This window comes from Pectinatus cerevisiiphilus (assembly GCF_004341685.1).
Lineage (GTDB): Bacteria > Bacillota > Negativicutes > Selenomonadales > Selenomonadaceae > Pectinatus > Pectinatus cerevisiiphilus.
The window spans coordinates 1-222,123 of sequence record NZ_SMAA01000003.1 but is presented as its reverse complement, the minus strand read 5'-3'; the positions used below and the strand labels follow the sequence as shown (position 1 = coordinate 222,123).

The 222,123-nt window shown below is 38.2% G+C and carries 191 protein-coding genes and 2 riboswitches; of the genes, 76 read left to right on the top strand and 115 right to left on the bottom strand.

What is annotated here, in order from left to right; genetic code table 11:
- The first annotated feature begins 1,078 nt into the window (after window positions 1-1,078).
- From EDC37_RS03110 to EDC37_RS03085, 6 genes are all read left to right on the top strand, one after another.
- Entirely contained in the window at window positions 1,079-3,016 is a 1,938-nt protein-coding gene (locus EDC37_RS03110) for a BglG family transcription antiterminator (protein ID WP_132547810.1), read from the top strand.
- Between the two features lie 25 nt (window positions 3,017-3,041).
- Window positions 3,042-3,491, top strand: a complete 450-nt coding sequence (locus tag EDC37_RS03105) for a PTS sugar transporter subunit IIA (RefSeq protein WP_132547808.1) — start codon at window positions 3,042-3,044, stop codon at window positions 3,489-3,491.
- A 29-nt stretch (window positions 3,492-3,520) separates the two neighbouring features.
- Window positions 3,521-3,841: a PTS fructose transporter subunit IIB gene (locus tag EDC37_RS03100; protein WP_132547806.1), complete on the top strand. Its 321-nt coding sequence runs from the start codon at window positions 3,521-3,523 to the stop codon at window positions 3,839-3,841.
- Between the two features lie 27 nt (window positions 3,842-3,868).
- The gene (locus EDC37_RS03095) at window positions 3,869-4,924 is read left to right on the top strand and encodes a PTS fructose transporter subunit IIC (RefSeq protein WP_132547804.1); all 1,056 of its coding nucleotides are present in this window, start codon (window positions 3,869-3,871) and stop codon (window positions 4,922-4,924) included.
- Window positions 4,925-4,960: 36 nt separating this feature from the next.
- Window positions 4,961-6,223 (top strand): class II D-tagatose-bisphosphate aldolase non-catalytic subunit, encoded by a 1,263-nt coding sequence (locus tag EDC37_RS03090; protein WP_132547802.1) that lies wholly within the window; start codon window positions 4,961-4,963, stop codon window positions 6,221-6,223.
- 63 nt (window positions 6,224-6,286) lie between these two features.
- Complete coding sequence (locus EDC37_RS03085; RefSeq protein ID WP_132547800.1) at window positions 6,287-6,985, top strand: HAD family hydrolase; 699 nt, start codon at window positions 6,287-6,289, stop codon at window positions 6,983-6,985.
- 176 nt (window positions 6,986-7,161) lie between these two features.
- On the opposite strand, the gene rpoC is transcribed toward EDC37_RS03085, so the two are convergent.
- From rpoC to typA, 5 genes are all read right to left on the bottom strand, one after another.
- On the bottom strand, window positions 7,162-11,124 hold the full coding sequence (rpoC, locus tag EDC37_RS03080) for a DNA-directed RNA polymerase subunit beta' (protein WP_132547798.1): 3,963 nt from the start codon (window positions 11,122-11,124) through the stop codon (window positions 7,162-7,164).
- Window positions 11,125-11,141: 17 nt separating this feature from the next.
- Window positions 11,142-14,876 carry a DNA-directed RNA polymerase subunit beta gene (gene rpoB, locus EDC37_RS03075; RefSeq protein ID WP_132547796.1) on the bottom strand — a complete coding sequence of 1,245 codons (3,735 nt, stop codon included), beginning with the start codon at window positions 14,874-14,876 and terminating at the stop codon, window positions 11,142-11,144.
- A gap of 229 nt (window positions 14,877-15,105) precedes the next feature.
- A complete protein-coding gene (locus tag EDC37_RS03070) occupies window positions 15,106-16,767 on the bottom strand; it encodes a diguanylate cyclase (RefSeq protein WP_165874439.1) in 1,662 nt (553 codons plus the stop codon).
- Between the two features lie 83 nt (window positions 16,768-16,850).
- A riboswitch (cyclic di-GMP riboswitch) is annotated at window positions 16,851-16,934 on the bottom strand.
- A 192-nt stretch (window positions 16,935-17,126) separates the two neighbouring features.
- On the bottom strand, window positions 17,127-17,618 hold the full coding sequence (locus tag EDC37_RS03065) for a cell division protein SepF (RefSeq protein WP_132547792.1): 492 nt from the start codon (window positions 17,616-17,618) through the stop codon (window positions 17,127-17,129).
- A gap of 103 nt (window positions 17,619-17,721) precedes the next feature.
- Complete coding sequence (gene typA / locus EDC37_RS03060) at window positions 17,722-19,536, bottom strand: translational GTPase TypA (protein ID WP_132547790.1); 1,815 nt, start codon at window positions 19,534-19,536, stop codon at window positions 17,722-17,724.
- A gap of 311 nt (window positions 19,537-19,847) precedes the next feature.
- Here typA and fba point away from each other — a divergent pair, with 311 nt between their 5' ends.
- From fba to EDC37_RS03040, 4 genes are all read left to right on the top strand, one after another.
- Window positions 19,848-20,813: a class II fructose-1,6-bisphosphate aldolase gene (gene fba, locus EDC37_RS03055; protein ID WP_132547788.1), complete on the top strand. Its 966-nt coding sequence runs from the start codon at window positions 19,848-19,850 to the stop codon at window positions 20,811-20,813.
- A gap of 205 nt (window positions 20,814-21,018) precedes the next feature.
- On the top strand, window positions 21,019-22,560 hold the full coding sequence (gene guaA, locus EDC37_RS03050) for a glutamine-hydrolyzing GMP synthase (protein ID WP_279388536.1): 1,542 nt from the start codon (window positions 21,019-21,021) through the stop codon (window positions 22,558-22,560).
- 284 nt (window positions 22,561-22,844) lie between these two features.
- Window positions 22,845-23,177, top strand: a complete 333-nt coding sequence (locus EDC37_RS03045) for a winged helix-turn-helix transcriptional regulator (RefSeq protein ID WP_341539298.1) — start codon at window positions 22,845-22,847, stop codon at window positions 23,175-23,177.
- 139 nt (window positions 23,178-23,316) lie between these two features.
- Window positions 23,317-25,002 carry a CocE/NonD family hydrolase gene (locus tag EDC37_RS03040; RefSeq protein ID WP_132547782.1) on the top strand — a complete coding sequence of 562 codons (1,686 nt, stop codon included), beginning with the start codon at window positions 23,317-23,319 and terminating at the stop codon, window positions 25,000-25,002.
- Window positions 25,003-25,355: 353 nt separating this feature from the next.
- On the opposite strand, the gene EDC37_RS03035 is transcribed toward EDC37_RS03040, so the two are convergent.
- From EDC37_RS03035 to recJ, 4 genes are all read right to left on the bottom strand, one after another.
- On the bottom strand, window positions 25,356-25,550 hold the full coding sequence (locus EDC37_RS03035; RefSeq protein WP_132547780.1) for a hypothetical protein: 195 nt from the start codon (window positions 25,548-25,550) through the stop codon (window positions 25,356-25,358).
- An 18-nt stretch (window positions 25,551-25,568) separates the two neighbouring features.
- Window positions 25,569-27,461 carry a ferrous iron transport protein B gene (gene feoB / locus EDC37_RS03030; RefSeq protein WP_132547778.1) on the bottom strand — a complete coding sequence of 631 codons (1,893 nt, stop codon included), beginning with the start codon at window positions 27,459-27,461 and terminating at the stop codon, window positions 25,569-25,571.
- 83 nt (window positions 27,462-27,544) lie between these two features.
- The gene (locus EDC37_RS03025; RefSeq protein ID WP_132547840.1) at window positions 27,545-27,775 is read right to left on the bottom strand and encodes a FeoA family protein; all 231 of its coding nucleotides are present in this window, start codon (window positions 27,773-27,775) and stop codon (window positions 27,545-27,547) included.
- 374 nt (window positions 27,776-28,149) lie between these two features.
- Window positions 28,150-30,120, bottom strand: a complete 1,971-nt coding sequence (recJ, locus tag EDC37_RS03020) for a single-stranded-DNA-specific exonuclease RecJ (RefSeq protein ID WP_132547776.1) — start codon at window positions 30,118-30,120, stop codon at window positions 28,150-28,152.
- Between the two features lie 367 nt (window positions 30,121-30,487).
- Here recJ and EDC37_RS03015 point away from each other — a divergent pair, with 367 nt between their 5' ends.
- The 6 genes from EDC37_RS03015 to ftsH all read left to right on the top strand — a co-directional run bounded on the left by EDC37_RS03015 (window position 30,488) and on the right by ftsH (window position 36,865).
- Window positions 30,488-31,606, top strand: coding sequence for an MGDG synthase family glycosyltransferase (locus tag EDC37_RS03015; protein ID WP_132547774.1), 1,119 nt, complete (start codon window positions 30,488-30,490; stop codon window positions 31,604-31,606).
- 133 nt (window positions 31,607-31,739) lie between these two features.
- Window positions 31,740-32,015, top strand: a complete 276-nt coding sequence (locus EDC37_RS03010) for an FtsB family cell division protein (protein ID WP_132547772.1) — start codon at window positions 31,740-31,742, stop codon at window positions 32,013-32,015.
- A gap of 168 nt (window positions 32,016-32,183) precedes the next feature.
- Window positions 32,184-32,639, top strand: a complete 456-nt coding sequence (locus tag EDC37_RS03005) for a S1 RNA-binding domain-containing protein (protein WP_132547770.1) — start codon at window positions 32,184-32,186, stop codon at window positions 32,637-32,639.
- 69 nt (window positions 32,640-32,708) lie between these two features.
- Window positions 32,709-34,112, top strand: a complete 1,404-nt coding sequence (gene tilS, locus EDC37_RS03000; RefSeq protein WP_132547768.1) for a tRNA lysidine(34) synthetase TilS — start codon at window positions 32,709-32,711, stop codon at window positions 34,110-34,112.
- A 121-nt stretch (window positions 34,113-34,233) separates the two neighbouring features.
- Window positions 34,234-34,770 carry a hypoxanthine phosphoribosyltransferase gene (gene hpt, locus EDC37_RS02995; RefSeq protein WP_132547766.1) on the top strand — a complete coding sequence of 179 codons (537 nt, stop codon included), beginning with the start codon at window positions 34,234-34,236 and terminating at the stop codon, window positions 34,768-34,770.
- A gap of 91 nt (window positions 34,771-34,861) precedes the next feature.
- Window positions 34,862-36,865 carry an ATP-dependent zinc metalloprotease FtsH gene (ftsH, locus tag EDC37_RS02990; RefSeq protein ID WP_132547764.1) on the top strand — a complete coding sequence of 668 codons (2,004 nt, stop codon included), beginning with the start codon at window positions 34,862-34,864 and terminating at the stop codon, window positions 36,863-36,865.
- A gap of 262 nt (window positions 36,866-37,127) precedes the next feature.
- Here ftsH and EDC37_RS02985 read toward each other — a convergent pair whose 3' ends face one another.
- Entirely contained in the window at window positions 37,128-38,000 is an 873-nt protein-coding gene (locus EDC37_RS02985) for a LysR family transcriptional regulator (RefSeq protein ID WP_132547762.1), read from the bottom strand.
- Window positions 38,001-38,526: 526 nt separating this feature from the next.
- Between EDC37_RS02985 and EDC37_RS02980 the strand changes: the two genes are divergently transcribed.
- The 7 genes from EDC37_RS02980 (at window position 38,527) to EDC37_RS02950 (ending at window position 49,065) form a co-directional block, all read left to right on the top strand.
- Window positions 38,527-39,150, top strand: a complete 624-nt coding sequence (locus EDC37_RS02980; protein WP_132547760.1) for a phospholipase D family nuclease — start codon at window positions 38,527-38,529, stop codon at window positions 39,148-39,150.
- Between the two features lie 10 nt (window positions 39,151-39,160).
- Window positions 39,161-40,900 (top strand): B12-binding domain-containing radical SAM protein, encoded by a 1,740-nt coding sequence (locus EDC37_RS02975; protein WP_132547758.1) that lies wholly within the window; start codon window positions 39,161-39,163, stop codon window positions 40,898-40,900.
- On the top strand, window positions 40,900-41,853 hold the full coding sequence (gene mnmL / locus EDC37_RS02970) for a tRNA modification radical SAM protein MnmL/YtqA (protein ID WP_132547756.1): 954 nt from the start codon (window positions 40,900-40,902) through the stop codon (window positions 41,851-41,853). The genes EDC37_RS02975 and mnmL overlap by 1 nt, the downstream gene beginning before the upstream one ends.
- An 86-nt stretch (window positions 41,854-41,939) precedes the next feature.
- Window positions 41,940-45,464, top strand: a complete 3,525-nt coding sequence (nifJ, locus tag EDC37_RS02965) for a pyruvate:ferredoxin (flavodoxin) oxidoreductase (RefSeq protein WP_132547754.1) — start codon at window positions 41,940-41,942, stop codon at window positions 45,462-45,464.
- A gap of 297 nt (window positions 45,465-45,761) precedes the next feature.
- Window positions 45,762-46,031 (top strand): ACT domain-containing protein, encoded by a 270-nt coding sequence (locus EDC37_RS02960; protein ID WP_132547753.1) that lies wholly within the window; start codon window positions 45,762-45,764, stop codon window positions 46,029-46,031.
- Between the two features lie 15 nt (window positions 46,032-46,046).
- Window positions 46,047-47,408 (top strand): PFL family protein, encoded by a 1,362-nt coding sequence (locus tag EDC37_RS02955; RefSeq protein WP_132547752.1) that lies wholly within the window; start codon window positions 46,047-46,049, stop codon window positions 47,406-47,408.
- A 253-nt stretch (window positions 47,409-47,661) separates the two neighbouring features.
- Window positions 47,662-49,065, top strand: coding sequence for an aminopeptidase (locus tag EDC37_RS02950; protein ID WP_132547750.1), 1,404 nt, complete (start codon window positions 47,662-47,664; stop codon window positions 49,063-49,065).
- A 106-nt stretch (window positions 49,066-49,171) separates the two neighbouring features.
- Here EDC37_RS02950 and EDC37_RS02945 read toward each other — a convergent pair whose 3' ends face one another.
- Entirely contained in the window at window positions 49,172-49,894 is a 723-nt protein-coding gene (locus EDC37_RS02945; RefSeq protein ID WP_165874438.1) for a thiamine diphosphokinase, read from the bottom strand.
- A gap of 150 nt (window positions 49,895-50,044) precedes the next feature.
- On the opposite strand from EDC37_RS02945, the gene EDC37_RS02940 reads away from it, so the two are divergent.
- The 5 genes from EDC37_RS02940 to EDC37_RS02920 all read left to right on the top strand — a co-directional run bounded on the left by EDC37_RS02940 (window position 50,045) and on the right by EDC37_RS02920 (window position 54,550).
- Window positions 50,045-50,719, top strand: a complete 675-nt coding sequence (locus tag EDC37_RS02940) for a metal-dependent hydrolase (RefSeq protein WP_132547746.1) — start codon at window positions 50,045-50,047, stop codon at window positions 50,717-50,719.
- Window positions 50,719-51,675 (top strand): tRNA (adenosine(37)-N6)-dimethylallyltransferase MiaA, encoded by a 957-nt coding sequence (gene miaA, locus EDC37_RS02935; protein WP_132547744.1) that lies wholly within the window; start codon window positions 50,719-50,721, stop codon window positions 51,673-51,675. The genes EDC37_RS02940 and miaA overlap by 1 nt, the downstream gene beginning before the upstream one ends.
- Before the next feature lie 52 nt (window positions 51,676-51,727).
- Window positions 51,728-51,982, top strand: coding sequence for an RNA chaperone Hfq (gene hfq, locus EDC37_RS02930; RefSeq protein WP_132547742.1), 255 nt, complete (start codon window positions 51,728-51,730; stop codon window positions 51,980-51,982).
- A 158-nt stretch (window positions 51,983-52,140) separates the two neighbouring features.
- Window positions 52,141-53,226, top strand: a complete 1,086-nt coding sequence (locus tag EDC37_RS02925; RefSeq protein WP_132547740.1) for a glycosyltransferase family 9 protein — start codon at window positions 52,141-52,143, stop codon at window positions 53,224-53,226.
- A gap of 139 nt (window positions 53,227-53,365) precedes the next feature.
- On the top strand, window positions 53,366-54,550 hold the full coding sequence (locus EDC37_RS02920; protein WP_132547738.1) for an MFS transporter: 1,185 nt from the start codon (window positions 53,366-53,368) through the stop codon (window positions 54,548-54,550).
- Between the two features lie 85 nt (window positions 54,551-54,635).
- Here the strand turns inward: EDC37_RS02920 and plsY are convergent, their stop codons facing one another.
- The 61 genes from plsY to EDC37_RS02615 all read right to left on the bottom strand — a co-directional run bounded on the left by plsY (window position 54,636) and on the right by EDC37_RS02615 (window position 118,504).
- Window positions 54,636-55,247 (bottom strand): glycerol-3-phosphate 1-O-acyltransferase PlsY, encoded by a 612-nt coding sequence (gene plsY / locus EDC37_RS02915; RefSeq protein ID WP_132547736.1) that lies wholly within the window; start codon window positions 55,245-55,247, stop codon window positions 54,636-54,638.
- On the bottom strand, window positions 55,244-56,569 hold the full coding sequence (gene der, locus EDC37_RS02910; RefSeq protein ID WP_132547734.1) for a ribosome biogenesis GTPase Der: 1,326 nt from the start codon (window positions 56,567-56,569) through the stop codon (window positions 55,244-55,246). The genes plsY and der overlap by 4 nt, the downstream gene beginning before the upstream one ends.
- A 15-nt stretch (window positions 56,570-56,584) precedes the next feature.
- Window positions 56,585-57,967: a DUF512 domain-containing protein gene (locus EDC37_RS02905; protein ID WP_132547732.1), complete on the bottom strand. Its 1,383-nt coding sequence runs from the start codon at window positions 57,965-57,967 to the stop codon at window positions 56,585-56,587.
- A 162-nt stretch (window positions 57,968-58,129) separates the two neighbouring features.
- Window positions 58,130-59,257: a 30S ribosomal protein S1 gene (gene rpsA, locus EDC37_RS02900; RefSeq protein WP_132547839.1), complete on the bottom strand. Its 1,128-nt coding sequence runs from the start codon at window positions 59,255-59,257 to the stop codon at window positions 58,130-58,132.
- Window positions 59,242-60,090 (bottom strand): 4-hydroxy-3-methylbut-2-enyl diphosphate reductase, encoded by an 849-nt coding sequence (locus tag EDC37_RS02895; RefSeq protein WP_132547838.1) that lies wholly within the window; start codon window positions 60,088-60,090, stop codon window positions 59,242-59,244. Before EDC37_RS02895 ends, rpsA begins: the two co-directional genes overlap by 16 nt.
- Window positions 60,091-60,141: 51 nt before the next feature.
- Window positions 60,142-60,747: a lysophospholipid acyltransferase family protein gene (locus tag EDC37_RS02890; protein WP_196589836.1), complete on the bottom strand. Its 606-nt coding sequence runs from the start codon at window positions 60,745-60,747 to the stop codon at window positions 60,142-60,144.
- Window positions 60,748-60,763: 16 nt separating this feature from the next.
- Window positions 60,764-61,429, bottom strand: coding sequence for a (d)CMP kinase (gene cmk / locus EDC37_RS02885; protein ID WP_132547730.1), 666 nt, complete (start codon window positions 61,427-61,429; stop codon window positions 60,764-60,766).
- 8 nt (window positions 61,430-61,437) lie between these two features.
- Window positions 61,438-62,751 (bottom strand): 3-phosphoshikimate 1-carboxyvinyltransferase, encoded by a 1,314-nt coding sequence (gene aroA, locus EDC37_RS02880; protein WP_132547728.1) that lies wholly within the window; start codon window positions 62,749-62,751, stop codon window positions 61,438-61,440.
- A 95-nt stretch (window positions 62,752-62,846) separates the two neighbouring features.
- Window positions 62,847-64,082 (bottom strand): BaiN/RdsA family NAD(P)/FAD-dependent oxidoreductase, encoded by a 1,236-nt coding sequence (locus EDC37_RS02875; RefSeq protein ID WP_132547726.1) that lies wholly within the window; start codon window positions 64,080-64,082, stop codon window positions 62,847-62,849.
- Window positions 64,079-64,816, bottom strand: a complete 738-nt coding sequence (locus EDC37_RS02870) for a pseudouridine synthase (protein WP_132547836.1) — start codon at window positions 64,814-64,816, stop codon at window positions 64,079-64,081. The genes EDC37_RS02875 and EDC37_RS02870 overlap by 4 nt, the downstream gene beginning before the upstream one ends.
- A 53-nt stretch (window positions 64,817-64,869) precedes the next feature.
- Window positions 64,870-65,457: a DUF6115 domain-containing protein gene (locus EDC37_RS02865; RefSeq protein ID WP_132547724.1), complete on the bottom strand. Its 588-nt coding sequence runs from the start codon at window positions 65,455-65,457 to the stop codon at window positions 64,870-64,872.
- Between the two features lie 19 nt (window positions 65,458-65,476).
- Entirely contained in the window at window positions 65,477-65,803 is a 327-nt protein-coding gene (locus tag EDC37_RS02860; RefSeq protein WP_132547722.1) for a hypothetical protein, read from the bottom strand.
- A 26-nt stretch (window positions 65,804-65,829) separates the two neighbouring features.
- The gene (locus EDC37_RS02855) at window positions 65,830-67,440 is read right to left on the bottom strand and encodes a DUF342 domain-containing protein (RefSeq protein ID WP_132547720.1); all 1,611 of its coding nucleotides are present in this window, start codon (window positions 67,438-67,440) and stop codon (window positions 65,830-65,832) included.
- A gap of 115 nt (window positions 67,441-67,555) precedes the next feature.
- Complete coding sequence (locus EDC37_RS02850; protein WP_132547718.1) at window positions 67,556-68,323, bottom strand: sigma-70 family RNA polymerase sigma factor; 768 nt, start codon at window positions 68,321-68,323, stop codon at window positions 67,556-67,558.
- Between the two features lie 88 nt (window positions 68,324-68,411).
- Complete coding sequence (locus EDC37_RS02845; protein WP_132547716.1) at window positions 68,412-68,750, bottom strand: hypothetical protein; 339 nt, start codon at window positions 68,748-68,750, stop codon at window positions 68,412-68,414.
- A gap of 11 nt (window positions 68,751-68,761) precedes the next feature.
- Window positions 68,762-69,247, bottom strand: coding sequence for a chemotaxis protein CheD (locus tag EDC37_RS02840; RefSeq protein ID WP_132547714.1), 486 nt, complete (start codon window positions 69,245-69,247; stop codon window positions 68,762-68,764).
- 1 nt (window position 69,248) lies between these two features.
- Window positions 69,249-69,869, bottom strand: coding sequence for a chemotaxis protein CheC (locus EDC37_RS02835; protein ID WP_132547712.1), 621 nt, complete (start codon window positions 69,867-69,869; stop codon window positions 69,249-69,251).
- Window positions 69,870-69,878: 9 nt separating this feature from the next.
- The gene (locus EDC37_RS02830) at window positions 69,879-70,355 is read right to left on the bottom strand and encodes a chemotaxis protein CheW (RefSeq protein ID WP_132547710.1); all 477 of its coding nucleotides are present in this window, start codon (window positions 70,353-70,355) and stop codon (window positions 69,879-69,881) included.
- 19 nt (window positions 70,356-70,374) lie between these two features.
- Window positions 70,375-72,429 (bottom strand): chemotaxis protein CheA, encoded by a 2,055-nt coding sequence (locus EDC37_RS02825; RefSeq protein WP_132547708.1) that lies wholly within the window; start codon window positions 72,427-72,429, stop codon window positions 70,375-70,377.
- 21 nt (window positions 72,430-72,450) lie between these two features.
- Window positions 72,451-73,389 carry a chemotaxis-specific protein-glutamate methyltransferase CheB gene (gene cheB / locus EDC37_RS02820; protein ID WP_341539297.1) on the bottom strand — a complete coding sequence of 313 codons (939 nt, stop codon included), beginning with the start codon at window positions 73,387-73,389 and terminating at the stop codon, window positions 72,451-72,453.
- A 96-nt stretch (window positions 73,390-73,485) separates the two neighbouring features.
- On the bottom strand, window positions 73,486-74,178 hold the full coding sequence (locus tag EDC37_RS02815; RefSeq protein WP_132547704.1) for a flagellar brake protein: 693 nt from the start codon (window positions 74,176-74,178) through the stop codon (window positions 73,486-73,488).
- A 20-nt stretch (window positions 74,179-74,198) separates the two neighbouring features.
- Window positions 74,199-75,101, bottom strand: coding sequence for a MinD/ParA family protein (locus tag EDC37_RS02810; RefSeq protein WP_132547702.1), 903 nt, complete (start codon window positions 75,099-75,101; stop codon window positions 74,199-74,201).
- Between the two features lie 6 nt (window positions 75,102-75,107).
- Entirely contained in the window at window positions 75,108-76,427 is a 1,320-nt protein-coding gene (flhF, locus tag EDC37_RS02805) for a flagellar biosynthesis GTPase FlhF (RefSeq protein ID WP_132547700.1), read from the bottom strand.
- Window positions 76,428-78,494 carry a flagellar biosynthesis protein FlhA gene (gene flhA, locus EDC37_RS02800; protein WP_132547698.1) on the bottom strand — a complete coding sequence of 689 codons (2,067 nt, stop codon included), beginning with the start codon at window positions 78,492-78,494 and terminating at the stop codon, window positions 76,428-76,430.
- 36 nt (window positions 78,495-78,530) lie between these two features.
- Entirely contained in the window at window positions 78,531-79,664 is a 1,134-nt protein-coding gene (gene flhB / locus EDC37_RS02795) for a flagellar biosynthesis protein FlhB (protein ID WP_424449983.1), read from the bottom strand.
- Window positions 79,618-80,400 carry a flagellar biosynthetic protein FliR gene (gene fliR, locus EDC37_RS02790; protein ID WP_132547696.1) on the bottom strand — a complete coding sequence of 261 codons (783 nt, stop codon included), beginning with the start codon at window positions 80,398-80,400 and terminating at the stop codon, window positions 79,618-79,620. The genes flhB and fliR overlap by 47 nt, the downstream gene beginning before the upstream one ends.
- Before the next feature lie 53 nt (window positions 80,401-80,453).
- On the bottom strand, window positions 80,454-80,723 hold the full coding sequence (fliQ, locus tag EDC37_RS02785) for a flagellar biosynthesis protein FliQ (RefSeq protein ID WP_132547694.1): 270 nt from the start codon (window positions 80,721-80,723) through the stop codon (window positions 80,454-80,456).
- Between the two features lie 11 nt (window positions 80,724-80,734).
- Window positions 80,735-81,487, bottom strand: a complete 753-nt coding sequence (fliP, locus tag EDC37_RS02780) for a flagellar type III secretion system pore protein FliP (RefSeq protein ID WP_132547692.1) — start codon at window positions 81,485-81,487, stop codon at window positions 80,735-80,737.
- Between the two features lie 17 nt (window positions 81,488-81,504).
- Entirely contained in the window at window positions 81,505-82,056 is a 552-nt protein-coding gene (locus EDC37_RS02775; protein WP_132547690.1) for a FliO/MopB family protein, read from the bottom strand.
- Window positions 82,056-82,418 (bottom strand): response regulator, encoded by a 363-nt coding sequence (locus EDC37_RS02770; protein WP_132547688.1) that lies wholly within the window; start codon window positions 82,416-82,418, stop codon window positions 82,056-82,058. The genes EDC37_RS02775 and EDC37_RS02770 overlap by 1 nt, the downstream gene beginning before the upstream one ends.
- Before the next feature lie 59 nt (window positions 82,419-82,477).
- The gene (fliY, locus tag EDC37_RS02765; RefSeq protein WP_132547686.1) at window positions 82,478-83,725 is read right to left on the bottom strand and encodes a flagellar motor switch phosphatase FliY; all 1,248 of its coding nucleotides are present in this window, start codon (window positions 83,723-83,725) and stop codon (window positions 82,478-82,480) included.
- Window positions 83,718-84,731: a flagellar motor switch protein FliM gene (gene fliM / locus EDC37_RS02760; RefSeq protein ID WP_132547684.1), complete on the bottom strand. Its 1,014-nt coding sequence runs from the start codon at window positions 84,729-84,731 to the stop codon at window positions 83,718-83,720. The genes fliY and fliM overlap by 8 nt, the downstream gene beginning before the upstream one ends.
- 80 nt (window positions 84,732-84,811) lie before the next feature.
- Window positions 84,812-85,315, bottom strand: coding sequence for a flagellar basal body-associated FliL family protein (locus tag EDC37_RS02755; protein ID WP_132547682.1), 504 nt, complete (start codon window positions 85,313-85,315; stop codon window positions 84,812-84,814).
- Window positions 85,316-85,404: 89 nt separating this feature from the next.
- A complete protein-coding gene (locus tag EDC37_RS02750; RefSeq protein WP_132547680.1) occupies window positions 85,405-85,605 on the bottom strand; it encodes a flagellar FlbD family protein in 201 nt (66 codons plus the stop codon).
- Window positions 85,606-85,710: 105 nt separating this feature from the next.
- Window positions 85,711-88,152: a flagellar hook-basal body complex protein gene (locus EDC37_RS02745; protein WP_132547678.1), complete on the bottom strand. Its 2,442-nt coding sequence runs from the start codon at window positions 88,150-88,152 to the stop codon at window positions 85,711-85,713.
- Window positions 88,153-88,225: 73 nt separating this feature from the next.
- Window positions 88,226-88,609: a TIGR02530 family flagellar biosynthesis protein gene (locus EDC37_RS02740; RefSeq protein WP_132547676.1), complete on the bottom strand. Its 384-nt coding sequence runs from the start codon at window positions 88,607-88,609 to the stop codon at window positions 88,226-88,228.
- A 31-nt stretch (window positions 88,610-88,640) separates the two neighbouring features.
- Window positions 88,641-89,138: a flagellar hook assembly protein FlgD gene (locus EDC37_RS02735; protein WP_132547674.1), complete on the bottom strand. Its 498-nt coding sequence runs from the start codon at window positions 89,136-89,138 to the stop codon at window positions 88,641-88,643.
- 12 nt (window positions 89,139-89,150) lie between these two features.
- The gene (locus EDC37_RS02730; RefSeq protein ID WP_132547672.1) at window positions 89,151-90,737 is read right to left on the bottom strand and encodes a flagellar hook-length control protein FliK; all 1,587 of its coding nucleotides are present in this window, start codon (window positions 90,735-90,737) and stop codon (window positions 89,151-89,153) included.
- Window positions 90,738-90,758: 21 nt separating this feature from the next.
- Window positions 90,759-91,454 (bottom strand): MotE family protein, encoded by a 696-nt coding sequence (locus EDC37_RS02725; RefSeq protein ID WP_132547670.1) that lies wholly within the window; start codon window positions 91,452-91,454, stop codon window positions 90,759-90,761.
- Window positions 91,455-91,564: 110 nt separating this feature from the next.
- Window positions 91,565-92,218, bottom strand: a complete 654-nt coding sequence (locus EDC37_RS02720; protein WP_132547668.1) for a lytic transglycosylase domain-containing protein — start codon at window positions 92,216-92,218, stop codon at window positions 91,565-91,567.
- A gap of 17 nt (window positions 92,219-92,235) precedes the next feature.
- Window positions 92,236-92,670 (bottom strand): flagellar export protein FliJ, encoded by a 435-nt coding sequence (gene fliJ / locus EDC37_RS02715; RefSeq protein ID WP_279388534.1) that lies wholly within the window; start codon window positions 92,668-92,670, stop codon window positions 92,236-92,238.
- A 58-nt stretch (window positions 92,671-92,728) separates the two neighbouring features.
- Window positions 92,729-94,039 carry a flagellar protein export ATPase FliI gene (gene fliI / locus EDC37_RS02710; protein ID WP_414153131.1) on the bottom strand — a complete coding sequence of 437 codons (1,311 nt, stop codon included), beginning with the start codon at window positions 94,037-94,039 and terminating at the stop codon, window positions 92,729-92,731.
- Window positions 94,029-94,949, bottom strand: coding sequence for a FliH/SctL family protein (locus EDC37_RS02705; protein WP_132547661.1), 921 nt, complete (start codon window positions 94,947-94,949; stop codon window positions 94,029-94,031). Before EDC37_RS02705 ends, fliI begins: the two co-directional genes overlap by 11 nt.
- A complete protein-coding gene (gene fliG / locus EDC37_RS02700; protein ID WP_132547659.1) occupies window positions 94,942-95,958 on the bottom strand; it encodes a flagellar motor switch protein FliG in 1,017 nt (338 codons plus the stop codon). The genes EDC37_RS02705 and fliG overlap by 8 nt, the downstream gene beginning before the upstream one ends.
- Window positions 95,959-95,979: 21 nt before the next feature.
- The gene (gene fliF, locus EDC37_RS02695; RefSeq protein WP_132547832.1) at window positions 95,980-97,569 is read right to left on the bottom strand and encodes a flagellar basal-body MS-ring/collar protein FliF; all 1,590 of its coding nucleotides are present in this window, start codon (window positions 97,567-97,569) and stop codon (window positions 95,980-95,982) included.
- A 181-nt stretch (window positions 97,570-97,750) separates the two neighbouring features.
- Window positions 97,751-98,062 carry a flagellar hook-basal body complex protein FliE gene (gene fliE / locus EDC37_RS02690; RefSeq protein ID WP_132547657.1) on the bottom strand — a complete coding sequence of 104 codons (312 nt, stop codon included), beginning with the start codon at window positions 98,060-98,062 and terminating at the stop codon, window positions 97,751-97,753.
- A gap of 14 nt (window positions 98,063-98,076) precedes the next feature.
- Window positions 98,077-98,523, bottom strand: a complete 447-nt coding sequence (gene flgC / locus EDC37_RS02685; RefSeq protein ID WP_132547655.1) for a flagellar basal body rod protein FlgC — start codon at window positions 98,521-98,523, stop codon at window positions 98,077-98,079.
- Window positions 98,524-98,541: 18 nt separating this feature from the next.
- Window positions 98,542-98,964 (bottom strand): flagellar basal body rod protein FlgB, encoded by a 423-nt coding sequence (gene flgB, locus EDC37_RS02680; RefSeq protein WP_132547653.1) that lies wholly within the window; start codon window positions 98,962-98,964, stop codon window positions 98,542-98,544.
- A gap of 364 nt (window positions 98,965-99,328) precedes the next feature.
- Window positions 99,329-100,105: a GTP-sensing pleiotropic transcriptional regulator CodY gene (codY, locus tag EDC37_RS02675; RefSeq protein WP_132547651.1), complete on the bottom strand. Its 777-nt coding sequence runs from the start codon at window positions 100,103-100,105 to the stop codon at window positions 99,329-99,331.
- A 231-nt stretch (window positions 100,106-100,336) separates the two neighbouring features.
- Window positions 100,337-101,716: an ATP-dependent protease ATPase subunit HslU gene (gene hslU / locus EDC37_RS02670; protein WP_132547649.1), complete on the bottom strand. Its 1,380-nt coding sequence runs from the start codon at window positions 101,714-101,716 to the stop codon at window positions 100,337-100,339.
- A gap of 11 nt (window positions 101,717-101,727) precedes the next feature.
- Window positions 101,728-102,261 (bottom strand): ATP-dependent protease subunit HslV, encoded by a 534-nt coding sequence (hslV, locus tag EDC37_RS02665; protein ID WP_132547647.1) that lies wholly within the window; start codon window positions 102,259-102,261, stop codon window positions 101,728-101,730.
- Between the two features lie 79 nt (window positions 102,262-102,340).
- The gene (gene trmFO / locus EDC37_RS02660; RefSeq protein WP_132547645.1) at window positions 102,341-103,660 is read right to left on the bottom strand and encodes a methylenetetrahydrofolate--tRNA-(uracil(54)-C(5))-methyltransferase (FADH(2)-oxidizing) TrmFO; all 1,320 of its coding nucleotides are present in this window, start codon (window positions 103,658-103,660) and stop codon (window positions 102,341-102,343) included.
- Window positions 103,661-103,687: 27 nt separating this feature from the next.
- A complete protein-coding gene (gene topA / locus EDC37_RS02655) occupies window positions 103,688-105,895 on the bottom strand; it encodes a type I DNA topoisomerase (RefSeq protein WP_132547643.1) in 2,208 nt (735 codons plus the stop codon).
- Entirely contained in the window at window positions 105,892-106,989 is a 1,098-nt protein-coding gene (gene dprA / locus EDC37_RS02650) for a DNA-processing protein DprA (protein ID WP_132547641.1), read from the bottom strand. Before dprA ends, topA begins: the two co-directional genes overlap by 4 nt.
- Before the next feature lie 249 nt (window positions 106,990-107,238).
- On the bottom strand, window positions 107,239-108,681 hold the full coding sequence (gene gatB / locus EDC37_RS02645; RefSeq protein ID WP_132547639.1) for an Asp-tRNA(Asn)/Glu-tRNA(Gln) amidotransferase subunit GatB: 1,443 nt from the start codon (window positions 108,679-108,681) through the stop codon (window positions 107,239-107,241).
- Window positions 108,681-110,144, bottom strand: a complete 1,464-nt coding sequence (gatA, locus tag EDC37_RS02640) for an Asp-tRNA(Asn)/Glu-tRNA(Gln) amidotransferase subunit GatA (RefSeq protein WP_132547637.1) — start codon at window positions 110,142-110,144, stop codon at window positions 108,681-108,683. The genes gatB and gatA overlap by 1 nt, the downstream gene beginning before the upstream one ends.
- Before the next feature lie 98 nt (window positions 110,145-110,242).
- The gene (gene gatC / locus EDC37_RS02635; protein WP_132547635.1) at window positions 110,243-110,530 is read right to left on the bottom strand and encodes an Asp-tRNA(Asn)/Glu-tRNA(Gln) amidotransferase subunit GatC; all 288 of its coding nucleotides are present in this window, start codon (window positions 110,528-110,530) and stop codon (window positions 110,243-110,245) included.
- A gap of 92 nt (window positions 110,531-110,622) precedes the next feature.
- The gene (gene ligA, locus EDC37_RS02630; protein ID WP_132547633.1) at window positions 110,623-112,629 is read right to left on the bottom strand and encodes an NAD-dependent DNA ligase LigA; all 2,007 of its coding nucleotides are present in this window, start codon (window positions 112,627-112,629) and stop codon (window positions 110,623-110,625) included.
- A gap of 31 nt (window positions 112,630-112,660) precedes the next feature.
- On the bottom strand, window positions 112,661-114,886 hold the full coding sequence (pcrA, locus tag EDC37_RS02625; protein ID WP_132547631.1) for a DNA helicase PcrA: 2,226 nt from the start codon (window positions 114,884-114,886) through the stop codon (window positions 112,661-112,663).
- A gap of 122 nt (window positions 114,887-115,008) precedes the next feature.
- Window positions 115,009-116,658 carry a putative manganese-dependent inorganic diphosphatase gene (locus tag EDC37_RS02620; protein WP_132547629.1) on the bottom strand — a complete coding sequence of 550 codons (1,650 nt, stop codon included), beginning with the start codon at window positions 116,656-116,658 and terminating at the stop codon, window positions 115,009-115,011.
- Window positions 116,659-116,758: 100 nt separating this feature from the next.
- Window positions 116,759-118,504 (bottom strand): Rqc2 family fibronectin-binding protein, encoded by a 1,746-nt coding sequence (locus EDC37_RS02615; protein ID WP_132547627.1) that lies wholly within the window; start codon window positions 118,502-118,504, stop codon window positions 116,759-116,761.
- Between the two features lie 420 nt (window positions 118,505-118,924).
- On the opposite strand from EDC37_RS02615, the gene hisD reads away from it, so the two are divergent.
- The 11 genes from hisD (at window position 118,925) to fmt (ending at window position 129,900) form a co-directional block, all read left to right on the top strand.
- Window positions 118,925-120,187: a histidinol dehydrogenase gene (hisD, locus tag EDC37_RS02610; protein ID WP_132547625.1), complete on the top strand. Its 1,263-nt coding sequence runs from the start codon at window positions 118,925-118,927 to the stop codon at window positions 120,185-120,187.
- Window positions 120,188-120,278: 91 nt separating this feature from the next.
- The gene (dapF, locus tag EDC37_RS02605) at window positions 120,279-121,121 is read left to right on the top strand and encodes a diaminopimelate epimerase (RefSeq protein ID WP_132547623.1); all 843 of its coding nucleotides are present in this window, start codon (window positions 120,279-120,281) and stop codon (window positions 121,119-121,121) included.
- A gap of 1 nt (window position 121,122) precedes the next feature.
- A complete protein-coding gene (locus tag EDC37_RS02600) occupies window positions 121,123-122,031 on the top strand; it encodes a YicC/YloC family endoribonuclease (protein ID WP_132547830.1) in 909 nt (302 codons plus the stop codon).
- 52 nt (window positions 122,032-122,083) lie between these two features.
- Window positions 122,084-122,356, top strand: coding sequence for an extracellular matrix/biofilm regulator RemA (remA, locus tag EDC37_RS02595; protein ID WP_132547621.1), 273 nt, complete (start codon window positions 122,084-122,086; stop codon window positions 122,354-122,356).
- Complete coding sequence (gmk, locus tag EDC37_RS02590) at window positions 122,357-122,971, top strand: guanylate kinase (protein ID WP_132547619.1); 615 nt, start codon at window positions 122,357-122,359, stop codon at window positions 122,969-122,971.
- A 2-nt stretch (window positions 122,972-122,973) separates the two neighbouring features.
- Window positions 122,974-123,186 (top strand): DNA-directed RNA polymerase subunit omega, encoded by a 213-nt coding sequence (gene rpoZ, locus EDC37_RS02585; RefSeq protein WP_132547617.1) that lies wholly within the window; start codon window positions 122,974-122,976, stop codon window positions 123,184-123,186.
- A complete protein-coding gene (gene coaBC, locus EDC37_RS02580) occupies window positions 123,186-124,394 on the top strand; it encodes a bifunctional phosphopantothenoylcysteine decarboxylase/phosphopantothenate--cysteine ligase CoaBC (RefSeq protein ID WP_132547615.1) in 1,209 nt (402 codons plus the stop codon). Before rpoZ ends, coaBC begins: the two co-directional genes overlap by 1 nt.
- Before the next feature lie 100 nt (window positions 124,395-124,494).
- Window positions 124,495-124,597, top strand: a riboswitch (SAM riboswitch).
- 145 nt (window positions 124,598-124,742) lie between these two features.
- A complete protein-coding gene (gene metK / locus EDC37_RS02575) occupies window positions 124,743-125,933 on the top strand; it encodes a methionine adenosyltransferase (RefSeq protein ID WP_132547613.1) in 1,191 nt (396 codons plus the stop codon).
- A gap of 103 nt (window positions 125,934-126,036) precedes the next feature.
- Window positions 126,037-128,442: a primosomal protein N' gene (gene priA / locus EDC37_RS02570; protein WP_132547611.1), complete on the top strand. Its 2,406-nt coding sequence runs from the start codon at window positions 126,037-126,039 to the stop codon at window positions 128,440-128,442.
- A 59-nt stretch (window positions 128,443-128,501) separates the two neighbouring features.
- Window positions 128,502-128,972 (top strand): peptide deformylase, encoded by a 471-nt coding sequence (gene def / locus EDC37_RS02565; protein WP_132547609.1) that lies wholly within the window; start codon window positions 128,502-128,504, stop codon window positions 128,970-128,972.
- Window positions 128,965-129,900, top strand: coding sequence for a methionyl-tRNA formyltransferase (gene fmt, locus EDC37_RS02560; protein WP_132547607.1), 936 nt, complete (start codon window positions 128,965-128,967; stop codon window positions 129,898-129,900). The genes def and fmt overlap by 8 nt, the downstream gene beginning before the upstream one ends.
- Before the next feature lie 74 nt (window positions 129,901-129,974).
- Here fmt and EDC37_RS02555 read toward each other — a convergent pair whose 3' ends face one another.
- A complete protein-coding gene (locus EDC37_RS02555) occupies window positions 129,975-130,709 on the bottom strand; it encodes a Bax inhibitor-1/YccA family protein (RefSeq protein ID WP_132547605.1) in 735 nt (244 codons plus the stop codon).
- 406 nt (window positions 130,710-131,115) lie between these two features.
- Between EDC37_RS02555 and EDC37_RS02550 the strand changes: the two genes are divergently transcribed.
- The 5 genes from EDC37_RS02550 to EDC37_RS02530 all read left to right on the top strand — a co-directional run bounded on the left by EDC37_RS02550 (window position 131,116) and on the right by EDC37_RS02530 (window position 135,240).
- A complete protein-coding gene (locus EDC37_RS02550; protein WP_132547603.1) occupies window positions 131,116-131,802 on the top strand; it encodes a TVP38/TMEM64 family protein in 687 nt (228 codons plus the stop codon).
- A gap of 162 nt (window positions 131,803-131,964) precedes the next feature.
- The gene (gene dapB, locus EDC37_RS02545) at window positions 131,965-132,753 is read left to right on the top strand and encodes a 4-hydroxy-tetrahydrodipicolinate reductase (protein WP_132547601.1); all 789 of its coding nucleotides are present in this window, start codon (window positions 131,965-131,967) and stop codon (window positions 132,751-132,753) included.
- Between the two features lie 19 nt (window positions 132,754-132,772).
- Entirely contained in the window at window positions 132,773-133,804 is a 1,032-nt protein-coding gene (locus EDC37_RS02540; protein ID WP_132547599.1) for an aspartate-semialdehyde dehydrogenase, read from the top strand.
- Window positions 133,805-134,001: 197 nt separating this feature from the next.
- Window positions 134,002-134,226, top strand: a complete 225-nt coding sequence (locus tag EDC37_RS02535; RefSeq protein ID WP_132547597.1) for a hypothetical protein — start codon at window positions 134,002-134,004, stop codon at window positions 134,224-134,226.
- Between the two features lie 237 nt (window positions 134,227-134,463).
- Window positions 134,464-135,240, top strand: a complete 777-nt coding sequence (locus EDC37_RS02530; protein WP_132547595.1) for an SDR family NAD(P)-dependent oxidoreductase — start codon at window positions 134,464-134,466, stop codon at window positions 135,238-135,240.
- A gap of 26 nt (window positions 135,241-135,266) precedes the next feature.
- On the opposite strand, the gene EDC37_RS02525 is transcribed toward EDC37_RS02530, so the two are convergent.
- The 4 genes from EDC37_RS02525 to EDC37_RS02510 all read right to left on the bottom strand — a co-directional run bounded on the left by EDC37_RS02525 (window position 135,267) and on the right by EDC37_RS02510 (window position 139,172).
- On the bottom strand, window positions 135,267-136,082 hold the full coding sequence (locus EDC37_RS02525) for a YdcF family protein (protein ID WP_132547593.1): 816 nt from the start codon (window positions 136,080-136,082) through the stop codon (window positions 135,267-135,269).
- Between the two features lie 162 nt (window positions 136,083-136,244).
- On the bottom strand, window positions 136,245-136,859 hold the full coding sequence (locus tag EDC37_RS02520) for a hypothetical protein (RefSeq protein ID WP_132547591.1): 615 nt from the start codon (window positions 136,857-136,859) through the stop codon (window positions 136,245-136,247).
- A 209-nt stretch (window positions 136,860-137,068) separates the two neighbouring features.
- Entirely contained in the window at window positions 137,069-137,638 is a 570-nt protein-coding gene (locus EDC37_RS02515; protein ID WP_231040037.1) for a cytidylate kinase-like family protein, read from the bottom strand.
- A 46-nt stretch (window positions 137,639-137,684) separates the two neighbouring features.
- Window positions 137,685-139,172 carry an L-fucose/L-arabinose isomerase family protein gene (locus EDC37_RS02510; RefSeq protein WP_132547589.1) on the bottom strand — a complete coding sequence of 496 codons (1,488 nt, stop codon included), beginning with the start codon at window positions 139,170-139,172 and terminating at the stop codon, window positions 137,685-137,687.
- Between the two features lie 416 nt (window positions 139,173-139,588).
- Between EDC37_RS02510 and xylB the strand changes: the two genes are divergently transcribed.
- The 4 genes from xylB (at window position 139,589) to EDC37_RS02490 (ending at window position 144,316) form a co-directional block, all read left to right on the top strand.
- Window positions 139,589-141,100, top strand: coding sequence for a xylulokinase (gene xylB, locus EDC37_RS02505; protein WP_132547587.1), 1,512 nt, complete (start codon window positions 139,589-139,591; stop codon window positions 141,098-141,100).
- Between the two features lie 68 nt (window positions 141,101-141,168).
- Window positions 141,169-142,587 (top strand): sugar porter family MFS transporter, encoded by a 1,419-nt coding sequence (locus tag EDC37_RS02500; protein WP_132547826.1) that lies wholly within the window; start codon window positions 141,169-141,171, stop codon window positions 142,585-142,587.
- An 82-nt stretch (window positions 142,588-142,669) separates the two neighbouring features.
- A complete protein-coding gene (locus EDC37_RS02495; protein WP_132547585.1) occupies window positions 142,670-143,686 on the top strand; it encodes a LacI family DNA-binding transcriptional regulator in 1,017 nt (338 codons plus the stop codon).
- A 9-nt stretch (window positions 143,687-143,695) separates the two neighbouring features.
- Window positions 143,696-144,316: a DUF4867 family protein gene (locus EDC37_RS02490; protein WP_132547583.1), complete on the top strand. Its 621-nt coding sequence runs from the start codon at window positions 143,696-143,698 to the stop codon at window positions 144,314-144,316.
- Window positions 144,317-144,474: 158 nt separating this feature from the next.
- On the opposite strand, the gene EDC37_RS02485 is transcribed toward EDC37_RS02490, so the two are convergent.
- The 9 genes from EDC37_RS02485 to EDC37_RS02450 form a co-directional block, all read right to left on the bottom strand.
- A complete protein-coding gene (locus tag EDC37_RS02485; protein WP_132547581.1) occupies window positions 144,475-147,051 on the bottom strand; it encodes a heavy metal translocating P-type ATPase in 2,577 nt (858 codons plus the stop codon).
- Window positions 147,052-147,366 (bottom strand): metal-sensing transcriptional repressor, encoded by a 315-nt coding sequence (locus EDC37_RS02480; protein ID WP_132547579.1) that lies wholly within the window; start codon window positions 147,364-147,366, stop codon window positions 147,052-147,054.
- A gap of 338 nt (window positions 147,367-147,704) precedes the next feature.
- On the bottom strand, window positions 147,705-149,873 hold the full coding sequence (gene ldhH / locus EDC37_RS02475) for an L-lactate dehydrogenase (quinone) large subunit LdhH (RefSeq protein WP_132547577.1): 2,169 nt from the start codon (window positions 149,871-149,873) through the stop codon (window positions 147,705-147,707).
- A 5-nt stretch (window positions 149,874-149,878) separates the two neighbouring features.
- Window positions 149,879-150,478, bottom strand: a complete 600-nt coding sequence (locus EDC37_RS02470; RefSeq protein WP_132547575.1) for a LutC/YkgG family protein — start codon at window positions 150,476-150,478, stop codon at window positions 149,879-149,881.
- Between the two features lie 68 nt (window positions 150,479-150,546).
- Window positions 150,547-151,947, bottom strand: coding sequence for an FAD-binding oxidoreductase (locus tag EDC37_RS02465; RefSeq protein WP_132547573.1), 1,401 nt, complete (start codon window positions 151,945-151,947; stop codon window positions 150,547-150,549).
- Entirely contained in the window at window positions 151,944-153,140 is a 1,197-nt protein-coding gene (locus tag EDC37_RS02460; RefSeq protein WP_132547571.1) for an electron transfer flavoprotein subunit alpha/FixB family protein, read from the bottom strand. The genes EDC37_RS02465 and EDC37_RS02460 overlap by 4 nt, the downstream gene beginning before the upstream one ends.
- A gap of 10 nt (window positions 153,141-153,150) precedes the next feature.
- Window positions 153,151-153,303: a hypothetical protein gene (locus EDC37_RS12735; RefSeq protein ID WP_231039948.1), complete on the bottom strand. Its 153-nt coding sequence runs from the start codon at window positions 153,301-153,303 to the stop codon at window positions 153,151-153,153.
- Window positions 153,300-153,944: an electron transfer flavoprotein subunit beta/FixA family protein gene (locus tag EDC37_RS02455; protein ID WP_243642160.1), complete on the bottom strand. Its 645-nt coding sequence runs from the start codon at window positions 153,942-153,944 to the stop codon at window positions 153,300-153,302. Before EDC37_RS02455 ends, EDC37_RS12735 begins: the two co-directional genes overlap by 4 nt.
- Before the next feature lie 38 nt (window positions 153,945-153,982).
- A complete protein-coding gene (locus EDC37_RS02450) occupies window positions 153,983-155,722 on the bottom strand; it encodes an L-lactate permease (protein WP_132547569.1) in 1,740 nt (579 codons plus the stop codon).
- Window positions 155,723-156,434: 712 nt separating this feature from the next.
- On the opposite strand from EDC37_RS02450, the gene EDC37_RS02445 reads away from it, so the two are divergent.
- Window positions 156,435-157,952 carry a helix-turn-helix domain-containing protein gene (locus EDC37_RS02445; protein ID WP_132547567.1) on the top strand — a complete coding sequence of 506 codons (1,518 nt, stop codon included), beginning with the start codon at window positions 156,435-156,437 and terminating at the stop codon, window positions 157,950-157,952.
- Between the two features lie 26 nt (window positions 157,953-157,978).
- Here EDC37_RS02445 and EDC37_RS02440 read toward each other — a convergent pair whose 3' ends face one another.
- The 11 genes from EDC37_RS02440 to EDC37_RS02390 form a co-directional block, all read right to left on the bottom strand.
- Window positions 157,979-158,563, bottom strand: coding sequence for a GerMN domain-containing protein (locus EDC37_RS02440; protein WP_132547565.1), 585 nt, complete (start codon window positions 158,561-158,563; stop codon window positions 157,979-157,981).
- A 15-nt stretch (window positions 158,564-158,578) separates the two neighbouring features.
- A complete protein-coding gene (locus EDC37_RS02435) occupies window positions 158,579-159,622 on the bottom strand; it encodes an N-acetylmuramoyl-L-alanine amidase family protein (protein WP_231040108.1) in 1,044 nt (347 codons plus the stop codon).
- A 344-nt stretch (window positions 159,623-159,966) separates the two neighbouring features.
- On the bottom strand, window positions 159,967-160,344 hold the full coding sequence (locus tag EDC37_RS02430) for a type II toxin-antitoxin system PemK/MazF family toxin (RefSeq protein WP_132547563.1): 378 nt from the start codon (window positions 160,342-160,344) through the stop codon (window positions 159,967-159,969).
- Window positions 160,322-160,564, bottom strand: coding sequence for a ribbon-helix-helix domain-containing protein (locus tag EDC37_RS02425; RefSeq protein WP_132547561.1), 243 nt, complete (start codon window positions 160,562-160,564; stop codon window positions 160,322-160,324). Before EDC37_RS02425 ends, EDC37_RS02430 begins: the two co-directional genes overlap by 23 nt.
- A 116-nt stretch (window positions 160,565-160,680) precedes the next feature.
- Entirely contained in the window at window positions 160,681-162,234 is a 1,554-nt protein-coding gene (locus EDC37_RS02420; RefSeq protein WP_132547559.1) for an NAD(P)H-hydrate dehydratase, read from the bottom strand.
- A 137-nt stretch (window positions 162,235-162,371) separates the two neighbouring features.
- Window positions 162,372-163,145, bottom strand: a complete 774-nt coding sequence (locus EDC37_RS02415; RefSeq protein ID WP_132547557.1) for a flagellar motor protein MotB — start codon at window positions 163,143-163,145, stop codon at window positions 162,372-162,374.
- Window position 163,146: 1 nt separating this feature from the next.
- Window positions 163,147-163,932: a flagellar motor stator protein MotA gene (motA, locus tag EDC37_RS02410; RefSeq protein WP_132547555.1), complete on the bottom strand. Its 786-nt coding sequence runs from the start codon at window positions 163,930-163,932 to the stop codon at window positions 163,147-163,149.
- A gap of 225 nt (window positions 163,933-164,157) precedes the next feature.
- The gene (locus EDC37_RS02405) at window positions 164,158-165,102 is read right to left on the bottom strand and encodes a nitronate monooxygenase (protein ID WP_132547822.1); all 945 of its coding nucleotides are present in this window, start codon (window positions 165,100-165,102) and stop codon (window positions 164,158-164,160) included.
- Window positions 165,103-165,170: 68 nt separating this feature from the next.
- Entirely contained in the window at window positions 165,171-165,431 is a 261-nt protein-coding gene (locus EDC37_RS02400) for a GIY-YIG nuclease family protein (RefSeq protein WP_132547553.1), read from the bottom strand.
- Window positions 165,432-165,434: 3 nt separating this feature from the next.
- The gene (locus EDC37_RS02395) at window positions 165,435-165,908 is read right to left on the bottom strand and encodes a peptidylprolyl isomerase (RefSeq protein ID WP_132547551.1); all 474 of its coding nucleotides are present in this window, start codon (window positions 165,906-165,908) and stop codon (window positions 165,435-165,437) included.
- 19 nt (window positions 165,909-165,927) lie between these two features.
- Window positions 165,928-166,644, bottom strand: coding sequence for an MBL fold metallo-hydrolase (locus EDC37_RS02390; RefSeq protein ID WP_231040109.1), 717 nt, complete (start codon window positions 166,642-166,644; stop codon window positions 165,928-165,930).
- A 265-nt stretch (window positions 166,645-166,909) separates the two neighbouring features.
- On the opposite strand from EDC37_RS02390, the gene cdaA reads away from it, so the two are divergent.
- Genes cdaA through glmM form a run of 4 tightly spaced genes read left to right on the top strand, consistent with a single transcriptional unit; the run spans window position 166,910 to window position 171,692 of the window.
- Window positions 166,910-167,734, top strand: coding sequence for a diadenylate cyclase CdaA (gene cdaA / locus EDC37_RS02385; protein ID WP_132547547.1), 825 nt, complete (start codon window positions 166,910-166,912; stop codon window positions 167,732-167,734).
- Window positions 167,731-168,681, top strand: coding sequence for a CdaR family protein (locus EDC37_RS02380; protein WP_132547545.1), 951 nt, complete (start codon window positions 167,731-167,733; stop codon window positions 168,679-168,681). The genes cdaA and EDC37_RS02380 overlap by 4 nt, the downstream gene beginning before the upstream one ends.
- Window positions 168,678-170,303: an NAD(P)/FAD-dependent oxidoreductase gene (locus EDC37_RS02375; protein WP_132547543.1), complete on the top strand. Its 1,626-nt coding sequence runs from the start codon at window positions 168,678-168,680 to the stop codon at window positions 170,301-170,303. Before EDC37_RS02380 ends, EDC37_RS02375 begins: the two co-directional genes overlap by 4 nt.
- Before the next feature lie 39 nt (window positions 170,304-170,342).
- Window positions 170,343-171,692 carry a phosphoglucosamine mutase gene (glmM, locus tag EDC37_RS02370; RefSeq protein ID WP_132547541.1) on the top strand — a complete coding sequence of 450 codons (1,350 nt, stop codon included), beginning with the start codon at window positions 170,343-170,345 and terminating at the stop codon, window positions 171,690-171,692.
- A 160-nt stretch (window positions 171,693-171,852) separates the two neighbouring features.
- On the opposite strand, the gene EDC37_RS02365 is transcribed toward glmM, so the two are convergent.
- The 18 genes from EDC37_RS02365 to EDC37_RS02280 all read right to left on the bottom strand — a co-directional run bounded on the left by EDC37_RS02365 (window position 171,853) and on the right by EDC37_RS02280 (window position 191,554).
- Window positions 171,853-173,391: a DEAD/DEAH box helicase gene (locus EDC37_RS02365; RefSeq protein ID WP_132547820.1), complete on the bottom strand. Its 1,539-nt coding sequence runs from the start codon at window positions 173,389-173,391 to the stop codon at window positions 171,853-171,855.
- A 248-nt stretch (window positions 173,392-173,639) separates the two neighbouring features.
- On the bottom strand, window positions 173,640-174,890 hold the full coding sequence (locus tag EDC37_RS02360; RefSeq protein WP_132547539.1) for a competence/damage-inducible protein A: 1,251 nt from the start codon (window positions 174,888-174,890) through the stop codon (window positions 173,640-173,642).
- Window positions 174,891-174,906: 16 nt separating this feature from the next.
- Window positions 174,907-176,235: a 30S ribosomal protein S12 methylthiotransferase RimO gene (gene rimO / locus EDC37_RS02355; protein ID WP_132547537.1), complete on the bottom strand. Its 1,329-nt coding sequence runs from the start codon at window positions 176,233-176,235 to the stop codon at window positions 174,907-174,909.
- 51 nt (window positions 176,236-176,286) lie between these two features.
- Window positions 176,287-177,330: an ABC transporter substrate-binding protein gene (locus tag EDC37_RS02350; protein ID WP_132547535.1), complete on the bottom strand. Its 1,044-nt coding sequence runs from the start codon at window positions 177,328-177,330 to the stop codon at window positions 176,287-176,289.
- A gap of 126 nt (window positions 177,331-177,456) precedes the next feature.
- Window positions 177,457-178,530 carry a cell division protein FtsZ gene (gene ftsZ / locus EDC37_RS02345; RefSeq protein WP_132547533.1) on the bottom strand — a complete coding sequence of 358 codons (1,074 nt, stop codon included), beginning with the start codon at window positions 178,528-178,530 and terminating at the stop codon, window positions 177,457-177,459.
- 122 nt (window positions 178,531-178,652) lie between these two features.
- Window positions 178,653-178,982 (bottom strand): small basic family protein, encoded by a 330-nt coding sequence (locus tag EDC37_RS02340; protein WP_132547531.1) that lies wholly within the window; start codon window positions 178,980-178,982, stop codon window positions 178,653-178,655.
- The gene (locus tag EDC37_RS02335) at window positions 178,979-179,665 is read right to left on the bottom strand and encodes a DUF881 domain-containing protein (protein ID WP_132547529.1); all 687 of its coding nucleotides are present in this window, start codon (window positions 179,663-179,665) and stop codon (window positions 178,979-178,981) included. Before EDC37_RS02335 ends, EDC37_RS02340 begins: the two co-directional genes overlap by 4 nt.
- 14 nt (window positions 179,666-179,679) lie before the next feature.
- Window positions 179,680-180,399, bottom strand: coding sequence for a cell division protein FtsQ/DivIB (locus EDC37_RS02330; RefSeq protein WP_231040112.1), 720 nt, complete (start codon window positions 180,397-180,399; stop codon window positions 179,680-179,682).
- A 54-nt stretch (window positions 180,400-180,453) separates the two neighbouring features.
- Window positions 180,454-181,383 (bottom strand): D-alanine--D-alanine ligase family protein, encoded by a 930-nt coding sequence (locus tag EDC37_RS02325; protein ID WP_132547525.1) that lies wholly within the window; start codon window positions 181,381-181,383, stop codon window positions 180,454-180,456.
- Window positions 181,384-181,465: 82 nt separating this feature from the next.
- On the bottom strand, window positions 181,466-182,827 hold the full coding sequence (gene murC / locus EDC37_RS02320) for a UDP-N-acetylmuramate--L-alanine ligase (protein WP_132547523.1): 1,362 nt from the start codon (window positions 182,825-182,827) through the stop codon (window positions 181,466-181,468).
- Between the two features lie 28 nt (window positions 182,828-182,855).
- Window positions 182,856-183,971, bottom strand: coding sequence for an undecaprenyldiphospho-muramoylpentapeptide beta-N-acetylglucosaminyltransferase (gene murG / locus EDC37_RS02315; protein WP_132547521.1), 1,116 nt, complete (start codon window positions 183,969-183,971; stop codon window positions 182,856-182,858).
- A gap of 21 nt (window positions 183,972-183,992) precedes the next feature.
- Window positions 183,993-185,360, bottom strand: coding sequence for a UDP-N-acetylmuramoyl-L-alanine--D-glutamate ligase (murD, locus tag EDC37_RS02310; RefSeq protein ID WP_132547519.1), 1,368 nt, complete (start codon window positions 185,358-185,360; stop codon window positions 183,993-183,995).
- 15 nt (window positions 185,361-185,375) lie between these two features.
- Window positions 185,376-186,347, bottom strand: coding sequence for a phospho-N-acetylmuramoyl-pentapeptide-transferase (mraY, locus tag EDC37_RS02305; protein ID WP_414153114.1), 972 nt, complete (start codon window positions 186,345-186,347; stop codon window positions 185,376-185,378).
- A 2-nt stretch (window positions 186,348-186,349) separates the two neighbouring features.
- Window positions 186,350-187,723 carry a UDP-N-acetylmuramoyl-tripeptide--D-alanyl-D-alanine ligase gene (locus tag EDC37_RS02300; RefSeq protein WP_231039951.1) on the bottom strand — a complete coding sequence of 458 codons (1,374 nt, stop codon included), beginning with the start codon at window positions 187,721-187,723 and terminating at the stop codon, window positions 186,350-186,352.
- Entirely contained in the window at window positions 187,724-189,223 is a 1,500-nt protein-coding gene (locus EDC37_RS02295; RefSeq protein ID WP_132547517.1) for a UDP-N-acetylmuramoyl-L-alanyl-D-glutamate--2,6-diaminopimelate ligase, read from the bottom strand.
- A 97-nt stretch (window positions 189,224-189,320) separates the two neighbouring features.
- Window positions 189,321-189,710, bottom strand: coding sequence for a cell division protein FtsL (locus EDC37_RS02290; protein WP_165874437.1), 390 nt, complete (start codon window positions 189,708-189,710; stop codon window positions 189,321-189,323).
- Between the two features lie 116 nt (window positions 189,711-189,826).
- On the bottom strand, window positions 189,827-190,765 hold the full coding sequence (gene rsmH, locus EDC37_RS02285) for a 16S rRNA (cytosine(1402)-N(4))-methyltransferase RsmH (protein WP_132547513.1): 939 nt from the start codon (window positions 190,763-190,765) through the stop codon (window positions 189,827-189,829).
- A gap of 132 nt (window positions 190,766-190,897) precedes the next feature.
- Window positions 190,898-191,554 (bottom strand): hypothetical protein, encoded by a 657-nt coding sequence (locus EDC37_RS02280; RefSeq protein ID WP_132547511.1) that lies wholly within the window; start codon window positions 191,552-191,554, stop codon window positions 190,898-190,900.
- A 144-nt stretch (window positions 191,555-191,698) separates the two neighbouring features.
- Between EDC37_RS02280 and EDC37_RS02275 the strand changes: the two genes are divergently transcribed.
- From EDC37_RS02275 to EDC37_RS02165, 23 genes are all read left to right on the top strand, one after another.
- Entirely contained in the window at window positions 191,699-193,447 is a 1,749-nt protein-coding gene (locus tag EDC37_RS02275) for an ABC transporter ATP-binding protein/permease (protein ID WP_132547509.1), read from the top strand.
- An 18-nt stretch (window positions 193,448-193,465) separates the two neighbouring features.
- Entirely contained in the window at window positions 193,466-193,804 is a 339-nt protein-coding gene (locus EDC37_RS02270; RefSeq protein ID WP_132547507.1) for a hypothetical protein, read from the top strand.
- A gap of 36 nt (window positions 193,805-193,840) precedes the next feature.
- Complete coding sequence (locus EDC37_RS02265; RefSeq protein ID WP_132547505.1) at window positions 193,841-194,446, top strand: CYTH domain-containing protein; 606 nt, start codon at window positions 193,841-193,843, stop codon at window positions 194,444-194,446.
- 111 nt (window positions 194,447-194,557) lie between these two features.
- Window positions 194,558-195,601 (top strand): M48 family metallopeptidase, encoded by a 1,044-nt coding sequence (locus EDC37_RS02260; RefSeq protein ID WP_132547503.1) that lies wholly within the window; start codon window positions 194,558-194,560, stop codon window positions 195,599-195,601.
- A gap of 352 nt (window positions 195,602-195,953) precedes the next feature.
- Entirely contained in the window at window positions 195,954-197,111 is a 1,158-nt protein-coding gene (locus EDC37_RS02255; RefSeq protein ID WP_132547501.1) for a glucose-1-phosphate adenylyltransferase, read from the top strand.
- 15 nt (window positions 197,112-197,126) lie between these two features.
- Window positions 197,127-198,233, top strand: a complete 1,107-nt coding sequence (gene glgD / locus EDC37_RS02250; RefSeq protein WP_132547499.1) for a glucose-1-phosphate adenylyltransferase subunit GlgD — start codon at window positions 197,127-197,129, stop codon at window positions 198,231-198,233.
- An 89-nt stretch (window positions 198,234-198,322) separates the two neighbouring features.
- The gene (locus EDC37_RS02245) at window positions 198,323-200,776 is read left to right on the top strand and encodes a glycogen/starch/alpha-glucan phosphorylase (protein WP_132547497.1); all 2,454 of its coding nucleotides are present in this window, start codon (window positions 198,323-198,325) and stop codon (window positions 200,774-200,776) included.
- Window positions 200,777-200,801: 25 nt separating this feature from the next.
- The gene (glgB, locus tag EDC37_RS02240; protein ID WP_132547495.1) at window positions 200,802-202,844 is read left to right on the top strand and encodes a 1,4-alpha-glucan branching protein GlgB; all 2,043 of its coding nucleotides are present in this window, start codon (window positions 200,802-200,804) and stop codon (window positions 202,842-202,844) included.
- 71 nt (window positions 202,845-202,915) lie between these two features.
- Window positions 202,916-204,364 (top strand): glycogen synthase GlgA, encoded by a 1,449-nt coding sequence (glgA, locus tag EDC37_RS02235; protein WP_132547493.1) that lies wholly within the window; start codon window positions 202,916-202,918, stop codon window positions 204,362-204,364.
- Between the two features lie 52 nt (window positions 204,365-204,416).
- Window positions 204,417-207,845: a 4-alpha-glucanotransferase gene (gene malQ / locus EDC37_RS02230; RefSeq protein WP_243642159.1), complete on the top strand. Its 3,429-nt coding sequence runs from the start codon at window positions 204,417-204,419 to the stop codon at window positions 207,843-207,845.
- Between the two features lie 120 nt (window positions 207,846-207,965).
- Window positions 207,966-209,498: an LPS-assembly protein LptD gene (locus tag EDC37_RS02225; protein WP_132547491.1), complete on the top strand. Its 1,533-nt coding sequence runs from the start codon at window positions 207,966-207,968 to the stop codon at window positions 209,496-209,498.
- Between the two features lie 5 nt (window positions 209,499-209,503).
- Entirely contained in the window at window positions 209,504-210,502 is a 999-nt protein-coding gene (locus EDC37_RS02220; RefSeq protein ID WP_132547489.1) for a bifunctional heptose 7-phosphate kinase/heptose 1-phosphate adenyltransferase, read from the top strand.
- 3 nt (window positions 210,503-210,505) lie between these two features.
- Window positions 210,506-210,976 carry a D-glycero-beta-D-manno-heptose 1-phosphate adenylyltransferase gene (rfaE2, locus tag EDC37_RS02215; protein WP_132547487.1) on the top strand — a complete coding sequence of 157 codons (471 nt, stop codon included), beginning with the start codon at window positions 210,506-210,508 and terminating at the stop codon, window positions 210,974-210,976.
- A gap of 2 nt (window positions 210,977-210,978) precedes the next feature.
- On the top strand, window positions 210,979-212,010 hold the full coding sequence (gene waaC / locus EDC37_RS02210) for a lipopolysaccharide heptosyltransferase I (RefSeq protein ID WP_132547485.1): 1,032 nt from the start codon (window positions 210,979-210,981) through the stop codon (window positions 212,008-212,010).
- 63 nt (window positions 212,011-212,073) lie between these two features.
- Window positions 212,074-212,991, top strand: coding sequence for a lysophospholipid acyltransferase family protein (locus tag EDC37_RS02205; RefSeq protein ID WP_243642157.1), 918 nt, complete (start codon window positions 212,074-212,076; stop codon window positions 212,989-212,991).
- Complete coding sequence (locus EDC37_RS02200) at window positions 212,981-213,994, top strand: Stealth CR1 domain-containing protein (RefSeq protein WP_132547483.1); 1,014 nt, start codon at window positions 212,981-212,983, stop codon at window positions 213,992-213,994. The genes EDC37_RS02205 and EDC37_RS02200 overlap by 11 nt, the downstream gene beginning before the upstream one ends.
- 22 nt (window positions 213,995-214,016) lie before the next feature.
- Window positions 214,017-215,102, top strand: a complete 1,086-nt coding sequence (locus EDC37_RS02195) for a glycosyltransferase family 4 protein (RefSeq protein WP_132547481.1) — start codon at window positions 214,017-214,019, stop codon at window positions 215,100-215,102.
- A 61-nt stretch (window positions 215,103-215,163) separates the two neighbouring features.
- Window positions 215,164-216,291, top strand: coding sequence for a glycosyltransferase (locus EDC37_RS02190; protein WP_132547479.1), 1,128 nt, complete (start codon window positions 215,164-215,166; stop codon window positions 216,289-216,291).
- Between the two features lie 14 nt (window positions 216,292-216,305).
- The gene (locus tag EDC37_RS02185; protein ID WP_132547477.1) at window positions 216,306-217,289 is read left to right on the top strand and encodes a glycosyltransferase family 9 protein; all 984 of its coding nucleotides are present in this window, start codon (window positions 216,306-216,308) and stop codon (window positions 217,287-217,289) included.
- A gap of 119 nt (window positions 217,290-217,408) precedes the next feature.
- Window positions 217,409-218,437 (top strand): glycosyltransferase, encoded by a 1,029-nt coding sequence (locus EDC37_RS02180; protein WP_132547475.1) that lies wholly within the window; start codon window positions 217,409-217,411, stop codon window positions 218,435-218,437.
- A 32-nt stretch (window positions 218,438-218,469) separates the two neighbouring features.
- Window positions 218,470-219,393, top strand: coding sequence for a WlaTC/HtrL family glycosyltransferase (locus tag EDC37_RS02175; RefSeq protein WP_132547473.1), 924 nt, complete (start codon window positions 218,470-218,472; stop codon window positions 219,391-219,393).
- The gene (locus EDC37_RS02170; RefSeq protein WP_132547471.1) at window positions 219,393-220,715 is read left to right on the top strand and encodes an O-antigen ligase family protein; all 1,323 of its coding nucleotides are present in this window, start codon (window positions 219,393-219,395) and stop codon (window positions 220,713-220,715) included. Before EDC37_RS02175 ends, EDC37_RS02170 begins: the two co-directional genes overlap by 1 nt.
- A 107-nt stretch (window positions 220,716-220,822) precedes the next feature.
- The gene (locus tag EDC37_RS02165; protein ID WP_132547469.1) at window positions 220,823-221,842 is read left to right on the top strand and encodes a glycosyltransferase family 8 protein; all 1,020 of its coding nucleotides are present in this window, start codon (window positions 220,823-220,825) and stop codon (window positions 221,840-221,842) included.
- Window positions 221,843-222,123: the final 281 nt, after the last annotated feature.

Below are 222,123 nucleotides of genomic sequence, written 5' to 3'. Positions count from 1 at the left end.
TATACTGCATGGGTGTCGAGCTCCTTTCTGTGATACTTCTCTATAGTAACACAAAAGCTTTCATCTATCACTGACAACTATGCTAACACACAGGGTTAAGAAGCTAATAATACTTGATTAATTTACTTATTAGACAAAATTTAAAATAATATATTAAACGAAAAATGATTGGGCGGGTTAAAAATATGCGTTTTGAGTATATTGACGGGAAAAATGGGCATTTATCTGGTTATACCACGCTTTAGATCATTTTTTTAATAATTTAGTTAAAGGCGAAAAAAACAGAGAGCAATATATTCCATATAACTCCCTTGATGATATTCATTACGTAATCGTTGTATATGATAATGGATGCACAGAAGTAAAAAGAGTATTTATCCGAGAAAAATACAATGGAAAAGGAATCTCCCAAAAATTTATGGAAATGTTGGAAGTTTTGGCAAGAAATTAAGGCATTACAAAAGCAGTAGGAATATTATCCTGCTGTTTTTTTAATTAACAATAAACATCCATCTATTAAGAATCTCTTAAAGTTCTTGACACTAAAACAAATTCTTTCAGAAAGTTAATTGTAAAATGAATTTGAACGGATAAAAAATTCATAGTGATCTCGTGTTGTGATTTAAATGTTGAATAAGAAATTATTTGGGGTAATCATTGTAGATAGATTACAATAGTCATAACACGACATTACGTATTTAGTCAACACTGGACAAATTATCTATAAAAGGAAGCACCGAAGACCTTTTAATATGTTGTGGACAAGTCTTATTCAACCTTTTTATTTTGGGGTGAAGAAAAAGTAAAACAGTATAAATGGTCAATTGATACTGCTTTGGATTTTGCTAGATGTAAGAATATATTTGTACATAATGAAATGGTTTGCACTAAGATTCTATATAACTATATTCATCAGTAAATTATAAAACTCTTCAAAAGTATTTTTAAAAGAAATTAGACAGTTAGTGAATTTACAGACTGTTCAAATTATCATTATAATAAAATGATAATTTGAAAAACACATTTTTTTTTGAATTTATGGAATTATATTGAGTTTTACTTAAAGGAGAGATTTGCTATGATTTATTCAGACGGAGGCAAAAACATGAAACTGGTAAGACGACAAGTTAACCTTATAAAATGTATAATTGAAAATCCTAAAGTTGGTATAAAGGAACTTGGGAAAACTATGAATGTTTCAATGCAGACCGTTAAATCTGATTTGCAAAACATAAAAGGTTTTATGAAAGACCATGATGTAACCATAGAAATTTTACCAGGAAACCAGCTATGTATATACGGTATAGAAAATATGCCCTATGTATTAAAAATTTCAGAGTTAATGCTAGAATTTTCGCTGGAAAAACAAATTATTTTAATGATGCTTTTTAATGATAGTTTTGTTGTTCTGCAGGATATGGCTGATACTTTGTATGTCAGTAAATCGCTTATCGAAAAAATTATGGCATCCTTATTGAAAAAATATCCTGAAGAATTACAGTCAACTCGGCATCACGGCATTCGTAGCATAGCATCGCAAATAGAAAAACGAAGTCGCTTTGTGGAAGTGATGGAGCCATATGTCCAAGGCATTAATTTCACTAAAGAACTTAAACAGTTTCATGTAAGACATTTTCCTATTTTGCAATATATTATTCCTGAATACATTATAAAAGGAATGAAAGCTCTTCATTACCTTCAAAGCATCTCAGCTTTTATCTTCACAGATGAGGCAATATGCCAATTTTTTCTGCAAATCATCTACATTCAATTTTGTCAGCGCAGTAAAAAAACAGTATATATAGAAACTGCTTTTTTCGACATAATACATGGCATGCAGGGAGAAAAGGAATATCTAGCTGTGGCCAAAACAATTTGCTCTATACTGCAAATTTATGACACCAATGAACAAAATTATTTGTGTTATCTATTTATGACATTGCGTAAACAAAAAATATCAGACAGCACAAAATTTGTACGCGAAATGAGAGATGTAGTCGGTGAAATATTTCGAAAAATCTTTGAGCGTATGTCAATAGATTTCAACGCAGATCAGGAATTGATGAAAGGTCTTTCCGTGCATATTTATACTACAGTTTTGCGCAGAGATCTGCTGAAAAAATTCTCTCTAGATTACAGTTGGCATGACATAAAGCATCAATATCCCTTAGGATTTGAGATGGCTGCTGTTACTGCTGAAGTCATTTCGTCTAGGTTCATGTACAAACCATCCAATGATGAAATGACCTATCTGACACTACATTTTCAAGCAGCAATCGAACGAATGAAAAATGGTGAAAAGAAACTCCGAATTCTTGTTGTCTGCCACTATGGTATGGCAGCAGCAAGCTTAATTGCCGCAAAAATAGAAAGAATTTTTCACATGGTGGAGATTGCGGATACCATATCCATGCAGCATTTTTTTCAAATGAAAAGCTTCGATGCAGATCTTGTTTTAAGCACAGAAAACATTGAAGCAAAAACAATCCCTGTAATTTATATAACACCTTTACTCACGCAAAATGAGCTTAAGCAAATCAGATATTTTATAGAAATGCACTGTATCAATAATCTATTAGCACTTTCTATTATGCATGCGGCAGTCATAGATGTAAAAGACATCAGATCTAGGAATGAGGCAATAAAAATAGCGGCTACTTCACTGTATAAAGACAAATTAGTTACCGAAAATTATTTGGAAAGTGTTATTGAACGAGAGAATATTTCCTCAACCGATATAGAACTGATTGCAATACCGCATGGAAACCCGGATTTTGTCAGAGAATCAAAACTGGTAATTCTTCGTCTACAGGAGCCAGTTCATTGGGAAATATCTGATGTGAGTTATGTTTTTATGTTTGCCGTTTCCAAAGAACAATTCATGGCAAATTTTGCTTTATTTTCGACATTTTACAAAAAAATGGTCCGTTCGAATATAAGAACTGAAATTAAGAAATTCGGCAGAGAAGACACCAAAAAATTCAAAAAAAGTTTAGCTCATTTGCTGAGTCTATGAGTCTATAACATAGGAGATGTGGAAAATGATCAGCCGAAAACTGATTTTTATTAGACAATCATTTCAAAACCGTCTTGCCGTCATCGATTTTATTGCGGCAATGGCTGACAAAGCCGGCATGCTGCACGATCAGCAAAAATTCATCGCAACAGTATTAGATCGTGAAGCGGACATTTCGACTTCTATCGGATACGGTATCGCCATTCCGCACGGAAAAACAGATGCGGTAAAAGAAGCATTTATTGCTTATGTGAACGTAAAGGAAGCTTTTGAATGGGATAATATAACAAAAGACCGTGTAAAAGCTATATTTCTTATCGGTGTACCAGAAAAACACACAAATAAGTTGCACCTGAAGGCCATTTCTGAGATCAGCAAAAAATTAATCAATAACAGTTTTCGAGAAGAGCTGTTCAGATGCCAAACAGAAAAGGAAGCATTTAAACTTTTGAATTCAATCAATAAAAAACTTTAATATTAATAAAAAGGAAGGAAATGATTCATATGAAAATTGTAGGAGTTACGGCTTGTATTACTGGTGTAGCCCACACATATATGGCACAGGAGGCAATTGAGCAGGAGTGTAAAAGAAGAGGCTATGAGGTAAAGGTGGAAACACAGGGTGGCATGGGAATAGACAATGAATTGAGTGAAGAAGAAATTACAGAAGCTGACGTTGTAATCATGGCTGTAGCCATCGGTATTGAAGGAGAAGAACGTTTTGAAGAAAAGGATGATGCAGGCAAAATCCTGACTTTAAATCCCGCAGAAGTTATCCGCAATCCTGCGGCGGTCATCGATAAGGCTGTCAGCCTAGTAAAATAAACTGCTGTATATAAGGAGGATAAGACGATGTCAGATACAATGAAAGGCTTTATTAGTGATTTAACCAAGGCTTTCAGCACAGGCGTTTCTTATATGATGCCGACAGTCGTCGTCGGAGGCATATGTCTGGCTTTATCATTGGCCGGCGGTGATGCCACTGCTGGTAAGGGGATGGTTGTTACCAATCCTTTTCTTCAAAATCTCGGGATAATAGGCAGCGCAGGTTTTTCAATGATGATTCCGGTTCTGTCAGGCTACATTGCCTATTCCCTTGCAGGAAAACCAGGTATTACCCCCGGAATGATTACTGGCTTCATAGCTAATACGCCGATCGGTGAAAATCATGTTCAGACAGGTTTTCTTGGTGCAATGCTGATGGGGATACTGTGCGGATTTTTAGCAAGATGGGTAAAAAAATGGAAAGTCGGCGATACCGTAAAAACCATTATGCCTATATTAATAATTCCCATTGTTACTACAGTTATTATTTCCATGGTATATATATACATTCTGGTAGGTCCGATAGGAATAGCAATGAGTTGGTTGATAACCATACTGTCTGGTATGCAGGGCGGTAGCGCTTTAGTACTCGGCCTAATTCTTGGAGCAATGGCAGCATTTGACATGGGCGGCCCTGTCAATAAAACTGCAACAGCTTTTACACTGGCACTCATGGCAGAGGGAATATATGGTCCCAATGGGGCTTATCGTATAGCGGTTGCAGTTCCACCGCTTGGTATTGCACTGTCAACCTTTATTTCACGGCGTAAGTGGGGTGCAGATGATCGTCGTATGGGATCGTCTGCAGCTTTTATGGGACTTATCGGTATTACTGAAGGAGCTATTCCGTTCGCCGTAAAAAGTCTGAAAACTGTGGTACCATCTATTATGATTGGTAGCGCGGTCGGTGCAGGGCTAGGAATGATTCACGGCGTGGAATGCATGGTGCCTCACGGTGGGCTTATCGTTATTGCTGCAGTTAATAAAGCACCGCTGTGGTATGCAGTAGATATGGCTGTCGGTGTGATAGTAACAGCCATTTGTCTGCACTTATTGCGTCCAAATATTGAAAAGGAACAATAAAATAATTCAAATAATACTTTGAAGGAGTTCTTGGTAATGGATAAAATTACATTAAATGAAGTTGTACAGAAAATGCTGGCTTTTAATGGAAACAATAAGGCAAGTATGCTAGGGATCGGACCAATGTCCATAAACTTGATAAAAGCATCCATGATACTTGCAAAAGAAAAAGATTTTCCGTTGATGTTTATTGCGAGTCGCAATCAGGTCGATGCAGATGAATTGGGTGGTGGGTACGTATGTAATTGGAATCAGGAACGTTTTGCTGACGCGATCAAAAAGGTCGCTAAAGAAATAAATTACGACGGTCTTTACTTCCTTTGCCGTGACCACGGTGGTCCTTGGCAGCGTGATAATGAGCGCAATGCCCATCTGCCAGAAAAAGAAGCAATGGCCCTTGGTAAAAAATCCTATCTTATTGATTTAATTAGCAAATTTAATTTGCTGCATATAGATCCTACTAAGGATCCCTATACTATTGGTAAGGTCATTAACATGGATGTCAACATTAACCGCACAGTAGAACTTATAGAATATGCCGAAAAAGAACGTATCGTACGCGGTTTGCCCGCTATCAGCTATGAAGTAGGCACAGAAGAAACAAACGGTGGTTTAACTTCCAGTGAAAATTATGAAAAATTTATAAAAAAGCTTATTGCCCGCCTTGATGAAAAGAAACTACCACATCCTGCATTCATCGTTGGCAATACGGGTACGCTTACACGTCTTACAAAAAATGTAGGTCACGTAGACTCTGCTTCATGTAAAGAACTATCGGCAATTGCTAAAAAATATGGTGTAGGTCTTAAGGAGCATAACGGGGATTATCTTGACGATGCTGTTCTGCTGGAACATCCTGCACTTGGTGTAACGGCAATGAATGTCGCTCCCGAATTTGGTACAGTGGAAACACAGGCTTATCTTAAACTCACTGAGGTTGAAAAACGTCTAGCAGCGCAGAGAATCTTAAAAAAACCATCAAAACTAGGTCAGGTACTGCGGCAGGAAGCTGTAAAAAGCGGCCGTTGGAAAAAATGGATGGTCAACGGCAAGGACACACTGTCTCCGGAAGAAATCTTCAGAGATAAAAAACTCACATTGCTTATCACTGAAATAAGTGGTCATTACACCTTCAATAATGACCGTGTCAAACAGGAGACAACCATCCTATATGAAAATTTGGCAACAAGCGGTATTGACGGTGAAAAATATGTAATTTATAAAATTAAAAATTCTATTGACCGATATGTTGAATGTTTCAATCTTAAAGGTCTTACCACAAAATTGAAAAAAAGATAATAAGAGAGCAAATATTATCCATTTAATATTCGTTTATTTCTATCAGAAAAGGAGAAATCTATCGTGAATGTCATTTTTGATATGGACGATACTCTCTATGATCTAATGCAACCATTTCAAAATGTGCATAAAGAGCTGTATATCGACAAAACAAATATCGACTGCAATGAACTATTTATAAAATCGAGAATATATTCGGATAAAATACTTGAACTGGAGAAAAAAGGATTTATTTCCTCAAAAGATTGCTTCTACCTGCGCATCAAAAAAACATACCATGACGCTGGAATAACAATATCAAAAAAAGATGCTGAACTTTTTGAAGTAAAATACCGTTATCATCAAGCCCGTATATCACTTCCTGATATTATAGTGAAGATACTGAATCTTTGTAGAAAGAACCATATCCTTATAGCGATACTCTCAAATGGTAGGCGACAGGTTCAGTACAGAAAAATCTTGGCTTTGGGACTGAATCGGTGGTTTAGTGATGACAAGATTTTTATCTCTGAGGATACAGGATATCTAAAACCTGACATTAATGCTTTCAAATACATCGAAAAACAATTAAATATAATTTCTGCAGAAACATGGTATATAGGAGACACCTATGAAACAGACATCATAGGTGCCTATAATGCCGGATGGAAGACAGTATGGTTCAATCACAGACAACGTCTGTGTCCCGAGCCGACCAGCCTTGCTGATAAGGAAGTTAAAAGCAGTGCTGACTTGCTGTCAGCAGTAGAAAAACTGATATAAATAATTTTTCTTTCAGATAGAGTAAAAAATAATGTTGGAGTAAGCTTGAATTTTTGCTTACCCCAACATTTAGTATAGAACCAATTTTTGCTTACCCCAACATTTAGTATAGAACCACAAAAGGACTGCACATAAGTGATAATTCACTTACGCGCAGTCCTTTTTCAAATTGCTAATTAAGCTTTAGTATTATCAGCATCAGCTTTTTCATCAAGTGGTTTTACTTGAATATTACGGTAGCGGCTCATTCCTGTACCAGCAGGTATAAGTTTACCGATAATAACATTTTCCTTGAGGCCAATCAAAGGATCAACTTTTCCCTTGATTGCAGCATCTGTAAGCACACGAGTTGTTTCCTGGAATGATGCTGCCGAAAGGAATGAATCTGTAGCCAGAGAAGCTTTTGTAATCCCCAGCAATATTGGACGTGCTACTGCCGGTATGCCATTATGCGCAATCGTCTTAGCATTGGCAGCTTCAAAGGTATTTATATCGACATATTCACCAGGTAAGAAACCAGTATCGCCAGAATCCTCGATCTTCACTTTATGGAGCATTTGGCGTACCATGACTTCAATATGTTTATCGTTTATTTCAACACCCTGGGATTTATAAACTTTTTGAACTTCATACACAAGATATCTTTGCGTTTCTTTTAAGCCGCACACGCGTAAAATATCATGTGGATTAATAGAGCCTTCTGTAAGTTTGTCACCTGGGTTGACAGTCATTTTATCATGTACAACTAGTCTAGCACCATAAGGAATCTGATATTCACGCGGATCTCCTTCTTTAGGTGTTATGACGACTATGCGCATCCCTTTGTCTTCAGTGATAGAAACATCACCTTCAATTTCAGCGATAATGGCATGATGTTTCGGTTTACGTGCTTCAAACAATTCTTCAACACGCGGCAACCCTTGTGTGATATCTTCCCCTGCGACACCGCCGGTATGGAACGTACGCATTGTAAGCTGTGTGCCTGGTTCGCCGATAGACTGGGCAGCAATGATACCAACTGCTTCGCCAATATCAACCTGTGTAGCGTTGGCCAAATCGCGCCCATAGCATTTTATACATACACCAAACTGTGATTTACAGGTCAGAACACTTCTTATTGTAACTTTTTCACGAACAGCACATATCTTATCAGCTAATGCACTTGTTATACTATCATTTAAGGATGCAACTTTTTCACCGGTCGCTGGATCAACTATGTCTTCCGCCAATACACGTCCAACAATACGTTCTTTAAGTGATTCAATAACGCCATTGCCTTCTTTGATTGCTTCAACTTCAATACCGCGAACAGCATTGTTGCGTACCTTTACTTCTTTTGCATCACTGTGCAGAATTGCTTCTATGTTCTTTTCCGTTAATGGTGTGTCTGCATGGACAAGTACAGTACCATCACTTGTACGAACATCTTCTGTAATATTTTTACCGAGCATTTCATGCATCATAGCCTTTTTGATAGCAGCGCGTACATTTTCTTCTGGTGCCCCAAGTGAAATTGTTTCAGTTGCGACAGCACTACCCGCACATATATCGGCATTGGAAGATCCCTTTAATATTATCTGGGAAACACCATGTTCGCCAATATGTTTAAGTAATTCATCATCAAGTACTGTGTCTGCGCCTACAACTAGTTCAGCAGTCTTAGGATCTGTTACATCCTGTGCCAAGATACGATCTACTAATGTCGGTGCCAACATAGAAATTGCATTGGAAGAAGAAGTAGCAAGCTTAGCGCGTTCACGCACCAGATTAATGCCTACAACATCGCAATCTTCTTCACGGACAATAACATCCTGGGCAACATCAACCAGACGACGTGTAAGGTAACCAGAATCGGCTGTACGAAGAGCTGTATCAGCTAATCCTTTACGGGCACCATGTGACGAAATAAAGTAGTCGGATACGGTAAGCCCTTCACGGAAGTTAGCCTTGATAGGCAATTCGATGATATTACCAGACGGATCAGCCATGAGTCCACGCATACCTGCTAATTGACGCATCTGCTGTTTATTACCACGTGCACCAGAGTCAGCCATCATGAAGATTGGATTAAACGGATCCATGTTATTCATCATAGCGTCCGTTACATCTTCGGTAGCTTTCGTCCAGAGATCACATATCTTTTTATGGCGTTCTTCTTCGGTTATAAGACCACGATGGAACTGACGTTCAACCTTAGTTACTACAGTTTCAGTCGCTGTAATTATTTGCTTTTTTTCTGGTGGAACAATAATATCGGAAATAGCAACCGTCATACCTGCGATACAAGCGTAATGATAGCCTAAATTTTTTACACCATCTATTACAACTGAGGTCTGACTGCCACCTAATTTATCATAGCATTTAGCAACTAATTTACCGAGTTCCTTTTTATCCATGCGGATACCAAGGCACCATTCATCAGTCTTTTTATCTTTGTAAAAATAGCGAATTTTTTCTGGCAGTATTTCGTTGAAGATCATGCGTCCCAATGAAGTCCGCACCATGCCGTAATTCTTAATACGTACTTTGATTTCAGCTTGAAGGGCAAGTGCTTTATGTTGATAAGCTAAAATAGCTTCATTAATACCAGTAAATATTTTACCTTCACCTAATGCACCAGGACGAAGGATAGTAAGGTAATAAGACCCAAGTACCATATCCTGTGTAGGCACAATTATAGGCCGTCCATCTTTTGGTGCTAAAATATGGTTTGCAGCCAGCATCAAAATACGAGCTTCGGCTTGTGCTTCAGCAGAAAGTGGTAAATGGATAGCCATCTGGTCACCATCAAAATCTGCATTATAAGCAGTACAAGCCAACGGATGTAATTTTAATGCACGTCCTTCTGTCAGTACAGGTTCAAATGCCTGAATGCCAAGACGATGCAGCGTAGGTGCACGGTTCAATAATACTGGATGTTCCTTTATTACTTCTTCCAGTACGTCCCACACTTCTGGACGAACACGTTCAACCATTCGTTTAGCTGATTTTATATTATGCGCGATACCTGCATTAACAAGTTTCTTCATAACAAACGGCTTAAATAATTCCAATGCCATTTCTTTTGGTAAACCGCATTGGTGGAGCTTCAATTCAGGGCCAACGACAATAACCGAACGTCCTGAATAATCGACACGTTTGCCTAACAAATTCTGGCGGAAACGTCCCTGCTTACCTTTGAGCATATCACTCAAGGATTTCAGCGGACGATTACCAGGTCCTGTTACAGGACGACCACGACGCCCATTATCAATCAAAGCATCGACAGCTTCCTGTAGCATTCTTTTTTCATTGCGTACAATAATGTCTGGTGCTCCTAAATCAAGCAGCCTTTTTAAGCGGTTATTACGGTTTATAACACGGCGGTAAAGGTCGTTAAGATCAGAAGTGGCAAAACGGCCACCATCTAATTGTACCATTGGACGCAGTTCAGGTGGAATTACCGGAACTACATCCATAATCATCCAGGATGGTTTGTTGCCAGATTTACGAAAAGCTTCAACAACTTCTAAACGACGTATAGCACGAATTTTTCTTTGGCCGCTGGAAGAGTTTAATTCAGCACGTAAATCCACGCTCATCTTGTCTAAGTCTAGTTCTTCCAATAGTTGTTTTACTGCTTCTGCACCCATGCCAACTTTAAAATTACTACCGTATTTAGAACTGTATTCACGATACTCGTTTTCTGTTAGGAGCTGCTTTTTCATAAGCGGAGTGTCACCGGCATCAAGAACTATATATGAAGCAAAATATAATACTTTTTCCAATGACCGGGGTGATACATCAAGAATAAGCCCCATACGGCTTGGGATTCCTTTAAAATACCATATATGTGATACCGGAGCGGCAAGTTCGATATGGCCCATCCGTTCGCGGCGAACTTTTGCCCGTGTAACTTCAACACCACAACGATCACATATAACGCCCTTATAACGGATACGCTTATATTTACCACAATGACATTCCCAGTCACGTGTAGGTCCAAATATTCTTTCACAGAATAGACCATCCCGTTCCGGCTTTAACGTACGGTAATTTATAGTTTCCGGTTTCTTTACTTCACCATAAGACCATTCTCTGATTTTATCCGGTGATGCAATCCCTATGCGCATGGAATCAAAATTATTGACATCCAACAAAGGGTAGTCACTCCCCTCTATTCATTATAATCATCATTAGTATCCATATCATCATTTGACGAGCTGTTTTGATTATTAGCTTCTGGATCTTCTTCGTTTGTCATATTACCCAGTTCTGCAATAATATCGTCATCGTCTACTGCGTCGTCATCAGTTTTTGGACTGTCAGCAGCAACGGCAGGCTTATTATCATGTTCCTTTGCCGGCGGCGGGTTCGGTATACCTGCATTTTCATTAGGTGCATCAACAATATCATCATCCGTATCATGAATCATGATTTCCTGAGCATCTTCAGAAAGGATTTTTATATCAAGACCGATACTCTGCAATTCCTTTATAAGAACCTTAAATGATTCCGGTACCCCAGGTTCAGGAATATTTTCGCCTTTGACAATAGATTCATATGTTTTAACACGACCGACAACATCATCTGATTTTACAGTCAGTATTTCCTGCAATGTATATGCTGCTCCATATGCTTCGAGAGCCCACACTTCCATTTCACCAAAGCGCTGTCCACCAAACTGTGCTTTACCACCGAGTGGCTGCTGTGTAACAAGGGAATACGGTCCTGTAGAACGCGCATGAATCTTATCATCAACAAGATGATGCAGTTTAAGCATATATACACAACCGACAGTTACTGGATTTTCAAACGGTTCACCGGTACGACCATCATAAAGAATCGTTTTACCATCATCGGAAAAACCAGACGCGTGCAGTGTTTCAAATACTTCATTTTCTTTTGCCCCATCAAAAACAGGCGTAGCTATATGCAAGCCTGCAGCATCAGGTTTAGGCATACCATAAGCATCAAAATCATAACCGATATCTCTCAAACGTTTTTCAACAGTGATATCACCGGCTTTAATCTGCATACCGAGTTCACGTACAGCCATTCCCAGATGAGTTTCCAAAACCTGCCCGATATTCATACGGGAAGGAACACCAAGAGGATTTAAAACGATATTGACTGGTGTACCATCTGGCAAGAAAGGCATATCTTCTTCACGCATAACACGTGATACAACCCCTTTATTACCATGACGGCCTGCCATCTTATCGCCGACTGCGATCTTGCGTTTCTGTGCTATATATACTCGTACAAGTTGATTTACCCCTGGAGGTAATTCATCATTGTTTTCTCTGCTGAAAATTTTTACATCGACGATTTTACCAGCTTCGCCATGCGGTACACGCAGAGAAGTATCTCTTACTTCACGTGCCTTTTCACCAAAGATGGCCCGTAACAATCTTTCTTCTGCTGTAAGCTCCGTTTCTCCCTTAGGAGTAACTTTGCCGACGAGAATATCGCCTGGACGAACTTCCGCACCAATCCGGATAATACCTTTTTCGTCAAGGTCTTTCAATGCTTCTTCCGCAACATTTGGCATATCACGGGTTATTTCTTCTGCCCCAAGCTTTGTATCACGGGCATCACATTCATATTCTTCTATATGGATAGATGTGTAAATATCTTCTTTTACAAGCTTTTCACTGAGTAAGACAGCATCTTCATAGTTATAACCTTCCCATGGCATAAATGCCACTATTATGTTATAACCGAGTGCAAGCTCACCATGGTCAGTTGCAGGACCGTCTGCAATAGGCTGTCCTTTATAAACGCTATCGCCCTTATAAACAATAGGTACCTGGTTAATACAAGTCCCTTGGTTAGAGCGTAAATATTTTTGTAATTTATATCTGTCGCATTCCCCGTTTTCCTTGCGGACAACGATTTGGTCTGCCGTAACCTTAGCAATGGTACCAGCATTTCTAGCCAGAATCATTACTCCGGAGTCACAAGCTGCCTTATATTCCATTCCTGTGCCGACCAAAGGTGCCTGCGTACGTAGTAAAGGCACAGCCTGGCGCTGCATATTCGCACCCATCAGGGCACGGTTAGCATCATCATTTTCTAGGAAAGGAATCATTGCCGTTGCTATGGAAACTACCTGTTTAGGGGAAACGTCCATATAATCTACAGAATCAGCTGGCATAAGATTTGTTTCTTCATGAAAACGCGCCGTAACACGACTCGCTACGAACCAGTCATTTTCATCCAGCTTTTCATTAGCCTGCGCAATTACAATATCTTCTTCTTCATCAGCTGTAAGATAATATACTTCGTTTGTGACTTTTTTATGAGCCTTATCGACTTTGCGGTAAGGTGTTTCCATAAAGCCAAAACGGTTTACACGCGCATACGTAGACAATGAACCGATAAGTCCGATGTTAGGACCTTCAGGCGTTTCGATAGGACACATGCGTCCGTAATGGGAATTGTGAACATCACGCACTTCAAACCCAGCACGTTCACGGGACAAACCGCCAGGGCCAAGTGCACTCAAACGGCGTTTATGCGTCAATTCACTAAGTGGATTATGCTGATCCATAAACTGGGATAACTGACTTGAACCAAAGAATTCTTTTATCGCAGCTACTACAGGACGTATATTAATAAGTGCCTGCGGTGTAATAACTTCGTTATCCTGGATAGTCATTCTTTCTCTTACAACACGTTCCATTCTTGATAAGCCGATGCGGAATTGATTCTGCAAAAGTTCACCAACAGAACGAACACGACGATTTCCCAGATGATCGATATCATCTGTATTGCCCACGCCATCCATAAGATTCAGCAGATAATTGATAGAAGCCATTATATCTTCAATCGTAATAGTCCTATGATGGTATTCAAGCGTCGGTGAACAAATCATTTTCATTGGCTTGTCTGTTTTACCTTTGACATAAAAGGTAATCATTTCACCATCGCCGAAAATGTTTTTTTCCTGTTCTACTGTTATAGGGTCAAGCATGACCATATCAACAATAGTATTTGCTGGCACAACTATTTCACCAGTAGTATGGTCAACAAGTGGTTCTATTAATTCATGGCCGACGAGCCGTCTCTTCCAGCCAAGTTTTTTGGTTATTTTATAACGACCGACCGTAGCTAAATCATATCTTTTGGGATCAAAGAAAAGTCCATCTAAAAGAGCCTGAGAATTTTCAATTGTAGGCGGTTCTCCTGGACGAAGCCTTTTATATATTTCAACAAGCGCTTCTTCTTTGGAAACTGCACTATCGCGTTCCATGGTATTGACAATACGGGGATCATTATCGAAAAGTTCTGCAATAGCTTGATTAGAGCTAATACCGAGTGCTCTTATGAGAATAGTTACCGGCAATTTACGGGTACGGTCTATTCTAACAGAAACAACATCATTAGCATCGTTTTCTAATTCGATCCATGCGCCACGGTTTGGGATAAGCGTAGAACTATACAATTGTTTGCCGGTAGGGTCAGTAGTAACTCCATAATACGCACCTGGAGAACGTACCAGCTGACTTACTATGACACGCTCAGCCCCATTTATAATAAATGTACCAGTTTCCGTCATCAACGGAAAATCGCCCATGAATACTTCCTGTTCTTTTATTTCACCAGTTTCATTATTAATTAGACGCACATTAACACGCAGCGGTGCAGCATAGGTCGTATCACGTTCTTTGCATTCATCAATAGAATATTTAGGATCACCTAAAGAAAAGTTTTCAAACGATAATACAAGATTTCCTGTAAAATCTTGTATTGGAGATATGTCATGAAAAATTTCTTTAAGCCCATCTTTCATAAACCATTCATATGAATTTCTCTGGATATCCAGCAAATGTGGCATATCCATAACTTCTTTTATTTTGGCGTAGCTATACCTTGTTCTTTTTCCCACCGGAACAGGTTTAAACAAAATTTTCACCCCTCAGCACATTTAAACAAATAATAAGCAATGAACGAACATTAAAAAGGCAAGGCCGTTATTATTTTTCACACCTTGCTCTCTTAATTTCATAATATTTCATTGTACACCCCGCCTGATATATTTTATCTGTAAGAAGGATCTTCCTTTTACAGATAATTAGCCATTCTGTAATAAACAATTATAGCACAGTACTTATTTGCAGTCAAGCAAATATAAATTATTGACGTAACAATGGGAAAAAATCAAAATCAGCCTTTATAATATGGCCTATAATCGCATTGCCCACGATATATTCTATCGCCGCCTGCATTGATTTCTCGGTAGATTTGGTAGAATCGACAGCATCTTTTTCCTTTATTGCCATCACAATAATTTCTCTATGCAGCGCTCTATATTCTTCGTATTTTTCGTAACCGACTGCCTTCATAATATTTTCTTCCCGTTTAAAATGCGCATTTATTGCCAAAATAACGTGTTTAAGAAAAACCTTATTCAGGCTATGTCCAGACGAAAAATACCGCTTTATAAGTTCATTGGCAAAATCAATTAATACCTTATGGTCATTATCAATAATAGCATTGCCACTTTTGAAAAAAGGGCTCCACTCTATTTGGGTGATTGGTTCTTTGCCAAATAACTGTAAATTTCCATTGCAGATAATCTTATTTCTGCCAACTGATTTTGCAAGATATAACGAATTATCCAAAAGTGTAAAATTCTTTTCTGCATCTACTGCTAAAGAATACTCTATAACGCCAAAGCTGGCTGTTATAGAACGTACGCCCTGTAGTTTATTCTGCTCTACCAGAGTTCTCATATTTTGGGCAACAATGGCAGCTTTATTTATATCAGCGGAATTTAAAAGCACAAGGAATTCTTCACCACCCCAGCGGCACAGAACATCAGATTTGCGCAAATTTTGGCTCAACAGTGCTGCTGTTTCTTTAAGTACATAATCCCCTTTAAGGTGTCCATATTCATCATTTATATTCTTAAAATGGTCAATATCCAGCAAAAGCAAGGAAAAACTTTCTTTTGTGCGAAGCGCTTCAGCCATTTTCCTTTTATACGCATCCATGAAATATGTACGATTATATATATTAGTTAATGTATCCCGTGTCGCTAATTCAAAAAGACGTTCATTATTTTTTTTCAGTTCCTGGTCCAAGCGATGACGATTTATGCACGAATTTATTCTCGACATAAATACTATAAAGTCCAACGGCTTTAACATAAAATCATCCGCACCAACATTTAGGCAATGTGTAATACTTTTTTCATTGTTATAACCGGTAATAATGATAATAATGGTATCATTATTTGTTTCTCTGACATGTCGAACCAAGACTTCACCGTCATAAACAGGCATCACTAAATCTATGAAACAGAGATCAAAATCATTTTTTGCCCGTAGAAATGCTCGTGACTCTTCATAATATTCAACATTTTTTATTTCACGCAAAGAAAAGAATTTTTCTACCACATCAAGGAAAAACGGATTATCATCAACTACCGCTATTTTCATATTCTTTAATGCTTCGATAACCGTCACTTCATCATTTAACGTCTTTAGATAATTATTAAACCGATCGGCATCAAACTCTTTTTTATAAAAATATGCCATTATCCCAAGCCTGAAATAATATTTTTTCGTTTCAAAGTCATCATCTTGAGAAACTACTATAATTTGATTATACGCAATAGAATTATTCTCCCTTATCATTCTAATTATATAAGGAGTATGCATATCTTTATCAATAATTACTAAATAAAATCTTTTATTACTTATTTCATGGCAAACAATTTCCAAAGAATTTGTATGCTTGTACATAAAGCCGTTTGCAGTAACCAGGTTTTGCAGCTTTTTTGAAAAAAGCATATCCCTCCCAATGTATAAGACGTACATTCTATACCTCCAGATTATTCACTCAAATAAAAACCAGCCTGCACTATCTAAACTAATAATGCAGCCTGGCAATCGTGGATTATCTCTGTAGACCCAAGGCTTTGCGTCCTTATTTTTCAATAAGTTTGCCAGTAACAATTTATATTAAATAGTACTAAAGATGACATTTACATAAATATTTCAGATGATAATGACAGACACAACGCAACCGTCTTTATATATCAAGCCGTTGGTAAAGATTTTCAATTATATATCATAGACAAAAAAACAAACAAAACGGGCCTTCCTTGAAAGTAAAAGAAAGCCCATCTTGACTATATAAGACTTGAAAGTCAGCTGGCCATATCATTTCTGAATATGCCATCTGCTCCTCTGATAGCACCATCACCAATAATGACATTTTCTGGTGCATATAATACCATTGTAGTAGATATACGTTTTACTTCACCGTTTAATACATAACAAACACCATTAATAAAATCGCATATGCGCTTCTGCGTTTCTGTATCAACTTTTTCGTAATTTACAATTGCTGCGCGTTTTTGTTTTAACGCATCGGCTACAGATTTAACTTCGTCAAATGCATTAATTTTGAAAACGAAAATTTTTATACCAGCAGCTTTATTTGCATGTACGGATAAATGAGAGCGAACAGATGATATGGAAGACGTCTCAATTCCTGTTTGTGCACTTTCCTGTCTGGCAGACCGACGCTTCTCTCCGCTAACAGGTTCTGCTTTCTCATCTGCTGACATCGAGTCGAAAGGTTCTTCAACTTCTTCTATCGGCATTAAGATATTGGCTATTTTGTTTATTAATTTCAACTAAGTTCACCCCCACTAATCTAAAAACGCACCAAATTTATTTATAGTAAGTTTTATTCTACACATAAGAATAAAATCCTTCTTTATTAAAGAATTTTTTTATTTATTTGGAGCTTTTTCTCATACGACCACGTTGTTGTTTATTAAGTATAACTTTTCTAAGTCGTACACTTTTAGGTGTAACTTCAACTAATTCGTCTTTATTAATGTATTCCAATGCTTGTTCAAGGCTTAATATACGAGGTGGAGTAAGTCTTATAGCTTCATCAGAAGAACTTGAACGCATATTAGATACATTCTTTTTCTTACATGGATTAATATCTATATCAACTTCACGGCTGTTTTCACCAACGATCATACCTTCATAAACCTGCTCATTTGGTGAAACGAACATTGTACCACGATCCTGTAAGGTATAAATCCCATAAGCAGTAGTTTCTCCTCTTTCGAAGGCAACTAATGAGCCGCGGGCACGTCCCGGAATTTCACCTTTAAAAGGTACATAACCATGGAATACATGATTCATAATGCCATTACCCTTGGTATTTGTTAAAAATTCAGACCTAAAACCGATAAGACCACGAGCCGGTATTGTAAATTCCATTCTCAGATAACCAGAAAGCTCTACCATATTGGATAATTCCGCTTTGCGTGTACCTAATGATTCCATTACAGTTCCCATGAATTCCTGCGGAACTTCAATAGAAAGATTTTCCATAGGTTCACATAACTGACCATTTATAGTCTTATAAATTACTTCTGGCTTACCGATCTGAAGTTCAAATCCTTCGCGGCGCATTGTTTCAATCAATATTGACAAATGAAGTTCACCACGGCCGGATACTTTGAATGTATCAGCTGTATCAGTTTCTTCTACCTTCAGACTGACATTCGTTTCTGTTTCTTTAAACAAACGGTCACGTAAATGACGGGATGTGATAAATTCACCTTCCTGTCCGGCAAAAGGACTGGTGTTTACACCAAAAGTCATTGAAAGTGTTGGTTCATCTATATTTATAGCTGGAAGTGCTTCCGGTTGTTCAGCATCAGCGATAGTATGGCCTATGCTTACGTCTCCCAGACCTGTTATAGCAACTATTTCACCAAGGGGGGCTTCCTTTACCAAGACTCTCTTCAAGCCTTGATATACAAAAAGCTGGCCGATTTTTGATTTTCTTTGGCTGTCACCGTCTATTATTACAACATTTTGGCCTTCTCTGGCATGTCCACGGATAATACGGCCAATAGCTACACGGCCCACATATTCATCTGAATCCAATGTAGTTACCATTATTTGTAAAGGTCCATCCGCATCACCTTTTGGTGCAGGAATTTCTTTTACTAGAAGATTCATCAAAGGTTCCAGATTATCGCTTTTATCATCCATAGAAAGCTTAGCGATACCGTCACGCGCAGCTGCATATACTACAGGGAAATCTAATTGGTCATCGTCAGCGCCAAGTTCCATAAACAATTCTAAAACTTCATCATAAACATCATCCACCCGCTGGTCAGGGCGGTCAATTTTATTTATTACAACGATAGGCTTTAATTTCTGTTCCAAAGCTTTTCTTAAAACGTATTTGGTTTGAGGCATAGGGCCTTCAAATGCGTCTACTAAAAGAAGGACACCATCAACCATGTTTAGAACACGTTCTACTTCTCCACCGAAATCAGCATGGCCAGGGGTGTCCACTATGTTTATTTTTATATCATGATACATAATAGAAGTATTCTTTGATAAAATAGTGATACCACGTTCTCTTTCCAAATCATTGGAATCCATAACACGTTCTGCCACTTGTTCATTGGCACGAAACACATGGCTCTGTTTCAACATGGCATCAACCAAGGTCGTCTTGCCATGATCGACATGGGCAATTATAGCAATATTTCTAAGTTTTTCATTCGTACTCATAATTTAAATACATTCCTCCAGGAAATCATTTCAAAGTTAGCTGTATATCTTTATCATGATATTATAAATATCTAATGATGTCAATAATCCAATGGACAGTTCTTTCACCAGACTGTACTTTCTAGCAAAATTTATCTGTAAACTGTTAATTATTTTACTTTACATATTCTACATAAATATATCTCAAATAAATAGTATACAGTGAATATGGAAAAATTTTGACAATTTCCCTCGTTATCATTATACAAAAGCCCTGTACTTGTGGTATAATTTAAAAGGTTGCTCAGATTATAAATTTGGAGGTATCATTAATGGCAAAAGTAACAACTACGGAAATGTTTAAAAAAGCCTACGAAGGCGGCTATGCTATCGGCGCTTTCAATGTAAACAACATGGAAATCATTCAGGGCATTACTGAAGCAGCAAAGGAAGAAAATGCTCCCCTTATTCTTCAGGTATCAGCTGGTGCCCGTAAATATGCTAAACATGTTTATCTTACAAAACTCGTAGAAGCGGCTATCGAAGATACTGATCTGCCTATCGCTTTGCACCTTGACCATGGTGCTGATTTCGATATCTGCAAAGCCTGTATTGATGGGGGTTTTACTTCTGTCATGATCGACGGTTCAAAACACAGCTACAAGGATAATGTTGAACTCACCAAACGCGTTGTTGACTATGCCCATAAAAAAGGTGTCGTAGTTGAAGGTGAATTAGGAAGACTTGCTGGCATAGAAGATGATGTTCATGTAACAGCTGAAGATTCATCATACACCCAACCAGAAGAAGTCGAAGATTTTGTAAAATCAACTGGTGTTGATTCACTTGCCATTGCTATAGGAACAAGTCATGGTGCATTTAAATTTACTCCAGAACAATGCACAAAAAATGCAGATGGTGTTTTAGTTCCACCTCCACTTCGTTTTGACATATTAGAAAAAGTTGAAAAACTTTTGCCTAATTTCCCTATCGTATTGCATGGTGCATCATCCGTTATTCCTAAATATGTAAGCATCATCAATAAAAATGGTGGTAAACTTGCTGATGCTGTCGGCATTCCTGAAGGACAACTCAGAAAAGCTGCAAAATCAGCTGTCTGCAAAATTAATATTGACTCTGACTTGCGTCTGGCTCTTACTGCAGGCATTCGTGAACATATGGCAGCGCATCCAGACCATTTTGATCCGCGTCAGTACCTCTCCCCTGCTAGAGATTATATTAAAGAACTCGTAAAACATAAAATAACCGACGTACTCGGTTGCGAAAATAAAGCTTAATAAAAAGAATCGTACTTATTCTTTTTTTCAACTGCTCTCTTTGCAGCAGACAGTATTACATAGTAAACTGTCACTGTGGGGAGAGCATTATTTTTATTGCCTTTCTGTTGCTATTTTTAAGATAATATAGTAGACTTTCGAATAAAGCCAATTGCAATAATACTTATTTTTTTTAATTGCATTTAATTAATAAATAGGAGGATTTATTTTGACGGACAACAATGAACTTGTGCTTGTTATCGATTTTGGCGGTCAGTATAATCAGCTTATCGCTAGAAGAGTCAGAGAATGCGGCGTATACTGCCAAATAGTACCCTATGATTACACACTTGATAAAATCAAGGCCAAAAACCCAAAAGGAATAATTTTAACCGGCGGCCCCGCCAGTGTCTACGCCCAAGACACTCCCCAAGCCGTAAAAGGGTTATTTGACATAAATGTCCCTATATTAGGTATTTGCTACGGACACCAAATTATTGCCAACGAACTCGGCGGTGTTGTAGAACATGCTGATTCAGGCGAATATGGTAAAACATCAATAAAGCTCGAAAAAAAAGCTATCCTCTTTAACGGTATCAATAACGGCGATACCTGCTGGATGAGCCATCGGGATTATGTAGCAAAGGCTCCGGAAAATTTCAAAATTATTGCCACTACGAAAGCTGCACCGGTAGCAGCGATGGCTGACGACAAACGCAAAATTTATGGTGTGCAATTTCATCCTGAGGTAGAACATACACCTTTTGGTAAAAAAGTTTTGCAAAACTTTTTATTTGACATATGTAAAGTAACGGGAAACTGGAGCATGGCTTCATTTGTAGAAAGTAAAGTCAAACAGATAAAAGAAACAGTCGGCTCTAAAAAAGTTCTCTGTGCCCTTTCTGGTGGTGTAGATTCCTCTGTAGCCGCTGTAATAACACACAAAGCCGTTGGTAAGCAATTGACCTGTATCTTTGTTGATCATGGCCTATTACGCAAAAATGAAGGCGATCAAGTTGAAAAGATCTTTAAAAAACAATTTGATATGAACTTCATCCGTGTTAATGCCCAAAATAGATTTCTTACTAAATTAGAAGGCGTTTCAGATCCGGAAAAAAAGAGAAAAATCATTGGCGAAGAATTTATTCGTGTGTTTGAAGAAGAAGCAAATAAACTCGGTAAAATGGACTTTCTCATACAGGGAACCATTTACCCGGATGTAGTTGAAAGCGGTACAAAAACCTCTGCTACGATAAAAAGTCATCACAATGTGGGCGGCCTGCCTAAAGACATACAGTTTAAACTCATTGAACCACTACGTGAACTATTTAAAGATGAAGTTCGTGCAGTAGGTGAAAAACTCGGCATTCCCCATGATCTTGTATGGAGACAACCTTTCCCAGGGCCAGGACTTGCTATTCGTGTCTTAGGCGAAGTAACCGAAAAGAAACTTGCTGTTACGCGCGAAGCTGATGCTATCTTCCGTGAAGAAATAGCAAATGCTGGTCTTTCTGAAAAAATTTGGCAGTATTTCGCCTGCCTGCCAAACATAAAATCAGTAGGCGTCATGGGTGACAGCCGCACTTATTGCCATACTATTGCCTTACGCGCAGTCACCAGCTCTGATGCAATGACTTCGGAATGGGCTAAAATTCCTTATGAAGTACTTGATAAAGTAGCCAATCGCATAGTAAATGAAGTTCCCGGCGTGAATAGAGTTGTTTATGATATAACTTCTAAGCCACCAGCTACTATTGAGTGGGAATAATCATTGGAGAGTTGAAAATCCTTATTTATTAAGGGTTTTCAACTCTTTTTCTTTTCTGAACGAAATATCAAAATTTTGTCTGCTTGTTTCTTTTCAAGTATAGTATCTTCTTGGATTTTCAATCGTGTTTTATTTTGTGCAACTAAAGTTGCTTAAATTTGTAATCGAAATAATTTTATGTTCATCTGCCTACGTGATAGATGTTTTTATTTTATGATTTGCTTAAAAGAAGGGATAAATATGATAACTAAAAAGAATGATAAGATTCCAGAAAATCCTTATGAATTTTTTTACATACTATAGGTGGTAAATGGAAAATGCTTATATTGCGCGGTATTGAGCAGAAAGGATTTGTCCGATTCAATGAAACTAAGCGCGTTTTGAGTGCATCTGGCCGTATTTTGCAAACACATTTGCGTGAACTTGAAGGGGATGGTCTTATCCAGCGCATTGATTATCCCGGTTATCCACGTCGTACAGATTATGTATTTACTGAGGTTGGTAAAACACTGATTCCTATCATCAACAGCATTTATAAATGGAATATTAAACGGATGAAGGAACAGCAGATTCCTATTACAACTGAAACATCTATATACCATCAGGATATTGACTAGGTGCTAAAAAAAGCACTAATTTACCATGGTCACCAATAAACATATAATACTACTAAAGCAGCACTGATTGTTGTTACAGCCTATATAAGTGTTAGCTTTGTATTCGAAATAACACATATAAGACGTTTATGAGGTGATTATGGTGTCAAAAATTAAAAACAGCATTATTTTTAGCCAGATACCGTCAGTTACGGAATCTGATTATCCAGGTTTTCAGCCAGATACTTATATTTTAAAAAAAGGTAGTGTTCATCGTCACGGCGGAAAGGAACTGCCCTGCGATGTGCTTTGTGAGCGTGATGCTGCTATGCAGCTCAGAGATGGTACAACCATTTACATGGATATCTTCCGTCCAGTCAAAGAGGGTAAATATCCAGTACTTATTGCATGGGCACCATATGGCAAGCGAGGTCATTATCTCTGCTATGACCTCTTCGAAGGCCGCATGGGTGTCAAAGAAGAATGGGAAGATGGTTTAAATGAGTTTGAGGGACCAAATCCAAGTTATTGGGTCAATCATGGTTATGTTATTTTACATCCAGATCCGCGCGGCATATTCAGTTCTGAAGGCGATGCGTATGCCTGGGGAACGCAAGAAGCTGAAGATGAATACGATTTTATTGAGTGGGCCGGTCAGCAGAATTGGAGTAATGGTAAAGTCGGTATGACTGGCAATTCCTGGTTGTCCATGGCACAATGGAATGTAGCATCACATCAGCCACCGCATTTAACAGCTATTGCTCCGTGGGAAGGTGCACTTGACAATTATCGCGATACTTCTTGTAAGGGTGGTATTCCCGACATACTATTTGTCAGTAGTATCTTTGAACATCTTTATGGCAACAATAAATACGAAAACCTTGTAGCCATGATTAAATCCCATCCGTTAATGGATGCTTATTGGGAAGATAAAATTGTCCATGCAGAAAAGATCACTATTCCAGCCTACGTTACCGCCAGCTATACAAACATGCTGCACACGAATGGAACCTTTGCTGGTTGGGAGAAAATATCTTCTAAGGAGAAATGGTTACGCGTACATGACACACATGAATGGCACGATTATTACACACCAGAGCATGTTGAGGATCTCCGCAAGTTTTTTGATCACTATTTAAAAGGTGTTAATAATGGCTGGGAAAAAACACCACGTGTCCGCTTAACGGTGCTTGACCCAGGCCATAAAAATATCCCGAATCGTCCCGAAGAAAGTTTTCCGTTACACCGCCAAAAACTGCAAACTTTCTATCTTGATACCAGCAACATGGGACTCAGTCAAGCCACCCCCCATGAAGAAAACAGCTTTATATATAATCCTCAGGAAGGAGCCTCTTTTCAGCTTACGTTTACCGAAGATGTAGAAATCATTGGCTACATGAACTTATGCCTGTATGTAGCAGCTGAATCAGCTGATGATATGGATCTCTTTGCCTATGTTCGCAAACGTGATAAGGATGGTAAACTTATGTCTATTCCTATCATCAATAGGCAAAATTGCACTGGTGCCAGCGGTCGTCTGCGTGTCTCCATGCGCAAACTGAATAAGGAAAAATCTACAGTAAATCGCCCGTATTATACCTTTGATGAAGTACAAAAATTGCATTCTGGTGAAATTGTTCCAGTAGAAATTGGTTTCTGGCCTTTTGGTATGAAATGGCACGCTGGCGAAAAACTTGATGTCTTTATCACCGGCAATGAGCTTTGGACACATCCAGAATTTCCTAATCTACCAGCAATCGACAATCTAAACAAAGGCCGCCACATTATCTACACAGGATCGCAATTTTCCTCTCGTCTGATTGCACCCATTATTAAAAATTGCTAATATTAAGATCTAAATGTAGTCCATAAATCTTAAAATTTATAGATGAACAAACTATTTGCTAAAAAGAGCAATTATCATGGAGCGGTAAGTAAATTACCGGCAAAGCTGGGAAGAATAAAGAAAAATGGATTCTATATAAAATGTGGAAGTAAGCAAAAACTCAAGCTTACTTCCACATTATTTTTTACCAAAAGATCGTAAAATAAAAAACTTACCTTTCAAAACCCTTTTTATTATACCAGTAAATATTTATTTAACACAAACATACTATTTTCTTCCCTAAATATTAAATTGTAAAAAAATAGAACTGATAATGGAGTGCTAAAACTCCATCATCAGTTCTATTTCTCTTTCTATTTAGAACTTGGGACTTTTCTGTCATGTACTTCATGGCAACCGCAACAACCGCAAGAAGAAGATTTTCCTTCTTTGCAACAAGAGCTTTCACCCCTGAAGAAGTTACAATATATATGGTATATACCATATGCGAAAGCTACTAATATTACTGCTGCTATAACGTACGTTGCTATTGTTCCCGTGACTGTCATAATAAATTCCTCCTGACATCAATTGAAGCCCAATAACCTACCGATCTGATAAACAAGTAATGATACTATCCATGCTACTACGCAAGTGTAAGCAAAGGCGAAAAACATCCATTTCCACTTACCAGTTTCCTTTTTGATTGTGCCTAATGCAGTTACACATGGTGAGTAGAGTTGTGTAAATACCATAAATGCTAATGCTGACAACGCTGTAAATGATCCACCAAGAGCTGTCATCATCTGATTAGCAGCGTCCACAGTATCATCAGCAACATCACCTACATTATACAAGATACCCATTGTTGATATAACTGCTTCTTTGGCTACTACGCCAGTAATAGCTGCAGCACCTGCCTGCCATGATGCAAAACCCTGCCAAGCAAACAAATGGGAAACACCTGCGCCCAAAACCGCAAGGAAACTTTCTGTCATTTCGTCAGTAGGACCGCTGAAATTGTAATTGCTTAAGAACCAAATAAGTACAGACATAGCAAATATAATTGTACCAGCTTTGATCAAGTACCCTTTACCTTTATCCCAAGTTTCCAGTAAAACTGTTTTTATATCAGGAATACGATAAGGTGGTAACTCTAAAAGGAAGGTTGACTGCTTGTCCCTAAAAGTTGTTACATTAAGGACTTTAGCCATTATAATAGCCATCACTATACCTACGATGTACATACAAAAAACAACATTGGAAGCATTATCTGGGAAAAATACAGCCGCAAATAATGCCATAACCGGAAGTTTGGCACCACATGTCAAAAACGGTGTTACTAAAATGGAAACCATCCGGTCTTTTTCCGAATCTAGGGCTCTTGCTCCCATGATGGCCGGAACACCACAACCAAAACCCATGATAAGAGGCATTATGCCTTTTCCTGTAAGTCCTGCGCGACGCATTATCGGGTCCATAACAAAAGCTACACGAGCCATATAACCAGTTCCGTCAAGAACACTCAAACAGAAAAACAAGGTAAATATGAGCGGTACAAATGTTAAGACACTACCTACACCTGCAATAACACCATCAACTACAAGTGAATGGAGCCAATCAGCAACACCAAGAGTTGTCAACGCGTCGTCAACTACTCCGGAGAACCATGTATTGATTATGAAATCAAGTGCATCAGCTAAAGGCTGTCCTATCCAAGTAAAAGTAACTTCGAATACAGCATAAAGCAATAACAACAAAATAGGAAGGGCAATGAAACCATTGGCCAAGAAATGGTCAATTTTTTCAGTTGTTGAAGTGCTTGCCATATTGCTAGTATCGACAGTTTCAGAAATCAATTTATCAATCAAAGCATAACGAAGGGCAATGACCTTTTCTTCTTTGTCATCATCTTTACCTTCACCTGCACGTACTGCAGCAACTGCTTCGATATGAGATTCAATAAGGTCACTGTTTTTATAATTTGCCATTACTGTAGAAGTAAATACACTTAAAAGCTTTTTAGTGCTTTTAGCACTTCTGCCTATTGTTTCAACAACAGGCATACCAATAAGATCTGAAAGCTTTTTAGATGAAATCTTCATGCCACGTTTTGTAGCTTCATCTATCATATTCAAATCTAATAAAACTGGTATATGATGTTCTAAGAGTTGTAAAGTCAGAAATAAATTTCTTTCTATATTAGAAGCATCGATTACATCGACTACGATATCTGGATGCTCATTGAGTAAGTAATCTATTACAATTTTTTCTTCTGGTGAACGGGCGTTTACACTATAAGTTCCTGGTAAATCGACAATAGAAATTGCCCTATCATCATGTTTAATATAGCCCATCCTTTTATCTACGGTAACTCCCGGCCAATTCCCAATCTTTTGACGTATGCCGGTCAGTTCATTGAATATTGTAGATTTGCCCGTGTTGGGGTTTCCTGTCAGGGCTACAGATAATGTTGACATCTAACTTCCTCCATTTGCTCCTATTAGATTATTTAATACATTACTATAAACAATTTATAATGTATTGTAACGTTATACAAAAATCATGCTGTCGGTAATAATGATACTACAATTTTTTCTGCATCCTTGCGACGCATAGCCAAGTTGTAAGAGCGCACATTAATCTCCATAGGGTCACCTAAGGGGGCACTGCTCAGTACTTTAATCACTGTACCAGAAACCACTCCCATACTCATCAACCGTTCTTTTAACGGTGATGCCTCCAAATACTCTACTTTCACACTGCTGCCAGCTCGAACGTGATTCAGCGTCATCTTATTCTGCCCAACAACAACCGCCATCTTTACCACTCCTGTTAACTTTGTAATTTATAGCTAAAAAGTATTATATATAAATACATTTTTATATATAAACCCTATCACTATAATACAGATAATGATAATAGTTGTCAATGTATCTTACCTTTATATATATACATTACATTTTTACAGTTACTTATAATGCTTTGTAGCTACTTTTCTTTTTATACTTTGGCCTGCTGCTTAATTCTAGTATGTTTGACTTGGAACCTGCTTTATTGTTATAAAATGCATAAAGCAAACGACCAAACAAATTTTTTTACCTGTACATACTTATCTTCAAATCAACATACCTTGTAGTAGCATTAAATCATTTTATATTCAAATTATTAATTGTTTCTATATTTTTGCAGGAATGTCTTTGATGCATTTATATCTTTTTTCTCTTTTGGTAATGGTAAAAATTCAATTTCGTTTTCTTTTTCGTTAATTTTTATTATACCGATCTCCGACAACACCTTTAAGCAATACATAATTTTTTGTTTAGTAATTGGTTTTTGGCAGAACTGTCCATATTGTCTTATTACATCAATAATATTTTGTTTACTAGTATTTTTGTTTAATGGCATCATCTTTTTTAGAAAGAGATATAAATATCCTACCTCGTCATGTGTCGGATAATCGCCCTCATCTATTTTTATATCTTTTACTTCAAATTGAATATATTCTTTTCCATTCCAGACATTTATTCCTGGTCGGAAAACAAAATGAAATAATTCATTTTGCAATTTATCTGCATATTCACCCATTCGCCATCCTATGGCCGCATAAGTTTTATTTTTTACAGAGAATGTAAACCTGAGATGGGCAGCATCTTTTCCTATTTTTTTTATACTATTTGTTTTTACTTCACTGCATAAAAAAAGCGGTGCAGGATTCCCCATACCGAATGGTTCAAGACGTGATATATCTGTAATTAATTTTTTAGTAACATCTTCAGGTTGCAAAACTGTTTCAACATTAAGAAGTGGATAAAAATCTTCTGTAGACAAAGTACGCTGTGCATACTGGGTAAACTTTTCGCGGAAAAGATTTAAATCAGCTCTCTTTATGGTCAAGCCTGCTGCCATTGAATGCCCGCCAAATGCTACAAGCAAATCATCAGAGTCTGCCAAAGCATCACAGATATCAAAGTTTTTAATACTCCTGCACGATCCTTTACCTAACCCCTCTTTATCAAAACTAATCACTATTGTTGGTCGATAAAATTTTTCTACCAGTTGGGAAGCGACAATACCAATAATACCAGGATGCCAATTTTCCGCAGCAACAACTAGCGCAGCGGATTTATCATAATCATTATCCTGTACTATTTTAGAAGCTTCTTGAAAAGTACTTTCTACAAGTTGCTGGCGTATTTTATTTTCTTCATCAAGAAACTGGGCTAGTTCAGCAGCTTCGTCCTTATCTTCAGTTAGAAGCAGTTTTACTCCTATACTGGCATGTTTCAACCTGCCAACTGCATTGAGCCGCGGCCCAAGTACAAAGCCAATATGCGCTGCCGTAATTTCATTTTTTTGGAGGCCACATAAATTTATAAGTGCCAAAAGCCCAATATTATTTATAGAAGATAACCCCATTTTAACAAATTTCCTGTTTTCATTTAAAAGTGGTACTATATCAGCAACTGTACCTAAAGCAACAATATCCAGATATTTTGTAAATTCTTCATTTTTTATATTTCGCCATAATGCTTGGCATAATTTAAAAGCTACACCAACTCCTGCTAAATTTTTGTCAGGATAGTCGCAGTCTTCCCTTTTAGGATCGATAACAGCTACAGCCTCTGGTAATTGCTGTCCTGGCAAATGATGGTCGGTAATTATTACATCCATATAATTGCTGGCATATTCCGTTTCTGCCGAAGAGCGTATACCACAATCAACTGTTATCAACAATTTTGTTTTATCTATAAACTTAGTAATTGATTCTTTATGTATGCCATAGCCTTCTCTTTGCCTATCAGGTAAATAATATTCAACATTTGCCCCTAATGACTGCAAAGTTTTATAAAGAACTACAGTGGCAGTTATTCCATCTACATCATAATCACCAAATATTGTTATAAGTTCTTCTTTATGGATTGCTGCCCGTATGCGCGCCACAGCTGCCTGCATATTGGGCAAGTACAACGGATCATAAAAATCTTGCTGCTCCGCGTCTAAAAAAGCAGCTGCATCGTCCAATGTCCAGCCTCTTTTTATCAAAATTCCCGCGGTGATAGGTGAAAGATTTAGCTTTTCTGCCCAAATAAGTTGTTTATGTTTATCGGGAGGAGTAATGTCCCATTTTTTCTTCATAAAGTTCTACTCAGCACTCCTTTTTTGAAAATTTTCTGGTAATATATGGTATCTAATTCAGTAGTAAAATGTTACACATAGTATAACACACAACTTTTATGCGGCAAATTTATTTTACACAACCAAGAGTATATGATAAAATACAGAATGCATATAGTAGGTTCATTATAAATAAAGCGGTATTGTCTGTTTCTAATCTTAATATTGTTTTTTATAATTGACTGCTCATTATGCTGAGGACAATCGCAATATTTAACTGCATGAACAGTGTGTACCTTTGCTAATTTAACACACAAATATTTATTAATAATAATACTTTATACGTCAATTCTGCATTTATTGTGGCAGGTTGGAGGAACAGTCAGACATGACACAAAAAAATATCCTTATTGTTACAGCATCTATTGGCTCAGGACATAATAAAGCAGCTGCAGCTGTAAACAATGAATTGAAAAAACGATACCCTTCCGCAAAAATCGATGTTGTCGATTTTATGTCGCCTGAAACAGCCTATTTAAATGATTTATTAAAAGAAATATATCTTAAAATGCTTGATTTTATACCAGCACTTTATGAATTTCTTTATAATTTCACATCAGGCCGCGTGAAGGGATCTTCTATTCAGGTGCTGCTGGCTTATTTTATGAAGCGTAATATGGCTTCGATAATCGAAAAATATCACGCTGATATCATAATCTGCACTCATCCTTTTCCCTGTGCGGCAGCCTCTTATTTAAAAAGCAAAAAACAAACCAATGCACTGCTTTTTACTGTAGTAACCGATTATTGTCTGCATCAAATTTGGATTTATAAAAATGTCGACATGTATTTTGTCGCACACAGCGGCCTCAAAAAGGAACTGATTGACCGTGACATTGCTGCTGACCATATTACGGTCACCGGCATACCAATAAATAGGCTTTTCAGTGAACCTTTTGATAGAACTGCGCTTCTCAAAAAATTTGGTTTAAATGATAATATGCCAATTATTTTGATTATGGGTGGGGGACTTGGTCTTGGCAGCGTAAAGTATGCTTTGGAAGAATTAGAAAACTTGACATTTCCAATGCAGCTTTTAGTGGTAACCGGTGCCAATATAACGTTATGGTCAGAAGTCAATTGCTATATTGCCCATTCCCGCCATTTGATAAAGGTTTGGGGCTATTCCCATAACATCAATGAATTGATGGCCATTTCTACGCTTCTGATCAGTAAACCCGGTGCGCTTACTATCAGTGAAGCTATGGCCAGAGAATTACCCATGGTCTTACATGCACCTATTCCTGGGCCTGAATCAGAAAATGCTACTTATTTAGCTGACAATGGTGTTGCTGTCTGGGTACAAAAGAAAGAACATATTAGTGAAACTGTTAAAGACTTGCTCACTGATGTAGAACGACTCTCATGGATGAAACAAAATGCACGTACTTTAAAACAACCGTATGCTGCACAAAAAGTAGTGGATGTAATAGCACGATTTTTATAGTTGGTAATGTAAAACACAATTTTTTTAGGGTCTTTACTAAAAACAGATCAAAAATATTCGCAACGGTTATTTATTGTAAAAAGGGAGAATAAAAAATGTGTCATTCATTTAAAATCCCAAGGAAGTGATTCATATGAAAAAACGTCATTTTGATATTTTCATTGTTATTCTTCTTGCCCTCCTAGGATATTTTATTTATATAGCAATTGAGCAGCAACTCTATATAAACGATATAGCGCAGGAACGTTCTACCGTTGAAAAAGATCTTCAAGAAGAACAGGCCAAGAATGATCAGCTCAATGAAGAAAAAAATGCTTTGCAGGACCCTGCATATATTGAAAAGATCGCCCGCGAAGAATTGGGGATGACTAAAAAAGATGAAGTTCCTTATGTTGCTTCTGATAAATGAGTATATATTTAAGTTATAAACTTTTTTCTAAGAAAAAAGCAGTACGAGAAATCATGGGATATTATCTAAAAAGTGCCATATATGATTTTTATTATCTTGACACTGTTGACAATCTAAGGGTATAATACCATTAAAATGGCTTGACTTTAAGGAGGATTCAATAATTTTATGTCAATTGAAGTTGGCAATGTACTTGAAGGCATAGTGACGGGAATAACAAATTTTGGTGCATTTGTTGAATTACCCGGAGGTAAAGTAGGTCTGATTCATATATCTGAGGTCGCTGATGTATATGTTAAAGATGTGAAAGATTTTCTTAAAGAGCGCGAAAAAGTAAAAGTCAAAGTTTTGACTATAGACGGCAATAAGATCGGCCTATCTATAAAGCAACTTCAAGAAAAAAAACCACTTCATCCCGCTGCACCTAGAGCGAATACTACTCCGGCAAGATTTACGCAACGCAAAAATTTTAATACGGACTTTCGCCGACAGAATAATTTAGGGGTTCCCTCTTTTGAAGATAAGCTTTCTAAATTCTTAAAAGACAGCGATGAAAAACTCACGGACTTGCGGAAAAAAACTGATTCAAAACGCGGTGGCCGTGGTTCACGCCATTATGAATAATTTATAATTTTCCAAAAGCACTCTATAATGGGGTGCTTTTTGTATGTACCTGTCTAAATTAGGAGAAAAATGCTAGCACATGTTTTGAAATTTAGCAATCACCACAAACTCTTTAGCAACGGTGACTGTATCCTCTTAGCTTGTTCAGGAGGTCCTGATTCTTTATGTATGACGCATATTTTTATGCGGTTGGCTGAAAAATGCAATTTGAAAATATTTGTCGCACATGTAGAACACGGTATAAGGGGACAAGCATCTATTGCGGATGCCCAGTTTGTAGAAAAGTTTTGCCGTGACAATCAGCTGCCGTTTTATTTAAAAGAAGTGAATGCTTGTGCATATGCTGATACCCACAAAATATCGCTTGAGACTGCGGCAAGAGAATTACGGTATGATTTTTTACGCGAAACAGCCCATTCACTTGGTTGTACAGCAATTGCTGTCGCACATCACCGCGGAGATCAAGCAGAAACTGTTCTTATGCATATGTTACGAGGCGCTGGGCTAGACGGACTATCCGGAATCCAGCCAAAGGCACACGGCATAATACGGCCTTTATTGGATTGCACACGTGAAGATATCGAAAATTATTGTCGGCTGCACGCTTTACAGCCTCGCCGCGATGCTACCAATGGCGATACAACATATACACGCAATCGAATACGTATGGATTTACTTCCTTATTTGCGCAGTTATAATTCCAACATTGAAGAAACATTATGCCGTACGGCTTTTTTACTCGCAGAAGAAAATGATTTTCTGACTACATATGCGCAAACTGTCTACAATAAAATTGTTAGCAAAGTAAAAAATAGATGTGCGTTTTTATTAGCGGAATTTTCACTTCAGCATATTGCTGTAAAAAGGAAACTTATCCGTGCCGCGATATTTGATTTATGTGGCACAACAAAAGACATCAGGAATGTACATATTGATGCTATAATATTACTGGCAGCGAGAGAAAAAACAGGGACATCCATTAATTTACCACATGCACTGAAGGTTTTGATAGAGTACCATCAGCTTATTATTTCGACTGAAAAGGAAGTTACTTGTATTAATAAAGCTTTCCCTCTTAACGTACCAGGGAGTACGCAAATACCTGAAAGTGGTATTATAATAAACGCAGAAACGGCTCAAACAGTGGAATCAGTTAAAACAAAACAAATATGTTTTATTGATAAAGATAAAATAGCTGGTAGTCTGAAAATACGCACTCGGAAAAATGGTGATAGTTTTTCACCAAAAGGATTAACTGGCCATAAAAAATTAAAAGATTTATTTATCGATAATAAAATCCCCCGTATTGATCGTGACAGGATTCCAATACTCTTTGATGATATAGGTATTGTTTGGATTGCCGGCATACAGCAGGATAACCGTTGCGTTCCTACGACTGAAAGCAAAAATTTGGTGAAACTTTCATTAAATGATACAAATAGCATTTTAACTTTTACTACTCAACCACATTAGAATTTACACATTATCCATTGGTTTATGTTCTATATAATAGTCTGCAAGGATTAAACATAAAGAACATTTTACCGTTGGGTAAAACTATAATAACTTCTCAAAATGAAAGGCGGCTCCTTTTATGCATAAGGATTTAGAAAAAATTTTATTTACGCAAGAACAGATTCACGATCGTGTTATTAAATTAGGAAAACAAATTACAGACGATTACGCCGGCAAGGAAATAGTGACTGTAGGCATACTAAAAGGCGCCATAGTCTTTTTCGCTGATCTGATGCGTGAAATAAAACTTCCTGTAAGATTTGATTTTATGGCTGCCTCCAGCTATGGTGCCAGCACTAAAACCAGTGGAACCGTAAGAATATTGAAGGATATTGACACTGATATAGAGAATAAACATGTAATAATAGTCGAAGATATTATAGATTCAGGACTTACCTTAAAATATCTGAAGCAGAATTTTGAGCATAGAAAAGCTGCTAGCGTTAAGCTGTGTGCTATGCTAAATAAACCGGATGGGCGAAGAACCGATATTTATGGTGATTATATTGGTTTCGATGTTCCCGATGAATTTATAGTTGGTTATGGACTTGATTACGCTAGTGCGTACCGTAATTTACCATACATTGGTATTTTAAAGAAGGAGATATATGCTTAACCTATGATAATTGAGAAATTTTATATTTGATGATATAATGTTGTCTCATAGGTTTTACATACAAAGGGCTATAACTAAGGAGGATTAAATATTGAATAAATTTCTACGAAATGCCGGCTTTTATGTATTAATCATACTGATAGCAGTTTCGTTAATAGATCATTTTTATAATAATTCGTCTAAAAAACCAGAAATTAATTACACTGCATTTCTGCAACAAGTAGATGCAAAAAATATTTCAAAGGTAACTATCATTGATAATACCATAAGCGGCACATTAGCCGATGGAACGGAATTTACTACCATTGTTCCGACTTATCCGAACGATGACACCTCACTTCTAGCCAAGTTACAGGCTAACGGTGTGGACATAAAGGCTGAAAATCCCCCAGATCCACCTTTATGGACGAGTATTTTTACATCAATTCTGCCTATTCTGTTGCTTATTGGTGTGTGGTTCTTCATCATGCAGCAAACGCAGGGTGGTGGCAACCGTGTCATGTCATTCGGTAAAAGTCGTGCAAAGATGAATACCAATAAGGTAAAGGTCACTTTTGAAGATGTGGCCGGAGCCGATGAGGCAAAACAAGAATTGGAAGAAGTTGTTGAATTCCTTAAACACCCCAAGAAATTTAATGACCTAGGTGCCCGTATTCCAAAGGGCGTTCTTCTGTTCGGCCCTCCAGGAACAGGGAAAACTCTTTTGGCAAAGGCAGTAGCAGGAGAATCAGGAGTTCCCTTCTTTACTATAAGTGGTTCAGATTTTGTGGAAATGTTTGTAGGCGTTGGCGCGTCACGTGTACGTGATTTATTTGACCAAGCAAAGAAAAATGCACCGTGTATAGTTTTTATTGATGAAATAGATGCTGTTGGTCGGCAACGTGGTGCGGGTTTAGGCGGCGGCCATGATGAACGTGAACAAACATTAAACCAGTTGCTTGTCGAAATGGATGGGTTTGCTGCAAATGAAGGAATTATTATTATAGCAGCTACCAATCGTCCGGATATCCTTGACCCAGCGCTTTTGCGCCCAGGTCGTTTCGATCGGCAAATCGTAGTTGATCGCCCAGATATCAAGGGCAGAACAGCTATTTTAAATGTACATGCTAAAAATAAACCTGTTGATAAAGATGTAGATCTTGGTATTTTAGCCAGACAAACACCAGGATTTACTGGCGCTGATTTGAGTAATTTAATCAATGAAGGCGCACTGTTATCAGCAAGACGCAATAAAAAGACAATCGGTATGACTGAACTGGAAGAATCCATTGAAAGAGTCATGGTCGGGCCTGAAAGGAAATCAAAAGTGATCAGTGAAAAAGATAAACGGTTAACAGCTTATCATGAAGGTGGTCACGCTTTAGCAGGTCTTCTTCTGAAAAATGCAGATCCTGTGCACAAAGTCACTATCATTCCACGTGGACGAGCCGGTGGGTACACGTTAAGCCTTCCAAAAGAAGATCGTTCTTATCATACACGCAGTGAATTGATTGATCAGTTAAAAGTAACCTTAGGCGGCCGTGTAGCAGAAGAAGTTATTTTAAAAGAAATCAGCACAGGCGCGCAAAATGATATCAAACAGGCTTCTCGTATCGTCCGTGACATGATTATGCAGTACGGGATGAGTGATGTATTGGGACCAATTTCTTTTGGTGAAGGTAATGACCATCAGGTATTCTTAGGCCGAGATTTCAATAACCAGAGAAATTACAGTGAAGAAATTGCCTGCGAAATTGATAAAGAAGTACGTCGTTATATTGAAGAAGCATACGAAGAATGCCGTACATTGATTATCGAAAATATTGATAAACTACACTTGTTAGCAGCAAAACTCATTGAACATGAAACTTTATCCGCAGCTCAGCTAAAAGAACTTATGGAAACCGGCGGGCTTAGTGAAGATAATGATACTGGTAATGATGGCAGTAACAATAGTTCTCTGCCTGAGCTCAATACTGAACAATTAACGGCTCCCGAATCAGTAAACTCTACATCCAATGAAAAAAGTAGTACTGCAAGCAAAGATAGTACTGGAGAAAAAACGGTAAACTCAAAACCAAAATTCGATTATAATCTTACATCTAACAATAAGTAATTTCTGGTTCCACACTAAATGTTGGGATAAGCTTGAGTTTTGCTTATCCCAACATTATTTTTTTGCAAAAAAGAACTGCCGCACATCATTATAATGTGTGGCAGTTCTTTTTCGATAGTATGTTAGTAATAATACTATCACCCAAACAAGTTCAGATAACAATCTACAATACAGCTATATGAATCATTTCATCTATAAGAACGATAAAATAAAAGCCACGCCAAGATAAAACATATGAACTATCAATCAGGATATTTCATTATTATTTAAGGGTATCTTGACAAAATTCAATAAAAGATTGGGCAGCTTTTGATATATACCGATCTTTTTTCCATGCAAGACCAACATCTACAAAGATGGGATCTTCAAATGGTAATACTTTTATATTGGGGGTGTCTTTTACAACAAAATCAAGCAAGAAAGCCATTCCTACATTACTAGCTACAAGCCCTTTAATTGTTTCAATTTGGTTCGATTCCAGAACAATATTAGCTTTTATATTTTCATTATTCATTTTCTGCATTAAAAGATTTCTCAAATACGATCCATCTTTCAGCATAATAACATTTTCATTTTCTATATCACTGATAGCAATGGATTTTTTCTTAGCAAGAGGATGTTCCAATGGCAGACAAGCAACAGATTGATTTTTTGACATCGGCAGAAGCTCAAGACTAGACGAAGCACCAGATAAAATAACTATCCCAAAATCAAGCTCATCCCGTTCAATCTGTTCTCTAATGGTCATCGAGCCTTCTTCGTATAAGTAAATATCTAAATGGGAATATTTTTGCTGAAAACTAGAAAATATTTTAGGGAATAAAAAGGCTCCTATCATCGAAGGAATACCAATTTTTATAGTACCTTTTTGAAGTTTCTTATAGTCATTAACTTCCAATACAGCATCCTGAATATTGCGCAAAGCAAGATCTATTCTATTTAAAAAAACGGCACCTTCCGGAGTCAGTGAAAGCTGTTTCTGGCTTCTATCAAAAAGCTGTATTCCCAGTTCAGCCTCTAATTTTTTTATAGCAACAGTTATATTAGGCTGCGATACACGTAACCTTTTAGCAGCCCGTGTGATATTTTTTAAGCGGCTTGTCATCTGAAAATATTCTAATTGTTTAAGTTCCATTGTACTCCTCCTGAAATCAAATTATTAAAAAAATTTATGTATAGCACTAAACTAGGTTTAAAGTCACAGCGCATTTATCTCATATGAATTTATTACATATAAGAAACATATTTATGATGTTTATTATAGCATAATTATATTCTACCATCCAGATAATTTTTGTAAAATACGATTTAATAATAAAACAAAGATAAATTGAGTATATCGTAAATATTGTGCTAGAATAGCTATATTCATAAAATAAATACAGCTTATTATTAACTCAAATTAATGCGTTATACATGTGTCAATTTCCCATGAAAAAAATTTATAGCATCAAAATGACAAAAACTGTAATATTTATATAAATAATTTCAATAGAAAATATTGAATATTTAGATATTATTAATGTTTTACGGACAATTAACGCTCTCCATGCGGAGAGCGACGCCTTTACCGATTTCATTAGGTAAGCCCAACAATATTTTGCATAAACCATGCAAATATTATAATATAAAGAGATATTATTATAAAGGATGCGTTTTTTATGCTCAAAAAAAGTATATTGATTATTAGTGCCTGCCTTATATTCACGGTTGGTTTCCTTGCAGGCTGCTCAGAAAAAGAAGTACCGGCCGAAAAAGCCACTGCCGAGAATTCAGTTGTTTTGCCTGCCGAGATAAACAAGCCGACTACGATAGAAGGGACTGGTACTATCGAGGTTGCCTTCAGTCCTAATGGTGGAGCAGAGGAAGCTATAGTAGATGAAATCAACGGAGCAAAAAGCTCTATAAAAGTACAAGCTTATACTTTTACCAACAGCAAAATTTCTAAGGCTTTACTGCATGCCCAAAAGCGCGGTGTAGATGTACAAATTATTCTTGATAAGAGCCAGCAAACCAGCAAATATTCCCCGCTAAAATTTTTTGCTGACAATTCCATCCCAGTCAAAATAGACAATGATTTTCAAATTGCCCATAACAAGATAATGATTATAGATGAAAAGACTGTTATCACAGGTTCATTTAATTTCACCAAAGCTGCTGCAGAAAAGAATGCGGAAAACCTCTTAATCATCCGCGGTAACCAAAAACTGACCGCACTTTACTTAAAAAACTGGGCATGGCGTTGGAATTCCACACAGGAACCCAAGCTTCAAACACAAAAATAGGAGGCTCTAATTGAAACTTTTATTAACAGCGATAAATGCTAAATATATACATTCATCTCTTTCTATACGCTATTTAAAAAAATATAATGAAACTCTGCCTTTAAATATAGAACTATGTGAGTTCACAATAAATAATCATCTACTTGCCATCGCTGACCAAATTTTTGATAAAAGACCCGATATACTGGGGATAGACTGCTATATCTGGAATATCGAATTGGTTAAAGAGCTATTACCACTTATTAAAAAGATGATGCCAAACCTGATAATAGTCTGTGGTGGTCCTGAAATTTCTTATGGTACAAAAAAAATGATGGAACAAATCCCGGAGATTGACTATGTAATACGTGGTGAGGGTGAACAAACTTTATGTACACTATTGCAATCCCTCATCACCAAAAAATCGCTAGCAGCCATTCCGGGGATAGCCCAGAGAATTAATGGCAAAATTGAAGAAAGCATACCGGTCGTCTTTCCAGATTTGGATAAGCTTCCTTTTCCTTATACGGATGCCGATATTGAAGCACTAGATAATCGCATACTTTATTATGAAAGCTCGCGTGGCTGTCCTTTTTCCTGTAAATATTGTCTTTCTTGCGCCACTATAGGTGTGCGATATCGTTCACTTGCTAAAGTCCTAGCAGAACTTGCCTTTTTTGTCAGACACAATGTGCGCCAAGTAAAGTTTGTAGACAGGACATTTAATGCTGATAAAAAACATTTCATCCCTATCCTTCAATTTATCCAAAAACAAAAATGCCGCACTAATTTTCACTTTGAAATCACTATTGATTATATTGATCAGGAAGTTTTGGAGCTGCTCCAAAAAATGCCGCCAGGACGAGTACAGCTAGAAATCGGCATCCAATCCACCAATCAAAAAACCTTACAGCATATAAGCCGCAATAATAACTGGTTGAAAATATCTTCTAATATAAGGGCGATTCTTGCCTTTGGCAATATCCATGTCCATACTGACCTCATAATCGGTCTTCCCTATGAAGATATGGTTTCGCTACAAAAATCCTTCAATGATATGTATGCTCTTTATCCTGATATGCTGCAAGTAGGTTTTTTAAAGCTGCTTAAAGGCTCAGCAATGGAACAATTGGTTGATGAACACCATTACTCCTTTATGGATACTGCACCTTACCAGGTACTTGCCAATGCATATCTATCGGCCGGTGAAATGCGCAACTTACGTACTTTTGTCGATGTATTTGATTTTTACTATAACTCCGGTCGTTTCAGAAACACTTTAAAATACCTCGTCACTTGTTTCAAGGAAGATGCTTTTACCTTTTTTTACCAGTTATCCGTATTTTGGCATAAAAAAGATTTAGATAAGGCTGCCCATTCACCAAAATCCCTCTATCAATATCTGGATAGCTTTACCAGCATTCTTTCTTCTAATGAAAAAAAAGTCCTGCTCAATTTAATGAAATTTGATGCCTTGTGCTCTGATCACGGCAGATTTAGGGCAGAATTTTTAAATTGGAGTGAAAGAGAATATAATAAAGAAATAGAAAATTTTTGGAAAAACTCTACCGTAGTAAAAAAATATATTCCCGATTTCGTATTTACCAGTAGACGGGCAATACGCGATAAATACCACATAGAGTATTTTTCTATCAATATCCCCGCTTTTATAAATGAACAGTCTATAAAAGACGACAATTGCATATTATTGTTTGTTTATGCAGAGGAAAGCGTCAAAACAATTTTAATGGATAAAGGTGACTTAATTTAATGGTATACTATGCATTTTCAGATTACTTAAAACAACGTTATGGGGAAAAAGTCTATAAGCTTCCCCTTGCCCTTCCTGTTACCTGTCCTAACCGTGACGGCACCTGCGGCACAAACGGTTGTACTTTCTGTGGTGCAATCGGCGCAGGCTACGAAAATCTGCCTGCATCTATGTCCATAACAGAGCAAATAACAAATAATAAAGCACATATAATTCCTAAATATAAGGCTAAAAAATTTATTCCTTATATGCAAAATTTCAGTAATACTTATTTACCAGTGGAGCAATTGGAAAAATATGCCAATGAAGCCGTCCAAGCTGATGATATAGTTGCTCTTTATATAGCGACACGTCCTGATTGTATCAATGAATACTATTTGGCACGTCTCAACGAAATAAAACAGCGGCACAATATAGATATTTGTATTGAGCTTGGCTTACAAACCGTAAACTACCATTCCTTATATAAAATAAACCGCGGGCATACGCTCGCTGAATTTGTCGATGCTGTATTGAGAATAAAACAATATGATATGCAGTCCTGCGCCCATATTATATTAAATCTTCCCTGGGATAATATGACAGACGTAATCGAAAATGCCAAAATGATGTCTGCCTTAAAAATTGACCAGGTAAAGCTGCATGCTTTATATATTATAAAAAATACGAAAATGAGCGAAGATTATCTAAGCGGTAAAATAAAATTAATTTCCCTTGAGGAATACAAAGAGCGTGTTAAAACTTTTTTGCAATATCTTTCTCCTTCCATCGTGCTGCAAAGATTAATTGGCAGAGCACCTGCCGAAAATACAGTATTTGCCAATTGGCATACCGGTTGGTGGAAGATACGTGATGCGATAATAACAGAGATGGAAGAAAATAATTTATACCAAGGAAAGCTCTGCGATTATCTTAATGGCACTGCTTTAAAAAAATTTGACACTTATAATTGATAATAATTTTGAAATGGTGTATTATAAGTGTATGTTATTCTTATTCGTAGTGTATATTCAAGCATAGATGTAAGGGAGAGAATATAATGAGTAAAAAAATGAAGACAATGGATGGTAATACGGCCGCTGGGTACGTTTCTTATGCGTTTACAGATGTTGCTGCTATTTACCCTATAACACCGTCTTCCCCAATGGCAGAAGTCGTTGATGAAATGGCTGCCAAAGGCGTAAAAAATCTGTTTGGACAAAAAGTTAACGTTATCGAAATGCAGTCTGAAGCTGGCGCTGCTGGTACTGTTCATGGCTCCTTGCAATCAGGTGCTTTGACAACAACGTACACAGCATCACAAGGTCTTTTGTTGATGATTCCGAACATGTACAAAATCTCTGGTGAACTTTTACCTGGAGTCTTTCACGTAAGTGCACGTGCTCTGGCAACTTCATCCTTAAATATATTTGGTGATCATCAGGACGTTATGGCTGTCCGCCAGACTGGTTGTGCAATGCTTGTAGAAAGCAGCGTTCAGCAGGTTATGGATTTAAGCGCCATTGCTCATCTTGTTGCCATAAAAGGACGCATTCCTTTTGTAAACTTCTTTGATGGATTTAGAACATCACATGAAATCCAAAAAATTGAATTAATAGATTATGATGATCTTGGTAAAATGCTTGACTGGGATGCAGTAGAAGCTTTCCGCCATAACGCATTGAATCCTGACCATCCTGTTATTCGCGGCACAAACCAAAATCCTGATATTTACTTCCAGGAAAGAGAAGCCGTAAATAAATACTATGATGCTATTCCTGATCTGGTAGAAGACAGCATGAAACAGATTTCCAAACTAACCGGTCGTGAATATCATTTGTTCAACTATCATGGCGCACCTGATGCTGACCGCATAATAGTCGCTATGGGTTCTGTTTGCGAAACTGCTGCTGAAGCCGTTGATTACCTCAATTCAGAAGGCGAAAAAACCGGTGTTTTAACAGTACATCTCTATCGTCCTTTCTCCGTTAAACATCTTTTAAATGCTATTCCTAAAACAGTAAAGAAAATTGCTGTACTTGATCGTACCAAAGAACCAGGTGCACATGGCGAACCTTTATATCTTGATGTAAAGACAGCCCTTTATGATAGCGATATTTCTCCTATCGTAGTAGGTGGACGTTATGGTCTTGGTGGTAAGGATGTTACACCTGACCATGTTCTTGCTGTTTACGAAGAACTGAAAAAAGATGCACCGAAAAATGGCTTTACTATCAGCATTGATGATGATGTTACCCATACATCACTGGCTAAATATCCAAAAGACCTCGATTTTACACCAGAAGGCACTACAGCATGCAAGTTCTGGGGACTTGGTTCTGATGGTACAGTAGGTGCTAACAAGAGCGCTGTTAAAATAATTGGGGACAATACAGATATGTATGCGCAAGCATATTTCGCTTATGATTCCAAAAAATCTGGCGGGATAACCATGTCACATCTGCGTTTTGGCAAATTGCCTATAAGATCTCCATATCTTATCAATAAAGCTAATTTCATTTCCTGTTCTCAGGAATCATACGTTCATAAATATGATCTTCTCGCTGGTCTGAAACCAGGCGGCAGCTTCCTGCTCAATACCCATTGGACTGAAAAAGACCTTTCTGATGAATTACCAGCATATATGAAGAGATATATCGCTAAAAATAAGATCAATTTCTATGTAGTAAACGCAGTAAAGATCGCTCAGGAACTGGGTCTTGGCGGACGTTTCAACATGGTAATGCAGTCAGCCTTCTTCAAACTTACTAACATTATTCCTATAGATAAAGCAGTTGGCTATTTGAAAGATGCCATTGTTAAATCTTATGGTAAAAAAGGCCAGAATATCGTTGACATGAACAACGGCGCTGTTGATAAAGGTATTGGCGCTGTCGTTAAAATAAATGTTCCGGCAGATTGGGCTAACGCAAAAGATAAAGAAGAACAAAAGAAAGATGTTCCTGCATTCATCAAAGATATCCTCATTCCGATGAATCGTCAGGAAGGCGACAAATTACCTGTAAGCGCATTCGAAAAAGGCATGCAGGATGGTACCTTCCCAAGTGGAACAGCTGCTTTTGAAAAACGCGGTATTGCCATAAATGTACCGGAATGGTTAATGGATAATTGTATACAGTGTAACCAGTGTTCCTTCGTCTGCCCGCATGCAGTTATTCGTCCTGTCCTCATGACTGAAGAAGAAAAAAATAATGCACCAGCAGGCATGCAGAGCAAACCGGCAATTGGTGCCAAAGGCATGTACTTCAGCATTGTTATTTCTCCTTATGACTGCAGTGGTTGCGGTAATTGTTCCCAGATTTGTCCTGCACCAAAGGCAAAGGCTCTGGTAATGAAACCTTTCGACACTCAGGCTCCAAAACAACCTACTTTCGATTATGCTGTTAATCCGGAAAAAGTTGCTCCGAAAAAGAATCCGCTTAACAAGAAAACCGTTAAGGGCAGCCAGTTTGAAAAACCATTGCTGGAATTCTCTGGTGCATGCGCAGGTTGCGGCGAAACACCTTATGTAAAACTTATCACACAGCTTTATGGTGACCGCATGATGATCTCCAATGCTACAGGTTGTTCTTCAATCTGGGGTGCTGCAGCTCCGTCAATGGCTTATACAACTAACCATCTCGGACATGGTCCAGCATGGGCAAACTCTTTGTTTGAAGACAATGCAGAATATGGTCTCGGCATGCATCTTGGCACAAAGGCAGTAAGAAATACATTGGCTTCTAACCTCAAAAAGGCTATTGAAAAAGGTGTAAGCGCTGAACTGAAAGCTGCTGCTGAAGAATGGATTGACAAGATGGATGATGGTGAAGGCAGCAGAGATCGTGCAGATACCTTGACCGCAGCACTTGAAAAAGAAAAAGGCAACGATGCATTACTCAACAGCATCTATGATAAACGTGACTTCTTTGTAAAACGTTCACAGTGGATATTCGGCGGCGATGGTTGGGCTTACGATATTGGTTACGGCGGTCTTGACCATGTTCTTGCTTCAGGCGAAGATATCAATGTGCTCGTTATGGATACAGAAGTATACTCCAATACAGGCGGCCAGTCTTCAAAAGCTACTCCTGCCGCTGCTATTGCCCAGTTTGCTGCTACTGGTAAAAAGACCAAGAAAAAGGATCTCGGCATGATGGCTATGTCTTACGGTTATGTCTATGTTGCCCAAATTAATATGGGTGCTGACAAGAACCAGACACTGAAAGCTATCGTCGAAGCCGAAAGTTATAAAGGACCATCTTTGATAATCGCTTACGCACCATGTATCAATCACGGAATAAAAATTGGTATGGGCAAGAGCCAGATTGAAGCAAAACATGCTTCCGAAGTTGGTTATTGGGCTAATTACCGTTATAACCCAACAATTCGCGATACTGACAAGAATCCGTTTAGTCTTGATTCTAAAGAACCTACAGGCAGCTTCAAAGACTTCCTGATGGGTGAAGTTCGTTACAACTCCTTGAAACGTTCTTTCCCTGAAACAGCTGATCTGTTATTCGAAAAGACAGAAAAGGATGCTAAGGAACGTCTTGCAGGTTATAAGAAGTTGGCTGGCAAATAATATTATAGTTTTAACAGAAATCCCCTGTAAATATTTACGGGGGATTTTTGCTTCCCGTTATCCATCTTATCCTAAGATTATCTAACTCACGTGTACATAAGTGCATACAATCGGTATTTATCTAAGGATTGTCTAAAGAAATTTTTTCTTGCTAAGTAATGATATTGTATTGTTAAAGCCCTTGATAAAAACCTTTGCCAGATTTTGGTACGGGTTATGCAAAAGGAAAAAATAGTGTCACACTGTTTACTTTTGTGTTATAATTAAAAAATATCTTAATGAATAGGAGCAGTGCAGATGAAACTTGTAGTGACAATTGTAGGAAAAGACCGTGTGGGAATAATTGCCATGGTTAGCAATATTCTTGCTGAAAACAATGTCAATATTTTAAACATCAATCAAAATATCATGGAAGGTTTTTTTAACATGGTTATGATTGTTGAGATGACTGACAGCAAAATAAAACTGCAGGAATTACAAAAAATCTTAAAAGAAAAGGGTTCTGAAATAAACCTCGATATAAAGGTTCAACATCAGGATATTTTCAATGTCATGCACAATGTTTAAATTGGAGGAAATACAGTGATCACCATCAATGACATAATGGAAACAAATCGCATGATCACAGAAAATAAGCTTGATGTAAGAACCATTACTATGGGAATCAGCTTACGTGATTGTGCACATCCAAACATAGAACAGTTTTGCCGCAATATTTATGATAAAATTACGAAATCAGCTGAATTTCTGGTAAAAACGGGTGCAGATATAGAAAGCGAATATGGTATTCCTATCATTCATAAGCGAGTATCCGTCACACCAATAGCTATTGCTGCTGAAGCTTGTAAAACAGATACATATGTTCCTGTGGCTGAAGCCTTAGATAAGGCGGCTAAAGAAGTCGGTATTAATTTTATCGGTGGTTTTTCCGCACTCGTCGAAAAGGGTTATACAAATGGGGATAAAATACTAATAAAATCCATTCCCCAGGCTCTTGCCTCGACCGATATCGTCTGCTCATCAGTAAACCTCGGTTCTACTAAGGCTGGCATAAATATGGATTGTGTACGGGAAATGGGAGAAATCATTAAACGTACAGCTGAACTGACTCGTGACCGTGAAGCTATTGGCTGCGCTAAGCTCGTTGTATTTTCCAATGCTCCGGGCGACAACCCGTTTATGGCCGGTGCTTTCCATGGTGTCAGTGAAGCCGAAAAAGTTATCAGTGTCGGTGTCAGTGGCCCAGGTGTCGTCAAACATGCTCTTGAAGATATAAAAAGTGCTGATTTCAGTGAAGTAGCTGAAACCATTAAGAAAACAGCTTATAAAATAACACGTGTAGGCCAGCTTGTTGCCCGGGAAGCTTCACAACGGCTTGGCGTTCCCTTTGGTATCATTGATCTATCGTTGGCACCAACACCAGCAGTAGGTGACAGTGTAGCCCATATATTAGAAGAAATGGGGCTGGAAAGTTGCGGTGCACCCGGAACAACAGCGGCATTAGCCTTATTGAACGATGCTGTAAAAAAAGGCGGGCTTATGGCTTCTTCCCATGTAGGCGGTCTGAGTGGTGCTTTTATTCCTGTAAGTGAAGATGCCGGTATGATTAGTGCTGTAGAAAAAGGCAGTCTTTCTTTGGAAAAACTTGAGGCAATGACCTGTGTATGCTCAGTTGGTCTTGACATGATAGCAGTTGCCGGAGATGTTTCCGCTGCAACTATATCGGCTATTATCGCAGATGAAGCTGCTATTGGCATGATAAACAATAAAACAACAGCAGTACGGTTAATACCTGTCCCCGGTAAAAAAGTCGGCGATTCGGTTAATTTTGGCGGTTTACTGGGCCGCTGTCCAATAATGCCTATCAAAAGCCAATACAGTTCAGAAGCATTTATCGCTAGAGGTGGAAGAATCCCTGCCCCTATCAGAAGTCTTACAAATTAAAATAACAATTTATATACAGTTTATACGACAAGAACGGATTGCTCGAGCAATCCGTTCTTGTCGTATAAATTACTTTTTTAATTTTAACGCCCTGACTAAAAAGGTAAAATCCCCTTATTACAGGAAAGTAGACACGATTATTTTGCTTCATATGTAATTTACACGTAAAAATTACCTATTCTGCGGGCTTTTGATTGCTATATAAAAGCGGGAATAGTATAATAAAACCATACTATACTTTGGAGGTAAGAATATGGCCAAAAATGAAAATAAAAAAGAAACAAAAAAATCCGTTTGGGAAAAATATAATAAAAAAGAAAAAAAAGACTTACAGGTACTTTGTGACGGGTACCGCCAGTTTCTGACCACAGGAAAAACAGAAAGAGAATGCGTTCGGGAAATTATTAATCAAGCAGAACAAAAAGGATATAAAAATCTCGAAACAATAATCACCAACAAAGAGCTTCTTCAACCAGGCGATAAAGTTTATTCTGTCTGTATGAAAAAATCTGTTGTCCTCTTTAATATAGGCACAGAACCATTGGAAAATGGCCTGACGATCCTTGGTGCGCATATAGATAGTCCACGACTTGATGTAAAACAAAATCCGTTATACGAAGAAGGCGGCTTGTCTTACTTGGACACACATTATTACGGCGGCATTAAAAAATACCAATGGGTTACTTTACCGTTAGCCATACATGGTGTAGTAGTTAAGAAAGATAAAACCGTCGTTGATATCGTCATCGGTGAAAAAGAAGACGATCCCGTATTTTGCGTGACAGACCTGCTTATCCATCTTGCGCAGGAACAGATGGCTAAAAAGGCTTCAGAAGTAATCACTGGTGAATCACTTGACCTGCTCTTCGGTTCCCTGCCGCTTAAAGGCGAAGAAAAGGATGCCGTTAAGGCAAATGTCCTTGATATATTAAAAAGCACCTATGGCATTGAAGAAGATGATTTGCTGTCCGCAGAACTTGAAATAGTCCCGGCAGGCTCAGCAAGAGAACTGGGCATCGACCGCAGCATGATAATTTCTTATGGACAGGATGACCGTGTCTGTGCTTATACTTCCCTTGCAGCCATGTTGGAAACAGAAACGGTAAAGAAGACCGCTTGCTGCCTACTGGTTGATAAAGAAGAAATAGGCAGCGTAGGTGCTACTGGTATGCAGTCTAAATTCTTTGAAAATACATTGGCAGAACTACTGAATGCACTTGGTGTATACAACGAACTGAATCTGCGTCGTTGTCTGGCTAATTCCAAAATGCTTTCTTCTGATGTTACTTCTGGCTATGATGCTTTATACGCTTCAGCCTTTGATAAAAAAAATATTGCCTATCTTGGTAAAGGCATGGCCTTTAATAAATTTACCGGATCACGGGGAAAATCCGGTTCTAATGACGCCAATGCAGAATACTTAGGAGAAATCAGGGCAATGATGGCTAAGCATAAAGTAAACATCCAATTCTCTGAACTTGGACGCGTCGATTTAGGTGGCGGCGGCACCATTGCCTATATTATGGCTCTATACGGTATGCAGGTCATTGACAGCGGCGTTGCTGTGCTCAACATGCATGCTCCATGGGAAGTAACCAGCAAAATTGACGTTTACGAAACGAAAAAAGGCTACAGTGCTTTTTTGGCTGAAGCATGATTAATAACTCCATTTGAGATATTGTATTAGAAAAGCTCCCCGGCTTATTCAGACGGGGAGTGTTTTTATCGTCATATTTTTTAGTTATTATTTCGTCCTTTACAGGTTAATTCTTGCCAAAGTCTTGCCAGCAAAAATAAACGCCTAAAAGCCCTTCTTTTACTTTTACTGCAAACTCATTAGCGCTGTGTAAAACATTGCTCACCGCATATGGATTGTCCTGTAAAAGGGTGACTTCATCAAGCGGCCATTTTACTCCATTTATACTAACGCCACTACAAGTATTGCTAAGGGGCAGTAAAGAAATGCTAAGGGGAATTTCCATACATTTAAAGGAAATATCTGCATTCTTTAAATATATTAAAGTTTCCTTTTCATCAGCTACACATAAGTTTACGTCTTTATCTGCCATCCTCGACAAAGAAAATACACTGCTGAACAGATGATCAAACCTGCCTCCCCATGCTCCTGTAAGGATAATTTCAGCATGCGGATAATGTTCTGCTATCAAGCGTAAAGCCAGCTGTGTGTCCGTTAAATCCTTATCCGTCGGGAATTGCGCAAATGGTATTCCGGCAGATTTAGCCCATGACCAGTTTGCGGAGTTTGCACTGTCACCATCACCTAATATATAATTAGGTTTTACTCCGGCATGCAGGCAGCTATCAAGACCGTGGTCAGCACAATATACTATCCTGCCGGCAGCAATTTTTTGCAGCCATACAGTAGCAGGAGAACGGCCGCCTGCTATAAGTAATATTTTCACCTGCTGTTCATTAATACTTTCTTTGCACAATGCCAATTCAGGCACTAGAAAACGCTCTACCATTTTATTACTCCTCACATCATGGGAAACTCCCCACAAAACGCTATCAAGCATCTACAACAATGCATTTATGCTCAATTGCAGGAGTTTCCCACTCAATCCATAATTATAATATAATATCTTGCCGCATGAACGGCAGAATGGAGGCTCTTTATGATTAATTTTAAATTTTATGGTCATTCCTGCTTTTCTCTGAATACAGGTAACGAAACAATCTTAGTTGATCCCTTTTTTACCGATAATCCACAAACCAATATAAATCCGTTGGACGTTGATTGTCAATATATATTAATCAGCCATGCCCATTTCGACCATCTCGGTGATGCACCTGCCATTGCCCAAAAAACTAACGCTATGCTGATAGCGATTCCAGAAGTACTTAAATTATGCAAAGGTGCAAAAAATATCCATCCAATGAATATAGGAGGATCGGCAGCCCTGCCTTTCGGTTCTGTACGGATGACTGCGGCCATTCACAGCAGTGGTGTAGCCGGTGGACTGGCCTGCGGTTTCGTCATAAGGTTTAAAGAAGGCCCCACAGTATACTATTCCGGTGACACAGCGCTATTTTCTGATATGCAGATCATAGGCACTAAAGAAAAAATTGATTATGCTATTTTACCAATAGGCGATAATTTCACCATGGGCAATGAAGATGCAGCCCGTGCAGCACAAATGCTGCGGGCGCACAACGTCATCCCCATCCACTATAACACCTGGCCGGCAATTAAACAGGACCCTAATATTTTCAGACAGATTGCTGAAAGTCTAGCTGCGGTGAAAGTCCATATCGTCAATCCTGGAGATTCTTTGGAACTGACAAAATAATGGCAGAGAAGATTTTAAAAAGGCAACGCGTAGTAGTTATCCTTGGCCCAACAGCTGTCGGCAAAACAGAGGCCAGCCTCGTAGTGGCAAAAAAACTGCACACAGAAATCATTTCTGGTGATTCCATGCTGGTTTACAAGGGACTTGATATTGGCACCGCCAAACCAGACCTGGCAGAAAGAGCCACTGTCAAGCATCATCTGATAGATATTTTAGCACCGCAAGATGCTTTTAATGTCACTGCTTTTTGTGAAAAAGCAGATATTTTAATAGACACGCTTAATACTCAACATAAAATACCAATAATTGTCGGCGGCACAGGTCTTTACCTGAAATCTTTACTTGAAGGATACAAATTCAATACTGCTCCCGAAAACCCTTCACTTCGCCTTCATTTAGAAACACTGGCCAAAGAGCACGGCAGAGAATATGTTTTAGCCATGCTGGCTAAAATCGATCCTGATACAGCAGCTAGACTACATGTAAATAATTTCAGGCGAATAATAAGAGCCATAGAAGTATATGAATACGATAAAGCTACTATTTCCCGCGATAAATTCGCAGTCAATAATGAACTGCGTTATGATGCTGTAGTCATAGGCTTAAACCGACAGCGCAGCGAATTATACACGCGCATAAACGAACGAGTAGACATAATGATAAAAAATGGCTGGCTTGCTGAAGTTGAAACCTTATTAAAGAGCGGCGTCGACCGCTCCAGCCAGTCTATGCAGGCTATAGGCTATAGGCAACTAGCTGCTTGTTTGGCAGGCGAACTCCCGCTATCCCTTGCTGTAGATGATATAAAAAAAGCAACACGTCATTTTGCCAAAAGACAGCTAACATGGTATCGCAAAATGCCTTACATAAATTGGCTTTGGGTAGATAAGATGACTACAGAGGAATTAGCAGACGAAATTTGTAAATTAATATCGCAAAAATTTGACTATGAATAAAATTTAAATTATAATAGTCCTAAATTACCGTTGAATTTGGGAGGAAAACTTATTGAAAGCAATTAATCTTCAGGATGCTTTTTTAAATCAAGCTCGTAAGGAAAATGTAAGCGTCACTATTTATTTAGTGAATGGTTTTCAATTGCGCGGCAACGTAACCGGTTTTGACAATTTTACTGTCATCCTTGACAGCAATGGCAAGCAGCAACTGGTATATAAGCATGCAATTTCTACGATTACGCCTGTTCATCCCTTGTCTATGAATTATACAACGGAAAAAAAGGATTCTGATTCTCCTCATATGTAAGCATTTATTATTTATACTGCAAGAAGACAAATTAAAGAAAGGATTCCCTTTGCATAAATCATATGATTGACTTATGTAAGGGGATTTTTTTCCGTATACCTTTAATAGTCATTAAATATTAATATTCTCTATGAATTTTAGAAAGACTGCTATAACCTATGAATCTTAATAAAATGCACTTTCTCATTGTACGGCTCAGTTCTATTGGTGATGTCATGCATGCGACAGCTGTTGCCCATACCTTACGGTTACATGCACCGCACTGCCATATCACTTGGCTGGCCAGTCCCCCCGCCAGCGAATTGCTTAGATATGATCCTGACATTGATAAACTCATCATTTGGGATAGAAATGCTTTTGAACGTGCAGCGGCTAATTTCTCTTTACATGACTTAAAAAGTTCCCTAGTCAAACTGCACAAGCTTTTTGCCCCTTACCAGTTCGATATAGTCCTCGACATCCATGGGCTTTTTCTGACTGGCTGTATATCCTTTCTCGCTAAAGCCAAGCGACGAATAGGTATACGCGGTATGCATGAATTTAACAGTCTTTTTATGACAGAACTTGCCCCGATGATAGAAAGCCCACACAAAATACAACAATATGCTGCTGTACTGCAACCCCTCGGTGTACGGGCACCCGATCCACATCTCATCTTAAAACTACCGCATACACTTCATGAATTTGCTATCCATTTCCTTCAAAAACGGGGCATTGACCTAACTCTTCCCATACTTATGGTTTCTCCTTGTACTACATGGGACAGCAAAAATTGGCCTGCCGCTAATTTTATACAGGCATTAGATCCTTTGCCCGGCAATGTCCAAATCATCTTCTGCGGTACCAAAAATGACGTGAAAAGCATCACCAATATCCGTACTAAAATGACCCATAGTTCTTTTTCCATTGCCGGTGAAACAACGCTGCCAGAACTTGCTGCACTATTTTATTTTTCTAGTCTTCTGCTTACTGGAGATACTGGCCCGCTTCATATCGCAACAGCAGTGGGGCTTGCTACTTTAAGCTTATGGGGACCTACCTTGCCTGAAATATACGGACCACTCATTCCCGGACATGTTTCAATAGTCAGCTCCTACAAATGTACTGCCTGCCTTAAATCGCACTGCCACCACGGCAGCAATGCCTGTATGCGGTCAATTGATGCTTCTGTCGTCGAATCTAAAATACGTAAACTACTTCGCTCTAAACAATGCCAAAAACAAAACGCTTTGAAATTTGATTGAAAATGGTAAATTAATATTATTATAAGCTCGATTTGTCATTTTGTTACTTTATATGCTACCATAACTTTGTTATAGCAGATTTTTCTAAAATGGATTTTTAAGATTATCACATTTTCTATATTAAGGATGGTAATGCTGGGTGGATAACTCACGGTTATGGACTAAAAATTTTATAATTGATTCAACAGCCAATTTTTTTATCTATTTGGTATACTATACGCTGACAGTTATAATCGCTATTTACGCTATGGACGAACTTCATACCTCACCAGGAGCAGCTGGTTTTGCTTCTGGGATTTTCATTTTGACAGCGCTTTTTTCCCGTATTTTTACAGGTAAAACGATCGAACAAATCGGTCAGAAAAAAATACTGTTTATTGGCTTGGCAATCTATTTTTTAGCAACTTTCCTCTATTTTAGTGCTGATAATATAGTGCTGCTTCTCCTCATACGCTCCCTGCATGGCATTGGCTTCGGTATTTCGGCCACGGCCACAGGAACTATCATTGCCAATATCATTCCCTCTGCACGGCGTGGTGAGGGGATCGGTTATTACGCCATGAGCGTTACCCTTGCATCTGCAATAGGCCCTTTTCTCGGTATCTATATGAATCAGCATATCAGTTTCACCGCTATTTTTACTTCATGTGCAGTGGTATTAGCGATAAGTCTTATCGCCGCCTTACTTTTAAAAGTAAATAATATGCCAAGTGTATCTGTACCTGCGCAAGTAAAAAAAGAAAAGTTCAACTTGCATAGCTTTATAGAGTTTAATGCCCTGCCCATAGCAATTATAGGTGGTTTATTAGGCTTTTTCTATTCTAGTATTATCAGCTTTCTAGCATCCTATACAAGAGAAATAAACTTAATCAATGCCGGTAGCACCTTTTTCATTGTTTATTCCATCGTCATACTGCTTTCACGGCCGATAACAGGCCGCCTTTTCGATAAAAAAGGTGCCAATTTTGTCATGTATCCGTCCTTTCTCGTCTTTGCCATTGGCATGGTTTTCCTTAGCTATGCGCATACAAACTTCATGCTTTTGCTCGCCGGTGGACTTCTCGGCTTTGGCTTTGGCACATTTATGTCCAGCGGACAAGCCATCGCTATAGCCTTAACACCACGCAATCATATGGGACTGGCTACATCTACATTTTTTTCCCTTACAGATGGTGGTGTGGGCATCGGTCCATTATTTCTAGGCTTACTAGTGCCCTATGTAGGCTTTCGCGGCTTGTACGAAATAATGGCCGTAGGTACTATTTTTACAATGTATCTTTATTATCTGCTGCACGGCAGGAAAAAAACGGCTTCTTCACTATAATAATTCAATTACATAAAATATCGCCAGCCCAATTGGGCTGGCGATAAAAACATCCACTAATATATTAATTTAAAATCAAACTTTATTATCGGCCGCTGAAATTTATCTTGGACTCATTTCCATTCATGAGACGATGGATATTTTCTCTATGCCTGTATATAACAAAAGCGGCAGCAAGTATGCCGAAAATGATGTACTGCCACGGTTCATCCCAATAACAGGCCTGTAAAGGCACAGATACAGCTGCTATCATAGACGCAAGCGAAACATAGCGTGTAAAAAGGACTATGATAAACCAAAGGACAAAGACGCACAAGGCTGCCTGAGGCATAAGCATAGTTATAACACCCAGTCCAGTAGCAACACCCTTGCCTCCCTTAAAAGCTAAAAATAGAGAACACGAATGACCGATTATAGCCATTATACCGCCTAAGATCAAAGCGTATGCGGATGCCTGTCCAGAACCAGCGGCACCAACATACATGCCGATAAGAACACCGGCGGCTCCTTTCAAGAAATCAAAGGCAAAAACCCAGAAACCTGCCTTTTTACCAAGGACACGCCAAGCATTAGTAGCACCGATATTGTGACTGCCATAATGGCGCAAATCAGTATGGAAAAATATTTTACCAATTATGAGGCCGCTGGGAATAGATCCCAGAATATACCCGGCCAGCAGAATAAAAAGATAACTCACTCATCATCTTCCTTTCTTCCTTTCACAATAAGTTTTAACGGAGTCCCTTCAAAACCGAAGCTTTCCCGTAATTTATTTTCGATAAAACGCAGATAAGAAAAATGCATAAGCTCCGGATCATTTACAAAAATAATGAATTTAGGCGGCTTCACATCTGCCTGTGTCATAAAATATATCTTTAACTGTTTTCCTTTATGTGCCGGTGGTGGATTTACAGAAAGCGCATCCATGATAAGTTGGTTGAGCACACTCGTCTGAATACGCATAGCCTGTTGTTCCGCTACATACTTTACCAAATCCGGCATACGGTGTACTCTTTGGCGCGTTAGTGCCGATATATATATAACAGGTGCATACTGGAGAAAACCAAGTTCATCGCGCAGATCTTCTGTAAACCGCAATGGTGTCTTTGAGTCCTTTTCCATTAAATCCCATTTATTAACTACCAATACGCAGCCTTTACCAGATTCATGGGCATATCCGGCTATTTTTTTATCCTGTTCTGTAACTCCGTCAGGAGCACTTATAAGCATCAGGACAACGTCACTACGGTCTACAGCACGCAATGAGCGGATTACGCTGTATCGTTCTATTGGTTCATCTATTTTGGCTTTACGACGCATTCCAGCCGTATCTATAAGCGTGTATTTAATATTGTCCTTAACAAAATGCGTATCAATAGCATCCCGTGTCGTTCCGGGAACATTACTGACTATAACACGATCCTGTCCCAGCATAGCATTTACTAAGGAAGATTTACCTACATTCGGCCGGCCGATAACAGCTATGTGTATTTCATCCGGATCTTCTACAATAGCTTCAATTGCACTGAAGGATTCAACTACCTTGTCCAGTAAATCTCCCATATTTAGCGAATTAGCCGCAGCAATAGGGATAGGATCACCAAGGCCTAAATTATAAAATTCATAAACATCCATTTGCTGCTTCTGCGTATCAATCTTATTTACCGCCAATATCACTGGCTTTCTGGCATTGCGCAGAATCCGCGCTATCTCCGCATCAGCATTGGTAACCCCTGCACGCCCATCAGTCAAGAAGACAATCACATCTGCTTCGTCAATAGCCAGCTGAGCCTGCACACGTATTGAGGAGAGTATTGTATCCTGGGATTCCAGCTCTATACCACCAGTATCAATCATCGTAAATTTTTTGTCCAGCCATTCTGCATCCATGTATATTCTGTCACGAGTTACCCCCGGAAAATCTTCAACAATAGAAACCCTTTTTTTGCCAATCTGATTAAAAAGAGTAGACTTTCCTACATTAGGACGTCCGACTATTGCCACTATCGGTTTACTCAAATTACGCACCCGCCTTTATTTAGTATATGCAGCATTACTTTGCCACGTGTATAAATTATTGTCCCGAACATCTTTTACCTTGTCCCATTGTGTCAACAAACTATAAAGTGTCCGTGCATCAGAGGCTATTTTTATTTTCTTTTCATATTTATTTTGCAATTCCTGTAAGGATAAATCATCAAGAAAAATATCTTCCCCCGTCCTTAAAGCTGAACCAGGAAGAATAACACCATCGCATTCGCACTCTTGTTTTTTCAATGCCTTCAGTATATCCTGACCCGTCAAAAGCCCTGTTACAGTCACATTATGCCCAAAAAAATCATTTTCTACAGCCAAAATATTAATATCAAGATTAGCTATATCCATATTCGCTAATAACGGACGAAAAACCTTTCCTGCTGATGTCCCGCATACAACAGTTATATGCATTGTTTTTTCATAAGCATATTTTTTATCTTTATCCTTTATCAGGCAAGTCTTCCATTCATCAATAAAATTACGGCTTAACCCAATACCATTATCAAGCTGCGGAAAGCCATCATAATATTTACTTTCAGGAAAAGGATATTCTGCCGTCAAATAAAATTCGTCACTCAAATAGACAAAAGAATTATCCAGTTTTTTTCTAAATATATGCTGCCACCTCTCTACCTGATCTATAACAGAACGCATACCAGCTTGGTCGAACATAGTCAAAGGATAACAACCTTCGCGGTATTTTGTCAGTCCCACCGGTACTATAGCTATGCTTAAAGCATTAGGGATTCTCGCCCCAATATCCTTTATGGTTCGTTCCAGCTCTGGTCCATCATTAAAATCAGGACACAATACAATCTGTGTATGGTACTGCACATCTATCGAATCTAAGATATCAAGCTGTGCCGCTATTTGTGCTGCCCTTTTACTATTCATCATCCGCGCACGTAATTGAGGATTTGTAGTATGCACAGACAGATACAACGGGGACAAATGCAGGCGGTGGATTCGCTCAAAATCACTCTTCCCCATATTCGTCATCGTCACAAAATTACCATATAAAAATGACATCCGATAATCATCATCTTTAACTGACAAACTCTTACGCATATTTGGCGCTATCTGGTCAACAAAACAAAAGCAGCATCTGTTATAGCAGCGATGAATTCCATCAAAAACAGCTGATTCAAATTCAACGCCTAATTCTTCATCATAATCCTTTTCAAAGGCAATCATTTCTTGCTGACCATCTGCATGTTCAAGCAAAAGTTCTATTGACTCATCCGCAAAAGCAAAGCTTAAATCTATTATATCAGTGAGTAAATGCCCATTCACGGACACTATTTTATCACCAACGCATAATCCCAGTTCTTCTGCTAGACTATCCTTATTAACTTTTATAATTTTACCACTATAAGACATTGGTAATCCTTTCCGAAAATCTTTTGCGCACAAACAAGATTTATAAAATAATAAAAAACAACTCAAAAAGGAGTAATGTCAAACGCATTACTCCTTCTCAAATGAGTCCTAAAATACTTTTTAACAAATTACATTAAAATCGCAGCTTAATCAGCAATAAGATCATTCTTCTGTTTCATTATTAGCAGCTGACTTGTCTTGTTCAGCCTGCTTTTCCTGATACTGATCAAATTCTGCCTTATCAGCATCCTGTTTGACTCTTGTAATGCTAAGCGCAATTTTTTTATTTTCTTTATCAATATGAATTATTTTTACTTTAACATCATCGCCGACTTTAACTACTTCATCAGCCTTGACAATATGTTTTTCTGATAACTCACGCATACGAATAAGTCCATCAACACCTTCTTCTAACTGCATAAAGGCACCGAAATCTGTTAATTTCACAATTTTACCGACCACATAACTGCCAACGGTGTATTTTTCCACTTTAGCAAACCACGGATCAGGCATAGTATCTTTTATGCTTAACGAAATACGTTTAGTTTCAGGATCAAAGTTCTTTACTAATACTTCTACTTCATCTCCCGCATTGACAATATCGGAAGGATGTTTTACATGATTCCATGAAAGATCCGAAATATGTACAAGGCCGTCGATACCGCCTAAGTCCACAAATGCACCATAATCAACAACTCTCTTTACGCGGCCTTTTCTTATTTCGCCTACCTGTAAAGAGCTAAGAAGTTCAGCCTGTTTTTCAGCCCGTTCTTCTTCCAAAAGGACTCTATGCGAAAAGATAAGACGTTGTTTTCTGCTGTCTATTTCTATGATACGTGCCTGTATTTCTTTGCCAACATAACTAGCTAAGTCACGAATGAAATGCAGTTCAATCTGGGATGCTGGTAAAAATCCTCTCAATCCAGAAAAAGCAACCAGTAATCCACCCTTTATTAATTTCGTTATTTTTATTGTAACAGAAGTTTTATCTTCATAAAGCTTTTTAGCATTATTCCAAGCTGTCATTTCATCTGCACGGCGTTTTGATAAAACCATACCATTTTCTCCGCCGATATAAACGATATAAACATCAATTTCGTCACCAACACTGACAACATCAGACGCGTTATCTGGAGCAGGGTATGCCAGTTCCTTATTAGGCACCGGGATTTCCTGTTTATAGCCAACGTCCACATATGCGGCGTCGCGGTCAACCATTATGACTGTTCCTTTTATTATTTCATTTTCGGCGAAATTTCTCATCGATTCTTCTTCTAACAAACTTTGCATGTCTTGTTCATGTTCTTGCACTTTTTATATACCTCCCTGATGAGCCAGTCGGGGGTAGAAGCTCCCGCCGTCACACCAATTTTTTCTATATTATAAAACCAATCATCGTCTAGCTCATCAGCAGTCTCAATATGATGTGTTGGACATCTTTGAGCACACAGTTCAGCCAGCCGAGTGGTATTGGCACTATTTTTGCCGCCTATAACAAGCATTACATCTACTTTTGCGGCCAGTTCTTCAGCAGCAGTTTGGCGCTGTTCAGTGGCTGTACAAATCGTACGCAGCACTTTTACTTCATTGGACTTATCAAGCAATACATCTACTAATTGTTTGAACTTCACACGGGAAAAAGTCGTTTGCGCCACTATACCAAGCCTTTTTATAGGTTGCAATTGTGCGGCTTGCTCCAATGTCTCAATAACTACCGCGTCCTGCCCTGACCACTCAAAAATGCTTTTTACTTCAGGATGTTTTCTTTCCCCTATAATGACGACGGAATAGCCTTCATCAGTGAGTGCTTTGGCTGACATCTGCGCCTTTTTAACATGTGGACACGTAGCATCCACAATATTTAACCCCTTCGCTTCAGCTGCTTGATAAATTGAAGGGCCTACACCATGTGATCTTATTATTATAGTTCCATGCGTTATATCATCGAGGGAATCTATCGAAATGATACCCTCATCAGCAAGTTGTTTTACTATTTGCGGGTTATGGATTATCGGACCGAGCGTGGCTATAAAGCCATCTCTACCGGCTTGTTCACGAGCCAGTTTTATGGCCCTTTTAACGCCATAGCAAAACCCCTGATATTCTGCTAACATTATGTCCATATGATCACCATTCATAATTACTATCTTCCATAGTATAACATAAATATCCCCTTATGTCTTGTAAGAGTTTATCAAATTCTGAATTTGTTGCATAATTTCAGCTGTAAAACACTGTAATTCTTCTTTATCGATCTTATCTTTTTTATAATAAATAGGGGTACCGTAAACCACCTTCACCGCAGGAAAAAAACTTCCCCATTTAAAAATTTGTTCTGTATTTAAAACGGCAGTCGGAATCACCGGTACTTTTGCTTTAGCTGCAATCAAAGCTACTCCCGTAGCTGCCTTTTGCAGTTTTCCTGTTTTACTTCTGTGCCCTTCGGGAAATACCCCCATGCATTCCCCTTCCTGAAGCTTTCTAACGGCTGTACGCAGAGCTTGTCGATCACCAATACCCCGACGTACCGGAAAAGAATGCAGAGCATATAGTGCTTTCCCCAAAATAGGGACATCAAACAGCTCTTGCTTTGCCATATACCCAACCGGTCGTTCTACAAAACAACTGATCAGCATGGGATCCCAATTACTAAGGTGATTTGCAGCTATTATTGTTCCGCCCTTAGTTGGCACATTTTCCACATGGTAAGCCTTTGCCGAAAAAAGCACTGTATATAAAACATGAAAAAAATGATACAAAAACCTATAAACTAAACTCAATAATAATGCACCCCAATTACTTCAATACCAAAGACAATATTTTCTCTGTTGCTTCGTCCGCTGACATAAAGGTCGTATCCAGTAAAACAGCGTCCTCAGTCTTTACAAGAGGAGATATTGTTCTTTCTTTATCAGCCTTATCTCTTGCTGTTATTTCTTCTTTAAGCTCAGCAAGATCGACCTTATATCCTTTTTTTACCATCTGTGCAAAACGACGTTTAGCCCTTTCCTCAACTGAAGCAGTTAAAAATACCTTTACATCTGCTGTTGGTAAAACATAACTTGCTATATCACGGCCATCCATCACAATCGCACCGTTTTGAGCCATTTTCCTTTGTAAAAGCACCATCTTTTTACGCACCGACCCGAGCCTTGCGACTTGGGAAACCACTCTGCTGACAGCAGGTGTGCGCAGCTGGTCGGAAACCTCTACACCATCAACAAAAACCTTAGTAACTTTATTTATGTATTGCAAACGCACATCTATATCTTTTACCGTTTGCAAAATAACTTCATCAGTCAATGCATCCATACTATTTTCTTGCAGCACCTTCCATGCCGCTGCCCTGTACATAGCACCAGTGTCAATATAAGTATATCCTAATTTTGCAGCGACCCGTTGAGCTACAGTACTTTTCCCTGCACCTGCTGGCCCGTCTATAGCAATTACTTTCTTTTTCATATAATAATTTATTCACCCTGCGAATTATTTTTCAGCATCTCAAGCGTTGTATAAAATTCAGGATAAGAAATATCTACACACTCAGCATGATCGACAATAACACCCTTTCCAGCAGCCCCTGCCACAGCCAGTGACATGGCAATACGATGATCATTGCAGGAATCACACTGCGCCGTTTTAAATATTGAACCGCCTTTTATAATAAGCCCGTCTTCCTTTTCCGTCAAGGCATCTGTCAGTTTACCAAGCTCATTACAAATGGTTTTTATCCGATCACTTTCTTTTACACGTAATTCCTGTGCACCGCTTATTACCGTAATTCCATCAGCTACCATTGCAGCAACGGTTATTACTGGTATTTCATCAATAAGTCGAGGAACAATCTCCGCCTTTATCTCTGTACCATGTAATCGGGCATAACGAACCCGCAAGTCAGCCACAGGCTCACCACTGGATTTACGCATATTACTAACTTCTATAGCTGCGCCCATATTCCGAAGCACATCAATTATACCTGTACGTGTTTCATTCATACCGACGTTTTTGATCAAAACATCGCTGCCCTTAATGATGCTGGCCGCGACTATGAAATAAGCAGCTGAACTGATATCCCCTGGTACTTCTATATACTCAGGAGCCTCCAAGTTTTCTGCCGGATAAATACTTACACAATTACCCTCTTTGACCAATTTTGCACCAAAGGCGTTAAGCATCCTTTCTGTATGGTCCCGTGAAGGATATGGTTCAATAACCTTAGTAATTCCCTGCGCATATAACCCCGCAAGCAAGATAGCAGACTTTACCTGGGCACTAGCCATAGGCATTTCATAAGTTATGCCTTTTAATGCAGTAGCCGCGGGGATTACCGTTATAGGTAATAATGAATTACCCTGTCTGCCCACTATTTTTGCGCCCATCTTGCCCAATGGTTTAATTACCCGCCCCATCGGACGACTACTCAAAGACGGATCACCTGTAAAAGTAGTTAAAAAATTCTGTCCTGCCAAAATGCCCAGCATCAGCCGCAGTGTCGTTCCCGAATTGCCAGCATCAATGACTCTGGTTGCTTCTTTCAAACCATGCAGCCCATTACCACAGACAAATAAGGAATCGCCCTTATCTTCAACTTTTACTCCCAGCGCCTGCATACATTTAACTGTACTCATACAATCCTGCGCCCGTAAAAAATTAGTAATCCTTACAGGAGTATTGCATAATCCTGCAAACATCACACTGCGATGTGATACAGATTTATCTCCCGGAACAACAACGTGTCCATGCAGCCCAGCCGCGGACGCTGCCCGAATATTTTTGATTGCCATTACACATGTACCCTTCAATAATTTGTCTTTTATAAGTATTTACAGTACATTATTCTATAAATGCTTCAAAATTTCCTGCAAAGCATTTATATTTACTATTTCCCTGCCATAATTCCAGCCGTATATCCCATTGAAAATGCCGCTTGTAAATTAAAGCCGCCTGTATATCCGTCTATATCGATCACTTCGCCCGCAAAAAATAAACCATTTACTAATTTTGACTGCATAGTTTTAGGATCTATTTCCTTTACATGAACACCACCGCCGGTGACGATAGCCTCTGCTATTGGACGGACACCGTGAATATCGAAAGAAAGCTTTTGCAATGCATTAACCAGCCGTAATCTTTCTTTTTTCGTAATAGCGTTGACAAATTTTTCTGCATCTATATAGGCAAAATTAAGAACTACCGGTATAAGTCGATGCGGCAGCAGATCTATCATTGCATTTTTTATTTGTTTACGTGTGTATTTTTGAAAATCACGCTGAATACGGGCTTCAAGTTTTTCTGGTGTAAGCGCTGGTTTTAAATTAATTGCCAAATAAATCTTTTTACCGCTGGCTACATCAAGCGCTATTTGCCTGCTCATGGACAAGATAATCGGCCCTGTTACTCCAAAATGAGTAAACATCATTTCCCCAAACATTTCATCAGTTTTTTTATTATCAGTAAAAGCACTTACCCGCACATTGCGTAAAGATAGCCCCTGTAAGTCCCTCACCCATGCTTCTTCACTGACAAGAGGGACCAGCGCAGGATGCAGTGGCATGATCTTATGACCTACTGCCTGCGCTAATTTTAAGCCTGAACCGTCTGAACCGGTACCTGGATAACTTGCACCACCGGCTGCCAAAATGACTGCATCAGCTTTGAGTATATTTCCGTCACTCATTTTAATACCTGTAACCAAGCCGTCTTCGACGATAATCCTTTCAACTTTTGTATTTAATCTCAGTTCCACTTTACTGTCATATAGCTTATCAGCCAGTGCTGTCACAACATCAATAGCTCTATCACTCTGCGGAAAAACTCTGCCGCCCCGTTCCACTTTAGTAGGAACACCAAGCGCTTCAAAAAAATTTACCACATCATCATTAAAAAAATTTTTAAATGCACTATACAAAAATTTACCATTGCCGGGAATATTTTTTATGAACTCGCTTAAGTCGGCTATATTAGTAATATTACAGCGTCCTTTTCCCGTTATCATAAGTTTTTTCCCTAATTTTGCATTTTTTTCCAACAAAATAACCTTATTATTATTGGCTGCGGCTTGTATGGCTGCCATCATTCCCGCCGGCCCAGCCCCTATAACTACTATTGTCTTCATAAATGTTCTTCAGCGATTGTCGTGGTCAGCTGAACTAACTCCTCCTCTGTCAAATGACGGTACATACCTCTTTTTAAACCTTGCAGATCTAGTCCGGCAAAACGTTTTCGCTTGAGTGCTAAGACATCATGCCCCACGGCCATCATCATGCGCCGTACCTGCCTATTACGTCCTTCATGGATACTCAGCTGCACTTTACTGCGGTCTGCGGTATCGTCATAACTAATAATATCCACCTTTGCGGGCGCCGTTCTCCCGTCCTCCAACATTACACCATGCCGTAAGCGACCAAGGCCCTCACTATTTAACCTGCCCGCAATAGTTGCTACATATACTTTTTCTACTTTAAACTTAGGATGAAGTAATTTTTGCATCAAACTGCCATCATTTGTTAAAAGTAATAACCCTTCCGTATTATAGTCAAGGCGTCCCACCGGAAATATCCGTTCTGGTATATCTGATACAAGTTCCATAACTGTTTTTCTGCCACGTTCATCTTTTACACTTGAAATAAAACCTTTTGGCTTATACAAAATGATATATACTTTTTCTTCGTCCTTCTTTATAACCTTCCCATTAAATCTGACAATATCCTTTGCCGGATCAACTGTCACTCCCTGTTGCGTTACAATGTCTCCATTAACGCTTATCTGGCCTTCAGTAATCAACTTTTCCGCAGCACGCCGTGAGGCAATGCCACATTCTGCAATAAATTTCTGTAAACGTTCCAAAATATTCCTCCCAAAATAAAAGGCTGATACATTGCTCTGTACCAACCTGAAACAATCTATTTTTTACTTATTTTTTCATACATCTGCGCAATCATTTCTACGCCGCCGCGTCCAATCGATAATTTACGGCTGATTTCAGCCGAAGACGCGCCTTCATCCAGCATAGCAAAGACCTGCTTTACCTTCGCCGGCAATGCCTGTTTAGCAATATCATTCCCTTGTCTTATCTTTTCCCCAGTATAAACATACCCATCGGCAGTTGTACCATTGCCAATTTCTCTATAGTTATTTTCCGCGGATTGTAGTAAAGAATCAAAATTTCCCCGTTCCGTTGTCTTTGGGGAATTTTTTATTTGCAAAGAAGTTTTATTTTCTTCTTCTGCTAAAACCGCGTAATAATGTCTTAGTTCTTCCATCTTTTTATCGGCAATATTGATCATGGTCTCTAAGTGATCCATTTGTTCGTTTATTTGCCTGGAAATCCTATCTCCAGTATTTTCTAATTCTTTTTTTAACTGCTGTGCCGCCACACTGACATTTTCAGCACCAGCATCATTCAAATTTTTATTATTAATATTATGCCTTAACAATAGGATTAACAAGACACCTACAATTATGATTACACCCAATATTTCCGTAAACATTATATTCTCCTGAGAATACTCACAATTTAATATCTATATTATGTCCGCGGACAGCATCAGTCAACACTTGTTCCTTTTTATTTTCATCAGGCTGACCTTCTCTATGCTTCTTAGATGAATTACCACCGTTACCGCTGCTACCTTTTTGCTCATCTTTGATTTTTCCATCTTCAACATTTTCTCTTGCATAAACCTGTAGCTGTTTCTTTTCGGACTCCTGCTGAAGTTTTTCATTGCCGAAGTTTTGTGCAGTTACAACCTGGTGGTTCATTTTGTTTTGTATATTACCAACTTCTGAACTATTGGGCAGCATTGCCTGTAGATTTCCTATAGGATTAACAGACATATTCTTCTCCTCCGCTTATACAATCATCAATAAGGATTCAACTTTACACATTCCGTCTTGGAATCTGCTGAAAAAGAACAATGTTTAGCCTCAGTCTGAACAGTATAAAGAAAATTAGCAATGACAATTTTTACTCCTGGATAAGCCCTATCATCTACTTTTATCTTAGCATTTGCCATGCTTTTCAGCTGTCCTGAGAGTTTTTTAAATTCAGTTTCTGCTCTTTCCAGTCTTCCTATCAATGGAAACTGCATTCTTTTTAATTTAGCAAACTTCTCCTTCTGCGATACAGATAGCTTTTTTTCTGAGCTGAGTATATTCAAAGCATTTTCAATATTCTTTAATTGTTTTTTATCATTTTCTATATCAGTGGAAACCTTTTTATACTCTTTATTGATAATAGGATTAATCCCTACTTCAATTTTTGTTACCACATTCATAAAATTCCCCAAGACCTTCGCATCGACCAACAGGCCTGCGATAGCATTTCCACCTACTATTTGCCCTCTTCGTTCTTTTATGATTATTTTCTCGCCAGCATTTATCTTAGAATGCAATGCCACATCAGCTATATAAACATTACGCTCAGCCGTTATATCTGCATTCTCAATAAAATTGGTTCGCACATCCTCTTTCGCATGTATTTTACCGCGGCGCATACCAAGTACCCCGCCCTCGATATAGACATTTTTTGCCTCGATAGTTCCCCCGCTGACAGTTCCGCCTACATTAACATCACCATCCGCTTTGACCGTAAAACCATCTTGGACATTCCCTTTTATGAAAACGCTGCCATTAAATTTTATATTGCCAGTAGAAACATCCACATCGCTGTTTATTTCAAGCTTCGGATCAACAACCATACGGTTGCCTTCCTCGATAACTTGTCCATCAATAGCAGCAATAAGTATATTGCTATCCAATATCTCAGTGTTTTTCCCTTTGACCAAAGGAATAGGTTTACCAGCGCGACAGGCTATTTCCTGTCCCATTATATTCATCCCGCATTCACCCTTTGTCTGCGGAACTCTCTCTGCCAATATGTCACCTTTTGAGACAAGGAAACATAAATTCATATTTTTATAATCTACTCGATCATAGTTTCCATTGCTAGGACGGCCTTTTTGGGAAAAGTCAATATGCTTCTTTATATAAGCATTCTTGCCATTGACTGCTGGTTTACCTTTTGCAACGATTTTACTACACAACGGTTCCTGTAAAAAATCATCAATAAGTTTCTCATCTATACCATAGGTAACACCTTTATCTTGCAAAAGTTTCATAATATAAGCTTTGTCATATTTAAACTCATCTTTATTACCAGGAAAACTTACTTCCGCTTCCATTTTATCTTTACTTACATTTATTACCGGCACAGGTACCTGTATCTCTTCACTCTCAGTCCCTGCCGTATCAGTAATCTGGCTGCGCGTTCCGGAATGGGCTTGTATTATTTTTAACAGTTCTGCCATCTTATAATTTTTTATATCATGTTTTTTTAAAAGCGCGCACAGCAATGTAACATCTTTAAAAAAAGGGTCTTCTCCCTTCGGTGCATATACTGTCAGAAAAACACCCTCAGATAAAATTTCAAGCAAGTATCCTTCTTTTTTACTGCCAAATACGGTGTCTGACATGTTAAATCCTCCTAACTTTTAAACGCTTGGAATTTTATTGATATTTTGCAATAATAATGCCGCACTATGCAATTACCAATATAACACATTAACATAATATTAACAAATATATATGTTAGTTATTTAAAAAATCAGACTTAGACCGTGCTAAATATCCTCTAAGCCTGAGCACAGCTCTTTTATGTAATTGACTTATACGCGCTTCCGACAAATTTAACGTCAGCCCAATTTCTTTTAAGGTTAATTCTTCCGAATAATATAGTGATATAATCAATTGTTCCTTGGGTGGCAGCTTTTCGATAGCCTCTTTTAACTTTTGCTTAACAAAATCACGATTAAGCTTCTTATCTATGGAATCATTTCCCTGGTCAGATACATATTCTACACTTATATAATCCTCAAGGGATGTCATGGAAGCTGTACTCATATTGGCTTCCAGATTATACAATTCCTTTAAGCTCATTGATAAGAACTCTGCTAATTCTTCTTTTGTCGGCGTACGTTGAAGCTGTACTTCCAATTTAGTGTAAGCGGATTCATATGTTTTAATTTTTTTCCGTAAAGATACTGACAGCCAATCTTTAGAACGTAAATAATCAAGAACCGTACCACGAATACGATTTTTGGCATAAGTCTCAAACTTTACACCTAAACTTATATCAAACCTTGCGATAGCATCCATCAGTCCAAAAAAACCGCTGCTTATCAAGTCATCGCGTTCAATATGTGCTGGTAAATTATAGGCTATATGCCCGACTACGACATTCACCAAAGACAAATAATTTTCAATTAAACTATTTCTAGCAACCAAATCATTATTTTTTTTATACTTTTTCCATAAATCGGCAATGTCGATGGCAGAAAAGGATTTAGCTATTTGCAATTTTCGAGCCCCCTTAATTATTAGTTATAATAATAACTACTATTAATAATCAATAGCAAATAGTATATGTCATCGTTATAATGCTCCTTCATTTAATATTATCTGCTTTTCCTGCATTATTATTCTGCACTGTAGATTCTTTACCAGCAGTAATATCCACATGCGAAATATTTTTTTTCTTTCTTTCCCATATCCTTAAAAGTAAGAAAGCAACGAATAATATTAAAAAACCTAACAAGGTTATAACTATAAACATAAAACACATTCTTTTAAAAATTAACAAATCCGATAAATCCTTTATCGTACCAGCCGCCATGACGCTCAATGCCGATATGCATCCTAAAGAAATGGATAGAATAAACATCTGCAGCCACCTTTTTTTTAAAGTCCGCATTGTTATTATCTTGACGTCCATCATATCCATCATGCAATCACCTGTTAAATAGTTTTTTCGCCTTTATTAATGGTTTTAATTTTATATAAACCAGTATTGAGATCCATTTCTACTGTGCGTCCATAAGTACCGCCCAAATCTTCGCTGATAATCCTTATCCCACATTGCTGTAATGTCTTTTTAGCCAGCTCCGCATTCCTTTTGCCTATGGCCATTATGTCTGATGCTCCCGCAAATTGAAACATTTGGGATCCACCAGCCAATTTAGCTTCCACTCTGGATTTTTCAGCCCCCAATGCGATAATCTCTTTCAACAACAATGGTATTCCTGTATCTGCAAATTTAGCCGGGTTCTCATTGGCACGTGCCTGTGTACTATCAGGCAGCATAATATGAACCAGCCCGCCAACCTTAATTTTTGAATCATACAATGTAATTCCTACACATGACCCTAAACCATAACTGATAATCATATTTGGTGACCGGCCTACCTTATAGTCAGCTATTCCGACCCTTAATAGTTCAGCCATGTTATTTCACTCCTACCGCATTCAAAATTGTTTGGAGCGAACCTACATCTGGAACTAAAAAGAAGTGCCCGCTTATACCTTCGTCCTCCGACAAAAATTGAGTTTCTATTACTAAGGCATGGTCACCCATCTGCCCTAATTGGACAATAACAACATTTAAAATAGCTCCTGCCATATCGATAGCCATTGCTGGAATAGACGGCAGTAAAGTTAATTTCGTATAATAAGACAATGCATTTAAATAGGCACCTGCAAGTATATTACCGATCTCCATCAATGCTGATTGATCCATTTCTGTCAATTCGCCATCGGTAGCGCTTTTTTGTTCTCCTAACAGATGTTCCACTAAATAAAAAGCACTTTCCCGCGGCATCAAAAATAAAACACTGCCAGGAGCTTTTCCGTATACACGCAAGAAAATGCTGGCGACCATAGTGTCAGGCCCTCCCACCAGATTAGGGACATCAGCTAATGGCACTATTGACACGTTAGGAACATCCATATCTATTTTTTTATTAATAAGCTGCGATAAAGCTGTAGCCGAATTACCAGCTCCCACATTGCCTATCTCTTTTATTGCGTCCAATTGCATAGCTGACAGATTTAATATATCGTCCGACACATACTCACCTCATTTAGTTTCACCGTTCAAGCCTAGTATTTCGGACAAATTCAGCAAAATAACCAATCGGTTATTTAAATTTCCTATTCCATTTATAAACTTATTTGATTCTGAATGCATATCGCTTTCCGTAGATGCAATTTGCTTGGAATTAGTTATATGGTCAGTATCAATAGTTAAAACCTCAGTGACTGCATCAACTATCATCCCTACCGTAATTTCTTCAAGCTTTACGACAATGATACGCGTTGCATCTGTATATTCAGCATCTGGCAAGCCTATACGTTTTTTTAAATCTATTACCGGTAATACACTTCCACGCAAATTCATAACGCCTTTTATAAAATCTGGTGTAAAGGGCACACGCGTAATATCAGTCAAGCGTTTTATTTCTTCAACATTTAAAATGCTCATACCGTATTCTTCACGTTTTAATTTAAATGCAACTATCTGCACTTCGTTTGATGAAACTTCATGCTGCTCCATGATAATATTCCTCCTAAATTTATTGCATTAAAATAGCGACGTCCAAAATCAATGCGATCTGTCCGTTACCCAAAACCGTTGCCCCAGAAATAACTTTGACACCTGATAAAAGTTTTCCTAAAGTTTTAATAACTATTTCCTGCTGGCCGATAAGTTTATCTACCATAATGCCACACTTTTTATCACCAACATGGACAATAACCACATATATTTCTTCATCTTTTTTATCTTCTATATGTGATACATTAAGCGCACGGTCAAGACGGACAATAGGAATAATTTCACCGCGGATTACGATTGTTTCCTTATTTTGGATAGTTTTTATATCTTCAGAAGTTATATTTATCGTGCTATCGATTGATGCAAGAGGAATCGCATAAATTTCTTCTTGAACATTAACTAACAAAGCTTGGATGATGGCAAGAGTAAGCGGCAATTTAATTTTAAATACGCTGCCTTCATTTTTTTTCGTTTCAACATCAATAACTCCGCCCAGTGCCTCGATAGTAGTACGTACAACATCCATTCCTACACCACGTCCGGATACATCTGTTATAACATCGGAAGTAGAAAAACCCGGTAAAAAGATAAGCCGTACCGCTTCCGCATCAGTCATGTTATCGGCATCATCCTGCGTTATAACACTCTTTTCAACAGCTTTACTGCGAATGATGTCAGCGTCAATTCCCGCACCGTCATCGGTAACCATTATGATTACGTTATTACCTTCATGCCTGGCGATTAAGCCAACCTGTCCGATAGGCGGTTTCCCTTTTGCTTCACGTTCATCTGGATGTTCTATTCCATGGTCCATTGAGTTACGAATAAGATGGACGAGCGGATCGCCTATTTCGTCAATTACTGTTCTATCAAGTTCGGTATCTTCACCTTCGATAGTAAGGTTTACTTCCTTATTCAGTTCCTTTGCCAAATCGCGTACAACACGCGGGAATCTATTAAAGACCTGGCCAACAGGAACCATTCTTACTTTCATCACTATCGATTGCAAATCACCGGTTACCCGATCCATCTGTTCCACTGTTTCCACTAATTCAGCAATGCGATGCGTATTACCTATCTGTTCAAGCCTTGTCTTATTGATGACTAATTCGCCGACCAAGTTCATTAATGAATCAAGTTTTTCTATGCCAACACGAACAGATTGTCCGCTTTTCATATTATCATGATGCTGGATTGCCTGCTTTTTAACTGCTGGAGCATTCTTTTTGGCTACTGCCGGCACTGCTGCTTTCTTTGCAGTCGTTACTTCTTTTTTAGGGGCATCTGGTACTTTTATCAATTCTATGTCTACTCTGGCTATTTCTGAAATGTTCATAAGAACAGACTCTACTTTCTGTTCTTCTTCACCAGTCAACAAAATGACATCAAATGTGAGATCAAATTTTTCCTGTTCTAAGTCTTCTGTAGAAGGAATAGACTTTATTACATCGCCGATTTCATCTAAAGCGGACATTACCATATATGAGCGTGCTGTCTTCAAGACGCATGTTTCAGCCAGAGTGACTTTAACATGCATGGCTCTTAATCCTGATTTTTTAGCACTATTTATCAAATCTATGTCTATATCTGAAAGCTCAATATTTGCCGGGGGATTTTCACTATTGGCATCTTTCTTTGCTGCAGGTTCTGCCGTTGTTTTAGCCTTAAAGCTTGCTGGAGCCTTGTCTCCACCAGTCGCAGCTATAGAATTCAGCTTGTCTACAAGTTCTTTTACATCAACAGAATCTTCTGGTTCACCATTATTGATATTATCAACCATCTGTTGTAATGCGTCGATGCATTTAAACAAAACATCAATAATATCTTCATCAGCTTTAATTTTATCAGTACGTATTAAATCAAGAACATTTTCCATGTCGTGGGTAAGTTCAGCAATAACATTAAATCCCATTGTCGCTGACATTCCTTTTAAGGTATGCGCACTTCTGAAAATCTCATTTATTGCATCAGAATCAGCGGGGTCTTTTTCAAGATCCAGGAGACGTTCATTAAGTGATTGCAGATGATCTTTTGATTCTTCCAAAAACATCTCCATATATTGATTAGTGTCCATTTTTATTCCCCCAAAACTATATTAATTTCTTTTTACAGCATTAACTATCGCGCTAGCTATCCTATCTACTGGCAACACCTCATCTGCTATGCCAAGATCAACTACAGCTTTCGGCATTCCGTATACGACTGAAGTGGATTTATCTTCAGCAATTATGTATCCATTTGCTCTTTTTATGTGCTGCATCCCTTCAGCACCGTCGTTTCCCATCCCTGTCAATATGACAGCTACCAAACTTTTACCGAATGGAACGACAGATTCAAAAAGAGCATTCACTGACGGTCGATGATTGCCTATGGGCGGATTCTGGTTAAGGGAAATAACTTCTCCCAAAGCTTCTCTGCGCACAAGCATATGATAATCGCCAGGTGCTATATAAACATGTGCAGGTTTTATATAATCCCCATTTTCTGCTTCTTTTACTGTAACCGCAGAAAGCTGGTTAAGTCTTTCTGCCAATGACTTGGTAAACCCTGGTGGCATATGCTGGACAATTACTACACCACAAGGTAAATCAGCTGGTAGTTTAGTTATTACCTGTTGAAGAGCTTTTGGCCCGCCTGTTGAAGTTCCTATTGCAACTAATTTATGGGAACTGGTCAGCGGTGATATTTTTTTTGGCAAATAAAGTTGATTGTTATCGATATACTGCTTAGTAGTTTTTAAATCCACCGTAGCAGCATAATCTCTATTGATTATTTCATTACTAATGGTATCTATGTATCCAATGCCCTCTCTTATTTTATTTATAAAATCCACTGTACCCAGTCCCAATACTTTTATTATTCCTTCAGCTCCTGCTTTCATAAGGCTACTTATCATTACAACAGACAGCGGAGTGCTTCTCGTTATCGTTTTGAGTGTTTGCAAATTATTCATAAGCGGTATATTAGCAGCAAAGATAAGACAGTCTAATTTTAATTTAAAAACAGTCTTTATCATATTTTTGTCATTGATAATTACCCAGATAACTTAAAAACAGCCTTCAGGTAAAAACGGATTAGCCAAGATCCTTGACCACCTGCGCCCAAAACGCGAATCAACGATATTCCCTCCTCATTTTGGAATAATTCCTTTTTTTATAAATTCTCTCTGCCTGCTAAATAAATATTTCACTAACTTATTTTGAATTTGCTTGGACAAATCAGTGAATTTTCCCCCAATTAAATAGCTTTGTTTGTCTTGGGAAAGTATACAACGCTTTACCTCCACAAAAGTATGTATTCGTCCTACAGAAGGAATTGGTATAGTTTCAATTGTGAGCATCGTTCCTGGTTGTAGCGCTTCGGCAGATAAAAAAGAGATACCGTTCCCGCTTACATCAACACTATGGGTGTGAAAAGGGACCTCCATGCTTCCATCTTGTTCAGCCACTGCGACCTGTATGGGGATGGAAACCCGGATGCGCACAAATTCTCTATGCTGGTTACGAATGACAGTTGGTGCCATTTCTACGATCCATACGGGAATATTGACTCTGCCTATGCGTTCATATTGAGCTGTAAAGGAATATACGCGAACCTTATCATCAATAATGCGCCCCTCAACGGTTTGCCCAGTTTCTAAGATAACGGGTCTTAGCATACTGTCTACGGGTAATGCCAAGAACACCATAGAGCCTTTTATGTCTTCAATCCTACTGGCATAAACTTCACTTGGCTCATCATCTTCGCTGTCTATTTTGTCAATCTCGACCCTCTGTCCGATTCTCAACACTTTCTTTGTTTCAAAGACATTTATGTCCTTCATCACCTAATTCCTCCATAAAATTATCTCGAAAAAATTAAACGATGTAGAAAATCACGCCAGTTTCGTTTAATTTTCGTGCTGCGTCCCTGCAAAATTGATTTGGCTATTGTCCTAATGCATTTTGCGGCAATCGTATTAGAATATGATAACAAGAGGGGAACCTGCTTTTTTATTGCATTTACCATATTATGGTCATCATAAACCACACCCAGCGTAGCAATAGAAATCCCCAGAAACTGCTTTGTTGTCGCGATCAGTTTTACACTGACCTCCCGACCCTCATCCTCATCATATATCCGATTGACCACAAGCTTTATATGCAAAGTTTCGCTATAATTTCTGCAAGCCTTTACTACAGCATATGCATCAGTAAGAGCCGTAGGCTCAGGAGTCGTAAGTAAAATAATTTCATCGGCAGCAATTAAAAAATCAAGCACATTTCTCCCAACGCCTGCTCCTGTGTCAACTAAAATTATATCAGCAAACTCTTCACATTCATACAATTTGTTTATCAATAAAGTCCTATCATTTATTGATAAATCGGCTAATTGTTCAAGACCGGAACCGCCGGAAATATACCTTATTCCCTCCGGTCCCTGCAAAATAACATCAGCTAAGGAGACATTGTCATTAAGTAAGTTCATCATCGTATAAGCAGATGAGCAACCCAATAGTACTTCTACATTTGCCAGCCCTAGATCTGCATCAATAATTAAAACATTTGCACCTGCCTGAGAAAGTGCTATAGCTAAATTAACAGTAAAATTTGTCTTTCCTACTCCTCCCTTCCCGCTTGTAATGGCTATTATGCGCAAATTCCTTGCTATTTTTTTCTCCTGCATCTGATGATCTGTCAATTTATGCTCAACAGATAAATTTCTATATTCAATCATCTGCCTTAATTTGGCAGCCTGGTCTTCCATATATATCTACCTCAGTAAAAGGTCTGCTAAATTATTTGGCTGTGCTGGAAAAATATCATCCGGCACGCTTTGTCCATTGGTGAAATATGATAAAGCCATTGGATACTCCTTCAGTAAATTAAGCACTACGCCAATACTTGAAGTTTCATCTGTTTTTGTAAAAATAACTTTATCAGGTGCACACAAAGAGAATTTTCTTATTATATCTATAATATCTTTATATTTTGTAGTAGCACTCAAAACAAGGTGTTTTTCAATACTGTCATTAACCTTCAGTAAATCCTGTAGTTCCAATAACTGATAATCATTATGCTGGCTGCGTCCTGCTGTATCTATGAGAATAAGTTGTTTGTCTTTATGCCTGTTTATAACCTTTTTCAATTCTCCCGGTGTATATACAATCTCTAAAGGCAAACCGATTATGTCAGAATATGTTTTTAATTGATCAACGGCTGAAATTCTATATGTATCAGCAGTAATCAGTACTGCGCGCAACCTTTGTTCCAATACAAAGCGAGAGGCAATCTTTGCCAATGTAGTTGTTTTCCCTACTCCTGTTGCTCCAATGAGTGCAACAATTTTTGGTTTTCCCTTTACAATTTCTATACCGGAAGAAGACGGCATATGCTTTTCTAAATAATCAAGCAAGACCTTACGTACATAAGGCATGTCCTTATCCGTTAAAAGCTCTGGATCCTGCCCAGCTACAATCTCTTTTATAATTTCTGCATTGACTTCCTGCGCCTGCAAAGCTTCTTTTAAAGCAATTGTTTTTCTTTTTACTGCTATATTTTCGTCTGTTTTCGTACCGATAACACTATTCAGTACGACCTTCATCTGTGCGAGTTCCTGTTCCAGCTGACGAATTTTCCGCTGCTGTTTCTTTTCATTAGAAACCTGCATTGTCATTTCATCGGTATTTTTTATCACTTTCGGTGGTTGTCCCAAAGGTTCTTCTGTCAAAAAATTGGCGTCAACTGGTTTACTTTTTTGGCTACTGGATAAACCAGTTGTCTTATAATTTTCCAAAATTTGCCTTGGCACAATAGGTCTTATAGTCGGTTCACCTTGTGCCCCTGTTTTATTTACAGCAGAAGGCTGTGCTTTATCTTTTTTCACTGTATTATTTATCGGCGGTAAAATTTTAGTTTGTGCTCCATCTTCAACAGCCGCGGTCACTTCCACCATCTTCTTTCCGCCATAACCAAAAATACCTCCTGTAGTATATTTTCTTGTATGCAGGATAACTGCATCAGGCCCTAATTCACTTCTGACTTTATCCATAGCGTCTTTGGCCGTGCGTTCCCTAAAAACTTTTATCTGCAATTATAATTTCACCACCCCAAGAATTTGTATCTCTACATTTGCATCTATTTCGGCTTGAGAGAGCACTATAACACCAGAAATGGAACGCTCAACTAATTTTTTAAAATATGTTCGCACAGCAGGCCCCGTCAGCACAATAGGTTGATAGCCCATATTAGTAAGTTCCTGTAAAGCTTTATTAAGTGATGTTATTAAATTCTTAGTAGTATTAGGGTCAAGGTTAACATACGACCCCCGCTCTGTCCGCTGTACTGCCCCAGCAATTTTATTTTCCAACTCAGGAGAAAGAGATACACAGGGAAGAACATTATTTTGTACATATTGATTGGTAATTTGTCTTGCTAAGGCATGGCGAACATACTCTGTAAGAATATCTGGGTCTTTGGTAACTTTTGCATAATCAGATAAAACTTCCAATATGGTAGCCATATCCCGTATAGAGATACGTTCATGCAACAAATTAGCCAATACCTTTTGGATTTCACCAATGGTAAGCAAGTCAGGCACAAGTTCTTCTACAACAGAAGGACTTGTCTTCTTGATATTATCAATAAGGTTCTGTGTTTCCTGCCGTCCAAGGATTTCATCGGCATGTGCTTTTATAACTTCTGTTATATGTGTAGCCAAAACAGAAACAGCATCTACAACAGTGTAGCCATTCAGCTCTGCCTGTTCCCTTTGTGCTTCCGTTATCCATATAGCTGGTAAGCCGAAAGCTGGTTCTGTAGTCTGAATACCATCAATTTCTTCTACGACAGTACCAGAATTCATTGCCATATAATGATCAAGTATTAATTCTCCCTTTGCTATTTCAATTCCTCTTAATTTTATGATATATGCATTCGGTTTTATCTGTATATTATCGCGTATTCGTATGGTCGGCACGACTAAGCCAAGCTCCAAGGCACACTGCCTTCTGATCATCACGATACGTTCCAGCAAATCTCCTCCCTGCCCTGTATCGACAAGCGGTATCAAACTATAGCCTATTTCCAATTCCATAGGATCTACTTGAAGCAGAGAAATGACATTTTCTGGTTTTTTAATATCGGCCTTGTCCTTTTCTTTCTGCATAACTTTACTGCTGGCTAAAGAAGCATTTTGCGATTTACGGAGATTATAAGCAACAAATAATGCCAGTAATGACAATGTTAAAAAAGGGACTGTCGGCAGCCCTGGAATGATTGCTAAAAACATTAACACACCCGATGCAATAAAAAATATGCGCGGATTCCTAAACAATTGGCTGATAAGGTCACTGCCCAAATTAGAATTTGAGGCAGCCCTTGTTACAATAATACCTGTCGCAGTAGAAACGAGCAGGGCTGGTATCTGATTGACAAGACCTTCACCTACAGTAAGCAGTGTATATTGTTGCAGGGACTGGGCAATAGAGAGATTACGCTGTGCCATCCCTATTATAAAGCCGCCAAAAATATTAATAATAATTATTATTATAGCTGCTACCGCATCGCCCTTTACAAACTTACTTGCACCATCCATTGCTCCGTAAAAGTCAGCTTCATGTTGTATTTTTTCACGTCTTGCCCTAGCTTCTGTATCAGTTATGGCACCTTGGTTCAAATCTGCATCAATGGCCATCTGCTTACCTGGCATAGCATCTAACGTAAACCGGGCAGAAACTTCTGCTACACGTTCTGCACCTTTAGTTATAACAATAAACTGAATTATTATTAAAATTACAAAAACGATAAAACCTACTACGGGATTCCCACCAACTACAAAATTACCAAATGAAGTTATGATTTCACCGGCATACCCATTCAATAGAATAAGCCTTGTCGACGAAACATTCAAGGCAAGACGAAACAAAGTCGTTATCAACAGCAACGACGGAAAAACAGAAAAATCCAATGGCTCTACATTATAGATTGTAACCATTATAATGGTCAAAGCCAATGTGATATTTAAACACAGCAATAAATCCAATAAAAATGTAGGCAAAGGAATAATCATCATTATGACTATTGTAATGATTGCCAAAGCAATAACAACATCACTGTATTTATTGATAAAACTGCCTGTCGCGGTGGACGGTGTCGTCATAACGTATTAGCTCCTTAATATTAATTTTACTTGCGCTTAAGCCAGTTTCTTCTTTTTCAATCTATATACATATGCCAGAACCTCAGCAACAGCTTTATATAGTTCCTGCGGTACGACATCACCAATCTCCGTAGAAAGATATAAGGCACGTGCCAGTGGCTTATTTTCCACTATAGTAATATTGGCATCACGGGTGATTTGTTTTATCCGCTGAGCCACAATATCCTGTCCTTTGGCAATGATGGCCGGAGCCGTCATTCCTTTTTCATACTTCAGTGCGATTGCAAAATGCGTAGGGTTTGTAATGATTACATCTGCTTTTGGTACCTCATGCATCATACGCTGCAAGGACATCTGTTTTTGTTTTTGCTTTATTTTGCCCTTGATTTGCGGATCTCCTTCAGTTTGCTTGAATTCATCCTTTATATCCTGCTTGCTCATCTTTAATTCCTGCTTATGCTGCCATTTTTGATACATAAAATCAATAATACCAAGAATTAATAAGACAGTGCATATTTCAAAAGCAAGCTTAAAAATAATATCAACAATGCTTACAAGTGCCATCTGTAAATCCATAAAAATAAGCTTTGGCATCTGTATAACCTGATCTACTATATATAAATAAACAAAATACCCGACAACAAGTATTTTAGCAATAGACTTGAATAATTCCATCAAAGAACGCTTAGAAAAAATACGACCCATACCTGTTACTGGATTTAAGCGGTTTAAATCAAAAGATAATGGTTCTGTAGAAAACACAAAACCGACCTGATAATAATTGAGTGCTAATCCAGCAAGTAAAATAGCGAACATGACGGGAGCGAGAATTTTTACCAGCACAATCATAGTTTCCCAAAATAAATGTACAACAGATTCTGTATCCAAAGGAGACTGCAAATTAGTAAAAATAAATGCCATAAACTGCGTCAATTCTCCGTACATATAATTTCCGCAATTCCATAATGTAAAAAAACCAACCAAGATAACAATAGCGGCTGATAAATCCTGACTTCGCGCTACCTGCCCTTTTTGGTGGGCATCAGTCATGCGCTTTGAAGTAGGATCTTCCGTTTTTTCTCCTGCAAAAAGTTGCAGGTCAAAAGAAAAAGGAGTTGCCATATCAGGAGATGGCTCGCAGCATCGCTGTAATATTACCATAAAGTTCATTAAAAATCACATCCAAAAAGAGTGCATAAAATGGCAGCATAATACCAATTACAAAAATCCCTATAATGATCTGTGCCGGTATCCCAACCACAAAAATATTCATCTGTGGCATTGTTCTGGCCAAAACACCAAGGCCTACATTAGTCAACAGGATTGCAAACAGTACAGGCAACGCCAACTTTAAACCCGTGGCAAATATACCGCCAGTAATGTCTACTATAAGTTGTACAATTCTACCATCAAAATGGGCTGCCAATGGTGGTAAAGCCGTAAAACTTTCAACTAATGCTGATAAAATAATATAATGTCCATTTGAAGCCAAAAAAATTAATATACACAAATTATATAAAAAGCTGCCTACCAATGGTACCTGCTGTCCTGATGTAGGATCAAGTACACTTATAGTAGCAAAACCTACCTGCATATCTATCAGCTGTCCACCAATATTAACAGCTGAAAATAATATATAACCAATAAACCCTATCATCCAGCCAATCAACAATTCAGTCACAACCAATGCGGCATATTGCTCTACTCTATTAGGCAAAACTGGTGCTCCCTGCATATCGACAACCGGAAAAACTACTATACTTATAAAAAAAGCCGTGCCAACCCGTATTTTTACAGGAATGTTTATACTACCAAAAAAAGGTGAGACCAAAAAGATGCCACTGATTCTTGTCAGAACCAATAGGAAAAGCCCTATATGGTTCTGCAACATATCAAATAAATCCAAAGCTAAAGCTACTGCTACTTATCACAGCTTTTCCTTTCCCAAACGAATCAGAGCTAACCGATATAGCGTGGCAAATCAATAAAAATTCTTGCCATATAATCAACCATCATCGTCAGCATCCAAGGTCCGAAAATAAGTATTGCGACAAAGACAGCTACTATCTTAGGAATAAAGGCCAACGTCTGTTCCTGAATGGATGTAGTAGCTTGAAAGACGCTTACCAGCAATCCTATAGCCAGCCCTAAGCCGAGCATAGGTGCCGAAATCACTAAAACCATAAGCAGTGCATTTTGGCTTAAATTTATTATTGTATCTCCAGACATTTACTCCACCTCTACTTAAAACTGACAATAAGTGAATTTATCAAAAGATGCCACCCGTCAACCATAACAAACAGCAATACTTTAAACGGTAACGAAATCATTGTTGGTGGCAGCATCATCATCCCCATTGACATTAAAGTACTTGCCACAATCATATCAATGACTATAAAAGGAATATATATCATAAAACCTAATTGGAAAGCTGTCTTTAATTCGCTGATGATAAATGCAGGTATCAGCGTAAAAGTAGAAACATCTTCCTGTGTTTCGGGACGTTCTGCCTGGGACAGATTCACAAATAAAGCTATATCTGCTTCCCGCGTCTGCTTAAACATAAATTCCCGTAAAGGTGCCGCCACATTATTTACTGCCTCAGTCTGTGATATCTCCCCATTCAGGTAAGGCTGCAGGCCATTTTGATTAGCCTCACCCCAATACGGTGCCATGATATAAAATGTCAAAAATAATGCTAAGGCAATGATCACCTGACTCGGTGGTGCATTCTGAATTGAAAGGGCATTGCGCAAAAAAGACAATACGACAACAATCCTTATAAAGGCAGTAGTCATTATCAATATTGCCGGAGCAAGCGATAATATAGTAAGTAATGCCATTATCTGCAACGTCGCAGCCAAGTCCTGCGGATTGTTTGACGTACCCAGCCCTATATTGATATTTGCCGAGGGCAGTGGTGCCGCCAGTAAATGTGATGGAATAAATATAAAGACTGCTGATAATATTAATATTTTAAGGTATTCTTTCAAAGCGTGAAAACCTTTCTTTATTTATGATATTTATTCTTAAAAAATTCCGGTATTCTCTTTGAGATTTTATCCAGCGAATTAAATTGTTGGCCGAAAAGGTCTAACACATTTGTCTCGACTGGTTCAGTGGAATTGGATAAATGAAGTTTCTCTATTTCCTGCATATCGGTAATTTCCTGTAAAAGTGTTATATTATGGTCTGTTACCCCTAAAATCATAATATGTCCTGCAATCTCTACAACGCATATGGATTTATTTGGCCCTAAGGATAAATTCAGGAGCAGCGCTCCACCGCTGTTTTCCTTAAATTGTTTACCAAAACGGCCGCCTAGATAATGGGAAACATAATACGCCAGTCCCACCACAAAGACAAAAATCACCACTAGGCTGAGCAAATAACCAAAAGTAGATATCCATGATGCACTTGTCGGATGCGGATCAACATTTTGATATTGAGATAAATAGCCGCCTGATGAAGAATCACCGGCGGCTAAAACGGAAATAACTGGTACAAACCAACAAAACAAAAATACAGCCGCAGAAAATATAACAAATTTATATTTTTTCATCAGCCTACAGCTTTACGAACAGCTTCCAAAACTCTTTCAGGCTGGAATGGTTTTACTATAAAATCACGAGCACCGGCCTGAATTGCTTCAATAACCATTGCCTGCTGTCCCATAGCGCTACACATGATCACTTTTGCATTCGGATCAGCTTTTTTAATTTCCTTGACGGCTGTAATGCCGTCCATTTCCGGCATGGTAATATCCATTGTCACTAAATCAGGTTTAAGTTCTTGGTATTTTGCCAGTGCAACAGCACCATTTTCAGCCTCGCCTACTATCTCATAGCCATTCTTAGACAAAATATCCTTTACCATCATTCGCATAAAAGCTGCGTCATCCACTACTAAAACTTTTGTAGCCATATTATATTCTCCTCCACGATTAAGCATTATTAATATATAATTTACAAACATAAATACTTTTACGATAAATTTTTGGCCCGTTCCATGGGACTGGCTATATCAGTTATACGGACACCGAAGTTTTCATCAATAACAACGACTTCTCCTTTTGCAAGAAGTTTTCCATTTACCAACACATCGACAGGTTCCCCAGCCAGCTTATCCAGTTCAATTACAGACCCACTGGACAACTCCAAAATATCCCTGATACTTTTCTTAGTAGAACCAAGTTCTACGGTAATATTGAGCGGAACATCTAAAATCAAGCCTATATTAGCGTTATTTACCGGTACCGGTCCAACAGTAAGCGGCGTAAATTGGGCTGGTTGTACTGCTACATTAGAAGCAATATTTTGTGACCTGGATGTTGTCATATGTACCTGAGATGCTGCTTGCTGCTGTGGTTCCTGTACACCGGCAGGCTGGATAGGCGGTGGCGAAGCAACAGTACTTTGGGCAGCGGCCGGTGCTGGTTCTGGCGTAGGTGCCGCAGGCGGTGGTGTAGCAGGAGCCTCAGCGGCAGGTTCCTTACTTCCCATATTACTTGCTGCTTCTGTAAGATTTTTAACCAATTCTTTTGATACCTCAACAGGCAATATTTGCATTATCTCACTATCAATAATTCCCTCAACTTCCATTTTGAAAGAAATCTTTATAATGGGATCAGTCTGTGCAAAAAAATCACTGACCTCATCAGCAACTGCCATATTCACCATATGCACTTGCGGTGGTGATATATCTATTTTTTTATTGAAAATCTGTGATAAAGATGTAGACACTGAACCCATCATTTGGTTCATGGCTTCACTTACAGCACTTTGTCTTATTTCATCAAGTTCATCAGTGACATTAGTACCGTCCCCCCCCATCATCAAATCTGCAATAACAGCAGCATCACCTGCTTGAATAGCTAAAATATTATTACCAGTTATCCCTGTAGTATAGTTGACCCCAACTATAAGATAAGGCATAGGATAATGTGCTTTTATATCAGCCATTGTTTCAATGCTGACACTCGGTGTCGTTATCGAAACCTTATGTCCTAAAAGCATTGACAGCGTGGTTGCTGCGCTTCCCATTGATATATTACCAATTTCACCCAACGTATCTTTTTCAATATCAGTGAGGGCCGTATTATTTTGCGATTCATCCGCAGATGAATTCGACGGTTGTGTTTCTACAGCCGGAGTATTTTTCTCTGGTGCATCTGGAACAATCCCTTTGGTCAAGGCATCGATTTCCTCTTGCGAAAGCATTCCATCAGCCATCCCTTTTTTCCCCCTCTTCATCGTCTGATTCTATTACTTTTGTTATTTGTACTGCTGATCTTTTTCCTATAATGCCAGGACGGCAATAAAATTTTGGCCTTTCGCCGACTATACAAACGAGTTCATCATCCGCCTTTGTGTTAAGCCGCAGTGTATCCCCCATACCTAAAGTCAGAAATTCACTTATTGTAAGACTTACTCTCCCCAGTTCAACACTAACAGGGATAATAGCCTTACGCAGCTTCTTTTTTAGTTGATCGACCTCTTCTGGATGTTCCTTACGGGTCGATGATGCGGAAACCCAAAAAGTAGTCGTTAATTTAGGAACAATAGGTTCTATTACAATATACGGTATACAAATATTTATAAGTCCCTCAACACTGCCAACCTTAAGTTGAAGAGTAATGATGACAACCATATCACCGGAAGGAACAATCTGTGTAAATTGAGGATTCGATTCCATACTCTCAATATTTAATTTAAAATCCTGCACATTATGCCATGCTTCCTGCAAACCTTCCATCATTTTGCTCATCATATTTTTGATGACCGTTTCTTCAATATCAGTCAAGGTTCTTGCTTTCATCTTACTTTCATCGCCCATACCACCAAAAAGACGGTCAATGATGGAAAATACTACATTTGTATCCATCTCAAAAATTATATTTCCCTTCAAAGAAGAAAGAGATAAAATGCTGATAACACTGGGATTAGGCAATGAACGAATAAATTCTTCATATGTAAGCTGATCAACAGAAACTACTTCTACCTTCACTAATACACGAAGATGTGTAGATAAATAGGTGTTTAAAATACGGGCAAAATTTTCATGAAGCATGAACAATGTTCTAATTTGGTCTTTAGAAAATTTATCAGGGCGTTTAAAATCATATACCTTGATTTTCTTTTGTTCTTCAACTCTTACTTCATCAGCAGAAACAACACCAGTTGAGATTGCTGACAATAATTTATCAATTTCAGATTGTGATAAAATATCTCCTGCCAATCTTTATCCTCCTTTCGCTGATTTATAGTAGCAGACGCTTCATATGCTTTTCTAGGAGCTTCTACAGTAATCTCTCACATTCATTGCAGGACAAAACTGGTTATATAGACCTCGTAGACACTGCCATCGCCAATAGCAGCATTAACTTCACTCTTTATGGCATCTTTCAATTTGTCTTCATTGGCGGCTTCAAGCTGATCCATATTCTGTTTACGAAAAGTACTCATTACAGCATCAAGGACTTTCGCTTGTGCGGCATCAGTAATTTTTTGGTCTTTGAAGTTAACTTCATCAGCAGGGTTCATTTCCAAAACAACGCCTACCTTCAAATATCTTCCTGACTTTACCCCACCGACATTAACGATTATTGTACCATCCTTCGGATCCCCTATCTTTACAAAAACGCCCGGTTCCCTTTTTACTGGGGCGCTAACGTTAGACTTACTAACTACTTTTGTTGTCACAAAATATGATATCCCTCCAGCTAATACTAGACCCACTAAAATAAGTACAATAATAAGCAGCACAGACTTTTTCTTCTTAGTACCGCCATTTTCACTATTAGTAACTTCCTCTTCCGCCATTTTCCCCACACCTTCCTTGTATGTAGTCCAATCTATGTCGATACGACATTCCATCAATTACAATAAAATATCGTTATTATTTTCCCATATCAATATTTATGTAAGGCGCGCCGATAAGTCATTACCCTGCGCACAACTTCATCCATTTTTTCATCTACGATCAATTTTTTACCATTTAATAAAGTAATAACGGTATCTGGTGTCTGCTCTATCGTTTCTATTATTTCAGCATTGAGAATAAATTCTCCCTTTTTGTTTGACTCTGAATTGAATTTCGTAAGTTTTATCATATCATTCTCCAAGTTTCTAAAATTTTTCACAGCAACGATAACATACTTAAAACATGCAAGAGCAAAAGGCAAGGAGAAAATTCTCCTCGTCTTTGCCCAATAAATTTATCTCTTCATATTAACCAAAGTTTCCAACATTTCATCGGCAACTGTTATTATCTTGGAATTAGCCTGAAAACCACGCTGGGTGACGATCATATCACTGAATTCATTGGATATATCAACGTTTGACATTTCCAAAGCTCCGGGAGTAACGGATACTCCCTGCGAAGCAAATGTACCTACCTTTGCTTCTCCTGAGTTATTCGAAGCAGAATATAGACTGCCGCCTGCTTTTTCCAGTCCGGCCTCATTATTAAAGGTGGCTATTGCCAGCTGACCGCCTTCTTGCTTTTGTCCGTTTGTATAAGTGAGTGTTATAACACCATCCTGCCCTATAGACATATCCTTATAAAACCCGGCAGCATAACCATCAGTACTAGCAGTAGCTGTATTACCACCGCTGTATTGTGTCAGCTGACCAAAATCAGCAGCCACTTTTTCATTTAACATTGCTCCATTGGGATAAGGAACCGACAAATTGATATTCATTGATCCGCCACTTATCAAAGTACCATTTGCTCCATCAAATTCCAATTCTTGTTCTGAAGATGCGACCTGTGCGCCATCATAGGTTCCACCTTGTACCTTGACTACCCATTTATCAGCATCATTCTTTTGAATATAAACAGGCACTGTATGGGAAGCACCTAAATTATCATAGATAGTAACAGTAGAAGTATGCACAGCATACGCATCTTGCCCTTCACTATAAGTGTCATCTGCAAAACCTGTCTGCGCAGATCCATCCTTCATTGTCAAAGTAAGCCCTTGCACTTCTTTACCATTATAGCTATTAACGACGCTTATTCCTCCTGAAAGTTGGTCGCTTGCAGCTACATCGATTTTTACTGGGACTGAACCACCTAATTCATACGAACTAAGATCAGAGGGGGGCATATCACCAGTATTTATACTAACTCCATCAGCAAAAGTTAATGTAGCTGCAGACCCATTGGTTGCACCACTTTTAACTGCAGCCTGCACCAAAACGGTATTGCCTTCTTCATAAGGGTCACTTGGGGGTGTATCATATGTAACAGTATATGTCCCTTTGTCTGTCGTAATATGATATTCAGTATCACTAATCTTTTCTATACCACCGGTTTTAATTGTTCCTAATTCTATTGGTACATCCTTACCTATTTCATAAGTTCCACTAGTCTCAATAGCAGTAGTAGGATAGCCTGTAATTGTCGCTCCATTACTTCCTGTTCCCGATTCAGCATAAGTAATTGTTATAGGCTCGCCAGTCGCTGTAATCGACTGTATTGCAGCGTCTCCGAATCTATACGACGAACCAAGAGCAGAAGGAATATCAGCAGTATTTATAGTATTTATACTACCTCCTTCTTTTACAAAAGTTAATATACTCGCAGACCCCGGATTAGTTTTCCCACCTGTAACTTTAGCCTGCACTGAAACGTTATCTCCCACTTTATAGGTGTCGCTTGATGGTGGATCAGTAATAGTAAAGGTTCCTTTATTTGTGATAATTGTAAAATCAGTAGAATTAATCGGCTTTATTTCTGTAATTGTTCCTAAATCTATTTTTCCATCCTTATTTTTTTCATAAATTCCACTTGTAATGTCAGAAACAGTATCAGGATAGCCTGTAATTGTTCCTCCTTTACTTCCCGTTCCTCCCGACGTATCAAAATTAATTGTTATAGGATCGCCAGTTGCTGTAATCGACGTTAATTTATCTGTTTGATCTATAAGGTTTCCTACATAATAGCCATCAGGATTAATACTCCCACCATTTGCATCTAGTATAGTGTATTTTGTCCCCGATGCACCAACTAAAGATGCCTTAGTTAAACTTTTAGAAGCATAAGAACCATCTACACTTTCTGATGTGCCGTCAGCATAATTAACCTTTATTGCAGTTATTGCCTGTGAAATATCATCTGCCGATAAATTACCGCTAAAAGTAGCCGTTGTTGTTGTTTTAGGACTCATTGCAGAATCCTTGTCTATCTTTATATTTTCAGGCAAGCCATTTGCATTTACACTACCATTTTCACCATTCCATCCTTGAACATGAAGTCCACTGCCATTCATGACCAGATTGCCATCATTGTCAAGTGTAAAATTTCCATTACGCGTATAATAGGTCTGGTCACCATTTTTAACAATAAAAAGCCCCGCATCAGTGTCTATTGCCAAGTCAGTATTATTACCCGTGGAAGATGCGCTGCCGTGTGTAAAATTGGTGTCTATCGAAGAGACAGCCATGCCCAAGCCTATCTGCTGGGCATTGATTCCTCCGACATTTCCGTTGGGCGAAGACGATCCCGATAACGTTTGGCTCAATGTGTCTGCAAATGTTACACGGCTAGATTTATAACCTGTCGTATTGACATTCGCAATATTATTGCCGATTGAATCCATCCTAGTCTGATGGTTTTTCAGACCAGAAACGGCTGTATATAATGCTCTCATCATAATAAATCATACTCCTTTGCGTGCAGCTGGCTGCCTCTGTCATTCAGCAGCCGAAGCTTCCCGAAGGTCCAGCTTATAATATAGCTGCACTATCAATGTTTGTAAATATATTGTCCTTTGTACTCACGCCATCCATAGCGGTAATCACAGTTTTGTTGGCTATACTCACAACAAAAGCTGTTCCTTTTAAATAAATAAGAGATTCCTTCGCGCCTTTTTGTGCCATCTTATATACCGTGTCACTCATTTTCTGCATATCTGCATCGTTTAATACTATATTCCGCTCTTTCATTCTGCTTAAAGCATGCTGTGAAAAGTCAATAGGCTGACTCGTTTGCTTTAGTACATCCGCAAAACTTTGGCTGTTATTTTTTGCAGCGGGCACGTGCTTTGACACATTATTTTGATTACCAACCGGCATAAGTGGCTGTAAATATATCTGCGAATTAGTTGTCATGCATATCTACTCCCTGCCGTATAAATTATGCTTACTCTAGTCCTGTTTTTCCTATCAGGGTAAGGTCACTTACATTGACTGTAGTTACTCCTGTACCTTCTTTTACAACTAAAGATGGTGTTCCGTCACTAATTGTAACGCCCTGTGCTACTCCTGTATGCTGCACTTTTTGTGTAGTTGTAGCACCACTGCTATCAGTAACAGATTTATCAGTTGTCCATGTCACATTCTGCCCAATCATTGAGCTAAGTTGTCCTACTAGAACAGAAGTATTTAAATTATCAACAACAGTGGACATTGTATTCATGGCTGTTGCCATCTTAGAAATCTGTTCTGTTGAAGTCAATTGAGAAAGCTGTGATACATATTCAGTCCCGTCAAGTGGATTTAGCGGATCTTGATTTTTCATCTGCGCGACCAAAAGCTGCATAAAAGTATTTTCATTAGCCAGTGTATCAATACCACTTGAAGACGAGCTTGCCGAAGTATTGGTTGTACCAGTTGTTGGTTCTACTGTAGTTATTGCCATTTTAAACACTCCTTATATTCTATAGTCAATTCCATTACTCGTGATTTTTTGGTTCTGTGTATCTGTCGATGCCGCTACTGTACTAAAATTATCCATCTGTCCTGCTGCCTCGATCAATTGGCCTATTCTGTAAGAGGATTTTTTCTGCTCTTTATCACTAAATTTTCCATTATTATTCTGTCCATTGGACAGTAAATCGCTCAAACCACTGTAGACGTTAATATTGTCAACCTTGATTCCCTGATCCTGCAAATCCTGCCGCAGCTGGACTATTGTTGATTGCAGTAAGTTACGAACTTGGGCATTATCACTGTGAAAGGAAGCATTTACCAGTCCATCTGCTGCCACAGAGATTTTCAAGGATAACTCACCCAAATGTTCCGGTTGCAAATTTATTGTCATTTGCGAGTTTTCGTTGGCTTTTATCAGTTGGGCATTTTTTATTATTTGCCCTGCTATATCATAGCTATCCTGCGCGTTATTCTGTTGCTGCGCCGGTTGGGGAGCTGATGGACTTATATTTTGTGCTGCATCCTTCATCGTACTTACAAAAGACGGAAAAGCAAACGTATCACCGGTTTGATTTGGAGCCTCCTTTTGTCCCGCCGCAAGAGTACCATCTTTCGCCGAAGAAATACTCTGCTGCATATTGCGGCCAGCCGAAAGGAAATCGCTGGAACCGTCCGTTCCTTGCTTTGCGGTTAAATCAATAACATTAAGTTGAACAACATTTTTATCTTTAGTTCCTGCCTGACCTGGCAAAAGCATGTCATTATTTTGTTTGCCATTTTTTGTCATTTCAGTATTCAGTGGTTTCACCAATGTCTCTGTCAATGCTGGCAACTGATTTTGGAGTGCGGTAACATTTTTAGTAGATGATACCATCCCTTGTTCCGGTAATATTGTACTTTTAGTCGCTACCGGTTCTGGTACAGCATTCTGTACTAAGCTGTTAGTAGCTTTAGTTTTTATGGTAAGGTTTGTACCTGTCTTTGCTGCCACAAGTTCTTCTAAGGAAACCAACGGTTGTGCCTGTAATATAGAAGTATTATCTTTTAAATTGGTAGTCGGTATATTCAGCTCTGGTTGCTTTGCCAATATTGCAGATTTTCCATTTGCTGCTAAAGTTCCCGTTAAAAGCTTACCTGTAGTATCAACAGCACTTGCTGCGGTAGTACCTTCCGTTTCACTTGGCAAACTTATTTTCGCTGTTAGTACATTATCTAATACCTTAGAATTTTGCTGTAAGCCCGCCAGTATCGGTAAAACATCCATATTAATAATATTATTTTTCGCACCGTTTACAGCAGTTGCATTTGCCGGCTTATCATCTTCAGTTTTTTCTGTGTCAGGCTTTACATTTGTTTTTTTTGTATTTCCTGCTGTTTTTTTTGCTGTATCATTGGCTGCATCTTTTTTATTAACGGCGGAATTTGTATTGTTAGCCGCATTTGTTGTATCAGCGCCTTCATTTGCATCATCCATAGCATCAATAAAATTTCCTGATTTATTTTTACTATTATTGTCTGTTTGGCTCTTTCTGTCATCTTTTTTAACAGAAACTGTCGGTGTTTTAATAGCCATTACCATATTGCTCATTTTTTCACCTCCTTTCAAAGTTTACTGTGCCTTATTTGCCGCCGCATTCTCTGCATTATCGAGCTGTGGCAGCGTAGGTGGCACTAAACCGTTATAGAGAATTTGTGTAATCTGCGCTGCACGTGACGCATCAAAAGCTTCCATCACTTTTGCCGAGCGCGCATCATCCATCTTCTGGAGTATCGAAGCTACTACATTATCATCGAGTGGGCTTAAAATATCAGCTGCCTTTTGCGGATCCATTTGGGCATATATGCGTGATAATTTGCCAACTCTTTTATTAACTTCAGCCTCCCTGGCTTTTTTTTGTTCCTCCAGTTGCTTTTTTGTCAATGTCACAGGTTTTGACTGAACTGCACCATTCTCTCCTGGTTTTGCCGCACTGGCATTATTGGCAGTGCCATCTTTCGAGCCCGCGCCAGTTTTTGCCGTTTCATCATCTTGCTGCGTAGTTTCATCAGAAGGTTTTACAAAATTTTCTCCAATGATCGGCCAATTATAAAGATGTAAAGATTTATTCATTTTATCAGTATCAAGAATACGCAAATATATTCCTAGGAAAAAGCCGCCGGCCAATAATATTACAATCAATATGATTAGCAATATTTTTTTCCATAAGGCCTTTTTCGGTTTTGTTTTTTCTTGCACAGTTTTTTTACTAATCTGCTGATTTTTTATTGTTTGCTTATCAATTGAACCCGCAGGAGATTTTGCCATCAAACTACCCACCTTGCTGAGGATAATATACTAAAATCTATTTCATATCCTAATTCATAGATATTAACTTTCCCTTGCACTTATCCAAGCAAGGGAATAAGGCCTTATTTTCATTGGTAAAGATCTAAAACATGACTTACATAATTTTGTGTTTCCGCATATGGTGGCACTCCCTGATATTTTTTTACCGCCTGGGGGCCTGCATTATATGCCGCAACAGCTTCACGCACATCACCGCCGAAATCGTTCAATAGCTCTTTCAGGTACTTTGCGCCGCCTTCAATGTTCTGCTGTGCATCGTACGGATCGGACACGCCCAACGCAGATGCCGTATCCGGCATCAACTGCATAACACCAATGGCACCAGCAGAAGACACTGCATCAGGTCTGTAATTTGATTCTGTTTCTGCGACTGCTGACAACAGCCTAGGATCTATTCCGTATTTTGCAGCCGTCTTTTGAATTATTTCTTCAATTTGCTGGGGAGGTAAATTATGCATACGTGCTGTAGTCCCAGCAGAGTTATTTGTAGGTGCCGTATTTTGAGCTGCATTAGCAGCTTGTTTACGATAAGCCGCACTTGCATTTATTTTTCCTGTGTTATTTATCTGCTTATTAAGGACTTGTGAAAATGTAACACTTTCTGGAGAAAATTGTTTTATATTAAACTGATCTTCAATTTCTTTAATACGCTTTTTTACATTGTTTATGTCTGCCAACAGGTCGCTTTGACTTGTAACTGCCGGTACAGGATTTATCTGCATAAATATGTTCCTCCCGTTCAAGCTCTACGCATATGCATTTGTAAACCTATTTCATCTATCTGTTTTTGTTCTTCTGCGAAAGCCTCATAGCGATATTCTTCAAACCTTTTTTGCCGAAGCTGCTCCAGACTTTCAACTTTTTTCTGTGCGTTAAGCAAATTTGCTAAACATTCTTCTCTTTTAGCTGCAGCATTGCGAATAGCAGTTTGTTGTAAATTGATCTGCCTTCTCTTCCATGCAAAAAAGTCACCATATATTTGCAACATCCCTGCGTTTACATTGCGTTCTGCCAACGTTTTTTCATACTCATGTAAATTCTCGACCATCTCTTTTTGCAAAGCAGCAAGCACTTCTTTTTGTTTAAACAGGTTCTGTACTGCTGCTGCCATAGCAATTTCAGCTTTTTCTCTTTCGAGAGTAGATATTTTTAAAAAAGTTTCAAGTTTAAAGATAAATTTTTTAATAAACTCTCCCTCTTTTCTCTATCCTTGCCAATATCATACCGGGAAATCATTTTCCCTCTATTGCCACCAAATTGTTTATTGTTTCCTCGAAACCTGTAACCTCAAAAACTTGCTGGCACAAAAACTTATTTATGGCATCGATTTTTTCTATTGCTGCATCTATATTAGGATCAGAACCATTTACATAAGCACCTATGCGTATGAGGTCAGCAGCTTCATTATATGTTGCTAAATGAGACCGTAAAAGCTGCCCTGCCTTGAAATGCTCTTTACTGACAACATCAATCATTACACGGCTCACACTGGCTAGGACATCAATAGCCGGGAAATGATTTTGTGCAGCTATTTTCCTGGAAAGCACTATATGACCGTCTAATATACTGCGCACAGCATCTGCAATTGGTTCATTCATATCATCACCATCTACCAATACTGTATAAATCCCTGTTATACTTCCTTTTTCGCTAGTTCCTGCCCTTTCCAGCAAACGTGGTAAAAGTGCAAATACAGAAGGGGTATATCCTCTTGTCGCCGGCGGTTCACCTATTGTCAAGCCTACCTCACGCTGTGCCATAGCAAAACGCGTAACAGAATCCATCATCAAAACAACTTTTTGTCCTTGATTGCGAAAATATTCAGCAATAGCAGTTGCGGTCATTGCTCCTTTTATTCGAACAAGTGCAGGTTGGTCTGATGTTGCCACAACAACGACTGATCTTTTTAAGCCTTCCTCACCAAGATCGCGTTCAATGAATTCACGCACTTCCCTGCCACGTTCACCAATTAGGGCAATAACATTTATATCAGCTTCTGTATTTCTTGCGATCATGCTTAAAAGAGTAGATTTGCCGACACCGCTGCCAGCCATAATACCTATGCGCTGTCCAGAGCCTATCGTCAGCAACCCATCTATAGCCCTTACACCAACATATAACGGTTCATGTATTCTTGGCCGTGATAGTGGTGAAGGTGGTGTCGCATGCAATGGATATTCTTCCATTTCCAGCGGCAATGCTGCTTTATCGTCTATAGGATTGCCAAGCCCATCCAAAATCCGCCCCAAAAGTTCTTTACCAACCTTGGCTTTAAGAGTTTTTTGCGCAGCTATGACTTCACAGCCAGGGCCAATTCCCTGCATTTCCCCTATAGGCATCAGCAGAATGTGTCCACCACGAAAACCAACGACCTCTGCTGGTACAGGTTTAATATGGGTGAATTTTGAACATACATAACAAAGTTCTCCCATGCTTACATTCGGTCCAACTGATTCAATTACAAGACCAATTACCTGAACCACTTTCCCAAGCATTTTCATCGGATCGCAATTATCTATAATCTCTTTAAACTTATTGATCATCAACCTCATATTTACCAACGACTTCCTTTAAGGATTTACGGATCTCATTTAATTGAGATAAAAGCTTTGCATCTATACTGCCATCTGGAGTTTCCACCCAGCAGTCTCCCGGCATTAAACTTTCATCCGGTTTTACGGCCAGTTTGGCATTTCCCTTAAGCATAGTCTGTAATTCTGATTTAGCTGCCAGCACCAAATCATATGCATCTGGGGGAACTCTTACTTCAATGGACGCCTGATCCTGGACTTTTTTTAAAGCTGCCTGTACAACAGGTAATATCAACTGCGGCATGTCGCTAACTTGTTGTGAAATAATCTTTTGTGAAACCAGCATTACTATATCTACTATGTCATTTTCAGCTTTTTTATAATAACTACTGATTTGCTTTTCTGCTTCATCAATTATATTTACAGCCTTTTCATTAGCAGCTTTGATCTTTTCCTTTTGCTCCAGCTTAGATTGCTCCAAACCTTCCTTATATCCTTGTTGATGGCCTCCCTCCTTGGCGGCTTGTGTTATTTCCTCGACTTTGCCATTTGCTGCTTCAATTTTTTTAGCAGCTTCTTCTTTAGCCTCGCCAAGGAGTTTTTCTTTACTTTCTTGTGCATCCTGCATTATTAAATCAGCTTTTTTGCGTAAATCATCTAATTCTGCTTGCTTATCATTTAATTCATTTTCCAGTTCTGCTATCTCGGCTTTAATAGCTTCTTTTTTTTGTTGTGCTTCATCAAGCTCACGTTGGAAATCGTCTTTTCTATTCTGCGAATCTTCTGTGCCCCTCGAAAAAAGCTCATTATTTTTATCAGAAGGCCATTCATCTTGAGCGGAATTGATAATAAACAACGACTCAGGTGCCTTTACAACATGCGGTTTGTCCTCAAAAACAGCGGATTTAATAACTTTATACAATCATCTCATCGCCTTTCCCGCGTGATACTACTATGTCACCCTTTTCTTCCAGTTTCCTGATTATGTTGACAACTTTTTGCTGTGATTCTTCAACATCACGGATACGTACAGGTCCCATATATTCGAGTTCTTCCTTTAATGAAGTAGCTGCACGTTTGGACATATTCTTGTATATCTTAGCTGCCACTTCATCAGAAGTTCCCTTCATAGCAAGAGACAGATCCTTGGATTCCACTTCACGTAACACAAGTTGAAGTGACCTGTCATCAAGCATAACAAGATCTTCAAAGACAAACATAAGGCGCTTGATTTCTTCCGTAAGTTCTGGATTTTCCACTTCCAAATTATCCAAAATCGAACGTTCTGTGCCACGGTCGACACGGTTGAGCATTTCAACAACAACTTGGATACCACCTGCATCCGTGAAATCTTGTGAAGACATTGTAGACAATTTCTTTTCCAAAACGCGTTCAACTTCGCGCAGGACATCAGGTGAGGTACGATCCATGACTGCGACCCTTTTAGCAACATCTGCCTGGCTCTCTGCCGGTAATGCGGCCAAAACACTTGCTGACTGTTCCGGATTAAGGTAAGCCAAAATCATTGCTATCGTTTGTGGATGTTCATTTTGAATAAAATTCAGTAACTGTGACGGATCCGTTTTTCGCAAAAAGTCAAACGGACGAACCTGCAAGCTGGCAGTAAGTCTGTTGATTATGGTAGCTGCTTTATCAGTGCCAAGTGCCTTTTCCAAAACTTTCTGTGCATAATCTAAGCCGCCGTGAGAAATATATGATTTTGCCATAATGAGTTGATAAAACTCACTGATTACAGTCTGCTTCTGTTCCTGGGTAACCTGTTGCTGACTGGCTATTTCCAAAGTCAGTTTCTCAATATCATCATCATCAAGGTGCTTAAATAATTTTGCTGAATATTCCGGTCCCATTGCTATCAGCAAAATAGCTGCTTTTTGCTGACCGGTCAATTCGCTTACACTGGATTCATACATCTATTTCACCTACTATCGTATTTACTCTTCGGCAAGCCATGTCTTTATCAATTCTGCAACCTGATCTGGTTCGTCATTTATCATCTTTTCCAGCGTCTGTTTTTCAGTCAAATGAGTTTGTTCTTCTTCTGATAATTCTTCACTTTCATCAGGTACACCAGCCTCTGTTTTTTGCATTGCCAAACGTTGTTCCTCCAGTTCAGCCTGACGCTGCATTTCTTCTTGTGCAGCTTCTTCTTCAAGACGTTTTTTACGTCTGTACAAATAATATGCTGTCGCTAAAAGTAAAAGTGGTAAAACTACTGCTGCTATTTCAAGATAAAGTACTCTGTTTGCCGCATCACGTGCATCCTGTTCTTCACGTGCCCTTCTATCAGAGAGTTCTGTGCTAAACGGTACTGGTTCCACAGAAACCGTATCTCCTCTATCAGGATCTATCCCTACAGCAGAAGCTACAGCCCGCGAAATGGAATCTTGTTGTTCTGCGGTAAGCCTGTCACTAACAAGTACTGCAATATTTAAACGTTTTAAAGCTCCTGGAGAAGCAATAGTTTTTTGGTTTTCTTCATTTATTTCATAATTTCTAGTTGCCTGTTGTTTAGAATACTGTGCGTTCGTATTATTTGCAGCAACATAGCCTGGTGTATTTGCGGTTATACCAGCAGGACCACCCGGTGTATTGGAAGTCCCATTATATGTTTCTTGTGTTTCTTGTGAACTACGCAAAATCCCCGCATCGTCGACTACAGGTGAAAAAGTTTGCCTATCCGTTTGTCGTTGGTCAAAATCAAGTTCCACGTTAAGCCGTACAAAAGCATTGCCTTCGCCTAAAGCATTGTCTAATAATGTTTGGACCTCCGCCTGCATCTGCTGCCGGACTTTTTGTGTCATCTTAATTTGTGTGAGCGTTGTGTTGCCAAGGGTATTTTTATTATCGTCCTGCTGATTGTCAGGATCGTTTAAAATTTTGCCTTCGCTGTCAATAATGGTGACGTCCTCTGCCTGCAACCCCTGCACGCTATGCGCTGTCAAATTGACTATACCTTTGATTTCCTTTTGGTTAAGTTCCTTATCTGGTTTTAATTTTAATAATATCGATGCTGTAGCTGGTTTTTCATTCTTTTTATAAAGACTGTCTTCCGGTAAAACTATATGTACTCTTGCACTTTCAACGGCGTCTATTTGTTCTATTGTCCTTGTTAGCTCGCCTTGTAGCGCTTGCAGATAATTAACTTTATTTTGAAAATCAGTTACCCCTAATTTACTATCATCAAAAATTTCAAATCCTTTTGTTCCCCTAGGCAGCCCCTGTACTGCCAAATCAAGACGTAATTTATGAACGTCCTTAGCAGGAACAAGGATTGTCGTCCCTGCTTTATCTTCCTGCACGGTATAATCAACCTTAGATTCTTTCAGTTTAGCGGCAACTTCCCCAGCATCCTTTGTTTCCATATTAGTAAACAGAGGCTGCATTTCCGGTTTACTGCCATACATATAACTGACGCCTATTATAGCAAAGATTAAGAGTGCTCCAATTCCGGCCAAGGCATATTTTTGTCTCTTATCCATCTTTTGCCAAAATTGCAGATACCGTTCCTTCCAATCTGCCATTATCTCAATCCCTTCACCTGCCGATTGTATTCCTTTATTCAAATGGTCAATGAGTCTGCTGCCCATTGTAAGAACATGCCCAGTCCCAGTAGACAGCTATGTATTGCTGATAGTGAATGAATAAGTTCAAATACTTCTTAAATACTTTAAAGACCCTATAATATTATATTTTCAAAATTTATCAAACTTGCATCCGCATTATTTCCTGATATGCTTCAACAGCTTTATTACGGATACTCATAGTCAGGTTTAAGGCTATCTGTGCTTTTTCAGAAGCAACAACGACTTTTGATATATCGTCTACTTTCCCTGCAGCTAATGCCATATCCATCTTTTCTGCATCTTTCTGCAGATTATTCGTTTCATTCAAGGAATCAGTCAAAAATTGGAAGAAAGTCTTTGTCGAATTACTTTCTTCCACAGGTTTGCTATTAATATTAGCAGCTTGCCCAATAAGCTTTACTGGTGCCATTTGCAATGTTTCGATATTCATCTTACCTTACCCCGTTATTTCCCAATATCCAATGTTTTCATCGCCATGCTTTTTGCCGAATTAATTGCTGTGACATTAGCTTCATACGCACGTGAAGCTGTTATCATATCTGTCATTTCTGCGACGATGTTCACATTGGGCATATTTACGTAACCTTGCTGGTTGGCATCTGGATTGCCTGGATCATATTTTAATTTAAAGGGACTGTCATCATCTTGGATTCTGACTACCCTTACTCCATCACCCGGTTTTTGCAGCTCATTGGAAAAAGTATTAAAAAAACTTGCTGACTGTTCCATATCCGTACGTGGTTCAAATACTACATACTTTCGCCGATATGCAGTTCCCTGAGCAGTTCTAGTAGTATTGACGTTAGCAATATTATTGCTAATAACATCCATCCGCAATCGTTCTGCTGTCATTCCTGACGCTGAAGTATCAATAGAGCCAAACATTGCCAAGCTACATTCCTCCTATTGTTATCCTTTTATTACGTTGTTTAACTTTGTGATATTTAGATTCATTTCTCTGACTAATGCGTTGTAATAAAGTGTATTTTTAGCCAAAGATGCCATTTCAATATCAGGATCAACATTATTTCCATCTGTCCGCATAGTCGTGCTGTTGTCGTTTCTAATCATAGGACCCGCAAAAGCATCTGTGCTGACACTATCTGGTAAATGTTTTGCATTGGTTTTAGCTAATTTCAAATCACCGTTATCTTCTTCTTCAGGATATAAGGCTTTAGCCAAAACACTCTCAAAGACTAATTCTTTTCTCTTAAAATTTGGGGTATTAACATTAGCAATATTATTGCTAATTACTTGCTGTCTCAAATTAGACGCTTGCATAGCCGCTTCTAATATACTCATAACAGGTGCATTCACAACATTGCCAAGCATGACACTACTCCTTTTAATACGTTACACTATTTAAATAAAGAAAAGGAATCTGAAAGATTTACATCCTCCTAAATCTTTTAAATTCCTCTACATGAAGTTTAGTTTCTAGTCAATATGCTGATAGTATATTTTCTATATATATGCTAAATTATCCTTTTATTTTTTTATATTAAATGTTATTTTTTTATTAACGGCAAGAAAATAATAAAAGAAATAAATAATATCCACTCAATAATCTTCTATTGGGGCCGCTAATTTACCCCAAAAATAAAATAAGCCTAAGGAACCAGGTGCAAACCCTCGTCCTTAGACTTAAAAAAATACATATTCATTTTATATGCGAATTATATGCGAAAATAAGCTATTATCTTTTCAATTTTTGAACTTCATCAAGTAAATGTTCGTTAAGAACTCTTATATAAGTTCCTTTCATTCCCAATGATTTTGATTCTATCAAACCGGCTGATTCAAACTTTCTCAGTGCGTTTACTATAACAGAACGAGTAATACCTACACGGTCTGCTATCTTAGAAGCAACGAGAAGGCCTTCTACGCCATTCAATTCACCCAGAATATTTACTGCGGCTTCCTGTTCGGAGAAGGATAAAGTGGATAACGCGATTTTTACTGTAGCTTGTTTACGCATATCTTCTTCCATCTTTTCTGTGTGGTCACGTAAAATTTCCATGCCAACTACAGTTGCACCATATTCAGCTAACAGCAAATCATCATCCGTAAATTCTTCATCAAATCTTGCAATAACCAATGTTCCTTTTCGTTCGCCAATCCCGTAGATAGGGACAATAGTAGTATTTTTGCCATTAAGGATACATGCTGTCTTATCAGTAAAAGCGCACATACCTGTTTTAGATTTTATATTTGCGGAAGTTTCATCCATTTTCAATAACCAATTTACATAATGTTTTGGAAATTGACCCTGGCTTACAACCTTATCAAGCATGATATCACATTCAAAATCATCTATAAATGCATAACCATATATTTTCCCAGTCGTAGAAACTATATAAACATTTGCATCAAGTACATTGCTCAGTACACATGAAATTCCATCATATTCTACATTATCTGATTTTTGTAACAGACGGTTAATCTTTCTCGTTTTTTCTAGTAGTGTCGTCATTATTAAATCCCTTTCCTTTGTAACTATATTACTTACTTATTGTATCATATATACATAAAAAAATACAGTTTTTTTGCAATTTTATAAATTAATATATTTTTCCATCCAATTGCAAATACTTCTTAAAAAAACATCTTTTTTAGAGGACAAAGAATGGAGCCCGCATCCTGCCGTACTGTAATATTACAGAAAAGTCACAGGTGTTACAAGCCCCATCCCTAGCTGCCTATCTCATAAAATAAATCTGCTTAAATCTCTATTGGCTATTATTTCTCCCAGTTTTGTTTCAATATACGACGGATCTATCAAAACTTCCTTTTCACCAAGTTCAGGTGCTTCAAAAGAAAGATCTTCCAAAAGTTTTTCCATTATTGTATGAAGACGCCGTGCCCCGATATTTTCTGTCTGCGCATTGACCTCACAGGCAATCTGTGCCAGTCGATCTATAGCGTCGTCAGTAAAGCTTATCGAAACACCTTCTGTCTGGAGTAATGCAGCATATTGCTTAAGTAATGCGTTTGCTGGTTCTGTTAAAATTCTCTTAAAATCATCATGTGTCAATGATGTTAACTCAACCCTTATCGGAAAACGCCCTTGTAGCTCTGGTATCAAATCAGAAGGCTTAGCCATATGGAAAGCACCAGCAGCTATAAATAAAACATGTTCTGTCTTCAACGGCCCATATTTGGTGACTACAGTAGAGCCTTCAACTATCGGCAGTATATCCCTTTGTACCCCTTCTCGCGAAACATCAGGACCAGAGGCACCGCCTTTAACAGCGATTTTATCAATTTCATCCAAAAAAATAATACCCGCATTTTCTGCGTTATGGACACCCTCTTTGGCAACTTCTTCCATATCTATTAATTTTTGGGCTTCTTCCTGCTCAAATATTTTTCTTGCAGTTTCAATAGTTACTTTCCGTTTTTTTCGTTTCTTAGGTAGAATATTGCCTAGCATGTCCTGAAGGTTACTGGTCATATCCTCCATTCCTGCTCCGGCAAGCATACCGATCATAGGCGTGCTGCTGTCTTCTGTATTAATTTCAATTATTTGCTTTTCCAACTCACCAGCAAGAAGACGCTTACGGCAAAATTCTCTTCCCGCTTCATACTTAGGCTTTTCTTGCTTAGGTTCATTTTTGTCAGCATCTGCTGAAAATATTGCCCCAATAGGATTTACTGATGTAGATTTCTGCTGTGGTACCAATACGTCTAAAATACGTTCTTCAGCCATTTTTTTAGCTTTATCAATAACAGTATCCATCTTTTCCTGCTTAACCATGCGGACAGATATTTCCGCCAAATCACGTACCATGGATTCAACATCTCTGCCTACATAACCAACTTCAGTAAACTTAGTGGCTTCTACCTTTATAAAAGGTGCTTTAACCAATTTTGCCAATCTACGCGCTATTTCGGTCTTGCCGACCCCAGTAGCACCTATCATTAAAATATTCTTGGGTATAATTTCATCTTTCATCTCTTCCGGCAGACGGCGAGCACGCCATCTGTTGCGCAGGGCAACAGCAACAGCACGCTTTGCCTTGTCTTGTCCGACTATATACTTATCGAGCTCATCTACTATCTGGCGAGGTGTCTGTTCGTTCAAAATAAATCCCCCTACTTTAATTCTTCAACTATTATATTGTGATTTGTATAAACGCATATGTCTGCTGCTATAGATAACGCTTCCTTTGCTATAGCTGCTGCCGACATTTCAGTATGCCTTGTCATCGCTTTTGCTGCCGCCAAAGCATAAAACCCGCCAGAGCCGATTGCAGCCACATCCCCATCCGGTTCTATAACTTCTCCATTACCAGATAAGAGAAGCATCGTATCTTGATCCGCTACTAAAAGCAATGCTTCCAGTTTCCGCAAAACTCTGTCAGTACGCCATTCTTTAGCCAATTCCACAGCAGCCCGTGTCAAACTGCCATTAAATTCTTCTAATTTCGTTTCAAATTTTTCAAATAAAGTAAATGCATCGGCCACAGAGCCGGCAAACCCAGCCAAAACTTTATCATGATAAATCCGGCGAACCTTACGGGCGTTTCCCTTCATTATGGTATTTTGTCCAAAAGTTACCTGTCCATCACCGGCAATGGCAGTAGCTCCATCTTTTTTTACTGCTACAATCGTTGTTGCTCTAAACATGTATTTCACTCCTAAAAGAAAAACCATAAATATAAATTATTATCTACGGCTAAGATACTATTATATCATTAATATAAAATCATTCAATATTTTGTGCGAATTTTTTTATTTTTTCTAATGCTCTTTCTGCCATTTTCTGTTTCTTTATTTTTTTGTCGCGAATTCTTTCAACAAGTGGTGGTAACAACCCGAAATTAACATTCATTGGTTGGAAATGTTTTGCCGGAGTAGTAGTTATATAACGGCACATAGCACCATGTGCTGTCTCTTCCGGAAAACATACAGCTTCTCCGTCAAGCGAAAGACATGACGCGTTTATTCCTGCCATGAGTCCCGACGCAGCCGATTCCACATAACCTTCAACACCGGTTATCTGGCCGGCAAATAAAATATTGTGATCTGCTTGCAGCTGCAATGTAGGGAGCAGTACCTTCGGTGAATTGATAAAAGTATTGCGATGCATTACACCGAATCTGGCAAACTCCGCATGTTCAAGACCGGGGATCAGGGAAAAGACTCTTTTTTGCTCCGGCCATTTCAGATGCGTTTGAAAACCGACCATATTATATAAACTATCCGCTGCATTATCCTGCCTTAGCTGTACAACGGCATACGGATGTTTATCGCTTCCCGGCATTGCCAAGCCGACAGGCTTAAGCGGTCCAAACAAAAGAGTATCTATGCCACGGGATGCCATGACTTCCACAGGCATACACCCTTCAAAGTATATTTCTTTTTCAAAATTTTTCGTTTGTGTTTTTTCAGCATTAACCAATTCATGCCAAAACGCTTCATATTCTTCCTTATTAAAAGGACAATTTATATAGTCAGCAGTGCCCTTCCCATAACGAGATGCCCTATACGCTTTATCCGTATTTATGGATTCCCTGGTTATAAGCGGAGCAGCCGCATCATAAAAGTAAAAATAATCAGAACCGGTTAATTTTTCAATCTGCTCTGCCAAGCTTCCTTCTGTAAGCGGCCCGGAAGCAATCACTACGATAGTATCCTGTTCTCTAGGAATTGTCTTTATTTCTTCATTAATAACTTGTACATTTTTATGATTTTTCAGTTTTTCTGTAATATAGCGTGAGAAACCATGACGATCTACAGCCAAGGCTCCTCCAGCCGGAACAGCGTTGTTATCTGCTGCTTCCATAATCAGGGAATGCAGATTGCGCATTTCCTCTTTTAAAATCCCCACTGCGTTTTCGATACCCGCTGCCCGCAATGAATTACTGCAAACAAGTTCGGCAAATTCATCTGTTTTATGCGCCGGTGAAGACTTTTGGGGACGCATTTCGTAAAGAGTAACCTTGACGTTTCTCTGTGCAAGCTGCCAGGCAGCTTCACTGCCCGCCAGTCCTGCCCCAATAACAATAACTTTCTTTTGTTGCATGGAAATCAATTCTCCCCGTTTATCATATCAGACTTTAACACTTTTCTTAGTATCTTTTGTTTTAGTCTTCATTTTTTTTAATTCATCATTAATGGGGTGATCCTTTCGTGTTTCACAATTTTCATTGCCACAATAAAAAAGCACTCTACCATTTTTATAACGATGCTGGAACATATTGGCTCCACATTTTTCACAAAGCTTATCAGCCACGGGCATATCCCAGCTGACAAAATCACATTTTGGATAATTGGCGCAGCCATAAAAAGTCCTGCCTCGTTTTGTTTTCCGTTCGACAATCTTACCCCCACACTTAGGACATTTTGCCCCTGTATCTTTTAAGATTGGTTTAGTATTACGGCATTCCGGGAATCCTGGACAGGCAAGGAACTTACTAAAACGGCCTTGCTTAACGACCATAAATCTACCGCATTTTTCACATCTTACATCCGAAACTTCTTCCGGAATCTCTACATGGCCTATTTCCGTTTCAGCTTTTTCCATTGTTTTTTCAAACGGCCCATAAAATTCCTGAAGCAGTTTATTTTTATCCATTGTTCCTTCGGCTACTTTATCTAATTTACCTTCAAGTTCAGCCGTAAACTTAGCATCAACAATATCCCTGAAATACTGTTCCAACATATCCAGCACAATAAAACCAAGTTCAGTCGGTTCAAATTTTTTATCGCGTCTTACAACATAACCGCGTGCCAAAATAGTTTCAATAATAGGCGCATAAGTACTAGGTCTACCTATACCTTTTTCTTCCAAGGTCTTTATTATTGAAGCATCATTATACCGGGCAGGTGGTTCAGTAAAATGCTGTTCAGGTAAAACTTTCTGCAAGTCAACTGCACTGCTCACAGATACATCAGGCAGTATGACATCCTTTTCTTTCTTTTTATCGGCATCATTATATACAGCTGTAAAACCTGAGAATTTCAATACAGATCCTACAGCTTTAGCCGTATAGCTGCCACCCTTTATGAGAATAGTCATCGTGTCATATACTGCCGGTGTCATCTGGCTTGCTAAAAAGCGCTGCCAAATAAGCCGGTATAATTTTAACTGTTCTTTTGATAAGAAATCTTCCACCGACGCAGGTGTGAGTGAAGAATCTGTTGGTCGTACAGCTTCATGTGCATCCTGGGCATCTTTTTTAGCGGCATAAATTGGCGGTTTCGCTGGAAGATATCTTTCACCAAAATTGTCATTTATATATACTCTGGCATCATTTTGCGCTAATTCAGAAATACGCGTCGAATCAGTACGCATATAGGTTATCAGCCCTACCGGCCCTTTTTTGCCAACATTTATACCTTCATACAGCTGCTGGGCAATCATCATTGTACGCCTTGACGTAAAACCAAGTTTTCTGGCAGCGTCTTGCTGCAACGAGCTTGTAGTAAACGGAGCTGGTGCCTTTCTGCGCCGTTCACTTTTCTTCACATCGGCGATAACGAAGGATTGCTTGCGCAGATCCTTTTTAATTTTTTCAGCTTCCTTATCAGAAGTTATGCTAACTTTTTTATCATCAATTAAAAAGAGATCGGCTAGAAGATCTGTTTTTTTATCATCAAGTTTAAATTTTAAACCTACCGTCCAATATTCTTCCGGTATAAAAGCCCGAATCTCTCTTTCCCGATCACATATAATTTTAACGGCTACAGACTGTACACGGCCTGCACTCAAACCTTTTTTCACCTTACGCCAGAGCAAAGGGCTGAGCTTATAGCCAACTATTCTATCCAGCATTCTTCTGGCCTGCTGGGCATCGACTAAATTAATATTTACGGCGCGCGGTTTCTTTACAGCTTCATTGATTGCCGGCTTTGTTATTTCGTTAAAAACAATACGGCATTTTTCTGTTTCATCAACGCCCAGTAAATATGCCAAATGCCAGGCAATAGCTTCTCCTTCACGGTCAGGGTCAGATGCCAGATAAATTTTATCAGCATTTTTTGCTTCTTTTTTCAAAGCTTTTATCAAATCGCCTTTACCACGTATATTTATATACTTAGGCGTAAAGTTATTCTCTGTATCAATACCAAACTGACTTTTTGGTAAATCGCGCAAATGTCCCATGGACGCCAATACTTCATATTTCCTATTGCCAAGATATTTTTCTATTGTTTTAGCTTTAGCAGGTGATTCCACTATTACCAAAGTTTTTTTTGTCGCGTTTTTCTTTTTTCTTGGTTTTGTTGTTTTCTTAGGTTCTTCTAATTTTTTACTCAATGAATTCTCCCCTTAGCAGAGCGTACGTACATTCCTGGTTGTATTTCTTCAACTATTTTCTTCAATTTCATCTGCAATAAAACAAAACTTATATTTGAAACATTTGTACGCAATTTGTATATTATCTCATCGACACTAAGAACCCGTTCATACGATAAGGTATCATAAACTTCTTTTTCTTCGGCCGACATAAGTAATTTTCCATTTTGTTCTTCAGCCGCGGCTGAACTTTCCCGGCTGCCATATTCTTCAGCGACATCACCTGCACACGTAACAAGCTTGGCGCCTTGTTGGATCAAGTGGTTGCAGCCTTCACTTTGTTCAGAATAAACACTGCCCGGAACGGCAAAAACATCCCGTCCTTCGCTCAAAGCCATCTCTGCCGTTATCAATGAACCGCTGCGTTTTGCCGCTTCTACAACAATAGTTCCCATAGACAAACCGCTTATTATTCTATTCCTGGCTGGGAAAAAAGCTGCCAGTGGCTGTGTTCCCGGTGCATATTCAGAAAGCACAGCACCTTTTTCTGCTATTTTGTCAAGCAGTCTTTTATTTTCCCGCGGATAAGATACATCAACACCACAGCCTAACACGGCAATAGTCGTTCCCTTGGTAAGCGCTCCACAATGGGCAAAAGTATCAATGCCATGTGCGGCACCACTTACTATCACAAAGCCCATTGCGGCCAGATCAGTTGCGAACTTTTCTGCTAAACTTTTTCCATAAACTGAAAATTTTCGCGAACCAACTATGGCTAGATGTTTTTTCTCTTTATGTATATGTCCCTTATAAAAAAGTATTGCAGGTGGATTATAAATATTTTTCAACAATTCAGGATAATCATCTTCAAAAACTGCCAATAGTTTTATCTGTTTTGCTTCCCAATCGGCACAAGCCTTATCCATATCCAAAAATTGGCGATGCCTAAACAGTTTTTTAGCTAATGCCTCTGACAGTATCCTGCTTTCCAGTATTTCAGCATTTGAAGCTTTCCAGGCATTGGCCGCACTGCCAAAATAATCGACTAAGCGTTTTAACGTAACACTGCCTATTCCCGATACCATTTGTAACGCTGCCCAAAAATATTTTTCCATTAATTATCCACCTGTAAAATAAAAATACGCAAAGCCATAGCATGGACATCGCGTTTCCTTTTAATTGAAGTAACGGTGCAGACCAGTTATCTTATAAACTTCTTATGATTATAATTAAGTTTTTTCTGTCCGTCAACAATAAATTGCCTGAAAACCCACAATTTCATCTTTTATAATAGAAAAAAACCAGTGAAAAAATTTCTTCAATAAAAAGATTTTTTCTCTGGTTTTTTCTATTTATATGTTCTTTTATTGAGTAAGCTTTTCCTTTAAAAGTTTATTTACCATTCCCGGATTAGCCTTTCCCTTACTTGCTTTCATTACTTGTCCAACCAAAAATCCTATTGATTTAGCATTACCATTTTTGTAATCGGCAACAGGTTTTGGATTACTGCTGATAACCTCGTTAACTATTTTTTCGATAGCACCAGTATCAGTTATTTGCACCAGACCTTTTTCTTTGACTATTATTTCTGGATCAGTGCTGGTTTTCCACATTTCCCCGAAAACTTTTTTGGCAATTTTAGAAGATATTGTCCCATTTTCTATTAGCTTTATCATTTTTGCCAAATCTGCCGCAGCTACAGGTGAATCTTCAATAGTCTTATCTTCCGCATTGAGCTGCTTTGATAAATCACCCATAATCCAATTAGCCGCCAGTTTCGGATCGGCTCCTTTGTTTACCACTTCATCAAAATACTCTGCCATTGCCCGTGAATTAGTTATCATTCCAGCATCATAGGAAGAAAGTCCGCATTCTTTTATCAATCTATTTTTACGGGCATCCGGTAATTCAGGTAATGTCTTTTTAATAGCTTCAATCTGTTCATCAGTGGTGACGATAGGCACAAGGTCTGGTTCCGGCATGTAACGATAATCCTGCGCTTGTTCTTTCGTCCGCATAGAGATAGTAATTCCCTTGCCGTCATCCCAGGTTCTTGTTTCCTGCACAATATGGCCGCCATCTTCCAAAACTTCTTCTTGGCGGTCGATTTCATATGTTAATGCATTTTCAACCATTTTAAAAGAATTAAGGTTTTTCATTTCGGCTTTAGTGCCAAGTTTTTCAGTTCCTTTTGCACGTAAGGATACATTGACATCAGCCCGCAGGTTGCCTTCTTCCATTTTACAGTTAGAAACGTCTATATATTCCAGAATAGCTTTCACTTTTTCCATATAGGCACGTGCTTCTTCTGGTGTACGCATATCCGGTTCTGAAACTATTTCAATCAAAGGCACACCTGTACGGTTGTAATCGACGTTAGAACTTGAAGAATCTTTTATTGTGTTGCCCGAATGGACTAGTTTCCCTGCATCTTCTTCCATGTGGACACGTGTTATGCGAATACGCTTTGGCTTACCATCAACTTCAATATCGACATAGCCATGTTCTGCTATAGGCAGGTCAAACTGCGAAGTTTGAAAATTCTTCGGCAAATCTGGATAATAATAATTTTTCCTGTCAAATTTACTGAATTTATTAATGGTGCAATTTAAGGCGATACCAGCTTTAATGGCAAATTCTACAACTTTTTTATTGATAACTGGCAGTACTCCCGGAAGGCCCAGACAGACCGGGCAAACATGCGTATTTTGAGGAGCGCCAAAAGTTGTTTTGCAGCCACAGAAAATTTTTGTTTTTGTTTTCAATTCACTGTGTATTTCCAAACCAATTACTGCTTCGTATTCCATTATTCAGACACCTCCGCAATATTTTTATGAAAATCCTTACTTTGCTCATAAGTATATGCGGCCTTTATTATTCCCGTTTCATCAAGCGGCTTGCCTATGATCTGCATACCTATAGGCATACCGGTACTACTTACACCGCATGGCAGCGAAATTCCCGGCAGTCCCGCCAGATTTAACGGTACTGTACAAGCATCCTGCAAATACATCTGCAATGGATCATTTATAATGGAACCCAATTTAAAAGCAGTCGTTGGTGCTATTGGTGTAAGAATAACATCTACTTTTTGAAATGCCTTATCGTAATCTTCTTTCACCAGTGTACGCATTTTCAACGCTTTTAAATAATATGCATCATAATATCCTGCACTGAGGGCATAATTACCTATCATTATACGTCTTTTTACTTCATTACCAAACTTTGCCGTACGTGTATTGGTCATCATTTCAACTATATCTTCCCCATCTACGCGTGCGCCATAACTAACTCCGTCATACCTTGAAAGATTAGTCGTCGCTTCAGCCGGTGCAATAAGGTAATACGCCGCTATGGCATATTTAGTATGCGGCAGGGATATGTCTACTATTTCTGCTCCCATCGCTTTAAAATCAGCGATAGCTTTATGAACACTATCGGCTACTTCTTTATCCATACCATCGACGAAATATTCGGCAGGAAGTCCTATTTTAAGCCCTTTGACATCTTCCACCAACGATTTTGTATAATCGGGAACATCTGCCTTAATAGAAGTAGAATCCCGTTCATCATAACCAGCTATTGCGTTTAAAACATTTGCACAATCAGTGACATTTCTTGTCAATGGTCCTATCTGGTCTAATGAAGATGCGAAAGCAACTAATCCATACCGTGATACTCTGCCATAAGTAGGTTTCATGCCGACAATACCACAAAAGGATGCCGGTTGACGGATTGAACCGCCAGTATCAGAGCCAAGCGCCCATGCTGCCAGTCCTCCAGCTACCGCAGCTGCAGAACCACCGCTTGAGCCACCAGGCACACAGGATAGATTACGTGGATTATGTGTAGGGAAAAATGCCGAGTTTTCTGTAGAACCGCCCATGGCAAATTCATCCATATTTGTCTTTCCCAATATAACCGGATTTTCTTTGCCAATCTTTTCCATTACTGTTGCATTATAAGGGGGAACAAAATTTTCTAACATTTTTGATGCACATGTTGTTTTTGTCCCTTCGGTGCAGATATTATCTTTAATTGCACCAGGCAGGCCAGTTAAAAAAGATATCTTTTCCCCCGCAGCTATTTGGGCGTCCGCCTTTTTGGCCGCTGCCATAGCTAAATCTGCTGTTTTTGTTATATATGCATGCAGTTTACCATCTAAGTTGTCAATACGCCGTAAAAACGCTTCTGCCAGTTCAACTGCTGTTACTTCTTTTTTGGCAAGCATGTTGTGTAATTCATATGCCGACTTTTTATGTAAATCCACTTAAATCCTCCTCGTATAACTTCTTTATATGGTGCAGTACAAGGCAACTACGTTCTGCTTTCTAAAGCAATGGCGAGATGCCAATAATACTAGGCTGCTCATTCAATGATGCGCGGTACCTTAAAATAACCATTTTCCTTTTCTGGTGCATTCGCCAATGCCTTTTCTCTGTCTAACGATGGTTTTATCACATCTTCCCGAAAAACATTTTGCAACGGCAGTACATGTGCAGTCGGTTTTACATTTTCCGTATCCACTTTTTGCAGTACATCCACGTATTCAAGAAAATTATTGAATTCTTCAAGATATTTATCCATTTTATCATCAGCTATTTTCAGGCGAGATAGTACAGCTACATTTTCAACATCTTTTTTGGAAACTTTCATTTATTATCACCATCCCCATTGATTTTTTTATGCATATTGTTAATTATAGCACAGAATTATTCATGATATAAATATGTTCAGCAACAGGTATTTCATTCTGTCAAAAGTGCCTTAAATTCATCTTCCGATAATGTTTTTACACCTAATCTTTGTGCTTTTACAAGTTTACTGCCAGCATTTTCTCCTACCACTACGTAATCAGTTTTCGCTGATACAGAAGATACCACTCTGCCACCCATTTTTTCGATAGCAGCGGACGCTTCCGTTCTGCTCATAGTTGGTAATGTACCGGTAAGTACAAAGGTTCTGTCTGACACATTATCGTTTACTTCTGTAACAGTTTCTCCTTCATTCATGTTCATACCGGCTTTTTTAAGCTTGTCCAGCATGCCAATATTTTCCTTGCCCCTGAAAAATTCAAAAACGAACTTCGCGCTTACATCGCCGATATCATCTACCTGTTTTATAGTATCTACATCCGCAACCGCCAACGCATCAATCGTATGAAAATATGCCATCAGTGATTTCGCTGCTGCCTTGCCTATATTGGGAATACCAAATCCTGCCAACAGCCGCCATGGTGCATTTGTCTTAGATGCTTCGATTTTTTCCAATAATTTATCGGTATTTTTATCTTTGCCGATCAAACCTTTTTCGACTAGCTCATCACGCTGTTCACGCAAATAATAAATATCAGCAATATCGTGCAAATATCCTTCGTCTATAAGTTTTTTTATATATTTTTCCCCAAAGCCCTTTATATCCATTGCCCCGCGTCCGACGAAATTTACCAGCCGGCCTTCAAACTGCGCCGGGCAGCTGCTGTTTGTACATCTGACATCAGCCGTGTTTTCATCACGTATGGCAGGTGCGCCGCATACCGGGCATTTGTTCCCTATTTTAAACGGCTGCAGAGCTACTGTCCTTTTCGTCTTCAGCACGCATCTTATTTTCGGGATTATTTCTCCAGATTTATATACCCGGATAATGTCGCCTACCCTTATATCTAAGGCATCTATAAAATCCTGATTATGCAAAGTAGCTCTTTCTACAACAGTACCACATAACTGTACTGGTTCAAAAATCGCTGTCGGTGTAATCCTGCCCGTACGGCCTACTGACAATTTTATTGCCAAGAGTTTTGTATCTTTTTCTTCTGGGGGATATTTATAAGCCACAGCCCAGCGCGGCACTTTAGATGTGGCACCCAGGATTTCTCTTTGGGCAAGACTGTTTACTTTGACAACCGCGCCATCAATATCATAAGGTAGTTTATTGCGCCTTTTTTCAATGGCTTCTATCGCCTGCCATACTTCTTGTTTCGTTTTGCAGACAACATAATCATGGATAATAGGTATACCCTGTTCCTTAAAATAACGCAATGTCTCATCGTGTTTTGTAAAAAGCCGGCCTTCTGCTTTTTGCAAATTAAACGCAAAAATAGAAAGCCCACGCTTTTTAATGACGTTACTATCCAGCTGCCGCAAAGTACCTGCCGCACAGTTGCGCGGGTTGGCAAAGAGTTTCTTATCATTTTCCAATTGTTCTTTGTTGACTTTTTCAAAAGCTTCACGCGTCATATAAACTTCACCGCGCACTTCAAGATAAGGGAGCTTTTCTGGCAGGGTACTGCTTACCCCCCGCAGGTTAAGCGCATTAGCCGTTACGTCTTCGCCCTCTACTATACCGTCGCCACGTGTTATGGCCGTCTTCAATACACCGTTATAATAACGCAGTGCAAGGGATAACCCATCTATTTTTTCTTCTACGACAAACTCACAGTCGGGCATATCATGTAATATAGCATCAACAAACTCATCTATATCTTCTTTTGAAAAAACATCTTGCAGGCTAAGCATCGGTACATCATGTCTAACCAGTATTCCCGCTGTCCTTTTGGCCACACCGCCAACTCTTTGTGTGGGGGAATCAGCCGTTACCATTTCAGGATGTTCCTTCTCAAGTTTTTTTAATTCCAACATGAGTTGATCATACTGATAATCAGTTATCTCGGGAGAGTCATTATTATAATACAGGTCATTATGACGCAGTATTTCCTTACGAAGCGTAGCCAATTTTTCTTTTACGTTCTCAGCCAATTAAATCCTCCTTGACCTATATAAAAAATTATTATACTTTCTCCAACGGAGCATATTTCTGCATTAATTTTTTTATACCAAGCTCAGGAAAAGCAATGGTCAGCTGTGTTTCTTCTCCGTTTCCCTTCACTGCTATGACAGTTCCCACTCCCCATTTACCGTGCTTTGCCTTATCGCCAGCCTTCCACGTCAAATTCATATCTGGCCGCACACCCGGTTTTACAGTAGCTGCACTATTGCCATAAGAAGCCCGTCTGACATAATCCCTTGTACTCCGCATACGTTCATTTCGCATTGGTGTCGCCGTAAAGGCATTAGTCAAAATTTTTGATTTTTCCTGTTCAATATACTGTTCAGGAATTTCTTTCAGGAACCTAGATGGTTGATACATTACGGTTCTTCCGTATATCGTACGGCTTTTCGCATTTGTAAGATAAAGCTTTCTCTGTGCCCTGGTTATTCCTACATAGCAAGTGCGCCGTTCTTCTTCTATCTCATCTTCATTCATCAATGTACGGGAATGCGGGAACAGCCCTTCTTCCATTCCTGCCATAAAGACAACAGGAAATTCCAATCCTTTTGCTGCATGAAGTGTCATCAAAGTAACTTTATCTTCATCAAAATCAGCATTGTCAATATCAGCGATAAGTGAAACTGAGTTAAGAAAATTTTCTAAGCTGGGATTTTCTTCATTTTCTTTTTCAAAATTACCGGCCACACTTAGAAGTTCTTTTAAATTTTCTATCCGGGTTTCATTTTCTATCTTCTGTTCAGCCTGAAGTTCCAGCATATATCCTGACTCGTCCATAACCAGCTGAATAAATTCATGTACTGGCAAATCCGTCTGTGCTGCCATCATTTTAAAAATAAACTCTGAAAAAGCGGCAAGCGTTGTCCGCGCTTTTGTCGTTAAACCGGGAATATCGTCAGTACTGGAAACAGCATCAAAAACCCCTATATTATTTGCCGCCGCAAACTCATTTATTTTATTTAAGGTTGTTGTGCCCAAGCCTCTTTTCGGTACATTAATTATACGCATAAGGCTTACTCTATCAGCCGGATTAAAAATGACTTTCAAGTATGCCATTATATCTTTTATTTCTTTTCTATCATAAAACTTCAAACCGCCTACCATCGTATACGGAACGCCTGCGCGCATAAAGCCTTCTTCCAAAGAACGCGACTGCGCATTTGTCCTGTACAAAACAGCCATATCATTATAAGACGTATTAAAAATAGTATTCTGCTTAATCGCGTTTTCTGCTATATACCGGGCTTCATCCCGCTCATTAAAAGCTTCATAAACGGCTATTTTATCACCCTGCGGATTTTCTGTCCAAAGTTCTTTCGGTTTGCGGTTTGCATTATTGGCAATAACGGCATTGGCTGCCGCTAAAATATTCTGCGTTGATCTATAATTTTGTTCCAGTTTTATAACCGTGGCTTCTGGATAATCCTTTTCAAAATCCATTATATTTCTTATGTCGGCTCCGCGCCAACCATATATTGACTGGTCAGCATCACCTACAACGCATAGGTTCCGGTACTTTGCTGCCAGTATCTTGGTAAGGCGGTATTGTGCACCGTTAGTATCCTGATATTCATCAACTAATATATAGCGGAATCTTTCTTGATATTTTTCCCGTACTTCCTTGTTTTGTTCTAAAAGTTCCACGGCGATCATAAGCAAATCATCAAAATCAAGTGCGTTATTAGCCAGCAGGTATTTTTGGTACATTGCATAGATTTCGGCAGTTTTCTGTTCAAAAAAATCACCTGCCTGCTGCGCAAATGCTTCTGGTGTAAGCATAATGTTCTTAGCATTGGAAATAGCTGCTTGGATACCATATGGCGTATACTGTTTTTCATCAAGATTAAGCTCTTTCAAACAATTTTTTATAAGTGTCTGCGAATCCGCAGTATCATAAATGGTAAAATTCTTTTTATATTTGCCTGTATGTTCTATTTCCATGCGCAATAACCGCGCACAGAAGGAATGAAATGTACTGAGCCAGACATTTTTAGCAGCATCGCCGATCATCATATCAGCACGGTCACGCATCTCAGCAGCTGCCTTATTAGTAAAGGTTATTGCCAAAATATGATACGGCGATATGCCCTTTTGTAAAAGATATGCTATCTTACAGGTCAATACCCTTGTTTTACCAGAGCCTGCCCCTGCCATTATGAGCAACGCACCGTCCGTATGTTCCACCGCTTTTTTTTGTGCCTGATTAAGTCCATCAAAAATATCCAAAATATCCCCCTGAATTCCAGGAACGTACTCTTAGTTAATTAGTATTTTCCCTTTATGTTTTATAATACACGTAAAAATAAATGCTGCCGCATTAATTATCTAACACAGCAGCATTTATTGAATCAACTATTTGTGTATTTTTTTGCCGCCTCAGTAAGCTGCGGTATTATCTGTTTTTTACGCGACATCACACCCGGTAGATAGATCATATCAGCTGATGCATCATGTTTAAAAGCTTCGCCTATAAGTGTTTTTGGTTCTCCAGTAAACAACAATGTCGTAGCTTCTTCCAAAATATTTGTGATCATCACCAGGCACATGTCATAATTATCTTTTTCACACACCTGTGTCATGCTTTTCAATAAGTCATCTTTCCGTTTTAATATTTCTTCGCTATCCATAACGGAAGTCTGGCTCACAATCACCCGACGATTGCCTATCTGGAATTCTTTCATATCATTTTTAACGATTTCCAGTGCTGTCATTCCGCCAACATCAGAACCCGCTTTAAGTAATTCCATGCCATATTTATTAATGTCGACACCTGCAATCTTAGCTAAAGACTGCGCTGCTGCCTTATCACGCGGTGTGCATGTAGGTGATTTGAAAAGCACGGTGTCAGATATTATTGCCGAAAGCATCAAACCCGCTATCTTTTTAGGGATAGGCACACCATATTGCAAATACATATCATTGACTATTGTATTTGTACAGCCTACACAATCCTGTCTGGTAAATATTGGTTCTCCGGTCTGCAAGCCGCCCAATCTATGATGATCTATAATTTCAATAATGCGCGCTTCTTCTATTCCTTCAACAGCTTGTGTACGTTCATTGTGGTCAACAAGTATCAATTGTGTCTTTTCCGGTACCATCATTTTATCGACGCTTATCATGCCTACTACCCGTTCATTTTCTACCACCGGATAATTACGGAATCTTTTCTTTTCTATGACTCCCTTTATATCGCTGAGCATATCAGTAGGTTTAAAGCAAGTGACATTAGTCTGCATAATGCGTGAAACAGGCACACATTGATTGATAAGACGTGCGCAGGTATATGTATCATGTGGCGTTAGTAAAACGATTATACCCTTGCGCTTAGCTTCTTCTATCACTTCTGCCGGAACGGGTCCGTTGCCCGTAACGATAAGACATGTTATTGCTCTTTCAAGACATTCCTTTAATGTAGAAGGCTGTCTGTCCCCTACTAAAACAATATCCCCCTTGCCGATTATATCTTCAATCATTCGTTTGCTGCCAGCAGCTATACGAACGTCTCCGTCGATTATTTTATTTTCGTCACCGTCAACAATTACATCTCCGTCAATAACTGAAAACACATCGTGAACGGTTACTTTTGTATCAGCAAAACTTTGCATGCCTAAATCATCAAAATAACGTTTGGCAAGATCGCTTACTGTAACAATCCCTGCCAGTGTGTGATCATTTTTCACTACTGGAATGGATTTAATATCAGTTCCCCGCATCAGCCTGCCAAGCTGGCGAAGATTATCATTTTCATTTATCAAGGTATGAACTGCAGGCATTATGTCGCTCACACGCGGGTATACATCTGTGACCAGTTCAGGACTCTTCACATCAAAATAATGCAAAGCGAACTCTGTCTCTTTATTTATTTTACCAGCGCGGGCAGCAACAACATCAACCCCCAAAGCTTTTTTTAAATTGGCATAGCTGATTGCCGCGCAGATAGAATCTGTATCAGGATTTCTATGGCCTATAACATATATCGGCTTTTTTTCATGCATAAAAAATACAACCCCCAGATTATTTTATATCATCTAAATATGTCGTTGGATAACATTATACATCAAATACGTTGTCTACAAAAGATTTACGTAGCATTTTTTACAGCCTCTTCACTTTTTCCAGCAAATCCTGCTCTGCTGTTACATATAGTGTTTTATTATTAGTAAAGATAACAAAACCAGGCTTTGCCCCGGATGGTTTTTTTACAAATTTACACAGTGTATAATCAACAGGTACTTTCGATGAACTTCTCGCCTTTGAATAATAAGCCGCAAGCTTTGCTGCCTGCTCTATAGTATGTAATTCAGGAATTGTCCCTTCCGTTCGTATTATTACATGAGAACCCGGTGTATTTTTTGTATGCAGCCAAATATCATCTGGCTGGGCCGTTTTTAAAGTTAACTTGTCATTTTGGAAATTATTTTTCCCAACGAGAACAATAGTTCCATCCGTCAGCATAAATTTAAATGGTTTAGAAGAAGGAACCGCCATTCGCTTGCGTTTTTCTGCTTGTATATAGCCGCTTTTAACCAGCTCAGCTTTTATATCATTAATCTCTGCCAAAGAAACTGAAGATTCAAGGGAAAGCTCTATAGTCGCAAGATACTCAATATCACTTGAGCAACTATAGAGCTGTTCTTTTAAGATCTTTTCTGCACGACGCAGCTTATCATATTTATTGTAATATTTTTGCATATTTTGAATGACTGTCAGTTTTTTATCCATGGGGATATTGAGCAGGGCACCATTTTCATCATAGATATTTGACACCTTGATCGCATCATCCACATGATCTTGAAACTGGTATTGGTACGTCATGATATTGTCTGCCTTGATTTTTTGTTCATCGGCATTCTGGGCAGCACGAAGTTCCTTGCCCAATTTTTCTTTTTTATTTTTTTGCTTTTCCAGTTCATTTACCACTATCTTGCGCAACTGTTCCTTTTCTGGTGATATATAGTCATCGATAAGGACATATGCTGTTTCCAGCATTTTGCTCATAGTGGGAAATGTTTCTGTCTGATACTGCGGATAATTGTGCAAAGTGAAAGCTGCCATAGCTTTTATCTTGTTTGTTTCATCTTTGAGAAAATTAGCTGTAAATTTTTTCTCACAATAAATAGAGGTGATTTCCCGAAGCGCTTCTGTCAAAGAAGAGAAATCACCATCATCCAATTTTTCCACTGGCATATCAAAGGGAAGACCTGCCAAAAACAATAATTCTCGAGCAGTTACTGGCCCAAATCCCGCACCGAGCTGTAAAACCGCCTTATATATGCTTTTGTCTTTCATTTGGCGTACGCGATGAATGAATTCTTCACTTGCACTAAGTACATCGACGCAATCCTGCGGTGGCGGCGGCAAATATTTTTGCTGTGGTAAAACAGTACGTACGCGGCTGCTGTTACTGCCGACACGTCTTAATGAATCAACCACCATATCGTCTTGGACTAAAATTACATTGCTATACTTTCCCATCAGTTCCACATAAAGCTTTTTCGTAACTATTAATGCGCCCGCACCTAAAGTGTCTATTTCCAGCACCAGTACCCTGTCCCGTCCGACCTGGTATACACCGGCAATCCGTCCTCCTTCGAGTTGTTTGCGCAAAAGCATACAAAACGTTGGTGGTTCTGGTGGATTTTCCGGTTGTTCCGCAGCTATAGCTGCAAAACTCATCCGCGGGTCTGTACAAAGATGCAGTATATGTGTTTTTCCCGGCAAACGTACCGAAATATATATATCAGGTTTACGTGGCTGGCAAATCTTGTCAATGCGTCCCCCACTCAAAAGGGTATTCAGTTCATAGACTGACGCATAAAGAGAAAAACCATCAAGTCCCATACTCTATTCACCTCATTCCATGGAATGATTTTATTGTCTAAATCCTCATAAAAAGAATAGACTGAGTATATCATTATATATATATTGCGGTCAAATCTCAGCATATAGTTGCTTCCTGCTCAAAGCGTTATGTAAACTACATGCATCATATATAATGACAATTAGTTTAAAGTATAGTAAAATAAAATCACTAAGAAAAATGAATCTTTGTGGTGAATTTTGTAAGAGCAATATTCTTTGTGGATATTGCTCTATTTTTATAAAAAAAACTGCCTAGTACTACATTAGAATTGACAAATAACATCTTAACAAGAATATTAATTTAGTAATATATATTGCGGTCAAATATTGCAATAATTCAATCACAACGGTACAATACTAAGTAATCTTTATAAAAAACAGAAGGGGAATCAACGAAAGATGGAAACCATAAAAAAAGCTGCCCACAAAACTTATGAACGTACACCTGAACTTATCCAAAGCGTAGAAAATATAATAAACCAGGTAAAAAAAGATGGGGATAAGGCAATAAAAGAACTCAGCAGTAAATTTGACGGCATAAATTTGCAAAACATTAAAATAACTCAGCAAGATATAAAAGATGCCTACAAACAAGTAAGTCCAGAAACTGTAAAATATTTGAAATTTGCTGCCAGCCAAATAGAATTTTATGCACGCAAGCAGCTGGCCTGTCTAAAAGAGCTTGAAACCCCAAGTCAGATAGAAGGCGTAACACTTGGCCATAAATTGATTCCTGTAAATGCCTGCGGTGCATATGTACCCGGCGGCAGATATCCATTACCAAGCACAGCGCTGATGCTATCAATACCTGCTAAAATTGCCGGTGTAAAAAGAGTAGCAGCAGTAAGCCCCGCTGCCAAAAAATACGGAACAATCCATCCGGCAGTGTTGGTCGCCCTTGATATAGCAGGTGCTGATGAAATTTACTGCGTAGGCGGTGCGCAGGCTATCGGTGCTCTAGCCTATGGTACATCGACAATTCCCGCTGTGGACATGATCGTAGGCCCAGGAAACAGATTTGTCACCGAAGCAAAAAGGCAGGTAATTGGTAAAGTTGGTATAGACAGTCTAGCCGGCCCCAGCGAAGTACTCATCATTGCAGACGGTACAACAGATCCATCCTATACCGCAATGGACATCTTGGCCCAAAGTGAACATGACCCGAGTGCAAAAGCAATTTTAATAACGACAGATAAAAGTTTTGCCGAAAAGGTAGAAGAAAAAATTAAGTTATACGAAAAAGAACTGCCTACCGTAGAAATTGCACATAAAGCATGGCACGACAATGGCGTCATCATGCTAGCCGCCAACGAACAAGAAATGATAGATGAAGCTAATAACATTGCTCCGGAACATCTTGAAGTACATACCGCGGACAGTTTGAAGACCAGTGAACAGCTTAAAAATTATGGTTCATTATTTATAGGTGAATACACACCAGTAGCATTTGGTGATTACTGTTCTGGAACAAACCATACCCTGCCGACAATGCACACAGCTAAATATTCTAACGGCGTTTATGTAGGAACCTTCATTAAAACTTCTTTTTATCAGCACATTACCAAAACCGGCTGCAGAAACCTTTCAGAGGCGTGTATGCATCTAGCTGGAGTAGAAGGCTTAATTGCCCATCAAAAGTCCGTTGCCATAAGACTAAAGTAAATTCCAGCTTTTCTCTCTTTCATATAGTTGCATTAAATGTAAATAAATATTACAATTACTATGTATGGCTATAAGGTCAGGAGGGTTCACTATGCAATTAAAATTTTCCAAATGGCAAGGATGCGGTAATGACTTTGTCCTTGTGAACGGTTTCACTGAGAATATCAGCAATATCCAAGAGCAAGCTATCAAAATCTGTGACAGAAATTATGGCATAGGTGCAGACGGGGTAATCCTAATCCTACCATCGTCAACCTGCGATTTTCGAATGCAAATATTTAATTCAGATGGTACTGAAGCTGAAATGTGCGGCAATGGTATCCGCTGCTTTGCCCGTTATGTCCTGGAAGCTGGACTTAGCGATAAGCATTCTTTTACAGTGGAAACAAAAGCTGGCACGATAATACCTCAGCTAATTACCAATGATAATGAAACTATGGTATGTGTAGACATGGGTACACCTGTCTTAAAAGGAGAGCAAATTCCTGTAACCGGCTACGGTAACAACCGTGTCATCAACGAGCCATTAACTGTCGAAGATCACCGTTTCAACATTACCTGTGTTTCTATGGGCAATCCGCATTGCGTAATTTTTGTCGATGACATTAAGAAAATTGATATAAATAAATGGGGACCTATACTGGAAAAATATAAAATTTTTCCCAATAAAACTAATGTAGAATTTATTCAAGTAATAAATCGTACACATCTGCGTATGCGTGTCTGGGAACGTGGTGCCGCCATAACCTTGGCCTGTGGTACCGGTGCTTGTGCCTCTCTTGTCGCTGCCATTTTAAACAATTTATGTGACCGCAAAGCGCGTCTTGAATTGGACGGAGGCAATCTTTCCATCGCCTGGAACGAAAATGACAACAAAGTTTACATGACAGGTCCTGCAAAAAAAGTGTTTGAAGGTATATACGATAGTGAATAAAATGGAAAATACATCTGTACGGAGCATGACGGGGTTCGGCGCAGCCGTCTGTGAAAAGGAAGACTATAAAATAACAATAGAGGTAAAGTCAGTAAATAACAGATACAAAGATGTATCAGCCCATTTACCGGCAGGCCTTAGAACTTTGGAACCTCTCATTAATGACCATTTAAATAAATATTCGCTGCGTGGTAAAATTGATATATATGTAAATTTTGTCGACTACGCAGACGATAATAAAATTTTTATTGTCGATAAAGAACTTGTTCTTTCCTATCAAAAAGCGTTATCCGAAATCGCTGCAATCGTCAATTCCGCACCTTTACAAAAAGGGCTGTCTGTCAATGACCTCATTGCTTTGTCAGCTTACCCCGGTGTCCTGACAAGAGAAGACAAAGTTCCCAATGTCGAATATCTCAAAGAAGATTTTACAAAAACACTGGAAGAAGCGCTATCGGTTTTTATACAGATGAAAACTGTAGAGGGAGCAAACCTCTGTCGTGATATTCTCTACCGACTCAGTATAATTCGCGAAAAAACCGATTGTTTATGTGACTTGAATCCAGCAATAGTGGAAAAATACCGGCAGAATCTCATCACCGCTTTAGGTGAATATTTAAATGCCAACGATATAGACCAAACACGCATAATCCAGGAAACAGCAATTTATGCGGAAAAAACGAATTATACGGAAGAAACGACCAGATTGAAGAGTCACCTGATCCAATTTGAACAAACATTAACCTCTTGTGGTAATATAGGCAGAAAGCTTGACTTTATTATCCAAGAAATGAATAGAGAAATTAATACCATCGCCTCCAAGGCGAACTCTGCTGAAGCAGGACAATTAGTCGTTGATGTAAAAGGGGAAATTGAGAAAATACGTGAACAAATACAAAATATAGAGTGAATTTTGTTTTCTGTATACAGCTTAATTTATTCTTGAAGAAAGGCTGGATTATATGAGTATTAAATTAATTAATATCGGTTTCGGCAATATCGTATCCGCCAACAGGGTAATAGCGATCGTCAGCCCCGAATCAGCACCTATCAAGCGCATTATTCAAGAAGCCAGAGAAGCTGGCAGGCTTATTGATGCCACCTATGGACGCCGCACGCGGGCTGTCATCATCGTCGATAGTGACCACGTAATTTTGTCTGCCATTCAACCGGAAACGGTAGCCAATCGTATCATCGACGATAATAACGACATAGTAAAGGACAAAGACAAATAAATGTTCACCAAAGGAAATCTCATCATCCTGTCAGGCCCATCCGGTACTGGTAAAGGCACTGTATGTAAAAAGCTTTTAATAAACAATAAAAATGTTTTTTATTCCATCTCAGCTACGACACGCCTGCCCCGTCCCGGTGAAAGGAACGGACGTGAATATTGGTTTCTGAGTAAAAAAGATTTCGAAAAAATGATAAAGGGAAACAAATTATTGGAATGGGCTAAGGTCTATGACAATTATTACGGCACACCGCTTGATAAAGTCAACGAGCTTAGGGAACAAGGCAGGGATGTACTGCTGGAAATAGACACACAGGGTGCATTATCGGTTATGAAAAAGGCTGCTGACGGTGTTTTTATTTTTCTTTTACCACCCTCACTACGTGAATTGGAAAAAAGAATCCGTGGACGTGGCACAGAAACGCAAGAAATCATTCGCAAACGGCTCGACGCGGCTGTTGGCGAAATATCACTTGGTACAAAATACCACTATCTTGTCGTCAATAAAAATGTAACGGAAGCTGTCAATCAGATCAGCGCCATTATTACCGCAGAGCATTGCCGTACAGACCGAAATCTGGGAATCATTGATAAAGTAAAAAATGAGGAGATATAAATATGGATATAGTAAATCCTTCAATTGACCAATTAATGCCTAAAGTAGACAGCAAATATACGCTTGTCGTACTTGCAGCTAAACGCGCCCGCGAAATTCTGGACGGCTCAAAAGTGAAATCTGACAGGGTTTCTACTAAAAATGTAACCAACGCCTTGGAAGAAGTTGTGGAAAATAAGATTACCTTCCAACGGTTGAAAAACGGTATAAAATAATGCTGAAGGGAAAGAATATCTTACTTGGCGTTTGTGGCGGCATAGCAGCCTATAAGGCAGTTGAAATTGCCAGCAGGCTGCGCAAACTAGGGGCAACGGTTGACGTTATAATGACCTCCGCGGCCACTAAATTTGTCACGCCTCTTACTTTTCAGGAGATTACGGGCAATCCTGTAAGCACTGATATGTGGGAAAAAGTCCATACATGGAATGTGGAACATATTGCTTTAGCGCAAAAAGCTGATCTAGTGCTCATTGCCCCGGCTACTGCCGATATCATTGCTAAACTTGCCGCCGGCATTGCTGATGATATGCTGTCAACTACTTTGCTCGCAACTACAGCACCTGTTTTTTTGGCACCGGCAATGAACACCAATATGTATCAAAATCCCATTTCACAACGCAATCTGCAAACACTCAAGGAATTGGGAACCTATCATATAATTCCTCCCGCAAGCGGTTATCTGGCTTGTGGTTCGAGCGGCGTCGGCAGGCTGCCGGAACCGGCTGCAATCGTTGACAATATAACGGCTTATTTTGCATGCGTACAAGACCTCAAGGGCAAGCGCATTCTCATCAGTGCCGGTGGAACACGGGAACCGATTGACCCAGTCCGTTATATAGGCAACCGTTCCAGCGGAAAAATGGGTTACGCCCTTGCAGAAGAAGCTGCCAAAAGAGGTGCAGTTGTCACCCTGATTTCCGGACAGACAGCACTGACCGCGTCTTCTCGTATTGATGTGATAAAAGTAGAAACAGCCAAACAAATGCAAGACCATATTGAGGAAAAGTTTGCCGATAGCGAAATAATTATTATGGCTGCTGCTGTTGCCGATTATTGTGTAGAAGAAGTTGCCAGCCAGAAAATAAAAAAATCTGCCAAAACGCTGACAATAACATTAAAAAAGAATCCCGATATTTTATTGAATCTTGGACAGAAGAAAACAAAAGATCAATTTCTCGTCGGCTTTGCAGCAGAAACACAAAAATTACTTGCTTTTGCCAAGGAAAAACTGGAACGTAAAAATCTTGATATGATTATTGCTAATGACGTAAGCAAAAAAAATGCTGGCTTTAATACAGATACAAATATTGTCAAGATTATTACGAGGGATAAAAGCGTTGAAGACGTGCCCATGATGAAAAAGACTGCGCTCGCCTCAATTATCCTTGACAGAATAAAGTCCTTATATAATAGCGAAACATGAATTTGATTCATAAAACGGAAAAACATATAAAATTTATACCGGAAAAGCAGTTGACATTTATTATCAGCCGGCGTATTATAATATGCATAAATAAATATTGAGCTCATCGAGAGCAGTGGAGGGACGGGCCCTGTGAAACTGCGGCAACCATTGATTTTATCAAACGGTGCTAATTCCTTTAGGTTTTACCTATGAGATGAGAGTAGGCTTTTAAGCTCTCTTCATAATAGAGAGCTTTTTTATTTACAAAAATATCTTATCGATGCTGCCCGTCAGCAATAAGCTGTACATAAAGCCTATTAACTCTGGTACAGCTTGTCGAAATACAATTAAAGACGGAGGAAAAATATGGCTCAAAAACGTATCTTGTTTACATCAGAGTCAGTTACAGAAGGTCATCCCGATAAGATTGCCGATCAGATTTCTGACAGCATTCTTGATGCTATTCTGGAACAAGACCCACAGGGCCGCGTTGCCTGTGAAACCCTTATAACTACCGGACAGGTTCATATTGCCGGTGAAATATCCACGAAGTGCTATGTGGATATTCCTAAAATTGTTCGCGAAAAAATAAAGCAGATTGGCTATACAAGAGCTAAATTTGGTTTTGATGCGCAGACCTGCGGCATTTCCGTATCCATTGATGAACAGTCTGCCGATATTGCCCTTGGCGTTGATAAAGCCCTCGAAGCAAAAAAAGGCACAATGGCGGATGATGATGCCATTGGCGCTGGTGACCAGGGAATGATGTTTGGTTATGCAACAAACGAAACACCTGAATTCATGCCTTTTCCTATCGCAATAGCCCATCGTCTTTCACGCCGCTTGACCGAAGTACGCAAAAATGGCGAGTTGAGTTATTTGCGCCCCGATGGTAAAACACAGGTCACTGTTGCTTACGAAAACGGCAAACCTGTCCATATCGAAGCCATTGTCGTTTCTACCCAGCACGGTCCTGAAGTTTCTTTGAAAACCATTGAAAAAGATATTAAGGAAAAAGTAATTGCCCCTGTCGTTCCCAGTGATATGGTGGACGATAAAACCAAGTATTACATAAATCCTACTGGTAAGTTTGTCATTGGTGGTCCTCAGGGCGACTGCGGACTTACAGGCCGTAAAATCATAGTTGATACCTATGGCGGTATGGCACGTCATGGCGGTGGTGCATTTTCCGGGAAAGATCCAACAAAAGTTGACCGCTCTGCAGCTTATGCAGCACGTTACGTCGCTAAAAACGTAGTTGCTGCTGGTCTCGCTGACAAATGTGAAATCCAGCTGGCTTACGCTATTGGTGTTGCCCAACCGGTTTCCATTATGGTTGATACCTTTGGCACTGCTAAAATTGATGAAGAAAAAATTGCTGACTTAATTAATAAAGATTTTGACCTGCGTCCCGCCGGTATAATAAAGATGCTTGACTTACGCCGTCCAATTTATGCCCAGACTGCAGCATATGGACATTTTGGTCGTACGGACATTGATTTACCGTGGGAACATACCGACAAAGCTAAGCTTTTAAAACAGCAGGCAGGCTTATAATTTATTGGCTGCTTGACTGAATAGAATACCTCCAAAAATAACTACTTTCATTAAGTTATTCTTTGGAGGTATTTTTTATGTTATAATTATTTTGGTGATTTTTGTGAAACTAGAGGCAGATATCTTTATAAACATACCGGTTAAGAGTATAGCTGCAAGCTATACTTACATTATTCCTGAAAAATTCCATTTTCTTCAAATTGGCTGTCGGGTTGTAGTTCCGTTCGGTCCAAGGACAATGGAAGGTTTTATTGTGCGCATTTTTCCTGCCGGTGCTAAAGAGGACCATCCCCTAAAGGAAATTATTGATATAATTGATACTGAACCTTATTTTACCGACAAAGTAATTCAGACGGCTTATTTCATTGCTGACTTTTATCTCTGTTCACTCGGTGAAGCACTGCGCTTATTTATCCCGGGTAAAAACAGCATAAAACTGCGCAGTATCTATAGCGCAGTTTCTGAACCACCTGCCAACTTATCCGCCCAAGAACGCATTTTATATGATTTTATTGCCGCCAATCCCGGTTGTGACCTTAGCCAGCTTCGCGCCAAGACTGACGATGATATTTTTGCCTCAATAAAAACATTACTGCAAAAAAAAGCGATCCTGCAAGATTATTCCTATGCCCAGCGTTCACACAAGATTTTTGAAACCTACGTACAGATAAACGAAAAAACTGTCAACAGCACACTTTTACAAAAAATGACACGCAAAAGAACCCAAAAACGGTTACTTGAATTTCTTGCGGATGGAAAAAGCCGCAGTGTAAACGAACTTGCTAAGTATAATTTTTCCAGAAGCATATTAAAAACCTTGGCAGATAATAACTATATCCATCTCACAAAGCAACAGATTTTTCGCGACAGTTATACCGGTGTCGGTTTGGGAAAAAACACCATCGAAAATTTGACAAGGGAACAACAGTCAGCCTTTGCTGAAATACTTCCGTTTATCCAACAAGCAAAAGCACATACCTTTTTATTACACGGTGTCACCGGTAGCGGCAAGACAAGACTTTACATCGAAGCGGCCAAATATGTCCTTGCCGCAAAAAAACAAGCACTTATTCTCGTTCCAGAAATCGTGCTGACAGGCCAGCTTGTCCTCTCCTTAAAGAATTTTTTTGCTGATGAAGTCGTCGTTATTCACAGCCGGCTTACTGTCGGTGAACGCAACGATTCCTTCATGCGCATTCGCACCAACAATGCCAAAATTATCATCGGTGCACGTTCAGCAATATTCGCCCCTTTTTGCGAGCTGGGGCTTATCGTCATGGATGAAGAACATGACGCTTCGTACAAGCAGGATGAATCACCACGCTACCATACCCGCGACATAGCGCAAAAAATGTCTACGCTATACAATGCCGTACTCATTTTGGGCAGTGCCACACCGTCTATTGAAAGCTATTATTACGCACAAAAAAAAATATATACTCTTTTGAAAATGCCCCACCGAATAGATAACCGTCCATTACCCTGCATCAAATGCGTCGACATGCGTGAAGAATTGCACTTGGGGAACCACCACATATTATCACGTGCGCTTGCTGCCCTTATTGATAAGACCTTAAAAGAAAAACAGCAAATAATTATTATGCTCAACCGCCGCGGCTATTCTACATTTGTAATGTGCCGTTCCTGCGGTTTAGTCATAAAATGCCCGCAATGCGGTCTTCCTCTCGTCTACCATAAGGGCAATTATCTGCAATGCCATCATTGCGACATAAGAGAAGCTGTTCCTGACACCTGCCCATCTTGTAACAGCCGTTACATAAAATTTTTTGGTTCAGGTACGGAAAAACTTGAAAAGGAATTACAAGAAACATTTCCCCAGGCTAGAATTATTAGGATGGATCGTGATACCACTGGTAAAAAATTTGCCCATCAGAACATTCTCCGCGCATTTAAAGCAGGAACCTATGATATCTTATTAGGTACGCAAATGGTTGCCAAAGGCCATGACATTCCTTCAGTCACAGCTGTAGGTATAATAAGCGCCGATGCCAGCCTTAACATGCCGGACTTCCGTTCTGCTGAACGCTGTTTCAGCCTTATTACGCAAACCGCCGGCAGGGCAGGCCGCGGCACCTTAAAAGGGAATGTAATAGTGCAAGGGTATAATCCTGAACATTATGCTGTTACATGCGGTATAGCGCAAGACTATGATGCTTTTTATAAACAAGAGCTTCCTCTGCGAAAAGAATTATTTTATCCGCCTTATGCAAAACTTGTCAAACTAACTATTCAGCATGAAAAAGAAAACCAAGCCTTACAAAAAGCCTTAAAAATACGGGAAATCTTCAAAAAGAACTTCACGGACAACCGTATACACCAGTTAATCGGCCCTGCCCCTTCCATTATTGCAAATTTTCGTGGCATATATCGTTTTAATCTTTTATTGAAAACTACTGACCTCACTGCCATAAACGCGTTTTTGCGCAGCATCGGCCTTGCTACTGATAAAGATGTAAAAATAGATGTAAACCCTTTAAATACCATGTAATTGAATTTTTTAAAATACAATGCTAATATTAGTATAGAGAATTAGGAGATGATAGATTAATGGCATTGCTGGATATAAAAAAAATTGGTGACCCTATATTAAAAAAGAAATCTACACCTGTAGAAAAAATAGACAGCACCATAAGGAAATTGCTTGATAACATGGCAGAAACCATGTATGAAGCTGAAGGAGTTGGTTTGGCAGCACCACAGGTTGGTGTTTCCAAACGTATCGTTGTGATTGATGTAGGTGAAGGCCTTATTGAACTAATCAATCCTGAAATTGTCCGCTGTGAAGGGACTATGGAAGGAATTGAAGGCTGCCTTAGTGTCCCACAGATGAGCGGTGAAGTAGAACGCTATGAAAATGTATCCGTAAAATTTTTAAACCGCCGCGGTAAAGCCCAGCGCATAATAGCAAAGGGGACATTACTTTCTCGTTGCTTACAGCATGAAATAGATCATTTAGACGGTATCCTTTTTGTTGATAAAGCAAAAACACTTGTCCGCCAGGAGAGTGAAAATGATTAAATTAAAAGCTGTATTTATGGGCACACCTGATTTTGCCGTTCCATGCCTGGAAAAATTAAATACTCTTTGCGATGTCATCGCCGTGGTAACACAGCCTGACAAGAAACGGGGACGCGGTCAAAAACTAACGCCTTCGCCTGTAAAAGCATTTGCATTGGACAATGGTCTGCCAGTGTTGCAACCTGCAAAAGTAAAAGCTCCGGAGTTTGTCGAAAAACTACAGCAGCTGCAACCTGATATAATTATCGTTGTCGCCTTTGGTCAAATTTTATCACCAGCGATTCTGGCTATTCCCCCCAAAGGATGTATCAATGTACACGCTTCCCTATTACCTGCTTACAGGGGTGCTGCCCCTATCCATTGGTCAATCATTCGTGGAGAAATGAAGACAGGTGTAACTACCATGTACATGGATGCCGGTCTTGATACCGGTGATATGATTTTAAAAACAGCTGTTGCAATCACCACCGACATGACCACTGAAGAATTACATGACAAACTTATGAACGCGGGTGCTAACCTGCTTGCTGAAACTATAAAGCAAATTGAAGACGGTACCGTACAACGTGAAAAACAAGATGATAGTTTATCTTCTTATTCGCCGATGCTTGACGATGCCATTTGCCATATCGACTGGCATAAATCAGCACATGATATCCATAATCTCGTACGCGGCCTTAATTCATGGCCTGGTGCCTATGGTATCCTCAACGGCCAAAAGATGAAAATATGGCGTACTGCCGTCGTCAGCTCTGAGGGCAATGCGGCCCCGGGAGAGGTGACAGCGCTCACCAAAAACGGCCTGCTCGTGAGTACGGGAAAAGATTCTATAGAAATATTGGAATTGCAAGCACCAAATAAAAAGAAAATGTCTGCCAAGGCATATGCTAACGGACATAAATTGCAGTTGCCCTTAAAATTTGCATAAGCTCTACAAAAAAAGCCGTTTGCCGGAACAATATTGTCCCGGTAAACGGCTTTTTGCAATCTTATAATCTATTTTTAATTATCCTGAAGTACAGATACAATCATCGCTATCATTCGAAGAATTTCTACATAAAGCCATACTAAGGTAATCAACAAACCAAATGCCGTAAAGTATTCCATGTACTTAGGCATACCATTACTCACTGCTTTTTCAATATTATCAAAATCAATGAGCAGATTAAAAGCTGCCACTGCTGAGATAATAAGTGATATAACGATTCCCAGTATACCGGTACGCGGCATAAAATCAGCGCCAAACAAAGATGCGATAAAGTTAGCAAAGTAAAATACCGCAATGGCGAGTGTCATACTGATAATGGCAGAGCGAACCTTTTCTGTTACGGTAATCACGCCGGTTTTCCACAATACAAGCATGGTGATCATAACCGCAAAGGTAACACCCACTGCTATGGCTGAAATACCAAAATAAAACTGTTCAAACTGCATGGAAATGATTCCCAAGGCCATTCCTTCAAATACAGCATAACCAGGTGCCGTATACTCAGATATACTCGGTTTAAAACAAGTTACCATCGCCAGAACGAAACCGCCGATAAAACCTGCTCCCATTCCCAAAAATGCGAAAGAGGTGTCAGCTAAAAAAAATGCTGATGCTACTGCCGAAATTATCGTCAACACTACAAGCCCGATACTTTTCTGGAGCGAACCAGATAGTGTAGCTGTCTGACCAAAACTTATTGCTGCATTCTCATTTTCTTTTTCCATCACACGAATAACAGGATTAGCCATTTAAAAACATCCTTTCAAAACTAATACTTCCACACTCTATAATTTTTGTTAAAGGACGTCTGTCCATTCCACAAAACTATAGATGATGTCCATTCCACAAAACTATAGATGAATTACGTTAATTATATCATTTTACTAATAAAAACACAATTTCATATTATTATATATTTGGTAAGCAATACTAAAATAGAATCTGTTACATATATGATAACAGCTTATCATTATAAACTGTATAACTAATTACAGTTTGATGGTATAAATTAAATCTATCTATTTAAACTTAACATAATACATAATTGCCGCTATATATGCTTCTTTTTCCTATGTATTTATAAAAATAATGTATTAAGCTTTAAACTATGATAAAATAAAGCGGAAGTAACTTCAAAACGAGGGAGTATTATACGTGAATTCGGAGAAAAAAATAAGGCTTGCAGGTTATTTATTAATTGTCTTTTTTATAGGCGGCATCTATATTGTTTCACCTAATTTTTATAAAAATCTTTTCCATGTAATAATCAGCGGCAACATGACAGAAATAGCCGCATATATAGATTCCTTCGGCATGATGGCCATTTTTTTTGGCTTCGTCCTTGTCCTGCTTATTAACATAGTAGGCCTGCCTTCCATTTTTGCCATTACGGCCAATGGTCTTCTTTTTGGTCCCACTATTGGTATAATAATATCATGGCTTGCTGAAACAGCCGGTGTAATAATTGGCTTTTTATTTATGCGTACCATTCTGCGTCCATCAGCAGAAAAATTGATTCATAAAAGCAAAAAACTAAGTAAAATAGATGACCTCAGCGGTAAAAACGGCTTTAAGGTGATGTTATTTCTCAGATCATTACCGTATTTTCCATCCGGAGTTTTAACCGCATTTGGTGCCATCAGTAAAATATCCTTGCGAGATTACTCACTATCCAGTTTTATCGGTAAATTACCGGCTACTGCATTGGAAGTAATGATCGGCCACGATGTTTTCACCTATAACCAGAATCTAAAAAGACTTGCCATAATAATAGTACTTGCGATAATTGTTTACGGAGGATTATGGTTTTTCAATAAAAAGTACATTGATGGTAAAAAATAATACTTTTGTCCTTTTTCTCTTGATTTTATCTTTATTTTTAGTATAATATAGCAAGACTTAATAATACTTTTTTAGTAAAATAGCATCGTGCTAATATTAATTTTCCTTAACTATGCGAATTTACAATATTAGCCTGTATCATAATTTCTGGGAGGTTATTTTTTGATTAAAGTTATAGTAAATGGAGCGCGTGGCAAAATGGGCCGTACTGTTTTGCAGGCTGTTTCCAATGACAAAGAACTTGAACTGGTCGGCGCCGTTGATATAAAGGGCGGCATGGATGTCGGTGACCTAATTGGCAGTGCTAAAACAGGCATTATTGTAGGAGAAAATCTGCAAACAGTTATCGATGCAGTAAAGCCTGATGTGATGGTCGACTTCACAAGGCCTGACGCTGTATTCGACAATGCCTGCCTAGCCCTTCGCAACCATGTATCACCGGTCATCGGTACTACGGGTCTGTCTGACGAAGCAAAAGATAAACTCAACGATCTTGCTTTAGCACAGAATACTCCAGCTTTCATAGCAGCAAACTTCGCCATAGGTGCTGTCCTGATGATGATGATGGCTAAAGAAGCAGCAAAGTATCTGCCTAATGTAGAAATCATTGAACTGCATCACGACCAAAAGCTCGATGCTCCTTCTGGTACAGCAATAACCACAGCTGAAATGATCAGTGAAGTACGTAAACCCATGAAACAGGGAAATCCTGATGAAAAAGAAAAATTACCCGGTGCGCGCGGTGCCCAAATAAACGGTATTCCCATCCACAGTGTTAGATTACCCGGTTATGTCGCCCACCAGGAAGTTATTTTCGGTGGTCTTGGCCAAACCCTTACCATTCGCCATGACTCTATAGACCGTACATCATTTATGCCAGGCGTCGTCCTCGCGTGTAAAAAAATTCTCAACTTAAAGGGACTTGTAAGAAATTTAGATAAAATAATGTAAACAAAAGGGGCGCGTTTCTATGAAAAAATATAACGTGGCAATTCTCGGAGCAACCGGTGCCGTCGGCCAGGAATTTCTCAAATTAATAGAAGAACGACATTTTCCATTTGCAGAACTCAAGCTGCTTGCTTCTAAACGTTCTGCCGGTAAAAAAATAAATTTCATGAACAAGGAATATACGGTAGAAGAAGCTACTAATGATTCTTTTAAAAACATCCAGATTGCTCTTTTTGCCGGCGGTGCTGCCAGCAAAACTTTTGCACCGGCAGCAGTCCGGGCAGGTGCTGTCGTTATAGACAATTCCAGCGCCTTTCGTATGGACCCAGAGGTTCCTTTAATAGTACCTGAAGTCAATCCTGAAGCGATTAGGAAACATAAGGGCATTATTGCTAACCCCAACTGTTCCACGATAATCATGGTGATGGCCTTAAAGCCCCTTTATGACAGGGCAAAAATCAAACGTATCGTCGTTTCTACTTATCAAGCTGTTTCTGGTGGTGGTAAGGAAGCTATGGCAGAATTACAGCAACAGTCAGAGGATATCGTTGCTGGAAAACCGGTAACAGCAAAATTTTTACCGGGCGCGGCTTTCCCTAAACATTATCAAATAGCCTTCAACCTTATTCCCCAAATTGATGTTTTCAAAGACAATCTTTACACCAAAGAAGAAATGAAAATGATCAATGAAACCCATAAGATACTCGACGACCAAACAATCGGCATCACTGCTACAACAGTACGTGTACCGGTATACAGAAGCCATGCAGAATCTGTTAATATCGAATTTACCGATGATATCAGTGTAGAAGAAGCAAAAAAACTGCTTGATGCTTTTCCGGGTGTGACAGTTCAAGATAATCCCGCGGAAATGGATTACCCTATGCCGTTGATGACCTCTGGTAAAGATGATGTATATGTTGGGCGTATTCGCCGCGACTATTCCATAAAACACGGCTTAAATTTATGGGTAGTAGGCGATCAAATCAGAAAAGGGGCAGCCCTTAACGCCTTGCAGATTGCTGAATACATGATAAATAATGATATGAACTAATTTTAATAAAAAACTTCCCGCTGCTACGCTAAATGTCTCCACAATTAGAATCTAAAATTGTGTATAGAGATCATTTTACTAGTCCAGTGTAGGAAGTTTTTTTATACTTTCAGACAAATAACACAATTATGTCATACCTTTTTTTCCATGCAATGCTATAATTCATCTAGTATAAAAGCAAAAGGAGATAATGGCTTATGTTTAATGGGAAAAAACTTTTATTATCAGTATTTTGCAGTTTAACAATAATAGGTTCACTAGGAACTGCACTGGTCAGTGCCAATCCATTTGATGGCCCACCAACCCCGCCTCGATTAAATCAAGCTCATCCAGGATTTAATCATCCACCAGCACCTGTCCCGCATCACCATCACCACCATCATCATAAACAACACCATTCCAAGTCATCATGGCAGCAATAATCTTTCTAACATCAATAATTTTTGAACATGAATTCCTAAGTAATTGCCAAGAGCAGTTTACTTAGGAATTTTAATTTTATAAGACCTATTTATTATATATTTAGCATGATTTTATTCTTAAATTTGCAAAATTACACAGTTTAGTACAGTATAATGTATTAGAATATTTATATCGTGCCCATTATTTTTCTATAGAAAATCTTATTGACGAAATAAATTATACCAAGGATGATTATTATGAAAATTGCCATCGTAACTGGTGCTTCAAAAGGTCTAGGCCGAGAATTTGTAAAGCTTTTGGACCAAGAAAAACAGCTCGACCAAATTTGGGGCATAGCCCGCTCAAAAGAACAATTAGAAAGCTTACAAAAATCCCTTACAACACCGATGCGCGTTCTCGCCTATGATCTCACCCAAGAAAGTGCCATTAACGCTTTACTGGATTTGCTAAAAAAAGAAAAACCCTCCGTACAATTTCTTATCAATGCTGCAGGAATCGGTAGCATTGGTTCATATAAGGATATTCCGCTACATACCTGTGCCGCTATGATCGACCTCAACTGTCGGGCAGCCGTATTACTCAGTCAAGCAGCCATCCCTTTTATGCCCGTTGGCAGCCATATTTTAGAAATATGTTCAACAGCAGCATTTCAACCACTGCCGTATTTAAATATTTACGCAGCAAGCAAAGCTTTCCTTTACCATTACAGCAGAGCCCTGCATTTTGAACTTACGGCACAGCACATCAGTGTAACGGCTATATGCCCTTACTGGATAAAAGACACGGAATTTATTAGCACCGCAAAAGGAAATAAAAGCAATTGTTATATAAATAATTTTATCTGGGGTTCTTTAAAAAAGACAGTTGCCAAGAAAGCCTTAAATGACGCTAAAAAGAATCTTGCCGTTTCTACACCTGGCATTATATGCACCTTGCACCACATTGCCTGTAAGTTTTTACCGGACAGCCTTTTAATGTCCATCTGGAATTTTATCCGTCGCTATAAAATCTAAAACATCTTTAATGTATTTTAAATTTTTCATTTTGAAGCATATCGTTTTTCTGCCTTACGAATCATCGTCCCGTAAAATTTTTTTAATTCATCAAAAGCATTCTGTACTTCAGCTGGTATAGCTACATGTATTATATAATTCTTGCCCGCAGGGCCATAGCCATCTTTAGTGTCTGCCAGTCTCACTATTTCTCCCATAAGCAGCGTAATATATTCCTGCATAGACCACATGCCCGGTACCTCTTCAGCAAATACCAATTCCCCCTGCTTGACTATGACGCTTACATGATGCGCAGCAAAATTTATTATTTCTAGCGAATTAGCATACTTTCGCAATACAGCTTCCATACGATACTGCATAGTAGCATCTTGGGTAATTATAATATTGTTAAATTTTATCTTCTCTTTTGCCAACAGTTTCAGTAGATATGTGATATTATTACCACAATTTGTCGATTCTGTCTCCAAAAAGTCAGGCTGCATATTGTATTTATATCTTAAATACTCAGTAAAAATAGCAGCTTCCGGTAAACCAGCTGTCATTATGGCAGGGTATCTTTCATGTATTTTTTGGCGCAGTTTTTCTGTCGTATGCCCTATACCACCGACAATGATGTATTTTTTGGCTATACCATTTTTTATTGCCTGTGCTAAGACATCACCACCAACCATGATACTACCACCAAATAGAACCATTACATCAGCTTTAGCCAGCTTATATTTAGTTGCTAACTCGGCCCTTGTCAAAGACTTAATATCCCGTTTACCGCAGAAATTTCCTAAAATATTTATATATTCTGCAATTATTTCTTTTGCTGTATTTTCTTCGGAAATTTTCCCCATGTTCTACTCCTCTGCATTTTTAAAATTTATCTAACTAAAAAAGCTTCTACCAATTATCTTTCTAAAAAGCAACACAAAATTCCTCTCTGCTAAGCATATACCCAAAGAAAAAAATCTCTACATATTGTTTTACCAATATATAGAGAAAATATTAAAAAATATTTATACCTGCTTTTCTTTATCCATATCAAGCAGGACAATGCCGCCTTTTTGCTCATAGCCGCTGTCCCATAATTGATTTAAAGATAGCCAATGGGTACGTCCATACGTTATAACCTTTACCATAAAATTGTTTTCAAACTCTTCATAACCCGCCAACCAAAACCAATGCCACACATAATTGCGCAGACGTGGATTCTTGTGTTTTAAATTCAAATACGGAACCGGCATTTTCCCATCAATCTGTTTGCGCACATCTTCTTTAAAGCAATTTAATGAGCAATCGCTATAAACTGCACGCATCCGTAATTTTTCTTCTTTTTTGTCATGAAGATATTCATTAAAACCATCAATAAATATCTCCAATTTATCTATACCATGAATACGTGGGGCCAAATATGGTTTCATTATCGCAGAAAAATTTATATAATCCTGCTTTGTTACCTTGGTCAAATCATACGGATATAAATTTTTTTCACCAAAAAACATTGCAAAATAAATACATATATCACAAGCTGTTACGGCACCGCAGCCGCCTCTCTTCATCCAGTAATCAGTAAACCAATTTTGATCTCCGCCAATAAAATTCTCTATTTTAAAAAGCTGTAATTCACTCATTGCTTTCTCCTATAAACCTTACTAAAATAACTGTTTTTATAATAATTAATTCTTTACATTATACCATCTTTATTTAAATTTTCGTACCTTTATTATATTAAAAATTCCATTTTAAAATGCGCCAATAAAAAAATGGGCCATGTGTTTATTTCCCACATGGCCTATCTTATCGAGCAAAACATTTCAATTAAATTTTAAGTATACATTTATTACTTTATATAATCATTTATAATGCTTACCGCTCTATCAATACCTGTCCTGCCAGTATTAATAGTTATATCATAATCCTTAGGATCTCCCCATCTGGCTCCTGTATAATAATTATAATATGCTCCTCTTTTTCCGTCTTCCCGCTTTAACTCCTGCAACGTTTTGTCGTATATAATTTTTCCTCTTTCTGTACGAAAAGCATCATCTGCGACTATATAAAAATGATAAGCTTCTGTAAAATCCCTCAAAATAAAGTTTGAGCAACGCCCAATAAATATACCATTCTCTTTTTGTGCTAAGGCCTTGATTGCTTTTGCTTGAAAGGAAAATAAATAATTATCATCTTTAACCGTCAAATCGCCCAACATTGTCGAATAAGGAGATACACTGCCATACAAATTTTCATAGGTGAGGTCAAGCTTTTCTAAGTCCACACCTTTTTCTAAATGAGCTGAAATATATGCGACCAATTTTCTATCATATAAAGGAATCTGTAATTTTTTAGCAAGTTTTTCAGCTATTTCACGACCGCCAGCCCCATATTGCCGTCCAATTGTAATAATCATCATTTGCTCCTATTTCTATATTTTCAAATGAATTTTTTATTTAAGCTCATTATGCAAAAGGATTTTCACTAGGATATAACATATTTTGAGGTTGATTAAAATCAATCGTACCTACTCCTAAAAATCTGAACACAGAAAATAATGATTTACCATAATGGCCAAATGCAACTGCACCATGATGCGGATACTGTTTTTCTATCAGAACGTGCCGATAGAAACGTCCCATTTCAGGAATCGCGAAAATACCTATACCACCAAAAGACCTGGTTGCAACAGGTAAAATTTCACCTTGCGCAATATAAGCACTAATTTTACCAGCGGCATTACTCTGCAAACGATAAAAAGTAATTTTGCCTGCACTGATATCACCTTCAAGTGTACCGCGTGTGATATCTGGTGTACCACCGTTTTCTAATAAACGATTCTGGATAAGCTGGTATTTTATAGCACCTTTATCCAATTTGCACATTGGCGTATTCCCACAATGGAAGCCCATAAAAGTATCTTTAAGCGTATATTTACTATACTTAGGGGCGATATCTTCCTTAAATAGATCTGCTGGTACTGAATTATTGATATCAAGCAGAGTAACCGCATCACCACTTACACAAATCCCTATATACTCACTAAGTGCGCCATAAATATCTACTTCACAGGCAACTGGTATTCCTCTCGAGACAAAACGGCTATTTACATAACAAGGTTCAAAACCGAATTGGGAAGGAAATGCAGGCCAGCATTTATTAGCAAATGCAACATATTTACGGGAGCCTTTATGTTTTTCCGCCCAATCCTGTAGTGTAAGTTCATATTGCGCCATTCTATTGAGCAAATCAGGATATGGGTTCGCTTTTCCCATTTCTTTTTTCATATCTTCAACGATATCTTTAATACGCTTGTCACCGGCATGTTCTTTATATGCAACAAGCAAATCCAGCTCAGAATTTTCTTCTATTTCGACACCGAGATCATAAAGCGGTTTTATCGGTGCATTACAAGCAAAAAAGTCCTGTGGACGCGGTCCAAACGTAATTATCTTTAAATTTGCTATACCAATCAATGCACGGGCTACAGGTTGGAATTCATCAATCATAGCCGCTACATTTTCCGCAGTCCCAACAGGATATTCGGGAATAAATGCTTTTATTTTTCTCAAGCCTAAATTATATGAGCAATTAAGCATTCCGCAATATGCATCACCACGGCCATTTATCAGATCTTTACCGGTTTCTTCGGCAGCAGCGACATACATGACTGGCCCGTCAAAATTTTTAGCTATCATTGTTTCAGGTGTTTCCGGACCAAAATTACCCAAGAAAACCACCAATGCATTACATTCCGCAGCTTTTACTTCTTCAACGGCTTTTAACATATCAGTTTCATTTTCCACTACAGTTTTAGCTTCATAGATTGTTCCATATTTTTGTGTATAAGCTTTAACAATAGCTTTACGCCGATTTTCTGAAAGGGAAATTATAAAGCAATCTCTACTAACTGAAATGATACCACATTTCACTTCTGGAATATTATTCATCATTTTTATACTCTCCTTTATATATGCTTGCAGCTTTTATGTGCTTGTGCACATTTTTTCTAGATACAGAATAGCATTATTATATGAGTCTTGTCAATACAGATTTTTGCAAAAATTTATAATAATTTCATAATCATTACATTGTAAATTATAATTGATTTTATAATGATTGATAGTGCTCAGTATATTTTCATTTGTTGTTTTATTTAACTCAATTAAATGTAACTTATTAAAAAATCTGAAAAATATCAAAAATGCTTATTGACAAATAAATAAGCAAATGATATATTTAACGCATAAATTGTGCTTAAGCACATATTGAGATTTGGATAACTGTAGTATAAAAAGATTAATAAAAATACGCTAGCTTAAACAGATTATCCCGTAAATTAAAGGAGAGAAGAAGGGCGGTTTCATTAATGAATTATTTATTAGGGTTAGATATAGGAACGTCAGCTACTAAAACAGTGCTTTTCAACGAGCATATGCAAGTAGAAGCTACTGCTTCAGAAAATTACCCGCTATATCAACCACAAAATGGCTGGGCTGAACAAAACCCTATTGATTGGTATAATGCCTCGCTGCATACCATTCAGGCTGTATTAGCAAAATCCAAAGTTGCTCCTGATGCTATCAAGGGTATTGGCTTATCTGGACAAATGCATGGCTTAGTAATGCTTGATAGTAACAATGCCGTTATACGTCCCTCAATAATTTGGTGTGACCAGCGCACCGCAGACGAATGTAAAGAAATCACAAAGGAAATTGGTGCGAAACGTTTAATAGAAATAACTGCTAATCCTGCGCTGACAGGATTTACTGCTTCAAAAATTTTATGGGTGCGAAACCACGAACCCCAAAATTATGCAAAATGCGCCCACATTCTACTACCTAAAGATTATATACGCTTTTGCATGACCGGTGAATATGCAACGGAAGTATCTGATGCCAGCGGGATGCAGCTTTTAGATATACCAAAACGCTGTTGGTCAGATGAAATATTAGAAAAACTCGCTATTGATAAAAAATTACTAGCTAAAGTATATGAATCCCCCGACATAACCGGTTATATAAGTGAAAAATTTGCCAAAGCATCAGGACTTTCTACCAAAACAGCCGTAGTCGGTGGTGCTGGTGATAATGCCGCAGCTGCTATCGGTACAGGTATTGTAAAAGAAGGGCGTGCCTTCACTACAATTGGCACCAGCGGTGTAGTATTTGCCCATACGGACAAACCACTGATTGACCCCAAAGGCCGTGTACATACATTTTGTTGTGCCGTCCCAGGCTGCTGGCACGTAATGGGCGTAACATTAGCTGCCGGCTTGTCACTGAAATGGTGCCGTGATAACATCGCCACCGATTTTAAAGAAAAAGATAAAGATCCCTATGTACTGATGAATGAAGCGGCGGCCAAAGTTCCCTGTGGCAGCGATAAACTTATTTATCTACCATATCTCATGGGTGAACGGACACCACATCTGGATCCGGAATGCCGTGGCGTATTTTTCGGTTTATCCGCAATCCATACCAAGGCTAATATGATACGCGCTATTATGGAAGGTGTAGCCTACTCGCTTAGTGACTGTTATGATGTCCTAAAAGAAATGGGAATCACTGTCAATGAAATGATGGCCTGCGGTGGTGGTGGAAAAAGCCCGCTGTGGCGCCAAATATTATCAGATATGTTTGCTTGTAAAGTAAAGACACTCACTGCTGAAGAAGGTCCAGCTTTAGGTGTAGCCATTCTTGCTGGTGTCGGTACAGGTATTTTCAAAGACGTAGTTTCCGCTTGCGATGAACTGATTAAGGTTGGTTCAGTATGCACACCAATACAAGCTGAACAAATGTATTATAAAAAAGGCCATACTCTTTATAAAAAATTATATACACAACTAAAAGACTGTTACCACGATTTAGCCAATTTATAAAAAACATTTGACTAATACAATTATAACCAACATGCTTTACTAAGCAAATATTTTAGGGAGAGTAAATGATGGAAAATATAAAAAATGAAATCATCTTTCAAACAGTTTCCGCCCAGCGCGTAAAATTCATTAGGATTTTTGTCTTTGTCACTGCCGGTATGGCTGGTCTTCTCTTCGGTTTAGACCAAGGCGTTATCTCTGGTGCTTTACCTTTTATTACAAAAGAATGGCAGCTTGACAGCCATCTTCAAGAATGGGTAGTAAGCTCCATGATGGTAGGCGCAGCTGTAGGTGCTATCATTGCCTCAAAGCTGTCATCTGGTGTTGGCCGAAAAAAATCCTTAATGATTGGTGCCGCTCTATTTATTATTGGCTGTATCAGTTCAGGTTCAGCCGGTAACGTAACGATTCTAATAAGCGCCCGTTTGATATTGGGCCTTTCCGTCGGTATTGCTTCATACACCGCCCCCTTGTATCTCGCTGAGATGTCAAATAAGGATGCCCGCGGTAGTATTATTTCAGGGTACCAATTAATGGTTACAGTGGGAATTTTAGTTGCTTTTTTATCAGATACTTATTTCAGTTATACGGGTGATTGGCGTTCAATGCTGATGATCATTGCCATTCCTGCCGCAATATTGATTCTATGCGTTTTAGCTTTACCTGAAAGTCCGCGTTGGTTGGCTTCCAAGGGAAAATTTCAATCTTCAGCTAAAGTATTGAGTTCCATGCATACGGATGCTGAAATAGCAAAATCAGAATTAAACGACATTAGAGAAAATTTAAAACTGAAACAAGCTGGTTGGGAACTTTTCAAAGTTAATAAAAATGTGCGCCGCGTTGTATTTCTGGGTGTCCTCTTACAATTTATGCAACAGCTTACAGGTTTTAACATAATCATGTATTATTCTCCTAAAATCCTGAGTATAGCCGGATTTTCCTCAACCGAAGACCAAATGATCGGTACCGTAATAAATGGGTTGGTATTTGTCCTTGCAACACTTATCGCCGTTGGCACTGTCGACAAATCCGGCCGCAAGCCTGCACTGAAAAGATGCTTCATCATTATGGCCATATCTTTATTTATATTAGGCATCTGTTTCGCTGTTCTTGAAAGTGGCAGCACACTTCCTTTTATCCCGTATCTGTCTGCTGGTATGACATTACTCGCCATCATTGGTTTTGGCTTTGGAGCTGGTCCTGTAGTTTGGATACTATGCTCAGAAATTCAGCCTTTGAAAAGCCGCGATTTCGGTATTGCTTGTTCTACAATGACTAACTGGCTGTCTTGTACACTAATTGGCGCTACATTCCTAACATTACTTGACACGCTCGGTTCCACCATGACTTTTTGGCTCTATGCTGCATTAAACGCATTGTTTGTTTATCTCACGATACGTTATGTTCCAGAAACCAAAGGCGTTTCTTTAGAAAAAATTGAACAGAATCTTATGGAAGGTAAAAAATTAAAAGATATAGGCTGCTAAACAATAGATAATTCAATTCCCGTGATGCTATAATGTTAATGTAATTTAGTTAAAATAATATAGCATCGCAGGGGGCCTTTCAATGGTTACAATCAAACAAATCGCAGATTTATGCGGAGTTTCGCGAGGTACTGTCGATAGAGTCATCAATGAGCGGGGAAACGTAAAAACAGAAACGCGTAACCTGGTGCTTAACATGATAAAAAAACTGGAGTATCAACCTAATCCTGCCGGCAAGGCATTATCTGCCCGCAAACACAACCCAGTTGTAGGTATCTTAATCCCCGCAAAGGGAAATCCTTTTTTTGATGATGTCATTCGTGGTATTAAAACAGCCGCCGAAAAATACAAAATTTATGGCCTGAATATCTTACTGCATTCTATTCGCGGTTATAGCACTGAAGCACAGCTGCAAATTCTTGCTAAATTAAAGGGTAAAATAAATGCTTTAATAATAAACCCCATAAATGATCCTTTGATAATAAACAAAATAAACGAATTTGTTGACAGTGGGGTTTTCGTTGTAACCTTGAACAATGATGCAGATGAATCACGCCGGCACTGTTATGTAGGGACAAATTACGTAAACGGTGGCGAAACCGCTGGGGCATTGTTACAAATGATCACCAAAGAAAAGGCCAATATTGGCATTATCATGGGATCATCAAAAGTTTTAGGACACAGACAGCGCTTAGAAGGATTCAAATATAACATCAATAAAAATCCTGATTTTAAAATCGTAGACATTCAAGAAAATGACGACGATGATATTTGTTCATATGACAAAACCAAAGAAATGATAATGCACCATCCGGAAATAAACGTCTTATTCATAGTAGCAGCAGGTGTATATGGTGCCTGTCGTGCTGTACTCGCACTTAACAAACAGGACCAACTGACAATTTTGGCTTTTGATACAGTCCCGACTACAGTAGAAATGATGAAGAAACATATTATTAAAGCCGTTATTTATCAACATCCGTATCGGCAGGGACAGCGTGCCATGCAGCTTGTTTTTGAATATCTGGTAAATGGAATCAGCCCCGATAAAAGCAAACATATTATGAAAAATGAAATAAAAATTTTGGAGAATTTGTGAGGAATAATAATGAAAAGTGTATTAGATAATTCTTTTAACGACTATGGTAAAATAATAAAAATAGATACTACTACTTTTATAAAAACAATGGCTGGCAAAGACGCCATCAAGGACGGTGTAGTATATGAAGCATCGGATAAAGCGCTGGAAATGCTTCCTTTATTTAAAAAAATACAAAACGAAGTTTTTGGCGGCCTTAACATTGAATTTGGCTTTTGCAGTGGTCGTAATAATAAATTAAACGCAGTTGAATATCATCGCAGTTCAGAAATTGATATAGCTGCAACTGATCTCATTTTAATGCTCGGCCGCCAGCAAGATATCGATTATAGCAACAATACTTATAAGACGGAAAACATTGAACTGTTTTTTGTACCACAGGGAACGGCAGTGGAATTATATGCTACAACCCTCCATTATGCTCCTTGCCGCCAAAATGGTGAAGAATTTCGCTGCGGCGTAGTACTGCCAAAAGGCACAAATATGCCATTACCAGAAAAACCTTCCTCCTTAGACGGTGAAAACAGACTGTTGTTTGCAGAAAATAAATGGCTTATCGGCCATGCCGAAAGTAATATTGATAAAGACGGTGGTTTTATTGGTCTCATCGGTGAAAACACCCAATGTTAGTTTAAGATTTCTATTTTCCTTAATTTAATATTGATTACCAAGCTGATAAAACACGAAGTGCCCGCCCAAAGTTAGATTTACTGATCTAACTTTGGGCGGGCACTTCGCGTATAAGTAATAACCTCACGGCTTCTGCTTTTCAGTTCATTTCAGCAAAATTATTTGAGTCCTACTACATCATATCCCGCGTTTACAACAGCATCTTTTAAAGCATTTGCCGTTACATTTTCTCCAGCGGAAACGACAGCATTCTTATCATCTAAGCTTACTTTGACAGAATCTACCCCATTTACCTGGCGCAATGCCTTTTCTACTCTGCTGGTACAATGGCCGCAACTCATTCCTTCAATCATAATAGTTGTTGTCTTCATTTTGTTTTCTCCTTTTTCTTCTTTACTATCTATATTAGAAATTGGCATAGGTTCATCTTTTCTATCAGGATTAGAATCTCCCAGCCGCAGTCTTTTCAAACGCAAGGCATTAGTAACAACACAGACACTACTCAAGCTCATGGCCGCTGCCGCGAACATTGGATTCAATTTTATGCCCCATGTTAAGTATAAGGCACCTGCAGCCAATGGAATCCCGATAATGTTATAGAAAAATGCCCAAAATAAATTTTCTTTTATATTAAGTATTACTGCCTTACTGAGCTTGATAGCTTTTGCTGCATCCAGTAAGTCGCTTTTCATCAGGACAATATCTGCGCTGTCAATTGCCACATCAGTACCTGCACCAATCGCAATCCCCACATCGGCAGCTGCCAAGGCAGGAGCATCATTTATACCGTCGCCTACCATAGCTACCACATGTCCTTTTTGTTTTAAGCTGCTCACCTGTTCTTCTTTTTGCGCTGGCAGCACACCTGCTATCACATTTTCTATTCCAGCTTGCCGACCAATAGCCTGTGCCGCAGCTTCACTATCACCTGTCAGCATAACTACATTAATTCCATACTCTTTCAATTCTTGCACTGCCTGCTTGCTAGTTTCTTTTATCGTATCAGCTACAGCTATTATTCCTAAAATCTTTTTCTCATCAGCAAATATTAATGGCGTCTTTCCTTGTTTTGCCAGATTACAAGCATCATCATACAATTTACCGTTAAAAGCAATATGGCATTCCTGCAACAGTTTTTCATTACCTGCATAATACTTATGCCCATCCAGAAAACCTTCCGTTCCACGGCCAAAATGTGCCATAGAATCAGTCACTTGTGTTAGAGCAATATTTTCCTGCGAACATTTATTTACTACTGCTTCTGCCAAAGGATGTTCGCTGCCTTTTTCGATGGAACCCGCAATCGCCAACAAGCTGCCTTCCGTGATGCCGTCAGCACATATTATATCAGTCACCTTAGGCTTGCCCTGTGTTATTGTTCCCGTCTTATCTAAGACTATGGTATCGATCTTATGCGCGGTCTGCAATGCTTCTCCTGATTTTATCAAGATGCCGTATTGCGCGCCTCTTCCTGTTCCCGTCATAATTGCCACTGGTGTTGCCAATCCTAATGCACAAGGGCAAGAAATGACCAAAACGGCTATTGCGGTTGATATCGCAAACTCGGCTTCATATCCCATACCTAACCAGAAAATAGCAGTAAGCACCGCTATCCCTATTACCACCGGTACAAAAACCCCTGCTATCTTATCAGCCAGTTTAGCAATAGGGGCCTTGCTTGAGGAAGCTTCTTCAACCAATTTTATGATTTGGGCAAGGGTGGTATCTTCACCGACTTTCACTGCCTTAGCCTTTATTAATCCTGTTTTATTAATTGATGCCGAAACCAGTTTATCCCCTTTTTCTTTTGCAGCCGGCACGCTTTCACCCGTTATTGCCGACTCATCAAAAAAAGATTTTCCTTCAAGGACTATACCATCAACGGCAGCCGCTTCTCCCGGTTTAATGATAAAAACATCACCAACAAGCATTTGCGCAGCATCAATAACTTTTTCTTTACCATCTCTTATGACTGTTACAGTTTTTGGTGCTAGCTGCATTAACTTAGTAATGGCTTCACTGGTTTTGCCTTTTGATCTTGCTTCAAGAAATTTGCCTACGGTTATCAATGTGAGAATCATACCAGCAGACTCAAAATAAAGATTTAAGCGGTATTGGTTGACGAGCGCTATATTGCCATACCCCAAACCATAACCTATACGATAAATGGCAAATATACCATATACAATTGCTGCCCCGGCGCCTATTGCAATCAAGCTATCCATATTAGGGTTGCCTTTAAAAAGTGTTTTGAAACCATTTTTAAAATAATTTTGATTGGCCAGTATGATCGGTACTAAAAGGAGAAGCTGTGTGAACGCAAAAGCATGCGCACTAGCATTCCCCCAAAAATAAGCCATCATAAAAACTGGCATCTTCCACGAAAAAGCTTCGTACATCATATGTCCCATAGATAAGTACAACAAGGGCAGTAAAAAAACTACTGAGATAATAAGACGTTTTTTCATATTGGCAATAGCCGTCTTCGCTGACGGAATTTGTTGCTTTTTTTCTTTGCCATACACAAAAGCCCCATATCCGGCATCTTCAACAGCGGCTATTATTTTAGCTGAATCTGTACTTTTATCATCAAAATCAACTTGCATACTGTTGGTCAATAAATTGACACTCACAGCAGATACCCCTGCCACTTTTGCCACACTTTTTTCGACATGTGATGAACACGCAGAACATGTCATACCAGTTACTGCAAACTTTTCTTTCAATTTTTCCACCTACTTCATTTGTTTTTTCAAAAGTTCGCAAAGCTCATTGATGGCTTCATCATTTCCTTTTTTTATATCTTCCACCACGCACGTCTTTATATGTCTTGCTAAAAGCTCTTTATTAAAACTATTCAAAGCCGATTGAACTGCTGAAACCTGTATCAATATATCAACGCAGTATCGATCATCATCCACCATGGCTCTAAGGCCTCTGACTTGTCCTTCAATTCGGCTCAGCCGCGTAATCAAATTTTTCTTTTCTTCAGCATCTCTTTTTTTGTATTTTATATTGCCATTGTTTTTGTTATTGCATTGGCAGACCATTTCATCGCCTCCTATACCCCTATGGGGTATAAAATTAATATACGACTTTATTTATTACTTGTCAAGTATAGAATAAATATTTTAAATCACTCAACCACAAAATATATGCTTTTTCTATAGCGTCACAATAAATAAAATACGAATATATAAAATTTTTCGGGAAAATTTCATGTAGTATGTACCGTAAGTATCAAGACAAACACATAAGCTAGAGCATTTATTGATATTTAGTTTTTAATAAATCAAAATAAGCCGTACGATAAGCTTACGGTATTTGTGACGTAATACCATAAACCCATCATACGGCTTTCTATATTAAAAATGTTGAGTGGGAAACCTTAGTCAGAAAGATTTTCTGCCAAAACATCAGCTATATGCTTTATCTTTATCTCAGGGGCATTCTTATCAAGGCCACCACCAATCTGCATCATACAAGCCGGACAAGCGACCGCAATAGTTTGGGCACCGCTTTCCTTGATGTTATGAAGCTTCCGATTGAGTAGTTGAACGGACAGGTCTGCATATTTCATACCGAAAGATCCAGCCATGCCGCAGCATTGATCTGCGCCATTCATTTCTACATAATCATACCCAGCTGCAGATTCAAGAAGTTTCCGCGGTTCTTTGTAAATACCAAGACTACGTCTCATATGGCACGAATCATGATAAGTTATTTTTTCTTTACCATGCGTAACTTTCAAACGCTTATCTTTTTCGTATGCTTGTTCTACAAAGGACGTAAATTCTCTTATCTTCTTGCTCAAATTATCAGCACGTTTCAACCATGCCGGATCATGCACAAACAGTTCTTTATATGTCTTTTCCAAAGTTTCTGCACAAGTTGGGCAAGCAGCTATTATATAGTCGGCATTTGCGCTTTCCAGTGCTTCTATATTTTTCTTGGCTAATTTGCGTGCGGTGTCAAGATCGCCCGCTCCTATAACCGGTTTACCACAACAGTTCTGATCCTGCGGATAAACCACTTCAGCACCAATATCTTGTAATACTTTAACTACAGATTCGCCCGTCTGAGGGAATACAAAGTCAAGATTACAACCACTGAAGAAAGCTACCTTCATTTTAGGAGAAGCAGGATTATGCTTAAATAAGTCATTTGTTCTATCGCGGAAAGGCTTATCCGCTATTGTTGGTAAACTACGTCCTTCTGTCATTTTAGCAAAGAACAATGGCAGGTTACGGATGAATTTACCTGACTTCACAGGTTTCTGCCCTATCGAAGCAGTCCGCAACAAAGTATGGAAAAGTTTACGATTTGTCATAATCTTTTGGAATATCAATTTTTCTGGCAGGGATAAACCTTTTTGGGCAACCCGTCTATTACGCAGTTCCTGAATAAGATCCGGGATGTTTATTTTACCAGGACAGACAGTCGTGCAACGACGACAGCCTATACACAAATCACTAAATTGGGCAAAATCATCAAGGCTGTTCAACAGACCTGTCAAAATCGCACCTATACCACCAGAATAAATATGTCCGTATACATTTCCGCCTACAGTTGACCATATAGGACAAACATTAAGACATGATGCACACCGTACGCATTGATAAACTTCTTTCATAACTGGATCATGTGCTGCCTTTAAGCGCCCATTATCAAGTAAAATAGCATAAACTTTTTTATTTTCTTCCACCATTTTACCATTTTTTTCATGGATTATCGGTGTAGGGCCATCAATCAATGTCAAATAGCTTACCATACGCTGGCAGGTACCATTACGTGGTAAAAGCCGCATTATTTTTGAAGCGTCACTTACTTTTGGTATGAGTTTTTCATAACCAATTATAATAACATGTACTGGTGGCAATGTTGTAACTATACGTGCATTACCTTCATTTGTTACAAGGCCAATTGCCCCATTTTCAGCTATACCAAAATTGGCTCCTGATATACCCATATCTGCCTTTAAAAATTCTTCACGCATTACTCGTCTAGCCGTCTGAACCATAAAAGGAATATCACTAGGAATATCTTCTTTAAGTTCATCCGAGAAGAATTTAGCACATTGTTTTCTATTTAAATGGATTGCTGGCATTACCATATGCGAAGGATGTTGTCCTGCAACAGAAAGCATCCATTCGCCTAAGTCTGTTTCTTTTACGTGCAATCCCTGTTGTTCCAAGTAATCATTTAGTTTTATTTCTTCCGTAGCCATTGACTTCGATTTAACAATATTATGCACGCCATTTTCCCGGCATATTTCCATCAATTGCTGCTTGAGTTGATCTCCATCTTTAGCCCGAAAAACTTTAGCCCCTCTTTTTTCCAAAGAAGCTTGGAATTCATCGGCTAATTCTTCAATATGAGCTACAGCATAGCTCTTCATATCTTTGAGATCGTCACGCAAAGCTTCAATGCTTTCAACATTAGCATACGCTTTAGCTCTAGCCGTAGGATATTGTTCCGAGAATCTTTCCAGATTGCTGCGCAGAGTTCCATCATGTAATTTTTCTTTAATTTCAACTTTTATATTCCGGTTTGCCATTTTTATCACTCCATCCCATCCACTGCAAACAGTATTAATCTGCTCGGTCCATGTACTCCTAAGGTTAAAACTCTTTCTATATCAGAGGTACGGCTTGGGCCTGTAACAAACCCCGTGTAACCCTTATCAAAAACATTTTCCAGTATTGCAAAAGCATCTGTCATAGTATTCACTACATTATTTTTGTTCATAAACACAATATTAATCGGTGGCAGCATAGTCGTCACTCTTGCTTCATAAGAATAATTATCAACACATACGCTTCCCGTTTCGCTAACGCCAAATTCAGCAACGGAAATACCAATGTCAACAGTAGGTGCATTTTTGGCAATATCAAATTTATCTGTATACACTTTACAATTTTGTTCCAGATTCTTATAGATATTGTTGAGCTTTTCTGATTCATCGCCGCCTACTGCTGCTATACTAGAAGCTTTCACGTCTTCGATTATGCCTTCTATTACGGGAATAGCGTCTTCATAGCTTTTTACTTCTTTTAATTCTACTGAAGCTGCCTGTGCATTTTCTTTAAAACCATCCCAATATTTTTTATCTATAAACCCTTTTTGTAAATACTTCTGCCACTCATGGCTTACCCTTCTCATACTGATTCACTCCTCAATAAATTTCCCACACACATATAATATATATTGTACTATCCAAACTTCTTTTTTTATTGGCAGACTTTACAAGGATTTAAAATATTATGCGGATCAAATGCCTTTTTTATGCCTTGCATAATCTGTAATGCTTCTGCTGGCATAGATTGTTTCAAATATTCTTTTTTGGCATAGCCTATGCCGTGTTCACCAGAAACACTGCCTTTAAGGGTACGCGCCTTCTGGTACATTTTCCCCATTGTCACTGCTAATGCCTTTTTCCATTGTTCGTCTGTCATGTCATCTTTGAGTATATAGGCATGCAGGTTGCCGTCGCCCGCATGACCGAAACATTTTATTCTTGTGCCTGTTTGTTTTTGCAGGTTATGGATGTATTCAACAAGGTCATTAACGCTGCTGCGCGGTACTACTACGTCGACTTCATCCATGGCGGTAGTGGAGCTTTTTATTGCTTCGAGGAATGCCCCTCTTGCCTTCCAAATGGATTCAGCTCTTTCATCAGTGTCCGCGATAAGCAGGTCTATTGCCCCTTGGTCAAGACAAATCTGTGCTACCGAATCATAGTAGGAAGCGATTTCTTCCATTGTATTGCCATCAAATTTAAGCAGCAGGTACGCATCTGCCTGATTGTCCGGGAATTTTCTGCCGAGGTATTTTTCGGCGTCCATGATTACTTCTTTTTCCATGAATTCTATTGCCGTAGGGATTGCCTTTGATTTTATGATCGGCGGCACTGCCCTTATTGCTTGTTCCAGTGTCGGGAACGGTACGAGCAGGCTGACATTTTTCTTTGGTAACGGCAAAAGCCGCAGGATTGCCTTGGTGATAATAGCAAGTGTTCCTTCTGAGCCCACGATAAGGTCTTTTAAGGCATAACCAGAGCTGTTTTTAACTGTTTTACCGCCGAGGGTCATTATGGTCCCATCGGCAAGAACTATTTCAAGGCCGCGGATGTAGTCACGGGTAACACCAAATTTTACGGCTCTCATGCCGCCTGCATTGGTACTGATGTTGCCGCCGATTGTTGCGGATTTTTCACCAGGATCAGGTGGATAGAAGTAACCTCTTTTTTCTACATATTCGGCAAGTTCCATGAGTAGTACTCCCGGTTCTACGGTCAAGGTGAGGTTTTGTTCATCAAGTTCCAGAAAATGGTTCATCAAGGTTGTGTCTATCATGATGCCCTGTTCGACAGCAACTGCTGCACCGACAAGTCCAGTGCCAGCTCCTCTTGGGGTAACAGGGATATTGTTCTTATTTGCATAGGCGAGAATTTTTGAAACTTCTTCTGCACTGGTGACTCTCACTACGATGTCTGGATAATGTTGTCCGGCACTCAGTTCATCGTGGCTGTATTCTTCGTTTATTTCTTTTTTCCAGAGAATTCTTTCCCTATCTATTATTTTAGCGAGGTTTTTAAGGTCCTCTTCGGTTATTTGCTTATAGGGTTTCATAGTACTTTTCCCCCTGTTTTTATTTTTTCGATCAGTTTAGGAATGACATCATAGAGGTCTGCCTTTACAGCATAGTTGGCTGTCTTGAAGATAGATGCCTTCGGGTCGCTGTTTATGGCAAAGATCGTGTCGGCATGGTTCATGCCTGCCACAAATTGAACTGACCCTGATACGCCGCAGGTGATTATTAATTTTGGTCTTACTGTACGTCCGCTCAGCCCTATCTGTTTTTTCGGGTCCATCCAGCCCGCTTCTACGAGAGGTCTCGTCGATGCTGTTTGGCCACCGAGAAGGTCTGCCAGTTCTTCAATCATTTTGAGGTCTGCCTTCTTCTTGACGCCTCTGCCGGCAACGACAATGACATCAGCCCCGTCTATTGTTTGTTCTTTTTCTTTTTTGGTTACGCCCAAAACTTCAATGCGGCTCTTCAGTTTCTCATCGCTGACAGGCAGTGCTTCTATTGTACCTGTCACTACGTCATTCCATTTAGGCGCATCCATTATCTTATAACGGACGGTAGCCATCTGTGGTCTGGTGTTCGGTGTGAGAATTTCAGCCATGATGTTGCCACCGAAAGCTGGACGGATCTGGACGAGATCGGTGTTTTCTTTTATGTCAAGGATAGTACAGTCGGCAGTGAGCCCTGTGCCAAACCGCGCAGCCACTCTCGGTGCCAGCTGTCTGCCTACTGGCGTAGCGCCGACAAGGATTGCCGCCGGTTTTATCTTCTTGATGAATTCTGCAAAGACACTGGTATAAGCTTCTATTTTAAAGTATTCCAACTGCGGTTTATCGCAAATATATACTTTGTCTGCCCCATAGTGTAGCAGTTCTTCAGCCTTATGCTTAATACTGCTGCCGATGAAGAGTGCATATACCGGCTGCTTTATCTTGGCTGCCAGTTCTTTTGCTTTTCCCAGAAGTTCATATGTTACGGGATGGATTACACCATCTACATGATCTACATAAACTGTTATACCGCGCCATTTTGTCTTGTCAATCTGCGCTTTTTTCTGTCCTTCTACATACTCTATTGCCCCTTTAGGGCCTTTTTTTACGCACATCCGGCACATCCGGCAGGCTGCGCTTATTGATATCTTTCCATCTTTTTCCTGTATGGCGCCAAACGGGCAAATCGCTATCAATGCTTTAGCGTCTGTTATCTTTTCTTGATGGATTACTAGTTTTGCCATGTTTTTCCCTCTATCCTACTATGAATTTTTTCTGCTTCAGGGTACCATAAATCTTTGCCGCCAGTTCTTCGCTCGTTCCTTCCAGGTATTCCTGTACTTTATCGCTTACCGGTGGAAAGATTCTCTGTACGTTTGTCGGTGAACCATTCAGTCCGTATTTCATTTCATCCTGGTCCTGCATATCGCTGAAGGTATATATTTCAATATCTTTTTCATAGTTTCTTTTTTTCTCAGATACGAGGGAAGCCTCGGCTGATAGATGTCTTTTTGCACTGTCAGCAGGCAGGGAAAGGATGCCTTTACTGTTTCTATGTCATGCGGCATGTCCATATCTACAACAATACCGTCTTTTTCTACTCTTTCTATTTTCTGCACGTTGCAGACATTCGGGACATCCAGCATTTCAGCTACTTCCGGGCCTACCTGCGCCGTATCTCCATCTGTCGTCTGCAAACCGCATAAGATAATGTCGAATTTACCAAACTTCTTTATGCCCTGTGACAGGGTTCTGCTTGTCGCCAGCACGTCAGCGCCGCCAAATTTTCTGTCTGTTATGAGCGCACCGTTATCCGCACCCATAGAAAACGCTTCATACAAAACAGTCTTTGCCTGTGGCGGTCCCATTGTAATAACACTTACCGTGCCGCCATATTTTTCTTTCAGTCTCAGTCCTGTTTCCAGTGCATAAAGGTCATACGGATTCATTTTGCTGTCTGCACCATTTCTTTTTAATACCCCGGTTTTCTCATCTACTTCTACCTTATTTGTTCCGGGGACTTGTTTTATGCATACCAGTATTTTCATTTTACTTCTCTCCATAGCATTACATATTTTTAATATTTTCAGGCCGTGGTCTTAGATGATGGTAACAATTTTCTCGCTAAGAAAACGATGACGAACGAAACCAATAATATTATTAATCCACCACTAGATGCCGTACTGCTTGCTGCCTGTGCACTTCCACTACCTGCTTCAGACACAAGGACAGAAAGGAAAATACCATCGAGGAAGTATATGATACAGCAAATCATCGCTAATAAAATTATTGAATGTTTCATACTGAATTTATAAATTTCGCCTTCTCTACCTGTCAATCCAGTCGTGCCTGCTGCAATAGCTATAGACTGTGGAGATATCATCTTACCTACAGCCCCACCTGCCAAATTGGCGCCAATACCCATTATCGGTAATATGCCTACTGCCGAAAATGCTGTTGTCTGTAATTTACCAAAGAGTGCATTTGCGGAAGTATCTGAACCAGTAACAAACACGCCTAACCAACCAACTATTGGTGCAAAGAGCGGGAACATATTTCCTGTTTTCGAAACTAACAGTCCCATTGTAGTTGTCATACCACTGTTATTTGCCACATAAGCATAAGCCAAAACACCGCTTATAGTAAGCAAAGCTATTTTTAATTCATTTAATGTATCAGCAAAAATACTAATTGATTTACCAACGGAAACATGCAATATTATGCAAGACATGAATGCGGCCAAAACGATACCTGTACCTGCGGCAGAAAGCCAGTTGAAATTAAATACTGCTTCTACAAGGGTATTTGTTGTACTGTTCATTATTGCATTATTTAAAAATGGTATCGGTATAAGGATATTTACTGAATCTAACAAACTGGTAACACTTTTCATTCCCCAGTCAGCGATGAATAATATCAAAACAATAAAAGGACTCCAAGCTTTTATAATCGTTTTCTTACTAAGAACAATATGTTCACTTGATGCTTCTGCTTCATTTTCAAACCGATAAATATGCTTCGGCTGCCATATTTTCAAAAAGAGTACTAAAGCAATCATCGAAGCCAGTGATGCGATTATATCTGGAAGAATAGGCCCAACAAAATAGGAAGTCAGTCCCATTGGTATTGAAAAGAATACTGATGTAACAAGCACTGCCGGCCAAACTTCTTTTAAGCCTTTCAAGCCAGCCATTACCAGTATTAAATAGAAAGGAACAATAAAACCAATTATCGGACAAATCATTGCTAGCAGTTTAGCAATATAATCTCCTGAAAAACCTGTTACCTGAGCAGCAACCAAAACTGGAATCCCCAAACCACCAAATGCTACTGGTGCGGTGTTTGCCAGCAAACTGAGGCAAGCAGCTTTTTTCGCTTTGAATCCCATACCGATGAGCATTGCTGATGTTATTGCAACAGGTGTACCAAACCCTGCCGAGCCTTCCAAAAAAGCACCGAAGGAAAATGCAATAAGCAGCAGTTGCAACCGTCTGTCGTTTGTAATAGATACAATTGATTTTTTTATAATTTCAAATTGACCTGTCTTTACACTGATGTTATATAAGAAAACTGCACCTATTACGATCCAGCCTATAGGGAAAATCCCATATAAAATTCCATGTATAGCTGACATAACGGAAAGAATAACCGGCATGTCGTAAACCAAAGCAGCTAATACAATGGCTAAAACAGTAGTAGTTATTGCTGCCCAATGACCTTTCATTTTAAATATTATCAACGCCACAAAAAAATAAACAATTGGTAGAAATGCTAATGCTGCTGATCCAACCATATTATTTAAAGGATCAAAATTTTGTATATACACTTTTATCTCTCCTCGCGCAAAATATTATAAAAGCAAATTTACGCTCTTTCTCTTATTACGATCTATTACCAATCTAGAACTTACCAAATACTACTTTTCTCACTCCATTTATTAGAAATTCACTGCCATTTTATCTCATAAAACCAGCGCTCCTTTCCCTACTATTAACATTACTCCCTTAAAGAATTATATCTGCATCGCTCTTATTCTTTAAAAGCGACGTAAATCTTTTTACGTGTACTTTTTAAGAGAAAGATCTAATTTTTACTTTCACTTTAAATATTTTAAATTTATAAAATATTGTATACATTTAAAATTAATATTTAAACCTGTTACATACATAATATAGATAAATACAGTGATTAGTCAATGTGAGCAAAACTTGTTTACATTTGTCTTGAATTTTCGCTTAATTCATTTTTTACACTAAATTCAGGCGCATTATTCTTTTATTTTACTATGAATTATTTTCTTGAATATCAATCAACTTGTTTTATTCAAAAATTCAATCTATAATAATACTGTATTCAATGGGTTTTTTATTAATTTCTTTGATTTCTATTGAATAATGTAATTCAACAAAAATCAACAATCTTCTATTTTGTAGAATAAATTAATTTTATTTTTAATATTATTAATTATTATTGTATAATATAGTTATATTATTTTTTTATTGCTTATTTTTCACTAAATAAAAAGGGACTGGTACTCTATGAGAAAGAATTTTTCGCAGACTTTAAAGCATCTTATAAAATTTTCCAGCATTAAACTCAGTGCACTTGCTGACTTCATAGGTTATGATGTTTCCTATCTAAGTAAATGGTGCAACAATATCAATCGCCCCTCGCCTAAATATATAGCACGTGTCAATCACCGTATCGCCGAATTTATAGCAGAGGAGCTTGTAAAGCAAGACCGCCTTTATCCATTTTTTAATGAATTTGGCATAAAGTTGTCCACTAAAATAACTGCCGAAAACGCAAAAGAACGCTTAAATAAGGAAATCAATAATCTACTTAACGATGCCTATTATCAAAATCAAGCAGAATCATTACCCGCTAATAATGAACAAAGCTTTTCACCAACAACTCCTTATCAGACCATAGTAGGAAGAACTAACATAAAAAAATTTTTCAATAGCAAAATAGCTTCTTTGCTTAGCGGTTTACAGGAAAGTATCAGCATCCTAATAACAAGTGATATCGTCACCCTTCTTTCCCGTGATGCCTTTCTAGATTTCCTCAGTTATTGTCATTTTTCATCCGAAAATATCAATATATACATTGGCTGCAATACAGATAAGCTTGCCCATGCACCAGCTTCCTTTATTCCACGCCTTTACAGTATGCTCAACAAGTATATCAATATCAATTTCCATATATATAATGACCAGAGTTTTTCCCATTCTAATGTGATAACTGTTAAAAATTATTTTTCGCTTCAATATTCAATACATAAAGATAATTTAATGGATATATGCACTTATATAGCAGATAAAAATATATCAAAAGAAATATGGGAACGCACATTTGAGAAATTTGATTATAAAAGTTGTATTCTTGAACCGAAACATGATATAGAATTGGTAAAATTCCGTTCATTCTTTTATTTGGACAGTGATCTTCTGCTTTTCTGCGCCAAAGGTTTTGAATTTTTTCTGCCCGCCCAAGCATTCAAAAAACTGCTTAACTCTTCACGTGACTATAAATATTCTTCTGACATGCAAAAGACCATCCAAAATATGCAAATAACATGGGAAGAACAATTTGAAAGCGCGCATATTGATTTCTTTTTACCTGAAGCAAACATAATTCGTTATATAGAAAACGGCCAGCTGACTTACGGTGAAATTGATTATGTGACCTCGGCCCAGGAAAGAGAGGCACAACTTCAACAATTAATAAAATCCATGCAGAAAAATCCTAATATAAATGTTTATCTGTTGGGCGAATCACAACCGCAAAACGAGGAAGAATATTTTAAACTCTCATATTACAGCAATACAAAAACGGCATATTTAAAAAAGAATAAATCCTTCTTAAAAAATGTCAGCAAGACCATATATTTACTCAAGGACACTCTTTTAATCGATAAGTTCAATCAATTTTTCCGAAATTTACAGGATAGGCCAACGTGCCGTAAATTTTCCGCAGATGAACTAGAAGATATATATAAAAAAAATAATGCTTTACTATACCGCATATGGCAAAAAAACGCTCCGGTGCAATAATACACCGGAGCGTTTTTTATAATTTTTTATAATATATTCTGCATTCGTGTAACAGGTGTCGTCAAATCAAGATGTCCGCTTAAAGTTTCCAATGGTTTTCCATCCACCAAAAAACGTACAGTTTTTACTTCAGAAAAATTTGTAAGCGTATCAGTTATCGAACCAACAAGCATTATTTCTCCTGTAGAGCCCCCTGAGAACTTTTTAACAAACGTATTGTCAAAGTTAACTTCGGCAAGTCCGTCCTTGTTGACAGTAACACCTAATAACTTAGTTCCCGCAGGAATAATGGCTATGCCTTCACCCTTTTTCGGCCCCTGTAATAAAGCTTTAATTGCCGCAGTATATTTATCGTCAGTGGAAATGTCCAGTGTTCTTTCTGCAGCAATCAGTTTTTGCCCGTTCTCATCTGGAAAATACACTGTCATCTTAATATTCTTTGCCGCTTTTTTATCTGGAGCAGCTTTTTCTGGTTTAGCCTGGTCATTAGCCGTTATCTGCCCATTTTGTTGGCCGGCCTGTTCCTTATTATCAGTATTACTGCTACATCCGGCTACTAAAACCACTGAAAGAACCAGAAATACCGCCAGTACTGTTTTTATTTGCTTCAAACTATTTACCCCTCCTTAACTACCTTGGAAATATCTGCTGATGCCTCTACAGATAGCTTCTGCCATCGTTTCTTGAAAATCATCGCTGTTCAGCAGCTGTTCTTCCTGATAATTGGATATAAATGCAAGCTCTATCAATGCCGAAGGCATAGACGTATGTTTCAAGACATAAAAATTAGCTGCCGCCGTCCCTCTGTCAGTAAGTCCGTTAGCATTTATCATTTCTTCCTGCATCAGTGAAGCCAGTCTTTCACCTTGCGGCGAATATTGATAATAATAGGTTCCTGTCCCATTAGCAGAAGGACTAGAAAAAGAATTTGCATGAATACTTAAGAAAATATCTGTACCTCTTGTAAATTCGCCCACATTAACACGTGCCTGCAATTCATCTACGGCACTGGCATTAGGTGCATATACATCTCTATCCGTGGTGCGTGTCATAATTACAGTAGCCCCATTATTGACAAGAATATTATACACCTTTTGGGCTACAGCAAGTGTAACATTTTTTTCCATTATCCCATCAGGCCCAACAGCACCTGAATCACTGCCTCCATGCCCTGGATCAATAACTATAACATGTCCCGCTACCGCCTGCAGCGATGGCGATACAGACTTTTGCACTTCTTTTTTACTAATATCAACTGCCAAAACATTATTTCCCGATTTGGACTTATTGTTATCAACCATATATGCCTTGTAATCAGCTTGGTCAGCATCATACGGAAGAGAAATGACTGCCCTGATATTGGCGCCGTCATCTTTAAAGCTTATCTTATCGGCAAACTCACCATCCAATGCAGTCTGCTTTAAATTATTGTGCTTGAGCTTTGTATCAGAAATAGTCAGAAAAAGCTCCCTTTTATTTTCCGGATTCACCTGTAAAGTATATTTGGTATTTTTGTCACTCAGTCTAAATTCCATATGTAAATAATTTGTGACTGAAGATGACCGCAGAACACTATACCGAAAATCATCCGGCGAAAAAGAACCTGCTAAACAAACCGCTTGAAACAAAAATATTGCAAGTACTAAAAATAACGATGTCTTTTTTAACAAAACTGCTACTCACTTTCCATCAGATCCAATTCTCCGATATTTTTACCGTCCATAGACCATGCTGCTCCTTTTTGCTGTAAAAGAATACAATAGTCAATCGACAAGTTTTCTCTATTACCATGCCTCAAAATAATAAATAACAATTATTCTTAAAGCCGTGTTTTTCCTTTTAATGTCACTAAAAAGCGGCAAAACCATTTTCAGTATTCAGATACCTAATTTATGTATTACACATTCCCGTTCATATCGCTGTCAGGTGTTATTGCCCAATTTATAAAGTAACTATAATCCATCTTCATATCATCACTCATCGTTTAATTCTGCCGCTGATATTCTAATTCCGTTTAAAACTGTACTAGCCCCATACTGACTTTTACAGCCTCATCCACGCTTTTCATTATGTTATTATCAAGTGTAGTAATTTTATTGCGAAGTCTTTTCTTATCGATAGTTCTCAATTGCTCCAGCAGTACAACAGAATCGCGTTCCAGTTTGCATTTGTCTGCCTTCAGTTCTATATGTGTGGGCAATTTGCCCTTCGTTATCTGTGCAGTTATCGCAGCAACGATTATCGTAGGACTGTATTTATTGCCAATATTATTCTGCAATATCAAAACTGGACGCGATCCTCCCTGCTCAGAACCAACTACTGGGCTGAGATTAGCATAAAAAATATCACCGCGTTTTATCACTGTGCGGTCATTTTTTTGATATCCCTCCATATAAACCTTCTTCCGCTATAGTTATATTGATTGACCCCATTTCCCTATAACCTTTTTTCATTTGTTCCACAATATTCCTATGTTTACAATCTTCAATGTATGACTGAACAGCCTTACATAATAACTCTTCATGACTAGTCTGCTCCGCCTGTGCTAAATTTTCCAATTCACCAGCCAGATCGTTAGGCAAGTCAATAACAATACGTCTGCACGCGGACAATAAAACCCCTCCTATACTCTTGCGATACAACAGGATACAATTATTTATAGTATATGGGGTTTAACGTAAATTGTCAATTTACTATATTAAACTTAAGATACTTAATATTAATATTTTCATTTGCCATCTACAGATCTGCGAGCTACCTGAATGTTTTGGACAATATCTCCGGCGGTAAGTCCTGCCATCCCTTTTTCAGCTGCCTTATCACCTGCTTTACCATGTATATAAACGGCTGCAATAGCAGCCTTTTTTTCATCCATGCGGTCAGCTCGCAAAGCTGCCGTCACACCAGCTAGTACATCACCGCACCCTGCAGTAGCCATACCAGGGTTTCCTACTGTTGTCAAAAAGATATTGCCATCAGGACAAGCAACAATGGTCTTTTCACTTTTAAGGATGAATACGCAATTGTATTCTACTGCGGCTTTTCTAGCATATTCCCATAAATCCTTTTTAAGGTCTTTTACCTTGATCTGCAACAGATTGGCCATCTCTCCCAGATGTGGTGTCAATATCGGAGGAAAAGCACATTTTTTCAGCTCTGCTGCATGTCCGGCAAAAGCAAATATTGCATCTGCGTCCAAGACAAGCGGTTTTTTTACACTTGCAGCAAAACTACGGACAAATTCCATAGTTTCTTCTGCCCTGCCTAATCCTGGTCCCATTAAAATGGTATCATAACTTTCTTCTCTCGGCAACAGGACATCAGCAGCCTTCATTCCCAATGCGCCTGCAGCAGTCTCTGGCAATGGTGTAACAATTACCTCTGTCATCTTCGCTGCAAAAACAGGATACAAACTTTTGGCTGCCGCTAAAGTGACCAGCCCTGCCCCTACCCGAAGCGCAGCTTGCGCACAGAGCGCAGCAGCTCCTGTATAGCCTATTGAACCTGCCAAAACCAAAACTCTGCCACAAGTTGCCTTATGGACCTCCATAGAACGAGGTGGAATAATATTTTTAACCAGGCATTCATCTATCAGACGCTGTCGAATATCTGCGTCATTGAGTATAGATAATGGTATGCCAATATTATCGTCTATAAGCTTTCCTACATAATATGCTCCAGGATAAAGCAGAAGCCCCGTCTTGGGAATGCCCATAGTTACTGTTACTGTAGCTTTAACAGCCTGTCCTTCATAAACAATCCCCTTATCGCTTTCAAGTCCACTGGGAACATCAACAGCGACTACAGGCTTATGCACCTTGTTAATGCAGGTTACCATTTTCTGCTGCTCTTTACGCAGTGGAAGTGTAATTCCTGTTCCGCAGATACCGTCAATTATAACATCTGACAATTCTAAGGCAAGTTTTACTTTATCCCAGTCACATTCTGTATCAATATGATATAAATTAGCCTGCATACGTTCTAATACATTGTAATTGATGTGGGCTGATTTTGTCATATGCTCCATATTACCAACAACAAAAATAGTTACCTTAGCATTATTATTCAGCAAATGCCTTGCGGCCACAAATGCATCACCACCATTATTACCAGTTCCCGCAGCCACAAAAACAGAAGTTCCTTTTATATGCTCAAAAAAGGCGGCAGCAGCGTCAGCAACTGCCCGTCCTGCATTCTCCATAAGGGCTATTTCTTCTATACCGTATTCTTCAATTGCTTTTTTATCTACCTGCCGTATTTCTTCCTTTGTTGCGATACGCAAATTTATTCCCTCCATTGTTTTGCCATTTCTATATAAGAGAATAGCAAACTATCTGAGTATAATAAATGCATATTAAATTCTAATGTTTTATCAACAAAAATCTAATATGCATTAATATATCTATAAAATTAATAAAACTACTTGATTGTCTGCATCTCTGATGAACTATAGCTGCGTGCTATCAAGACCTCAACACGTCGATTCTGCGCCCTATTCTCTGGCGTATCATTGGGAACAATAGGATGATATTCACTATAGCCAGTAGCTTGGAATCGAGCTGGATCCAGCTGTGGATTTTTTGCAAAAACACCCTTCATAAAGTTCAAAGCACGCTGTGAACTCAATTCCCAGTTTGAAGGATACCTGCTGTTGGCAATAGGCACATTATCCGTATATCCCGATATTGTGACATTTTCTTTTACAGATCCCAATACAGAAGCGACAACTGTAGTTATTCTGTCCGAATCATTTGTCAAATCAGCACTGCCTGACGGAAACAGCGCCTTTTCCTTGATACGGACCATCAGCCCTTGTTCAGTTAATTGTGTACTGACTTCATTTTGCAAATTATTCTCTTTTATATAAGCTTCCAATTTTGCCCGTTCTTTTTCCAACTTATCATTTTCAGCCACATAATTATTGACCGATTTCTCCTTAGACTGATCTTCCGTTAAATAAGCTGTATAGCCATTTTGTGATCCCATTTTATCAAAAAACGATATCCCGCCTGCATTAAAGCCATGCCTGAACGTAGCAGTAACGTCCTCCGAATTAGTTTTACTAGAAGCTGCATTTATAGCATAAAGGACTATAAAAAGTGCCAACAATAACGTCATCAAATCTGAGTATGGCAACAACCATGCTTCACTCGGATGGTCCTCTTTTGGTTTAGCTCTTTTTTTTCGTGCCACTTCATTCACCTACTTTTTCGGATTTCAATAAATCCCGTTCTGTCTGCGGAATAAATATCATCAGCTTAGCTTCTATAGCCGTCGGTGAATCACCAGCCTGCAAAGATAAAATACCTTCAATAATCATTCGTTTCTGGGCAATTTCCATCTGGGACAATATCTTCAACTTATTAGCTATTGGCAGCCATAATACATAACCTGTAAATATACCAAGCAGTGTAGCCACAAACGCCGCAGAAATGGCGTGTCCCAATGCGACTATATCAGCCAAATTCCCTAAGGCGGCAATAAGACCGACAACTGCTCCCAATACACCAAGTGTAGGTGCGTATGTACCCGCCTGGACAAATATAGACATACATTCGGCATGACGGTGTTCCATAACCTGTAGTTCTGCTTCTAATACATCACTGACGAACTCTGGGTCCATACCATCAATGACCATCGACAAACCTGAACGAAAAAAAGGATCCTGTATTTCATTGATCCGATTTTCTAATGCCAGAATACCTTCTCGACGTGCAATTTGTGACAGCTCCACAAACAAGTGAAGGAGCTCACCTTTAGGCTTATTGTCAGGTGGTTGCAAGGTCTTTTTTATCAATTTGGGAAAAGTTCTCATTTGTTCGAGAGTAAAACCTGTAAATAAACAGGAAAACGTCCCTCCCAAAATTATCAAATACGCTGCTGGATTAATTAATACTGACGGATCTGCTCCCTTTAGCACATATCCTATCCCTAACGATAAAAAACCTGCGACTAAACCTATAAGTGTAGATTTTTCCAAGCTCAATTCCTCCCTGAATCAATAAATCCGTTTATATAAAAAGCATTGATCTGACCTACTATATATTCAATACTGCATATTAAAAATCCTATATAAATTATTTTTTATTTTCCCTAATAGAAACTTCTGCTCAGCAAAATATTCAAATAAGCCCTGCCATACCTATTAAAAAAGATTTTTTGATTACTGAAGTCCATGCAATATCAGCATGGACTTCAATCATTCTTACAAGCGGACTTGCCCCGCCTGTTGAAGCACTACCCGCGCTTCTTTTATAATCGACTCGATGATATCCTTCACCGGTTCTATTTTTTTAAGCGGTGTCAAACTTTCTCCCGCCTGTACCATCCCATATTCAACATCACCGTCCACAGCAGCCAGTTTATTGGTTCCTGTAGCCATTTTTATAAGCTCTTCCTTCGATGTATTGCCACTATTTTCTTTTGCGACAAAATCCTGTGAAAATTTATTCTTCAAGCCACGCACTGCGGCACCAAGAGTATATCCTGTAACGATGGTATCTGTATCTACAGCAGCCAAAAGTTTGTTCTTTACATTTTGGTGTACCTGACATTCTTCAGCCACAAGGAAACGTGTCCCCATCTGTACTCCAGCCGCGCCCATCAACAATGCAGCTGCCAAACCTCTTCCGTCGGCAAAACCGCCTGCCATCACAACCGGTATATCAACAGCCGGGATAACCTGTTCCATCAATGCCATTGTAGATAAAACGCCTATATGTCCACCTGCTTCCATACCTTCAGCTACTAATGCATCAGCACCTGCCGCTGCCACTCTTTTCGCTAATTTAACATTAGGAATTACAGGAACAGCCTTTATGCCAGCCTCATGCAATTTTGCAAAATATGGAACAGGATTGCCTGCACCCAAAGTAACAAAAGCAGGCTTTTCTTCACAAATAACTGTTAATATTTCTTCCTTATTAGGAGCCATAAGCATCATATTCACACCAAAAGGTTTATCTGTCAATTTTTTTGTAAGGCGTATCTGGTCGCGGACAAAATCAGTTGTCCTTCCACCGCTTGAAATGATTCCCGCACCGCCAGCATTAGAAACAGCTGCCGTAAGCTGCGCTTCAGATATCCAAGCCATACCGCCTTGAATAATAGGATATCTAATATTTAAAACTTCAGTTATCAGTTTCTGCATAGTCAATTCATTCCCCCTATGTTACATTCGTTTTAATTTAGTAAACAATTAGTTATATGGTATCACTTTTAGAAAAGTTTGTCATTAAGATCACTGCACAAACTCATTTTTTCTCCATGCGTAAGTTGTTTTATTTCGTATTCTCTATGCATTGCCGCAGATTTACTGGAATATCGCTCATAATACACAAGTTTTACCGGAAGGCGGACTCGTGTATATTTTGCCCCTTTTCCCTCATTATGTGCAGCCAGGCGTTTTTGCAGATTATTTGTCCAGCCTGTATAAAAGCTTCCGTCTTTGCAATAAAGCATATATGTATATGCTTCCATTTTTTAATCTTCTTTTACAGAAACCGATTCGATCACTATTTTTGCACAAGGTCTATCTTCAAAATCTGTTTCTGCATGGCCAATCTTTTTAACCGTATCCATGCCCTTTATAACTTTACCAAAAACCGAATGATGTCCGTCAAGCCATGGAGTTGGCGCCAAAGTTATAAAAAATTGAGACCCACCGGTATTGGGACCCGCATTTGCCATAGACAAAATCCCTTCACTATCATGTTTCAGGCTGGCATCAAATTCATCTGGAATTGTATACCCAGGGCCACCCATTCCTGTACCGTCCGGATCGCCTCCCTGAATCATAAAACCATCAATAACACGATGAAAAATGACTCCATCATAAAAGCCCTTATCAATCAAATCTAAAAAATTCTTAGTTGTTATCGGTGCTTTATCTTCAAATAATTCAATTTCAAAATCACCCATATTTGTTTTAAACAGCGTTATCTTATTTTTTCCCATTAAAATTCTCCTCAACAAATTATTTCTCTAATTTTTCTATTCTTTTTGTTTCTCCTGGATGTACTGGTGACCAAACCTTTATATGCTTATCGGCTCCAGCAAAATCCGGTTGCAATGGCCAAGGCTGCCGATCTGCGTTATGCATGGCAATTAAATTATCGACATCAGTCTGTCTGCAAAATTCTTTGACACCCCAATCACAGCATTCTTCCAAACGTCTGTCAACAGGGAAAAAAGCTATATCCGCTTTTAGTCCGGCAATCTTTTTCATCTGCTTAACAAAACCATTTCTGGCGAAAGCATTATTTTGCTTGGTATCACCTTTCCAATGCCACCAGTTAAAATCTCCCGCATGAAATATTTTCCAGCCGCCTATACTGACAAGAAAAGATATTCCCGCATCAGTTGAACTATATGATTTGACGTCTATTGTATCATCCTTATACTCATCATATTCATCCAAAACCACTGTCTTCTCCTGCGGCAATGAATTTCTATTATGTATATCGTAACTTAGAAAGTATTTACGCACATATTGGGCAAATTCACCTATAGCCGGATTCCAGTGATCAAAATGACTATGTGATACAAAAAAATAAACATTATCATACTTTTGACACAGTTTAGATAGATAATTTGTTTTATCCATATAATAATCAAACACTAACGCATACTTATCCATTTCTACAACAAAACCACTGTTATATAGGTATGTTATATTTACTATATCTTTCAAACTCCTCTCCTCTTTTCTAATCATTAATATTTTATTAACAAGCTCATATCCATGTCAACAATTATATTTTACCATAAAATTTCTATTTTCCTATTTGTTTTATTTATTGAGACTCCACAATACATAAATAATATGATACTATTATATAGATCCATGTAAATCTTTTACATATCGGCTGTCCCTTGCATGAAAATTATTTAGTGTGCAAGGATTTCCGCCACAAAAATAGAATAGCTATTTATACCCTTTTCTAAGGAGAATCGTAATGTTAATAGAAATAAAAGGATTATTATCAACTATCAGTGCACTTGATGTCGTTGACATTATTGTTGTTGCCATTATTTTATATAAATCATATGAAATGTTGAAAAACACTAGGGCAATCACTCTGGTCAAGGGCATTATCGTACTACTAGTACTCACCATCGTGAGTGACTGGCTTGGCCTTCACGTTATTTACTGGCTCTTGCAAAAAACTGTAACATTACTGTTTGTAGCCCTACCAATTGTTTTTCAACCTGAACTGCGCCGCGCTCTTGAACATATCGGGCAAGGACGAGTCTTTGTACGCTCATCGCTATTAGATATCCACGAAGCGCGCAGTCTTGTCAACGAAATTGATTCTGCCGTCGTACGTATGGCACAGAAAAAAACGGGTGCGCTTATCGTTATTGAACGAGAAATGGGTCTTGATGATATAGCTTCAAATGGTATTTTCATAGACGGAGTGGTATCCTCTGAACTGCTGATGAATATTTTTATTGTCAATACGCCTCTCCATGACGGTGCCACAATCATCAGGGGAAAACGTATCATTGCTTCTGGCTGTCTGCTACCGCTCACTGATGACCGTACCCTCAGTACAGAACTTGGTACACGCCATCGCGCAGCTATCGGCTTATCTGAACAATGTGACGCGGTAGTGGTAGTAGTAAGTGAAGAAACAGGGACGATATCCGTTGCCGAGCACGGCCGCATATACAGGCATTTGGATTCAGACCAACTCAAGCAGTATCTGATACCGCTGTTTTCCCAAAAATCTTCTGTGTTCAGCGATTTTATCAGGAACTGGAGGAACAATAAAAAATGATCAATTTTTTAAGGCAGAATTTATTTTTAAAAGGCTTATCTTTATTATTAGCTTTAGGTTTATGGTTGTATGTAATGAATGAGCAGAATCCATCAATAACAAGCTCGGTTTCTGTACAACTCAGTATTATTAATGCGCCTGATGGTTATCAAATCCACCATGACAGCGATACGATAAAACTCGTCCTCAAAGCACCTCGTTCTGCATTTGCTGCTGTGGACAACTCTGATTTTAAAGCATATGTAGACCTTGCTAATGTGCAAGAAGGAGAACAGACTCTGCCTGTCCATATCCAGCTTCCTGCCGGTTTTGAATTAATTAGTTCAACACCAGAAAATGTAAAATTTGTCATCGATGAGATAATCCAGAAACAGATTCCAATTGATCTTATACTTTCTGGAAAACCTGCCGACGATATGGTTGTCGCCGACACCAAACAATCAGCTGATACCATTGTCGTAAAAGGGCCGCGGACACAAGTTGACCAAGTCCGCAAGGCTATAGGTTATATAGGGCTGGACAATAATAAGGATGATTTCACTGTCATCGTTCCGCTTCGCGCTGTAGATGACAATAATAAAGAAGTCAGCGACGTTACGCTTTTAAGTTCCACTGTCAACGCCAGCATCACCCTAGCTCATGGGCTTACCCATAAAGTTGTCGCAGTAAGGCCCATAGCCGATTCTGACCTGCCGACAGAGTTTACGCTTGATTCTTTAAAAACAACACCTGATAAGGTAGAAATAACAGGCAATCCACAAGTAATTTCTACAATAAATTCCCTTGATACCGCAAAGATTTCTTTAGCTAAAATGACGAGTTCGGGTGAACAAACTGTCAATTTAGCAGTTCCTGATGGAATCACGGTTTCCACTAACACAGTCAAGGTAAGCATTAAAATTTCTGAAAAAGAACCCGTTAAACAAGGAGATGATTCGAAAAATTGATCCGTATAAAAAATTTAAATGTTCCTTTCGACAATACCGATCCTTTGGAAAAAATAGTTGCCAGCTATCTGAAAATTTCAGATAGCTATATCAAAAAAATAACTATTATCCACAAGGCCATCGATGCTCGAAGGTATAAAAACGCTCCCATCTATAATGTCTTTACCATCGATGTGCTTTTAAATGATGGCATTGACAAAAAACATTTTGCCAAACGCTTAAAGACAAATAAAAATATTATTACTGATATACCGCCCGCAGTAAATGCAATGCCTGCCATACCAGTAACAAAGCATTACACCGATCCTCGCCCTATCATCGTAGGGTTTGGTCCTGCCGGTATGTTTTGTGCGCTGACATTATGCCGATATGGATATTGGCCTCTTATTTTAGAAAGAGGCTGCGACGTTGATACAAGGCACCAAGATATAAAAGACTTTTGGCGCACAGGCAACCTTAACTTTTATTCTAATATGCAATTTGGGGAAGGCGGAGCTGGTGCTTTTTCTGATGGAAAATTGACCACTCGAATCAACGATGCCAAGATACAGCAAGTATTAGCCGATTTTGTTGAAGCCGGCGCGCCCCCGGAAATATGCTATTTGCATAAACCACATATTGGTACAGATATATTGCGCAGAGTGGTGAAAAACATCCGTAAAAAGCTTTTAAAAGCAAATGCTTCCATATATTTTCTTACTAGGCTTACCGATTTAAAAATAGTTAATAAACAATTACAGGGAATAGTTACGCAGGCGAAAGAAGAAATCCCTTGTGACGCCTTATTTCTAGGCATAGGACATAGTGCCCGTGACACGTACGAAATGCTTCTGCAAAAAGGTGTCCAAATGCAGGCCAAGCCTTTTGCCATAGGTGTACGTATTGAGCATCCACAGGCTTTGATAGATACCGCACAATACGGCGTGGATGCGGGCAATGCACGTTTACCTGCTGCGGACTATGCTTTGACATGGCAGGATCGGGAAAAAGCTTTATCCTGTTATTCCTTTTGTATGTGTCCAGGCGGAAAAGTAGTGGCTGCCGCTTCAGAAAAGAAATACCTTACCACTAATGGGATGAGTTATCATGCCAGAAACTCGGGTATTGCCAACAGTGCTTTACTATCCCCTGTGACACCTGCTGATTTTGGTAATGATCCTTTAGCCGGAATTGAATTCCAGCGGCATTATGAAAATATCGCATATATTGCCGGCGGAAAAAATTACTATGCTCCGGTTCAAACTGTAGGCGACTTTTTAAAACATAAACATGGTTCTGATAAATTTCTCACTGTCCCTACTTATAAACCAGGCGTTACTTTAGCTGATCTGCATACACTACTCCCTGCTAGAATAGCAACATCAATTGAACTGGCATTACCTTCTTTTGAAAAAAAGATTCCTGGCTTTGCTAATGAATCGGCAATATTGACAGGTCTTGAAATGCGTTCTTCTTCACCATGCCGTATTTTAAGGGATAAGGATACCCTTCTTTCTACTAACACAGGAGGACTCTATCCTATCGGTGAAGGAGCAGGTTATGCAGGCGGCATAATGAGTGCTGCAATAGACGGAATCAACGCTGCCCTAAGTTATATACAGACAAAACAAAATAAAATCTAATAATTAAATCAAATTAAATTTCGAGGAGAGATTTCTTTAATGACTAGACTTTTTGGCACAGATGGCGTACGTGGTGAAGCTAATAAAGAATTGACAGCTGAACTTGCTTATAATCTTGGCAGGGCTGCTGCCTTATATTTTGATAAAAATGATAAGGAAAACTGTAAAATTCTTATTGGCCGCGACACCAGAATTTCAGGAGCCATGTTCGAAGCAGCATTAGCTGCCGGTATTTGTTCAGCAGGTGGTAATGTCATTATAACCGGCATTATCCCCACTCCTGCGATAGCTTACTTGACAAAAAAACATAAGGCAAAAGCCGGTATAGTGATTTCTGCATCACATAATCCATTTCATGATAATGGTATAAAATTTTTTGGTGGTGATGGTTATAAACTACCTGACGAAGTTGAAGATGAAGTCGCCGAAATAGTCCACCAGATCAGTGTCAATGACACTTTTCCCCGTGCCACCGGTAAAAATGTAGGAATGATCACATACCGCCATGATTTAGTGTATGATTACATTGATTATGTTACTTCAACTATAAATATCAAGCTCACTGATTTAAAAATTGTCCTTGACTGCGCCAACGGTGCCGCCTACGAATCAATGCCAGCAGTTTTACGCAGGCTTGGGGCAAAACTTATAGTTATCAATGACAGCCCTGATGGAATTAACATAAACGATAATTGTGGTTCAACACATTTAGAAAACTTACAGAAAGAGGTTTTATCCCACGGGGCAGATATTGGTGTAGCCCATGACGGCGATGCAGACCGCTGCCTTTGCGTTGATGAAAAAGGACGCGTTATTGATGGTGACCATATTATTGTCGCCTGTGCCCTGGCGATGAAAAAGAGAAATGAACTCCATAACAATACAGTTGTTTCAACAGTTATGGCCAATATTGGTTTTCACAAAGCACTCAAGGCAAATGGCTGTAAAGTTGAAATTACAGCTGTAGGCGATCGCTACGTCTTAGAAAATATGAAAAAGAACAATTACAATTTGGGTGGGGAACAATCTGGGCATGTTATCTTCACTGACTTCGCCACTACAGGCGATGGACTCATTACTGCCCTACAAGTGCTCGCCCATATTGTCACGAATAAAATTAAAGCCTCCCAAATAGTTGATACGATGATAAGTTATCCCCAGTTACTGCTCAATGTGCATGTTGCTTCTAAAGATGGCTGGCAGGACAATGACGTAATCAAACAGGCTATTAAAAAAGGTGAAACAGAACTTGGCTGCGACGGTCGTATTTTAGTGCGCCCTTCTGGTACGGAACCTTTAATACGCGTAATGGCCGAAGGCCCTGACCAAAAACAATTGGAAAGTATTTGCCAATCTATTGGTGATATCATCAAAGAAGAACAAGGCTGATTCCCCTTTCCTTCGATTAAAAAAGCTGTAGCGCAGAAAATTTTCTGCGCTACAGCTTTTTTATAAAATAAAAGATGCATAGAATAAATCCACGCATCTTTAATCTCTTTTGCAGTTAATCAACACCGCAAAGCTTGGGAAGTATTATATGAACATCAACTTAATTGCGATTTTTTGCCGGTTCTACATTAATTTTATAACCTTTTAATGTATTCCTATGCATCACTGAAATAACTCTTTCAGCCACATTGCGCGGCACTTCAACAAAAGTGAATTTATCATATATATTTATTACACCGATTATGTTACCGGGAATATCAGCTTCTGTAGCTATAAAGCGAACTATATCTTCCGGCCGTATTTTTTGGTTGCGACCTATATTGATGAACAATCTCACCATACCAGGTGCGCCGCCACTATTATCAAACTTCCGTTCAATATTGCCGCCTTCATCAGTACCATCCTGATCACGGTCTTTTAAGCCTTCAACAGATAATTTTACCGCAGCTGCAGCAATATCCAGTGAATCATATTGTTCGGAAACTAAATCTGATATTATCATATGATAATCAGAATAATTATTAGCCTGAAGTACCTTCACCAGTTTTTCTTTAATGGATTCCTTTTGAAGTTCCAATACATCTGCTGATGTCGGTAATTGACCACGTATCATTTTATGCTTGATCAATTTTTCAATGAGGCGAAGCTGGCGATATTCACGCGGTTCTATAAAGGTTATAGCAATACCGCTGCGTCCTGCCCTGCCTGTTCTACCTATACGATGTACATATGATTCATGATCCTGCGGTATATCATAATTGATAACATGTGTAATATCATCTATATCTATACCTCTAGCCGCAACATCAGTAGCAATCAGAATATCTAATTTACCATCACGAAACTTCTTCATTACTCTTTGACGCTGTGCTTGGTTCATATCTCCATGCAGTCCGCCGGCCATATAACCACGGGCTTCCAGGGAGGCCAGAATATCATCTACATTTTTCTTGGTACGGCAGAAAATAATGAACTTACCAGTTCCTTCCACATCAAGGACACGGCATAAACCATCAAATTTTTCTCTGGTTTCATAATAAATTTGATCAATAAGGGGCACCGTCAAATGCTCTCTGCTAATCAATATCTTCTTTGGTTTATTCATATAGCCTTGTGCCAATTTTTCAATAGAAGCTGGCATTGTAGCTGAAAACAGCAATGTTTGGCGGTTTTCATTAGGAATGTTGGACATTATTGTTTTTATATCATCAATAAATCCCATATCAAGCATTTCATCTGCTTCATCTAAAATAAGTGTTCTTACATAGCTAAGATTTATTGTTTTCCGGTTTATATGATCTAAAAGCCGTCCTGGTGTTCCCACTATAATCTTTATGCCGTTTTTCAAGGCACGAATCTGGCGTTCAATCATTTGCCCGCCGTAAATAGGCAGCGTCTTTATACGTTTATACTTACCTATTTTATTTAATTCTTCCGCTACTTGAATAGCCAACTCTCTTGTAGGTGCTATAACAAGTGCTTGTATATGGCGATCTGTTTCATCAATCTTTTCGATTGTAGGTATGCCGAAAGCAGCTGTTTTACCTGTTCCCGTCTGAGCCTGTCCTAATACATCGTCTCCTTCTAGGACTAAAGGAATGGTCTTTGCCTGAATAGGCGAAGGTTCCTCAAACCCCATGTCACTCAATGCATTAACAATTTTTTTGCTCAGAGCAATATCGCCAAATGACACAATTTCACTTTTCAAAAATAGATCCTCCTGCTTTTTAATTTCTTAACTCATTTATCTTCAAGACTCTACTTTCCTTTTTCATAAACAATAAAGACACGCTTAGCATTACACTTCATATCCCACATATCAGGAACAAAATGATTCTGCGGAAAGAACAATCCATCGATAAAAATTATTTAAAATAAATCCATTAACTATAATACAGATTTATCTTCCAGATATAATCGTATCATATTTAACGCCTTTTGCGTAGTACGATATTTAATTTCTTCTCTTTTTCCTGAAAATAAATTTTTAACAACATATGTTCCCTTGCTGCCAGTAACAGCTATATAAACAAGCCCTACCGGTTTTTCAGCTGTTCCGCCACCTGGTCCGGCTATTCCTGTTACACTTACACCTATATCTGTCTTCATAATAGCTGCTATTCCTTCAGCCATATATTTGGCTGTTTCTTCACTAACTGCCCCTTTTTCCTGAAGGACTGTCGCATCTACATGAAGTTGTTCTATTTTCACCTGATTGGAATAGGACACTACGCTACCTGCCACATATGCAGAGCTGCCTGCTATGTCCGTCAGACGACTTGTCAATAAACCACCTGTACATGATTCTGCACATGCAATAGTCATCTTTTTGGCGAGTAAAAGATGTCCTACAACATTTTCCATTGGTTCATCGTCAATTGCATAAATATATTGGCCAACACGAGAATAGATTTCTGCTTCAACAGGCTTGATTAGCTGTTTTGCCTCCTCTATGCTATTGGCCTTGGCCGTAATACGAATGATTACACCGCTTGGACGGACAAGCAATGCCAAGGTAGGATTGTGCTGTTTTAAAATAAGGTCGCGTATTTCCGTTTCGAGAAATGATTCACCTATGTCAAATGTATCAAGCACTACAGAATAAATCACATGTTCTATACCGAATTTATCCTTTAAAAATGGTTTCAATGATTTATCAAACATATTTTTCATTTCACGAGGCGGTCCTGGCAGATTGATAAGGAACTTACCATCATAATTCTGCACAATGCCTGGTGCAATACCATTATAATTGACAAAAACATCTGCCCCATCAGGTACGAGCACTTGTCGCAAATTATTTTCAGTCATAGGAATATCTTTTTCTTTAAAATGGTCATACATTCTCTTTTTACTTTCTTCATGCGTGACCATTTTTTTACCTGTTATTTCCGCGCAGACATATTTGGTTATATCGCCTTGGGTAGGTCCTAATCCACCCGTCGTTATAACTATGTCAGCCCGTGTTAAAGCATTTTCAATAACTTTTTTCATCCTATTGTAATTATCACCAACAGTAGTCTGATATAATACATCAAAACCAATATCATTCAGATGGGATGCCATATAAGCACTGTTAGTATTCACAATCTGTCCTAATAAAAGCTCACTACCGGTGGTAATTAATTCAACTCGCATCTTTCTAATCCCCTCATTATATTTTTTGCCCTACCAGGTCATATGCAAATCCCTGCATAATCTTTACTTTTATAATGTCACCTGGTTTGCTGTCCTTGTCATTTTCAACATAAATCTGTCCATCTACATCAGGGGCTTCTCGATACGATCTACCGTATGTTACGCTGTCCTGTTCTGTATCACGTCCTTCAATGAGCACATCAAATATTTTTCCTTCTAAATCTTTATTTATTTCCTCAGAAATTCTACTTTGCACACTCATTAGATCATGGTACCGTTCCTGCATAATATCTTCAGGTACTTGATTAGCCATATCATAAGCGGGTGTGTTTTCTTCTCTTGAATAAGTAAAAACACCTACCTTATCAAAACGATATTTCTCTACAAAATCTCTCAAGAAATGATATTGCGAATCCGTTTCTCCTGGAAAACCAACAATAAAAGTCGTTCTCAATGATATATCAGGTATGCGCATCCTTAATTTGCCTATAACTTCTTCAATATATTCAGTGGTATCAGAACGGCGCATATTTTTTAAAACGGCATTATGGGCATGCTGAAGCGGAATATCAGCATAACTGCATATTTTTTCTTCCGAAGCCATTACTTCGATAAGTTCATCTGTAAAAGAATGCGGGTAAGTATACTGTACCCGTACCCAAGTAAGTTCCTTAATCTTCACCAATTCACGCAGCAAAGCTGCTAAACTTTCGTGCCCGTAAAGATCACTGCCATAATTCGTTGTATCTTGTGCTACGAGATTTATTTCTTTTACTCCCTTTTGGACAAGATGTTTTACTTCCTCTTTTACATCTTCAATAGTCCGGCTGCGATAATTGCCACGTACAAGGGGAATAGAACAAAAAGCACATCTATGATTACAGCCCTCAGCAATTTTCACATATGTACTAAAAGATGGTGTTGTAATAATACGGGGAGTATCCTGTTTATAAATAGTATCAACATTGCCCGTAAGCACAACACGTTTACCTGCTAAAGTCGCATTCACTGCCTCTATAATTCTAGACCAAGCCCCTGTACCGACAACTGCATCAGCTTCAGGGATCTCATCCAATAAAGTCTTTCCGTATCGTTCCCCCAAACAACCAGCAATTATCAGGGAACGGCATTTACCGGTATTTTTATATTCAGCCATATCCAAAATCGTCGTCACCGATTCTGACCTTGCCGATTCAATAAAGCTACAAGTATTCACTATTAATATATCTGCCTCAGATGGTTCAGCAGTAATTTTTATATTATTTTTATCCAGTATGCCCAACATAACTTCTGTATCTACACGATTTTTTGAACATCCAAGACTTACAAATCCAGCTCTAAGCATTTAGTTCCTCCAAAATGTATTGTAAAGTAAATATTTTACAGCGGTCTACATCTATTGTAGTCGTATATTTTTTACCCACATATCAAGCAGTCCCGCTTTTTGTTCATCAGTAAGTACTTCCCCATTGCTAGTAAACGGAGTTAATTCTCTCCCTGCATAAGTCTTATAGGCAAGTGTCGAATAATTAGTAGGAATAAAGAAAAAGCCATTTCGTTGCAGGCATAATTGGACATCGTCGCCAAGCAGCCATTGAATAAACTGAGTCGCCTGTGCTTTATCCGGTGCATTCTGCAACAAAGCAGCTCCCGTAATCTGATAATAAGTACCATCTTCCGGATAAATGATCACCAGTGGATAATTATTATTCAAATACTTAATGGCTTCACTTTGCACAGAAATAGAAATATCCACTTCTCCCATTCCAGCCATTCTAACTGGTGTAGACAAATATTTTGCATACTGTAAAACTTTAGGATGCATTTTTTTCAAAAGAGAAAATGTTTCATCCTGTCCATAATGGCCAATAAGTGAATAAAATAAATCTGCCGAAATATCGGAAGCAAAAAAATCAGTCACACCTATACGGATATTCGGATCCGCCGCCAATTCTTCCCACGTTTGTGGTATATATGGAGCTTCTTGCAAATAATCCTTATTGGCGCAAAAAACAATCGGATCGTACCAAATACCGATCCATAAATTATTCTTATCTTTAAAAACGTTTGCTACAACATCTTCCTGTTCTGATGAAAAAGTCGATAATCTATTCAAAGAAGCGGCCTTGCCCAAAATATCCTGGCTGGAAATAATAACATCAGCCTGACCATTAAGGGGCATTGCTTCATTTTTTACTTTATCCATTAATTCTTTTTCTGATAGCAAAACAAAATTCACTTTTACTTTATTAAGCTTTTCATATTCTTCTGCTATCGGAGCAGCGACCTGCATGGGCAGTGTAGTATAAACAGTTATCTTATTTTTGTTCACTGCGACCTGTTGATTAACACCCGTATAATATATCCAATATGTATTTATAGCCAACAAAATAAATAAAATACCGCACACAATAAAAAGCAGTGGTACGTAGCGCCGCATAAACAGCCTCCTAACTATCAGAAGCGAATAATCAATGCACTAAAATTCACTTTACATTAAAGTATAACATTTTATAAAAAATAAGCAACCGTCGCCAACCGCAACGATTGCTCAATTTCTTTTTTACTATTTTTTCCGCATCCATATAGGTATATCCGGTATATCTCTTTCCATTTTAAAATCATTAATTTTATGTGTCACTGTACTAACATCCATTTTCTTACCATCAAGTTCTACCGTCACAGTGCTATCATCAAAACCAGTGGCGATAACAGTAACGCGGACGTTATCCTGCATATTTTCATCAATAGCTGCCCCGAAAATTATATTTGCGTCTTCATGTGCAGCTTCTGATATAATTGCAGATGCTTCATTTACCTGGAATAAACTCAAATCAGAACCGCCTGTTATATTGAGCAACACCCCACGCGCTCCTTGAATTGAAGTTTCCAGCAAGGGACTATTTACAGCCGCCCGAGCTGCATCCACGGCAGCGTTTTCACCTGTCGCTTCACCAATACCCATAAGTGCCGATCCAGCATTATTCATAACAGATTTTACATCCGCAAAATCCAGATTAATAAGTCCCGGTATAGCAATCAAATCAGAAATCCCCTGCACACCTTGCCGCAACACATCATCAGCTATGCGAAAAGCGTCCATCATAGATGTCTTTTTGTCAACTACATCCAGTAATCTGTCATTAGGTATTGTAATAAGTGTATCGACATTCGTCTTTAGGTTTACAATGCCCGATTCTGCCTGTTTAAATCGTTTGCGCCCTTCAAAAGTGAACGGCTTTGTAACAACACCAACAGTAAGTGCGCCTATTTCACGCGCACATTCAGCTACTATAGGTGCAGCCCCGGTACCTGTGCCACCACCCATACCTGCTGTCACAAATATCATGTCAGCACCACGAAGTGCACCAAGCAATTCTTCGCGGCTTTCTTCTGCGGCTTTCTCGCCAATTTCCGGTTTAGCTCCTGCACCTAATCCACGTGTTAATTTTTCACCGATTTGAATACGGTTTTGTGCTTTAGCATTTAAAAGGGCTTGCGCATCTGTGTTAACTGCTATGAAATCAACCCCCTTAAGGCCTGATTCAATCATACGGTTAACTGCATTATTCCCGCCACCGCCAACACCAACAACTTTTATTTTAGCGAATTGGTCAACGTCCATATCTAATTCAAACAATAGAAGCAACCTCCATATACTCCGGATAAAATGCCGTTCACGACACATAAGCAGTCATATTAATAGTTATATTATATAACAAAAGGAATAAATAATCCATCTTAATTTTCTCTATTGTTACATTATTTTTTAATCAAACGATGCCTGAGATAAGAGAGATTCTTAAAGATTCTAAGCGCAAATACGAATAACACTACGTAATAGAGCTCAATTGACAGATTATCCCCAAGGAAAACCATTAATACTGCTAATATCGTGTTTAAAAAGAAACCAAGCAAAAAGTTAATATTATCAAAAGTGTCAATAAAAACTGCTTTCAGTCCACCAAATACTGCATCAAAACCAGCCAGTAAAGCTACAGAAAACAACTTACTATATTCCCCGGGAATTGTTACATTACAAAAATAGCCCACTATTGCCCCTATAATCAAACTAATAATAGCAAAAATCATTGTGTGTCGCCTTTCTCCACTGATTTGGCATATTTAAAATCAGATCCTCTGTTATAAGAAGGCAATGTCATCTGCGTCTTTTTATCAATATTCACCTTTATGCCCCATACACTCAGTGTATCCATAACGCCGCCACGCATCTTCATGGCATTTTCCATCGTGTCGGCTTCACCTATAGCCTGTATCACAAAAGGAGGCGCTGAGCGTTCATTATTGACAGACACCGTAGGTCCTGCGCATCTTATTTCAGTAGTGGCTACTACTCTCTGTCCATTTATAGAAATAGCTTCAGCTCCTGCTGCACGAAGTTCATTTACTATTCTTAGCATATCTTCATCGTGTATTATATATAAATTTGCGTTTTCATTGGCAGCAGTTTTCTTGCTGCTGTCCTCGACGGTCACTACAATCCCCGGTCCAGTCACTTCTGTTGCCCCTGCTTCAATCAACTGTGCATCTATCAAACCTGCATTTTTATCTTGTGACATTTTTTCTGTCTGCTTTTTTAGTGCATCTCTTTCTTTTTCCGTAGCCAGTAAACGTTGTGATAACTCTTCTGTCCTTTGATACTGAGTTGAATATTTAAAACTATTTTGTGTAGAATGGAATTGAATAGCCATCATAAATCCCAATACAAAACATGCCAATATAATTGATATTCGATTAGATTTCCTTGACAGCATAATTTTCTCCTTAATCACGGCTTGAATTTAAGTACAGGGGTGGTATATTCAAAGTCAACATATTCAATAGGTTTTTTGATTGTCTTCAAATCCTCCAAAAAAACCATCGTTTTTTTTGCTTTCTCTTCATAGAGAGATAAGTCCCCTAATTTTATTCTCACTCCGCCGGTAGTATATGCCATAATATTTTGCGGTACCGCCAGATTTATTTCTGATATCTGTTCCAAATCTGCATTGTCCAAACTTTCAAGGAAGCCTGCTGCCTTAAGGACATTTTCATCTGATATCCTGTCACCAATATAAACATCCGCTATTGTAACTCCCGTCAACATAGGAAATTTCATTGTCTGCATATTGTGGTAAGCATTCATGACGACCCCATCACCGGCTATATCAACATACCCATAATTACAGAGCAGCGTTGCGATAGGCTTGCGTTCTTTTACCTCAATGACCAGCATATTGGGAAAGCTTCTCCGCACTGCTGCCTTTTCAATACGCAAATCACTCTCCAGCCGTTTTTGCAGATAATCTGTCTTCACCGCAAAAATATTTATTGGCTCCTTAATGCCCGCAATTTGGCATATCTGATCTTTAGTAAGGCCAGTTTGTCCCTGTACTACGATACTACTCACTGCCAGTATAGGAGAATTCAGGAAAGAGATAATTCCTGCCAATAAAAGAAATAGCAAAAGCCCTTTTACAATATAACGTCTGGGAAACTTTCTTTTCATACGCAATATGCAGGTATCCTCCTTCTCCTTTTATATTACAGGCCAGCAAATATTTTAATCAATCATATCTATCATCATTTCGCAAAGTTCGGGGAATTCTATTCCTGCATGTCTTGCCGTATCAGGGACTAACGAGGTACCAGTCATTCCCGGTACAGTATTAATTTCTAAAACATATGGTATATTTTCTTCACTCAAAATCAAATCAACACGTGCTACTCCGCTACAGCCTGTTATTTCACACGCTTCAACTGATGCCTGTACAACTTTTTCAGCCGTATCCTTTGTTAGGGGAGCTGGTATTATATGCTGCGAACAACCTTTTGTATATTTATTATGATAATCATAAACTCCATTTGCTGTAACTATTTCTATTATTGGCATTGCCTTTTTTTCTTTATTGCCATAAACTGCTACTGTCAATTCACGGCCTTTTATAAATTCTTCTACAATGATTTCCCTGCTATAACGAAAAGCTTCCTTCATACCCACAGTAAAATCATCTTCATTTTTAACAGTAACAACACCAATGCTTGATCCTTGATCGACAGCCTTGACTACTACCGGGAAGTTGAAAGTATCTGCCACTTGTGCCTTTATATCAATATTTTCGACGTCTGTATCTTTAAAAAATAACGTGCGTGGCGTACTTATGCCCGCTGATAAAAATATCCGTTTGCTGGCAGCCTTATTCATTGTCAACGCACTAGCCAAAACATCTGAACCCGTGCAGGGAATATCAATCATCTGCATAACTGCACGTAAAATACCGTCTTCACCATACTTGCCATGGACTGCATTAAAAACCACATCGCAACCGCTCTGCTTTACATCATCGACAATAGTCTGCGGATGAAGTTCGATTGGTACCACTTTATGACCTTTACTCTGCAATGCTTCTACCACTGCCATCCCCGTCAAACGTGATATTTTTGCCTCAGAGGAAGGGCCTCCCATAACAACTGCAATTTTATTATACTTCACATTCCATTCTCCTGACTAATTATAATTATATGTCCAAACAATAATAAGCGTCCATCAATTTAAATTTAAAAAGACTATTTTTTTATAGTTTCTGTGCTAGTTCTTCGCCACATTTAAATATATTACCGGCTCCCATAGTTATAATCAGGTCGCCCGGTTTCATTATTTTTTGCACATAACTGCTTATCTCATTCATATTTTCGATATACACTGCTTTTTTCCCTGTTTTTTCCACTTCATCAAGAATAGTTTTTCCTGATATTCCCGGAATTGGTTTTTCTCCCGCAGAGTATATATCTGTAAAAATCAAAACATCAGCCTGCGAAAAACAATTGCCAAACTCTTTAGCCAAAAGCTTAGTTCTCGTATAACGGTGCGGCTGAAATATGCAAATAAGCCGTTTAGGTTTTGTCTGCTTAGCCGCATCAAGTGTAGTTTTTATTTCTGTAGGATGATGGGCGTAATCATCCACTATCCAATAGTCAGTGGTTTTTTTCTTAGTCTGAAATCTGCGGTCAGCGCCATGGAATATTTTAAACCCTTCTGCAATCTGCTCCATACTAATACCCAAGAACCTGCATATAGCGACAGTTGCCAATGCGTTTAAAATATTGTGCCGTCCCGGTATGTTCAGTTCTATCCTGCCAATGCAGCTTTTTTTATAAAGCACATCAAAGCTTGTTTTTTCTTTCGACATTTTTATATTGTCTGCCATATAATCAGCGTCATTAACAATACCATATGAAATAAATGGTCTATCTGTAAGTGCTGCTATTTTTCGCACATTTTCATGATCCAAACATAAAACAGCAGTTCCTGTCGGTTGGACATTACTTATAAACTGGCGAAAAGCTTTAATAATATTTTCCATTGTCCCATAATGATCCATATGGTCATCTTCAATATTAGTTACAGCTGCCACATATGGATAAAATTTTAAAAAGGACCCATCGCTTTCATCTGCTTCTGCTATTACGTATTCACTTTTACCAAGGCGGGCATTGCCATGGAAATAATCAACCACTCCGCCAATCACTACAGTAGGATCTACTCCAGCATGATCTAAAACTACGCTCACCATTGAGGAGGTAGTTGTCTTGCCATGTGAGCCCGCTACTGCTATTCCCTTTGCTGAATTTAGCAGCTCAGCAAGGATATCTGAACGATGATATACTTTTATATTCTTCTCTACAGCAGCTAATAATTCAGGATTATCAGCAGCAATAGCTGATGATTTAACTACTGCATCGCATCCGTTTACATTAGATGAACGATGCCCTTTATATATTATTGCGCCACGTTTTTGCAGTCCTGCCACAATTGCCGACGAAGTTAAATCAGACCCTGTCACAGTATACCCTTTTTCCAACAATACTTCTGCAATGGCACTCATGCCAATTCCGCCGATACCAATAAAATGAATTTTTTTTATATTATTAAGCAAAAAATTTTCCCCCTGCTGTTTTTATAAGTTATGCCTTGGAAACAACCATCGCCAAAATCATATCGGTAATATTTGCCGCTGCTTCTGGATGTCCCATAGTTTTACTAGCTAGAGCCATTGTCTTCATCTTTTCTTCTGAAAGCAACAGGTCTGTCAATTCTTTAAGCAGTCTTTGCCCTGTCAGTTCAGAATTTAATATCATTACTGCTGCCTTTTTTTCCACAAGAGCACGGGCATTAAATTCCTGGTGATTTTCAGCAGCATACGGATAAGGAACTAAAATTGACGGAATACCGCGTGCTGTTACTTCTGCCAAACCGATTGCCCCTGCCCTGGCTACCGTGATATCAGCCGCAGCTAATGCCATAGGCATATTGTATAAATACGGTTTAATAAAAATATTATCCGCCTTTTCTAAATCAACATTATAAGCCTTCATGCTATTAATTACATTCTGATATTCACCACGGCCAGTAACATGTAAAAATTGCACCGCTTCATTATTGAAATACTGTTTATATACAGCAGGCATCGCTTCGTTTATCCTTCTTGCGCCCCTGCTGCCGCCTGTAATGAGTACAGTTTTTTTTGTTTTACTCAGTCCCAGCTCCTGAACCGCTTCACTGCGAGAATACCGCAAAACATCTTTACGTATAGGATTTCCCGTCAATACAGTTTTAGCAGGAGGAAAATGCACGCGGGCAGATTCATAACCGCAAGCTATCTTGCTGACAAATCTAGCCAATATCTTATTAGTTATACCAGGGATAGCATTTTGATCCTGAATAAGCGTTGGAATTCCCATTAAAGATGCCGTGAGCAACAATGGGCCGCTCACATAACCGCCCGTTCCTACTACAGCATCAGGCCGATATTCCTTTAAAATGCTGCGTGCTTTCATAACTCCAGCAACAGCCTTACCTAAAACCACAAAATTTTTAAGCGTTATATGCCTGGCAAACCCTTCTATATCAATGGTTCGGAAAGGGATATCTGCTTTTGGCACTATATCTGCTTCCAAGCCTTTTGCTGTGCCTACATAAAGCATTTGCGCTTTAGGATCTCTTTCTTTTATATTTTCGATCAACGTTATTGCTGGGTAAATATGCCCACCAGTGCCGCCCCCGGAAAAAATAAATTTCATTTATTCATTACTCACTTCATATTATTTATGTAATGCATTAACTATTTTTTTAAAATCGCGGCCGCGTTCTTCATAGCCATCATACATATCAAAACTTGAGCAAGCTGGCGAAAGCAAAACTACTTGCGGCTTAACAGCGTATTTATACGCTAATTCTACCGCTTTTTCCATAGAATAACCAGCTTCTATTATATTATCTTCCTTTATTCCATTAATAATAGCTGCTTTTTTAAATCTGGCTGCTGCATTACCAAGCAGAATTAATTTATCTACCCGTTTTTTTACCAGCTTCATAAATTCCGTCAAGTCTGTTTTTTTGTCATAACCACCAGCAATAAGGATAATATTACCGCTAAATGTTTCCAATGCTTTTATTGCAGCATCTGTATTAGTAGCTTTGGAATCATTAAAATACTCAACGCCATTAATGTTACGGACTGGTTCTATACGATGCTCTACTCCAGGAAAAGTCTTTAAAACAGCAGCTATCTGTTGCACCGGTACCCCTGCTAAAAAAGCCATTGCCGCCGCTGCCAAAGCATTTTCCAAATTATGGCTGCCCTTTATCTTTATTTCATCAATAGAGCATATTACATACTGTCTACCGTGCCATCTTATTACTAATTTTCCCTGTAATACCGTTGCCCCTTCGCCAAGGCAAACCTCATGGCTGAAAAACATCACTGTACTTTTAGCACGGTCAGCCATTCCCCGCGTGCGCGGATCATCATAATTTAAAACAAGAAAGTCAGATTTACCCTGATTGGCAAAAATCTTTTCTTTCATTTGCTGGTACACTTCCATAGAGCCATGTCTTGCTATATGGTCAGGTGTAACATTGAGCACTGCGGCTATTTTAGGACAAAACTCATGCGAACTTTCCAATTGATAACTGGAAATTTCCGCTACAGTACAACCTTCCGCACCTACCCGGCATACTTCTTCGCATAATGGAATGCCTATATTCCCACCGACACCGACTTTTTTGTACAATTTTTCCATTAATAAGCCAAGTAACGTTGTTGTCGTCGTTTTCCCATTTGTTCCCGTTATGGCATAGATAGGTGCCTTGGCAATATACCACGCGAATTCAATTTCACTAATGATTTTTATACCAAGTTTTTCTACTTCAGCCAATAAAGGGATATGTAACGGTACTGCCGGTGACAATATAACGATATCCGCATCTTTAAAAATATCTACTGTTTGTTTACCTAAAATCAGTTTTACATTAAGCTCTTTTAATTCATTTAAATTATATTTTATCTGTTCTTCAGTTTTTGCATCATTCAACACTACTGATGCACCTAATTTGCAGGCAATTTTTGCAGCCGCTATACCACTTATACCTGCTCCTAAAACTACAATACGCTTATCAGCAAAATCCATTTTATTACTTCTTTCTCAACTTAGTAAAACCGCGGCCAAGCCCATAATTCCAAAAAACACACTAACCAGCCAGAAATTTCGTACGACTTTTACCTCCGGCCATCCTTTAAGTTCAAAATGGTGATGAAGCGGGCTCATCAAAAATACCCTTTTCCCATGTCTACAATGAAAAGAAACGACCTGAATTATAACGGAAAGGGCTTCTATGACAAACAAACCGCCAATAATTATAAGCAATAATTCAGTGCGTGTCAAAACAGCAACTGCTGATATCACACCACCAAGTGCCAATGATCCCGTATCACCCATAAAAATTTTTGCCGGGTGCTTATTAAACTTCAAAAAACCCACTAAAGCACCTGTACATGCTAGACAGAAGACAGCAAGATCAATTTTATTAAGATAAATGCAAATTAAAGCATACGCAAAAGCAGCAATTGCCACTGCACCTGCCGCTAAACCATCAAGTCCATCTGTCAAATTTATAGCATTGGTCGTACCAACGAAGACAAACCATACAAGGACATAATAAAAGAGCCCAATATTTACGTTTACATTCAGGATTGGCAGCCATAAACTTGTGTCCAACACACCATTATGGATACCTAAATATGTTACCAGCAAAGCAATAATCAATTGTCCCAAAAATTTTTGGCGCGCCTTTAAGCCAAGATTTCTTTTTAAGACAACTTTTATATAATCATCAATAAAGCCTATACAAAAATACCCAAGCATTGTTAAAAAGGCCAGCCATATTTCCACGCTCATATGGGCAAAGGCCACAGTACCGATAATAATCCCAATGACTATCATTATGCCGCCCATCGTAGGCGTACCAGACTTTATCTGATGACTCTTCGGTCCCTCCTGCCTTATGCTTTGTCCAAACTTTAATTTATGAAGTTCGGGAATAAGCTTAGGCCCGCAAATGAGTACAACAATTGCAGAAAGGATTGCCGCAAAAACAGGATAAGCTATTACCATCATTTTTATTTCTCCAATAACTCTATTATTTTTTCCATTTGCATACTATGTGAGCCTTTAAATAAAACAGCGTCCCCTTTTTTCAAAATAGTTTTCAACAACATTGCTATTTCTTCATGGCTTTTACAGCTTTGCACAAATCTTATTCCACTGCATTTAGCTGCAATTGCCGCACAATCCGCCAAAGCCCCAAAAGTTATCAAAATATCAATTTTATGGGCAGCACAAAACCTGCCTACTTCTTCATGCGCCTGTTGGGCAATAGCTCCCAATTCTTTCATATCGCCAAACACAAAAATGCGCCTTTTAGCTGGTAAAATCGTCAAATTTTCTATGGCAGCCTTTGTCGAAAGAGGACTAGCATTATAAGCATCATTAATTATAGTATAATCTTTTAACCGTAAAATCTCAAAGCGCATTCCCGATGATGTAAAATTAGCCAATCCGTGCTTTATCATAGACCAGTCTATATGCATTGCACGACCGGCAGCAACTGCGGCTAAAGCATCATACACATTGTGTTTACCCATAAGCGGTATGGTAAGTTCAACACTCTGTCCAGCTTCTTTACAAGTAAATACGGTTTTATTGCTATCCAGCATGCGTATATTTTCAGCTGTTATGTCTGCCTTATTATCTATCCCAAAAGTTACTATTCTCGCCTTTGTTTTTACTGCCATGGCCGCTGTATATTTATTGTCAGCATTTAAAATAACCAGCCCATCCGCCTTTATGGCTTCTACCAGTTCACCTTTCGCCTTTGCAATATTTTCTTGCGAGCCTAAAAGTTCTATATGCGTATTACCCACATTTAACACTATGCCTATATCTGGTTTAGCTATGCCAGCTAACGTTTTTATTTGGCCGAGTCCTCGCATCCCCATTTCTATTACAGCGACTTCATGTTCTGGCCGCAAAGACAATAAGGTGAGTGCCATTCCTATTTCTGAATTAAAATTTTTCTGTGTTTTCAACACTTTATAGCGTTCTGCCAGTATAGCCGCAGTCAAATCCTTAGTCGTCGTTTTCCCGTTTGATCCCGTTATTGCCAAAACAGGAAGGGAAAACCGGCTCCGCCAGCCACCGGCTATATCAAGATACGCCTTTAAAGTATCCTTGACATATAGTATGGTAATATTTTCATTTTGTATTTTTGTTACTTTACTTTTATCAGCTAAAATTACACCTGCTGCACCATTTGCTACTGCCTTATCAAGAAAATTATGTCCATCAAAATTTTCTCCCTTTATCGCTAAAAAAATCATTCCCGGTCTTATACTGCGGGTATCAGTACTCACATCTCCAAAAGTCGTTTGGTTCTGTTTCATGATCTCACAGCCGGTGTAATTTTTTAAATCTTCCAATGTAAACGCTGGCAATTATTTTTCCTCCGCAAGTTTCGTTTTTATTGCACTGACAGCTACTTCCCTATCATCAAAATGAATTATTCCTGTCTTCAATATTTGATAATTTTCGTGGCCTTTTCCCGCTATTATTACGATATCATCCTTTTTCGCCAATTCTATCGCACGGTAGATAGCTTTTTTTCTATCGGTTATTTTTTCATGGAAATTACCATGTAACGCGGGTAATACACCTTGTTCTACCTCACCCAGAATAAATTCCGGATCCTCTGTACGCGGATTATCCGATGTTGCAATCACTATATCAGATTTTTCAGCCGCTATTCTTCCCATTATTGGCCTCTTTGTGCGGTCACGGTCACCACCGCAGCCAAACACTGTTATAATACGTCTTTTAGCAATTTGTTTAGCTGTATTTAAAACATTTTCCAAACCATCTGGTGTATGCGCATAATCCACTATCACACAAAAATCCTGGCCAGCACGAATTAGTTCAAATCTGCCTGGCACACTATGAAACTCTGCCAATGCTTGTTTTATAAGTTCTGGTTTTATTTTTTCAGCTAAAGCTGCGCCCACAGCTCCCATAACATTATATACATTAAAAAGACCTGTTATATTTAAAAATAAATCCATCTGGCATAACCTTCCAGTTATACGAAATGAAGCACCGTTCATATGAATATCAATATTTTCGGCTTTAATATCTGCATCTTTCTTAACCGCATATGTGAAAACAGGGCATTTCGTATGCTGTTGCATTACCTCTGCAGTAGGATCATCTATATTAATAATAGCGGTTTTATTATTCTTCACATTTCCTGGTGCAGTCAGCGATGAAAATAATTTAGCCTTGGCCAATGCATAATTTTCAAAAGTCTTATGAAAATCCAAATGATCCCGTGTCAAATTAGTGAACACTGCCGTATCATATTCACAACCAGCTACACGATGCAACGCCAACGCATGCGAAGATACTTCCATAACCACATAATCCATACCCGCCTGTGCCATCTGAAATAAAATCTGCTGTAAATCAACTATATCAGGGGTAGTATTGTGGATGGGAAGTACTTCGTCTTCTATCATTATTTTTATAGTACCGATCAGGCCTGTCTTATAACCTGCCTTACGTAAAATAGAACGAATAATATATGTTATAGTAGTTTTTCCGTTAGTTCCGGTAACACCAATCATTCTCATTTTTCTACTTGGATAATCATAGAAATACGGCACAATTTTTTCCATAGCTGCATGCATATCATCAACTATTATTTTAACTATATTATCTGGTACGTCGACATTTCTTTCGGCTACGATTGCCGCAGCTCCGTTTGCCAATGCATTCGGCACAAAATCATGGCCATCAACAGTGGCTCCTTTTACGCAGAAAAAAAGTGATCCGTTTTTTACTTTACGCGAATCATATTCAACCGAAGTAATATTAACATCCATATTATTTGTAACTTTAACATTGTCTAATTTTCCTATTAGGCTTTTTATGGATTTTGGCATTGCAGTACCTCCTATTTTTCCAAAACAAATATATTATAGCAGATAATCGGAAAACTAAAAAGGAGCTGTCCCAAAACAGCTCCCCGCATCCCTAATATCAATGATTTTTATTGGCAAAATATACCTTTGACGGCAAGACCATTCCTAGTTCATTAACCGCAATTTTTTTTATTCTTTCAGGAGATTTCAAGCCTGCTATATCCAGCTTCAATCTTGCATTATCCTTCTCAAGCATAGCCACTGACTGCTTCATCTTTACAAGCTCGTATCCTTGTTTCGCCGCTATGCCATTGCGAAAAGTAATAAACATCCCCATAGCAGATACGAGTACAACTAACACTAAGCATTGCAAACGCAACTTACTATTCAAATTAACCTTTGATCCCACTGTTCTTTGTTTCGATCGACTCATATAACTGCGGGTCGGTGACTGCTTTTTAACGGTCGATTTTTCCGCTAAATTACCATAACTATAATACCTCGACATTGTCTGTTCCCCCACATAGTCCATCCTTGAAGTTATATAAATTTTCCGCCCTACATAAAATAAAAACTAACTTAACTATTGGTTTAATTAAAACTAAGCCATATTATCCCCTACAACTACACAATCTTTTCTGCGATACGCAGTTTAGCACTCTTTGCCCTTGGATTCGCTTCAATCTCAGCTTCAGAAGGCACTGCTGCCTTGCCACACAGCTTTACCTGTTTTTTGTGGCCGCAGACGCAAATAGGAATGTCCGGTGGGCAGATACAGCCTCTAGCCATAAGTTTAAGAGTGTTTTTGGCGATTCTATCCTCTAATGAATGAAATGTGATAATAGCTATTCTACCGTTTTGGTTCAAATGTTTAACAGCACATTCAAAAGCTTCTTCTAAAATATTTAGTTCATTGTTTACTTCTATACGAACAGCCTGAAAAACCCTTTTTGCCGGATGTCCCGTACTACTTCTGCGAACTGCTGCAGGTATGGCCCGCCGTATAACATCTACCAGCTGCCCTGTAGTTTCTATTGGTGCCGTTTTTCTTCTTTCTACAATGAACTCTGCTATTCTTTTTGCCCAGCGTTCTTCACCATAATCTTTGATTATTTCCGTTAAATGTTCCTGACTATATTTATTGACAACTGTATATGCCGTAAGTTCAGCATCTTCATCCATTCTCATGTCTAAAGGAGCATCATGCATATACGAAAAGCCGCGTTCCGTATTGTCAATCTGGGGAGAGGATACACCAAGGTCAAATAAAAAACCATCAACCATATCAATATTTTCATTTCTTAATATTTGCCCAAGATGCGCAAAATTATCATGAACAATTTTGATATTGCATGTATATTGCGCCAATTTTTCTTTTGCAGCTTCTACGGCTATAATATCCTGGTCTATTCCCAGCAAGGTTCCTTTTTCACTTAAGGCAGCTGCAATGCGGGATGAATGTCCAGCTCCGCCTAATGTGCAATCTACATACACTCCATCTGGTTTTATTTTTAAACCCTTAATAACTTCATCAGCCATAACACTGATATGATGAAATTTCAATTAGTTGAACTCCCCCCATGAAAATTGGCTATCAATAGAATATTTCTCTCACAATAATATCTTTTATATATTCTTTACGAAATTATTTATTCCTCTATAAATATAGAATATTATTGTTTATATTAGCTCTCTTTACAAATCAGGTAAACTAAGATTATCCCTTATTGTTAATATATCTCCCGCAATATTCAAGTTTACCGGAGAATTTAAAATACGGATATTATCAATTTCTTTACGTTGCAGCTCAAATGCATTTGCCCTAAATTCCGGCGTCATCACAGCTTGCAGCGTTTTCTTGATAGTATCATTCTGTGCTGCCATATACTGCCGGGTTTCTTCCAAAACCGCATAGCTCAATTTATAATTTTCATCCGACAATTCTTGTGGCGGCAAGGCATCCTTCATTTTTCCCTGGAGTTTATCCGAATCAGTTTGTATTTTTACAAGATCCTGCTGCAATTCATCAGGATCTATTTTCTCCTTGGAAAAGTCCTCAAGCGTATTATTATACCTAGTCCAAATTCGATCTATATCTTCTAAATACTGTTTATATTCTTCATACCATGTAACAAAAAACGGTTGTTCACTCAAGATTTGCGTCTTTTGCGCTTCTGTCATGACATTTTGTTTTGTCTGCCCGTGCCAAAAAGAAAAAATAATCCCTGTGCTGATCAATATAATAGCTGTAAATAAATAAAAAACACGTCTTTGTGGTAAATAACGATAGCCGACATATAATAATACCACAATAAATATTCCGATTCCCGCTAAGAGCAAACTATATTTCATCTGCCGTCTCCTAAATCCCTATAAATTTTTAAAGCCTGCATTCCCGCAGAAAAATTATACATAACGCCCTTACTCATTGCAATAAACTTATTTTTTTATTATACTTTTAACCATACTTTATTTCAAGTAATTGGAGGCTTATCCATGCAAATAGGTTTTATAAAAAAATCTTCAAAAAATTTCTGGCTGTTATTCAAGGGGTATTGGCAGTCAGATGACAAGTGGAAGGCAAGGGGACTTTTGTCAGCTGTTATTTTGCTGAATTTAGTATCTGTATTTTTAATGCTTGAAATGACCAGCTGGTTCAACGAATTTTATACTATCCTGCAAAATTATTCCTATCATTTATTCTGGCAGTCCATCAGCAAATTCACTATACTTGCTTTGCTACTCATTTTCTTCGCCGTATATGCATTTTATCTACAACAAATATTACAAATAAAATGGCGTACATGGATGACAAAACAATATCTTGACCAATGGTTAAACGACCAAACGTATTACAAATTGCAAACTAATAATAGTGATACGGATAACCCCGACCAACGTATCCAAGAAGATATAAATCTTTTTGTAAGCTTAACCTTATCTCTTGGTATTGGTTTATTTAAACAATTTCTTGTCCTTGTTTCTTTCATTGCCATGTTATGGCAGTTATCTGGCAGTTTCTCCATTCCGTTTAACAATGGCACGTTGGTCATTCCTGGTTTCATGGTATGGGCAACTCTGGTCTATTCTATTATTGGTACTTTTATTACCCACAAAATAGGGCACCAACTAATCGGCCTTAATTTTAACCAGCAAAAATATGAAGCGAATTTTCGTTTCTCATTGGTGCGTTTACGTGAAAACAGTGAAAGCATAGCATTTTATCGTGGTGAAACCCCTGAAAAAGATAATCTAAAGACTCGTTTTATATCTGTCATTCTCAATTTTCGGCAGATAATAGCCCGGCAAAAAATTCTTACAGGAATAACTGTCAGCTATGCACAAATTGCTATTATACTTCCTATTTTAATAGCAGCTCCTCGTTATTTTGCTGAAACACTGTCTATCGGCTGGCTCATTCAAACCTTGACAGCCTTCGGTAAAGTACAAGATGCTCTATCCTATATCGTTACTTCATACACTGACATAGCACAATGGTCATCCGTTATACGTCGTTTAAACACGTTTGCGATACATATGAAAAATGCTGATGAAATCCGCTCTGCAATCCAGACAAGTACAGGAAATGTTTTAAAAACACAAAACTTGACCATCAGCCTACCAAAAGGACAACCTATTTTAAAAGATCTTAATATGGACTTACCTGCTGGAGAAAATTTAATAATAACCGGTTTCTCTGGTTGCGGTAAAAGTACTTTACTGCGCACCTTAGCCGGTATTTGGCCCTTTGCCAGCGGAAAAATAACTCTACCAGCCCAGCAAAATATTTTATTTTTACCACAAAAGCCTTATCTTCCCTTGGGAACGCTGCGCCAAACCCTTTATTATCCGCAAGCAGCGCCGACTATGGACACTAAAAACCTTGTCGAGCTTCTTCATCTATGTAAATTAGACAAATTAGCCAACCAGTTGGAGAATACAAACGATTGGAGCCGCATTCTTTCTTTAGGGGAACAGCAACGCTTGGCTTTTGTAAGAATACTCCTAAAAAAGCCAACATGGATTTTTCTAGATGAAGCTACCTCTGCACTGGACGAAGATACAGAAGCATATATGTACACATTATTAAAAAAAGAACTACCACATGCTACTATTATCAGTGTAGGTCACCACATGACACTCCTTTCCCATCATAAATACAGATTAAAGCTCAACAATAATGGCAGTTACCTGTTTTCTCCCTTAAATGCAATACCGCATATGAATTCCTCGCCAGATTGTTAAAGACCACGGAGGTGTCTTATGATTTATAAAAATTTTTCCCAAAAAGATTTTGACGAGGCAGAACAAGCCTATAATAATTGTACCAGGAAGACACGTGTTAAACCCACCCCCATTCCCAAACGGCAAAAATTCAGTAAAGGGCAGAGTACCGCTCTATTAATTGCTTTTCTTATTACCATTTACAGTATTTTTTCACAAGACATTCCGGGGTTCTTTTTAGGTATTTCATTTTGTGTGTGGATGCTTCAATATTTTACTTATAAATTAACACTTGCACATCAAAAAGCAGCTATTTCACTTTTAAAAGCTTTAAGTTTGACTTTATTTTTTGGTTCTATAGTATTACTGTTTTTATAGCTAAACTCAATCAATAAAATCTGGAGATGTGCCTTTATGCAAAAAAATGAAGAAATAGAAATAAAATTACAAATAACTGATGCCAGCAGTATCCCTCCATTAAAAAAATTTTTAGCTTCATTATACCAGCCAGGGTCACCTGTGCTGCTGCATATGTCAGCCCGCTATTACGACACAAAGGATACCTTACTTCAGCAAAAAAAATTAGTTTATAGAGTACGTAGAGAAAATAATATTTATATAGCGACAATAAAGGGAAAAAACCTCTCAAAGGATTTTCTTGCCCGCCGTCTTGAAATAAACCGCAAGGTAAATACAATAAAACCAGATATAAAAATTTTTTCTGACATTCCAAATCTTGCTGGGAAAATAAATTCAGTTTATAATCATTCTCTTTTACCAATAGTTACTAATGTCTTTTTGCGTTACAAAACTAATATTTTTTTTAATGCCTCAAAAATAGAAGCAGCTATAGATGTTGGTAATATATATGGTCGTTCAAAAACTTCCCCTATACAAGAACTCGAACTGGAACTCAAGTTTGGAGAAGAGTCTGACGTTCTTCAACTAGCTGATATCATCAAGAAAAAATTCTTTTTCAAACCATCAAGGAAAAGCAAATTCTCCAGAGGTTTAGAATAAAAATCTTATTTGTACAAAAACAAAAAATTCTTTTTTTTATAAGCAGGATTTATTGTACTGCATACAGAAAAATGTATATAAGATAACGACAGGAGCAATGAATTTAAAGTTATGAAAAAGTTATATATATCCTCTTTTACATTTACAATTTTAATATTCTTTGCTCTCAGTTTTATCTTTACCAACGAAGTATATGCCAGTCTAATATCTACCAAACAGGAAATCTCAATTGGTGAAGATGCAGCAAAATATGTAGAAAAGAAATACAAGCTTGTTGATGATGCCGCACTTCAAGCCCGTGTTAATAAAATAGGGCAAAGCTTGGTTGCTGTATCTGGTAGAAAAGACATAAAATATACTTTTAAGGTTCTTGACTCAGATGATGTAAATGCTTTTGCCCTTCCTGGCGGTTTTATCTATGTGTTCCGCGGACTCACTGATAAAATACAGACAGATGATGAACTTGCTGGTATTTTAGGTCACGAAATTGCCCATGTAGTAAAAAGACATTCCGTAAACCAGTTAGAAAAAAATATGGGCATCACAATACTAGCTACTATCTTATTATCAAAAACGGAAAATGGCATGACGGCAGAACCAGCCATTTTATCAACTATTGCAGCGGGATACAGCCGCAGTGATGAATCCGAAGCTGACAAGCTAGGTTTTGAAGAAACATTGGCTGCAGGCTATAATCCTTATAGTATGTTAGTTGGTCTTATGAAACTGAATACATTGTCGCCAAATGAAAAAACAGATCTTTTCTCCGATCATCCTAGTACGTTAAAACGAATCACAAAGATGAAGGAATATCTTCATACGCTAAACATCCCAGTCCAAGTAAAAGGTAATGAAGCATCAGCTTATGTGTATGGACCAACTGGACAAACCCCCACCATAAAAATCTCTATGAATGGACTTTCTCCACTTGAAAGGGCGTATTTTATAGCAGGTAACATCTACAAAATAACACAACAGCCTGCTTATAATCCCGATTATTACCTTCTTGACAGTGATGGTACTAATATCTCTATTTATTATAATGATATTTATATTATGAGCTTAACGCCAGATGATGCAGCTTCTGCTAGTAGTGATCTTTTGTCTTTAGCAAAAGAATATATTTCTTCTTTCAAACAAATATTAGCTTCATGAATTTAAGTCATAAACCATCTCATATTCCTTGCGATTTAGCTTAATTTATATAGCTGCCACTATATTTAAAAGGAATTTTCGCTTTATTTTATGTTTTAAAAATTAAGTGAAAATTTTAAATCAATCTTATATTTATCCGTGTTTTATGTTTTTAATAATATACTTGTGTTTTATCAAAATATAAGTATATTAATTTTATTTTTTACATTTTTATATGTAATTTTGTACATTTTAGCTAATAAACATTTACTTTTAAGAATGGATGTCTTAAGATATAAATATAATATATGTAGACATTAATTATATCTTCCCTAATTCGTCCAAATTTATATTTACTGCGGAGGGAACTATTATGAAAAAGACAGAATGCCTGGCAATGATTTTGGCAGGAGGACAAGGCAGCCGGCTCGGTGCGCTAACAAAAAGAATTGCTAAACCAGCTGTTCATTTTGGTGGAAAATATCGCATCATTGACTTTCCGCTCAGTAATTGTTCAAATTCAGGCATAGAAACAGTCGGTGTACTCACACAATATAAACCGCTGGAACTGCATACGTATCTTGGTACAGGTGAAGCGTGGAACCTGGACAGAAAAACCGGCGGTGTTTATATTTTACCCCCATATGCACGTGAAAAAGAAGCAGACTGGTATAAGGGTACTGCTGATGCGATTTATCAAAATATTAACTTTATTGAAATGTATGATCCACAGTACGTTTTAATTTTATCAGGTGATCATATTTATACCATGGATTATTCATGGATGTTAGAAGAACATAAAATGAATAAAGCCGATGCAACAATAAGTGTTATAAAAGTCCCACGTAAAGAAGCTTCCCGATTTGGTATTATGACAGCTGACAAAACCGGCCGCATAACCGCATTTGAAGAAAAACCCAAAAAACCACAAAGCACGCTTGCCTCCATGGGAATTTACATTTTCAATTGGAAAATTCTAGAGCATTATTTAAAAGAAGATGCAACTGACTGTATGTCAAGCCATGATTTTGGCAAAAATATCATTCCTAAAATGCTCGCTGACAATGTACGTTTGTTCTCGTATGCATTTGCAGGTTATTGGAAAGACGTCGGCACCGTAGAAAGCTTATGGCAGGCCAATATGGATCTGCTCAAAGAAAAGCCTTCATTTGAATTAGACGGTCCATGGCGTATTTATTCTTCACAGTCTCCGTTACCGCCCCATTTCGTGGGTTCTGATGCCAAAATAAGTAATTCATTAATAAGCGGCGGTGCTGTTATCGAGGGAAATGTTAAAAACTCCGTCATCTTTCCAGGAGTCCACATTGGTAAAAATACTAATATAGTCAATTCGGTAATCTTCCCCTTCTGCATCATACATGAAGGAATCCATATTGAGAAAGCTATTTTAGCACCACATTGTGAAGTAATGGACGGTTGCCGTATTTTTGCAGACAATGGAACAATTACAGTAATACCGGAAGGTGAGATTATCACACCTATTAGTAGTGACGATAAACAAGTAGGCTGATGATAGGAGAATAATATGAATTATATATTGGGTTTAATAAACTTATATGAAGATAATAGCCTTATAAAAGAATTTACCCACAAGAGACCTATTGCCACCATCCCATTTGCCGGAAGATACAGGTTGATAGACTTTGCTTTATCCAGTATGGTCAATTCAGGCATAACCTCAGTAGGGATTACCTTTCCTGAGAAAGCAGCATCTGTCCTTGATCATCTCCGCTCAGGGAAGGACTGGGATCTAGCCAGACGGCATGATGGTTTATTCTATATTTTACCGGATAAAGATGAAAATAACGCACATCAATCAGATTTAAAAACTTTTTACCAAAATTTAGAAGTCTTGCAGCATAATCCCCAAGAATACTTTATTATATCCAGTGGGCATACTGTTTTTAATATGGATTTTAATAATGTATTAAGATTCCATCAAAATACCAATGCAGATATAACAATTCTTTACCATAAGACAGGCAGGGAATTTCAATCCCCCTGCACACTCATAAAAACTAAAGAGAACGGATTAGTAACCGATATTGCCAAACGTTCCAAAACTCGTAAGGATTCGGAAATTTCAATGGGTGTATATCTTATGTCCCGCAAAATATTTTCGGCTATAGTAGAACAATCCTACGAAAGAGGCGGATCAGATTTTCTCGTGGATGGAATAATGCGTACAATATCCCAATATAATATTTATGGATATTATTATGATGGTTATGTCTCAAATATCAATTCAATAGCTGATTATTATCAAACTAGTATGGATTTATTAGACCCCAAAATCTGGAATGAACTGTTTATCAATAAACTTCCCATTTACACGAAGACAAAAGATGATGTCCCCACACGATATAAACATCACGCGCAAGTCCACAATTCCCTGATTGCCAACGGATGTGTTATAGAAGGTTTAGTCGAGCATAGTATCTTATTCCGTGATGTAAAAGTAAAAAAAGGTGTTGAAATAAAAAATAGTATCATTATGCAAAACTGCCAGATTTCTGAAAACTCACATATAGAAAATACTATTTGTGATAAGAATGTGATTGTTTCATCCCAAAAATGTTTAAAGGGCGCAGAAAACTATCCTTTTATTGTGGAAAAGGGCACCGTTATTTAACAAAAGACCATAACAACCAGACGATACATTATCGTTTCGCACTAAATATCCATTTGCATAAACTGTATCAAAAGGAGAGATAGCTAAATATGCTTACAAGTAAATTATTGGAAGAAAAGAATAGATTTGAACATCTATTCTTGCAGACAGCCAATATAATGTTTGGCCGCGATATGGAGGATTTGACGAAGGAAAATCTCTATCAGGCGCTGGCAAATACAATTCGACAATATATAAGCGAAAACTGGATAAGGACAAATAATTATTATACGGAACATCACGAAAAACAAATATATTATTTCTCCATAGAATTTCTGCTTGGTCGCTTACTCAACTGCAACATTTTAAATCTTGGCATAGAAGATATATGTTATTCCGCGATGCATGACCTTGGCATTGACCTCAACAGCTTATTTGAGGAAGAACCTGATGCAGGCCTCGGAAACGGTGGTCTTGGCCGTCTAGCTGCCTGTTTTATAGACTCAATGGCTTCACTCGGTATAGCAGGCCACGGTTGCAGCATTCGGTATCAATACGGCTTATTTGAACAAAAAATTATCAACAACAACCAAGTTGAACTTCCTGACAACTGGTTAAAAAATGGGTTTGCCTGGGAATACCGCAAAGCGGAAAAAGAAGTTAGTGTGTCTTTCGGCGGCAACGCTTATATGAAAAAGATGCCAGATAATACCTTAAAACTGGTTTATGAAAATTACACTACGGTTTCAGCCGTTCCATACGATGTCCCCATTGTTGGTTATCATAATGGTGTTGTAAACACATTGCGTCTTTGGAATGCAGAAGTCAGTCAGAATTTTGCCCAAAATGGTGTTCTAACACATCAGCAGCTTCAGGAAAAAGTAAAATTTCAATATCAACTTAAAGCAATAACCAGCTGTCTATATCCTGACGATAGTTCTAATATGGGCAAACTGCTCCGCCTGACGCAAGAATATTTTCTTGTGTCCGCTGGTATCCAAAGCATCATTCGGCACTATAAAAAAGACTTTCCTTCTTTACTTGATTTTCCGCAAAAAGTCGCAGTTCATATAAATGACACCCATCCTGCCATGGCAATTGCCGAACTAATGCGCATTCTGGTTGACGTAGAAGGGCTCCCTTGGGAACAAGCATGGGATATTACCGTCAAAACCATGGCCTATACCAATCATACAATTATGCCGGAAGCTTTAGAAACATGGCCTATAGATATGTTCCGACCCCATTTACCACGTATTTATCTCATCATCGAAGAAATCAACCGTCGCTTCTTAAAAGGTGTACGGCAGCGCTATCCTGGCAATGAAGATATAGTCCACAGCTTTTCTATCCTGCAGGACGGCCATGTCCATATGGCAAGGCTGGCAATAGTCGGCAGTCATAGCGTCAACGGTGTTGCTAAAATCCATTCTGATATATTAAAAAATTATAGTATGAAACAGTTTAATGATTATTATCCTCACAAATTCAACAATAAAACTAACGGTATTACACACCGGCGCTGGCTCATGGCTTCCAATCCAAAGCTCACCTCACTCATAGATGATCTTATTTCCTCCGATTGGAAAACAGATCCAGAGCAGCTCATAAAACTACTTCATTTTACTGAAGATGCTTCTGCATTAGAAAAACTTAATAAAGTTAAACAGTTCTATAAAAATAATTTGGCAACTTTTATTAAAAAGAAATATTCCATTTCAGTTGATCCGCTCTCAATATTTGACATACATGTTAAGCGCATTCACTCTTACAAACGGCAAATTATGAATATATTACGTTTAATGCATGTTTATAATGAGTTCTACGAAAACCCTAATTTTGATATGCTTCCCCGCACCTACATCTTTGGTGGCAAAGCTGCCCCTAGTTATTACATTGCCAAAGAAACTATTCGTCTCATCAATACTGTTGCCAGTGTGATAAACGCTGATAAAAAAGTCAATAAAAAAATGAAGATAATTTTTCTTGAAAACTACGGTATATCACTTGCCGAAAAATTATTTCCAGCAGCAAATGTCAGTGAACAAATATCTACAGCCGGTAAGGAAGCTTCCGGTACAAGCAATATGAAATTTATGATGAACGGCGCAATTACCCTTGGCACACTTGACGGTGCTAACGTAGAAATACATGATGCAGTAGGCGATGACAACTGTGTTATCTTTGGTCTCAATGCCAATGAGGTATTATCTTACTACCAAAATGGCCGGTATTCAGCCTGGGACGAATATAATAACAATCCCGCCATACACCGTGTTATTGACCAACTCTTGACAGGGCCATTTACCAGTAATGGTGATTTCCGGTCACTTTACAATTACTTTTTCGGCAGTAATGATGAATATTTTGTCTTTAAAGATTTTGATGCGTACTGCCAAGCCCATAAACGCATTGAAAAAAAATATCGTGATGCCGCAGCTTGGCACAAATCCAGTCTCATCAACATTGCCCACTCCGGTATGTTCTCCAGTGATAGGACAATAAAAGAATACGCCGACGATATCTGGGACATACATCCAATAAAATTACCCCTTGAAAATTGACTTTCACGGAAAGCGAGGATATATTATGCGAACTTCCAACTTGAAACCATATGATATTTATCTATATCATCAAGGCACAAATTATCATTCCCATGAGCTTCTAGGTGCCCACTTCATGACTGAAAATGATATACCCGGTGTCCGATTTACCGTATGGGCTCCTGATGCAAAAAAGGTTAGTGTGGTTGGCAGCTTTAATAAATGGGACATCAGTACCCATCCTATGAAAAGACTGTCAGATGGAGAAATTTGGTACATTTTCATTCCTCACTTAACTGAAGATGTCCTTTACAAATATGCGATTGAAACGCCAGACAACAAAGTGATCTACAAGGCTGATCCGTATGCGTTCTATGCAGAAAAAAGACCTAATACTGCATCCTGTTTATACAATATGTCAAAATACCAGTGGCATGATTCTCCATGGCAGCAAAACAAAAAAGCACAGCAATCTTACGAAAGACCAATGCTTATCTATGAAGTGCATTTAGGATCGTGGCGGCGCACTCCTGATAATGAATATCTTTCTTACCGCGATATGGCTGCTACTTTAATAGAATATGTAAAAAAAATGAACTACACGCATATAGAATTTTTACCATTGTACGAACATCCATTCGATGGTTCCTGGGGTTATCAGGCAACAGGTTATTACGCGGCCACCAGCCGTTACGGAACACCTGATGATTTTCGCTTTCTTGTCGATACTGCCCACCAAAACGGTATAGGTATCATTATGGATTGGGCCCCTGGCCATTTCTGTAATGACGCCCATGGCCTGAAAAATTTTGACGGACGCAACTTATATGAATCAGATAACACATTATTAAGTGAAAACAAACAATGGGGAACAACCAATTTTGACTATGGACGAACAGAAGTACAAAGCTTTTTAATCTCCAACGCTATTTTCTGGCTAGAAGAGTTTCATATTGATGGTCTCAGAATAGATGCAGTAGCTAATATGCTCTATCTCAATTATGAGCGGGAGGATGGTAGTTGGCAGCCAAATAAATATGGTGACAACGGTAATCTGGAAGCAATCGATTTTATAAAAAAACTCAATCAGGCTGTTTTTAAATATTATCCCGATGCTTTAATGATCGCTGAAGAATCCACCGACTGGCCTTTGATAAGCAGACCTGTATACAGCGGTGGTATGGGATTTAATTATAAGTGGAATATGGGCTGGATGAATGACATGCTAAGTTATATCAGCCTTGAACCCGCATATCGTAAATGGCATCATGATAAAATAACTTTTTCATTAATGTATGCTTTTTCCGAAAATTTTGTTCTTCCTTTATCACATGATGAAGTAGTACATGGGAAACGCTCCCTGATTGAAAAAATGCCAGGTGACTACTGGCAAAAATTTGCCGGACTTAGAGTATTCTTTTGTTACTGGATAACTCATCCCGGTAAAAAGTTACTTTTTATGGGCGGTGAATTTGGGCAATTTATTGAATGGAATTACAATAACAGTTTAGATTGGCACCTAGTAGATAAGTACCCAATGCATAATAAAATGCTTCATTTTTCACAAAGCTTAAACAAGCTTTATATCGAAACCCCTGCCTTATGGCAAATAGATTTTGACTGGAATGGCTTTACTTGGCTCAACTGTGATGACAGCAAAAACAGTGTCGTATCCTTCATGCGTAAAGCAGAAAAAAATAGTGATTTCGTAATTGTCATCTGTAATTTCACACCGAAAGTCCACCATGGTTATCGTTTAGGCCTTCCTGTAAAGGGAAGTTATAAGGAAATATTCAATAGTGATTCTATAGCTTTTGGTGGTTCGGGAGTTTCTAATAATGTGGATTTACAAACAGAATGTATACCATGGAATGGCTACCCATTCTCGTTAACACTTTCGGTTCCGCCCTTAGCCGGTCTATATCTGCATCTCACCAAAGAAGCTTATAGTATGTTTTTGGAAGAGAAAAACAGTAATCGCATTTTGGCGGATATACACATTCCGATTACCAAAAACGTGCATGGCAATCGCAAAAGAGAAATGGCTAGGCTTAAAAAAAAATTGAAAAAAGCAATTCAAAAGAAATGATGTTTTCATAATACAATGGGCAGATATATTTCTGCAAAATAACGGAATTTATAGAATGGAGGATTGTTCTTATGTTAAAACTTCTTTATGTTGCCTCAGAAGTAGCACCTTTTATCAAAACCGGTGGATTAGGTGATGTAGCCGGTTCACTACCTAAAGCACTCAGTGAACAAGGTACGGATGTTCGTGTTGTCCTACCAAAATACAGCTCTATTGCTCAGGAATATCGTTCAAAAATGAAAAAGATCTACTCGGGGATAATCAATGTTACCTGGCGGAAAAAATATTTTGGGATTGATGAATTAAAGTACAAAGGAATTACATTTTATTTTATAGATAATGAAGACTATTTTAAAAGAGACGGTCTTTACGGATATAAAGATGATGCTGAACGTTTCGTCTTTTTCTGCCGCGCAGTATTAAAAATGTTGCCTATAATTAAATTTTGGCCGGATGTTATTCATTTGAATGATTGGCAGACAAGTCCGGTCAGTGTTTTGCTAAAACTTGAATACATGTATGACAAAAAATATCAAGATATAAAAACCGTTTATACTATTCATAATCTAAAGTACCAGGGTATATTCCCAAAAGCTGTTTTGAACGATATAGTAGGCATTGATTATAGATATTTTGAAAATGGTGACTTTGAATTTTTCAACAATATCAATTTTATGAAAGCTGGTCTCTTATATGCTGACGCCTTAACTACTGTCAGCAAATCATATGCAGAGGAAATCAAGGATCCTTATTTTGGTGAGCAACTAGACGGTGTACTACGGCGCCGCAGTGATTGCTTAACAGGTATAACCAATGGCATAGATCAAGATGAATATAACCCTCAGACAGATCCTTTTATACCTGTTCCTTATACCGTAGCCGATGCCTTAGAGAAAAAAATTGAAAATAAGGTAGTCCTTCAGAAAAAATTGGGACTTCCCGTAAAAAGGAATATACCTTTAATTGCCTTTATTTCCAGACTGGTTGAAGCCAAGGGTATTGATTTGCTTATAAGAATTCTCGATGAGCTTTTACAATACGAAAATGTCCAATTTGTTTTGCTGGGAACTGGTGAATATAAATACCAGGAATGGTTCCAAAACCTGCAATGGAGATTTCCTACCAAAGTTTCTGTTAATACAACATTTGATAATAAACTAGCCCACCAAATCTATGCAGCCTCTTCACATCTTTTGATGCCATCTCGTTATGAACCATGCGGTATTTCCCAAATGATTGCTCTACGTTATGGCAGTATTCCTATCGTTCATGCAATTGGTGGGCTAAAAGACACAATTATTCCTTATAACAGCCATACTACTAGCAGTGGTAATGGATTCACCTTCCCACATTACAATGCTCACGAGCTCCTCTTTGCTATTAAACGTGCCTTAGAAAAATATAATGATATTATCATGCGTCGGCGCATTATAAAAAATGCCATGTCAAGTGATCATAGCTGGAATAAGTCAGCAAAACAATACAGAGATTTGTACAAGAAATTGCTGAAAAAAGAATAGTTATTTTAGCCAATATAAAAAAACTATTGAAAATTAACAATGAGGTGATTTTTTGCTTGAAGACTTTTTACCAATGCACGATTCCCATAATCCCTATTATCGTTTCCCCTTTGGTGCATGTACTACTGACGCAGACATATTTTTAGCAATTGATATTGTTGCCAAACAATCACCCTCATCTGTATCTCTTCGGTTATGGCACGAAAATTTGGGTGAAAAAATAATATCACTCCAAAACTCCCCACAAAATCCCCAACATTATGCTGGTCGTATAACTACACCAACTGAAGGGTGTCTCTTATGGTATTACTTTATTATCAAGACAGAAAAAGGCACCATATTCTATGGAAATAATGTTGACCATACTGGTGGAATAGGCCAAATGTATGATCAATCACCTGCTTCCTTTCAAATAACAGTCTATCAGGCTGATGCTACAACTCCGCCGTGGTTTAGGCATGGCGTAATGTACCAAATATTTCCTGACCGTTTTTATCGTCACGGCAGCACTATAATCCCCAAAAAGAATGTGGTCTACCATGCAGACTGGCATGATACCCCTTATTATTATAAAGACGTCGATACAAAGGAAATTGTCTCTTATGATTTTTTTGGTGGTAATATTGCCGGCATCAAGGAAAAACTGCCCTATTTACAGGATTTAGGCATTTCCGTAATCTATTTAAATCCTGTCTTTGAATCTGCCAGCAACCATCATTATGATACTGGTAATTATCATAAAATTGATCCCATCTTGGGTTCTAATGAAGATTTTATAGACTTATGCCATTATGCTAAAAAGCTGGGTATACGAATTATTCTCGACGGTGTATTCAGCCATACTGGCAGTGATAGCCTCTATTTTAACCGTTATAACAATTATCCTTCAATCGGTGCTTACCAATCTAAAGCATCACCGTATTATGATTGGTATACGTTTCGCAAATATCCATGCGAGTATGATAGCTGGTGGGGATTTAATACTCTTCCCAATGTCAATGAAACAGATCCGTCATATATGAATTTTATAATTGATGGGGAAAACAGCGTTCTTCGTCATTGGATGAAAAATGGTATAAGTGGTTGGCGCCTTGATGTTATTGATGAGCTACCGCAAAAATTTTCACGCCATTTTTATAAGGTGTTAAAAAGCATTCAACCCGATTCTGTACTGATTGGTGAGGTATGGGAAGATGCCTCAAACAAGGTCAGCTATGGTGTCTCACGTGAATACCTTTGCGGCGGTGAAATGGATTCCGCTATGAATTATCCCTTCCGTAAAACAGTATTAGATTTTTTACTTAAGCACATTACGGGAAAAATGGCTATCGCTAATCTAACAAGCCAAAAAGAAAATTACCCTATTTATAATTATTACGCGATGATGAATTTAGTTAGTAGTCATGATGTAGAAAGAGTAATTACTTTACTGGGCGAAGCTGCAAATTATGAAAATATGCCCGCCACAGCTCAAGCCCATTATAAATTAGATCCTGCGCATTATAAACTCGGCCTGCTCAGAAGTAGACTCGCAGCTTTATGGCAAATGACCTTTCCCGGTGTGCCTTCAATTTATTACGGTGACGAAATAGGTATGCAGGGACTGCGCGACCCTTATAATCGTGGTGCTTATGCATGGGATACCGACAATACAGACCTGCGGGAATGGTTTAAAAAATTAATCAAACTGAGAAATCAGCACATCGCCTTACAGACTGGTGAACTTCTTTTTCTTGAGGAACAAAATGATGTAATAGCATATCTACGCTGCATAAGGAACCATCAGGATGCATTTGGCAAAATTGCAGAAAATGATGCCTTTGTTATAATAATCAATCGTAGTTCCACAGAAAAGGCCCATATTAAGCTTGACCTACATGGTTTTTGTCATTCCGCACTGACTGACGTTCTAAATAAAACAGCTGACATTCCTTTACAAAACGATGTGCTAGAACTTGATATAGAAAAATTATCAGGAATAATCTTGCGGCAAAGTAAACCATCTTTTTACCATAAGCGAAATTGTGGTATATTACTTCACCCCACCTGTTTATATACACCTTATGGTATAGGCGACCTTGGCCAAACAGCGTTTTCTTTTATAGACTGGCTACACCAAGGCAACCAAAAATATTGGCAAATTCTGCCACTAAATCCGGTAGGATTTGGTGCGTCCCCTTATCAATCGAGTTCAGTATTTGCCGGTAATAAATTGCTTATCTCGCCTGACAGCCTACTCCAAGATGGCCTGCTCATTTCCAAAGAGCTCTATCAAGTTGTAAAGAATTCCACTACTGTTGAATTTTCAACAGTAGCGACAAATAAAGATAAATTGTTGCGAAAAGCTTTTTCCCGCTTTTCGGCAGACGAACCTTTTTATTTGTTTTGTCGCAACGAAAAATATTGGCTGGACGATTATGCGCTTTACAGTGCATTAAAAAAATTTTATTGCAATCTTCCCTGGACAAAATGGCCTAAAGCCTTAAAACAGCACTCACCTGATGCTTTAAAAGAAGCTGCCGTTATTCATCAAGATGAAATAAATTATGTAAAATTTGTCCAATATATATTTTTTAAGCAATGGGACAAATTAAAGAAATATGCAAATTCGCATGATATAAAAATTATTGGCGACATGCCTATTTTCCCTTCACATGACAGTGCTGATGTCTGGGCTAACCAAACATTATTCAATCTTGATAAAGATGGTTCACCCATAACAATTGCTGGTGTACCACCAGATTATTTCAGCAAGGACGGCCAGCTATGGGGCAATCCCCACTACCGGTGGGATGCAATGGCAAAAGATAATTATAAATGGTGGACAGAAAGATTTCGTACACTAACAAAAATAACAGATGTAATCCGGCTTGATCATTTCCGCGGTTTTGCTTCCTATTGGGCCGTAGACGCCAAGGCCTTAACAGCACGCGAAGGAAAATGGCAAAAGGGACCTGGGCTTGTTTTTTTCCAAACAATAAAAAAACAACTTCCACACCTTTCCCTTATAGCCGAAGATCTTGGTGTAATAACTTCAGATGTGGAAAAATTAAAAAATGATTGCAACTTACCCGGTATGAAAGTTCTCCAATTTGAATTACAGCCAAATAAACAAAAACGTATTGGCTTTTCCTGTGCAGAAAATAATATTGTATATACTGGCACACATGACAATGACACTACTATAGGTTGGCTGACAAAAACACTTTCTCCAGAAGATAAAGCTATCTTAGCAGCGCATTTACATACTTATACTGCAGATGCAGCCAAATTATGCAAGGAATTAATGGAATATGCTTATAACAGCGATGCCCGTACAGTTATTTTACCACTCCAAGACGTCCTGCTGCTCGATTCTTCTGCCCGAATGAATCTCCCCGGCACTGTTGGGAAAAACTGGCGTTGGTATTTATTACCAGGCAGTCTCACAGAAAAATCTGCTGCATTTCTAGCGAATCTTTGCACTAAATATAACAGATAATTTTTTCTTACGACACTATCCTGCATAATATTATCTTATCTGATAGATATTATGCAGGATTTTTTTATTTATTCACGAATATAAGTCAGTTGATATTATTTTTAGGAGAATTAAAATTATATGTATAAAAAAATTTATTTACTCTCTGTATTAGCTGCTTTTACTACTGTTTTTAATGTAGTCCAGTCCCATGCCTATGCGGAAGACACAGATGTTGATCTGCTTAATTATATCCAAGACCAAAAAGATTATGCCCGTCAGCATAGGGAAAATAAAGAACTTACCGCGCTACGTGCTGATATAGCCAAAGAGAAATTCATCCGCCCCATTGATCCTTCAAAACCTGCCCCAATAATTTTCGAAGGCAAGGATATTTCTTATGACACCCATACAGGCGATGTATTTGCCAAAGGGGATGTCCGTATAACTAACGAAGATTCTCGTATGACTGCCGACTCAGTTTCCGGCAATACCCAAAGTGGTGACACTGTTATTCCAGATAAAACACATATGGCACAGATAGGTGACCAAAAGACTGGGAAACCGGATGTAGTCATGGATGGTTATAATACTAGCTATAATTACAATACTAAACGTGGTAAAATGGAAGATGCCAAGGGTGTTATGGACACCGAACACATCTGGGGCAAGAAAATAGAATTTTATCCGGAAGAAATGATCGTATATAACGGTGCTATTACCCGTTGTCCGGCAATAAAACCAGATTACCATATGTCTGCTGATAAAATTGAAATATGGCCTGATGATCATATGATAGCCTACAATGCAAAATTCTGGATTAAAGGACAAGTTGTTTATAAAAAGGACCGCTATATAACAGCTATAGGAAAAAACGCTACAAGTAAAGATAGTATTCCTATACATGTAAATTACGATAGCGATGATGGCCTGCATATAAATTATTATTACGACCAGAATCTCAATGACAAAATCATTGCTTATATCGATTTTAATTATTACACTAAACACGATCTGCGTAATGTCTATGGAGTAAAATGGGCTAACGGTAAAGCCTCTGTCCGTCTGGAAGATGGTTATTACGAAGATGACAATAATGTTTGGATACAAAAAAAGCCAACTTTAATTTTTGACTATAATACCCCTGTTGCCGATACAGGATTTAATTTTGGTTTTTCCACTGAATATGGTAAATGGGATGATGATGTAAAATCAAGCTGGCACAGAAGCCATACTGTACGTCTCTCACATAACCCTATCAATCTTGGTTCACCAAAAGTACGTTTATACCCAGATATCGGCTATTCGTGGATACATGAATCTTATGATTCGAGCCGTTCTAATAACTTGTATTATGATGCCACAGTAGTTGCTGATATCAGTCCCAAATTTGCTGCTTATACGGCTTATCATTATTCGCGTTCAACAACGCAAAATTCTCTATTTGATTATGGCTACGATGATTATTCAAAGAAAGTTACTGCCGGGTTCAGTTATGAACTTACAGACAAAGACAGAATAGTTATTGCTAATGAGTTTGATGCTGATAATGGTATGAAGGTAATGGATAGGGATTATTATTGGTATCACGATTTTCATTGTCTTGACATGGAACTTAGATATCGTGAAAAAAGAAATTCCTGGCATATTAGATTCAACCTTGTACACTGGTGATATATATGGTAAATAATAAAAAAAATTTACTCATTGTCCTCAACAGCTTAGCCAATAAACGCATAATAGTGATCGGCGATATGGTCGCTGATATATATTTACACGGAACGATAGAACGGATTTCCCGTGAAGCTCCTGTTTTAGTACTTCAGCAGGCTGCCCAAAAAATAGTTGCCGGCGGTGCCGCTAATGTAGTAAACAATATTGCGACGTTAAGCGGCAATGTTGCAGCGGCAGGAATACTTGGCGATGATAGTGCAGCTGCCGGTCTTAAAAAAATATTGGCTGATAGCAACGCTGATACTGATGGCCTTTTGACCTCTGCAAAACGCACAACCATAACTAAGACAAGAATTATAGCCGGTGGGAGAGCTACTGTCAGCCAGCAAGTAGTTCGCATTGACCATGATAATAATACTCCTCTTGATGATTTTGACGAAAAATTACTGCTAAAAAAATTGCAGTCTCTTTTACCTCAAAGTGAAGGTATTGTCCTAAGTGACTATGGCAGTGGTACAATCACGCCTGCTATACGTGAGTTCGTCATAGATTATTCGCGAAAATATAATATTCCCTGTATTGTCGATTCCCGCTATGATATACAAGCTTTCATTGGTGTCACTTATGTAAAACAGAATGATGCGGAGCTGGCTAGTGCCGTAAACATGGTGATTAATACAGATGCCGATCTACATAAAGCTGGTTTTTTACTATTAAAAAAACTAAATGCAAAGGGCGTACTTGTCACCTGCGGGGAAAAGGGAATGGTATTATTTGAGGCTAATGGGAAAGTCAGTAATATTCCCGTATCAGATAAAAGCGAAGTTTACGATGTATCTGGTGCCGGTGATACATGCGTTGCTACCTTTATCTTAGCTGTAGCCGCAGGCAATACCCCACTTCTTGCCGCTGAACTATCAAATTATGCTGCGGGAATAGCCGTACGCAAAATAGGTACAGCGACTGTATCTACCGCCGAATTAAAATTTATTTTGGAAAAGTGAACTATGATTATAAAAAACGCTGATATAGCCTTACTTTGCTCTGTTTTAAAAAACGCTGGCCAAAAAATTGTTCTGACAAATGGTTGTTTTGATATTATTCACGCAGGCCATATAAAATATCTGGAAAAAGCGGCAGCATATGGTGATTGCCTGATTGTAGGCCTAAATACAGATGCCTCTGTAAAACGCTGGAAAGATAAAAATAGGCCCATAATCCCCGAGGAAGAACGTGCTGCTGTATTAGATGCATTAAAACCAGTGGATTATGTTGTTCTATTTGATGAAACGAACGCAGAAAAATTACTGGAAAAGGTAATGCCTGATGTCTATGTAAAGGGCGGCGATTATACGCTGGAAACATTACCAGAGGCAAAAACCTTAAAGCGCTGCGGCGGCCATGCCGAATTTATAAATTTGGTAGATGGCTGTTCTACTACTAAAATAATAAAAAAAATTAAAGAAATTTATAACTAATAATGAAAAATATTCTTATAATAAAATTAAGCGCTATTGGTGATGTCATTCATGCTTTGCCAGTATCAGCCTCTATAAAAAAGACATGGCCGGATTGCCATCTGACATGGGTGGTTTCTCCTGTGGCTGCCGATATAGTCAAAGATAGCCCTGCTATTGATGAAGTCATTATTTTTGACCGGAAAAAGTTAAACTCTTTTATCAGTTTTCTTAAATATGTAAAACCATTCTCAGCAACACTTAATAAACGGCATTACGATATCAGTATTGATCTGCAAGGTCTTTTAAAATCAGCCTTAGTTGCTTTTCTCGCACATGCCCGCCAAAAAATTGGTTACGCAGATATGCGTGAAGGGAGCGGTCTTATCAGTACACCGGTAAGCGGAAAAAATCGTAATGGTCATATAGTGGAGCGTTATTTAGATGTTGTACGTTCCTTAGGCTGCAATACGGAAGATTTATCTTTTCCTCTCGGCATTACAAATGATAATATTATGCGAGCACAGTTACTTCTCTCCGGTAAATTAACTTTAAAAGAAACATATGTAGTGCTTGTCGTCGGTGCAAATTGGGCCAACAAACGTTGGCCAGCCAGCTATTTCGCTGAATTAGCAAATTGGTGCCATCAAAAGCACATTGTGACTATTCTGGCGGGATATGGTAATATTGATGAAAATATTGCTGCCAGTATAAAAAAAGATACGTTAGGTGACGTCATTAATCTCGTTGGTAAAACAGCATTAAAAGAATTAGCCTATATATTAAAAAATGCCAATGCAGTAATCGGTGGTGATACGGGTAATCTCCATATGGCGGCTGCGCTTAATACTCCAGCAATTATGCTAATGGGACCGACTGATGCGAAGCGGAATGGCCCTTATAAACAAAAAGAGAATGCTATCGAAGTTCCTTACGATTGCAAACATTGCTGGAAAAGAAAATGCCGTTTTAATCGTGATTGTCTTGCAAGCATTAAACCGCAGCAAGTAATAAATAAATTAACAACTATTTTAAAACAGGATAAATCCCGGTAACAGCCTAACTGTAAAAATTTTATTTTCTGCTTAATAATTCTATCTGCTAAGTACAATGAGAGGGTGGTTCGTATAGCTCTTTATTATATTCTAAAAATAATAAGTAAAATTTTTTGCCTATTACCTGAAAAAATTTCATATGCTATTGGTGATGCTATCGGTGCAATAACATGGTATCTGGTGCCTGCAAAAAGAAAAAAAATGGCTGTGAATAATGTTATATTAAGTCTTAATATAGATAAACCGTCAGCAGTAAGAATCGCCAAAAAAAGCTGGACAAAATTTGGCCCTATGATTGTTGAGGTTTTGCGTTTCCCGATAATGCGTTATAATATGAATAAATATGTCACCTTAATTGGCGCAGAGAATCTTGATGAGGCCTTAAAACTTGGCCGTGGTGGCATCATCGCTGCTGCACACAGTGATAATTGGGAGCTTTTAGGCGGCGCACTAGCGCAAAATGGTTATAAACTTGTTGGTGTCGCACAAGAACAATCCAACCACGGTGCTGACCGTTTTATGAATGAATACCGGGCTTTAATTGGCATGTATGTCATGTATAAATATGATGTAAGAAATATGTTCAAAATGATTGCTAAGGGATGGCTTATTGGCCTTATTATGGATCAGGATGCTGCTGAGGATGGCATAGTTATGCCTTTTTTGGGCAGAGATGCTTCCTGCGCTCACGGGGCAGCTACAATTGCCCGCCACAATAATGCCCCTATCATCCCTATTTTTATAGTCAAAGGCCCTAAAAGAACACATAAAGTTATTATTCACAAACCGATCTTTGTAGAAAAGACAGCAAACAAACATGCTGATATCCGTAAAACAACTATGATAATTACGAAGCAAATCGAAGACCATATAAGAGAATACCCAGAAGAATGGTTTTGGTTGCATGACCGCTGGAAATCAGTAGAACATCATCAGGCAATAAAAAGCTATACTGAGGGAGACAAACAAAATGCAAAATAACGACCAACCGATAGATTTTACTGTCTGCTGGGTAGATGGCAACGATCCTGCATGGCAGAAACAAAAAAGCCAATATGATCCTGAAGCTGGTGGTGATAAACGAATAAGCCGTTATCGCGACTGGGATAATTTGCAATATTGGTTCCGCGGAGTAGAAAAATTTGCTCCATGGGTAAACAAAATTCATTTTATAACCTGGGGACATCTTCCGCAATGGCTCAATACAGCTCATCCTAAGCTTAATATAGTCAGACACGAGGATTATTTACTACCGCAGTATATGCCTACGTTCAGCTCTAGTCCTCTGGAATTAAACCTACACCGTATAAAAGGTCTTGCAGAACACTTTGTATCATTTAACGATGATATGTTTATTATAAGTCCCGTTTCCAAAGATTTATTTTTTCAAAACGGCCTGCCTACAGATTTCTGCATAGCCACCGCAATAAGTGCTCCTGTAAAAGGTGATATGATGCCATTTATAAAATTCAACAGTGTGGCCGTCTTAAATGCAAATTTTGATAAAAAAATTGAAGTCCATAAACATTTTTGGAAATGGATGTCACCAAAATATGGCTGGGATGCCTTACGTAATCTTATTTTCGCAGGAGAACACCACTTTCGCGGTTTTTCCAATAATCATTTACCATATTCATTCTTAAAAAATACTTATGATGATATCTGGTCGAAAGAAAATGATATTCTTGATGAAAGCAGCCGCCACAAATTTCGCAGCCGCAATGACGTTGACCAGTGGTTAATCCGTTACTGGCAACTCGTAAGGGGAGATTTTGAACCAATCGGCCGCCATACTAAGGGACGTGTTTTTGAAGTCTACGGTAATGAAAATGAAAACACTGAATTATATAAAGCCATCGAAGCGCAAAATATGCCTATGCTCTGTATAAATGATAATGACGGCATTGATTTTTTAAATATAAAAAAACATATCATTTCTTCTTTTGACAAAATACTGCCTGAAAAATCAAGTTTTGAAAAATAAAGGATATACAGGTAAAAATAATATGAATATTCTGCTTCTTGTTCCTCGAATGAATATAGGTGGTGCAGAAACTCATGTTGCTATGCTCGCCCCACTTCTACAAAAGAATGGTAATAATGTAATTGTTGTCTCTGGCGGGGGACAGCTTGCAAACGACCTTGCCCGCAGGGGAATCAAGCAAATATTTTTGCCCCTACGACTGAGCACAGACTTAGCCGCATTTCTTCTCAAATTTATAATAAAAAAATATAATATTGACCTCATTCATGCACACTCAGCGGCAGCTGGCATTACTGCTGTAAAATGCAAAATAAAATATATGCCTTGGTTACCGGTAATTTATACTGCACATGGGATTTTTGGCAATGCAAAAGAAAAAATATTATTAAAATGCGATAAAATTATTACGGTAAGTCAGTTTGTCTACAAAAAGGCAATAGAAGTAGGCTCTGATCCTTCCAAAACCAAAACTATATACAATGGTATTGATACGCAAAAATTTTCTCCCAAACACAATAAATCTTTTCTCAGGGAAAAATATAGTATTCCTCTTGATGCTTTCTGCCTGGTTATTGTTTCCCGCATAAAAAATCTTCATAATAAAGGGCATCAACACCTTATTAATATCCTAACCAATTATGAATGTGCTAAAAACTGGCATCTAATAGTTATTGGTACAGGTAAGGGAAAATATTCCCTTTACTATCAAATTCTAAAAAATAATTTATTTTCAAGAGTGCATTTTTTAGGCCATAAAACAGATATAGAAAATTATCTTGATGCAGCTGATGTCATTGTTTTACCTTCATATTTTGAAACTTTTGGCCTGTCTATAGCAGAAGGAATGGCTATGAAAAAACCGGCTGTTGCCTATGATGTCGGCGGTACCAACGAAGTAATAAAAGATAAACAAACAGGTTTCCTCATTCCGTATGCTGATGATGATAAGCTATGTCTAAGACTTCAGCAATTATCCACTGATAAGGATCTTCGTCTGCGATTAGGAACATCTGCAGAAGAAGACGTAAAAATGAGATTTTCTCCTACCAAAATGATAAAGGAAATTATCGACTTATACGAAGATGCTTTATCTAAAAGATTTGGTTAGGAACTCTTATTTACAACTATATTCAACTATATTGCCCTAATAAAAAGGGGAAATAAACAATATGAACATACTAATACTATTTACTCAACCATGGAAAACTGGCGGTGCGGAAACGCATGTAGAAGCATTGTTAAAGGGATTATCGCAATATAATATTTTTTTAGCTGTTAATCAGGGCAGTAATTTAGATAAATTAGCTTACTTAAAAAAGACATACACCAATGTGCATATCACTATTATACAAGCGCGTGGATTCAATCTTTTTAAATGGCATGATAGTCTCCAAAAATTAAAAGATTTAATAAAAAGATACGATATTAATATCATATCCGCACAGCAACGCACTGCAGGTATCTGGGCATGGTATCTTTCTAGGTCAACTGCTATAAAATATACCGTTACCATGCATGATCCCTGGCATAGAGCAAAATTCAAACATCTCTATCCACGGATTTTTCCTGAAATTTTTACAGTTAGCAGTAATTTGGCAAATATCTTGTATAATGAATATGGCTTCAAAAAAGATAGTGTCACGATTATAAACAACGGTATAGATTTTTCTTTATTTAAACCATTAGATAAAATACTAGCAAGAAAACGCCTATCCCTGTCCCCTGATGCAAAACTTATAGTTCACGTCAGCCGTTTGAGTTCTATAAAAGGTGCAGTATCTTTAGCACTTATTGATGCTTTAACTAACTTAGCCCAAGCATCAATTTACTATCAATTAATAATCATAGGTGAGGGACCATTGCGGGAAAGAATTGAAGAAAAGGCACATCTCTTTAATTCTACATATGGCAATTGGATAACGGTAAAAGATTTTACACCTCAGATAGCATTATGGTATAACGCCTGTGATATTTTAATTGGCGAAGGACGCGTAGCCATTGAAGCTTTAGCTTGTGAAAAACCAGTAATCGCCATCCGCAATAATAAATCTTTCCTTGGTTTAATAACGAAGGAAAATATTGCCTATGCATGTGCCGTTAATTTTGATGCACAAGATCAAATAGCAAACAGCGCTAACATCAGTAGAGAAATTAATAATGCCTTTAACCTGCCGGCAGATGACTCTAAAAATATCGCACTATATTTGAAAAACAACTTAAGTATTGATAAAATGACAGATGCATACTTGTGCATATTTAAAAAATTATTACATGACAAGAAAAATTTCATAAATTGATGGAGAATTATCTAGTGCGAAAAATATTAATTATAAATCGTCTTGGCATAGGTGATGTTGTTTTAACCACACCGTTAGCTCAACTCTTAAAAGAAAATATAGAAAACATTAAAATTGGCTTTTTAATAGCTGATAAAGCCGCTGATCTATTAAAAAACCACATGTATATAGATGATGTATTTTCTTATAAACATAAAGAAAAGGCAGTTATCATCAAACAAATTAAAAAAGCAGCTTATACAGACGCTATAATTGTAGATGGCAGGCTCAATTCAACCATACTGGCTCTACGGGCTGGCTGCCATTTACTGAATAAAGGATATTGCATTTCTATAAACAGACGCCATTTTTTCCCTAGGAAAGAGCTAAATAAAAGGGCTATAGAAGATTTTTCAATGTATGCCAAATTACTTTTTAATATAAATTTTGATAAAACTAATTTGCTGCCTAAAATTGGAAATTGTGATGCTAAAAGACAATTAGAAATATCTAATTGGGTGGAAAAAAATAAACAATCCACCAAAAAAATTGTTCTCATTGTCGCCAGAACTGCTGCTGATATAAAAAATTGGAATCCTATTGAATTAGGAAAATTAAATATTTATTTAAATACCCGTGGAATAAAACCTATATATATAGGCTCACCTAATGACGCGGAGTATATAAAAGAAATTGCTGGTAATAAAATCAATATGGCCGGTAAATTATCTTTACGTGATATCCCTGAAATCGCTAAATACGCCTCCTGGGCATTATCAATGTGCACAGGGCCTTTACATATATTAGGTACGGTAAAAGATCTGCCTATCATTGCAATTTACGGTCCTAGTGATCCTCTTCGCTGGGCTCCTACAAATGCTATCGTTGTCCAAAGTGATTTATCATGTGTTCCCTGCCAAAATTGGGATAAATGCGATAAACCCAAAGGTCACACTTGTATGGACCAAATCAAATTCGAACAGATAAAAAAAATTATTATAGAAAAACATTTATTATAATGATCATATTTTCTTCCATTTATATTGACGCATTTGTCTTTATAAACAATTTCTGCTTAACTACTTATAGCCTTTTACGGTTAATAAACTATTTAAATATATAACGGAGTACTCATATAATGACAAAAAAATTTTTGAATATCGTGTCTGGAACTCCTTCTGGTGCTTTAAATATCTCTATGGCTATTAGTAATTATTTAAAAAAACAAGGTTACAATGTCATCGATGTTTTCCGCAAATATAATAAAACAGAATTAACCGATGTTATTGTAATAAAAGATAAATTTACCTTAGACTACATTTGGTCTTTAGCAAAATTTATTCAAACAACCCATCCTGATATCATCTTGGTACATGGCTATAGCACACATATTTGGACAAAGTTAGCACTTGCTTATGCCAAAATGGATGTAAAATTAATCCATGTAGAACATAATATAGAAAAATACACAGCATTTAGAAGCTATCTGACCCGTAAAATGGATAAATACACTGCCAAGTATATATGTGTATCCCAAGGAGTAGCAACCAACTTGGCAAAACAAGGTATTAATAAGGATAAAATAGAAGTTATATACAATGGCATAGACATTGACAAATTTAATTTACCTAAAATACCACATAAAATTTTTACTGTAGGGATGGTTGCACGTTTTAGTAAACAAAAAGATCAATTGACCTTAATAAAAGCCATTGAATATTTACTTAAAGAAAAAAATATACCAATAAAATTAATATTAATGGGAGCAGGTAAAACAAAAGAAAAATGTATTTCTTATGTAAGAGAAAGACAATTAGCAAATAATATATCCTTTACAGAAGGCAAATTTGCAGATCTAATAGGTCATCTGGACATTTTTATTTTATCAACTCATTATGAAGGCCTGGCATTAGTATTATGCGAAGCAATGGCAGCCAAAACACCAGTAATCGCTTCCAATGTCAACGGTACCGATGCAGTGATTGATGATAAATATAATGGTCTATTATTTACTGAAGGTAATTACCAAGAATTAAGCGATTGTATCCTAAATGTCAAGAATAATAAGTCTTTCTCTGATCAATTAGTCAGCAATGGCTATAGCGTAGTAAATAATAATTTTTCATTAGCCAAAATGCTGAAACTTTATTTAAAAAATATTGAATAAGTTTTACATACTTCACCACAAGGAGCTTTATTATGAGCGAAATAACCATCGTTACCGCATTTTTTGATATTGGCCGCACTAGTTGGGAAAATTCACAAAGAAGCAATCATGAATATATGGAAGCTTTTAAATTTTGGGCAAGAATAAGAAATAATGTTATTATATACACTGAAAAAATTTTTGCGGAAGAAATTTTTAATATCAGAAAATCATATGGACTAGAACAGCGCACTAAAGTAATAACTATTGATAATGTCTTAAACTGTGACCGTGAAATTTATGACAAAATGGCTGCCGTAATGCAATCAAACATTTTCCGTTCTTTTAGAAAGGATCCAAAAAGTCCAGAATCATGGAATGCAAGATACAATTATATTATGTATTTAAAATCTTATTTTATAACAGATGCAATAAATAAAAAACTGACAAATGACTTTGTTGCCTGGTTTGATTTTGGTTTTAATAAAAATGGTACATTAGATTATCCTTATAAAGAAGAATTTGACTTTCTTTGGAAATACGATTTTGAAAATAAAATGTATTTATTTGTAATTGAAGATATAGGTATTGATAAACCTATTTTTGATATAGTCAGAGAAATGGACGTCTATATAACAGGTAACACCGTCATTGGTGCTAAAATATTATGGCCTCAGTATCATTCTTTGTGTAGGAACAGTATTATAAGCTTAGCTGATTGTGGAATGGCTGATGATGATCAAACAATTGCATTGATGGCATATAGAAAAAAACCTCAACTTTTTAAGTTATATAAAGTTAACACTTGGTGTGGCTGGTTAAAAGAATTAGGCGGTAGTCATTTAACCCAAAAAATTTTCAAAGAAAAAAAATATAAAAAATATAAAAGATGTGCCCTTTTATATTTTAAAGAAAGGAATAATACAAAAGCATTTTTTTATTATTGTAAATATCTTATGGGGAGATTTAGTAAGTAATGTTAAATATTAAACAGTATAATTATCTTGAAACAACAATAGTCATTTGCATTGCAATTTTTTCTCTATTATTTTTTGTCAACACTAAAGTAGCAGATGTTTTTATCAGAATTTCTTTTGTCCTACTTTTGATAAATATACTAAAACAAAAATCTTTTATTTTTAAATGGACATTATATAAGTATTATTTAATCCCCCTGATAGTGTTTTATTTATGTACGTTTGTTCTTTTGTTTTGTGATGGTGTATTTTATAAATCTATTTTACTTTACGAAGCATGGGTTAAAATGCTTATTCCCTTTCTTGTAATGATTTTTTTTACTCCTAATAAAAACACTCTTTTAATATTATTCAGCATATTATTATGTAGTTTTTTTATATATGATCTTTCTACTATTTATTACTATTTTGTAGAGAACGTCTATCGAGCTGGTGGCCTAAATAATGATATGATTGGTTTTGCTGTTATTCTCTTATTACATGTACCTATTTTATTTGTTTTATGTATAAAAAAAAGTAATAAATTATATCCTATACTACTATTTATTGCTTTACTTGCTGCATTCGCCAATGCCACCAGAATGGCCTGGTTCATTATTATGATAGATTTCATTCTTCTAGTCTTTATCATGATAAAAAAGTGGCAAAAAAAATTGCTTTTATTAATACTATTTTGTGGATTAATTACCAGTCTATACAATTTTAACATACAGGTAAATACACAGATAAATAATTTATTCAATAATACTAACGTATCTACTCGTGGACATTATTATTATCTTAGAGACGGTTATCGTCTTTTCCTTAATAATCCTTATACAGGTGTTGGATTAAGTAATTTTCCTTCTGCAATTTTAGAACAAAATCTAATATCTAATGAAGCACAAGAAAACTTAAAAAATGATCTATCAATAAAGATAAATGGTACACGTTCTATAATACATGCTCATAATGACTTAGTAATGTTTTTAGCTCAATTCGGTATAATTGGTGGTTTAGTATACATTTTTCTATATGGTAGTATACTATTTCTTACCTTCCGTAATTGGTATTCAAGGAAAAAAAGTATTGATCTATGTATGTTCTTTATAACACTTAATTTTTTATTACATGGGTTAATCGATTATCATTTCATTAATTTACATCCAGTAACCATATATTTTTTCTTATTGGGATTCTACCTAAAATATAAAGACATAAATGATGATATATCACTAAATGCACCAGTTATCAAAAAAAAATATATCATATCTGTTTGGTGTGTTATTTTATTTATAATCCTACTAAGAATAGGCAGTCGTTATTTAACAACAATTACTTAACATGATTTAGTTAGATATTAATATACTTAGCATTAAAAAAGATATCAATTTTTCTAATATGTCTTTAATAATAATTCTAAATTTATTACAAACGAAATGGTGATTTTTTGCATACAAAAAGCTACGTAACAAAGAAAATCATATATGGCAATCCTTCACAAGTACCTATAAAATATGATAATGCTCTTAATATAGGTTATGGTATTGATAATAATTATGTCCAGCCAATGGGTGTATCCATGGCCTCTATTGTAATAAATAATCCCAAAAAGAAAATTATATTTCATGTTTTTATAGATTGTATAGATAAAAATAATAAGGAAAAATTAAAACAATTTGCCATAGATAATAAAACTATCATTATTATTTATCTCATTGACACTAAAATCTTTAATGATTTTTCATATACAAATCATTTTTCCAAAGCTACTTATAATAGATTATTAATGCCTCAAATATTAGAGAATGTACTCGATAAAATTATATATATTGATGCAGACGTTCAATGTTTTGGTAAATTAGATGAAATATTTACTATTTCTCTTGCTAATAAATTAGCAGCAGTTGTCCCTGATATAAAGGTTGTGCGTCAACGACAAATTGCTTTTCTTCAACTAAAAAATGCCGTTTATTTTAATGCAGGTTTTATGTATATCAATGTTCCTATGTGGAATAAAGAAAATATCTCAGAAAAGACTATGAAAGTTGCATTTGAAAATCGTGATCGCTTTAATTGGCAGGATCAAGATGCCCTTAACGTAGTATTAGACGGAAAATGCATGTATCTAGATAAAAGATATGACTATTTATTAGATTTAAAGTATAAAACTGTTTCTATTCCTGAAAATGCAGTCTTTGTGCATTATGTTGGCCGGTATAAACCATGGGATAAATGGTGTTTAAATCCTTTACGCAATAAATTTTTAGACATAGAAAAAATTTCATTATGGAAAAATACACCTTTGAGTAAACCAAATTCTTACAAGACTATGAAACGCATGGGATATTCCAATATGATATACGGAAATTATTTAACTGGCATTCATTGGTATTTGAAATATAGTTTTACCAAAATAAAATGTCTAATATGCAAATCAATCATCCGCAAAAATATAGACAATATATGAACGGTTAATTATAAAATATAAAATGTCTTAATTTATGGATTCATTAAACAACTCCTTTTAGGTTTGTTTAGTCACTTATCTTTTTCGGAGTTACCGATGGTTTTTCCTATTGAATTCATTATAGATGCATAGCAAAGGAGGATGTGGACAAAATGATTTTCCATTTTGTCCACATCCTCCTTATATGGTACTGTCAATATTCTTTCGCAAAATCATAGACCTCATTGCTACTAAAGTTAGCCAAGAATTGTCTCGGTACCGCATTCATACAGATGCTTCAT

Excerpts from the sequence above, each read along its gene's own strand:
- EDC37_RS03110 (WP_132547810.1), top strand. The coding sequence starts at position 1,079 with ATGATTTATTCAGACGGAGGCAAAAACATGAAACTGGTAAGACGACAA.
- EDC37_RS03105 (WP_132547808.1), top strand. The coding sequence starts at position 3,042 with ATGATCAGCCGAAAACTGATTTTTATTAGACAATCATTTCAAAACCGT.
- EDC37_RS03100 (WP_132547806.1), top strand. The coding sequence starts at position 3,521 with ATGAAAATTGTAGGAGTTACGGCTTGTATTACTGGTGTAGCCCACACA.
- EDC37_RS03095 (WP_132547804.1), top strand. The coding sequence starts at position 3,869 with ATGTCAGATACAATGAAAGGCTTTATTAGTGATTTAACCAAGGCTTTC.
- EDC37_RS03090 (WP_132547802.1), top strand. The coding sequence starts at position 4,961 with ATGGATAAAATTACATTAAATGAAGTTGTACAGAAAATGCTGGCTTTT.
- EDC37_RS03070 (WP_165874439.1), bottom strand. The coding sequence starts at position 16,767 with ATGCTTTTTTCAAAAAAGCTGCAAAACCTGGTTACTGCAAACGGCTTT.
- typA (WP_132547790.1), bottom strand. The coding sequence starts at position 19,536 with ATGAGTACGAATGAAAAACTTAGAAATATTGCTATAATTGCCCATGTC.
- fba (WP_132547788.1), top strand. The coding sequence starts at position 19,848 with ATGGCAAAAGTAACAACTACGGAAATGTTTAAAAAAGCCTACGAAGGC.
- EDC37_RS03040 (WP_132547782.1), top strand. The coding sequence starts at position 23,317 with ATGGTGTCAAAAATTAAAAACAGCATTATTTTTAGCCAGATACCGTCA.
- EDC37_RS03035 (WP_132547780.1), bottom strand. The coding sequence starts at position 25,550 with ATGACAGTCACGGGAACAATAGCAACGTACGTTATAGCAGCAGTAATA.
- feoB (WP_132547778.1), bottom strand. The coding sequence starts at position 27,461 with ATGTCAACATTATCTGTAGCCCTGACAGGAAACCCCAACACGGGCAAA.
- EDC37_RS03025 (WP_132547840.1), bottom strand. The coding sequence starts at position 27,775 with ATGACGCTGAATCACGTTCGAGCTGGCAGCAGTGTGAAAGTAGAGTAT.
- recJ (WP_132547776.1), bottom strand. The coding sequence starts at position 30,120 with ATGAAGAAAAAATGGGACATTACTCCTCCCGATAAACATAAACAACTT.
- EDC37_RS03015 (WP_132547774.1), top strand. The coding sequence starts at position 30,488 with ATGACACAAAAAAATATCCTTATTGTTACAGCATCTATTGGCTCAGGA.
- EDC37_RS03010 (WP_132547772.1), top strand. The coding sequence starts at position 31,740 with ATGAAAAAACGTCATTTTGATATTTTCATTGTTATTCTTCTTGCCCTC.
- EDC37_RS03005 (WP_132547770.1), top strand. The coding sequence starts at position 32,184 with ATGTCAATTGAAGTTGGCAATGTACTTGAAGGCATAGTGACGGGAATA.
- tilS (WP_132547768.1), top strand. The coding sequence starts at position 32,709 with ATGCTAGCACATGTTTTGAAATTTAGCAATCACCACAAACTCTTTAGC.
- hpt (WP_132547766.1), top strand. The coding sequence starts at position 34,234 with ATGCATAAGGATTTAGAAAAAATTTTATTTACGCAAGAACAGATTCAC.
- EDC37_RS02985 (WP_132547762.1), bottom strand. The coding sequence starts at position 38,000 with ATGGAACTTAAACAATTAGAATATTTTCAGATGACAAGCCGCTTAAAA.
- EDC37_RS02980 (WP_132547760.1), top strand. The coding sequence starts at position 38,527 with ATGCTCAAAAAAAGTATATTGATTATTAGTGCCTGCCTTATATTCACG.
- mnmL (WP_132547756.1), top strand. The coding sequence starts at position 40,900 with ATGGTATACTATGCATTTTCAGATTACTTAAAACAACGTTATGGGGAA.
- nifJ (WP_132547754.1), top strand. The coding sequence starts at position 41,940 with ATGAGTAAAAAAATGAAGACAATGGATGGTAATACGGCCGCTGGGTAC.
- EDC37_RS02960 (WP_132547753.1), top strand. The coding sequence starts at position 45,762 with ATGAAACTTGTAGTGACAATTGTAGGAAAAGACCGTGTGGGAATAATT.
- EDC37_RS02950 (WP_132547750.1), top strand. The coding sequence starts at position 47,662 with ATGGCCAAAAATGAAAATAAAAAAGAAACAAAAAAATCCGTTTGGGAA.
- EDC37_RS02945 (WP_165874438.1), bottom strand. The coding sequence starts at position 49,894 with ATGGTAGAGCGTTTTCTAGTGCCTGAATTGGCATTGTGCAAAGAAAGT.
- EDC37_RS02940 (WP_132547746.1), top strand. The coding sequence starts at position 50,045 with ATGATTAATTTTAAATTTTATGGTCATTCCTGCTTTTCTCTGAATACA.
- miaA (WP_132547744.1), top strand. The coding sequence starts at position 50,719 with ATGGCAGAGAAGATTTTAAAAAGGCAACGCGTAGTAGTTATCCTTGGC.
- EDC37_RS02925 (WP_132547740.1), top strand. The coding sequence starts at position 52,141 with ATGAATCTTAATAAAATGCACTTTCTCATTGTACGGCTCAGTTCTATT.
- EDC37_RS02905 (WP_132547732.1), bottom strand. The coding sequence starts at position 57,967 with ATGTCTTATAGTGGTAAAATTATAAAAGTTAATAAGGATAGTCTAGCA.
- rpsA (WP_132547839.1), bottom strand. The coding sequence starts at position 59,257 with ATGCAAAGTTTGTTAGAAGAAGAATCGATGAGAAATTTCGCCGAAAAT.
- EDC37_RS02895 (WP_132547838.1), bottom strand. The coding sequence starts at position 60,090 with ATGGACATAATGTTAGCAGAATATCAGGGGTTTTGCTATGGCGTTAAA.
- cmk (WP_132547730.1), bottom strand. The coding sequence starts at position 61,429 with ATGAAAAAGAAAGTAATTGCTATAGACGGGCCAGCAGGTGCAGGGAAA.
- aroA (WP_132547728.1), bottom strand. The coding sequence starts at position 62,751 with ATGGCAATCAAAAATATTCGGGCAGCGTCCGCGGCTGGGCTGCATGGA.
- EDC37_RS02875 (WP_132547726.1), bottom strand. The coding sequence starts at position 64,082 with ATGAAGACAATAGTAGTTATAGGGGCTGGGCCGGCGGGAATGATGGCA.
- EDC37_RS02865 (WP_132547724.1), bottom strand. The coding sequence starts at position 65,457 with ATGTTTACGGAAATATTGGGTGTAATCATAATTGTAGGTGTCTTGTTA.
- EDC37_RS02860 (WP_132547722.1), bottom strand. The coding sequence starts at position 65,803 with ATGTCTGTTAATCCTATAGGAAATCTACAGGCAATGCTGCCCAATAGT.
- EDC37_RS02855 (WP_132547720.1), bottom strand. The coding sequence starts at position 67,440 with ATGTCAGACACCGTATTTGGCAGTAAAAAAGAAGGATACTTGCTTGAA.
- EDC37_RS02845 (WP_132547716.1), bottom strand. The coding sequence starts at position 68,750 with ATGATGGATATGATGGACGTCAAGATAATAACAATGCGGACTTTAAAA.
- EDC37_RS02840 (WP_132547714.1), bottom strand. The coding sequence starts at position 69,247 with ATGGCTGAACTATTAAGGGTCGGAATAGCTGACTATAAGGTAGGCCGG.
- EDC37_RS02830 (WP_132547710.1), bottom strand. The coding sequence starts at position 70,355 with ATGGAGCAGCATGAAGTTTCATCAAACGAAGTGCAGATAGTTGCATTT.
- EDC37_RS02825 (WP_132547708.1), bottom strand. The coding sequence starts at position 72,429 with ATGGACACTAATCAATATATGGAGATGTTTTTGGAAGAATCAAAAGAT.
- EDC37_RS02815 (WP_132547704.1), bottom strand. The coding sequence starts at position 74,178 with ATGAAGGACATAAATGTCTTTGAAACAAAGAAAGTGTTGAGAATCGGA.
- EDC37_RS02810 (WP_132547702.1), bottom strand. The coding sequence starts at position 75,101 with ATGGAAGACCAGGCTGCCAAATTAAGGCAGATGATTGAATATAGAAAT.
- flhA (WP_132547698.1), bottom strand. The coding sequence starts at position 78,494 with ATGACGACACCGTCCACCGCGACAGGCAGTTTTATCAATAAATACAGT.
- flhB (WP_424449983.1), bottom strand. The coding sequence starts at position 79,664 with ATGAACTTTATGGTAATATTACAGCGATGCTGCGAGCCATCTCCTGAT.
- fliQ (WP_132547694.1), bottom strand. The coding sequence starts at position 80,723 with ATGTCTGGAGATACAATAATAAATTTAAGCCAAAATGCACTGCTTATG.
- EDC37_RS02775 (WP_132547690.1), bottom strand. The coding sequence starts at position 82,056 with ATGAAAAAATATAAATTTGTTATATTTTCTGCGGCTGTATTTTTGTTT.
- EDC37_RS02770 (WP_132547688.1), bottom strand. The coding sequence starts at position 82,418 with ATGGCTACAAAAGTTTTAGTAGTGGATGACGCAGCTTTTATGCGAATG.
- fliY (WP_132547686.1), bottom strand. The coding sequence starts at position 83,725 with ATGGCTGATGGAATGCTTTCGCAAGAGGAAATCGATGCCTTGACCAAA.
- EDC37_RS02755 (WP_132547682.1), bottom strand. The coding sequence starts at position 85,315 with ATGGCGGAAGAGGAAGTTACTAATAGTGAAAATGGCGGTACTAAGAAG.
- EDC37_RS02750 (WP_132547680.1), bottom strand. The coding sequence starts at position 85,605 with ATGATAAAACTTACGAAATTCAATTCAGAGTCAAACAAAAAGGGAGAA.
- EDC37_RS02745 (WP_132547678.1), bottom strand. The coding sequence starts at position 88,152 with ATGATGAGAGCATTATATACAGCCGTTTCTGGTCTGAAAAACCATCAG.
- EDC37_RS02740 (WP_132547676.1), bottom strand. The coding sequence starts at position 88,609 with ATGACAACTAATTCGCAGATATATTTACAGCCACTTATGCCGGTTGGT.
- EDC37_RS02735 (WP_132547674.1), bottom strand. The coding sequence starts at position 89,138 with ATGGCAATAACTACAGTAGAACCAACAACTGGTACAACCAATACTTCG.
- EDC37_RS02730 (WP_132547672.1), bottom strand. The coding sequence starts at position 90,737 with ATGAGCAATATGGTAATGGCTATTAAAACACCGACAGTTTCTGTTAAA.
- EDC37_RS02725 (WP_132547670.1), bottom strand. The coding sequence starts at position 91,454 with ATGGCAAAATCTCCTGCGGGTTCAATTGATAAGCAAACAATAAAAAAT.
- EDC37_RS02720 (WP_132547668.1), bottom strand. The coding sequence starts at position 92,218 with ATGCAGATAAATCCTGTACCGGCAGTTACAAGTCAAAGCGACCTGTTG.
- fliI (WP_414153131.1), bottom strand. The coding sequence starts at position 94,039 with ATGATCAATAAGTTTAAAGAGATTATAGATAATTGCGATCCGATGAAA.
- fliG (WP_132547659.1), bottom strand. The coding sequence starts at position 95,958 with ATGTATGAATCCAGTGTAAGCGAATTGACCGGTCAGCAAAAAGCAGCT.
- fliF (WP_132547832.1), bottom strand. The coding sequence starts at position 97,569 with ATGGCAGATTGGAAGGAACGGTATCTGCAATTTTGGCAAAAGATGGAT.
- fliE (WP_132547657.1), bottom strand. The coding sequence starts at position 98,062 with ATGAATATCGAAACATTGCAAATGGCACCAGTAAAGCTTATTGGGCAA.
- flgB (WP_132547653.1), bottom strand. The coding sequence starts at position 98,964 with ATGCTTGGCAATGTTGTGAATGCACCTGTTATGAGTATATTAGAAGCG.
- codY (WP_132547651.1), bottom strand. The coding sequence starts at position 100,105 with ATGACGACACTACTAGAAAAAACGAGAAAGATTAACCGTCTGTTACAA.
- hslV (WP_132547647.1), bottom strand. The coding sequence starts at position 102,261 with ATGTTTAGAGCAACAACGATTGTAGCAGTAAAAAAAGATGGAGCTACT.
- trmFO (WP_132547645.1), bottom strand. The coding sequence starts at position 103,660 with ATGCAACAAAAGAAAGTTATTGTTATTGGGGCAGGACTGGCGGGCAGT.
- dprA (WP_132547641.1), bottom strand. The coding sequence starts at position 106,989 with ATGGAAAAATATTTTTGGGCAGCGTTACAAATGGTATCGGGAATAGGC.
- gatB (WP_132547639.1), bottom strand. The coding sequence starts at position 108,681 with ATGGAATACGAAGCAGTAATTGGTTTGGAAATACACAGTGAATTGAAA.
- gatC (WP_132547635.1), bottom strand. The coding sequence starts at position 110,530 with ATGAAAGTTTCCAAAAAAGATGTTGAAAATGTAGCTGTACTATCTCGC.
- EDC37_RS02620 (WP_132547629.1), bottom strand. The coding sequence starts at position 116,658 with ATGCATGAAAAAAAGCCGATATATGTTATAGGCCATAGAAATCCTGAT.
- EDC37_RS02615 (WP_132547627.1), bottom strand. The coding sequence starts at position 118,504 with ATGGGACTTGATGGTTTTTCTCTTTATGCGTCAGTCTATGAACTGAAT.
- hisD (WP_132547625.1), top strand. The coding sequence starts at position 118,925 with ATGGAAACCATAAAAAAAGCTGCCCACAAAACTTATGAACGTACACCT.
- dapF (WP_132547623.1), top strand. The coding sequence starts at position 120,279 with ATGCAATTAAAATTTTCCAAATGGCAAGGATGCGGTAATGACTTTGTC.
- EDC37_RS02600 (WP_132547830.1), top strand. The coding sequence starts at position 121,123 with ATGGAAAATACATCTGTACGGAGCATGACGGGGTTCGGCGCAGCCGTC.
- remA (WP_132547621.1), top strand. The coding sequence starts at position 122,084 with ATGAGTATTAAATTAATTAATATCGGTTTCGGCAATATCGTATCCGCC.
- gmk (WP_132547619.1), top strand. The coding sequence starts at position 122,357 with ATGTTCACCAAAGGAAATCTCATCATCCTGTCAGGCCCATCCGGTACT.
- rpoZ (WP_132547617.1), top strand. The coding sequence starts at position 122,974 with ATGGATATAGTAAATCCTTCAATTGACCAATTAATGCCTAAAGTAGAC.
- coaBC (WP_132547615.1), top strand. The coding sequence starts at position 123,186 with ATGCTGAAGGGAAAGAATATCTTACTTGGCGTTTGTGGCGGCATAGCA.
- metK (WP_132547613.1), top strand. The coding sequence starts at position 124,743 with ATGGCTCAAAAACGTATCTTGTTTACATCAGAGTCAGTTACAGAAGGT.
- def (WP_132547609.1), top strand. The coding sequence starts at position 128,502 with ATGGCATTGCTGGATATAAAAAAAATTGGTGACCCTATATTAAAAAAG.
- fmt (WP_132547607.1), top strand. The coding sequence starts at position 128,965 with ATGATTAAATTAAAAGCTGTATTTATGGGCACACCTGATTTTGCCGTT.
- EDC37_RS02555 (WP_132547605.1), bottom strand. The coding sequence starts at position 130,709 with ATGGCTAATCCTGTTATTCGTGTGATGGAAAAAGAAAATGAGAATGCA.
- EDC37_RS02540 (WP_132547599.1), top strand. The coding sequence starts at position 132,773 with ATGAAAAAATATAACGTGGCAATTCTCGGAGCAACCGGTGCCGTCGGC.
- EDC37_RS02535 (WP_132547597.1), top strand. The coding sequence starts at position 134,002 with ATGTTTAATGGGAAAAAACTTTTATTATCAGTATTTTGCAGTTTAACA.
- EDC37_RS02530 (WP_132547595.1), top strand. The coding sequence starts at position 134,464 with ATGAAAATTGCCATCGTAACTGGTGCTTCAAAAGGTCTAGGCCGAGAA.
- EDC37_RS02525 (WP_132547593.1), bottom strand. The coding sequence starts at position 136,082 with ATGGGGAAAATTTCCGAAGAAAATACAGCAAAAGAAATAATTGCAGAA.
- EDC37_RS02520 (WP_132547591.1), bottom strand. The coding sequence starts at position 136,859 with ATGAGTGAATTACAGCTTTTTAAAATAGAGAATTTTATTGGCGGAGAT.
- EDC37_RS02515 (WP_231040037.1), bottom strand. The coding sequence starts at position 137,638 with ATGATGATTATTACAATTGGACGGCAATATGGGGCTGGCGGTCGTGAA.
- EDC37_RS02510 (WP_132547589.1), bottom strand. The coding sequence starts at position 139,172 with ATGATGAATAATATTCCAGAAGTGAAATGTGGTATCATTTCAGTTAGT.
- xylB (WP_132547587.1), top strand. The coding sequence starts at position 139,589 with ATGAATTATTTATTAGGGTTAGATATAGGAACGTCAGCTACTAAAACA.
- EDC37_RS02500 (WP_132547826.1), top strand. The coding sequence starts at position 141,169 with ATGGAAAATATAAAAAATGAAATCATCTTTCAAACAGTTTCCGCCCAG.
- EDC37_RS02495 (WP_132547585.1), top strand. The coding sequence starts at position 142,670 with ATGGTTACAATCAAACAAATCGCAGATTTATGCGGAGTTTCGCGAGGT.
- EDC37_RS02490 (WP_132547583.1), top strand. The coding sequence starts at position 143,696 with ATGAAAAGTGTATTAGATAATTCTTTTAACGACTATGGTAAAATAATA.
- EDC37_RS02480 (WP_132547579.1), bottom strand. The coding sequence starts at position 147,366 with ATGGTCTGCCAATGCAATAACAAAAACAATGGCAATATAAAATACAAA.
- ldhH (WP_132547577.1), bottom strand. The coding sequence starts at position 149,873 with ATGGCAAACCGGAATATAAAAGTTGAAATTAAAGAAAAATTACATGAT.
- EDC37_RS02470 (WP_132547575.1), bottom strand. The coding sequence starts at position 150,478 with ATGAGAAGGGTAAGCCATGAGTGGCAGAAGTATTTACAAAAAGGGTTT.
- EDC37_RS02465 (WP_132547573.1), bottom strand. The coding sequence starts at position 151,947 with ATGAAACCCTATAAGCAAATAACCGAAGAGGACCTTAAAAACCTCGCT.
- EDC37_RS02460 (WP_132547571.1), bottom strand. The coding sequence starts at position 153,140 with ATGGCAAAACTAGTAATCCATCAAGAAAAGATAACAGACGCTAAAGCA.
- EDC37_RS12735 (WP_231039948.1), bottom strand. The coding sequence starts at position 153,303 with ATGAAATACGGACTGAATGGTTCACCGACAAACGTACAGAGAATCTTT.
- EDC37_RS02455 (WP_243642160.1), bottom strand. The coding sequence starts at position 153,944 with ATGAAAATACTGGTATGCATAAAACAAGTCCCCGGAACAAATAAGGTA.
- EDC37_RS02445 (WP_132547567.1), top strand. The coding sequence starts at position 156,435 with ATGAGAAAGAATTTTTCGCAGACTTTAAAGCATCTTATAAAATTTTCC.
- EDC37_RS02430 (WP_132547563.1), bottom strand. The coding sequence starts at position 160,344 with ATGGAGGGATATCAAAAAAATGACCGCACAGTGATAAAACGCGGTGAT.
- EDC37_RS02405 (WP_132547822.1), bottom strand. The coding sequence starts at position 165,102 with ATGCAGAAACTGATAACTGAAGTTTTAAATATTAGATATCCTATTATT.
- EDC37_RS02400 (WP_132547553.1), bottom strand. The coding sequence starts at position 165,431 with ATGGAAGCATATACATATATGCTTTATTGCAAAGACGGAAGCTTTTAT.
- EDC37_RS02395 (WP_132547551.1), bottom strand. The coding sequence starts at position 165,908 with ATGGGAAAAAATAAGATAACGCTGTTTAAAACAAATATGGGTGATTTT.
- cdaA (WP_132547547.1), top strand. The coding sequence starts at position 166,910 with ATGTTAATAGAAATAAAAGGATTATTATCAACTATCAGTGCACTTGAT.
- EDC37_RS02380 (WP_132547545.1), top strand. The coding sequence starts at position 167,731 with ATGATCAATTTTTTAAGGCAGAATTTATTTTTAAAAGGCTTATCTTTA.
- glmM (WP_132547541.1), top strand. The coding sequence starts at position 170,343 with ATGACTAGACTTTTTGGCACAGATGGCGTACGTGGTGAAGCTAATAAA.
- EDC37_RS02365 (WP_132547820.1), bottom strand. The coding sequence starts at position 173,391 with ATGGGGTTTGAGGAACCTTCGCCTATTCAGGCAAAGACCATTCCTTTA.
- EDC37_RS02360 (WP_132547539.1), bottom strand. The coding sequence starts at position 174,890 with ATGCGAGTTGAATTAATTACCACCGGTAGTGAGCTTTTATTAGGACAG.
- rimO (WP_132547537.1), bottom strand. The coding sequence starts at position 176,235 with ATGCTTAGAGCTGGATTTGTAAGTCTTGGATGTTCAAAAAATCGTGTA.
- EDC37_RS02350 (WP_132547535.1), bottom strand. The coding sequence starts at position 177,330 with ATGCGGCGCTACGTACCACTGCTTTTTATTGTGTGCGGTATTTTATTT.
- EDC37_RS02340 (WP_132547531.1), bottom strand. The coding sequence starts at position 178,982 with ATGATTTTTGCTATTATTAGTTTGATTATAGGGGCAATAGTGGGCTAT.
- EDC37_RS02335 (WP_132547529.1), bottom strand. The coding sequence starts at position 179,665 with ATGCTGTCAAGGAAATCTAATCGAATATCAATTATATTGGCATGTTTT.
- EDC37_RS02330 (WP_231040112.1), bottom strand. The coding sequence starts at position 180,399 with ATGAAAAGAAAGTTTCCCAGACGTTATATTGTAAAAGGGCTTTTGCTA.
- murG (WP_132547521.1), bottom strand. The coding sequence starts at position 183,971 with ATGAAATTTATTTTTTCCGGGGGCGGCACTGGTGGGCATATTTACCCA.
- murD (WP_132547519.1), bottom strand. The coding sequence starts at position 185,360 with ATGGATTTTGCTGATAAGCGTATTGTAGTTTTAGGAGCAGGTATAAGT.
- mraY (WP_414153114.1), bottom strand. The coding sequence starts at position 186,347 with ATGATGGTAATAGCTTATCCTGTTTTTGCGGCAATCCTTTCTGCAATT.
- EDC37_RS02295 (WP_132547517.1), bottom strand. The coding sequence starts at position 189,223 with ATGCCAAAATCCATAAAAAGCCTAATAGGAAAATTAGACAATGTTAAA.
- EDC37_RS02290 (WP_165874437.1), bottom strand. The coding sequence starts at position 189,710 with ATGTCGAGGTATTATAGTTATGGTAATTTAGCGGAAAAATCGACCGTT.
- EDC37_RS02280 (WP_132547511.1), bottom strand. The coding sequence starts at position 191,554 with ATGAAATATAGTTTGCTCTTAGCGGGAATCGGAATATTTATTGTGGTA.
- EDC37_RS02275 (WP_132547509.1), top strand. The coding sequence starts at position 191,699 with ATGCAAATAGGTTTTATAAAAAAATCTTCAAAAAATTTCTGGCTGTTA.
- EDC37_RS02270 (WP_132547507.1), top strand. The coding sequence starts at position 193,466 with ATGATTTATAAAAATTTTTCCCAAAAAGATTTTGACGAGGCAGAACAA.
- EDC37_RS02265 (WP_132547505.1), top strand. The coding sequence starts at position 193,841 with ATGCAAAAAAATGAAGAAATAGAAATAAAATTACAAATAACTGATGCC.
- EDC37_RS02260 (WP_132547503.1), top strand. The coding sequence starts at position 194,558 with ATGAAAAAGTTATATATATCCTCTTTTACATTTACAATTTTAATATTC.
- EDC37_RS02255 (WP_132547501.1), top strand. The coding sequence starts at position 195,954 with ATGAAAAAGACAGAATGCCTGGCAATGATTTTGGCAGGAGGACAAGGC.
- glgD (WP_132547499.1), top strand. The coding sequence starts at position 197,127 with ATGAATTATATATTGGGTTTAATAAACTTATATGAAGATAATAGCCTT.
- EDC37_RS02245 (WP_132547497.1), top strand. The coding sequence starts at position 198,323 with ATGCTTACAAGTAAATTATTGGAAGAAAAGAATAGATTTGAACATCTA.
- glgB (WP_132547495.1), top strand. The coding sequence starts at position 200,802 with ATGCGAACTTCCAACTTGAAACCATATGATATTTATCTATATCATCAA.
- glgA (WP_132547493.1), top strand. The coding sequence starts at position 202,916 with ATGTTAAAACTTCTTTATGTTGCCTCAGAAGTAGCACCTTTTATCAAA.
- EDC37_RS02225 (WP_132547491.1), top strand. The coding sequence starts at position 207,966 with ATGTATAAAAAAATTTATTTACTCTCTGTATTAGCTGCTTTTACTACT.
- EDC37_RS02220 (WP_132547489.1), top strand. The coding sequence starts at position 209,504 with ATGGTAAATAATAAAAAAAATTTACTCATTGTCCTCAACAGCTTAGCC.
- rfaE2 (WP_132547487.1), top strand. The coding sequence starts at position 210,506 with ATGATTATAAAAAACGCTGATATAGCCTTACTTTGCTCTGTTTTAAAA.
- waaC (WP_132547485.1), top strand. The coding sequence starts at position 210,979 with ATGAAAAATATTCTTATAATAAAATTAAGCGCTATTGGTGATGTCATT.
- EDC37_RS02200 (WP_132547483.1), top strand. The coding sequence starts at position 212,981 with ATGCAAAATAACGACCAACCGATAGATTTTACTGTCTGCTGGGTAGAT.
- EDC37_RS02195 (WP_132547481.1), top strand. The coding sequence starts at position 214,017 with ATGAATATTCTGCTTCTTGTTCCTCGAATGAATATAGGTGGTGCAGAA.
- EDC37_RS02190 (WP_132547479.1), top strand. The coding sequence starts at position 215,164 with ATGAACATACTAATACTATTTACTCAACCATGGAAAACTGGCGGTGCG.
- EDC37_RS02180 (WP_132547475.1), top strand. The coding sequence starts at position 217,409 with ATGACAAAAAAATTTTTGAATATCGTGTCTGGAACTCCTTCTGGTGCT.
- EDC37_RS02175 (WP_132547473.1), top strand. The coding sequence starts at position 218,470 with ATGAGCGAAATAACCATCGTTACCGCATTTTTTGATATTGGCCGCACT.
- EDC37_RS02170 (WP_132547471.1), top strand. The coding sequence starts at position 219,393 with ATGTTAAATATTAAACAGTATAATTATCTTGAAACAACAATAGTCATT.